We start from the raw sequence: 224,401 nt of genomic DNA on the forward strand, positions 1-224,401 counted from the left end.
GCCGTCCACACCTTCGCAGGTGGTCTTGATGCCCATGTCCCGCGCCCGCGCCAGGCCCGGCGACTCCGGGTCCACACCCACCATCCACACCGGCTCCACCAGCTCGCTGCGCATGGCCTTCATCAACAGGTCGGTGCCAATGTTGCCCGGGCCGATGATCGCGGCCCTGATTTTCTTGCTCATGATTGCGTTTCCATCTCGTCGTATCGTGGTCAATCCGGAACTCAGACAAAGCGGCAGCTGCAGCCGCCGATACCCTCGATCTCCAGTCGCATCTCGTCACCCGCCACCACCGGAATCAGCGGCGCCAGGGAGCCCGAGAGAATCACTTCCCCCGCCTTGAAGGGAATACCAAACTCCCCCAGGGTGTTGGCCAGCCAGGCCACCGCCGTCAGGGGATTGCCCTGCACCGCGCTGCCCAGGCCCTCGGAGTGGTACTCGCCGTTCTTCCAGATGGTCATCTTCAGCTTCGGCAGGTCGAAGTCCCGCGGGTCCACCGCGGTCTCCCCCAGCACATAGACCCCGCAGGAGGCGTTGTCCGCCACCGTGTCCTGGATCTTGATCTCCCAGTTGCGGATGCGCGAGTCGACGATCTCGAAGCAGGGCAGAATGCTCTCGGTGGCATCCAGCACGTCCTGCTCGGTCACCCCGGGGCCCTGCAGGTCCTTCTTCAGGCGGAAGGCAATCTCGCCCTCCGCGCGCGGCTGGATCAGGTTGCCCGCCACCGGAATCTCGGCGCCGTCGGGGTATTCCATGGCGTCGGTCAGAAAGCCGAAGTCCGGCTGGAACACGCCCAGCATGTCCTGTACCGGCTTGCTGGTGACACCGATCTTCTTGCCCACGATCTGCTCGCCGTCGCGCTCCACCCGCAGGCTCACCATGCGCTGGCTGATGTGGTAGGCATCCTCGATGCTGATGTCCGCCACGCGCTCGGTCAGCGGGTCCAGGGTCCGGCACTCGCGCAGGGCCCGGTAGAGTTCCTCGCCGGCAGCGGCGCGCTGTTGCTCATCCATGTTGCAGAAAGTCCAGGCAGTAGCGGTTGAACATGTCCTCGTGCTCCACCATCACCCAGTGGCCGCACTCGGATACCAGTACCAGGCGCAGCTGGCTGATGTTGTCGTACATGGCCTTGATACCGTTCTCCGGCATCATCTGCTCGTTGATGCCCCAGAAGCCCAGCACCGGGCACTGGAGCTCCGACAGGCGCTCGGTCAGCACCGGAATCCGCATGCTGGCCATGCAGTGGCCATTCATGATCTGCATGATCTGCATACGCTCTTTCACCAGTTCGTCGGTGGCGTGCTGCGAATCGTACATCAGGCCGGTGGCGAACAGGTCCTTCATCACCTCGTGGGTGACCGGCTCACCGGAGCCGAAGACCTTGAAGACCTTCTGCATGCCGGCCATCTGCTGGTATTCCGGCAGTTCACTGAGGCCGCCGGGGGCCATCAGGATCAGCTTTTCCACCAGCTCAGGGTAGTCCAGCGCCAGGCCGATAGCCACCGCGCCGCCCAGGGAGTTGCCGACCAGGGTGCAGCGGCTGACGCCGGCCACATCCAGGGTCTGCTTGATGCACTCGACGAAGAAGTCGAGGGTGTGCTCGACATCGTCCGGCTTGTCGGAAAAGCCGTAACCGACGTGGTCGGGCACGATGCAGCGGTAGCCGGCCTTCACCAGGGCGGGATAGTTGCCCTTGAAGTTGCTGTGACCGCTGGCACCGGGGCCGGAGCCGTGGAGGAACACCACCACGTCGCCCTGACCCTCGTCCAGGTAGTGCATGCGGTGGCCGTTGGCGCAGTCCGCGTAGTTGCCTTCCGGCAACAGTCCGATCATTCCCATGTCTGTAGTCCCCCGGGCCGCGTCAGATGGCCAGATCGGTGTTGTCGGCACCGAACATCACACCACCCATGTTCGCGGCGAAGGGCAGCGAGTGGTTAGCCACGTGGGCCTGGCTGGCCAGAATATCCAGGTGCCGCGACAGCAGGTCGCTACCGATGCGGATACCGCCGGAGCCCGCGGCCTTGAGCATGCGGCCGGACAGGTCCAGGCAGCGGTCGGCGACCACTGCCGAGTCGTAGCGGTAGCGCACGCGATCCTCGAGGGGGATCTCCTCGCCGGCCCGCGCGCAGGCCATCATCGCGTCGAAATTGCTGTACATGGTGCGCTTCATTTCCTCGATGGAGGCCTTGACCTCCGCCGCCAGGCGCCGCGCGACCGGATCGTCCTTCATCAGGGTGGGGCCGACCCGGCGGGTCTTGGCCACCTCGATGTAATCTTCCAGCGAACCTTCCAGGCAACCCAGGGTCGCGGTGCAGACCGCACGCACGAAGACCTGCATGAAGGGGATGCGGTACAGGGGCGCGTCATTCACCTTGTTGCCGGGGTTGTCGCAGAGGAAGGCGTCCATCACCCGGTGGGTGCGATGCTCCGGAACAAACACGTCCTCGACCACGACGTCGTGGCTGCCGGTGCCCTGCAGGCCCACCACATCCCAGTTGTCGACGATCTTGTAATCGCTGATCGGCAGCAGGAAGGTGCGGTAGTTGGCCATGTCAAAGGGCGCTTCCTCGGTGGGCACGACGGCGCCCAGGAATACCCACTTGCAGTGTTCGGAACCGGAGGAGAAGCTCCAGCGGCCGCTCAGACGGTAGCCGCCTTCAACCGGGGTCACTTTGCCCACCGGGGCATAGGAGGAGGAGATCAGGACACTGGGGTCGTCCGCCCAGACATCCTGGGCCGCCTGGTCGTCGAAGACCGCCAGCTGCCAGTTGTGTACCGCGACCACGCCCAGGACCCAGGCGCTGGAGGTACAGTGCTTGGCCACTTCCAGGCCCAGGGCGTAAAACACCTGCGGGTCCATGGCATAGCCGCCCCACTGTTCCGGCTGCAGAACCTTGAAGAAACCCGCCTTCTGGAAGTCGGCGATGGTTTCCTCGGGCACCTTGCGCGCCTCGCGACACTGGGCGGCCCGCTCGCGCAGCGTGGGGCCCATGGCACGTGCGGCCTCCAGCAGCGCCTGAGCACGCGGGGAAGCCAAACCGTATTGATCCGCCGCACTGGCCGCGGTTACCGCCTGTTGCATTGTCATTTATCGCACCTCGTTACTTGTTCTTGCGGTTAACTGCCCATTAAAGAATAGACCTTTCCCGGCAGCATCCTTCATTTGGGCTAAATGCCCGGCGGGCTTACTCGACCACCGCATCGCCAAAGGTGGTGGGAGGACCAAAAAAGGCGCGGTGGGAAGGCGGCTGCTTGCCGTCGATGTCCTTGACGCCATAGCTCTCCCCCAGCTCGGCGCCGATACACACCTGGCCGCTGTGACGCATGCGCTCGGCATCCGCCCACAGTGCCGCGATCACCCGGCCGCTGAATTCGGGATGTTCCGCGGAGGCCATCAGGTCGGCGTACTTGTCAGGCTCCGACTCGAAGACCTGACGCGTGCGCTCGGTCAACAGGAGCCCCATCCACAGGGAGATCACCGTCACGTTGTGCGGGCGAAAATCCACCGCCATGTCGTGGGCCATCTTGTCCACCGCCGCCTTGCCGGCACCGTAGGCGGGGCCGTGCATGTAGATGCGACCGCCAAAGGACGAGGTATTCACCACCAGCCCCTCGCCGTTGGCTACCAGCAGCGGCGCCGCGTGCCAGCTGGCGGTGTAGTGGGAGCGCATGCCGACATCGAACAGGCAGGTCAGGTCCAGGGGCTTTTCCCAGAAGGGACCGGTGGCGGTCAGGGCATCGTGAATCGCGGTGGCATTGTTGACCAGGATGTCGAGCCGGCCGTGCTCGCGGCGCACCTGCTCGAAAAGTGCCGCCACCTGCGTGTCGTCACTGTGATCACAGACCACGGGAACCGCCGTGCCACCGGCGGCGTTGATGGCCTCCGCGGTGCTGTCGAGGGTGCCCGGCAGGGCCGCGTCGCCCTCCCGGCGGCTGCGCCCGGTGATGTAGACCGTGGCGCCGGTTTGCGCCAGGGCCAGGGCAATGCCCTTCCCCGCCCCCCGGGTCGCCCCGGTCACTACCGCCACACATTCACGTCCCTGCCCCATGATCTGCCTCCCTGATGCGATTCGGGTGGCGCCAGGCAGGCGACCACCGACAACTCTCTGCTATGCTGCGCGCCATGCTACCGGGCGCCGTGGGGCCGGCCAAGCCACACCGGCGGCGGTCTGTCCAACATATTGGCCCAGCTGGAGGAATCTCCCCTGAAGCGCTGCCTGACCTGCCTTTTCCTGGCCCTTTGCAGCCTGTCGCCGCTGCCGGCGACGGCGGTGGATGACCCGCGCCTGGCGCGCGCACCGGGCTCGCCGGCATGGCTGGGGGCGGTGGGCAAGCTGCGGGTACCCGGGCACCGGCGGGAAGGCGGCGAAGAACGCCATCACATTGAACGCTGCAGCGCCACCCTGGTGAGCCAGCCGGGGGCCGCTCGGGCGGAATTCATCCTCACCGCCTGGCACTGCCTGGAGTGGTACGACGATCTCAGCCAGCCGATCCTGTTCACCCTGTCGGCAAACTCCGGTAGCGGCCTGCAGCGAACGGTGCGACCACTGGCCAGTGGCGGCGACATGGCGGCTGACTGGGCCCTGTTGCGCCTGCAGGAAGCCGTGCCACTGAACGGGCCCTGGCGCGCCCTGCCCCTGGACGGGGGCCAGGCTGGAGCAGAGGTGGGGAGTCTGTGGATGGCGGGCTACTCCCGCAGTGCCCCCGCGGGGGAACGGGGGGCGCGGCTGACCTACCACCCGGGCTGCCGGATCACCCGCGCGGAGGGGCCGTGGACCGACACCGATTGCCGGGCGGACAAGGGGGCCTCCGGCGGCGCGGTGGTGCGACTGGACAGCCGGGGAGGCGCGCACCTGACCGGTGTGATCTCCGCCGGCAATGGCAGCGACATGACCCGCTTTGTGCCGGTCGCGGCCTTTGCCGCGTCGCTGCCGGTCAGCCTGCGCCGCTAGCGCAAGTCTAGCCGGCGCGGCGCTGCCGCTCGGGGGGCGGGGCACCGACGTGGGGCTCACCCCGGCGGCGCGCCAGCTCCACCTGCTTCTGGCGCTCGGCAAAGCGCTCGCGCTGATCGTCGCTCAGGCTGTCGAAACAATGGGGGCAACAGACGCCGGGCTGGTACTGATCCGAGGCCTTGTCGGCCTCGGAGATCGGGTGACGGCAACCGTGGCACTGATCGTACTGCCCCTTTTCCAGGCGGTGGTTGACCGAGACGCGATTGTCGAAAACGAAGCACTCACCCTCCCAGGTGCTCTGCGCCTCCGGCACCTCTTCCAGGTACTTGAGGATGCCGCCCTGCAGGTGGTAGACCTCCTCGAAGCCCTCCTGCACCATGAAGGCCGTGGCCTTTTCACAGCGAATGCCACCGGTGCAGAACATCGCCACGCGAGGATGCTTTCCCGGGTCCAGATTTTCCCGCACCCACGCGGGAAAGTCGCGAAAGTTGGTGGTTCCCGGGTCCACTGCGCCCCGGAAAGTGCCGATGCTGTACTCGTAATCGTTGCGGGTGTCGATGACCAGGACCTCCGGGTCCTCGACCAGCTGGTTCCACTCCGTCGGCGGCACGTAAGTCCCGACGCTGCGGCGCGGATCGATGCCCTCGACCCCCAGGGTGACGATCTCGCGCTTCAGCTTGACCTTCATCCGGTGAAAGGGCATGGCCTCGTCATAGGATTCCTTGTGCTCCAGCGCCGCCAGGCGCGGGTCCGCGCGCAGCCAGTCCAGCACCGCATCAATGCCCTGGCGCGAACCGGCAATGGTGCCATTGATGCCTTCGTCAGCCAGCAACAAGGTGCCCTTGACGCCCTGCGCCAGGCACAGGTTGAGCAGCGGTTCACGCAGCTCGCGGAAGTCTTCCAGGGCCGTGAAGCGGTAGAGCGCGGCGACCACGATCGGCGTATTGCTGCTCATGCGCCCTGCTCCCGCTTGCTGCCGCCCATGCACTGGGGGGAGGCCGGCGCCGGCTCCCCGCGCTGGCGCCATTCCTCCGGCGTCCAGGCGAAGATGGACAGGGCGTGAACCGGCCCGGCGAGTTCCTCCGCCAGCAGCTGGTAGATGCGCTGGTGCCGGGCCACCTTGCGCTGGCCCGCGAAAGCCTCGCTGACCAGCACCAGGCGGAAATGGCTCTCGGAGCCCGGGGGCACGCTGTGCATGTGGCTCTCGTTCTCGAGTTCCAGGTGCTCCGGGGAGAGGGCCTCCCGCAGACGGCTCTCGATCTGTTGCTGAATAACCATACTGATTCCGTGGATAAAAGCGCGATTATAACGAAAGGCGGGGGTTGTCAACAGAGGTGGCCGCGCCCTCAGCCCCGACCCGGACGCCGGCGCGCCCGGTACTGGCCGGGGGTCTGGCCGGTCCACTTGCGAAAGGCCCGGTGGAAGGCGCTGGCGTCGGTAAAGCCGAGCTGTTCGGCGACCGCGGTCACCGGCAGGTCCGGGCGCTCCAGCGCCAAACGTGCCGCCTCGCAACGCGCCTCGTCCTTGATCACCTGGAAGGACGTGCCCTCGGCGCGCAGGCGGCGCCGCAATGTCGGCGCCGACATGCCCAGGGCCCGAGCCACGCTGTCCAGGTCCAGCCCCCCGCGCCGAAAGTCGTGCCCCAGCAGGGCGCGCACCTGCGCCGCCAGGTTCTCCCCCTCGGGGGCTGCCTCCATGACCAGCAGCTGATAGGGGGCCGTGCTCAGGAACTCCTGCAGGGTGTGGTCATTCTGCACCACCGGCCAGTCCAGGCAGGCGCGGGAAAACCCGATCCGGTCACGCCGGCAGTCAAAGCGCAGCGGGCACTGGAACAGCAGCTGATACTTGCCGGCGTCCTCGGGTGCCGGACCGCGAAACTCGACCTGCTCCAGCGCCAGCGGCCGCCCGCACAGCCAGCCGAGGAAACGGTGCCACAGCGACAGCCCGTAGGCACTCGCCACCAGGGGCACCTGCGCGTCCCCACCGCTCTGGCGGTAGCCCAGGTAGACCCGCTCCGATTCCCGCTCCATCAGCAACTGACTGTCCGCCTCGAAAAACGTCGCGTAGAACTCCACCGCGCGCTGCAGCGCCAGCTCCAGCGTGGCGCAGGAAATGATGCAGTAGCACATCATGCGAAAGGCTTCACCGGCGGCGATGTTGCTCTGCAGGGGGCCAAAAACCCCGTCCTGCAGGCGCCGAACCACCTGCTGGTAGACCCGGGAATACTCCAGCGCCGTGACCTCGGCCCGCCAGCGCGGGTGGCCGCTGTCCGCCGGATCGAAATCCAGCCCGGCCGCGCGGGTTACCGCCGTCGGGTCCTGGCCGTGCTCGCGCACCTGGCGCAACAGGGTGCACAAGAAGCGTACCGGCACCCACTCACTCACCTGTTCCTCCCCACCATGACAGTCTGCCCGCGCCCTTCTATACTGGCACGTCAAGGCACCGACTGGAATTCCTCGCCATGCCCGAACGCTACCAGATATTGTACCGCGGCGAGCGCCTCGAGGGGGTCAGCGACGCGCAGCTGCGCCGCGGTCTGGCGCAGCTGTTCAAGGCGGATGACGCCCTGCTGGACAAACTGCTGAGCGGCCGGCCGCAGCTGCTCAAGCGCGACTGCGACCGGGAAACCGCCAGCCGCTACCGCGAGGCCATGGCGCGTGTGGGCGCGGTCGCCATCCTGCAGCGGATGGCGGAACCCGCCGCCAGCGACGATAGCGCCGGGCTCCGCCTCGCCGAGGTCGGCACCCCGGTGCTGCGACCCGAGGAGCGCGCTGCCGTCAGCGCGCCCAGTGTCATACCGCCCGACCTGGAGGTCGCCGCCGCGGGCACCCGCCTGGCCGACTCCCCCGCGCCCGCCCCGGCGCCTCCCGATACCAGCCAGCTGAGCCTGGCGGAGGCGGGGGAGCGCATCCCCAACCTGCCCGGACCGCCCGCGGCGGAAGTCGGCGACAGCGGGCTCTCCCTGTCACCCGAGGGGACGGACTTCAGTGACTGCCGCGCCCCCGAGGGCCACCCGCCAGCGGTCGACCTCTCGGCGCTTTCCCTGGCGCCGGAGGGTGAGCCGCTGGGGACGGAGGCGGACCGCAGGTCAGCGGCGCCACCGGCACCGGACACCGCCCACCTCAGCCTGGCGCCCGAGCCGCCGGAAGCGTAACTACCACGCGCAGGCCCGGCCGGTTGTCCTCCAGGCCGATCTCGCCGCGGTGATAGGACACAATGGCCCGCACCAGGCTCAGCCCCAGGCCGTGCCCCGGTTGCACACCGCGGCTGGACTCCACCCGGTAAAAACGGCGAAAGACCTTGTCGCGCTCCTCGCTGGCAATACCCGGCCCGGTGTCCGCCACCGCCACCTGGATGGCCTCTCCAGCGGGCGCGAGCTCCAGCGCCAGGCGTCCCCCGGCCGGGGTGTACTTGATCGCGTTGTCGAGCAGATTGGTAAACAGCTGAAACAGCAGATCCGCATCGCCGGCACACTCGGCCACGGCCCCGGCGCGAAAATCCAGTGTCAGCCCCTTCTCGCTGGCCACCGGTTCGTAGAGCTCCACCACATCCTGCAGCAGGGCCACCAGGTTGACCCGCTGCTCGCCGGGGCCCCGCCCTCCCGCCTCCAGCGCGGAAATCCGCAGCAGGGCATTGAAGGATGCCAGCAAGCCATCGCACTCCTCGATAATCCGGTCGACATCGTCCTGGCCGCCCGGATCGAGGCGGTCGCGCAGCTGACTGAGCTGGTTGCGCATGCGCGTCAGCGGCGTGCGCAGGTCGTGGGCGATGTTGTCGGAGACCTGCTTGACCCCCTGCATCAGCATCGCCATCTGGTCGAGCACCTGGTTCAACACCACCGCCAGCTCCCGGGCATAGCCGGTGGACGGATCCATCGACAGGCGCTCGGTGAGGTTGCCGCGCACGATGCGGATAAGGTCGGAATTCAACTGCTCGAAGCGCACCAGGGTGGAACGCGCGCTGACATACCCGCCAATGATACCCAGCAGCCAGGTCACGATCATGGCGCGAAACAGGGTATTGAACACCAGCGCACCGCTGGCCACCGCGTCGGCGTAGTTCCGCGCCACATACACGGTATAGCCCTCCCCCAGGGAAGCCGCGCGGGCGAGGAAATCAGCGTCCACCGGCTCGCCCCAGTTGAGCAGCGCGAGCTGAAACCCGAGCCAGCCGTCGGAGAACTCCCGGTAGCGCGTCACCACCTCCAGGTCCCCCGCCACATACTCGCCCCGGGCGTCGGTGACCAGGTAGTGGAAACGGCCAATGTTCTCCAGTCGGCGCTGGTCCCGCAGGTACTGCTCAACGCCCGTCAGCCCCTGCCCGGCGTAGACGGCGCGCAGGGCATCCAGTTCGTCGACGATGCTGTCGCGCAGATCGCTGAAGTAGTTGAAGCTGAACACGCCGTAGAGCAGCGCCAGCAGCACGAACACCGTGGCGCTCAGGGCGGTGATATAGCGGACGATGTAGCGGAAGGTCAGGCTTCTGACGACATCCCTGGCGCGCATGCGATTACCCGTCGCCGAGGCGATAGCCCGCGCCGCGCACGGTGTTGAGCAGCGGGGGCTCGAAATCGCGGTCGATTTTCTGCCGCAGGCGCGACACGTGGACATCGATGACGTTGGTCTGGGGGTCGAAGTGATAGCCCCAGACATGCTCCAGCAGCATGGCCCGGGTGACCACACGCCCGGCGTGGCGCATGAGGTATTCCAGCAGCTTGTATTCGCGAGGCTGCAGGCTGATCACCTCGCCCTGGCGGCGCACTTCCTGGTGCAGCAGGTCCATCTCCAGGTCGGCCACCTGCAGGCGCGTGGACAATTCGCTGGCGTGGCCAGCCCGGCGCACCAGGATTTCCAGGCGCGCCAGCAGCTCCGCCATGGCAAAGGGTTTGACCAGGTAGTCGTCGGCCCCGGACTGCAGGCCGAGGACGCGATTGTCGACGTCGCCCAGGGCACTGAGGATCAGGGCCGGCGTGAGCACCCCTTCCCGGCGCAGATCACTGACCAGCGTCAGTCCGTCCCGCCGCGGCAGCATGCGATCCACGATCAACACATCGAATTCGCCGCTGCGCGCCTGCTCCCAGCCCTGATCGCCATCACTCACGTGCAGGCATTCGTGCCCGGCGGACTCCAGCTCCCGGGAGACGAAATCCCCGACCGAATGATCGTCCTCTACCAGCAGTACTTTCATGCGCTCCACTCCCCGATTGGCGCCGGACTGTAGCACCCGGACCCCGGACTGCCAATTTACAATACGGTAATACTGCCCGGTACCTGCGGCCGATGGTAAACTGCGCGGCATGCCCGATCCGAGCCCCACATTCCCGCCCCCCGGCCTGCCGCGCCGACTGGCGGCCCTAGTCTACGATACCCTGCTGGTGATTCCGCTGGTGGGTATTACCGTGGCCCTGGTTCTGCTGACCGTCGCCGCCCTGACTGGCGCGGCGGAGGATGACAACCTGGTGCTGCAGCCCGTCTGGGTCCAGCTGATCGGCGCTCTCTGCGTGATCGGTTTCTACACCGCTTTCTGGAGCAAGGGCGGCCAGACCCTGGGCATGCAGGCCTGGCGCATCCAGGTCCTCGACGGCGAGGGCAATCCGCCACACCCGGCGCGCTGTGTGCTGCGCTGCCTGGCCGCCCTGGTCTCGCTGGCGCCCGCGGGGCTGGGCTACTGGTGGATGCTGGTGGATCGCGAGCGGCGCAGCTGGCACGACCGCCTGAGCGGTACCCACCTGGTGCTGCTGCCGAAGTCCAGCCGCAGCAAATCCTGACGCCTGGAGCGGGGCATGCGTTATGCCTCGCTGCGGGGCTTGCGCTGTCCCGGGGTTTCCTGGACACGCCGTGAACCCGTCCCTGGGGGCTCCTCGGCGACATCCATGTCGCCGAGGGTCCAGGAAACCCCGGGACAGCGCAAGCCAGCACGTTGGGCAGTGGCATCCGGCCTGTATCAACGAACGCGGAATCACCGACGCTTTTCGCAGCACCCTCGCAGGGCGCTCCGCGACTCGCCGTAGTGGTAATTTGTACTTCGTGGCAGAGGGCGGTGGCGGGCGGGGGCCTGGCTGGACTGTGTGAGACAGGGATGTCGAACACAAGCCCCCATGGAGGGGTTCACGGCGTGTCCAGGAAGCCCCCGCCAGCCACCGCGCTCGTGATCACCGGGACCACGAACCCCATCTAAAGGCAACGTGTCAGCGTGCGCGGGCCAGCAGGACGAAGCCGGCGAGGAGGCAGATCAGCACCGGCACCAGGGCCGCGTAGAGGGGTGCGAAGCCGAAGACCAGGCTGGCGGGGCCCAGCAGGTCCTGGCTGATGCGGAAGCTGACCCCCACCAGCACCCCGGCAAAGATCCGCAGGCCCATGGTGCCCTCCCGCAGGGGGCCGAAGATGAAGGAAATCGCCACCAATACCAGCGCCGCGAGAGCCACCGGCTGCAGCAGCTTGCGCCACAGGGCCAGCTCGAAATCGTCCGCGTCCAGGCCCTGCTGCATCAGGTAACGGCTGTAGCGGTAGAGGTCCAGCAGCGGCAGGCGGTCCGGCGAGACCACCTCCATGGTCAGCAGTTCGGGGGTCACCGCGGTGTCCCAGCGCAGGGTGGCGTGCTCGCTCTGACGGGTCGCCCAGCTGGTGAAATCGGTGCGCCGCACCTGCTCCAGCAGCCAGTGGTCACCCTGGAACCTGGCACGCTGCGCACGCAGCGCCGAGCGCAGGCGGTAGTCGTCGTCGAACTGCAGCAGGGTCACGCCGTGTACCACCCCCGCGGGCTCCAGGGCGTTGAAGTGCATGAACGAGTCGGCCTCGCGGTTCCAGATGCCGTAGCGCCCGGTGACGCCCTCCCCCGGGTTGAGCGCCATGGCTCGCCGGCTCTCGGCCATCTGCTCGGTCTGCGGGGCCAGGGTCTCGCCGAGACCGAAGCCAATCAGGGCCACCAGCAGCGCAGGCTTCATGGCCATCCACACCAGGCGCCCGGTGGAGATGCCCGCCGCGCGCATCACCACCAGCTCGCTGCCCGATGCCAGCTGCCCGAGACCGGCCAGGGCGCCAATCAGGGCCGCGAAAGGCAGGAATTCGTAGAGCCTGCCGGGCAGCGTCAGCAGCACGTAGAGTCCGATTTCCAGGGCCGTGTAGCTCTCGCTGAGGTCACCGGACTCGTCGATAAAGGCGGAAATGGCATCCAGCCCGACAATCACCACCAGCACCAGCAGGATGGCGCCCAGCACGGTGCGCCCGATATACCGATCAAGCCGCGACATGGGGCACCTCGCGGTGGCGCAGTCGACGCCAGTAGCGCCGCCAGTTCTCGGCGTAGAGCAGGCCCAGGGCAAGCAGCGCAAAGGCGAGATGGATGGCCCACAGGCGCAGCGGCGCCGCGCCTTCCTCGATGGCGCCGCGGGCATTCACCAGCAACAGCAGGTAGGCCAGGTAGAGCAGGATGGCGGGGGCCATCTTGATGTAGCGCCCCTTGCGGTGATCGGTGCGACTCATGCAAAGCGCAATGATGGCCACGATCGGCACGATCAGCGGCAGGGACAGACGCCAGTGCAGGGTTGCCCGCTCCTCGGCCCCGCCGGCGCGCCAGAGCTCGAGGGTGGAGCGCCCATCGATGCGCGAGGAGGTGCGAATGCCCCCTTCCGGCTCGGGAATATGCTGGCCGAAGGTGGCGAACGCGATCACCCGGAAATCCAGGCGCCCGGGCAGGCCCTCGTAGCGGTAGCCGTCGCGCAGCTCGACGTAGCGATCCCCGGTCTCGGGGTCGATGACGATCTCACCTTCCCGGGCATAGGTGACCTGCAGCTGGGGGCGATCGCTGCCTGGCTCGGCGCGCTGGGAGAGGAAGACACTGTGCATCACCCCGCTGTCCGGGTCGATGCGCTGGGCATAGCTCACCAGGCCGCTGTCCTTGCGCGCCTGGAAACGGCCCTCGGCGAGGGTCTGCAGCCCCTGGGTGGACTCGGGATCGTCCAGCAGGGCGGAGGAGCGGGCCGCGCCGGCGGGCGCCAGCCACAGACTGAGCAGGGCCACCAGCAGCATGACCAGGGCCGCCGGCACCAGGGTGCAGGCGGCGAGCCGCTGGGGGCTCACGCCACAGGCACTCAGCACCACCATCTCGCTCTCCACGTACAGGCGGCCGTAGGCGAGCAGAATGCCGATGAACAGGCCCAGGGGCAGGATCAGCTCAAGGAAGCCGGGCAGGCGGTAGAACATCACCGGGAACAGGATGTCCGAAGCCAGGTTGCCCACGGCGGCTTCCGCGAGATACTTGACGAAGCGGCCGCTGAAAATGATCAGCAGCAGCGTGAAGCTGACGGCCAGGGTGTGCAGGAGCACGTCCCGGGCGAGATAGCCGAGGATTTTCATGGGACCCCGCCGCGGCAAACAGGTGTTCAGTTCGAAGGCCCGCCATCATACACTAGTCACACTGCTCATAAATATCGCCGTTGTCCGCCGAAACCCCGGCAGCGATATTGCCGAGCCCACCGACGAATTGACAGGAACTGATCATGAGCGAACTCGCCTTCCACGCCCGCAAAAGCGTCGACCCCGCGCGCAGCAAAAGTGCCTGCGCTATCCTGCCGGTGTTCGGCAAGGAACTCGGCGACGCAGCGGCGGCACTCGACCCACAGATCGACGGCGCCCTTTCCGCGGCCCTGAAACTCGGCGACTTCAAGGGCAAGCCGGGGCAGACCATGGTCATGCCCGGAGCCGGCAAGCTGGAGCGCATCCTGCTCCTCGGCCTGGGTGAGCGCGACAAGGTTGACCGCGCCGCCGTGCGCGAGGCGACCCAGGGACTGAGTGCGGTGCTGTCGCGCCTGTCCGCCCGGGACGCCCTGCTTTTCGCCGAAGAACTACAGGGCCAGGATGTCGACCTTGCCTGGAGCCTGGAGTACCTGGCGCGGCACCTGGTCATGAGCGCCTACCGCTACACCGAGACCCTGTCCAAGCCGAAGGACCCGCTGTCACTGCGCAAACTGAACGTCCAGGCCGGCGCTGCCCTCGGCAGTGCCGAGGTCCAGCGCCTGCTCGATCGCGGTGCGGCGGTGGGGCGCGGCGCCAATCTGGCGCGCCACCTGGGCGACCTGCCCGGCAACCTCTGCACCCCGACCACCCTGGCCAGCGAAGCGCGCAAACTCGGCCGCGGCAACAAGCAGGTGAGTGTCCAGGTCCTGGAAGAGAAGAAAATGCGCGAGCTGGGCATGGGCGCCCTGCTCTCGGTATCCGCCGGCAGCGAGCAGCCGGCCAAACTGATTGCCATCCACTACAAGGGCGGCAAGTCCAGCGACGCGCCCTACGTCCTGGTCGGCAAGGGCATCACCTTTGACACCGGCGGCATCTCGCTGAAGCCCGGCGCCAAGATGGACGAAATGAAGTACGACATGTGCGGGGCGGCCAGCGTCCTGGGCACCCTGCAGGCGGTGATCGAACAAAAGTTACCGATCAACGTCACCGGCGTCATCGCAGCGGCGGAAAACATGCCCAGCGGCCGCGCCACCAAACCGGGTGACGTGGTCACCAGCATGGCGGGCAAGACCATTGAAATTCTCAATACCGATGCCGAGGGCCGCCTGGTCCTCTGCGATGCCCTGACCTGGGCCACCCGCCTGAAGCCGGCGGCCATCGTCGACATCGCCACCCTGACCGGCGCCTGCGTGGTCGCCCTCGGCTCCCACGCCACCGGCCTCTACGCCAACAACGACGCCCTCGCCGAGCAGCTGCTCACGGCGGGTACCGAGACCCACGACCGCGCCTGGCGCATGCCCCTGTGGGAGGACTACCGCAAGCAGCTGAAGAGCAACTTCGCCGACCTCGCCAATATCGGCGGCCCCGAAGCCGGCAGCGTCACCGCCGCCTGCTTCCTGGCGGAGTTTACCGGCGACTGCGCCTGGGCCCACCTGGACATCGCCGGCGCCGCCTGGAACAGCAGCCCGAAGGGCGCCACCGGCCGCCCGGTGGCACTGCTGTCCCGCTACCTGGCCGAGCGCGCGGAAGCCTGAGCCATGGCGCCCCGGGTCAGTTTCTACGTGGTCCAGCACGGCGACCCGGGGCAGCGCCTGGCCATCGTGGCGCGCCTGGCCGACAAGGCCCTGCGCCAGGGCTACCGGATCCACATCCACGCCGGGGACGAAGGTCAGGCGCGGGCCCTGGACGATCTGCTGTGGACCTTTCGGCCCGCCAGCTTCGTGCCCCACGCCCTCGCCGGCGAGCCCGGGGACCAGCCGGTGGCGATTGGCTGGCAGGGGGCGCCCGCCGACGAACGCGACCTGCTGATCAACCTGCAGCCCGGCGTGCCCGGGTTTTTCCACCAGTTCCAGCGCGTCGCCGAGGTGGTCACCCAGGACCCCGCCAGCCTGGAAGCCCAGCGCGCGGCCTGGCGCTTCTACCGCCAGCAGGGCTGCGAATTGGAAAAACACGATCTGCGCGGCGTATAATCCCGCCCTTTTCCAGAGCCGGATGCCGCGCGTGATCGAAAAGACCTTCAACCCCGCCGAGATTGAAACCCGCTGGTACCAGCACTGGGAAGCCCAGGGCTATTTCCGCCCCCAGGGCGGGGATAGCGCCTACAGCATCATGATCCCGCCGCCCAATGTCACCGGCAGCCTGCACATGGGCCACGGTTTCAACAATGCGATCATGGATGCCCTGATCCGCTACCACCGCATGCAGGGTGACAACACCCTGTGGCAGGTGGGCACCGACCACGCGGGGATCGCCACGCAGATGGTGGTGGAGCGCCAACTGGCGGCCGAGGGGGTCTCGCGCTACGACCTGGGCCGGGAGGCCTTCCTGGACAAGGTCTGGGACTGGAAAGCCGAATCCGGCGGCAACATCACCCGGCAGATCCGTCGCCTGGGCTCTTCGGTGGACTGGAGCCGAGAACGCTTCACCATGGACGAGGGCCTGTCCAATGCCGTGCGCGAGGTGTTCGTGCGCCTCTACGACGAGGGCCTGATCTACCGCGGCAAGCGCCTGGTGAACTGGGACCCGGTATTCAACACGGCGATCTCCGACCTGGAAGTACTCAACGAGGAAGAGCAGGGCTCCCTGTGGCACTTCCGCTACCCTATCGAGGGCGAGGACGGCCACCTGGTGGTGGCCACCACCCGGCCGGAAACCCTGCTCGGTGACACCGCCGTGGCGGTGCATCCGGAGGACGAGCGCTACCGGCACCTGGTGGGGCGCCGGGTGCGCCTGCCGATCACCGGGCGTCTGATTCCCATCGTCGCCGACGACTACGTGGACCCGGCCTTCGGCTCCGGCTGCGTCAAGATCACCCCGGCCCACGACTTCAACGACTACGAAGTGGGCAAGCGCCACAATCTGCCGCTGATCAATGTGCTGGACCGCAATGCCTGCGTGCTCGGCGAGTTCACCGTGCTCACCTTCGAGGGCTACGCCACGGTACACGGCGAAAAGGGCCCGGAACGCTACGCCGGCCTCGACCGCTTCGAGGCGCGCAAGCAGATCGTGGCCGAATTCGAGGAACTGGGCCTGCTGGAGAAGATCGAGCCCCACAGCCTCAAGGTGCCCCGGGGCGACCGCTCGGGCGCGGTGGTGGAGCCCTGGCTGACCGACCAGTGGTACGTGAAGGTCGCCGAGCTGGCGAAACCGGCCATCGAAGCAGTGGAAGACGGGCGCATCCAGTTCGTGCCGAAACAGTACGAGAACATGTATTTTGCCTGGATGCGGGATATCCAGGACTGGTGCATCAGCCGCCAGCTGTGGTGGGGCCACCGCATTCCCGCCTGGTACGACAAGCACGGCCAGGTCTACGTGGGGCGCGACGAGGCGGAGGTGCGCAGCAAGTACACCCTCGGCGACGAAGTGGCGCTGTCCCGCGACGAGGACGTGCTGGACACCTGGTTCAGCTCGGCCCTGTGGACCTTCTCCACCCTCGGCTGGCCGGAGGACACCCCGGAACTGCGCACCTTCCACCCCACCAGCGTGCTGGTCACCGGCTTCGACATCATTTTCTTCTGGGTCGCGCGCATGATCATGATGACCATGCACTTCCTCAAGCACGAGGACGGCAGCCCCCAGGTCCCCTTTGAAACCGTGTACGTCCACGGCCTGGTGCGCGACTCCCAGGGGCAGAAGATGTCCAAGTCCAAGGGCAATGTGCTCGACCCCATCGACCTGATCGACGGCATCGAGCTGGAGCCCCTGGTGGACAAGCGCACCCGCGGCATGATGCAGCCGCAACTGGCCAAACAGATCGAAAAGCAGACCCGCGCCGAGTTCCCCGAGGGCATCGCCGCCTACGGCACCGACGCCCTGCGCTTCACCTTCTGCTCCCTGGCCTCCACCGGGCGTGACATCAAGTTCGACATCGGCCGTATCGAAGGGCACCGCAACTTCTGCAACAAGATCTGGAACGCCGCCCGCTATGTGCTGATGCAATGCGAGGGCCAGGACTGCGGCAGTGACACGGATGCCGACGTCAGCCTGTCCCTGGCCGATCGCTGGATTCGCTCGCGCCTGCAGCACACCATCAGCGAGGTGGGCCGTCACCTCGACAGCTACCGCTTCGACCTGGCCAGCCAGGTGCTGCACGAGTTCATCTGGAACGAGTACTGCGACTGGTACCTGGAGCTGTCCAAGCCGGTGCTGTGGGACGAGTCCGCCAGCCCGGAACTGCAGCGCGGTACCCGCCAGACCCTGATCCAGGTACTCGAGTGCGCCCTGCGCCTGATGCACCCCTTCATGCCCTTCATCACCGAGGAGATCTGGCAGAAAGTGGCTCCCCTCGCCGGCGCCAGCGGCGACACGGTAATGCTGCAGCCCTGGCCGACCGCCCGGGACAGCGCCGTGGACACTGCCGCCGAGGCGGAGATAGAATGGCTGAAGCAGGTGATTGTCGGCATCCGCAATATCCGGGGTGAAATGAACATCCCGCCGGGCAAGCCCCTCACCGTCTTCTGTCGCGATGGGGACGCCACGGATCGTCAACGGGTCGCCGACAACGGCGCCTTCCTGCGCAAGCTGGCCAAGCTGGAGCGCATCGACTGGCTCGCGGAGGATGGCGAGGCGCCGGTATCCGCCACGGCCCTGGTGGGGCAGCTGGAACTGCTGGTGCCCATGGCCGACCTCATCGACCGCGACGATGAGCTGGCGCGCCTGGCAAGGGAAACCGCCAAGCTGGAGAAGGAGCAGGCGCGACTGCAAGGCAAGCTGAACAACAGTGCCTTTGTCGACAAGGCCCCGGAGGCCGTCGTGGCCCGGGAGCGGGAAAAGCTGTCGGCGCTCGAAGAGACACTGACCCGGCTGCGCAAGCAGGCCGAACATATCGCCAGGCTGTAACACCCCGGCACCGGCCAGACGTGGCGACCCGGTGCCGGCGAGCAACACCCAGAACGCCACCCAATAATAATCAGAGAGCAACACCGAGGTATGCGGTATGAGTGAGCGGGTCAGCGGCACGGTCAAGTGGTTCAACAATGCCAAGGGTTTCGGCTTCATCACCCGGGAAGAGAGCGACGACGACGTCTTCGTTCACTTCCGTTCCATCCAGGGCGAAGGCTACCGGACCCTGAACGAAGGCCAGGCCGTGGAATTCAAGCTGGTTGCCGGGCCCAAGGGCCTGCAGGCCGAAGACGTACAAAAGCTCTAGGGGACGGGGCTAGCACAGCCCCCTCGCGACAGATTGACGGGACTTCCCCCCTGCGGGGAAGCGATGTTCTACACCCCACGGAAAAAGAGGAACCCATGCACCTGACAGGCAAACTTGTTCTCAGTGCGCTGATCGCCCTGATTGCCACCATCACCACCAGCTTCATCCAGCAAGACCGCCTCATCGACCCCCTGCTTCTGATCGCTTTCCTGGCGGCCACCCTGCTCACCGCGCTCGCCATCCATGGCGCGCCGCGCCTGGCAGACAGCCGCGGCGCTGACAGCGGAGCCGCACCGACTCGCAAGCGCGACAGCGGAAGCCGGGCGGCGGCGCCCGCCGGCGAGGACCGCGAACAGGGCACCGTGAAGTGGTTCAACCGCAACAAGGGTTTCGGTTTCATCATTCGCGACAACGGCGAGGAAATTTTCGTGCACTTTCGCGCCATCCGCGGCGAGGGACGCCGCAGCCTCCAGGACGGTCAGCGGGTGGCCTTCCACACCGCCAGCAGCCGCAAGGGCCCACAGGCAGAGGACGTTGAAGTCCTCGAGCGGGCCGGCTGAATGGCCAACTCAAAAGCGAATGCGCGGCGCTTCCGGGGCGTTGTCATGCCCACCGCCAGCCACCCCGCGATTCGGCGCGTTCGCCGCCAGGGCCATGTACCGGGCATTCACGGCAACAAATTGTGGAAGTCCAGCGCCCTGCTGATTGACTACCTGCACCGTCAGCGTCCCGAACACTGTCAGCGTGTCCTCGACGTCGGCTGCGGCTGGGGCATCAGCGGCATCTGGTGCGCCAAGCAGCTCGGCTCGAGCGTGACCTCGGTGGACGCCGACCCCGCGGTATTCCCTTTCCTCGACGCCACCGCGGAACTGAATGGCGTGGCGACCCGCCACCGGGTCGCCCGCTTCGAGAAAATCACCGGTCGCGAGCTGGCGGGCTACGACATGCTGATCGCGGCGGATATCTGCTTCTGGGATGAACTGGCCCGCCCCGTGGGCAACCTGATCAACCGCGCCCTGCGCGCGGGCGTCAAGCACATCGTGGTCGCCGACCCCGAGCGTCAGCCCTTCCTGGACATGGCCCAGGGCTGTGTCGAGCGCCACTGCGCGGAGCTGCTGCCCTGGCAGTGCCGCGGCAGCATTGAGGCGCGCGGGGCCCTGCTGGTGATCGAGAACGCCTGACTCAGCGCCGCGCGGATACCCGGTAGCGCCGCTCCAGACCCTCGACCATCTGCGGCGCGCCAGCGTCGCCAAAGGCCGGGCGGAAGCGGGTGGACAGCAACTGCCGATAGAGGTGGATGGCGTAGCCCCGCGCCGCCTCGTCGCCGGCGCGAGTGTCCACCCCGCGGGCCCGCCCCTCTGGCGAGACGCTGTAGTCGGCGAGCACCGCCGCGCTTTCGGCATCGCCGGGGCGCCAGAATACGCCGTTGTCGGGCAACTCGACCGGCTCGGCAAACCAGGCCCGGCGCAGGTCCTCGCGCTGCTGGCTGTCGAGCCAGGCGACCAGGGAGGCATAGCGCTCCAGGGCACCGCGGCGGCCATTCCACTGCTCCCAGTCGGCCAGCGCCAGGTGCGCGCGGGCACGCAACTCGACATCCCCCAGGTCGGGCCGGGCGAGGAACTGCTCCAGCAGGACCGTTCCCTCGTTCACCGCGCTCCGCTGCAGGTTGATAAGGCGCTGCTCCCGCGCGGACAACTCCATGGGAACCCCGGCGAGCGCGGCGCTGCGCAGGCCGGTGTCCCGCTGCATCACCACTGGCGCCTGCCAGGCCTGCAAGAGGTAGAGGTTGTGCAGCTGGCTTTCCAGCAGGGCCCAGTGAGTGGGGGCGTCCAGCGCGGCGCCCGACTGCAGCAGGTCGGCATTGAGCCCCAGCAGACGCAGCAGGCGCTGGTCTTCCCGCTTGTCGAATTCCAGGCGCAGGGCCTGCCGTTGCCAGCGCAGGTACTCGAGCACGGCTTCCAGGTCCTCCCCCGCCTGGGCCGACAGGGCGCGGAAGTAGTAATCGTAGCGCTCGTCCAGCGCCTGCCAGTCGCCGCGCAGGCCCTGCACCTCCAGCACCTGCCTGAGCAAGGGCAGCTGCCCTTCGCTATACAGGCCCTGGTTGATGCGCACGACGTGGAGCGCGCGCCGGTAGGCCCGCAGCGACTGATCCAGCTCACCGGCCTCCCGGTAGAGCCGCCCGAGATCATTCAGCGCCTCCGCCAGGGCTGGCGCATAGGGGCCCGCCGCCTGCTCACTGGCCTGCAGCCGGGCTTCCAGTTCCCGCAACTGCTCCCGGTGCTGCGGACCGACCTCCCGCACGCGCTCACCCGGTGCGCGCCAGGCGCGTGTCTCGGGCCAGTCGCCCCCCAGGCGGACGAAATCCTCGCCGTAACGGGTCGCGGCCTGCAGGCTGGCACAGCCCATACTCAGCGCAAGGATGATGCCGCCGAGCCAGGGCAGGAAGGGGTGGGCAGTCATGGGGCACTCCGTGGCGAAATCTGACGCGGGTGCACAGTATAGGCTGGGGAGGGGCAGGTGTGCAGCGGGCCCTGTGGCCCTTGCTTCACGGCCCCTGTGGCCTGCGCCTTAGCCATAAAAAACCCGCCTTGCGGCGGGTGGAAATCTGACGTCACGGACCTGGACGGGTGCTGCGCGCGATCCAGGGGAGAAAAACGCGCAGCGACCAATTTCAGATGCTCGAATTATAGCCAGGGGCTTGATATAGTCCTAATGTATTTAATTTATTGAAATCATGCATTCAGGTAATAGTCTAGGGTGAACTCCCCGCAACTGCACAAGGTCGACCTGAACCTCCTGGTGGCCCTGCAGGTCATGCTGCAGGAGTGCTCGGTTTCCCGCGCGGCCAGGCGCCTGCACATTACCCAGCCGGCGATGAGCCGCACCCTGGGGCGCCTGCGCGAACTGTTTGACGACCCGCTGTTTACCCGCAGCAGCGGCGGCATGCAGCCAAGCCCGCGGGCGCGGGAACTGGAGCGCGAGCTGGGCCCCCTGCTGACGGAGGTGGAGCGGCTGCTGCGGGGCCCCGAGTTCGATCCCTGGCACTATACCGGCGAGGTGACCCTGGCCCTGTCGGAGTACATCGGCATGGCCCTGCTGCCGGGCCTGATCCGGCGCCTCCACGAGCTGGCCCCGCGCCTGTCGATCCGGGTCATCACCCGGGTGGAGAACCAGCTGGAGCAACTCGCCAGCGGCGCCCTGGATTTCGTCATCCACATCGCCCAGGCCCACTACCCCGAGGACTTCCGGGCCTTTCCCCTGGGCACCGCGCCACCGGCGATCCTGGTGCGCGAGGGCCACCCCCTGACCCAGGGCGACCTGACCTGGGAGCGCCTGGCGCTGTATCCGGTGATCCGGGTCTACCTGCCCGACTTTGAACAGATCGAACTGGTGCGGACCTCCGAGAGCTTCCTGCGGGTGCGCGATCCGCAACAGGGCTCCCTGGAGATCTCCCATCTGATGACCGCCCTGGAGGTGTTGCGCTCCACCGACTACTTCATGCCCGGACCGGCCTACATCATGCGCAACCAGATCGCGACCCAGGGCATTGTGGCCCTGGCCAACCCCGAAGACATCGACTACCAGATTCGCTATATGCTGGTGGGCCACCGGCGCACCGAACACTCCGCCCTGCACCAGTGGCTGTGGCAACAGATCCTGGAAACCCTGGGCAGCCTGGACCGGCCCTAGCGGGCGGTGCGGCACTTTCCCCCGGAGCCGAGTTCCCCTATCCTGTGACGCCATTTCCCGAAAGCCGAGGCTCCATGAGCGCCAGCCGTCGACGCGACATTCCCCGCTACCGTACGCCGCTGATCGAAACCCACTGCCACCTCGACTACCTCGACGGCGAACAGCTGACAGCCACGCTCCAGCGATCCCGCGACGTGGGCATCCAGCGCATCATTACCATCGCGGTATCACCGGACAACCTCGGGCCGGTCCTGGCCCTGGCCCACCGCGAGGACGACGTCTGGGCGACCCAGGGCATCCACCCCCACGAAGCCGAGGGCCTGGACAGTGAGGTGCTGGAGCGCATCCGCGAACAGGCCGGCGACCCCAGGGTGGTCGCCATCGGCGAGATCGGTCTCGATTACTTCTACGACCACGCCGACCGCCGGGCACAGTGGCGCGCCTTCGAGCAGCAACTGGCCCTGGCGGCAGACCTCGACCTCCCGGTAGTGATTCACACCCGCGAGGCCGATGACGACACCCGCACCATTCTGGAAAACTTCCGCAGCAGCCTGCGTCGCCGGGGCGTGATTCACAGCTTCACCTCCAGCCTCGAGCTGGCGGAATTCTGCCTCGGCGAAGGTTTCATGCTCGGCTTCAACGGCATCGCCACCTTCAACCGCGCCGACAACGTGCGCGAGGTGGTGGCGGCAACCCCCATCGAGCAACTGTTGCTGGAGACCGACTCTCCCTACCTGACACCCGTGCCCTACCGGGGCAAGCCCAACGCGCCCTACTACCTGCCCTTCGTGGCGGAAAAGGTCGCCGAGATCCACGGACTGGACCCGGAGGTATTGCTGGAACAGGTCCAGCGCAACAGTCTGCGGCTCTTCTTCCCCGACGAAGCCTGAGCGGGCACAGGAAGGATCCACAGGAATTGCCCGCCGGGGCCGACCTCGCCCGCGGTCAGTGGTAAGATGTGCGGCTTTTGAGGGCGCCCCGGCGCCCGCAGCCGGACACGGGGACACATGCAATATATTGTCGGTCAACGCTGGATCAGCCACGCGGACAGTCAACTGGGCCTGGGGGTGGTGGTCGAGGTGGAGCCCCGGCGGGTCACTCTCACCTTCCCCGCCGTGGGCGAGGATCGCACCTACGCCATGGACAACGCCCCCCTGACGCGTCTGCGCTTCAAGCCGGGCGATCACATCGCGACGGTACAGGGCGTCGAACTGGTGGTGACCCGGGTCGACGAGCAGATGGGCCTGCTCCTGTATACCGGCACCGACCACCACGAGGAAGAGCTCACCATCTCCGAGCTGGAACTGGATGGCTTCGTGCAGATTGTCACGCCCAGCCAGCGGCTGATGAACGGGCACTTCGATCGCAACAGCGATTTCGTCCTGCGCATGGACACCTTCCGCCACCTGGATCGCCTGCAGCGCACCCCTGTGCGCGGGCTGCTGGGCTCGCGCACCAGCCTGCTGCCGCACCAGGTCTACGTCGCCCACGAAGTCGGGCAACGCCACGCCCCCCGGGTTTTGCTGGCGGACGAGGTCGGCCTGGGCAAGACCATCGAGGCCGGCATGATTCTGCAGCAGCAGTTGCTGACGGGCCGCGCCAGCCGCGTGCTGGTGCTGGTGCCGCCGGCGCTGCTGCACCAGTGGCTGGTGGAGATGCTGCGCCGCTTCCAGCTGCGCTTTGCGCTCTTCGACGCCGAGCGGCTGGCGGAGATCGACGATCCGGCGCCCTTCGACAGTGAGCAGCTGGTGCTCTGCCCCCTGGATCTCTTCGACGAGCCGGCTTACCGCGACCTCGCCCTCGCCTCCCACTGGGACCTGGTGGTGGTGGACGAGGCTCACCATCTGCACTGGTCGCCGGAGCAGGCGGGGGAGGACTACCATTTCGTGGCCCAGCTGGGGGCCGCCAGTCCCGGCCTGCTCCTGCTCACCGCTACCCCCGAGCAACTCGGCGTGGAAAGTCATTTCGCCCGCCTGCGCCTGCTCGACCCCGACCGCTTCCACAGCCTGGAAGCCTTCCTCGCCGAGTCCGAGACCTACCGCCAGTGGAGTGACCTGGTGGATGCCCTGGAGCGCGGGGAGCCCGCGCCCGCGGACCTGCCCGAGGGCCTCGACCCCGACACACCAAGGCCGCAGCTGGTGGAGCAGATCCTCGACCGCTTCGGTACCGGGCGGGTGCTGTTCCGCAACACCCGAGCGGCCATCAGCGGCTTCCCGCAGCGGGTGCTGCACCGGCACCCCCTGCCCTACCCCGAGGCCTACGCCCTGGCCAGCCTGGACCTGGAGGAGCGTCTCTACCCCGAGATGCCCTACCACGACGACAGCTGGCTCAGCTTTGACCCGCGGGTCAGCTGGCTGGTCGACACCCTGAAAGCGCTGCGCCCGGAAAAGGCCCTGGTGATCTGTGCCAATGCCCGCACCGCGGTGGCCCTGGAGCACCACCTGCACCTGCGCGCCGGGATCCGCTCCGCCGCCTTCTACGAGGGCCTGTCGATTCTCGAGCGGGACCGCGCCGCGGCCTACTTTGCCGACGCGGTGAACGGTGCCCAGACCCTGGTCTGCTCGGAAATCGGCAGCGAGGGGCGCAACTTCCAGTTTGCCCAGCACCTGATCCTCTTCGACCTGCCCCTGCACCCGGACCTGCTGGAACAGCGCATCGGCCGCCTCGACCGCATCGGTCAGCAGGGGGACGTCAACATCCACGTGCCCTACCTGGAGGGCAGTGCCCAGGAAACCCTGCTCGACTGGTACGATCGCGGCGTCGGCGTCTTTGCCGAACCCTGCTCCGCCGGCAGCCTGATCCTGGAGCACTTTGAGGACCGCCTGCAGACGCAACTGGAACAGCGCAGCGAAGACTTCGACGCCCTGCTGACCGAGACCGCGGCTTTCACCGACGCCACCCGCCGGGAGCTGCGCGAGGGGAGCGACCGGCTGCTGGAGCGCAATTCCTGCAAGCCCGCCGAGGCCGCGGCGCTGATCGAGCGCATCCGCGACCTGGAGGAAACCGACAGCCTCCAGGGCTACCTGGAGGCCCTCTGTGAAGCCTACGGCGTGGAACACGAATACCACTCCGAGCAGGCCCTGATCCTGCGCCCCACCGATCACATGCTGACCGGCCACTTCCCCTGGCTCGGGGACGAGGGCACCAGCCTGACCTTCGCCCGGGACAAGGCCCTGGCCCGGGAAGACCTGCTGTTCCTCAGCTGGGAGCACCCCATGCTGCTGGAAGCCATGGACATGGTGCACTCCACCGAGCTGGGCAACGCGGCCATCGGCACCCTCAGCCTCAAGGGCATCCCCCCGGCCACCCTGCTGCTGGAGTGCCTGTTCACGGTGAACTGCGTGGCCCCGCGCAACCTGCAGCTGGAGCGCTTCCTGTCCTTCCACCCCATGCGCCTGCTGATGGACGCCCGCGGCAAGGATCTGGCCCGCCTGGTGCCCAGCGCCAGGCTCGACCCGCTGGTGGAAAAGGTCAACAAGCAGACGGCCCTGGCGATCATCCGCCAGGTGCAGAACGATGTGGAGGACCGCGTGACCCAGGCCAAACGGGAAGCCGAGTCGCGCCTGGCGCCGATCCTGAGCGCCGCGGAGAGCGACATGCGCGAGAGCCTGGGTACCGAGCTGGAACGCCTCACGGCACTGCGCCAGGTAAACCCGTCCATCCGCCAGGAAGAGCTCGACCATCTGGCTTGGCGCATCGAGGAGAGTGCCCTGCATATCCAGCACGCCGGCCTGCAGCTGCAGGCACTGCGCCTGATCGTGACGACCTGAGAATCGACGAGGGGGAAAGACGGGCCTGCCGCGGGTCGGCGGGCCCGGAAGATCAGGCCTGGGCCACCAGGCCGCCGTCCAGCACCAGCACGTGGCCGGTCATCCAGGCCGAGGCCCGGGAGGACAGATAGATCGCCGAACCGGCGGCATCCTCGGGGCTGCCGAGGCGGGGGATCGGAAAGTCCTTCACCAGCGCCGCTTCGTCCTCGAGCAGGTGGGCGGTCATCTTGCTGGGGAAGAAGCCCGGGGCAATTGCATTCACATTGACCCCCTGCCGCGCCAGCTCGGCCCCGAGCTGGCGGGTCATGTGGTGCACCGCGGCCTTGCTCGCGGCGTAGCTGTAGTTGTCCATGTGGCTGTTGGTGAGCCCGTTCACGGAGCCGATATTGATCACCCGGGCGGGATCCTCGTCCCGCCGGGCGGCCCGCAGCAGCGGCAGCAATTGCTGGGTCAGGTAGAACATCGACTTGAGGTTGAGGTCCATGACCTTGTCCCAGCCGGTCTCGGGGAATGCCTCCAGCGGGGCGCCCCAGCTGGTGCCGGCGTTGTTGACCAGGATGTGCAGGCCGGATTCTCGCTCGGTGAGTTCCCCCACCAGCTGGCGGACACCCGCCAGGGTCGACAGGTCGACCACCAGCGGAATGCACTCGCCCTGCGCCGAGAGGCGCTCGGCGGTCTTCCGCAGTTCCCCCTCGCGGCGGGCCGTGATGTAGGTCTTCACGCCGTTGGCGACAAAGCCCGCCGCGATCATCTCGCCGATGCCGCGGGAGCCCCCGGTGACCAGGGCCACCTTGTCACTGACGTCGAACAGCTGCCGCATGAGCGCTAGCGCCCCGTCCACACCGGTGCGCGCTTGGCCAGGAATGCCGTGGCGCCCTCTTTCGCGTCATCGCTGTCGATGCAGACCTTCTGCAGCCGTGCCTCGTCGGTAATGGTGGCAGCAACGTCCGCCTCCATCGCCGCATTCAGGGCCTGCTTGGCGTAGCGCAGGGACAGCGGTGCCTTGCCGGCCAGCTCTTCCGCCCAGGCCACGGCCTCGTCCACCAGGGCGTCGGCGGCCACGACGCGGTTGCACAGCCCCCATTCCTGGCAGCGTGCGGCCGCCAGCTTTTCACCGCCGGCGATCAGCTCGAAAGCGCGCTTGCGACCCACCGTGCGCGCCAGATGCCAGGTGGCACCGCCATCCGGAATCAGACCGATTGCCGCAAAGGCCTGGTAGATAAAGGCGTTCTCGGCCATCACCGTGAGGTCGCAAACCATGGCGAAGGCACTGCCGATACCGGCGGCGGCGCCGTTTACCGCGCTGATCCAGGGCTTGGGCGACTCGGTGATCGCCATCAGCGCCGGCTTGTACTCGCGGTTGAGCTGGGCCTCGACGTCGAAGTCATCGGCCTGGGTTTCCGCCAGGTCGGCGCCGGCACTGAAGGCCCGACCCGCCCCGGTCAGCACCACGACACGGATGCTGTCGTCGGCATTCACCGCCTCTGCCGCCGCCAGGATATCCCGGCGCAGGGCGGCGTTGAAGGCGTTCAGGCTGTCGGGGCGATTGAAGCTGAGCAGCGCGACCGAGCCGCGCTGTTCGACGCTTACTGTTTCAAAACTCTCTGGCATGACAATTCCTTGTAGTCTCGGGTCAGCCAATGCTACCGGATTCGCGCAGCTTGCGGACTTCTTCCTCGGCAAAACCCATGGCCTGCAGCACGCTGTCGGTGTCTTCACCCAGGCCCTTGGGCCCGTGGTTGACCTCGGAGGGCGTGCGGCTGAAGCGCGGGGCCGGCGCCGGCTGTACCACACCGTCGACCTCGACATAGGTGTTGCGGGCCTGGTTGGCCGGATGCGCCGGTGCCTCGACGAAGGACAGCACCGGGGCAAAGCAGGCGTCGGTGCCCTCCATGATCTCGCACCACTGGGCTTGGGTCTTGCTGCGGAACACCTCGGTCAGGCGCGCCTTCATCTCCGGCCAGCGCTCGCGGTCGTGCTGGTTGGCGAAGAGGTCCTCGGGTAGCTCCGCCAGCTGGCACAGCAGCGCATAGAACTGCGGTTCGATGGAGCCCACGGCAATGTACTGACCGTCGGCACATTCGTAGGTGTCGTAGAAGGGCGCGGCGCCATCCAGCAGGTTGGCTTCGCGGCGGGAGGCATCCCAGCCGCCGATGGCGTGGAAGCCGTGGAACATCCACATCAGCTGGGCCGCACCGTCGACCATGGCCACGTCGATCACCTGGCCCTTGCCCGAGTTGCTGGTTTCCAGCAGCGCCGCCAGTACACCGTTGACCAGCAGCATGCCGCCGCCGCCCATGTCGCCGACCAGGTTCAGGGGCGGCACGGGTTTCTCGCCGGCGCGACCGGTGGCAAACAGGGCGCCGGTCAGGGAGATGTAGTTGATATCGTGCCCCGCGGCCTGGGCCAGGGGCCCTTCCTGGCCCCAGCCAGTCATGCGGGCAAACACCAGCCGCGGGTTGCGCTTGAGGCAGACCTCGGGGCCCACACCCAGCTTTTCGCAGACACCGGGGCGGTAGGGGTCGATCAGCACGTCGGCATTCTCAACCATGCGCAGCAGGGTCTCGACGCCCTCCTCGCTCTTCAGGTTGAGCACCACCGATTTCTTGCCGCGGCCACTGACATCCTTCATCTGCCGCAGGTCGGCGCCCCCCGCGCGTTCGATGCGGATCACCTCGGCGCCCATGTCAGCGAGGATCATGCCACCCATGGGTGCCGGGCCAATGCCCGCCAGCTCGATGACAGTAAAACCGTTTAGCGGTCCCATGGAATCCCTCCTCAGCGCGGCTGCATGCGAATCGCGCCGTCCAGGCGGACGCACTCACCATTCAGGTAGTCGTTTTCGGCGATGAATACCGACAGGTGGGCGATCTCCTCGGGCCGCCCCAGGCGGTGCGGGTAGCATACGCTGTTTTCCAGGGACTTGTAGGCGGCCTCCGGCAGCGACTCGAACAGCGGCGTGTGGATCAGGCCGGGCACGATGGTGTTGACGCGGATGCCGTAGGCTTCCAGGTCCCGCGCCATGGGCAGCGTCATGCCGACGATGCCACCCTTGCTGGCGCTGTAGGCCAGCTGACCGACCTGGCCTTCCATGGCGGCAATCGAGGCCGTGTTGATGATCACGCCGCGGCCGCCGTCCTGGTTGATCGGGTCGTTGTTGGCCATCTGCTCGGCGGCAAAGCGGGCGACATTGAAGGTGCCCACCAGGTTGACGTTGATCACCGGCATGAACTGCTCCATGGGGAACACGCCCTTCTTGCTCAGGGTCTTGCAGGCGCTGCCGATGCCCGCGTAGTTGTTGCAGATGTGCAGGGCGCCGAATTTCTCCACGATGCCGGCCACAGCCTCGCGGACATTGTCCTCGTCGGCCACATTGACCTTCCAGAAGGCCACCTTGTCGGCGCCCAGCTGGTCGATCACGGCCTGGGCGTTCTGCTCATTCAGGTCGAAGATGGCAACCTTCGCGCCCTTGGCGACATAGGCTTCCACCGTGGCGCGGCCGAGGCCGGAGGCGCCACCGGTGACCAGGGCAACTTTTCCTTGCAGATCCATAACGTTTCTCCTGTCAGAAATTGCGGGTATTGAAGGGTTGGTAGGACTCGCCCAGGCAGTCGCGGCTGATGATCAGTTTCATCACCTCGGACGTGCCGGCGTAAATCGGGGAAATGCGCGCGTCGGTAAACTGGCGGCTGATCGGGTATTCGTCCATGTAGCCGGCGCCGCCATGCAGCTGCACACCGAGGTCCGCGGCAGCCACCTGCAATTCGGAGGTGACCAGCTTGGCCTTGGCCGCATCGACTGCGGTGAGAGCACCGGCGTTGAAGGCGCGCACGCACTGGTCGACATAGGTCTGGGCAAAATCCAGCTGGGAGCGCATTTCCGCCATGCGGAACTGGGTATTCTGAAAGGCCGCCAGGGGCTTGCCGAAGGCCTTGCGCTCGCGCACGAACTCGGCGGTCAGGTCCCAGGACAGCTGGGCCGCGGCCAGGTAGCCGACGGCGCCGATCAGGCGTTCCTCGGCAAGGCCCTCCATGAGATAGACGAAGCCCTTGCCCGGCTCGCCCAGGACATTGGCCTTGGGCACCTTGACCTCGTTGAAAAAGAGCTCAGCGGTATCCTGGGCCTTGAGGCCCATCTTGCGCAGGTTGCGACCGCGCTCGAAGCCCGGCATGCCGCGCTCTACCAGGAAAAGGGTCATGTGGTGGGGATTGTTCTGGGGGTCGGTCTTCGCCGCGACAATGACCAGGTCGGCGTTGATGCCGTTGGAAATGTAGGTCTTGGCGCCCTTGAGCACCCAGTGGTCGTCGGCCTCCACCGCGGTGGCGCGCATGCCCGCGAGGTCGCTGCCGGCGTCGGGCTCGGTCATGGCAATCGCCAGGATGGTCTCGCCGCGCACACACCCGGGCAGGAAGCGCTGGCACTGTTCCTCGCTACCGAAGCGGGTGAGGTAGGGGCCCACCAGGCGACTGTGCAGGGTGGAGTACCAGTCACCGACCCGGGCGTAAGCGGCCTCCTCCATGATGATCTGCTCGAAGCGGAAGTCGCTGTCGCCCATGCCCCCGTAGCGTTCCTCGGGCCAGACCATGAGGAAGCCCTGCTCCCCCGCCTTGCGGAAGGCCTCTCGATCGACAATCCCTGCCTCGCGCCAGCTTTCCATGTGCGGCACAATCTCCGCCGCCAGGAACTTGCGATAGGCATCTCGGAACAACTGCTGTTCTTCGGTGAAATCACGCGGCAACATCACGGGTACCTTTTTTGACATGAGCCCCGGATTATGCGTGGCACCGCAAGGGCCAACAATGACCGCGTCCGACAATTTTATTGACCGGGACGAACAGCGCGGAAATCGCACTATGGCACAATAACAAGCCCGACCCTGCAGCAGGTCGGGTAAAGGGGACCTTCACGCATGCGCAATCTGTCTATTTCGGTCTACTTCGCCCGCGCGGTCCTGCGCAATGCCGTGGCCATAGGGCTCGACCCGATGCAGTTACTGCGCCGCAATCGCATTTCACCGCGGCTGCTGCGGGAGGCCGATGCGCGCATCTCCATCGAACGCTTCGCCGATCTGCAGGTAAGCACCATGCTCGCCATGGGCGACGAGAGCCTCGGCTACGCCACCCGGCGCGCGCCCATCGGCAGCTGGTCGATGATGTGTCACGCGGTCATCGGCAGCGAGACCCTGGGCCAGGCACTGCACCGCTACTGCCGCTTCTACCAGCTGTTCGAATCCTTCCCTTACCTGGTTTTCCAGGAGGACGACGAGGTGGTCCGAATCCGCGTGGTGCAAGACACCCGGCGCCACTGTGACCCCTACATGGTGGAACTGCTGCTGTTCAACCTGCACCGTTTCGGCAGCTGGCTGGTCCAGGAGCACCTGCCCATCCAGGCGGTCAACCTGGCCTACGAGCCGGCGGCCACCGCCGATGACTATCGCCACATGTTCCTGGCCAACCCCGTTCACTTCGGCGCCGCGCACTGCGAGCTGGTCTTCGCCGCCAGCCAGATGGACAAGCGGGTGGTGCAGAACGAACAGAGCCTGCGTCACTTCCTGCGCCACCCGGTGCTGATGATGCTGACCCAGAATTTCGCCCGCAACAGCTGGACCACCCAGGTGCGCGACATCCTGCGCCCGCGCCTGCAGGACCTGCCGGAGCTGGCGGATGTCGCCGCCCGCCTCGACCTGCACCCGCAGACCCTGCGTCGGCGCCTGGCCGCCGAGGGAACGACCTTCAAGGACATCAAGAACCAGCTGCGCCGGGATACCGCCCTGCATTTCCTCGGCAAACAGGGCCTGTCCATCGAGGAAATCGCCCACCGCGCCGGCTTCTCCGAGTCCAGCGCCTTTATCCGCGCCTTCAAGGGCTGGACCGGCGTCACGCCCTACAGTTACCGGAAGGGCATTTAGCGGCCCAGGGCACAGTCCGCTATAGTGTCCGGCACGGAAAGTGTGCAGGGAGCGGACATGTTGCGGAAAGTGGTACGTTGGTGCATCGGTCTCTACCTGGGCTGGGTCCTGCTGGTGATCTTCCTGGTCTGGCCCCTGCTCAACATCCTGCCCCACCACCTGATTCGCGAGCAGCTGCAGCGCGAGTTCCACAGCGAACTGATTCTCTTCAACCCCTTCACCCTGACCCTGGAAGTGCGGCGCGGTGTCCTGCGCGACAGCGACGACACAGCGATGCTGTCGGTGGAATACCTGCACGCCAACCTGGGCCTGGCCAGCCTGTGGCAACGCGCGCTGCTGCTGCAGGACGTCACCGTGCTGGGGCCCAGGGTCCACCTGGTGCAGGGGGCCGACGGCGCCCTCAATCTGCTGGCGATGCTTCCCGAGGGTGAACAAGCGGCACCGCAATCCCCCCCGGGTAAACCCTTTCCCCTGCGGCTCGAGGAGCTCTACCTCAGCGGCGGGGAGGTAACGCTGGAGGACCGCACGCTGTCGACGCCGTGGCGCAGCGGTGTCCACAAGCTCGGGCTGCGTGTCAGCGATCTCTCGACCCTGGCCGGGGAGCGGGGGCTCTACCGGCTCGACCTGGAGGCCAGGGAGGGCGGTGCAATCGGTGCCGAGGGCAGCCTCGCGCTCGGCGACGCCAGCCTGGCGGGCGACCTCGTCATCGACGCACTGCAACTCGCGCCCGCCGTGCGCCGCGCCGATCCGCTGCTGCCCTTTAGCCTGTCGGCCGGCAGCCTGGACCTGTCCTCCGGCTTCGCGCTCGACTGGCAAAACGAGCTTCAGGCCCGGGTGGACGGCGGCCAAATCACCCTGCGCGAGATTGCCGCCCGGCCCCGCGACACCGGCGCCTGGCCGGACACGCACCTGCGCCTGCAGGCCCTGAACCTGAAGGCCCTGAACCTCGACCTGGCGGAACAGCGGCTCGGGGCAGAGTCCCTGGCACTGCGGGGCCTGGATGTGTCTGGCTGGCAGGAGGGGGAACAGATCAGCCTGCTGGCACTGCTGCCGGCGGCCGAGCCGGAAAGCGGTGACACCGCGGCAAAGGCCGAACAGCCGGCGGAGACGGGGGAGCAGGCCGCGGGAGTGGATACCTGGCGCGCCTCCCTGGAACAGCTGAGCCTCACCGAGGGCCGCGCCCACTGGCGCAGCCCCTTTACCGAGCCCGCGCTGACCGTGGCACCGATCAGCGCCGAGGTCCGCGAGCTGGAGTGGCCGGCCGAGGCGGCCTCACCGCTAGCGCTGAACCTGCGCATCAACCAGACCGCGACGTTTTCTCTCGACGGCGAGGTGGACGTCGGTCGCGGCAGTGGCCAGCTGGAAGCCAGCCTGCAGTCGCTGCCCCTCGCCTGGTTCGCCCCCAACCTGCCCGCCGCCCTGCGCGCGGAAATCGGCGATGGCCACCTGGGCAGCGAGGCCCAGCTGACCCTGCAGGATTTCACCCCCTCTAGGATCTCGCTGGACGGCGGCATCGAGGATTTCCTGATCCTGATTCGCGGCGCCGACAATGAATTGACCAGCTGGGACCAGCTCGCCTGGCAGGCGGTGGACATCGACCTGCCCCAGCGCCAGGTGACGGTCGGCAGCGTCCTGCTGGACGGCTTTAGCGGGCGCCTGCACATCGACCCCCAGGGGCGGGTCAACCTGACCCGGGTGCTGGCGGCCGACGACGACACGCAAGCCGCCTCGGGCGAGCGCGAGGGCGCGCCCGATGGCGGCGAACAGCTCGCTGCGCAAAGCGAGGCATCGCCCACGGAAACCGCGAGTGACAGCACTGCATCCGGGCCCGACGCGGAGCCGGCGTCCCCGGACTGGCAGGTCGCGGTCCCGGAAATCCAGGTGGCCGACAGCGCACTGGACTTCATGGACGAATCCCTGCCGATCCGCTTTCGCACCGTGATCGGCGACCTCGAAGGCAGCATTACCGGCTTCCGCCTCGACCCCGAGGCCCGCGTGGTGATCGATCTGGACGGTGCGGTAGACGGCTATGCCCCGGTCTCCCTGAGCGGGCATGCACTGCCCCTGCGCAGCCCGCCCGACCTGGAGCTGGCGCTGAATTTCCGCGGCATCGACATGGCGCGGCTGAGTCCCTACTCCGCCACCTATGCGGGCTATGCCATCGAGCGGGGCACCCTGACCGTGGACCTGAACTATCAGCTGGAGGACAGCCGTCTGCAGGGGCGCAACCAGGTGGTGATCAGCCAGCTGCGCCTGGGAGAGCAGGTGGATTCCGAGCGCGCTCTCGACCTGCCCCTGCGGCTCGGCATTGCCCTGCTCACCGACAGCCGCGGCGTGATCGACCTCGACGTACCGGTCAGTGGCGACCTGAACAACCCGCGCTTCAGCCTCGGCAGCGTAATTGCCGGCGCCTTCGTCAACCTCCTGCGCCAGGCCGTCACCGCGCCCTTCAACCTGCTGGCGAGCCTCGTGGGCAGTGAAGCGGATCTGCGCCAGGTGGACTTCACCGCCGGCAGTGTCGACCTCGATGAGCACAGTGCCGGCAAGCTCGGAGACCTCGCCGCGGCCCTGCAGCAGCGCCCTGCCCTGGAGCTGATTGTCAGCGGCCAGGTCAACCCGAAGACCGATGGCCGCCAACTGCGGGAAGCGCGCCTGCGGGATGAATTGCTCGCCCAGGGGCTGAGCCCGGCGGATCTGGAGCAGCGCAGCGAGGCCTGGACCGCGGCCATCGACCAGCGCTATGCCGCGCTGCCGGCTACCACTGCCAGCGCGGAAGCGGAAAAACCCTCCACCCAGGCCCGCTACCGCGCCGTGCGCGACGCCGTGGCGCTGCCGGAGACTGCGCTGCCGGCCCTCGCCAGCGAGCGCGCGGCGGCGGTCAAACGCTTCCTGGTCAACCAGGCGGGCATCGCGCCGGAGCGGATTACCATCGACAGCGCCGATGACAGCGAGTCCGGCAGCAGCGCCGCCATCATGGAAGTGGCGGCCTGAGGCTTCAGGGGGCGCGGCGCAGGGGGCCGCCGCAGCGACGGCATTGGTAGCGCGCCTCGCCGCGCTCCTGCCGCCGGTGGCGGGTGGTCGACAGGCTGTGCTCGCTGCAGTCACAGCGGTAGCGGAATCGGCGCTGGCGCCGCTGGGGCAGGCCGCTGATATCGCGATCGAAAGTGACCCGGGGCTCCACGCCAAAAAAACACATCCAGGCCTGCCACTCGGCCCCGTGGGGCCGCGTGCGGCGGCGGGGAAACTGCCACCAGACCAGGTAATGCGCCACCTCGTGGGGCACGGTTTCGCTCAGGTTCTCGTCGTAGTAGCGGGCAAAAATCCAGGGATTGAAGCGCAATTCACACTCGCGCCCCCTGGCCCGGAACATGCCGGCACTACGCCCGGAAAGGTCGAAGCGCACCGGCGGTACCGGCACGCTGCGGCCCAGTTCGAGGGAAGCCAGATGCAGGTAGTCGCGGACCGCCGAATCCACCGCTCCCCGCTGCAGGGTGTCGAGAACCGGTGCGCGCTCAGGCATCTGCGCCGGCCTCCCCGCGCTCCCGGCACAGGGCCAGCCAGGCGCGCAGCGCCGGCCCCTGGTACTTCTGGCGGTGCAAGAGGATGCCCAGGCCGCGCCGCAGGTCCCGCCCGGGGACGGCCACGGGCACCAGGGAACCGCGGCGGAAGGCGTCCTCCAGGCTGATGCGCGAGAGACAGCCGAGCCCCAGTCCCGCCTCGACCGCGCGCTTGATCGCCTCCGTGTGCTGCAATTCCAGGACCACATTCATCGATGCCAGTATACCGTGCATCGCGCGATCGAAGGCCTGGCGTGTGCCCGAACCGGGCTCGCGCAGGATCCAGTCCTGGGCCACCAGGCCCGCGTCATCGAGATCTCCCCGCGCCAGCACCGGGTGCCCGGGCGCGGCAAACACGCAGAGCTCATCACCCCGCCAGGGCTGCAGGGACAGGTCCGGGTGATTGAACTCCCCCTCCACCAGGCCCATGTCCAGGGTGTAGTCGGCCACCCGCGCGGCGATGCTCGCCGTATTGGCCACCTCCAGCTGGACATCCGCCTCCGGATAACGCTCGCGGAAGGCGGCGATCATGGGTACCGCCAGATAGTTGCCGATGGTCAGCGTGGCCCCTACCCGCAGGCGCCCGCGCACGCTGCTGCCGCCGAGGGACTGCTCCAGCTCCCGGGCCCGGGCCAGGACGTCCTCCGCCGGCGCGCGCAGCTCGCGCCCGAACTCGCTCAGGTACAGCCGCTTGCCGACACGGTCGAAGAGGACCACATCAAACTGCTTTTCCAGGTCGCGCAGGGCGCCGCTGACCGCCGACTGGGACAGGGCGAGTTCGACGGCGGCCTGGCTGACGCTCTCGTGGCGGGCGGTGGCGAGGAACACTTCCAGCTGTCGCAGGGTATAACGCATGGCAGACCCTCCCCGGGCAAACTGCGCACTATTCGGTTTTTCCGCAATAGAATACCAGAAAAAACTGATTTACCGATATAAGGTGGGCGCCTATGCTGTCGCCATCCATTCAGGGAGGTATCAGCACCATGGCAACATTGCTGCGCGAACAGGTCACTTCAGTGCACCACTGGACCGACCGGCTGTTCAGTTTCCGCACCACCCGCAACCCCGCGTTCCGCTTCGAGAACGGGCATTTCACCATGATCGGCCTGGAGCACGAGGGACGCCCCTTGTTGCGAGCCTACAGCATGGCCAGCGCCAACTATGAGGACGAGCTGGAGTTTTTCAGCATCAAGGTCCCCGATGGCCCGCTGACCTCGAAGCTGCAGGGCATCCAGCCCGGCGACGAGGTGCTGGTGAACAGCAAGGCCACCGGCACCCTGGTGATGGACCACCTGCTGCCCGGCAGGAACCTCTACCTGCTGGCCACCGGCACCGGCCTGGCGCCCTTCATGAGCATCATCCGCGACCCGGAGATCTACGAGCGCTTCGACCGCGTCATCCTCACCCACGGGGTGCGCTGGGTGTCGGAGCTGGCCTACCAGGACACCATCACCCAGGAGCTCCTGGAACACGAGTACCTGGGCGAGGCGGTGCGCGAGAAACTGCTCTACTACCCCACGGTCACCCGCGAGCCCTTCCGCAATACCGGCCGCCTGACCACCTTGCTCGAGAGCGGCAAGCTCCCGGCGGATCTCGGCCTGGGGGACATCGACCCCGAGCACGACCGCTTCATGCTCTGCGGCAGCCCCTCCATGCTCAAGGACCTGACCGGCCTGCTGGACGCCCGCGGCTTCACGGAATCCCGTCACGGCAAGGCGGCCCACTACGTGATCGAGCGGGCCTTCGTGGAGTCCTGATTCAGCAGGCGTCCTCGACCCGCAACTGCTCCCGCAGCTCGCGCTTGAGAAACTTGCCGTTGGCGTTGCGGGGCAGCGGCTGGTCGAGGAACCACAGGTAGCGCGGCACCTTGAAGGCCGCCAGCAGGCCCGCGCAGTGGGCCCGCAAATGTTCCGCGTCCACGCTGGCGCCCTGGCGCAGGTGGATGGCGGCACCCACCTCCTCGCCCAGGCGCTCGTCGGCAACCGCAAACACCACACACTCGGCCACGGCGTCGTGGGCGAACAGGGCATTCTCCACCTCGGCGCAGTAGACGTTCTCGCCGCCGCGCAGGACCATGTCCTTGGCCCGGTCGACCAGGAAGATGAAGCCGTCCGCGTCCATCCAGGCGATATCGCCGGTGTGCAACCAGCCCTCGGTGATCGACTCCGCGGTGGCCTCGGGCCGGTTCAGATAACCCTTGATGACCGGCGCTCCGCGCACCCACAACTCGCCGATCTCGCCGGCGGGCAGGTCCTCGCCGCGGGGCCCCACGCACTTGGCCTCGAAGGTGGGCAGTGCCGGGCCCACGCTCTCGGGCTTCTCGGCGAAGAACTCCGCCGACACGGCGGCAATGATGCCGCAGGTTTCCGTCATCCCGTAGCCGGTGTTGGGCCGCGCGCCCCGGGTCTGCTGCTGGATCTTGCTCACCAGGTCCGGTTGTACCGCGGCACCGCCACCCCCGAGCACCGATAGCGACGCGGTGTCGAAGTCGCCGAAGCGCGGGTGCATGAGCATCTCGCGCACCATCATCGGCACCCCGTTGAACGTGGTGACCCGCTCCCGCTCGATCAGCCGCAGCGCCTCCAGCGGATCCCACTTGTACATGTGCACCAGCTTGCCCCCGGCCAGGGTGGTGGCGTGGGCAACACAGTTGTTGGCGGTGACGTGGAACAGGGGTGTCGCCACCAGGGAGTTGGGCGCCGGCGTGCTGCCGGGGGCCGGCGCTTCCGCGCCGCGGGCCCGGGCCAGGGCGATGGGCTGCACGGTGTTGATGAAGGCGATGTTGAGCACATTGTTGAGGCAGCCGCGGTGGGTCAGCCGGGCCCCCTTGGGGCGGCCGGTGGTGCCCGAGGTGTAGAAAATGCAGGCGTCGTCGTCGGGATCGATCGCCGCCTCCGGCAGCTCCGGCGGCGCGTTGATCACATCCACCCAGTCGGTGGTCCAGGCCGGGGCGGCATCGCGCAGGCGCACCGCCACCACCTGCAGTTCGGGGAAGCCGTCGCGAATCTCGGCGAAGCGCTGCAGGCGCTCGCGGTCGCAGATCAGCACCCGCGGCGCCGAGTCCTCCAGGGCGAACTGCATCTCGTGGGCCACCCACCAGGCGTTCATGCCCACCACCACCGCCCCCATGGAGGTGATCGCCCAGTAGGCGAGCATCCACTCGGGATAGTTGCGCATGGCGATCGCCACCCGGTCGCCCGGGCGCACCCCGGCGCCATGCAGCCACTGGCCGATGCTGGCGACGAATTCATGGGCCTGCCGGTAGTCACAGCGCTCGTCCTCGAAGACCAGGTAGTCCTTGTCGCCGTGGCCGGCGGTGCCCAGCCAGAATTCGCGCAGGGACGGTGGCGCATGCGCATAACAGCGCACTGGCGCGCCGTTGACCTGTGCGCTGGTGACTTCAAACAGTTGCCCGGGAGCAGTCAGCTCCTGCCAGGCCTGACGGAGTTCCTGATACACGTGGCGCCTCGCTATGTCGTTATTGTCAACATCAGCATACCCGCAGCGCCGTGCGCGCTCAACGCCGACTCATGCTGTTGGGCCAGGTCAATTTTTTTGTCATGGGGTATCATTGCCTCGCCACCCCGCAGCCGACAGACTGCCGCGGCTATCAGCCCGAGACACAGGAAAGAGCATGAGCGCACAGCAACTCGACACCGAACGTCTTGCCCGCTACCTCGCGGAGCACATCCCCGACTTTGGCGGCGACCTCAAGGCCGAGAAGTTTCCCGGCGGGCAGTCCAACCCGACCTTCAAGCTGACCGCCAATGGTCGCGAGTACGTGCTGCGCCGCAAGCCACCGGGCGAGCTGCTGCCCTCGGCCCACGCGGTGGACCGGGAGTTCCGGGTCATGACCGCCCTGCGGGACACTGATGTTCCGGTACCCAAAACCTACGTGCTGTGCGAGGACGAGAGCGTCATCGGCTCCATGTTCTTTGTCATGGAGTGCCTCCAGGGCCGCGTGCTCTGGGACCCCGTGCTGCCGGAGGCCCGCGACAACGCCGAGCGCGCCGCCTACTACGACAGCATGAACGCCACCCTGGCGGCCCTGCACAACGTCGATGTGAACGCCGTCGGCCTCGCCGACTACGGCAAGCCGGGCAACTACTTCGAGCGTCAGCTGGGCCGCTGGACCAAGCAGTACCGCGCCTCGGAAACCGAGACCATCGCCGACATGGAGACCCTGCTGCGCTGGTTGCCCGCCAACATGCCCGAGGACGATGGCACCGTCAGCCTGGTCCACGGCGACTACCGCCTGGACAACGTCATGTTCCACGCCAGCGAGCCGCGCATCATCGCGGTGCTGGACTGGGAGCTCTCAACCCTGGGTCATCCGCTGGCCGACCTGGCCAACCAGTGCATGGCCTGGCTGCTGCCGCGGGAGAGCGCCATGAAGGGTCTCGCCGGTGTCGACCGCGCCTCGCTCGGGATTCCCTCGGACGAAGAGTACGTGGCACGCTACTGTGAGCGTACCGGCCGCAGCGGTATCGACAACTGGGATTTCTATATCGTGTTTTCCCTGTTCCGCCTCGCCGCCATTCTCCAGGGCGTGAAGAAGCGCGCCCTCCAGGGCAATGCCTCCAGCGCGGAAGCCAACGCCAAGGGCGACCTGGTCAAGCCCCTGGCCGCCCTGGCGGTGCAGCGCATCCCCTGAAGTCATCCGGTCAACCGGGGCGGGCGTAACAACCCGTCCCGACTGCACCGGAGTCCCCATGCATTTTCACCGCGACGACCTCGCCGGGCTGGAGTCGCGCTACCGCGCCGCCCTGGTCAACTCCCTCACCGGCTTCAAATCCGCCAACCTGGTGGGTACCGCCGACGAACACGGCCAGACCAACCTGGCGATCATGAGCTCCGCGGTGCATCTCGGCTCCCACCCGCCGCTGATCGCCTTGGTGATTCGCCCCGACCCGGTGGAACGACACACACTCTCCAACCTGCTCGCCAGTGGCTGCTATACGCTCAACCACGTCCGCGCCGAGTGGCTGGAAGCGGCCCACCAGACCGCGGCGCGCTACCCCCGGGAACAGTCGGAATTTGCCGCCACCGGGCTCTCCGAAGGCTGGTGGCCGGAGTTCCCGGCTCCCTTCGTGCGCGAGGCGACGATTCGCATGGGTCTGCGCCTGCGCGAGCACCAGGAACTGGCCATCAACCGCACCCACCTGGTGACCGGCGAAGTGACGCAGCTGGAGCTGCCGGAGGACTGTCTGCGCGAGGACGGCAGTGTGGACCTGGAATCCGCTGGCAGCCTTGCCCTGAGCGGGCTCGACAGCTACCACGCCACCCGGCGGCTGCGCCGCATGGCCTACGCCAAACCGGATCGCCCGCCGCGGGCGGTGGAAGGCCCCGCGGACTGAGGCTCAGGCGGCCCGCTGGCCGGCGTCCGTGTTTTTCTTGCCGCTGCCAGCCCCGGCCTTGCGCGGGGCGCGTTTGCCGGCACTGCCCTTGGCCGCCGCACCCTTGCCGGTAGCGCCCTTCGCCCTGGCGGCCTTGCCCGCGGTGCCCGCACTGCGACGGGATGCCGCCGGCGGGTTGCGGCGCCGCCTTGCCGCCGGCTTGCCCAGGCTGGCCGTGGCCTGGTGTTCGCGCAGCGCCTCGCGGTCGGTGCGGGTGGGCGTGGGACGGCGACGGGAGGAGCGCGGCCGGTAGAACTCCTCCGCCGAGGGACGCAGGTCACCGTACTCGAACCGCTGCAGCAGCTCCTCCATGGTGCGGCTGATCCGCGTGCAGATACGGATGGCCTCCACGTTCGGGTAGCAGGAGTGTGCGCCCCCCTCCATCAGATCCACCAGTTCCTTCTCGGTGAGGTGGGAGAGCAGGCGCGTCGGGTTGTACCAGCGGAAACTCGGCACGATATTGATATCGCCGCTGTACTCCTGGTCCAGCAGGGAATGGATGCCGTTCATCAGCAGGTTGAAGCGCGGCCAGTTCTCGCCCTTCTTCTGCACGATGCCGCGATAGAAGTTGAGCACCTCGCGCCCGATACCCACGCCCAGGGTACCCAGCGCTGCCGCCACCGGGCTGCTGTCGCGATTGCCGTGGAGGAAGGGGGTCGCCACCGGGTTGACCATGCTGACGATGTAGTGATTGGTGCTGTAGAGCCGCGACAGGCGCTTGGCTGGCAGGTCGTCGGCCACCGAACCATCCACCCAGCGCCGGGTAGGCAGGTAGGGCTGCGGCTCATCGTGCACGTTGCGGGCCATCAGCATCACTGGCGGAAAGATGCCGGGCACGGCGCAGGAGGCCATCACCGCCGAGCGCACATAGACGTTGGGCGAGGTGATGGCGTTGAGCAGCCGCGAGCGCTGGTGCGCTTCCGCCGGCGCCACAGTGACACTGATCTGGCGCCCGGTCTTCTCGTAGGCCTCCTGGAAGGTCATGTCGGGGATCAGCCGGTTGATGATGTTTTCCAGGTCGGTGATGTCGAGTTGCGGATGGTGTCCGGGGAGCAGGCGCGAGAATACCGTCGCCTCGCGCCGGGCCTCGAAACTGATCTTGGCCGGGTCGAGGAAATCGCCGAGCTCGGCGTCGGTATGGGTCCCCAGCACACCGGCGATCAGGGAGCCGGCACTGGAGCCGGAGATCACCCGCGGCAGCAGCCCCTGCTCCAGCAGAGTCTTGACCACGCCCAGGTGATAAAAACCGAGCACCCCGCCGCCGCTCAGCATCAATGCCGAACGGCCAAAGCAGATATTGGCGCGATAGAAGAAATCCAGCTTGTCCTGGACCGGGATCACCGAATCCGGCAACTCGGCGAGGTAGCGCAGGGCATCATCGACTTCCTCGATGTACTGCTCGATCAGGTGCTTGGTACCGAACTTGGCGCGCCGATACAGGGAGCTGCGCCCCATGCCGCCCATGTTGCCGTGAATGCCCTCGTTCAGCGTGAACAACAGGCCCTGATCGTCGTGGCGGGCGCGCAGGTTGCGCAGGCGATCGAGCCGCAGCCGGATCTGTGCATAGTCGTACTGACTGGTCTGGTCGACTTGCCGCCAGCGCTGCTGACCGGACAGCTCGTCGTGCTGCAGGGCCATTTCGCGCCACTCGGCATAGCTGCCGGCGCTGTCCATCTGGCGCTCGAGTTCGCGCAGCTTGCGGGCCTTTCTCACGGAATCACCTCCACTCAGGGCGAGTGCTCCCAGCTTACTGCATTCTGCCGGCCGGCGCACAGGAGGCACGGGCCTCTGGTCATTGCCCCGGGGATGCACCGACCTCGCCGCAAGTGCCTGATTTACCGGGGTATCACAAAACCCTCACAAACATATCACGGCAACATCCGGCGAACCCGGCGGGGTTTTGCTGCACTGGAAGCCAGCGGGAAGCCACCCGCCTGCCCCTGACCCGACCGAGGACACAACCATGAAAACAACAGACATCCTGCCCCTTGCCACACTCTCGCTCGCCCTGCTGAGCGGGCTTGCCAGCCTCAGCGTCCGAGCGGAGTCGGGCGTCGAAGAGACCACCGTGCGCGAGGAAGAGGCGCCCCTGACCTACCAGCTGCCACCGGCGGATGATCGCGGGCGTGTGGAGCGCAGCATGGCGGTGAGCTTCGCGGACCTCAATCTGAACCGCAGCGCCGGCCTGGACACCCTCTACCGGCGTCTGGAGCGGGCCACCGAGCTGGTCTGCGGCCCGCGGGAAGACGGCCGCAACCTGGCACTGCACCGCGACCAACAGCAATGCCAGTTACGCGCCATGGACAGCGCCGTGGCGGCGATCGGCCACCTGGGCCTCGACGACATGCACCTGGCCCGCAGCGGCCGCAATATTGATCGCGGCGAAGCGCTGGCTGAACGCTAGTCCGCGATCATTCAGCGTCGGCGGGCGGACCTGTGCACACCCCTGGTGCAGAGCTGTCCAGACGCGAATCCGGCCGGGGTCAGTCGCGCTTGTCAGCAGGCGCGTCGGATCCCGGCCCCTCTTCCGCCCGCGTCGCCCCGCGAAACTCCTCCACCAGGTGACGCTTGTACAGCTTGCCGTTGTCCAGCCGGGGCAGCTGCTCGCGGAAATGCAGGGCGCGCGGCAACTTGACGTGTGACAGACGCTCGCGCAGCCACTCCATGATTTCGATCGCCACCTCGTCGGTGGCATCGGCCCAGCTCTGCGGCTGCACCACCGCCGTCACCGATTCGCCGAATTCCTCGTTGGGCACCCCGAAAACCGCCACATCGGCGACCTTGCCGTGGGTAATCATCAGATTCTCGATTTCCTGGGGGTAGATGTTGACCCCGCCGCTGATGATCATGAAGTTCTTGCGATCGGTCAGGTAGAGAAAACCGTCCTGATCCAGGTAGCCGAGGTCGCCCGTGGTCGCCCAGCCGCGCTCGTTATAGGCCTCGGCGGTCTTCTCCGGCTCCTTGTGGTAGCGGAAGCTGGCGCTCTCACCGCTGAAATACACCGTGCCGATCTCGCCGGGAGGCAGCTCATTACCCTCGTCGTCCAGGATGTGAATGGTCCCGGACATGGCCGGGCCGACCGAACCCTTGTGGCTCAGCCAGCTCTTCGAGTCGATAATCGTGGCACCCACGCCTTCGCTGGCGGCGTAGTACTCGACAATAATCTCGCCCCACCATTCGATCATCTGCTCCTTGACCTCGACCGGGCACGGCGCGGCGGCATGGATGGCAAACTGCAGGCTGGACAGGTCGTAGCGCTGGCGCACTTCCTCGGGCAGCTTGAGCAGGCGGATAAACATGATCGGTACCCACTGGCTGTGGGTCACCCGGTGCTCCTCGATCAGGCGCAGGGCCAGTTCCGCCTCGAACTTCTCCATCACCACCACCGTCGCGCCCTGGTACAGGCTCATCATGGTGTAGTGCAGGGGCGCGGCGTGATAAAGGGGTGCGGTGGACAGGTAGACGGTTTCCGGGCCGAAGCCGAAAATGGCGCCGAGGGTATTGGCCAGGAAGTGGGGCGTGTTGACGTCGTCACTCTGGGGCGGCAGGAACACCCCCTTGGGTTTGCCAGTGGTACCCGAGGAGTAGACCATCGGAACCCCGTTGGCCTCGTCGTCGATCCTCTCTTCCGGTTGCAGCGCGGCGCTGTCATCCCAGGACTCGAAGCCCTCGGCAATGCCGTCGACCATGTAGAAGTGCTCGACCTCGTGGCCACCGCCGGCCAGCACCTGATGCGCCACCTCACGCAGGCCGTGGGAAACGATGAACATCCGCGCGCCACAATTCTCCAGGATATAGGCCGTTTCATCCCGTTTCAGGTGGGTACTGATCGGCGTGTAAATCAGGCCGGCGCGCTGTGCGCCCCAGGCGATCTCGAGGAACTGGTGGCAGTTCTCCAGCATTAGGCCGATGTGGTCGCCCTTTTTCAGGCCCAGGGAACGGAACAGCTGGGCGGCCTGGTTGCTGCGCGCATCCAGTTCGCCGTAGGTGATCATCTCGCCGGAGCGCCCCATGATGATGGCGGGTTTGTGCGGGTAGGTCTCGGCGGTGATTGAAGGGTGCGGCATGCTGTCTCCCGGTCTGATCGTCTGCTGATTATGGGTCTGGGAGACTCATCATAGGCGCAGCGACAGGCCGGAGCAACGACAGCGCGGCGCCTCTCAGAGACTGCGCACCAGGGCCGCGACCAGGACACCCAGGGCAATGGCCGGCATCGGCCGCGCCCACAGCAACATGACCCCCGCGGTGGTCAGCAGTGCCAGTCGCCCACCCAGGTCGCCCTCCAGGGCGATCGGCACCAGCACCGCCACCAGTACCGAGCCGGCCATGGCGTTGATGAAGCCCTCGCCGCGCGGCCCCAGGGGGAACAGCGACATGATGAACACCCCGCCGAAACGAACCAGCAAGGTGGCCAGGGCCATGCCCGCCACCAACCACAGCCCGCCGCCGCCCTCCACCGCGATCATTTCTGCCCCAACCCCGGGAAAAGAGCCCCCACCAGGCCACCCGCGAGACCGCCGACAATCACATGACTGTGCTCCGGCAACCAGCGCCAGGCGGCCCAGGCCGCCAACCCACCCACCAGCCAGGCGAGCACCGTCAGGCGCGTGCGACGCCCTGCCAGCACCATGCTGAGCATGAAACAGCCCATGACCATATCGACCCCCAGTGCCGCCGGGTCCCTGATCTGGCCCCCGAACAGCACGCCGACCAGGCTCCCCAGCCACCAGGTCAGCCACAGGGCAATACCGCCACCGACCAGGGCGCCGACGGTGTTGCGCCCCTGCTGCAGGTCGTTCAGGCACATCGCCCAGTTGGCGTCGGAGAGCAGGATCAGGCTGCGGTAGCGCGGCCCGGGCGGCAGCAATCGCAGCCAGGGGTAGAGGGTCGCCCCCATCAGAAGCATGCGGGCATTGATCGCCAGGGTGGTCGCCAGCAGGGGCAGCAGGGGCACCTCCGCGCCCCACATTTCCAGCGCCGCAAACTGCGCGGTACCGGCAAAGACCGTGGCGCTCATGACCAGGATTTCCGCTGCCGACAGGCCGGTTTGCACGGCGGCCAGACCAAACGCGAGACCAAACACGCCGACGAACAGGGACAGCGGCAGCAGCCGCCAGAAGCCCTGGCGCACCGCCGCCAGGGTGAACTCGGGGGCCTGTGCCGGTGCGCTCATCGCCGGTACCGCATCAGGCCCTGCTGGGCCACCGAGGCCACCAGGCGGCCGTCCCGGGTGTAGAAGCGCCCGCGGGCCAGGCCCCGCCCGCCGCCGACCGCCTCGGCGTCGACGCTGTGCAGCAACCACTCGTCGGCGCGAAAGGGCGCGTGAAACCAGATCGCGTGGTCCAGGCTGGCCGACTGGATATCCGGCTGGTGGAAGCTGAGGCCGTGGATCAGCAGGCAGACATCCAGCAACATGGTGTCCGAGAGATAGGCCAGCAGCGCCGGATGCAGGCCGGGGCTGTCCGGTACCTCGCCCGTGGCGCGCATCCAGGCGTGCATGTGGGGAGGCCGCGGCGAGGGATTGCTCCAGTCGGGTGGATCCACCAGGCGCACGTCGAGGTCCTCGCCGGTGACAATCAGCAGGTCCTCGTCCAGTGTCCCGCCGGCCAGTGCCAGCTCGCGCTCGCTGCGCAGTGCCTCGGGGGGCGGCACCGAGGGCATGTCCACCTGAAACGCCTCGCCCTGTCCCGCCCCCTGGAAGGACAGGGAGCTGACCAGGATGGCCTCGCCCCGCTGCCGGGCAACCACCCGGCGGGAACTCAGGCTGCCGCCATCCAGCGCGCGCTCCACTTCCAGCTGCAGCGGCGCCCGGGGGTCGCCGCGGCGCAGGAAGTAGGCGTGCAGGGAGTGCACCGGGCGATCCGCCGGCACGGTGGCGGCCGCGGCCCGCAGACACTGGCCCAGCACCTGGCCACCGAAGACCTGGGCGGCCCGGGGGTGCATCTGGCCGCCCTCGAAAACATCGTCCCCCAGGGCCCGGGGGCTGAGTACCGCAAGCAACTGGTCGAGCATGACAGGAATCAACTACCATGGAAGCATTGACCCGGCATTATGCGGGTTTGCCCGGGCTGTCTCCAGCACCCGGCCCCGCACGCTCCCGAGAGGTACTCATGGAACCGACCCAGGCAGCCGCGCAGCTGCGTCAGGACATTCGCAAGGGCATACACCGCGGGCCCACCTCCGGCCTCGCGCCCGGCTATGTTCAGTGCAATATCGCCATCCTGCCCCGGGACTGGGCGGGGGATTTCCTGCGCTTCTGCCAGGCCAACCCCCGCCCCTGTCCGGTGGTGGCCGTCGCCGCCAACCCCGGCGACCCCTGCTTACCACCTTTGGGGGATATCGACATCCGCAGCGACGTGCCACGCTATCGCGTATTCCGCGACGGTGAGCTGGTCGACGAACCGGAGGATATTCACGCGCTGTGGCGGGACGACCTGGTCACCTTCGCCCTCGGCTGTTCCTTTTCCTTCGAAGAGGCGCTGCTCGCCGACGGCCTGGAGATACGCAACATCAGCGAAGGCGTCAACGTTCCCATGTACCGCACCAACCTCCCCTGTCAGCCCGCGGGGCCCTTCCGCGGCAACATGGTGGTCAGCATGCGCCCCTTCCCCGCGGCCCAGGCCATCCGCGCGATCCAGATCTGTACGCGCTTCCCGGCGGTGCACGGCGCCCCGGTGCACCTGGGCGACCCGGCCGAGATCGGCATCCAAGACCTGGCGCGGCCGGACTTTGGCGACGCCGTAAGCCTGCGACCCGGCGAGCTGCCGGTGTTCTGGGCCTGCGGTGTCACGCCCCAGGTTGCCCTCGAGCAGGCGCGCCCGCCCCTGGCAATCACCCACAGCCCCGGCCACATGCTGGTCACCGACCTGCGCAACAGCCAGATGGCCGTGCTGTAGGAGCCCGAGCGATGTTACTGAACTGTGATCTCGGCGAGAGCTACGGCAGCTGGACCATGGGCCTGGACGAGGAGGTCATGCACCACATTCACCAGGCCAACATCGCCTGCGGCTTTCACGCCGGCGACCCCCTGACCCTCGAGCACACCCTGGACCTGGCTGCCCGCCACGGCGTCTCTGTCGGCGCCCATCCGGCCTATCCCGACCTGGTCGGTTTCGGGCGCCGCTCCATGGCCCTGAGCGCCGACGAGCTACGCGCCACCCTGCGCTACCAGATCGCCGCCCTGGATGGCATGGCGGCCTGCCACGGCCTGGCCCTGGCCTATGTCAAACCCCACGGCGCCCTGTACAACGACATGATGGCGGACGCCGCCGTCCGCGCCACCGTGATGCACACGGTGGCCAGCTACCACCGCCCCCTGGCCCTGATGCTGCAGGCCACCCCCGAGGCGGACCGGCATCGGGAGGAAGCTGCGCCCTGGAACCTGCCCCTGCTGTTCGAGGCCTTTGCCGATCGCTGCTACACGGATGACGGTCGCCTGCTGTCCCGCCGCCAGCCGGGGGCGGTACACGATCACCGCCGCACCCTGGCCCAGGTGGAACAGCTGATCGAGACCGGCACGGTGACCACGGTCAGCGGCAAGCGCCTGCCACTGAGCGCCGACACCCTGTGCGTGCACGGCGACAACCCGGAAGCTGTCGCGGTGGTGGCGGAAATACGCACCCTGGTGGACCTGGGCTGAACATGCAGATCGCCAGCGTGGGGGAAAACGCCGTCCTGGTGACCCTGGCCGAGACCAGCAGCCCGGAGGTCGCGGCGCAGGTGGGCGCGGCCGCAGCGGCTGCCCGGCGGCTGCTGGGCAATGACCTGATCGACCTGGTGCCCTCCTACGCCACCCTGCTGGTGCTCTTCGACCCCTACCGCTGCGACCACGCCAGTGTGCGCACACGCCTGCGCGAGGGTCTCGGCCAGCTTGCCACCGGCAGCGACAGCGGCGGGCGGACCGTGGAGCTGCCCGCCTGGTACGGCGGCGAGGCGGGCCCCGATCTGACGCGCGTCGCGGAGCACAGTGGTCTGCCGGAACAGACCATTATCGAGCTGCACAGCGGCGCCAGCTACCGCGTCTACGCCATCGGCTTCGCCCCCGGCTTCGCCTATCTCGGGGATGTCGACCCGCGCATCGCCACCCCTCGCCTGAGTACCCCGCGGCAACGGGTCCCGCGCGGGGCGGTGGCGATAGCCGACCGCCAGACCGCGGTCTACCCGGCGCCCTCCCCCGGCGGCTGGAACCTGATCGGCCTGTGCCCGCTGCGCCTGTTCAACCCCCAGGCGGAGCCCTGCATGCCGGTGGCCATGGGGGACCGGGTGCGCTTCCGGCCCATCGGTCGTGAGGAGTTCCTCGACCTCGGCGGGGAACTGCCGTGAGCCTGCGCGTACTGGAACCGGGCATGCTCAGCCTGCTGCAGGACCGGGGCCGCTTCGGTCAGCACGGCGTGGGCCTGACCACCGGCGGCCCCCTGGATGCGGAGGCCTTCCTGTTCAACCAGCGCCTGCTGGGCAACCCGGAGAACGCCACCGCCATCGAGATCAGCTTCGGCGGCCTGGTGCTGGAAGCCGAGTGCGACACCAGCCTCTGCGTCACCGGCGCCAGCCTGCCCCTGGATATCAATGGCCGCGAGCTGCCCCCGTGGGAAGTGCACCCGGTGCGGGCAGGCGACCGGATTCGCCTGGGTTACAGCGAGCGCGGCTGTCGCAGCTACCTGGGCGTGGCCGGGGGCTTCGCGATTCCGCCGATGTTCGGCAGCAGCGCGACAGTGGTGCGCGAAGGTATCGGCGGTCTGCGCGGCGAGAAACTTGCGGCGGGGGACCGACTGCCCTGCGCCTCCCGCCCCGCACACCCCGGCCGGCGCCTGCCCCGGGCCTGGTGGCCGGACTACGCCGACGAAGTGACCCTGCGGGTGATCCCCGGCTACCAGGTGGCCGATTTCCCCGCCCTCCAGCAGCGGCGCTTTTTCAGCCTGCGCTGGACAGTGGGCCAGCGCAGCGATCGCATGGGCTATCGCCTGGAGGGCCCGGCCATCACCTGCGAGCGACAGGGCATTCTCTCGGAGGGAATCTGCCTGGGCGCCATCCAGGTGCCGGCGGACGGGCAGCCGATCGTGCTGCTGAACGACCGGCAGACCATCGGCGGCTACCCGAAAATCGGTGCCGCCCTCTCCCTCGACACCGCCCGTCTGGCACAGCTGCGCCCCGGCGGAGGTGTCCGCTTCCGCGCCATTTCCCCGGAGGAGGCCCACAACGCCCTGCACCTGGCTCGCGCCAGGCTGCACAATGCGCCCCTGGAGGCGACGGAAAACCGCCATGGATGAACTGCAGCTGAGCATCGATATCGAGGCGCGCCTGGTGGCGCGCAATCCGCGCCAGATGCAGCGTGCGCGCGCCGCCCTCGAGCCCGGCTACTGCCTGCGCGCGGCGCGCCTGCTGGAAAGACCGGGCGGCCCCATCCTGATTGGCACCGGCTTCCCGGTCGCGGGTACCTTCGAGACCGACGGCCCGGTGGGGGCGATTGCCCTCTATCGCGGCCTGGCCCGGCTCGGGGCTGAACCCTGGCTGGCCTGCGCCGCCCCCCTGGCCGGGGCCCTGGGCGGCGACTTCCGCCTGCTCGAGCTGCCCCTGGCCCCGGGGCCCCAAAGCGAACGACTGGCCGCCGACTGGCTGGACCGGCACCAGCCTGCCAGCGTGCTCTCGATCGAGCGGCCCGGCGTCACTGCCGACGGGCATTACTACAACATGCGCGGCGAGGACATCAGTGCCCGCTGCGGCGTTTTCGACCCCTTCCTGGACCGCGCCGACTGCCCGACCATCGCCATCGGCGACGGCGGCAACGAAATTGGCATGGGCAAGATAGCCGCGGCCCTGTCCGGCCTGGATATTCGCACTTCGGTCACCAGCTGCGACGAGCTGGTGGTGGCGGATGTCTCCAACTGGGGCGCCTACGGCCTGCTGGCATTGCTCGGCTACCGTGCCGGGCGCGACCTGCTCGCGGACTGTGCGCCGCGGTCGCTGCTGCAGTACCTCTCCGACCGCGGCAGCGTGGACGGTGTGACTCGGGAGAACACCCTTACCGAAGACGGCTTGCCCCTGAGCGAGGGGGAAGCCCTGATCGACGATCTGCGCCGGATGACCGGCTTTCCGACTGGGCCCGCGGCAGGTGCCGGCGGCAACGGGAGTTAGACAATGAGTACGGTATACCTGAACGGCAGCTACCTGCCGATGGCGGAAGCACGGATCTCCCCCATGGACCGCGGCTTCCTGTTTGGCGATGGCATCTACGAGGTCATCCCCTGCTACCAGGGGCGCCTGGTGGGGTTCGGACCGCACATGCGGCGCATGCAGGACGGCCTGGATGCCATCGGTATCAAGCTGCACCTGGAGCCGGCTCACTGGGAACAGATCGCCACGACCCTGGCCGAGCGCAACGGCGGCGGCAACCTGGGCATCTACCTGCACGTCAGCCGCGGCGCCGACGTGCGGCGCCACCACGCCTACCCGGAAGACATCGCGCCCACCCTGTTTGCCTTCGCCTTCGAGATTCCGCCGGCCCCGGTGGCCGACAAGAGCGCGGCGCCGCGCTACCGGGTCTCGGTCTGCGAGGACATGCGCTGGCGCCGCTGCCATATCAAGTCCACCGCCCTGCTGGGCAACGTCATGCACTATCAGGTCGGCCACGGTCGCGGGCACGACGAGACCATCCTCCACAACCAGGCCGGCGAGATCACCGAGGCCGCCGCCTGCAACGTGTTTATCGTCAAGGACGGTACCGTCATCACCCCACCCCTGGACCAGCAGAAACTGCCCGGCATCACCCGCCAGCTGTTGCTGGACATGCTGCGCCGCCACAGCGACATTCCGGTGCGCGAGGAGATCGTCACCCTCGACCAGCTCTACGCCGCCGACGAAGTCTGGCTGACCAGCTCCAGCAAGGAGGTGGCGCCAGTGGTGGAAATCGAGGGCCGCCCGGTGGGCGACGGCGAGGTCGGCGACATCTGGCTCGCCGCACAGACCCTGTTCGTTCAGCACCGCTTCGACTACTGACATGACGCGTCCCTGTCAGGCACACCTGGACCTCTCCGCCCTGCGCCACAACCTGGCCCTGGCGCGGGAGCTGGCCCCCCGCAGCCGCCTGATGGCCGTGGTCAAGGCCAACGCCTACGGCCACGGCGCGGTGACCATGGCCCGGGAACTGGCGCCGCGCGTCGACGCCCTGGCGGTGGCCTGCCTGGAGGAGGCCCTGGAACTGCGCGAGAGCGGTATCGACTGTCCCATCCTGCTGCTGGAGGGCGTGTTCTCCCCCGACGAATGGGCGACCGCGGTGCGGGCGGGCTGCTGGGTCACCGTGGACAACAGCACCCAGCTGCAGTGGCTGGAGCAGAGCCGCCTGCCCGCGCCGGCATCCGTGTGGCTGAAGGTGGACACCGGCATGCATCGGCTGGGGGTGACCCCCGATGACGTTCCCGCCATGCACGCGCGCCTGATGGCCAGTGGCAAACTTGCCGGGGCGCCGGTGCTGACCACCCACTTCGCCCGTGCAGACGAGCCGGAGCAAACGATGACCGGTGAGCAACTGGCGACCCTGCACCGGGCCTGCGACGGCCTTCCCGGCCTGCGCTCTGCCGCCAACTCGCCGGCGGTGCTGGCCTGGCCGGACGCCCACCTGGACTGGGTGCGCCCCGGCTACATGCTCTGGGGGGACAGTCCCTTTGCCGGCCCCCACCCCCAGGCGGACCGGCTGCGGCCGGTGATGCGACTGCTGTCGTCGGTCATTTCCCTGCGCGATGTCGCCCCCGGGGAGAGCGTGGGCTACGGGGCCACCTGGCGGGCGGAGCGCCCCTCGCGCATCGCCACCATCACCGCGGGCTACGGCGACGGCTATCCGCGCACCGCCAGCAATGGCACCCCGGTCCTGGTCCGCGGCCAGCGGGCGCGCCTCGCCGGGCGGGTCTCCATGGACATGATCACGGTGGATGTCACCGACCTGCCGGAGGTGGCCATCGGCGACGCCGTGGAGCTCTGGGGCCAGGAACTGCGCGTGGGTGAAGTGGCCCGGCACAGTGGCACCATTGGTTACGAACTGCTGACCCGGATGCCATCGCGACCGCCGCGGGTCGTGGTCGCCTGAGTCAGACGGTACGCCGGGGACTCATCCGGCGCCAGCCGGGTCGCGTAACACGGAGGTAAACACACCGGGAGCCCGGCCATGGCACGCACAGCGTCTCCACCCCGCGAAGAGCAGCATCCACCCCTGAGTGTCCTGCGCACGCAGGCAGTGATACTGATCCTGTCCACGGTTCTATTCGCGACCGCTGAGCAACTGTACGCCGCGGCGGGGGGAGTCATAGCGCTCCTGCTCGCCGTGGTCGCCGGCGCCCTGTTCGGCCTGCTGCTCAGCCTCCTGGTACACGAATGGAGCCACTACGCCGGCGCGCGACTCGCAGCCGGGCAGATCCTGCCGGTCACCCGGCGACGCCTGTTCGTGTTCAACTGGGACTTCACCCACAACGGCCCGCGGCAATTCATGGCCATGAGCTACGCCGGCACCGCCGGCTCCCTGCTCACCCTGGTGCTGTTGGTTCTGCTGCTGTCACCGCCCTCCCCGGGTGGCGCCGCGGCGATCACCGCCAGCGCTGGCAGCCTGGCCTTTGCCGCGGTCATCGAATGGCCGGTCCTGCTGCGGGTCCACCGCGGCGCGCCTCCCCTCGAGGCCTTGCAGGGCATCGGCCGCAATACCCTGCTGATCGCTGCCGCCGTCTCAGCCCTCGTGCTGTTGCTGGTCGCACGCAGCTATCTGCCCCTGCTGCACTGACCCGGCGGGAAAATCCCCGCGACAGGCGGCGCTGGCGCTGCCATGCCCCACGGCCCCTGGGTTACCATGGTGCTTTCAGTGACAGAGCAGGAACCGCGTGTGAACTCCAGGGCTCGCTCCCCGCTGCCGGAAGGCAGCCTGCTGGCCGCCATCGACCTCGGCAGCAACTCCTTTCATCTGGTGGTCGCCCGCCTCGAGCACGGCGAACTGCGGCCCGTGGAGGCGCTGGCCGAGAAAGTCCAGCTGGGCGCCGGACTGCGTGACCAGCAACTCTCGGCGGAGGCCATTGCGCGGGGCCTGGACTGCCTGGCCCGCTTCGCCCAGCTGTTGAGTCACGTCAGCGCCGACCGCCTGCGGGTGGTCGGCACCCAGGCCCTGCGGGTGGCGGAAAACCGCCGCGACTTCACCCTCCCGGCCCGTCGCATCCTCGGAGCACCGGTGGAGGTGATCTACGGCAGCGAGGAGGCGCGGCTAGTCTACCTTGGGGTGGCCCACAGCCTGGCGGACGACGCCCAGTCGCGGCTGGTGATCGACATCGGCGGCGGCAGCACCGAAGTGATCATCGGTCAGCGGTTCGAACCCCAGCGGCTGGAGAGCCTCGCCGTGGGCTGCGTCTCCTGGACCGACCAGTTCTTCCCCGGCGGCGAGCTGAGTCCGGCGCGTTTCCGCCAGGCCCGGGACATGGCGCGACTGGAGGTCGCCCCCATCCGCTACGCCTATCACCGGCGGCACTGGGAAGACTGCGTGGGCTCCTCAGGCACCCTGCGCGCGATCGAGCGCATCCTGATTGGGGAGGGCTGGAGCGAGCGCGGTATCACCCGCAAGGGCCTGGCGCGGCTGGAGAAACGTCTGCTCAAGTACCGCCACGTGGACGAGCTGCAGCTGGCGGGCCTGAGCAATGCCCGCCGGCCGGTGATCGTCGCCGGCGTGGCCATCGCCAGTGCCCTGTTCGAGGAGCTGGATATCAGCCACATGGAAACCTCCCGCGGCGCGCTGCGGGAGGGGGTCATCTACGACCTGCTTGGCCGCCTGCAACACGAGGATGTCCGCGAGCGCACGGTGAATGCCCTGCAGCTGCGCTACGGCGTGGATACCGACATGGCGCGCCTCATGGCCGACCGGGCAGGCTACCTCTTCGACGCTGTCGCGGAGAGCTGGCAGCTGGCGGAGAGCGACCGCGAGCTGCTGGAACGCGCCGCCCTGACCCATGAAATCGGCATGGCCATTGCCCACAAGCACTACCAGCGCCACAGCGCCTACCTCCTGCGCCACGCCGACCTGCCGGGCTTCTCGGAAGACGAACAGGCTCAGCTGGCCCTGCTGGCCGGCGCCCAGCGCGGCAAACTCGACAACGGCCTGTGGCAGGGCCTGGCGGAGAGTGACCGCGAGCGCCTGCTGCGGCTGATCGCCCTGATGCGCCTGGCGCTGGTGTTCAAGTACGCCGAGCAGGTGGAGAAACTGCCCGACTTCCAGTGCCGGGCGGAGGGAAACAGCCTCACGCTGGCCTTTCCCGACCACTGGCTGCAGCGCCACCCCCTCACCGCCCATGAGCTGGAGCAGCAGCAGGCGGCCCTCGCCCGCCAGGGCCTCAGGCTGACGCTGCAGTAGCGCGAATATCCCCGATAAAGTCGAGCAAGATAGCGTTGACCGCCTCGCTGGCTTCCAGCTGCACCATGTGGCCTGCTCCCGGGATCATGCGCACCTGCCGCAGGTCGGGGAAAATCGCCCGCATCTGGCCGATCGGATCCTCGCCGTGGAAACCCTCCAGGTCGACGTCGTGTTCACTGCCGAGGAAATAGGCGGGTACCGCGCTCTGCACGCCCTCGTAGGGTCGCCGCTGCTCCCACTTGAGGTCGAAGGCGCGGTACCAGTTGAGGCCGCCGGTAAACCCGCTGCGACTGTATTCCGAGACAAAGAACTCCAGCTCCAGCTCCGACAGCCAGGGCCAGGGCAGCGGCGGCGGCTCCTCCATCGCATCGATATACGAGGTCCCCGGGGGGTGGCGAAACATGTCGAAGTAATTGCAGGCCCCGCTCAGGGTGTGGAACACCTTGTGCAGGAAGCGCCGCGGCTGCGCGGCGAGTTCGCGGTCGGCCCGGGGCGGCTCACGGAAATACTCGATGTGCAGGAAGTGCTGCTGCCCCATGCGGCGGTATTCCGTCAGTGGCGGCTCATCGGGGTTGTGGGGGGCGGCGGGGTTCTCCAGCCCGATCACCGCGATCACCCGCTCCGGATATCGCAGGGCCAGGTCGTAAATGGCGAAGGCACCGAAGTCCAGGCCGACAAAGACCGCACGCTCGATGCCGGCGTGATCCAGCAAACCGATCAAATCGCCGGTGATGTGATCAATATCGTAGGCCGCCACTTCCGCGGGCGCTTCCGTCTGCCCCATGCCACGCATGTCCGGCGCCAGCACCCGGCAACCGGCCTCCGCCAGCAGCGGTATCTGCCGGTGCCAGCTGAACCAGAGGTGCGGAAAGCCGTGGCACAGCACCACGGGCAGGCCCTCGCCCTGCTCGACGTAGTGGGTTTGAATACCGTTGATGGTGGCGTAGTGATGCGTCCAGTCGATCATGTCTTATTATCCCTAAAGTACTCGTTTATGTACCTGTACAACTACAGGTTGACCCAGCTACTCAGCGCCCGCAGGCGGAAAGTCTGCCCGCGGAAATCCAGCACCACCGCATCGGGCAGAATCTCCACCACGCTGACACCGGCGGCCACGGACTCGCCAACCCCGGCTTCCCGCCGGTTGATGGTCACCCTGCCCGGCGCGTCGCTGCGGTAGTCGTGGCGCAGGTACATCAAGGTCGGCAGTGCGTCCTTGAAGGCCTGCGGCAAACTTTCCAAAAGTGGTGAGGAATGCTCCTCAAGCTGTTGATTCTGAAGTGCCTGTTCCGCCTGACGCACCATGGCTTCAATGTCCACGGGTGGCGAATCGACGGCCGTATCCGGCTGACGCCGGGCGGGGCCAGCCGTCGAACTTGACGCGGTCTCGTCGACGGACGACGGCAGGCCACCCCCGACGGCGGCATGGTCATGCGCGGGACGTGCCGCCTGCGGGTTTTTGTACAACGCGGCAATCTCCGCGCCAGGTGCCGCCCCTGGCGGGAGCTTCGCCGCTGGAAGCGTCTCTGCGAGTGCATCTGCCGCCACTGTTGCCGCCGGCGCCTCCGCCTCGGGCAGAGACAGCTGGGCAGTGGTCTCCGGGCCCGCCGCAGTGGCGGGGGCAGCGACCCTGTCCGTCCCCCCGGGGATTGCCCGCGTGGAGTCACCGCCAGGGAACAGAAACAGCCAGCCGAAAAACAGCCCCACGGCCAACACAACAACAAGAATAAGTACCGGTACGTATTTCTGCACAAAAAAGGCGGGGCCCGTCTTTCGCGACACCGGTGTCGCGGCATCCAGGCCCGGCACCTGGCCGTCGTCTTGCCGCTGCTCCCGACGTGAACGCTGCAAGGCCTCCAGCAGCAGCGACATCAGCTACCCCCCAGGCGGCGATGCCAGTCTTCAGGGCCAGTGGGCGGCTGCAATCGCGTCTGCAGCCGTAGCAGGGTGCGTTCGCCCGCCCAGCCATCGGCCTCAAGGCCTTCGCTCTCCTGGAACCAGCGCACCCGCTGTGCCAGGGCCGGCGTGTAGGTCCGATCCGCCAGGGGCCGGGACTGGCCATCGAGGGCGGCAAAGCGCCGCGCCACCTCGGCCACTGCCTCGCCCTCGCTGCCCGGCCCCAGGGGCTGCTCAACGTGCGCGGGGGGCCGCCAGAGCAGGGCGTAGGCGCCGTTCCAGTGTTCGGCCAGTTGCGTCAGGGGCACCCGCGCCACGCCATCCGGTGTCCACAGCCGCGCCAGGTCGCCCTCCGCCCCCAACCAGACGCCGGAGGCCAGGTAGCCCCGGTCGGTGCGCAGGGTCAGTAGCGCAGGCCATGTACCCTCGGGAAGCCCCCGCCAGCTGTCGCTTCTGTCACTCAGGCAACTCACCGGCTGGGTGAGCCCACCGCTGCGACACAAGCTGTCCAGGTCGGCGGGTAGCGCCGCCACCTCGGTGATCGGAACCAGGGCCCGCCAGGCGCGGCGCAGGGCCTCTGCGGGGGGCAGCATCCAGGCCGGCGCTTCCCCGTCACCTGCCTCAGCGTCAGGCGCCCTGACAGCGGGGCCCGAGCGCGCTGCGGCGACGGCCGGAGTTGGTGCCGGGCGACCGCCTTCACCGCGCGCGACTGACGCGTCCCCCCGGGCATCCGGCCCGCCGTCAAGCAGGCCGCCGGCAGCCCCCCCGTCGCGGGCCAGCCATCCCCCTAGCGAGGCCGCAACGAGCACGACGGCGGCCGTCAGCGCGAGCCAGGGAACCAGGCGGCGCGGCGGCGCGGCGCCACCTCCCTCCGTGCCCAGCACCTCGCGCGCGGCCTGGTCCAGCAGGCGCCGGCTGGCGCGGGCCTCGCCGCGACCGTAGGCTCCCAGCAGCGCCCGGTCGCAGAGCAGGTTGATCAAGCGCGGAATGCCCCCGCTGAGACGATGCACCCGGGCGGCTACCGCCGGCGGGAACAGCTCCCGATCGGCGGGCAGCCCGGCCACCTCCAGCCGGTGGCGGATGTAGGCGCGGGTTTCCCCCGCGTCCAGGGGCGTGAGGTTGAAGCGGGCGGTGATGCGCTGGTTGAGCTGGCGCAGCTCCGGACGGCGCAGCAGCTCCGCCAACTCCGGCTGCCCCACGAGGATAATCTGCAGCAGCTTCTCCTCGTGGGTTTCCAGGTTGGTCAGCAGGCGAATCTGCTCCAGCACCGGCAGGCCCAGGTGCTGTGCCTCGTCGATCAGCAGTACCGTGCGCCGCCCGCGGGCATGATTCTCGAGCAGAAAGCGATGCAGACTGTCGGTCAGCTCCTTCAGGGTGCTGGCGTGGCCGCGGTGGGCAATCTCCAGCTGGTCACAGACCGCGGCCAGCAGCTCCGGGGCATCCAGCGCCGGGTTGAGGACCATGGCGACGTCGGTGTGCTCGGGCAGCTGCTCCAGCAGGCAGCGGGTCAGCGTGGTCTTGCCGGTTCCCACCTCGCCGGTGAGCAGGATGAACCCCCCGCTGCCGACCCCGTAGAGCAGGTGCGCCAGGGCCTCGCGGTGGCGCGCCCCCATGAACAGGTAGCGCGGATTGACGGCGATGGAAAAGGGGGTTTCGCTGAGCCCGAAGTAGTGCTGGTACACGGATCAGGGGCACTTGTAGGCAGTGTAGTTGCCGGTCCCCTCGCTGATCGACTCCCGCACGACGGCATTACCCTGCATGTCGAGGGCGCGACTGCGGGCCAGGTTGTCCAGTTCCACGCGAATCTTGTTCTCGCCGCGGGGCAGGCCCATGACCTTCCAGGCAACCTGGGTGGTGATGTTGCCCAGGCGCTGGCAATTGGCGACCTCGTGGGCCTCGCGCAGGGGAATGGCGCGGGCCTCGTCGGATATCTTGACCCAGGTGCACCCGGGGAGCAGCAGCGCCAGCCCCACCAGGGCCAGCGTAGGGCGATAGACAGGCTGAAACATGGCGACCTCCTTGTAATCGGCGAGAGCATAGCACAGGGGCATGACAGCGCCGAGACAGCGCGGCGGGTGGCCCGGCCGCGCGCATCAAGGCCGTTCAAGCCGCGTCTAGTGTTGCTGGGCGCCCCCCGCCCCCACCGGTACCCGGATGCTGTCGACCAGCACCTGCACCGAGGCCGGCGGCGGCGCGGTCACCCGGGATACCGACAGCGCCACGGCAAAATTCAACGCCGCGCCGATTACGCCGAAGGCGTTCGGCTCGATGCCGAAGAACCAGTTGGCGGGCAGCCCCCCGAGGAATTCCGTGCCGGGAATGAACAGCAGACCCTTGTGCTGGAACACGTAGAACAGCGTGACCCCGATGCCCGCCAGCATGCCGGCAATGGCGCCCTCCCGGGTCACCCGGGCGGAAAAGATCCCCATCATCAGGGCCGGGAACAGGGAGGCGGCGGCGAGGCCAAAGGCCAGGGCGACGGTGCCCGCGGCAAAGCCCGGCGGATGCAGGCCGAGGTAGCCGGCGCCGAGCACCGCCAGCGCCATCGCCGTGCGGCTGGCCGCCAGCTCCTGACGCTCGGTGATACGCGGCATCAACATGCCCTTGAGCAGGTCGTGGGAGATCGCCGAGGCGATCGCCAGCAACAGCCCCGCCGCGGTGGACAGCGCCGCCGCCAGCCCCCCTGCCGCCACCAGGGCAATCACCCAGTTCGGCAAGCGGGCAATCTCCGGGTTGGCCAGCACGATGATGTCGCGGTCCAGGGTCACCAGTTCATTGACCTCGGGGTCGGCGTGGTACTCGATGCGCCCGTCGCCGTCGCGGTCGTCCACGCCGAGCAAGCCGGTGGCCTCCCAGGTGCGGAACCATTCGGGTCGCTCCTCGTAGACCAGGTGCTGGCCCGGCTGCGGCTCCAGGGTCTGCATCAGGTTGAGACGCGCCATGGCCCCCACCGCCGGTGCGGTAGTGTAGAGCACGGCGATGAACAACAGCGCCCAGCCGGCGGAGGAGCGCGCGTCGCGCACGTGGGGCACGGTGAAAAAGCGGATGATGACGTGGGGCAGCCCCGCGGTGCCCAACATCAGGGTCAGGGTAAAGGCGAACATGTTCAGCGTGCTGAGGCGCTCGTGGGTGGTGTACTCGGCGAAACCGAGGTCGACCACGATGGCGTCCAGCTTGTCCAGCAGCCAGGTATCCTCGCCGGCCAGGGTGCTGCCAAGACCGAGCTGCGGCACCGGGTTGCCGGTCAGCTGCAGGCTGATGAAGATCGCCGGAATGGTGAAGGCAGTGATCAGCACACAATACTGGGCAATCTGGGTGTAGGTGATGCCCCTCATGCCCCCGAGCACCGCGTAGAAAAACACGATGCCCATGCCGGTGAGCAGGCCGGTGGCGTAGTCCACCTCGAGAAAGCGCGAGAAGGCCACGCCGATGCCCTTCATCTGGCCGATGACGTAGGTCACCGAGCAGATCACCAGGCAGAACACCGCCACCGCGCGGGCCAGGCGCGAGTAGTAGCGGTCGCCGATGAATTCCGGCACCGTGAACTTGCCGTACTTGCGCAGGTAGGGGGCCAGCAGCAGGGCCAGGATCACGAAGCCGCCGGTCCAGCCCATCAGGAAGACCGAGCCGCCGTAGCCCATGAAGGCAATCATGCCGGCCATCGAGATGAAGGAGGCGGCGGACATCCAGTCGGCGGCGGTGGCCATGCCATTGGCCACCGGGTGCACGCCGCCGCCGGCAACGTAGAAGTCGCGAGTGGAGCCGGCCCGGGACCAGATGGCAATGCCGACATAGAGCAGGAAGCTGGCGCCCACCACCAGGTAGGTCAGGGTACGAAGATCCACGCCGTCAGTCCTCCTCGTCGAGGCCGAACTTGCGATCGAGCACCGCCATGCGCCAGGTGTAGATGAAGATCAGCAGCACAAAGACGTAGATCGCGCCCTGCTGGGCAAACCAGAAGCCCAGCTTGTAGCCGCCGAGGCGGAACTGGTTGAGCCAGTCCACCAGCAGGATGCCGCAGCCGAAACTGACGGCGAACCAGATCGGCAAAAGCGTGCCGATCAGGATCAGGTTGTGGTGCCAGTAGGCCCGCCCATCGCGGACCTCCAGGGTCGACTCCGGTTTGTCGCTTACCATCATACTGTGCGCTCCTTGTTATCTTATGGCTGGCGCGCTTTGCGTTTGCGGGGACGGCGCCCCGCCGCTCAGGGCGCCGGGGGCACCTGCCGGCGCCGCTGTACCGCCCCGGCGAGCTCCTCCAGCATCAGGGCCGTATCCCCCCAGCCGATGCAGGGATCGGTAATGCTCTGGCCGTAGGTCAGGGACTGACCCGCCACCACGTCCTGGCGGCCCGCCACCAGGTTGCTTTCGATCATCAGGCCGAAAATGTCGCGATTGCCCCGCGCCACCTGGTTGGCCAGATCGCGGATCACGTCCACCTGGCGCTCCGGACGCTTGCGGCTGTTGGCGTGGCTGGCGTCCACCATCAGGCGCGGGGAGAGCCCCGCCTTCTTCAACATGGCGGAAGCGTCCTCGACCGAGAACATGTCGTAGTTGGGGTGCTTGCCCCCGCGCAGAATGATGTGGCAGTCCTCGTTGCCGCGGGTCTGGAAGATCGCGGAGTGGCCCTGCTTGGTCACCGAGAGGAAATGGTGCGGCTGGGACGCCGACTTGATGGCGTCGATGGCCACCTGGATATCGCCGTCGGTGGCGTTCTTGAAGCCCACCGGGCAGGACAGGCCGGAGGCGAGTTCGCGGTGGGTCTGGCTCTCTGTTGTGCGCGCACCGATCGCCCCCCAGGACACCAGGTCGGCGACATACTGCGGGCTGATCAGGTCGAGGTATTCGGTGCCCGCGGGCAGGCCCATGTCGCCCAGGTCCGCCAGCAACTGCCGCGCCAGGCGCAGGCCCTTGTTGATCTGGAAGGTGTTGTTCAGGTCCGGGTCGTTGATCAGGCCTTTCCAGCCCACGGTGGTACGCGGCTTTTCGAAGTAGACCCGCATCACCACAAAGACGTCGTTCGCCACCTGCCGGGCTGCCTCCACCAGGCGGGCACCGTACTCCCGGGCCGCGCCGGGGTCGTGGATGGAACAGGGCCCGACCACCGCCAGCAGGCGGTCGTCCTCGCCGGTGAGAATGCGGTGGATGGTCTGGCGCGCGCTGGACACGGTGTCGGCCGCCGTATCACTGACGGCAATTTCCCCGATCAGCTCGCTGGGGGCGATGAGTTCGTTGATGGTCTGGATCCGCAGATCGTCGGTACTGGTCATGGTCTACTCAATGAATTCCGGTCAAGCCGTTCAATATATCACCCGTTGCCGGGGAATTGCAGGCGCGCGGGCCCGCCGGCTGTTCCCGAACCCGGCGCGACGGGTATCCTCGGGCCTCGACACGGAACCGACAGAGAGCCCCGCCATGCACGACACCGACATCGCCCGCCAGCTGGCCACCCAGTACGCCCTCTTCGTGGACAACCGCGAGTTCGCGCGCATGGCCGAGATCATGCTGGCGGATTTCACCCAGCAGGGGCCGGGCTTTGCCGCCGACAGCCGGGAAGTATTCATCGCCAACCTGGAGTTCCTGCGCAACTACAGCGAGACCTTCCACCTGATCGGCAACCAGTACGGCGAGTGGCAGGGGGACAGCTACCGCGGGGAAACCTGGTGTGTCGCCTCACACCTCTATGAAAAGGATGGCCAGGGGCGCAAGCTGGACATGGGCATCCGCTACCAGGACGACATCGTCGCCGTGGATGGCGAATACCGCTACCGCTCCCGCGACCTGAAGGTGGTCTTCACCCAGGATCTGCCCCTGCAGGGCTGAGCCCGGCAGTCAGATCCGCCGGGCGATCCACGTCCCGCAGCACCCCCGGGTCAACCACGGGCAAGCGGCGGCAGGCAGCGCCCGCGGCATCGACCAGGGCCCGGGCACCGCGGTCCCCCTGCAGCTGCTGCAGCATCGGGAACCAGTGGCGGTGAAAGGCCACCGGGTGGCCGCGCTGACCCGCGTGCAGCGGCACCACGATACCGCCGGGCTCGAGGGCGGCCACCAGGTGTTCCAGTGTCTGCGGCTGCACCCAGGGCATGTCGGCCAGGGCCACCAGCAGGCCCTGCCAGTGTCCGGGCAGCTGCGCCACGCCCTCGGCCAGCGACCGCCCCATGCCACCGTCGGCCCCGGGACACACCAGGCGCTCCCCCGGCTCGAAGCAGTCGTCAACCCTCGCGTCGCCGGGGCGCAGGCAGACCCGCAAGGGCAGCTTCGCCGCGCGCAGCGTCAACAGGGTCTGTTGCAACAGGGGGCGCCCACCGGGCAGGCACGCCAGCCGCTTGTCACTGCCAAAACGGCGGCTGCGACCCGCCGCCAGCAGCAGGATGCCGACGGTCACGCCGGCCGCCGGCGCAGACGCACCAGCTCGGCGAGAATGGCAACGGCGATCTCCATCGGCGTCTTGCTGCCGATGTCCAGCCCCACCGGCGCATGCAGGGCGCTCAGTTGAGTCTCGCTCAGGCCCAGCTGGCGCAGGCGCTCGAGGCGCTTCTCGGTGGTGCGGCGCGAGCCCAGCGCCCCCACGTACCAGGCGGCGCCGGTCAGCGCCTCCATCAGGGCCATGTCGTCGATGCGCGGGTCGTGGGTCAGGGTGATCACCAGGCTGTGGGCATCGCTGGCCTCGGCGCGAATGACATCGTCCGGCATGCCACCCAGCAGGGGAACCTCGGGCCCCGCCCACTGTGCCCGGACATGCTCCCGCGGGTCGGTCACCAGCACTTCGTAGTCCATGGCCAGGGCCAGCTCCGCCAGGGTCTGGCTGAGCTGGCCGGCGCCCACCAGCAGCATGCGCTGGCGCGGGCCGAAGGTCTGGCGCAGCACATCGCCATCCCAGGCCAGCGGGGCGAAGTGCTCCGCCGGGCGCCAGTCGGTGTGGTTGGCCCCCACCGAGACTTCACGCAGCAGGCAGCGCCGCTCCGCCATGGCCGACAGAGCCGCGCGCAGCCAGGCGCCGTCGCGGTCGGGGCCCAGGGGCTGCACCAGCACCTGCAGGCGGCCGCCGCAGGGCAGGCCCAGGCGCTCGTTCTCCTCGGCGCTGACACCGTATTCGACCACCGCGGCAGTGTCCGGCAGACGCCCCTCCCGCAGGCGCTCCAGCAGGTCATCCTCGATACAGCCCCCGGAGAGGGAACCGACCTGCCCGCCGGCGCTGTCACAGGCCAGCAGTGTGCCGGGGGGGCGCGGCGCGGAACCGGTGCCGGCGACAATGGTACACAGCCAGACCCGGCGGTCCGCCGCCGCCAGCCAGCCCAGCGCGGCTTCGAGCACGGCCTGGTCGAGGGTCTGCATCACGGCGCCGCCCAGTGTTGATCGAGCAGGCCACCGATGGTGTTGGGGACCACCAGGTGCGCCGCATACCAGGTGTGCAGGCAGCGAATGCGCTGAAAATCGGCAATGCCACCAATGCCCCGTCCGCTGAGTACATCCAGAAAGCCCAGGCGCGCCATTTCCGCGCGAAGGTCGTGGTCCAGGTAGCTGTCACGCAATGCGATGTGCGCGCGGTGATCCTCGGCCATGGCGGCTTGCAGTGCCGGCTCCGCATCGACCCGAGCCTGGAACTCGGCAATCAGCCCGCCCGCCTCGACCTGGTCGATGCGGTAGTTGAGGGCGCCATCCACCAGCCAGAACAGGGTGGGAAAGGGCTTGCCGGCCACCAGGGAGGCCACGCGGATCACCTGCGGCTCGCCGAGCTCGTCGCTGACGGCAATCGCCTCCAGCCCCCGGGGCTCACGCCCCAGCAGTTCCGCCACCCGTTGTCGCTGCGCCGCTGTTACCGCCATCGTCCCTTCCCGTGTAAATCGGCGAAATTCTACGGAAAAAGCCCCGCCGGGGACAGCCGCGGCCCTGGCCGGGCTGCCGGGCCGTATCGCCAGCCCCACCGCAGCCGCCTGGACAATAGATTGACAGCCCGTCGCCCAGGGCCTAGAGTGCGCGCCGTGCCAGGTGCCCACCGCCGCTGCAGACGTCTTGCGGCTGGGTGGGTTAAATGGGAAGTGTGGTGAGGCCTTCGCGCCGATGCCACCGCTGCCCCCGCAACGGTAGACAGCGCCAGTCGCTGTGAGCCCGATACCTGCCTGTCACCAGCAACGATGGAGCGGAGGGCTTCATTGAAGGTTGCCTGATGCCGCTCGCGCATTGTGTTCCCTGAATCCCCTCCCTCAGTCGCCACCCCTTGACTGGCTATTGAGGTTACTCATGAGATCAGCTTCCACCCGCGGCGCCCTGGCGCTGTGCACCCTGCTCCCCCTGTCCGTCCAGGCCCAGCCCCTCGAGGAAGTCATTGTCACCTCCTCCCGCGTGCCCATGCCGGCGCGGGAAATCGGCACCTCGGTCTCGGTCATCAATGCCGCGGAAATTCGCAGCCTGGGCTTCAACAGCCTGCAGGATATCCTGCGCACCCAACCCTCGGTGGCGGTGAGCAACAACGGCGGTGCCGGCAAGATTTCCTCCCTGCGCATTCGCGGCGAGGAGGGCTATCGCACCCGGGTGCTGATCGACGGCATCGACGTATCCGACACCACCGCGCCGCAGTTTGGCCCGCGGGTGGAGCAGCTGCTCAGCAGCGGTATCCAGCGGGTGGAAATCCTGCGCGGGCCCCAGGGCCTGATGTACGGCGCCGACGCCGGCGGCATCGTCAATATCAGCACCCGCACGCCGGGCGAGGGCCTGCGCGGTGACGTCAGCGCCGAGGCCGGCCGCTACGGCACCCGCCAGTACAGCGCCAACCTGAGCGGCGGCAACGCGCTGGTCGATGGCAGCCTGTCCCTGACCGACCTCGAGAGCGACGGTTTCAACGCGCGCCTGGATGACCGCGATCCCGCCGACGACGACGGCTACGACAACACCACCGCCCACGGCCGCCTGGGCTGGAATGCCGGCGAACGGCTGCGCCTGGAGCTGGTGGCGCGGGACGTGGAGGGCGACAGCCAGTACGACGACTGTTTCAACCCGATTACCTATGGCAGCACCAACAGCTGCCGCGACGAGTACCAGCAGCAGGCCTGGCGCGGCGCCGCCCTCTGGCGCGGGGAAACCCTCAATCACGAACTGGCCTGGAGCCGCAGCGACACCGAGCGCGCCACTTTCAGCGATGGCCTGGCCGGCTTCGCCACCGAGGGCAGTCTCAGCCGCTGGAGCTACCTGGGCAGCTATGCGCCCAATGAGTCCCTGCAGCTGGTCTACGGCGCCGAGCACGAAAGCGCGGAACTCGACGACGGCAGCTTCGATACCGAGCGCGACCAGACCGGCTATTTCCTCGAGTACCAGGGCAGCCTCGACCAGCGCCTGTTCTTCACCGCCGGCGCGCGCCACGATGACAACGAGGACTTCGGCGAGCACACCACCTGGCGCGTCAGCGGCGCCTGGGTCATTCCCCTGCAGCAGCACGAGCTGAAGCTGAAGGCCACCCGCGGCACCGGCTTCCGCGCCCCCTCCCTCTACGAGATCGCCTACAACCGCAGCTTCGCCTTTGCGCCGGCTGCGGATGTGGTGTTGCAGGAGGAGCGCAGTGCCGGCCACGACCTCGGCGTTGCCTTCCAGAGCGCCGGCGGCGTGTACCTGGAGGCAGTCTGGTTCGACCAGGACGTCGAAAACGAAATCTACTTTGACCTGGTGGACTACTCCGGCTACCTCCAGGGCCGCGGCGACACCCGCTCCCGGGGCGTGGAACTGATTGCCGACATTCCCCTGGGCGAGCGCCTCAGCCTGTCCGGCAACCTCACCTGGAACGACACCGAGAACGCCGAGGGCGACGATCGCACCTACCGGCCCCGGCAGCTGGCCAACCTGAGCCTGCGCTGGCAGTCCCCCGGAGAGCGCCTTAACCTGGGCCTGCACCTGCGCGCGGCGCGGGACGCCCAGGAGTTCGACGGCCGCGCCCTGGACGACTACGAAGTACTGTCCCTGAACGCCCGCTTCAACCTGCTGCCCCGCCTGGAGCTCTTTGGACGGCTCGAGAACCTGCTCGACGAGGACTACCAGGAAGTCCCTGGCTACCGCAGCAGCGGTCAGGCACTCTACGCGGGCATCCGCTACCACTTCCAGGAGTGAACCATGAGTGACAGCCCCGAGACCCGCAAGGACGCGCGCCACAAACGCGCCATGGAAAAACAGAAGAGCCGGGTCGACGCCAGCATCGCCCGCGCCGACACCGAGCGCGGCGTGGCCATCCTGCTCACCGGCAACGGCAAGGGCAAGTCCAGCTCGGCCTTCGGCATGGTCATGCGCGCCCTCGGCTACGGCTACCGGGTCGGCGTGGTCCAGTTCATCAAGGGGGAGCAGCTCTCCGGCGAGGAAATCTACCTGCGTGATCATTGCCCGCAGGTGGATTTTCATCAGATGGGCACCGGCTTTACCTGGGACACCCAGGATCGCAGCGGCGACATTGCCGCGGCCCGGTCAACCTGGGAAAAGGCCCGCGCGATGCTCGACGACCCCGCCTACCACCTGGTCGTGCTCGACGAACTGACCTACATGCTGGCCTTCGATTACCTGCCGGAGGAGGAGGTCCTCGCGGCCATTGCCGGCAGGCCAGCGGAGCAGAGCGTGGTGGTCACCGGCCGCGGCGGCGGCAGCGCCCTGCAGGATCTCATGGATACCGTCTCCGAAGTGAGGGATATCAAGCATGCCTTCAACAGCGGCATCAAGGCCCGGCGGGGCGTTGACTACTAGGGTCGACCGCCGGCCACAGCTGGCGCAGCGCCTGCTCTTGGCGCTGGCCCTGATCCTGCCCCTGAGCATGCTGCTGGCACTCGGCAGCGGCGCGGTCACCCTCGCACCGGGGGAAGCCTGGGCCGCCCTGCTCGGCCAGGCGGACGCCCAGGCCAACCTGATCGTGCAACAGCTGCGCCTGCCCCGGGTGCTGCTCGCCGCCATTACCGGGGCCACCCTGGCGGTCAGTGGCGCCGCCATGCAGGGGCTGTTCCGCAATCCGCTGGCCGATCCCTCGCTGATTGGCGTCACCGCCGGCGCCTCCCTCGGCGCCTCCCTGTTGATTGTGCTCGGCGGCGGACTGCTGCCGGGCCTGCCCGGGCTCACCCTGATTTCCCTGGCCGCCTTCGCCGGCGGCGCCCTGGCGGTACTGGTGGTCTATCGCCTGGCCAGCAGCGAAACCGGCACCTCGGTGGCCACCATGTTGCTGGCGGGCATTGCCATCACCTCCCTCGCCGGGGCCGCCGGCAGTCTGCTGGAATTCCTCGCCGACAATGAACACCTGCGCCGCATCAGCCTGTGGAAGATGGGCGGCCTGGACGGCGCCACCTTCTCCCGCCTGGGCGTCGCGGCGGTCGTCGGCGGTGCGCTGCTGATCGCCCTGCCCCGCTATGCCACGGTGCTCAATACCCTGTTGCTGGGGGAGTCCGAGGCACGCCACCTGGGCATCGATGTGGAGCGGCGCCAGCGCGGCATCATCCTGTGGGTGGCCGTCGGCGTCGGCACCTCGGTCGCCATGGTCGGTACCATCGCCTTTGTCGGCCTGGTGGTGCCGCACCTGGTACGCCTGCTGATCGGTCCCGACCACCGGGTGCTGCTGCCGGCCTCGGCCCTGGCCGGGGCGATACTGCTGGTGCTGGCCGACAGCCTGGCGCGAGTCGCGCTGGCGCCCACCGAGCTGCCGGTAGGGATCATCACCGCCATGGTCGGGGTTCCCTTCTTCATCTCCCTGCTGCGCCAGCGGCGGCATTTCGGCATGACGCCGTGAGCCTGTTGCAGCTGGACAACATCGCCGCCGCCCCCTGGGGCGAGCCGGTGCTGGCGGACATCAGCCTGAGCCTGCCCGCGGGGCGCGTGCTCGCCGTCCTCGGCGGCAACGGCGCCGGCAAGTCCTCCCTGCTGCGCCTGGTCGCCGGGGATATTGCCGCCAGCCGCGGCCGCGCCAGCTTCGCCGGGCAGGCACTGGGCGACTGGCCGCGCCGGCAGCTGGCCACCCGTCTCGCCTGCCTGCCGCAGTTTTCCAGCCTCAGCTTTCCCTTCAGCGTCGAGGAAGTGGTGCTGCTCGGCCGCACCCCCCACAGCAGCGGTCGCCAGCAGGACCGGCTGATCGCGCAGCAGGCGATGCAGGCGACCGACACCCTGGGCCTGCGCCATCGCCTCTACACCCAGCTGTCCGGGGGCGAGCGCCAACGGGTGCAGCTGGCGCGGGTGATGGCGCAGATCCTCGACCGCTGCGACCAGGGCTGCCTGCTGCTCCTGGACGAACCCACCACCGCCCTGGACCTGAACCATCAGCAGCAGCTGCAGGCCACGGTAGCCGACCTCGCTGGCCGGGGCTGCGCGGTGCTGCTGGTGGTCCACGATGTCAATCTGGCCGCCGCCATGGCCGACCAGTTGCTGGTGCTGGATCGCGGCCGCTGCGCCGCCCAGGGCAGCCCCGGGGAGGTGCTCACCCCGGCCCTCTTCCGCGACCTGTTCCACGCCGACGTGCTGATCGGGGAACATCCCGACGGCGGCCGCCCACTGGTGATCAGCCGGTGACGCCGCGAGGGCCAGCGAGCCCCCTGCGCCGCCTCCTGTGCCTGCTGCTGGCGAGCCTGCTGGCACCGGCCCTCGGGGCGGCCCCGGTCACCGTGGAAGATGCCCTGGGCCGGCGGGTCACGCTGGATGAACCGGCGCGACGCATTGTCGCCCTGGCACCGCACATCGTGGAAAACCTCTTTACCGCCGGTGCCGGCGCAAAGCTGGTGGGCGTGGTGAGCTACAGCGACTGGCCCGAGGCCGCGCGCGGCATCCCCCGGGTCGGCTCCTTCAATGCCTTCAGCCTGGAGCAGATCGCGGCGCTGTCACCCGACCTGGTGGTCATGTGGGGCTCCGGCAACGGGTCGCGGGCGCTGGAAAAACTGCAGCGGCTGGGACTGCCGGTCTATGTCAGCGAGCTGCGGCAGCTGGCGGACATTCCGCGGGACATCCGCCGCCTGGGGGAGCTGGCCGCGACCAGCGCCGTGGCCGACGCCGAAGCCGCGCGGCTGGAGGCCGGTTTTCGCCAGCTGGCCGAGCGCTACCGCGGCCGCAGGCGCCTGCCGGTGTTCTACCAGATCTGGCACGAACCCCTGCAGACGGTCAGCGGCGAGCACCTGATCAGTGAAGTGATCGACCTGTGCGGTGGCGAGAACCTGTTTGCCGACGCCCGCGGCCTGGCGCCGCGGGTCAGCCTGGAAGCGGTGCTGGCGGCAAACCCCCGGGCGATCATCGCCGGGGGCATGGACAACCAGCGCCCGGAGTGGCTGGCGTTCTGGCGGCGCTTCCCCGCACTGACGGCGGTGCGCCGGGAGGCCCTGATCGCCGTACACCCGGACCTGCTGCAGCGGCCCACCGCGCGCCTGCTGGCCGGGGCCCGGGAACTCTGTAGCGCCCTCGACGCGGTGCGCGCGGGCGACTGAGGCGGGCTCAGTTCTGCGACTGGCTGCCTTTCTGCGCCTCTTCCAGTCCCTTGAGGAATTCGCCCATCTTGCGCCCGGCCTCCTCCGGGCTCATGTCTTCGATGCCCTCGAACTCCTTGCCCGCCTCGGCCCAGCGCGCCTCCATCTGCCGCGCCGCGCGCTCACTGGCGATATTGGAGAAGATCATCAGCACCGCCAGGATACCAAACACGATCTGCGCCGTGCGGCGCGGGCGCCCGTGGACCGAGACACTGGCCTCGATCAGCAGGAAGGCGCCCCAGGCGATGGCGATGATCGTGCCCAGGTAGGGCACGATGGCCAGCAGGGCGGTGATCGGGTAAATCGCGGCTATCGACGCCTGGCAGCGGAAGGCGGTCTCGTAGTTTTCCTCCGAGCCCATCAGCTTCCAGATCACGAACAGAATGGCCGCGCCGATGAAGGCACCGATGACGGCGAAGATCGGCATGATGATGATGGCACCCAGGCCCGCCGCCAGCATGCCGACGGGGGAGCCGAAGAGCGAGACCACGGCGCTCACCAGCCCCATGATGGCCCCCATCACCGCGACAAAAATCACCGGGTTGGCGTAGCCACCCGATTTCGGCATGGTCTGGAAATACCCCACCGGGTTGGTAATCACCGATTTGGCCTGTTCCACCACCTGCCCGATGTCAAACCTGGCTGCGTCACTCATGGCACTCCCCTCTTGCTCATTATGATTAATCCCGGCCTTGAGGATAGTACGGCTGGCGCCGGGTCACCATACCCCGGGCGGCAATATCCCCACGCTCGTCGCGGTACTGTGCGACAGGTCCGCGCCTTGCTATGCTCGGCCACACTGTGACCCTCGAGGAGCCCGCATGCTGCGCCTGCTGACCCTGTCTTTCCTGTTGCTGCCCGCGCTGGGCTGGGCGGCCGGCTACCAGGTGATCTACACCGCCACCCTGGAGCGCGATGCCCCCGAGGCGGAGGTCGAGATCAGCCTGCAGGGAGAGCGGCTGCCCAGCAAGCTGGTGCTGCACCTCAACCCCGAACGGCACCGGGAGCTGGCCAGCGAATCACCGCTCAGCGTGGACGGGGACGAGGCGACCTGGGAGCCCGCCGGCGACGGCGCCACGCTGCGCTACCGCTTCGTCATTGACGCCACCCGCGACAACGGCCGCTACGATTCCCGCAAGACCGACGCCTGGGCGATCCTGCGCTCGGACAAGCTGGTTCCCCCGATCTCGGTGACCTCACCCCCCAGCCTCGAGGCGACGGCGCAGCTCGCCTTTCGTCTGCCGGAGGGCTGGTCCTCGGCAGCACCCTACGCCAAGGTCAAGGGCCGCGAACACGACTATGTGATTGTCGATCCCGGCCGGCGTCTGCCGCGCCCCAAGGGCTGGCTGATCCTGGGGGAATTTGCCGCCCGCCAGGACATGATCGCCGGCACCGACGTGCGGGTGGCGGCTCCCGCCGGCCAGGGCGGCCGCCTGCAGGACGCCCTGGCCTTCCTCGGCTGGACCCTGCCCGCGGTCAAGGCGGTGTTTCCCGATTTCCCCGAGCGCCTGCTGATTGTCACCGCCGACGACCCCATGTGGCGCGGCGGACTGTCGGGCACCCGCTCCCTGTTCATGCACCGCGATCGGCCGCTGATCAGCGGCAACCGCACCAGCAGCCTGATTCACGAGCTGGTGCACGTGGGCACCGCCATCAACGGTGGCAAGCAGGCCGACTGGATCGTCGAGGGCATTGCCGAGTACTACGCCGCCAACATCCTCTGGCGCACCGGCGGCATGAGCGACTACCGCTACCGCCAGACCCTCGCCTGGAAGGAGAACTGGGCGGCAGAGGCCGACACCCTGTTCCGCAAACGCTCCAGCGGCCCGGTGACCGCGCGCGCCGCCATTTTCATGCACCGGCTCGACCTCGCCCTGCGCGAGGCCTCCAATGGGCAGTACAGCATCGATGACGTCGCCCGGGCCCTGGCCCGGCACGGCGGGCGGGTCTCCCTGCCCCTGCTCAAGGAAATCGTGGCAGAGCGGGTGGGCGATGCCGTCGACGTGGACGCCCTGATCGCCGAACTGGAAGGCAGCGGCGCAGACGCACAAGCCACCTGACAAAGTCCACCCAGTCGCCCGACCGGGGCCGCGCCGACGCGTGTTATCATGATGCGCGCCAGGGAACGCGATGCAGAGGACGCCCGCCATGCTCAGGTTATTCACCATCGACAAGGGACTGATCCGCGAGATCCAGAGCGACGGCGCCACCGTGGAGGACATCCGCAAGGCCGACTGGATCGACGCCCTGGAGCCGGGGGAAGACGAGCGCGAGCTGTTGCAGTCGCTGTTGCGCATCGACCTGCCGGAGTCCGACGATGTCGAGGAAATCGAGGCCTCTGCCCGCTGCTTTGTCGACCAGGCGGGCCTGCACGTACACTCGCTGTTCCTCGCTCCCCACGAGGGTCGCTACGACACGGTTTCCGTGGCCTGCATTCTGCAGCCCAAGCGCCTGATCACCATCCGCGACAACGACACCGCCGATTTCCGCCTGCTGCGGCTGCGCGCCCGCCGCGGCCAGGTCAGCAGCGCCTCCCCCGCCGAACTGCTGGTAACCCTGTTCGAGCAGAAAGTGGAGAACCACGCCGACACCCTGGAGGACATTCACTACCAGCTGGAGAAGGTCAGCCACCTGGTACTGGAGGACGAGGAAGCCGAGCTGGAGGATGCCATCAGCAAGCTGGCGCAACTGGAGGACAGCAATGGCAAGATGCGCCTTTGTCTGATGGATACCCAGCGCAACATATCCTTCCTGCTGCGCCACCTGAGCGGCATCAGCGACTACCGGGAAACCATGCGCGAGATCATCCGCGACGTGGAAACGCTGATGTCCCACACCACCTTCCTGTTCGACAAGATCAACTTCCTGATGGACTCCACCCAGGGTTTTATCAACATCGAGCAGAACCAGATCATCAAGACCTTCTCGATTGCCGCGGTAGTGTTTCTGCCACCGACCCTGGTGGCCAGCATCTACGGTATGAACTTCCACTTCATGCCCGAGCTGGACTGGCAACTTGGCTACCCCGGAGCCCTGGCACTGATGGTCGCCTCCGGCTTCGCCCCCTACTGGTACTTCAAGCGCAAGGGCTGGCTGTAACATGCGCCGCCTTCCCGCCCTGCTGCTGGTCCTGTCGCTGCTGGTCGGCTGGGCGGGCCCGGCCGCCGCCTGGGCCCCCGACTTTGACACCCTCGACCAGGCCATCCAGGACCTGCAAGTCGATCTGGCCCGCCCCTCGGAGGCGACCGCGGCGGCAGCACTGGAGCCCCAGATGCAGCAGGTCGAGGCGCAGCTGGCGGCCCGGGAAGCCGCACTGGCGGCCCGGCGGGACACCCTGGAAGGCCAGCGAGACCAGCTGCAGCGAACCGGGGAGCACCTGGAGCAGAGTTTGCGCAGCCTGGAGGACAGCCAGATCCTCTCGCGAGTGCTGCTGGAACTCCGGCAGAGCCTGCCCGAGGTCGAGGCCAGCCCGATGCTGGCCGCCGCCATCGCCGACCTGCGCCTGCGTCAGTTCGACCTCGCCCGCCAGTTGCGCGATCTGTCGCCACGCACAGGCACCGCGGGCACTGCCCCCGCCGGACAGGTCACCCCCGGCAGGACACTGCTGGCGCTGCCAGAGCAGCTCGACCGCCTGATCGACGATGCCACCACCCTGCTGGCCCTGGAGCAGGAGGTGGTGGGCCTGCACCAGCGCCTTGAGAGTCGCATTGACGAGCGGATGTTCTGGATACCCAGCAACCGTCCGGTGGACATTCACTGGCTGCTGGCCCTGCCGGAGCAGCTGCGCCAGCAACTCGGCGAGATCCGCCTGGGCGAGACCCTGGGTGAGCTGGCTGCGGGCCTGCGCTCGCATCCGCTGGTATTTTTGCCCCTGTTGCTGGTCATCGGCCTGCTGCTGCACCGGCGCCGCTGGTTATCAGCGCAGGTGACAGCACTCAACGAACAGGCCGGCACCGCCGACGGCGACGGGCTCTGGCATACCCCAGCGGCCATCCTGCTGACCGCGCTCCAGGCCCTGCCGGTCAGCCTGGCCCTGGCACTTTGCGGCCTGGCCCTGGAAATCGACGGGCGCGGGCAGAACGCCAGCCTGGGCGCCGCTCTGCTGGCGATGGCGGAGGTCTGGCTGGTGTTCTTCAGCAGCTACCGCATTCTCGCCCCGGGCGGGATTGCCGAACGACACTTCCACTGGCCGGTGCAGCGGGTGGCTTTCCTGCGCCGACACCTGCGCAGCCTGGGCCTGGTCATGCTCGGTCTCGCCGCCGTCACCAGCTACGCCGAGAGCCTGCCTGGCGAACTGAGCGAGGACGTGCTGGGCACGCTGATCGTGCTCAGCGGCTACGCCCTGGCGGCGCTGCTACTGTTCCGGGTGGTGCAGCAGCGCAGCGGTCGCGACACCCCGCCCGGTGCCGGCGAGGTGCTGGTGGGGGCCCTGCTGGCAGCCCTGCCCGTGGCACTGATTGTCGCCGTGGGTCTGGGCTACTACTACACCGCCCTCAAGCTCACCGGGCGACTGATCGACACCCTTTTTCTCCTGATTGGCTGGCAGCTGCTGCAGGCCTGCCTGCTGCGCCTGCTGTCAGTGGCTTCGACACGCCTGGCACACCACCGGCGGGAACAGGAGGCCGGCCAGCAACCCGCCGCGGCGGTGGCGCGAACACCCGCCGGGGAAGACCAGAGCACAGCGCTTGGCGACGAGCCCGGCCTCGACCTGGACCAGGTCAACCAGCAATCCCTGCGGCTGCTGCGCTGGCTCATGCTCGGCGGCCTGGCCTTCGGCCTCTACCTGATCTGGGCGGACCTGATTTCCCTGTTCGCCTACCTCGACAATGTCAGCCTGTGGCACTACCTCGCCGCCGATGGCGAGACCCAGGTCTCCATCAGCCTGCGCGATCTGCTCGGCGCGCTGGTACTGCTGGCGGTCGCCGTGGCCCTGGGCCGCAATCTGCCCGGGCTGCTCGAAGTCACCGTCCTGTCGCGTCTGCGCCTGGCCCAGGGCTCGGCCTACGCCACCACGACCCTGCTGTCCTACGTGATTTTCAGTGTCGGTTTCGTGCTCAGCCTGGGAACCCTCGGGGTCAGCTGGGACAAGCTGCAGTGGCTGGTGGCCGCCCTGGGCGTGGGCCTCGGTTTCGGCCTGCAGGAAATATTCGCCAACTTTGTCTCCGGCCTGATCATCCTCTTCGAGCGCCCGATTCGCATCGGCGACGTGGTAACCCTCGGCAACCAGTCGGGTGTGGTCAAGCGGATCCGCATTCGCGCCACCACCATCAGCGACTTCGACCGCAAGGACATTGTCATTCCCAACAAGGTCTTCATCACCGGTGAACTCACCAACTGGTCGCTCACCGATACCGTGACGCGGGTAATCGTGCGCGTGGGAGTCGCCTATGGTTCCGATCTCGAACTGACTCGCACCCTGCTGCTGCGGGCGGCGCGGGAGAACCCGCGGGTCATCAGCGATCCCGAGCCCCTGGTGTATTTCCTCGCCTTCGGTGCCAGCACCCTGGACCACGAGTTGCGCGTACATGTCCGGGAACTGACCGACCGCAACCCGGCCATCGACGAGATCAACCGGCGCATCGACAGCCTGTTCCGGGAGCACGACGTCGAGATTGCGTTCAACCAGGTTGACGTGCACCTGCGCTCCCTGCCCGAACGCGGCAGCGGGACCACGCCAGCGGGCAACACCGGGGCGGACAGCTAGGGCGACGACGCCCTCTGCGGCGCGGCCCCCGCCCCGGCCGGTTTGCGCCGGCCGCCGCTTCCATGCACCATGGGTCCAAATCCGATACCGGAAGGACCCGTCGATGCCGGCAGATAACAAGGCGCTTAACTCCACCGTGCTCGTTCCCGTCTTCGTCCCCGCTGTGGCCGTGATCGCCCTGCTGGTGATCGGCACCATCAGCAACCCCGAACTGGCCGGTAACGCCTTCAGTGCCACCCTGGCCTATATCACCGAGACCTTCGGCTGGTTCTACATGCTGTCGGTCGCCTTCTTCCTTCTGTTCATCGTGGGTGTCGCCTTCACCAAGTGGGGACACATCAAACTGGGGCCTGACCACGCCGACCCCCAGTACAGCTTCCCCGCCTGGTTCGCCATGCTGTTTTCCGCCGGCTACGGCATCGCCCTGCTCTTTTTCGGCGTCGCCGAGCCGGTGCTGCACTACGCCTCACCCCCGGCGGGGGCCGCGGAGACCGTGGACTCCGCCAAGCAGGCGATGCAGATTTCCTTTTTTCACTGGGGCTTCCACATCTGGGCCATCTACGGGCTGGTGGGCCTGGTGCTGGCCTATTTCGCCTTTCGCCACGGCCTGCCCCTCTCCATGCGCGCGGCCCTCTACCCGCTGATCGGCGAGCGCATCCACGGCCCCATGGGGCACGCGGTGGACGTGTTCGCCATCCTCGGCACCATGTTCGGCATTGCCACCACCCTCGGGCTCTCGGTGGCACAGATCAATGCCGGCCTGAATTATCTCTGGCCCGCCATCCCGGTCAATGTCACGGTACAGATCGTCGCCATTGCCCTGATCACCTGCGCGGCCATCTTCTCCGTGGTCGCCGGGATGGACAAAGGTGTCAAACGGCTGTCGATTCTGAGCATGTTCCTGGCGGCCTCGCTGATGCTTTTCGTATTCTCGGTGGGGCCCAGCATTCACATCCTCGAGAGTTTCCTGCAGAACACCGGCTCCTACCTGAACAACATCGTCGAACGCACCTTCAACCTGCAGGCCTATTCCCGCAGCGACTGGATCGGCAACTGGACCCTGTTCATTTTTGGCTGGACCATCTCCTGGGCGCCCTTCGTCGGGCTGTTCATCGCCAAGATCAGCCGCGGCCGCACCATCCGCCAGTTCGTGGTCGGGGTGATGCTGGTGCCCTCGATCTTCACCTTTCTCTGGTTCTCGATTTTTGGCAACACCGCGCTGAACCTGATCATGAACGAGGGCTATCACACGCTGATCGGCCAGGTGCAGGCGGACCAGGCGATCGCCCTGTTCCGTCTCTACGAGGCGCTGCCGCTGTCCTCGGTGGTGTCCTTCATCACGGTACTGCTGATCATCACCTTTTTCGTCACTTCCTCCGACTCCGGCTCCCTGGTGATCGACTCCCTCGCCTCCGGCGGCGCCAGCTACACCCCGGTGTGGCAGCGGGTGTTCTGGGCCACCGCCGAGGGCACCGTGGCTTCGGTACTGCTGCTGGCAGGCGGGCTCAGCGCCCTGCAGACCATGGCCATCGCCAGCGCTCTGCCCTTCTCCATCATCATGATCATTGCCGCCATCGGCATGTGGCGGGCCCTGGTGATCGAGGGCCATCACCACAGCAGCCTCAAGACCGAGATACAACAGCGCTTCTCCGGGACCTCCGGTCGCGGCCTGTGGCGCAAGCGATTGCTGGGCATGGTGACCTTCCCCGACCGCGAAGAGGTGGAACACTTCATGCACACCACCGTGCGCAAGGCCATGCTGCGGGTGGAACGCGAGCTGCAGAAGCAGGACTGGAAGACCGAAGTCCACGAGGATCCGGCGACCGCCCGTATCTACCTGGAAGTGATCAAGGAAGGGCTGCTGGACTTCATCTACGAGATTCGCATGATCGAGCACGCCCTGCCCGACTATGCCTATCCGGAGATGGTTCACAACCAGGACAGCGAGCACGTCTACTACCGTGCCGAAGTTTTTCTGCGCCGGGGCGGGCAGTCCTACGATGTCTACGGGCTGGACCAGCACGACATCATCACCGACATTCTCGACCAGTTCGAAAAGCAGCTGAACTTCCTGCATATCTCCCCCGGGAGCCTGCCCTGGCGCATGGAGGAGCACGACGAGCTGCTGCAGGTTGACCCGGAGGCACAGCAGCCTTCCTGAGCAGAGCCAATCGGGAGTGCAAGCATGGAACACAGGCGGCTTTCTGCATTGACAGTGCGGCAACACGGGTCCGCATCCCTGTTGCTGCTGGCCCTCTTCGCCGTGCCGGTCAGTGCCGAGGACAGCGCCCGCATTGAGGCCCTGCTGCAGCGCATCGAGGCCCTGGAGGCGCGCCTGCGGGCCCTGGAAACCGAGCGCCAGCCAGCGCCGGCCGGCAGCGGCACCCTGCGCGAGGAGCTGCTGACCGGCACTCCGGGGAGCGCTGAAGCGCCGACGGCAGAGGCCACCGCCCGCGACGATGCCATCGCCGCGGATGAACGACTGGCCCAGGCGGTGCTCGGCAGCGAACGCGAGAGCAATGCGCCACCCCCGGCGCCACCGCCCTCGGTGGATATCGGCGGCGCCCTGCGCTTCAACGTGGTGCACCGGGATTTCGTCGACAGCTCCGAGGGCAAGTACGGGGAGAGCGGTCTGGACGTCTTCCGCCTGAATATCGATGGCGAACTGGACAACATCCTGGTTTCGGCGGAATACCGCTTCTACACCTACATGGACACCATCCACCACGGCTGGGTCGGCTATCAGTTCGAGGACCAGAGCCAGCTGCAGGTGGGCATCCACCAGGTGCCCTTCGGCCTGCTGCCCTACGCCGCCCACAACGCCTGGTTTGGCGTGCCCTACTACCTGGGCCTGGCGGATGACTACGACATGGGCATCCGCTATCAGCGCCAGGACGGACCCTGGAGCAGCCACCTGGCCTTCTACAAGAACGAGGAACTCAACAGCGCCGGCGACCTGGACCGCTACTCCTTCGACCTGGTACTGGATGGCGACCAGCAGAACGAGGAGATCGACCAGTTCAACGCCCGCCTGGCCTACACCCTCGGCCTCGGCAGCGGCTGCGAAACCGAGCTGGGCGCTTCCGCCCAGCGTTCCGAACTCTACAACAGCACCAGCGACCGCCGCGGCGAGCACTGGGCCGGCGCCCTGCACCTGGACAGTCGCTGCGGACGCTGGAACCTGCAATTGCAGGGTATTCGCTACGATTACGATCCGGCCAATCCCCCGGGGCTGAGCCGGGACGCGGTGCGCGTCGGCGCTTTCGGCGGCAGCTATGATATCGCCGGCTCCGCCGACGTGCTGGTCGCCAACATCGCCTACAACTTCGCCTCGCCCTGGTCCTTCATTGACCAGGTGACCTGCTACAACGATTATTCCCGCCTGTTCAAGGACGGCGACGGCCAGCTCGACTCCCAGATCAACACCCTGGGCTGCGCCATCGGCAGCGGGCCCCTGTTTACCTATGTCGACTATATCCTGGCCAACAACATGGCCTTCTTCGGCAACGGCTCCATGGCTGCCGGGGGCGAGGACGAATGGCGGGGGCGCTTCAACGTGAACATCGGCTTCTACTGGTGACTGTGATGCTGCGACAACTGACCCTGGGCCTGCTGTGCCTGCTGGCCGCCAGCTCCGCCTCCGCGCAAGCGCAACTGAACGTCGTCTCCTGGGACGGCGCCTACGTCAAGAGCCAGATTCTCGGCTTCATCCGTCCCTACGAGGAAGCCACCGGGGTGCGGGTCAATGTGCTGCAGTACAGCGGCGGTATCGAGGAGATCCGCGCCCAGGTGCGCGCCTGGAATGTGCACTGGGACGTGGTCGACCTGGAGCTGTTCGATGCCCTGCGCGCCTGCCAGGAAGGCCTGCTGGAGCCGATTGACCCAGACAGCCTGCCCCCGGGCAGCGACGGCACCCCCGCGGACGAGGATTTCATCCACCACAGCCTGATGCCCTGCGGGGTCGGCAATGTGGTCGGGTCCACCGTGGTGGCCTGGCATCGCGAGCACCTGGAGCGTGCGCCGACGCAACTGGAGGATTTCTTCGACCTGGGGACCTGGCCCGGGCGGCGCGCCCTGCGCCGGGGCCCCCAGGGCAACCTGGAGTGGGCGCTGATCGCCGACGGCGTGCCCGAGGACGCGGTCTACCGGGTACTCTCCACCGAGGCGGGGCTCGACCGGGCCTTCGAGGTACTGGCGCGGATCAAGCCGCACACCGACTGGTGGCGCACCGGCCAGGAGGCCATCCGCATGCTGGAAACCGGCCAGGTGGTGATGGCCGGGGTCTACAGCGGCCGGGTGCCCGGCGCCGTCGAGCGCGGCGTACCCCTGCAGATCCTCTGGGATCACCAGCTCTGGTTCTACGATGTCTGGGGTATTCCCCGCAACGGGCGCAACACCGAACTGGCCCGCGACTTCATCCGCTTTGCCACCTCCACCGAAAGCCTCGCCGGACAGGCCCGCCACATTCCCTACGGCCCGGTGCGGCGCTCGTCCCTGGACCTGCTGCCGGCGGAACGCCGCGAGCAATTGCCCACGGCACCGGAGAACCTGAGCAACGCCATTGAGCTGGACGCCCGCTGGTGGTCGGAACACCTGGACCGCATTGCCCCGCGCTTCGAGCGCTGGCTGGAGCAGCCGGTCATGGTGCCGCGGAATCTGCCTCGCTAGCACCGTTGCGGGGAACAACGCCGGGGCGCCACTGGTCCACGGCCCAGGTGTAGACCACGTCGGTCGAGGAATTCAGCGCCGTCTCCGCGGAGTCCTGCAGCACACTGATCACGAAACCGACGGCCACGACCTGCATCGCGACGTCCAGGGGTATACCGAAGAGTGAACAGGCCAGGGGAACCAGCAGCAGGCTCCCCGAAGGCACCCCGCTGGCGCCACAGGCCGCAAGGGCGGACACGATACACAGCAGGAGGGCGGTGCCGAAGGCAGTGTCGATACCCAGGGTATTGACCGCTGCCAGGGTGAGTACGGTAATGGTAATCGCCGCCCCGGCCATGTTGATGGTCGCGCCCACGGGAATCGTTACCGCGAACAGTTCCTCGGAGATGCCCAGCTTCTTTGCCAGGTTGAGGTTCACCGGAATGTTGGCCGCGGAACTGCGGGTGAAGAAAGCCGTCACCCCGGACTCTTCCAGGCATTTGAAGACAATGGGAAACGGGTTGCGGCCGCTGACCAGGAACACCAGCAGGGGATTCAGCAGCAGCGCCATGGCCAGCATGGTTCCCAGGAGCAGGGCCGCCAGACTGGCATAGGAAGCCAGCGCCGCCACGCCGGTGCTCGCCACCGTCGCGCAAACCAGACCAAATATGCCTAGGGGCGCCAGGCGGATCACGTAACGCACGACGTCGCTGACACCGACCGCCAGGGTTTCCAGGTGCTCGCGGAAGCCCAGACTGGCGCGCCGGAAACTCAGCCCCAGCAGCACGGCCCAGGTCAGACAGCCGAGGAAATTGCCGGTCAGCAGGGCATTGACCGGGTTGTCGATCAGGCTGAACAGCACATCGGTGAGCACGCTGGAAACTGCCGCCGGGGGGCTGCCCTCGGCCGCCGAGGCAAGTACCAGCGTCTGCGGGAAGGCCCAACTGGCAAGCAGCGCCAACAGCGCGGCGCTGACGGTACCAACCAGATAGAGACCCAGGACCAGTGCCACCTTGCGGCCATCGCCGCGGCGTTCGTGGCGATTGGCGATCGCCGACATCACCAGCAGCATTACCAGCAGCGGTGCCACCGCCTTGAGCATGCCGACAAACAACTCCCCGAGCAGCCCCAGGGGCTCGGCCAGGCCCGGCGCCAGCAAACCCAACCCGGCTCCCGCCAGCACACCCAGGAAAATCTGGGGCACCAGCCCCAGTGAACGCAATCGCACTCGCCAGCTCCGTCAGCAGTCGCGCTTACAGCACCGTGAAATGTTTGCGCAGGGGCAACTCGCGAATCCGCTGGCCGGTGGCGGCAAACACGGCGTTGGCGATGCTCGGCGCCGACGGCGGCGTCGGCGGCTCCCCCACCCCGCTCGGCGGCGCGTCGCTGGTCACAATGTGGCTGCGGATGACGCGCGGTGACTGGGCCAGGCTGGCCACCGGATAATCGTGGAAATTGGACTGCTGCACCTGGCCATCGGCAAAACTGATCTCGCCCATCAGGGCCAGGCTCAGGCCAAACAACATGCCACCCTCCATCTGCGCGTGGACCCGATCCGGGTTGACCACGCGACCGGCATCAATCGCCCCGTGCATTTCCAGCACACGCAGCTTGCCGTCGCGGACTTCCACCTTGCTGGCCACGGCGGTATGACTGAGGAAGCTGTTACTGAGGGACAGCCCCCAGCCCTGCCCCTCGGGCAGCTCCTCGCCCCAAGGAATCTGTTCCAGCAGCGCCCGCAGTACAGCCTTGAGACGACCGGTCTGATAGGGGTAGTCGGCCAGGCTGCGGCCGTAGTTGCTGTATTCGAAACCCTCCTCGCTGAAGTCGAGCTCGCGGTCCTCGCCGATCAGGTCCAGCCACATTTGTGCCGGGTCCTTGCCCGCGGCGTGGGCCAGTTCGTCAACGAAACTGCCCACACCAAAGGCGAAGGGAATGTTGTAGACCGAGCGCAACCAACCGATGCGCGCATGCGCCGGTGCCGGCAGCGATTCGAGGCGCAGGTTTGGCGTGGCAAAGGGGATGCTGGCGAAGGTCTGCGAGAGGGAGCCATCATCCAGGGTGTCGACGCTGGCGTCGAAGGTCGAGCCAATCGGTGTCGCCGCCTGACGCGCCAGCCAGGCCTGCACCGCACCCTGGTCGTCCAGGGCGGCGCGGTAGTACTGGGCACAGGGCGCGTGGAAATAATCGTGGTGGATATCGTCCTCGCGGCTCCAGACCACCTGTACCGGCTTGCCGCTGTGAGCCGCCAGTCGCGCGGCCTCCACGCAGTAATCGGGCTTGGACTTGCGCCCAAAACCGCCGCCCAGCAGGGTGACATGCACCTTCACCTGCTCCGGCTTCAGGTCCAGGGCCTCGGCCACCGCCGCCTGTACCGCCTGCGGGTTCTGGGTGCAGGTCCAGACCTCACAGCCCTCCACGCTGACCCGCGCGGTCGCAACCGGCGGCTCCATCGGCGCGTGGGCCAGGTAGGGTGTGCGATAACTCGCTTCGACGACCTGGCTGGCGGCGGAGAGTGCGGCATCCACGTCACCGCGCTGACGCACCACCGTGCCGCTGTTCTCGCGTACGGAGCTTTCCAGCCCGTCCAGATAGCTGGCGGAGTCGTGGTCGCTGTGACTGCTGTCCCGCCAGCTGACGCTGAGTGCCTGGCGCCCCTGCAGAGCGCTCCAGGTATTGCTGGCGAGTACCGCAAGGCCCTCGATAGGCTGGAAACCCCGCGGGCCCGCCGGCGCGCGCAGCTCGACCACGTCCTGCACACCGCTCACGGCGCGCGCCGGTTCGGCGTCAAAGCTAGCGATATGACCGTCCAGCCAGGGACTGCGGGCGACGGTGGCATAGAGCATCTCCGGCAACACGACATCGGCCCCGTAGACGGCGCGACCGGTAACGATATCGTCGAGGTCGACAATCTCCAGCCCACTGCCGATGTAGCGGAAATCCTCTGCCGCTTTCAGCGGCAGACTGTCGAGTGCCGGCATCGGCAGCGCCGAGGCCGCCCGGGCCAGCTCGCCGAAACCGAGCTCGCGCCCGCTCGCGCTGTGCAGGACGCGGTGCTTGCTGGCACGGCACTCGGACAGGGGCACCTCCCAACGCTGCGCGGCTGCCTGCTCAAGCAGGCGCCGGGCGGCGGCCCCCATCTGGCGCATGGTGTGGTAGAAATCGCGCACCGAGCGAGAGCCATCGGTGTTCTGACTGCCGTAGGCGGGATCGCCCAGGGCCTGGATCACCCGTACCCGGGACCAGTCCGCCTCCATTTCGTCCGCCACCACCTGTGGCAGGCTGGTGCGGATCCCGGTACCCATCTCGGAGCGGTGGGCAACGATGTCCACGGCGCCGTCCTCGGACAGGGTCACGAAAAGATTGAGGGACTGCCCCTGGGCGGTATCCAGAACGCCTGCAAGGCCTGGGCGACTGCCCACCACCGAAGCACCCAGCACCAGGCCGCCGGCGGTCATCCCGGTCAGCGCCAGGAAACGGCGCCGGGAGATCTGCTGCACCGTGTTCATGCGTCACCCCCCTGCTCTGCTGCCGCGTGCACCGCGGCGCGGATGCGCGCATAGGTTCCGCAGCGACAGAGGTTGCCGGCCAGGGCAGAGTCGATCTCCTCGTCCGAGGGTGAGGGTGTATCCCGCAGCAGGGCGGCCGCGCTCATCAGCTGCCCCGCCTGACAGTAGCCGCACTGGGGAACACCGTGCTCGCGCCAGGCCTGCTGCAGCGGGTGGTCCCCGGCCTTGCCGCCGAGCCCCTCGATCGTGGTGACTTCGGCACCGGCCGCCTGTTCCAGGGTGGTCAGACAACTGCGCACGGGTTTGCCGTCCAGATGAACCGTACAGCTGCCACACAGCCCCTGGCCGCAGGCATAGCGTGTGCCGCGCAGGCCCAGCAAGTCGCGCAGGGCCCACAGCAGCGGCATTTCGGCGGGGGCGTCCAGTTGCCGCTCTTCCCCATTGACGTTCAGTTTCATGGTCGGCTCCTCAGTGACATTGCGTTCAGCTTAGCGCAGCCAGCCCACAGCGCAAAATCAGCCCTGCGCCGGGGCCTCGCCACCGCCAGCGCCAACGGGCCCTGTAGCGCTTGCCAAACCCGGCAGGTTTGCTACGCTGCGGCGTCCGACAACAGAGACCGAGAAAGCCCATGAAGCCCGCGACGCTTGCCCTGCATGCCGGCTATGAAGGCGACCCCGCCACCAATGCCGCCACCACGCCGATCTACCAGACCACCTCCTACACCTTCAACGACACCCAGCACGGCGCCGACCTGTTCGACCTCAAGGTGCCGGGCAACATCTACAGCCGCATCATGAACCCGACCAATGCGGTTCTCGAGGCGCGCCTGGCGGCCCTCGAGGGCGGTGTCGGCGCGCTGGCCGTGGCCTCCGGCATGGCCGCCATTCGCTATGCCATCGAGGCCATCGCCGAGGTGGGCTGCAACATCGTCAGCACCTCCCAGCTTTACGGTGGCACCTACAATCTCTTCGCCCACACCTTTCCCCGCCAGGGCATTGAGGTACGCTTCGCCGACGCCGGGGATTTCGAGCGGGTCGCCAGCCTGATCGACAGCAATACCCGCGCACTGTTCTGCGAGTCCATCGGCAACCCCGCGGGCAATGTCGTGGACCTGCAGCGCTGGGCCGAGATTGCCCACGCCGCGGGCGTGCCGCTGATCGTCGACAACACCGTGGCGACGCCGATGCTCTGCCGCGTGTTCGATCACGGTGCGGACATCGTCGTACATTCCCTCACCAAGTACATCGGTGGGCACGGCACCACCATTGGCGGCGCGATTGTCGACAGCGGCCGCTTCGACTGGGCGGCCCACGCGGACCGCTTCGCGATTCTCAATACCCCGGACCCCTCCTACCACGGTGTGGTCTACACCGAGGCCTTCGGGCCGGCGGCCTTTATCGGTCGCTGCCGCGTCGTGCCCCTGCGCAACACCGGCGCCGCGCTTTCACCCCATAGCGCCTTCCTGCTGATGCAGGGCCTGGAAACCCTGGAGCTGCGCATGCAGCGGCACTGCGAGAATGCCCTCTCGGTCGCCAAGTGGCTGCAGCAACACCCCCGGGTGCGCTGGGTCAATTACGCCGGCCTGGCCGACAGCCCCCACCGCGCCACCTGCGAGAAGATCTGCGGCGGACAGGCCTCGGGCATTCTCAGTTTTGGTATCGACGGGGGACGCGAGGCCGGCGCCCGCTTCATCGACGCCCTGCAGCTGATCCTGCGCCTGGTGAATATCGGCGATGCCAAGTCGCTGGCCTGCCACCCCGCCACCACCACCCACCGGCAGCTGGACCCGGAAGAACTGGCCTCGGCCGGGGTGAGCGAGGACATGGTTCGGCTTTCCATCGGGATAGAGCACGTCGACGACATCATCGCCGACATCGAGCAGGCACTGAACGCCAGCGCCTGACCAGCCACCGGGAGTGCCAAAGATGCGCACACTGACACTACTGGGCTTGAGCCTGCTGGCCTGTTCACCGCTCCTCGCCGAGGATGCCGCCGAGCTGGACCCGCTGATCTCCGCCTGCGCCGGCTGTCACGGCGGCCACGGCGAGGGCAGTGCCGAGCTGGGGGCACCCGCCCTCGCCGGTCAGCTGAGCCAGTATCTCGCGCGACAGCTCAGCGGTTTCCGGGACGGTCGCCGCGGCGGCCACCCCGCCGACCTCGGCGGCGGCACCATGTCCGGCGCCAGCGTGGGCATGAGCGACGAACAGATCCAGGCCCTGTCCAGCTACTACGCCCAGCTGCCCGCCCTAACCTCGACCGGCCGCGAGGCGCCCTCGGACCAGGAAAGCCCGAAACCGGGGCGGCGGGCACAGGATGGCGAGATCTATCGCGACGTTTGCGGCCACTGCCACGGCCAGGACGGCGAGGGCTACCCGGCGATGGGCGCCCCGCGGCTGGACATCCTGGACGCGGCCTATCTGCGCCGGCAGATGGACAGCTACGCCAGTGGCCAGCGGGGCAGCGAGCAGGACGACGACCTGCAGAGCGTGTGGATGCACGACGTGGCCGCCCACGACGGCGACCGGGAAATCCTCCAGCGCGCCATCGACTACATCGCCGTCGACGGCTACCGCGACACCGGGTCGAGGCCCTGAGGCCAGCCCTCCCCCCCTGGACCTCGCCTGAACCCCGCCTGAACCGCGCCTGGAGCACGCGTCGCGCAGGGAACAGGCGCGCCTCACTGAGGGGCGCCCCCGATCCGCCTCAGAGGCTTTCGAAGTGGTCGGTCAGCAGGCAATCCCGCCGGCGCGCTTCGTAGTGCTTCAAGGCCTCGCGATCTTCCGCGCGTATCACGCCCTGCTCGACTGCCTGGTCGAGGGCCTGGTCAAGCTCGCGAGCCGTGACCTCACCCTTTGCCCGGGCCCGGGCAAAGGCCTGGAATGGCTCCTCTACCTCCAGTAGCAGCTGGTAGGTGGTCTCCACCCTGCCCACGGCGTCCTCGGGGTCCTGGCTGAGATAGACGTGTCCGGCCAGCAGCTTGCGCACGGGGCTGGCTTGCATGATCAGATCGCCCAGCTCGCGCACCTGGCTGTCACTGGGCGCGGGGTGGCAACGCCCGAAGGGCAGAATCAGCCCACGCAGGGCGCAGCCGAGCACCCGCGGGTTGAAGTTGTCGCAGAAGCCGATCAGGGCTTCCTGGGCCTCGTGCAGGCACTGCTGGATGGCAAAGCGCGCATGGGCATCCCCCGCCGCGGTGCGCGGCTGGCTGTCGTGGAATTTCAGCACGGCGCAGGCCATCAGCAGTTGACTGTGGGCATCACCCAGGCGCGCGGAGAGCATTTCCCGGCGCTTCAATTCGCCACCGAGCACGCCCAGCGCGGCGTCGGCGCAAGTCGCCATGGCCGCACTCAGATGGTTGATGCGCTGGTACCAGCGCTGGCTGAAACTGTCTGCGGTGTCCGGAACCGGGCTGCCCAGGCCCCGGGACAGGCCCAGGCAAAGCGCCCGCGCCCCGTTGCTGCCGACGTGCCCGAGATGCCCCAGCAGCAGCGGCTCGAAGGTATCCAGACCCAGCGATTCACTCTCGGCCTGCAGCGAGGTCATTTCATCCAGCAGATAGGGATGGCAGCGAATCGCCCCCTGACCGAAAATCATCAGCGAGCGGGTCAGGATGTTCGCCCCCTCGACGGTGATGGCCACGGGCAAGGCGTGGTAGGCAGGGCCGAGGAAATTGCGTGGCCCCAACTGGATGCCGCGCCCACCGATCACATCCATGCCGTGGTTGACCAGCTGACGCATCCGCTCGGTGGCGTGGTACTTGGCCATGGCGGTCAACACAGAGGGCGTGCCTTCCTCCAGCCCGCGGGTTACAAACTGGCGCATGGCTTCCAGCAGGTAGGCACCGGCGGCAATTTGCGCCGTGGCCTCCTGCACCCCTTCGAACTTGCCCACCTCGAGATTGAACTGGCGGCGAATACGCGACCAGGCGCCGACGGTCAGGTAGCACATCTCGCCACTGGCGGTAGCCAGGGCCGGCAGGGAGACACCGCGACCGGCACCCAGGCACTCGATCAGCATGCGCCAGCCCTTGCCGGCCATCTCCGGACCACCAATGATCCAGTCGACGGGAATGAAGACATCGCTCCCCTGTACCGGGCCGTTCATGAACGGCGCGCCCGGGTTGTGGCGGCGACCGATCTCCACCCCGGGGTGATCGGCGGGCAGCAGGGCACAGGTAATCCCGTAGTCGCTCTTCTCCGGGTCGCCCAGCAGACCCTCCGGATCCTGCAGACGGAAGGCCAGGCCGACCACCGTGGCCACCGGCGCCAGGGTGATCCAGCGCTTGTGAAACGTCAGACGGATACCGAGAACCTCGCGCCCCTCGAACTCGCCGCGACAGACCACCCCGAGATCGGGAATGCCACCGGCGTCGGAGCCGACTTCCGGACCGGTCAGGCCAAAGCAGGGCAACTCACTGCCGTCAGCCAGGCCCGGCAGCCAGCGCTGTTGCTGCTCCTCGGTCCCGTACTTGACCAGCAGCTCGCCCGGGCCGAGGGAGTTCGGCACCATCGCGGTGACCGCCGCGGTCAGGGAGCGGCTGGCAATCTTGCTCATGATGCAGCTCTGGGCGTAGGGGCTGAAATCCCGGCCGCCGAAGGTCTCCGGAATGATCAGGCCGAAAAAGCCCCGCTGACGCAGGAAATCCCAGACTGGCTCCGGCAGGTCCTGACGCTGCTGCACTTCCCACTCGTCGATCAGGCTGCACAGTTCCTCCACCTCTTTGTCGAGAAAGGCCTGTTCCTTCTCACTCAGGCGCGGCAGGCGAATGCCCGCGAAGCGCTGCCAGTCGGGCTGCCCACTGAACAGGTCCTTCTCCCACCAGGTAGTTCCCGCCTCGATGGCCTCGCGCTCGGTGTCACTCATCGGCGGCAGCGCCTGGCGCAACAAGCCCCAGGCCGGCTGCACCAGCACCCTGCGCCGCCAGTCGGACACATTGAGCACCGCGAGCACCGCAGCCAGCGGCAGCAACACGAGCCAGATGCCGGCATGCAGGGCCGTCAGCAGCAGGGAGCCCACCAACAGGCAGACCGTGCCCACCTGCAGGGATGGTCGCAGGTAGAGCACCGCCACCAACAGGGCGAAAAACAACAACAGCGACAGCAACAACATGGGCCGGACTCCTCGATTCGCGCAGAACGCAGTCCACTAACCTTAGTCCATCCGGCGCATCCGGAACAATGCAAGCCCTGTTCGGACACGTTATACTGATCACTCTATAACAAGCACACCGTCATCGAACCCACTTCGCTACCGCGGGTGTTACACCACCGACGCGGGTGGGTACACATTGACGTTTAACCCCAACGGAGGAAAGACAGAATGGCTATTGAACTTCCCGCTCTGCCCTACGCCCGGGACGCTCTCGCTCCGCACATCTCGGAAGAGACCCTGGATTACCACTACGGCAAGCACCACAACACCTACGTTGAAAAACTCAACGGCATGATTCCCGGCACCGAGTTCGAGGGCAAGTCACTCGAGGACATCATCAAGAGCTCCAAGGGCGGCGTCTTCAACAACGCTGCGCAGGTCTGGAACCACACCTTCTACTGGAACTGCCTGAGCCCCAACGGTGGCGGTGCCGCCAGCGGTGCGGTCGGCGAGGCAATCGACAAGGCCTTCGGCTCCTTCGATGCCTTCAAGAAGGAATTCACCGATTCCGCCGTGGGCAACTTCGGCTCCGGCTGGACCTGGCTGGTCAAGAAAGCCGACGGCAGCGTCGCTATCGTCAACACCAGCAATGCGGAAACGCCCCTGACCGACGACAGCGTGACCCCGCTGCTGACCGTCGACGTCTGGGAGCACGCCTACTACATCGACTACCGCAACGCGCGTCCCAAGTACATGGACGCCTTCTGGGCGCTGGTCAACTGGGACTTCGTGAACCAGAACTTCGCCTGATCGCGACTGCGGTGTGCCCTGCCGGGCACACCGCTGCCCCTGCCTCCCGCTACTCCAGCGAGCCGAACACCACCTTACCGTCCATCACTGTCAGATCGACTTTCGCCCGGTGAATCCGGTGTGCCGGCAGTTCGAAGAGATTGTCGCTCAGCACCACCAGGTCAGCCTGCTTGCCGGCCTCCAGCGAACCGATTTCGTCTTCCAGACGGATCTGCCAGGCAGCATCCCGTGTGTAGCCACGAATCGCCTGCTCCAGGCTCAGTACCTCGCTTGCCCGTGGCTGTGGCTTCGCTTCCGGTTCACCCGGCGGCCGTCGGGTCATGGCCATTTCGATGTTGAACAGCGGGTTGAGGCCGTCCAGCCCGATCCAGGTGGCGGGGTAATCACTGCCCAGGGTCACCCGTGCGCCACCGGCCGCGATACTGCGCAGGGGGTAGTGCTGTGCCAGCCGCTCCTCGCCGAGAAACTCCAGGGCAATATCGTCGTAGACGTACCAGCTCGGGGTGGACTGGGCGACCACATCGAGCGCCCCAAAGCGCGCCTCGTCCGCCGGATTGACCACCTGCACATGACACAGGGTGAAACGCGAATCGCTGGCGGGCAGGCGCTCGCGGATGTCTGCGACCGTGTCCAGGGCAAAGCGCACCGCGGCGTCACCCAGCGTATGCAGATGCACGTCGGTGCCGCGCTCGGCGGCACTCACTATCAGCGGACCCGCGACCTCCGGCGCCAGCAGTGGCCGGGCCAGATGGCCCGGAGGCTGGCGGTAGGGCTCGAGCATCCAGGCGGTGCGCGCCTCCACCGTGCCGTCCAGGGACACCTTCAGGGTATTCACGGTGAAAAACTCGTCGGCGAAGCGCTCACCCAGCTGGTCCAGCTGCGCCAGGGCTGTGGCGGCTTTTTCGCGGGTATTCACGTAGTGGGAGCCGACCACGCGCAGGGGGAGTCCGCCCTCGGCCACCAGCCGGTCAAACAGTGCCAGGGTGGTTTCCCCGCCGTCGATCATGCCGGCGTCAAAGGCGGCGGTAATGCCCATGGCCGACAGCGTGGCGAAAAAGCTATCGGCCCCTGCCGCCAGGCTTGCCGGACTGACCACGCCGAGGCGCTCGCTGATCCAGTTGAACGCACCGCCCTCGATCAGCCAGCCGGTGGGGCGACCGTCCGGGTAGCGGCGATAGTAGTGCACGCCCGGATCCGGATCCGGGGTGCTCGCGTCCAGTCCAACCGCACGCATCGCCGCCGTGTTGATCCAGGCGGAGTGAAAGCCCTCGTCGAAGATCATAGCCGGGCGGTCGGGAATGGCGCGGTCGAGGTCCGCGGCAGTCGGTCCCTGCTCACCGAAGGCTGCACCGAGAAAGCCGCTGCCGATCACCGGGTTCTGTTCCGGGTGGGCCTCGGCGTGCATGCGCAGCGTATCCAGCACCTCCTCCGGGTCCATGTCCGGGCTCAGGGCGGCAGCGTTGACATAGGGCAGCGTGTCACCGACGTGCATGTGGGTGTCGATGAAACCCGGTAGTACCAGGCGCCCCTGCAGGTCGTGGCGACGGGTATCGGGCCCCGCCACCGCCTCCACCACCTCGCGGCTGCCCACCGCGAGGATGCGGTCATCACCAATCGCCAGGCTATCCGCCCAGGGCTGCGCCGGGTTCAGCGTGTAGATGCGCGCGTTGTGAAGAATGCGGTCGGCGACCACAGGCGCGTCGCCCGCGGTCGCCATCAGAGGCCACAGAACCAGTAGTACCAGGTAACTGCCGAAGCGGATCATGTCACTCTCCCCTGTTGACAAGCTCTGAACTCTTGCAGAGTTGTCAGCCGCCGGCAATAACCCTCTGGTGGCAGCGGAAAAGCCACCATTCAGGGCTCTGCCTCAGGGAAGCATCTGACTGATGTCACGATTCAGAGGCAGGCGGAAGTTGTGACTGCCCAGAATGACACTATCACGGGTGCGCACGATTCTCGCATTCACGTAGACGTAGCTGCCCCCGCGAGCGTAGGTGCCCACCAGTACAGCCTGAGCATCATGCTCGGTCGACAGGTGGTGAAGTTCGCGGGAGAGCATTAGCTCGCCGGTATTCTCTTTGATAAACAGGCTGTTCCGAAGCTTCACTTCCAATACCGGGTAGTGACTGCGGGTCAGGCCTCCCGACATGCCCTCCGCCACCTGGCGACCAAATGTCGAGGTGGCCCCCATATTATCGATATCTACAAAGCTGGCCACCAGTACCGGCTGCTCAGGCTGCAAATTTGTCTCCACGTTCTCGACCAATTGGTCGCCATAACGCGCCAATACATCGACCAGATTGACATGTATATTGCCGACATTCTGGCTGTTGGGCTGGGCGGGAACGCAGGCACCAAGCAATACCAGCGCGGCAAATAAAACACCTTTTACCATCATATTTCTGAAACTGATCACGCCTTCCCCCTACCAACGATCTGTCACTTGAAGGGTGGGAACCCCATCTACCTTCTGATAGTGGTCCCTGTCACCGCCATTGATGTAATAGATACTGGAAGATGAATAGACGACCTGACCTGCGTCCTCGACCCGGGTTGTCAACAGCACTTCATGCCGCTCGGGACCGGTCCACCAATTACCGCTGTAGAGATCGACCAGGGCGGCACCGGGGATGAGAGCCAGTGCCGGCTCTTCCCAATTGCGCGCAGGCAGCGTCGCAACGGCGATCCCCGCTGCGAGGGTAGTCCAAAGCCCTTCATGGGCTCGATGCCAGCCGCGATCCTTGTGCTCAATGACTTGAGCATCCCAGGTCAGTAACAGAGCGTTTTCCGGGCTGGTACGGACATATCCCCCCTTTGAGACGAGCTGACTGGTCAGCAGCGCATCAAAAGCCTCTGAAAATGGCGTGTTGGCCTCAGTTTTACTGCGAACGCTAAGCGCTCGGCCGTCGATTCGCGGGTTCTCGAGTAACTGTCTGGCCTGGTGTTCAGCCAATACCTCCCAGTGATGCGCGGCCTGCATTTTCTGCTGCGTGGAAACCGGATAAGTCGTCGCCAGTGGAAATTGCGAAGTATTGGCGCTGAAGCAGCCCGGAAGCGTCGCCGCCCCCAGCAGCACGCAAAGAGCCTTGCGAGCCATGTGGATCCCCCCCAAAAAACGTTTTTGTTGTCAAACTTCTGGGGATTAGATCACGAGCCTCGGGTGCTAACAAAACACGCTGTGCGAAATCAGTCTCCCTGCAGGCGGGCCATGGTCGCCAGCTGCTCGGGGGTGGCTTCGCGCTGGTAGCGGGCCTTCCACTCGTCATAGGGCATGCCGTAGATGCGCTCGCGGGCCTGCTCGTAGTCCAGCTCCTGCCCCTGCTCGCCGGCTGCGGCCACATACCACTTGGCCAGGCAGTTGCGACAGAAGCCCGCCAGGTTCATCAGGTCGATGTTCTGCACATCCTTGCGTTCATCGAGGTGGGCCAGCAGGTGGCGAAACACCGCGGCCTCGATCGCTTGATCTCGCTCTGACATGATTAGCTTCCTCCCAGTTGTGGATAACGGCGAGTCTCACCGCCCGGCGCCGGATATTCAATCCCCGATCTGTGCGACGCTGCGCAGGATCAGCTGCACCAGGCGCGTCTGTCGCGCCACGCCGGTCTTGGAAAATACTGCGCTGAGGTGGGACTTGCCGGTATTGCGCGAAATGTGCAGCTGCTCGCAGGCCTCGTCCAGCGTGGCCCCGTTGGCCAGCAACAGGCTCAGGTTCGCCTCGGCCCGGGTAAAGCCGAACAGGGTCATCAGCAGGTCCGCGGGGGCCTCCCGGGGCTGGTAGGGATCGGAGACAAAAATCGCCACCGAGGGATTGCGGCTGCCATCCGGCGCGTCCACCAGCGGCAGCGGGCGCAGCAGCATGCCGACACCCGGCGCCTGCTCCCCCTCCAGCCGCAGGGCCTTGATAAACGAAGGTTCCCCGCGCAGGTGCGCGCTCATGACATCGTCCAAGCACTCGCGAAAGGCGCGCTGGTCCGGGCGGTGACTGAGACGCAACTGACCATCGTCCACGCTCAGCCAGGGCCGCTCCGCCAGCAGGCGTTCGGCCGCCCGGTTACTGTGGCGGATGCGGGCATTGCGATCGAGGATGAAAGCCGCCATCGCCATGCGGTCCATGGCGGCGGCAAACAGGGAGCGTTCGCTCTCCACCCGGGCGATGCGCGCCTGCAGGCGCAGGGTCTGCTGGATATGGGGCAGCAGGGTCCGACACAGGTCCCGCTCCGCCTGACAAAAATTGCCGTGCTCAGCCAGGCGGGCAAACCGCAGGCGGGCGCTGTTGCCCTGGCTGTCGCCGAGGTCGGCGCCCATCAGATGCCGGATGCCGGTCGGTGCCACGTATTGCCGGTAATAATCCGAGCTGTAATAGTCTTCCGCCGCCATGAACTCCTCCACCGTGAACACTTCACCAGTGGGCAGGTTGACGAAGGGGTCGAGGGCAAAGAAATCACTGTTGTAGGCGTCGAACACCGAGGGAGACAGCACCACGGAGTTGATCACCAGCCCGGCATCCCCCGGGCGCGGCGCCCGCAGGATCAAGGTCACGAAGTCGGCGCCGAGGGCGCCGCCCAAAAGACGCAGGAACTCGCGCCAGGGGGGATCGGCCACCGGCCCCCGGGAGAGGGCCAGCAGCAAATCGTTCATGTTGTCGGAAATCCGGTAGTCGTCCATCGCCGCCCACAGCCCCTCGGGAGGCGACATTCTGGCCCCCGCACCGGGACAGGTCAATTTGCTTCGCCGTCGGCCTTGAGCGCCGCGATCGCCTCGGCGGCCGCGGCATCGTCGGCGGGGTCGTCGGGAATCGGAAAGGTCAGGGCCCCCGCCAGGCCCGCGTAGCGATCGCGCAGCACGGCGGCGATCTGGTCATAGCGCCCGCGGGGGACGAAGGCCTCGAGCATGGCGTCGTCCACCACTCCGGCGAGGTCCTGCCAGCGCCCCTCGCGGGTCAGCGAGAGCAGGGCCTCCCCGCGCTCGCGCCAGCCGAACAGCTCCAGGCTGGGCCAGTAGGCGGGGGTGGAATACAGGAAGCCCAGCAGCCGGCGCTGCTTTTCCCACTCCCGGGCAAGCTGTTCGTCGTCGCGACCGGTCGCCACCAGCGCGCCGAGAATCAGCCGGAAATCGCCGCCCGGGCGCCCGGCCTTGTCGAAACCGGCCTGCAGGCGCGGCAGACAGACCTCGCGGATATAGCGCGGCGGGGTATTGGTGGGGTGGGTGATCATGCCGTCCGCCGTCGCCCCAACCATCCGCGTCATCGCTGGCCCGACCGCGCCACAGAAGACGGCGGGGGCCGGACAGTCATTGGCGCCGGGATTGAAGAAGGGCTGCAGGCGGGTGAACGCGTAATGCTCCCCGCGGTAATCCAGCCTGTCGCCGGTCTGGAAGCTGTGAAAAATCGCCTTCAGGGATTCCACGTACTCGCGCATCTGTGCCACGGGAGCCACCCAGCGCGCGGAGTAGCGCTGCTCGATATTCTGGCGGATCTGCGTGCCGAGGCCGAGCTCGAAGCGCCCCCCGGACAGGCGCTGCAGGTCCCAGGCGGCCACCGCCACCGTCATCGGGCTGCGTGGGAAAGCCACCAGAACCGAGGTGCCGACCACCAGGCGCTCGGTCGCCTGCAGGGCCAGGGCCGCCAGCAACAGACCGTCGTGCACGGCATCCGGTACCTGCAGGCCATCGAAGCCCATGGCCTCGGCACGGCGGGCGTGTTCACCAATGGCTTCGGGCCCCATGGTTTCGGGGGTAGTCGCATACACCTTGAACATGACTTGACCTCTCGGAATCTAAACAGCTACGCTTATTATCAGTTTATCTTACTAAATTCGGGAATGCGATGGCCTCCAGCGAGCCAGACAACGCGGCAGTCACCCTCAGCGATCAGCTGGGTGAGATCCTCATGCTGACCACCCGGGATTTCCAGCGACGCCTGGACAGCGACCTCGCGGCCCGCGGCATCCGCGGTATCGGCGCCCGGCACCGCAGCGTGTTCCTCTACCTGGGGTACCATGGTCCCAGCCGCGCCGCCGACCTCGCCCAGGCGGCCGGTATTCGCCCCCAGTCCATGATGAAGGCCGTCCACGAACTGGAGGAGATGGGCCTGGTACACCGGGACGTGGATCCCAGTGACTCCCGCGCCAAGCTCATACACTTTACCCCCGAGGGCAACCGTCTGATCGCGGAGCTGAGCATATCCACCCGACGCGTGTGGCAGGACTATGCGCAGCTGATCGGCGAAACCGCGCTGCAGCAGGCCATTGGCAGCCTGCAGGCCGTACTGCAGCCGCGAGGCCACAACGACACCGACGGAGCCGAGCCATGAGTACCGTTCTACTGGAAAAACATCCGGGCTATGCCCTGCTCACCCTGAACCGGCCAGCGCAGAAGAATGCCCTCTCCCGCGAGCTGCGCGCCGCCTTTGTGGCGGCCCTGGAGGACTGCTGTCGGGACGAGGCTGTGCGGGTGCTGATCATCACCGGCGCTGGAGATGCCTTCTGTGCCGGCTTCGACCTCAAGGAGCTGGGGTCGGGTGACTCCGCCAATGCCGCGGAAGAGGTCAACAACGCCATGGCCCGTGCCATGGAGGCCTTCGACGGCCCGATCATTGGCGCCATCAACGGTCACGCCATTACCGGCGGCTTCGAGCTGGCTCTCGCCTGCGACATCCTCATCGCCTCGGAAAACGCCCGCTTCGCGGATACTCACGCCCGAGTGGGCATCCTGCCCGGCTGGGGCCTCAGCCAGCGCCTGCCGCGTCTGGTGGGCCTCTCCCGCGCCCGCGAGATCGCCTTTACCGGCCTGCCCGTGTCGGCACAGCAGGCCCGCGAATGGGGCCTGGTCAACCATGTGCTGCCGGCGGAGGAACTGCTGTCCAAGGCAAAGGCTATGGCCGAAGCGATGTGCGCCTGCGTGCCGGAGATACTGCGACAGTACAAGGCGATGATCGATCGCGGTTATTCCATGCCCCTGAACGAGGCCCTGGCCTGGGAAGAGGAACAGGCCATAGCCTCCGCCCGCCGCGCCAGCGCCGAGCTGATCGAGTCACGTCGTCAGGGCGTGATTGAACGCGGTCGCCGTGAGCGCGAGGGTGGAACGTAAGGACGCCGGAAGCCCGGCCGCCGAAAGCCCGGCCGCCGAAAGCCCGGACGCCGGAAGCCCGGACGCCCAGCACGCACAAGCCACGAAACGCCATCAAAGCACCAGGAGAGCCCGCTATGAATCCACGCAAGGTCGCCTTTATCACCGGAGCGAGTCGCGGCATCGGCGCCGCCACCGCAGTCGCGCTGGCAAGGGCCGGTTACGACCTCGCCCTCACCGCCCGCACCCTGCAGGAAGGCGAGGCCCACGAACACGGCAGCTGGTCGTCACAGGCCAGCGCCCTGCCCGGCAGCCTCGAATCCACCGCGGCGGCGGCGCGCGAGCACGGCGCCGAAACCCTGCTGTTGCGATCCGACATCCTGGATACCGACAGTGTTCTGGCCGCCGCGGACGCCGCGCTGGCCCACTTCGGCCGCGTCGACATGCTGTTCAACAATGCCTGCTACCAGGGCCCGGGCAACATGCAGCGGGTGCTTGAGGTAACCCTGGAACAGGCGGAAAACATCTACCGCGGCAATGTGCTGACCCCCCTCGCCCTGGTCCAGAAGCTGTTGCCGGGGATGCTCGCGCAAGGCAGTGGCTCGGTGATCAACATGGTCTCGGGCTCCGCCCTGGCCGACCCACCGGCACCCGCCGACCAGGGGGGCTGGAGTTTTGTCTACCCCTCCTCCAAGGCCGCGCTGATCCGCATGGTGCCCAGCCTGCGCGTGGAGCACGCCGACAGCGGCCTGCGCTTCTTCAGCGTGGAGCCCGGCTTCGTGCTGACCGAAGTCATGAAGGCCAACGGCTTTGGCGAGGATATTCCCACCCTGTACAAGCCCACGTCGCCGGAAGCGATTGCCGAGGTGGTGCTGTGGCTGGCGGAATCGCCGGACGCCCTGGACTGGCACGACAAGGGGGTGATCCGGGCACCGCAACTGCACCGCAAGTTGTTCCCGGCACAGGCGGAGAAGGGCTAAGCCTTACTTCGCGGCGCGAGCGGGACCCGGGGCAAGCGCCACCGGGCCCGCAGAGGCCTCAGCCGGGGGTCTTTTGCAGACGGATCATCGGCAACAGCAGCAGCCCTGCCAGCAGCACCGCGATAAAGCCGACAAAAGCCAGCTGATAACTGCCGGTGGCGTCGAACACCGCACCGGCGAGGGGCGGCCCGAGCAGCGTCAGGGGCATGATCACCGGGTTCATCATGCCCATCACCCGGCCGTAATTCGCCGCACCGAACAGCACCGCCAGCAGCGCTCCCCACACCGGCAGCATGCCGCCCGCTGCCAGACCGAGGGCCACACTGCCCAGCAACAGGGTGGTATAGGACTCCGCCAGCAGGTAGGCCGTCAGCCCCAACACCACCAGCAGCATCGCCGCCGCGAGACCGGCGCGAAGATCCACCCGGTCGGCGATGGTGCCGAAACCGAGCTTGCCGACGATCCCGGCAAGGGCCAGCACGGAAATCAGGAAAGCGGCCCGCTCCGGTGCGGCGCCGACACCCAGGGCAAAGGGCACCAGGTTGCTGAGGAGCGCCGTATAGACGCCGAACAGCAGGCTCATGGCCAGGGCCACCAGCCAGAAGTTGCGCTCCCGCAACAGGGCCGCGGAAGACAGCGGCGGCGGCGCGGCCTGCCCGGCGTTGGGGTCGACGCTGTCGCCATCCGGGTGCAGGCCCCGGTCGCCGGGGCGGTTGGCCACCATCAGGATGGCCGGCAGCGTGATCACCAGGCAACCTACCGCCAGGTAGCGCAGGGCTACGCGCCACTCATGGGTATCGATCAGCCACTGCACCAGCGGTGGAAAGACAAAGCCGCCCACCGAGGTCCCGACCGCCGCGACGCCCAGGGCCATGCCCCGGCGCCGGGTAAACCAGCGGGCCAGCAGGGTGGAGGTGGTCAGCGGCCCGAGCAGGTTGACCCCCAGCATCATCAACAGGGCATAGATGACCGGTATCTGCCAGCTCGCGGTGGCCACGGACAGGGCGAGGTAACCGAGCACCAGGCCGCCGGCACCCAGCAGCATCATGGCCCGCAGGGAACCGCGATCGATCAGCCCGCCGAGGAAGGGTGAGGCAATGCCGCCGGCCAGGGTCATGCCGGTCATGCCCAGCATCATGGTGGTGCGACTGGCCTCGAAGGCCTCGCCCAGGGGCACCGCCACCACGCTGTAGGAATACATGATCGCGCCGTTGCTCACCATGAGCACCACGAACGCCGCTGCTGTCAGCCACCAACCGTAGAACATCACCTGCCTCTCTGTTATCGGATTATGCGCGTGCCGTTTGCGGGCGCGCCGGGTGAAGGCCCCAGTCTAACCAAAGTCGCCCGTCCAGGCAGGTTGCGTCTTCCCATTCCAGGGAGGGGTTCAAGAGATTGGGCCCCGGCCGGAAACCGGCGGAGGCATCAGGCGTAGTGGAGAGCGACGGCTTCCTGTCCGACACATTCCCGCAGGGTCTGCAGCAGGTCGTCGCTGGGCAGAACCCGCCAGTTCTCCCCCAGCTGCACCCGGGCGCGACTGCGCGGCAGGCAATACCACAGCGCCACCGGACAGTCCCCACCCCGCGCGGTTTCCAGGGCCGATGCGAGCTGCTCCGTGAGTGCCTCACTGAGCTGGTTCTGGTGCAGTTCGATGGTCAGCTCGGCCACATAGGACGCCCGGGCCTGCAGCAGGCTGCGCAGGGACTTGGCGCGCACCGACAGCCCGCCCGAGTAATCGTCGTGGGCCACGGTGCCCTCGACGATGATGATCTCGTCCTTGCCCAGCAGCTCGCGGCTCTCGTTGAAGACGTCGGCGTAGACGGTCACCTCGATGCGGGCACTGCGGTCGTCCAGCTGCAGGATCGCCATGGTGTCGCCGCGCTTGGTCTTCATGACGCGGGTCGCCACCACCAGGCCGGCCAGGATCTGCGTGCCCGACTTGTCGCCGCGCAGGTTGGCGATGCGGGTGGGCGCGAACTTGCGCAGCTCCGCCTCGTAGTCGTCGATGGGGTGGCCGGTGACATAGAGCCCCAGGGTTTCCTTCTCCCCGGCCAGGCGATCCCGCCCGCTCCAGGGGCGCGCATCGCGGAAGCTGGCATAGACATCGCCACCCGCGTCCACCGGCCCCGGCACCACCTCGCCGAAGAGGTCCAGCATGCCCGCCTCGCGATTGCTGGCGGACTGCTCCGCCGTGCGCAGGGCATCTTCCAGGGAGGCCATCAGGATCCAGCGATCCACCCCCAGGCTGTCGAAGGCACCGGCGCGGATGAGCGCCTCGATGGCGCGGCGCCCGACCTTGCGCGGATCCGTGCGGGCACAGAAGTCGAACAGGTCGGTAAAGGCACCGCCCTCGCGGCGCGCCCGCAGGATATTCTCCACCGGCCCTTCGCCCAGGCCCTTGATCGCCCCCAGCCCGTAGATGATGGCGGTCTCGTCATTGACGGTGAACATGTATTCACCCTCGTTGACGTCGGGCAGCCGCAGGTCCAGCCCCATGGACCGGCACTCCTCGACAAAGATCACGATCTTGTCGGTGTTCTGTAGTTCCGAACTCATCACCGCCGCCATGAAGGGCGCGGGGTAGTGAGTCTTCAGCCAGGCGGTCTGGTAGGACACCAGGGCGTAGGCCGCCGAGTGGCTCTTGTTGAAGCCGTAACCGGCGAACTTCTCCACCAGGTCGAAAATGTGGATCGCCAGCTGCCCGTCGATGCCCTTGTCCCGGGCGCCTCGCTCGAAGACCTCGCGCTGCTTGGCCATTTCCTCGGGCTTCTTCTTGCCCATGGCGCGGCGCAGCAGGTCGGCCTCGCCGAGGCTGTAGCCGGCCAGCTCCTGGGCAATCTGCATCACCTGTTCCTGGTAGAGGATGATGCCGTAGGTGGGCTCCAGGATCGGCTGGAGCAGCTCGTGCTGGTATTGCGGGTCCGGGTAGGCGATCGCCTCCCGACCGTGCTTGCGGTTGATGAAGTTGTCCACCATGCCCGACTGCAGGGGACCGGGACGGAACAGCGCCACCAGGGCCACGATGTCCTCGAAGCAGTCCGGGCGCAGACGCTTGATCAGGTCCTTCATGCCGCGGGATTCGAGCTGGAACACCGCGGTGGTTTCCGCCGACTGCAGCAGCTGGAAGCTGGGCGCGTCGTCCAGGGGAATCGCCGAGATGTCCAGCGGCCCCTCGCCCTGCCGGGCGCGCACCGTGTCGATCATTCCCAGCGCCCAGTCGATAATGGTCAGGGTACGCAGACCGAGGAAGTCGAACTTGACCAGGCCGGCGTCCTCGACATCGCCCTTGTCGTACTGGGTCACCAGGCCGCCGCCGGCCTCGTCGCAAAACAGCGGCGAAAAATCGGTCAGGCGCGAGGGCGCGATCACGACCCCGCCCGCGTGCTTGCCCACGCCGCGGGTTATCCCCTCCAGCTGCAGCGCCATGTCCCAGATTTCCATCGCCTGGTTGTCGCTGTCGAGGAAGTCCCGCAGGATCTCCTCCTGCTCGTGGGCCTTGGCCAGGGTCATCCCCACTTCAAAGGGGATCATCTTGGACAGCTTGTCCGCCAGGCTGTAGGGCTTGCCCTGCACCCGCGCCACGTCGCGCACCACCGCCTTGGCCGCCATGGTGCCGAAAGTGATGATCTGGGAGACCGCCTCACGCCCGTAGGTGTCGGCCACATACTCGATCACCCGGTCGCGCTTCTCCATGCAGAAGTCGACGTCGAAGTCGGGCATGGAGACCCGCTCCGGGTTGAGAAAGCGCTCGAACAGCAGGTCGTACTCCAGCGGGTCGAGGTCGGTGATCTCGAGGGCGTAGGCCACCAGGGAGCCGGCGCCGGAGCCCCGCCCGGGGCCCACCGGGATGTCGTGGTCCTTGGCCCAGCGGATGAAGTCCATCACGATCAGGAAGTAACCCGGAAAGCCCATCTGGATGATGGTATCCAGCTCGAAATCCAGCCGCTGCCGATACTCCCGCTGGCGCTCGGGGAAATCCGCGGCGCTGGTATCGAAGAGCTTTTCCAGGCGGCGGTCCAGTCCCTCGTGGGAGAGCTGCCGGAAAAAATCGTCCATGGTCATGCCCGCCGGTACCGGATAATCCGGCAGGTAGGGCTTGCCCAGCTCCAGCACCAGGTTGCAGCGCCGGGCAATTTCCACGGTATTCGCCAGGGCCTCGGGAATGTCCGCGAACAGCTCCGCCATCTCCTCCGGCGAGCGCAGATACTGCTGGTCGGTGTAGGGGCGCGGGCGGCGCGGGTCGTCCAGGGTGCGGCTGTCGCCGATGCAGACACGCACCTCGTGGGCCTCGAACTCGTCGGCGGTGAGGAAGCGCACATCGTTGGTGGCCACCACCGGCAGCGACAGCTGGGCCGCCAGGGCCACCGCGGCGTGCAGGTGGCTTTCGTCGCCGTCACGACCGGTGCGGTGCAGCTCCAGGTAGTAACGGCCCGGGAAGTGCTGCATCCAGAAACGCGCGCGGGCCTCGGCCTGGGCCTGACGCCCCGCCAGCAGGGCCTGGCCGACATCCCCCTGGGCGCCACAGGACAGGGCAATCAGGCCCTCGCTGTGGCCCGTCAGCCAGTCGCGCTGGACGGTGGGACGCCCCAGCCGCTGCCCCTCCATGAAGGCGCGGGAAATCAGCACCGTCAGGTTGCGGTAGCCCTGCTGGTCCATGACCAGCAGGCACAGGGGCTGGGTGCGCTCCGGGTCGTCCGGGTCGACCACCTGCAGATCGGCGCCGAAGATCGGTTTCACCCCGGCGGCGAAGGCTGCCTTGTGAAACTTCACCAGGCCATAGAAATTGCACACGTCGGTGACCGCCACGGCCGCCATGCCCTGGCTGGCGACACGGCTGACCAGCGGCTTGAGGCGGACCAGCCCATCGACGATGGAATACTCGGAGTGCAGGCGCAGGTGGACGAAGTCGGTCATGGCGTGGAGTTTACCCCTCGGCAGCGTCGGACAACAGGGCGCGCACCGGGGCGAAGCTGCGCCGGTGCACCGGGGTGACCCCCAGACGCCGCAGCGCCTCGAGATGGGCCGCCGTGGGGTAGCCCTTGTGGGCGGCGAAACCGTAGCCGGGCCAGTCGGCCTCCAGGGCCAGCAAGTCCGCGTCCCGCTGCACCTTGGCCAGAATGGAGGCGGCGGCAATCGCCGGCACGCGGTCGTCACCCTTGACGATCGCCTCGGACACATAGTCCCAGCGCGGCAACCGGTTACCGTCGACCAGCACCTGACTGGGTGTCACCGCCAGCCCCTGCACCGCCCGGTGCATCGCCAGCAGGCTGGCCTGGAGGATGTTCAGGGTATCGATTTCCGCCACCGAGGCGCGCGCCACACACCAGGCCAACGCGCGCTCGCGGATGTCAGCGGCCAGGACCTCGCGGCGCTTCGCGCTCAGGCGCTTGGAATCGCGCAGGCCGGCAATCGGCTGCGCCGGGTCGAGGATGACGGCGGCCGCCACGACATCCCCGGCCAGGGGGCCGCGGCCGGCCTCGTCCACACCGGCCGTGCCGGGCGCCTCGATATCCAGTTCAAACAGGTCCATCAACCGCCCTCGCCCGGCAGCAGGGTCTGCAGGGCTTCCACACAGCGTTCGGCAAAGCCCAGCGCCAGGCTGTCGCGGATGCTCGCCAGGCCAGCCACCTGGGCCTCGCGGGTCGCGGGCTGTTCCAGCAGACCTTCCAGGGCATCGGCGAGTGCCGCCGGCGTCGCATCCGCCTGCAGCAGTTCCGGCACCAGGGCGCGGCCGGCGAGAATGTTCGGCAGGGCGGCAAAGGGGCTGCGCACCAGGCGCGACACCAGTGCCCAGGACAAGGGCGCCATGCGATAGGCAACCACCATGGGGCGCTGCAGCAGGCAGGCCTCGAGGGTCGCGGTACCCGAGGCCAGGAGCACGGCGTCAGCGGCGGCCATGGCCTCCCGGGACTGCCCGGAGAGCAGGGAGCAGTCGAGCCCCCCGGCGTCCTCCAGCAGCGCGGCCAGCTGCGCCCGGCGCTCGGGGCCCGCCGCGGGAATTACATAGTGCAGGTCGGGCAGGCGCTGCTGCAGCGCGCGGGCGGCATCCAGGAACAGCGGCCCCAGCAGCTCGACCTCGCCGCGGCGACTCCCCGGCAGCAGTGCCACCAGTCGCCCGGTCTCGGGCAGGCCCAGCGCCCGGCGCAGCGCCGCGCGGTCCTGTTCGGGCTCGATTTCTTCCGCCAGCGGGTGCCCCACGCAAGTGGCGGGCACACCGTTCTCCCGGTAAATGCCGGTCTCGAAGGGGAACAGGCAGAGCATGTGGTCCACCGAACGGCGGATGCGCTTGATACGCCCCTGGCGCCAGGCCCAGACCGAGGGGCTGACCAGGTGTGCAGTGGGGATACCCAACGCCCGCAGGCGGCCTTCGAGGGCGAGCACAAAGTCCGGCGAGTCGATACCGAGAAAGATGTCCGGCGGATTGTCGCGAAAATGCCGGTAGAGGCCGCGGCGAATGCCGAGCAGTTCCGGCAAGCGCTTCAGGGGTTCGACGAAGCCCATCACCGACAGGCGCTCCATCGGCCACAGGCTTTGGAAACCCTCGGCCTGCATCAGCGGCCCGCCGATGCCTTCGGCCTGGAGGTCCGGGTAGTGTTGCCTGAGTGCACGCAGGACGCGGGAGCCGAGAATGTCCCCGGATGCCTCCCCTGCCAGCATGCCGATACGCAGCGGCCGGGACACTAGCGGACGATACCGCGCTCCGAGGCGCGTATGGAGTCGATCAGCACCTTCACCTCCGGGGTCTCCCGCAGCATGGTGTCGAGCCGTTCCAGCGCCAGCTCCAGGGTCAGGCCCTGGCGATAGACAATCTTGAAGGCGCGGCGCAGCTGGTTGATCGCCTCCTGCGAAAAGCCGCGGCGGCGCAGTCCCTCGGTATTGATGGTCTTGGCCTCGGCCGGGGCGCCACTGACGGTGACGTAGGCGGGCACATCCTTGCCGATCGCCGTGCCCATGCCGCTGAAGCTGTGGGCGCCGATCTTGCAGAACTGATGCACCAGGGTGTAGCCACTGAGAATCGCCCAGTCACCCACATGCACATGACCGGCCAGGGCCACGTTGTTGACCAAGATGGTGTGGTTACCCACCACTGAGTCGTGGCCGATATGCACGTAGGCCATGATCAGGTTGTTGCTGCCGATCGTGGTCTCTGCGCGGTCCTGCACGGTACCTCGATGAATGGTCACATTCTCGCGGATAATGTTGTTGTCGCCGATCACCAGCCGCGTGGGTTCATTGCGGTATTTGAGGTCTGGCGTCGCCTCACCTATGGTGGAAAACTGGTAGATGTGATTGCCCGCGCCGATGCTTGTCGGTCCCTTGATCACCACGTGGGACTCGATGCGACAGCCCGGGCCGATTTCCACATCGGGCCCGATCAGGCTCCAGGGCCCGACTTCCACATCCGGCGCGAGCCGGGCGGCAGGATCGACAATGGCCTGGCTGTGAATCATGTCTCAGCGATCTGCACAGAGAATGGTGGCCGAGGCGCAACGCTCGCCATCGACATCGGAGCTCACGGCAAACTTCCAGATGCCGCGCCGGTCGGAAATGATCGATGCGCGCAGCATGATCTGGTCGCCGGGGACGCAGGGACGCTTGAAGCGCAGGTCATCGGCGCCTACCAGGTAGTACATGGAACCGTCGGCCGGGGTCTTGTCGAGGGATTTGAAACCGAGGATGCCCGCGGCCTGGGCCATGGCCTCCAGCAACAATACGCCGGGGAAAACCGGCTGTTCGGGGAAATGACCGTCGAAAAAAGGCTCGTTGATGGTCAGGTTCTTGCACGCCACGATGGACTCGCCCAGGTTGAGTTCCAGCACCCGGTCCACCAGCAGGAAGGGATAGCGGTGTGGCAGGTACTTGCGAATTTCAGAAATGTCCATCAACAACGTGAGATTCCCCCGGTAAAGATTTCAGGACTTGTGAGATTTCTCCAGCGCGGCGAGCCGCTTCTGGATGCGATCGAGTTGGGCAAAGCGCACGGCATTGCGCTTCCAGTCGCGAGTATCCGACATGGGTGTGCCGGAGGAATAGGAGCCTGGCTCGGTGATCGACCGGGTCACCATGGTCATGCCCGTGATGTGGACGTTGTCGCAGATCTCCACGTGGCCCACCACTCCCACACCGCCAGCGAGTGTGCAATTGGCGCCTATGATCGTGCTTCCGGCCAGACCGGTGCAACCGGCGATCGCGGTATTTTTTCCAATGTGACAGTTGTGGGCGATCTGCACCAGGTTGTCGACGATTACGCCGTCCTCGAGCACAGTATCCTCCAGGGCACCGCGATCAATGGTGGTACACGCGCCCACCTCGACACCGTCACCCAGGGTCACGCCGCCGAGCTGGTGGATTTTTTCCCAGCCCCCGGGGCCCGGCGCAAAGCCGAAGCCGTCCGCGCCCAGTACCGCCTGGCTGTGTACCGTACAGCGCTTGCCCAGTTTGACATCGTGGTAGAGCACCACCGCGGGGTGCAGCTGACTGCCCTCCCCGATCACGCAGCGCGCCCCGACGTGACAGTGGGCGCCGATCACCACCCCTGCCCCGATTCGGGCCCGCGCACCGATCACCGCCAGGGGACCGATACTGGCAGTGGGGTGGACTTCGGCGTCAGCCGCCACCACGGCGCTCGGGTGAACCCCGCTCTCCGCCCGCGGCGCCGTGATGAACAGCGCACTGGCGCGGGCAAAGGCCAGGTAGGGATCTGAAGCCTCGAGACTGGCCACCGGGCACTCGGCGGCCATATCCGGGCGCAGAATGACGGCCGCGGCACGGGTATGCCGCAGCTGTGGCAGGTAGCGGCGGTTGGCCAGGAAGGAAACCTGCTGCGGCCCGGCGCTGGCCAGCGTGGCCAGCCCCGTGATGGCCTGCCCGGGATCACCGCGCAGCGTAACGCCCAGCTCTTCTGCCAGTGCTCCGAGGGTCAGCACGGCCTGTTCAGTCGGCAAAGGCCTGATTGAGCTTGTCGGTTACCTTGGCGGTGATGCTGTAGCCGGCGTCGGCGTGGATCACGGAGCCCCGCTGGAGCAGCAGGCCGATGCCCTCGGTGCTGATCAGGTCCTGCAGGACTTCCTGGACCCGCGGCGACATTTCCTGCAGCAGTGCCTGACCGACTTCCTGCTCGGCGCTCTGCAGCTTGCCCGCCACGTGCTCCAGGTCAGCCTGCTTGCTGGACAGCTTGCGCCGCGCGTCCTGCTGCTGTTCCTGGCTCATCACGGCAGCGTCCTTCTGGAACTGCTGCACCATGCTGTCAAATTCTTCCTTGAGGCGGTCAAACTCGGCCTTGTCGGACTTGTAGTCTTCGCGATTGCGCGCTTCATTGAGACGCTTCTGGGCGAAATCGGTCTGCAGGATAGCCTGTTCCAGATTGACCACCGCGATCTTGCCCTGGGCCCAACCCAGGGACGGCATGGCCAGCGCCACGGTAACGAGCAGTGCTTGAATCAGTTTGGACATTGACACGGTTTTCTCCAGAGAGTGATGAATGTAAAAATCAGAAGCCGCGGCCAAGGCTGAACTGGAAGACTTCCTCCTCGTCATCCTCGGAGGCATTCAGGGGCTTGGCCAGACTGAAGGTCATCGGCCCGAAGCCGGTAATCCAGGTGACGCCAATACCCGCCGAATAACGCAACTCACTGGCATCGACATCGAAACAGTTGATCTGGTTCCGGGCACAGTTGGTATTGAACACGTTACCGGCGTCGACAAAGAAGGCCGAACGCAGTTTGCTGCGATCCTTGATGAAGGGCAGCGGGAACAGCAGCTCGGCGCTGCCTTCCACCACCACGTTGCCACCGAAGGGGTCGGGGTCGTCGTCGAGGGTATTCACCACCAGCTTGCCGGTCTCCGGGTCGAGCAGGTAGCCGAACTGACGACCGTCTTCGCCGCCGCGACGCACCGGGTTGCCGTCTTCGTCGACTTCGGTCACCGGCTGATTGACGCTGTACAGCTCCGGCGGCGTGGAGCGCGGCCCCAGGGTGTTGCTCTCGAAGCCGCGCACCGACCCGAAGCCCCCGGCGTAGAAGTGCTCGTAGAAGGGCAGCTGGTCGGCATTGCCGTAGCCGTCGCCGTAGCCCAGCTCCGTGCGCAGGCGCAGGGTCCACTCGTTGTAAATGGGGAAGAAGATCTCGCCGCGGTAGGTCAGCTTGTAGAACTCGGTATCCGAACCCGGCACCGCCACCTCGAAGACCACCGACTGCGAAGCGCCGCGATTGGCCAGGATGCCGCGGTTGAGGGTGGACTGGTTCCAGCTGGCACTCGCGGTCCAGTTGAGGAACTCGTCGCCATAGAGATCCAGGAAACCCGGCTGCTCGGGGAAGGTCAGGGCGCTGTCCGACAGCTCGCTGATCGGGCGCAGTTCCTCGGGGCCGCTGTAGCTGCCGTCCTCCAGCCGCGTGCTGACGTAGTAGTTGTCCACCCCTTCGACCAGGCGCGGGCTGCCCTTGATCTCCTGCACGGCGAAGCGGCCGGCCTGGATCTCGGTATTCGACACCCCGAAGCTGAAGCCCAGACGCTGGGTTTCGCTGATCGGATAGCCGAAGTTCAGGGTGCTGCCGATAGTATCGGTGGTGTAGCGGGCAACGTTGATCTCCGACAGGTCGGTGGCGCGATAGTAGAGCGAGAAGCCGCGGCTAACACCGTCCTCGGTATAGTAGGGATTGGTGTAGGAGAAGCTGTACAGGTCCTGGTAGCGGGAGGAGTTGAGACCGATACCGACCTGGCGCCCGGTGCCCAGGAAATTGTTCTGCTGCAGGTTGAGGCCGAAGATGAAGCCGGCATCCTGGGCGTAGCCGAAGCTGGCACCGATACTGCCGGAGGACTGCTCCTCGACGGTGAAGTCGACGTCGATCAGGTCGTCGTGCCCCGGCACCTCCGGGGTCTCCACGCTGGCCTTGCTGAAGTAGCCCAGGCGCTCGAGGCGGATACGCGACTGTTCGATGGAGGACTGGGAAGCCGGTGCACTCTCCATCTGGCGCATCTCCCGACGCAGCACTTCATCGGCGGTTTTCTGGTTGCCCTGGAAGCTGATACGGCGGACGTAGGTGCGCTTGCCCGGGTCGACGAAGAACTTGAGGGCGACGGTCTGATCGTCCTCGTTGATTTCCGGAATGCCGGAAACCTTGGCGAAGTTGTAGCCCTCGTTGCCCAGGCGACGGGTCATGAACTCCTCGGTGGAGGTGACCAGCTGCTGGGAGAAGGTCTGCCCCTCGGACACCAGGATGTAGCGACGCAGGTCTTCCTCGTCGAGCACCAGGTCCCCCGAGAGCCCCACCTCGCCGACGGTGAACTTCTCACCTTCAGTGACATTGGCGGTGATGAAGACCTCCCGCTTGTCGGGGGAAACCGAAACCTGGGTGGAGTCGATATTGAACTGCAGGTAACCCCGGTCCATGTACCAGGAGGTCAGGGTCTCCAGATCGCCGGTGAGCTTCTCGCGGCTGTACTTGTCGTCGTTGGTGAAAAAGGAAAACCAGCCGGTGGTCTTCAGCGCGAACAGATCGGTCAGCTCCTCGTCGTCATAGACCTCGTTGCCGACGATATTGATGTGCTTGATGGCGGCAACCGTACCCTCGTCCACCTCGATATTGATGGCCACGCGGTTGCGCGGCTCCGGCAGCACCTCGGTCTCGATATTGGCGTCGTAGCGGCCCTGTTGCACGTATTGCCGCTGCAGCTCGAGCTGCATGCCCTCCAGGGTGGAGCGCTGGAATACCTGCCCCACGGACAGGCCGGCACCCTTGAGCCCTTCCAGCAGAGCCTCGGTCTCGATGGCCTTGTTGCCCTCGATATTGATCTCGCTGATGCTCGGGCGCTCGGCCACCACGATCACCAGCACGTTGCCATCCCGGCCGATGCGGATATCGTCGAAATTGCCGGTGGTGAAGAGGCTGCGGGCGGCCGCGCGCAGGGCGTCCTGGTTGACCAGGTCCCCCACTGCCAGCGGCATGGCGGCGAAGACGGAGCCCGGGGAGATGCGCTGCAGGCCCTCCACGCGGATATCCGACACAATGAAGGTAGCGTTCTGGCCGAACACGTGGGGGGCGCAGACCAGCACGAATGCCGTCAGCAGGCGGGTAATGCGTTTGCTCACAATAGTCTCTGTCACCGTCCAGGCCCTGACGCAGGCGTTTCCATGAATTGTCCGGGGCCTGCGCAGATCACAGGCGCATGAAATCGTTATACAGGGCAAGCATCATGATTCCCAGGATCAGGAACAGGCCCACCTGGTAGCCCAGCACCTGCACCTTTTCCGGCACCGGGCGACCGGCCAGCAGCTCCACCGTGTAGTACAGCAGGTGCCCGCCGTCCAGCACCGGTATCGGCAGCAGATTCAGCACACCCAGGCTGACGCTGAGCAGCGCCAGGAAGCCCACCCAGGCCTCGAGACCTGACTTGGCCGAAGCGGACGCCACTTTAGCAATGGTAATAGGACCGCTCAAGTTTTTTGGCGAGATGAGGCCCTGCAACATCTTCTTGATCGAGTTCAGGGTGAAGGCCACCAGCTCCGCGGTGCGGTCGACACCGGCTACCAGCGACTCCACCGGGCCGCGGTGAAACTGGCGAATCATCTCCGCCGGCATCTCGGGCAACTGCACCGCGACGCCGATGCGACCGACGGTTTCCCCGCCTTCATTCTGCGCCGCCTCCGGCACCAGGGTCACGGCAAAGGGCTGCCCGTCCCGCAGGCCCTCCAGGCGCAGCGACTCCCCGGGGCGCGCGCTGACGCGCTCCACCAGTTCGCCCCACAGGTCCACCGGCTCGCCGTCGACCCGCTGGATGCGGTCGCCCGCCTGCAAGCCGGCGCGCTCGGCGGGGCTGTCCGGCAGCACCTCGCCCAGCACCGGCACGATCTCGGGGCGGTAGAGCGCCAGCCCCAGGCCCGCCATCAGGTCGGGCTCCTCGGCACCCGCCAGCCAGCGCTGCAGGGTGCCTTCGGATTCGTAGAGCATGTCGGAACCGGGGTAGCGCACGGTGAAGCGAATCGGGCCGGTGTCGCCAATGCGGTCCAGCAGGGCGAAATTCAGCGCCTGCCAGGTGGGCGTTTCCTCGCCGTCGACGGCGACGATTTCCTGCCCCGGCTCCAGCCCGGCAACGTGCGCCACCGAGCCCTGCTCCACCTCGCCGACTATCGGCGCGTAGCCACTCTCCCCGGCCATGAACAGGGCCCAGTAGGCGACAATGGCGAGCAGGAAATTGGCCAGGGGGCCGGCGGCCACCACCGCAATGCGCTGCAGCACCGGCTTGCGGTTGAAGGCGCGCCCCAGTTCGGCCTCGGGCACCTCGCCTTCACGCTCGTCGAGCATGCGCACATAGCCGCCGAGGGGAATGGCGGCGATACAGTACTCCGTCCCCTGGCGATCGTGCCAGGTGTAGAGGGCCGGGCCGAAGCCAATCGAGAAGCGCAGCACCTTGACACCGCAGCGCCGGGCCACCCAGAAGTGACCGAACTCGTGCACCGCGACCAACAGGCCCAGCGTGACCACGGTCACCAACAGGGTGTGAATCAGATCCATGTACTCTCCCGGGCCGCGCCGTTTCGACTCACCAGTTGCCCCACAAGCTCCGCCGCGCAATGCCGCGCGCGGTCGTCGGCAGCTTCGACCACGGCCAGCGAGACGGGTTCCTCGACTGCCACCCGGGCCAGGGTGGCTTCAATGATACGCGGGATGGTGCCGAAGCCGATACGCGCGGCCAGGAAGGCCTCCACGGCGACTTCGTTGGCGGCATTGCAGATGGCCATCGCCGTTCCCCCCAGGGCCAGGGCCTCGCGCGCCAGCCGCAGGCAGGGAAAGCGCGTCTCGTCCGGCGCCTCGAAATTCAACCGTGCCAGACTGACCAGATCCAGCGGCGCGACCCCGGCGTCGATGCGCTCCGGCCAGGCGAGGCCGTAGGCAATCGGGGTGCGCATGTCGGGGTTGCCGAGCTGTGCCAGCACCGATCCATCGGCGTACTGTACCAGGGAGTGCACAATGCTCTCGGGGTGCACCACGATTTCGACCCGCTCGGGAGGGAGGTCGAACAGCCAGCAGGCCTCGATCAACTCGAGCCCCTTGTTCATCAAGGTCGCCGAGTCGACGGAAATCTTGCGCCCCATGGACCAGTTGGGATGGGCACAGGCCTGATCCGGGGTCGCCGCGGCAATCGCCTCGGCCGACCAGGTGCGGAAGGGGCCGCCGGAGGCGGTCAGCAGCACCTTGTCGACACCCGCGAGGCCCGGCAGGCCGCGCTCGCAGGCCGGCAGGCACTGGAAAATGGCGTTGTGCTCACTGTCGATGGGCAGCAACAGGGCGCCGCTGTCCCGGGCCGCCTGCATCAGCAGGTGGCCGGCCATGACCAGCGACTCCTTGTTGGCCAGCAGCAGGCGCTTTCCGGCCCGAGCCGCCGCCAGGGTCGAGGGCAGCCCGGCGGCCCCCACCACCGCCGCCATCACACTGTCCACCTCGGCGTGGGCGGCCACCTCAACCAGGGCCTGGGCGCCCGCCAGCACCTCGGTACCGAGCTCCGCAGGCAGACGCTGGCGCAAGCGCTCCGCGGCATCGGCATCGGTCATCACCGCGTAGCGCGGCGCAAAGCGCAGACACTGATCGAGCAGCGCATCGACCGAGCGGTGCGCGGAGAGCGCCCAGGCGGCGAAGCGATCCGGGTGCCGGGCAATCACGTCGAGGGTGCTGACACCGATCGAACCGGTACTGCCAAGCACGGCAATATTGCGCGGTCCGGGCACGGCTACCACCCCGCCAGCAGCAGGCCAAGGGCAAAGACCGGCGCCGCGCTGCACAGGCTGTCCAGGCGATCGAGCACACCACCGTGCCCCGGCAGCATGGCGCCGCTGTCCTTGACCCCGCTTTCGCGCTTGACCATGCTCACCGTCAGATCGCCGACCACCGAGGCCACCGCGGTGCTGAGCACCACCGTGACCACCGCCCCCAGGCTGACGTGGGCCAGCTGGGACGGAATGCCCGACCACAGGGCGATCGCGAGGATCAGCGCGCAGGTCATGCCCCCCCAGAAGCCCTCCCAGGTCTTGGCCGGGCTGACGCGCACCGCCAGCTTGTGGCGACCGAAGTGGGTCCCGGCAAAGTAGGCGCCGATGTCCGTCGCGGCAACAATGATCACCATGACCACCAGCAGCAGCCCGCCGCGGGGGAAGCTCAGCAGGTATACCGCCGCGAGCCAGGCGCAGGCGAGCACCAGCAGGCCCATCAGGCTGCGGGCAAGGCGGCTGCGCCAGAACACCGCACTGGCGGGGTAACTCTTGACCCAGAGCAGCGCAAAGGACCACCACAGACAGGCCAGGCCCAGCACCGGCTGCACCTGCCCGCGGGCCGGCCGGCTGCCGAGGTCGCAGTAAATGTAGAGACCCAGCATGCACAGGGCCAGCGTGACGACAAACCCTGTCCGCGCCGCCAGCGACTGCCAGCCCGCCAGGCGCCCCCACTCCCAGCCGCCCAGACCGATCACCGCCGCCAGCCCCAGGGCCAGGGTGGGCAGCGACAGGAACAGCACGGAGCCGAGGAACAGTGCCGCCAGGGCCAGGGCCGTGAAGACCCGCTGCCTAAGCATCCCTGCCTCCGGACACCAGGCCGCCGGAAGAGTCACCAAACGGGGGCCGACCCTCCGGATCGCGAAGGCCAAAACGGCGGTCCCGGCGGGCGTAATCCGCCAGGGCGCGTGCAAACTCCAGCTCGCCGAAGTCGGGCCAGAGCACGGGCGTGAAGTACAGCTCGCTGTAGGCAAACTGCCAGAGCATGAAATTGCTGATGCGGGCATCGCCACCCGTGCGAATACACAGATCGGGCGGGGGCAGGTCGCTCAGACACATGGCCTCGCCGAGGCGCGCCTCGTCGACATCCTCGGGCGCGAGCTCGCCGCGGGCCACCCGCTCGGCCAGGGTGCGCGCCGCCCGGGCAATGTCCCAGCGACCACCGTAGTCAACGGCAATCACCATGGTGGCCCCGCTGTTGCCCAGGGTCAGGTGCTCGGCGTGGGTCATCAGCCGCTGCAGGCGATCGCTGAAGCGGCCCCGCTCGCCGATGAAGCGAACCCGTACATTATCCGTGTGCAGCTGGCGCACTTCGTTGCGCAGATAGCGTGACAGGAGGGCGAGCAGAGCCCGCACCTCGTGCTGGGGACGCCCCCAGTTCTCGCTACTGAAGGCAAACAGGGTGAGTACGCGGACACCGTGATCGCGACAGGCCCGCAGTACGCCGCGCACCGCTTCCACGCCGGCGCGGTGACCCGCGGGGCCGCTGACGCCCTGGCGGCGCGCCCAGCGGTTGTTACCGTCCATGATAATGGCGACGTGCTGGGGAATCGGGCCGCGAGACCGGGTCTCTCCGGTTGTGGGCGCATCGGGTGACATCGCCAACCGGACTCAGATTTCCATCAGGTCGGCTTCCTTGTCTACCAGCATCTTCTCGATGCGTTCGACATAGGAATCAGTCAGTTTCTGCACCACGTCCTGGCCGCGACGCTCGTCGTCCTCGCTGATTTCCTTCTCCTTGACCATGTCCTTGAGCATGCTCATGGCGTCGCGACGGGCGTTGCGCACGGAAACCCGGGCCGACTCGGCCTCGTGGCGGGCCTGTTTGATGTAGCCCTTGCGGGTTTCCTCGGTCAGGGCCGGCATGGGAATGCGGATGACATCGCCGGCAGTGGACGGGTTCAGGCCCAGGTCCGACTTCATGATCGCCTTTTCAATCGCCGGAATCGAGGAGCGGTCCCAGGCGGAGATGGACAGGGTGCGGGCGTCTTCGACGTTGACGTTGGCGAGCTGGTTGATCGGTGTGTCGGCGCCGTAGTACTCGATTTTCAGCCCGTCCAGCAGGCTGGGGTGGGCGCGCCCGGTACGAATCTTGTTGAAGTTGTGACCCAGAGCCTCCAGCGCCTTTTCCATGCGCTCCTTGGCTTCCTGTTTGATATCGTCAATCACGGCAGTTCTCCTTGCGAGGCCTGGCGGGCCTATTCAATCAGTGTTCCTTCGGCGGCACCGCGCACGATGCTCAGCAGTGCCCCCTGCTTCTCCATCTGGAACACACGCACGGGCATGTTGTGGTCGCGGCACAGGCAGATGGCGGTCAGGTCCATGACCTCCAGCTTTTTCTCCAGTACCTCGTCGTAAGTAAGACGCTCATACTTGATGGCGTCGGCAAATTTCATCGGGTCGGCGCTGTAGACGCCGTCCACCTTGGTCGCCTTCAGCACCAGGTCGGCCTCGACTTCGATGCCGCGCAGACAGGCGGAGGAATCCGTGGTGAAAAAGGGGTTGCCGGTGCCGGCACTGAAAATGACCACATCGCCGTTGCCGAGGGCGCGAATGGCCTTGCGGCGGTCGTAGTGGTCAACCACCCCGCTCATGGGGATGGAGGACATCACCTGGGTGGCGATACTGGAGCGCTCCAGCGCATCGCGCAGGGCGAGGGCATTCATCACCGTGGCCAGCATGCCCATGTGATCGCCGGTGACCCGGTCGAGACCGGCCGCCTGCAGGGCCGCGCCGCGGAACAGGTTACCGCCGCCGACGACCAGCCCCACCTGGACCCCGATGCCGACCAGCTGGCCGATCTCCAGGGCCAGGCGATCCAGCACCCTGGGGTCGATACCGTAATTCTCTTTACCGGTAAGCGCTTCGCCGCTGAGTTTCAGCAGGATGCGCTTGTATTTCTTTTCAGCCGAAGCCTGAGGCATGACGTCGATCTCCTGAAGTACCGCCAGTTTACAGGACAACAGCCCGACACCCTAGACCAGGGGGCGGGGCCTCTCATAAAAAACGGGGCCTCGGGCCCCGTTCTTCATGCACGACAGCGCGGAATCAGCCTTTCAGCTGCGCGGCCACCTCGGCGGCGAAATCCACCTGCTCCTTCTCGATGCCTTCGCCAACTTCGAAGCGGGCGAAAGAGCGCACTTCGGCGCCGGCCTTGGACACCAGCTTGCCGACGGTGACATCGGGGTCCTTCACGAAGGGCTGCTCGACCAGGCTGTTCTCGGCCAGGAATTTCTTGATGCGGCCACCGATCATCTTCTCGACGATCTCTGCGGGCTTGCCGGAATCCTGCGCCTGGGCGGTGTAGATTTCCTTTTCCTTGGCGATCAGTTCCTCGGGCATGTCGCTCGGGGAGACGACGCGCGGGTTGACCGCGGCGATGTGCATGGCGACGTCCTTGGCCAGGTCCTGGTCGCCGCTCTTCAGTTCGACCAGTACCGCGATGCGGTTGTTGCCGTGAACGTAGGCACCGATGACACCGGCGTCGGCAGTGATCAGCGTGATGCGACGCACACCGATATTCTCGCCGATCTTCTGCACCAGACCTTCGCGGGCTGACTCCAGCTCGCCGGCCATCAGGGCGGCAACGTCGGTTTCGCGACGCTCGAAGGCGGCGTTCAACACCTGCTCAACGAAGGCCAGGAAGCCGTCGTCGCGGGCCACGAAATCGGTCTCGCTGTTGACTTCCACCAGCACACCGTAGCTGCCGTCTTCGGCAACGCGCGCCTTGACCACGCCATCCGCCGCGGTGCGACCGGCCTTCTTGGCCGCTTTCATGCCGCTGGACTTGCGCAGCTCTTCGATTGCCTTCTCGACATCACCACCGGCTTCCGCCAGCGCCTTCTTGCATTCGAGCAGACCCAGCCCGGTGCGCTCGCGTAATTCCTTGACCAATGCTGCAGACATGCGAATTCCTCCTATCTGCCCCTGTGCGGGGCCTGTATCAGCTGAACGTGTTTCGCCGGCGCCCCGGGGGGCGCCGGATCGGGGCGGGCCTTACTGGGCGGTCTCGGCCGCTGCGGCTTCCTCGACGAACTCGTCGCGGGCGGCGGGCATGTCGCCGTTTTCGGCGCGGCCGGCCAGGCAGGCTTCGGCCACGGTGGTCACGTACAGCTTGACCGCACGGATGGCGTCATCGTTGCCGGGAATCACGTAGTCGATGCCGTCGGGATCGCTGTTGGTATCCACGATGCCGATAACCGGGATACCCAGCTTGTTGGCTTCGGTGATGGCAATGCGCTCGTGGTCCACGTCAACCACGAACAGGGCATCGGGCAGGCCGCCCATGTCCTTGATGCCGCCGATGCTGCGCTCGAGCTTTTCCATGTCGCGGGTGCGCATCAGGGCTTCTTTCTTGGTCAGCTTGGCGAAGGTGCCGTCGGCCTGCTGGGACTCCAGGTCACGCAGACGCTTGATGGAGGCGCGAATGGTCTTGTAGTTGGTGAGCATGCCACCCAGCCAGCGATGGCTGACGTAGGGCATGCCGGCGCGCTCGGCCTGCTCCTTGATCACTTTGCCGGCGGCACGCTTGGTGCCCACGAACAGGATCTTGCTCTTGTTCGCGGACATCTGCTTGATCAGGTTCAGGGCTTCGTTGAAGGCCGGAACGGTGTGCTCGAGGTTGATGATGTGGATCTTGTTGCGGGCACCGAAGATAAAGGGAGCCATCTTCGGGTTCCAGTAACGGGTCTGGTGACCGAAGTGAACACCTGCCTGCAGCAGGTCACGCATGGATACTTGCGACATGATAAATACCTTTTCAATTGGGTTGGGCCTCCACATACCCCCGGCACCAAACCCCCTCTCGGGAGCACCCTGGCACGGGTTGCGGCATGTGTGTGACGATAGTTTCTCCCGCCGGGAGGCCGGAGCCGCCCGCGAGAGGCGCGCTTTATACCACAGACAACCACCCGGCGCCAGCGGGAATGCGGCCTGGCCGGCTCGCGCCGCCCCGGCCAGATGGCTGACCGACACTGGCGAAAGCGGCAGCGGCCCCCGTCCGGGACCGCTGCGGGTGAGCGGGGAATCCTGTACAATAAGCGGCTGACCGGCCGGCGCCCTACCCTGCCGCACCGGACCTGCAGACTGTTCAAGATCGAGTGACGCATGGCTGTATCCATCAAGACCAGTGAAGAACTGGAAAAAATGCGCGTGGCCGGCCGCCTCGCCGCGGAAGTGCTGGAGATGATCGAGCCGCATGTGCAGCCCGGCATCACCACCGGCGAGCTGGACCGCATCTGCCACGACTACATCACTGGCGTCCAGGACGCCATCCCGGCGCCCCTCAACTACCACGGGTTTCCACGCTCCATCTGCACCTCTGTCAACGAGGTGGTCTGCCACGGCATTCCCTCGGACACCCGCAAGCTGAAAAACGGCGACATCATCAATATCGACGTGACGGTCATCAAGGACGGTTACCACGGCGACACCAGCATCATGGTCGGCGTGGGCAAGATTCCGCCCCACGCCGAGCGCCTGATCCGGGTCACCCGGGAGTGCCTGTACCGGGCCCTCGACATCGTGCGCCCCGGCACCACCCTGGGGGATATCGGCCACGTGATTCAGGAACACGCGGAAAAACACTACTACTCGGTGGTGCGCGAATACTGCGGGCACGGCATCGGTCGGGTCTTCCACGAAGACCCCCAGATCCTCCACTACGGGCGTCCCGGCGAGGGCCTGGTGCTCGAAGAGGGCATGACCTTCACCATCGAGCCGATGATCAATGCCGGCCGCCGTCACACCAAACTGAACGCCCACGACGGCTGGACCGTGACCACCCGCGACGGGCGCCTGTCCGCCCAGTGGGAGCACACCCTGGCTGTCACGGCGGACGGCTGCGAGATCTTCACCCGGCGCAGCAAGGAAACGCCCCCCGCATGAAGGCGACGGCGGCCTCCGCGGCACCCGATTTCCTGCTCGACCCGGCGCGCCTGGCCGACCGGCTGCGCCACGGCGACTGCCTGGCAACCGGAAAGCAGGTGCTGCAAGAGGCCCGGGTCTGGCTGGATCAGGCCTTTCGCGACGGCGAGCGGGTGGGCCACCTGCTGCATTTGCGCGCCCGTTTCATGGACACCCTGCTCGGCGCCCTCTGGGACACCCGCGAGTGGGGTCCGGCGGAGCCGGCCCTGGTCGCTGTCGGTGGCTACGGGCGCGGTGAACTCCACCCGCATTCCGACGTGGACATCCTGGTACTGCTGCACCACGACAGCGAAGGCAGCCACCCGCCTTTGGAGCAGTTCCTTACCCAGCTCTGGGACATCGGCCTCAAGGTCGGGCACAGCGTGCGCACCGTCGACGACTGCTGCCGCAAGGCCCGCGGCGATATCACCGTGCTCACCAACCTGATGGAGAGCCGGGTCATCCGCGGCCCCGAGGCCTTGATGCAGGCGGTGCGGGAGCAGACCGGCCCGGCGCACATGTGGCCCAGCGCCGACTTCTTCAAGGCCAAGCTGGAAGAACAGCGCAGCCGTCACGCCAAGTACGCTGACACCGAGTACAACCTGGAGCCCAACATCAAGACCTCCCCCGGGGGCTTGCGCGACCTGCAGATCATCGCCTGGATCGCCGAGCGTCACTTCGGCGTGCGCGCCCTGGAGGAGATGGATACCGGCGAGTTCCTGACCCCCGAGGAGCGCCAGATGCTGCTGCGCGGCCGGGAGTTCATGTGGCGGGTGCGCTACGCCCTGCACATGATCGCAGGCCGCGAAGAGGACCGCCTGCTGTTCGACCACCAGCGCGAGCTGGCGGAGCTGTGGGGCTTCGAGGACGGCCAGCGCCTGGCGGTGGAGCAGTTCATGCAGACCTATTACCGCTGGGCCCTGCAGCTGAGCGAGCTGAACGAACTGCTGATCCGCAATTTCGACCAAGTCATCCTGCGCGCCGGCACGGTCGACGACATTCAGGTGCTCAACCAGGACTTCCAGGTGCGCAACGGCTATATCGAGGCCCTGCGCGACGACCTGTTCAGCAGCCGCCCCGGCGCGCTGCTGGAGGTCTTTGCACTGGCCGGTCAGAGTCCCGACATCAAGGGCATCGGCACCGCCACCATCCGGCTGATCCGCGCCCATCGCCACCTGATCAACAACAGCTTCCGGGAAGACCCGGCCAATCACGCCACGTTTCTGGCCATCCTGCGGGCCCCGCACCAGGTCACCCGCAACCTGCGCAACATGACCCGCTACGGGGTACTGGGCAACTACATCCCCGCTTTCGGACAGATCGTCGGCCAGATGCAGCACGACCTCTTCCACGCCTACACCGTGGACGCCCACACCCTGGAAGTCATCCAGCACATGCGCTTCTTCATGAAGCCCGAGTACGACGAACGCTTCCCGGTATCCAGTCGCGTGGCGCGGCGTCTGCCGCGCATCGAGCTGCTTTACCTGGCGGGTCTGTTCCACGACATCGGCAAGGGCCGCGGCGGCGACCACTCGGAGCTCGGCGCCGAGGATGCCAGGGCCTTCTGTGAAAGCCACGGCCTGTCCGAGCGCGACAGCGAGCTGGTCACCTGGCTGGTGCGCAACCACCTGTTGATGTCCGCGGTCTCCCAGCGCAAGGACATCTCCGACCCCGAGGTGATCCAGCAGTTTGCCCGCCACGTCGGCGACCAGACCCGGCTGGACTACCTGTACACCCTCACCGTGGCCGACATCAACGGCACCAACCCCAACCTGTGGAACGCCTGGCGCAGCAGCCTCCTGCGCCAGCTCTACACCGGCACCAAGCGCGCCCTGCGCCGCGGACTGGAAAACCCGGTGGACAAGCAGGCCTGGGTGGAGGACGCCCGGCGCGCCGCGATCGACCTGCTGGAGTACCGCGGCTTCACCGCGGAAGAGCTGGAAGACCTGTGGCGCGAGCGCAGCGAAGACTACTTTCTGCGCGAGCGGGTGGAGGATATCGCCTGGCACACCGAGGCCATTGCCAACCACGTTGACCGCAGCCAGCCCCTGGTGGTGATTCGCAACAGCACCGACTCCAGCGTCGCCAACACCACCCAGATCTTCATTCACGCGCCGACCCACGCCCAGCTCTTCTCCCGCGTCTGCACCGAACTGGAACAGCTCGACCTGAGCATCAACGATGCCCGCATCTACAGCGCCAGCGGCGGCATGAGCCTGGACACCTTCTCGGTACTCAATTCCGACGGCAGCTCCATCGCCGAGGATGGCGCCCGCCTGCGGCATATCCGCGAGCACCTCGGCCAGGCACTGGCCGGCGACATGAATGACCGCGCCTGCGTGCGCCGTATCACCCCGCGGCAGATGAAGTCCTTCTCGATTCCCACGGAAACCGCGATGTTCGTGGACGAAATCAAGCACATGAGCGTGCTCGAGGTCGCCTCCCCGGACCGCCCCGGCCTGCTGGCCATGATCGGGCGCATCTTCGTGGACTTCGGCGTGGTCCTCCAGGCCGCGAAGATCCAGACCCTCGGGGAGCGGGTGGAGGACGTTTTCTTCATCACCGATGACGAGCAGCAGCCCCTGACCGACCCGGCCCTCTGCGAGGCCATCCAGGCCGAGATTCGCCGGCAACTGGACGCACAAGTGGAACAGACCTGACGCAATGAACCCCCGACTGGATTCCCTGCACCCCTACCCCTTTGAAAAACTGGCACAGCTCTTCGAGGGCCTGAAAGCACCGGCGGACAAGGCGCACATCGCCCTGTCCATCGGCGAGCCGCGCCACCCGGCACCGGCTTTCGTGCTCGAGGAGCTGGCGCGCCAGCTGCCGCTGCTCTCGCGCTACCCCGCGACTCGCGGCGAAGCCTTCCTGCGCGAGGGCATCGCCGGGTGGCTGCAGCGGCGCTTCGGCCTCGACAATGTCGACGCCGGGCGCCAGGTACTGCCGGTCAACGGCACCCGCGAGGCCCTGTTCGCCTTTGCCCAGGCCGTGGTGGACCCGGTGCCCGGAGCGCTGGTCCTCAGCCCGAACCCCTTCTACCAGATCTACGAGGGCGCGGCACTGCTGGCGGGAGCCACCCCCGGTTTCATCAACGCCACCGCCGACACCGGCTTCCTGCCGGATTTCGACAGCGTTACCGCGGACCAGTGGCAGCGCTGCCAACTGCTCTATCTCTGCAGCCCCGGCAACCCCAGCGGCGCGGTACTGCCCCTGGCGCGCCTGCAGCAGTTAATTGAACTGGCGCAGCGTCACGACTTCGTCATCGCCAGTGACGAGTGCTACTCGGAAATCTATGGCGATGAGCAGGCGCCGCCCCCCGGCCTGCTGCAGGCCTGCGCGGCCATGGGCAATACCGATTTTCGGCGCTGCGTGGTCTTCCACAGCCTGTCCAAGCGCTCCAACCTGCCGGGCCTGCGCTCGGGCTTTGTCGCCGGCGACGCCGACGTGCTGGCGCAATTCCTGCGCTACCGCACCTATCACGGCTGCGCCATGCCCCTGCACCACCAGCACGCCAGTGCCGCGGCCTGGGCAGATGAAAGCCACGTTCGCGCCAACCGCGACGCCTACCGCGAGAAATTCCGCACGGTACTGGAGATTCTCGGCGACTGCCTGGAGGTCGAGGCCCCGGATGCCGGTTTCTACCTCTGGCCGCGCACGCCGATTGCCGACACCGACTTTGCCCGGGAGCTGTTTGCCCGCGAGCACGTCACCGTGCTGCCGGGCCGCTACCTGGCGCGGGAGCAGGCCGGGCTCAACCCCGGGGAACAGCGGGTGCGCATGGCCCTGGTGGCCACCCTCGAGGAATGCGTGGAGGCCGCCCACCGAATTCGTCGCTGCGTGGAGAGCCTGTAAACGTGCTCAGCAAGCCCGAACGGGTCGCCTTCATCCAGCGGCGGCTGAACGAACTCTACCCGGAAACGCCGATCCCCCTGGATCACCGGGACCCCTATACCCTGCTGGTGGCGGTCCTGCTCAGCGCCCAGTGCACCGACGAACGGGTCAACCAGGTCACCCCGGCGCTGTTCGCCCGCGCCGACAATCCCCGGGACATGGCCCAGGTGCCGGTGGAGGAGATTCGCCAGATCATCCGCCCCTGTGGCCTGTCGCCGCAGAAATCGGCGGCCATCAAGCTGCTCAGCGAAATGCTCATGGAAGAGCACGCTGGCGAGGTGCCCGCGGACATGGAGGCCCTGGAGCGGCTGCCCGGTGTCGGCCACAAGACCGCCAGCGTGGTGATGTCCCAGGCCTTCGGCGTGCCCGCCTTCCCGGTGGACACCCACATCCACCGCCTGGCCCAGCGCTGGGGGCTGACCAGCGGCAAAAGCGTGGTGCAGACCGAACGTGACCTCAAGCGCCTGTTCCCGCGGGACGCCTGGAACCGCCTGCACTTGCAGATCATCTACTATGGCCGGGAATTCTGCAGCGCCCGGGGCTGTGACGGCCGGGTCTGCGAGATCTGCCGCACCTGCTACCCGGAGCGCAAGCATCCGAAGAAGATCCGCAAGGCCTGATTTGCTATCCTTGCCGCCCGCCGGAGCAAACGGAGAGCCGACGCGTGATTACCCTCTACGGCATCAAGAACTGCGACACCGTGAAAAAAGCCCGTCGCTGGCTGGAACAGCATGACATCGAATACCAGTTCCACGACCTGCGCGAGGACGGCCTGAGTGCGGCCCAGATCGACGCCTGGCTCGAGGAGCTGGGCTGGGAGCAGCTGGTCAACCGGCGCAGCACCAGCTGGAAAGCCCTGCCCGCCGAGGTCCGCGACAGCATGAACAATGAGGCGGCGCGATCGGCCATTCTCGAGCAGCCGACGCTGATCAAGCGGCCCCTGCTGGACATCGGTCACGAACGCCACTGCGGCTTCAAGGCCGACCACTACGCCAGCCTGTTCCAGCGCCACACCCTTTGAACCACCGCCGCCCGCGGGCGGCTCGACCAGGAAAGCACAGCATGAGCAACAGCGCATACGCCTTCGGCCTTGGCCTGGGTACCCACAACAGCCAGGGCGACTGGCTGGAAGTCTTCTTCCCCAATCCGGTCCTTGCCCCCAGCGCCGAGCTGGTAGCGGCGATCGGCGAGATCGACAACCAGGCCACCCTGAGCCGCGAGCAACTGAACGTCCTGGAAAAAGCCCTGGCGGCTGCCGGCGAGACCCTGCAGGCGCAGCTGGCGGCACAGCTGGCTACCAGCCAGGCACCGGCAGTGGCCGTATTGCTGCGCGAGGACAGCGCGCCGGCCAGCGTGCCCGAAGGCTACCTCAAACTGCAGCTGATCTCCCATCGCCTGGTGAAGCCCCACGGCACCAACCTGCAGGGCCTGTTCGGGGTCCTGCCCAACGTTGCCTGGACCAGCGAAGGCGCGATCGCCATCGACGAACTGCCCGCGCGCCAGCTGGCCGCCCGCCTGCGCGGCGAAACCCTGGAAGTCTCCAGCGTCGACAAGTTCCCCAAGATGACCAACTACGTGGTACCCACCGGCGTGCGTATCGCCCACACCGCGCGGGTACGCCTGGGTGCCTACCTCGGCGAGGGCACTACGGTGATGCACGAGGGCTTCGTCAACTTCAACGCCGGCACCGACGGCCCGGGCATGATCGAGGGCCGCATTTCGGCCGGCGTCACCGTGGGCAGCGGCTCGGACCTGGGGGGCGGCTGCTCCACCATGGGCACCCTCTCCGGCGGCGGTAACATCGTCATCGCCGTGGGCAAGGAGTGCCTGATCGGTGCCAACGCCGGCATCGGCATTCCGCTGGGCGACCGCTGCACGGTCGAGGCCGGCCTGTTTGTCACCGCGGGCACCCGGGTCACCGTGCTGGACAACGAGGGGCAGCCCCAGGAAACCGTCAAGGCCCGCGATCTCGCCGGCAAGTCGGACCTGCTGTTCCGCCGCAACTCCAGCAGCGGTGCCGTGGAGTGCCTGACCAATCGCTCGGCGATCGAGCTGAACAACGAACTGCACGCCCACAACTGACCCGGAGCGCCCCGTGGACGATACCCTGGACCTCTGTCGCGAACTGATCCGGCGCGCCTCGGTGACACCCGAGGATGCCGGCTGCCAGGCGCTGATGATGCAACGCCTGGCGGCAATCGGTTTTGTCTGCACGCCGCTGCCCTTCGGCGAGGTAGAGAACTTCTGGGCCGTGCGCGGGGACAGCGGCCCGCTGCTGGTCTTCGCCGGTCACACCGACGTGGTACCCACCGGCCCCCTGGAGGCCTGGGACTCGCCGCCCTTTGAACCGACCCTGCGCGAGGGCTACCTCTACGGGCGCGGCGCCGCGGACATGAAGGGCAGCCTGGCGGCGATGATCACCGCCTGCGAAGCCTTTGTCGCCGCCAACCCGGACCACAGCGGGCGCATCGGCTTCCTGATCACCTCGGATGAGGAAGGCCCGGCCAAGGACGGTACCGTGCGCGTGGTGGAGTACCTGCAGCAGCAGGGCGAACAGATCGACTGGTGCCTGGTGGGAGAGCCCTCCAGCACGCAGCAGCTGGGGGATGTGGTCAAGAACGGCCGGCGCGGCTCACTCGGGGCCACCCTGACCGTGCGCGGGGTGCAGGGGCATATCGCCTACCCCCACCTCGCGGACAATCCGATTCACCGTGCCCTGCCGGCCCTGCACGCCCTGACCAGCCAGGTCTGGGACCGGGGCAATGCCTTCTTCCCGCCCACCAGCCTGCAGATCTCCAACATCCAGGGCGGCACCGGCGCCACCAACGTGATCCCCGGGGAGCTGACGGTGGTGTTCAACTTCCGCTTTTCCACCGAGGTCACCGCGGCCCGACTGCGGGAGCGCACCGAGGCCATCCTCGACGCCCACGGCCTGGACTATACGATCGACTGGCAGCTCAGCGGAGAACCCTTCCTCACCGCCGCCGGGAACCTGGTGGAGGCCGCGGTGGCCAGCATCCGGGCGGAGACTGGCCTGGAGACCGAGTTGTCGACAGCGGGGGGCACCTCGGATGGGCGCTTCATCGCCCCGACCGGGGCCCAGGTGCTGGAACTGGGGCCGGTCAATGCCACCATCCACAAGCGCAACGAATGCGTGCTGGCGGACGACCTGCCGCGACTGTCGCGCATCTATCGGGGCCTGCTAGAACACCTGCTGCTGGATTGAGGCGGCCAGGGTCTCGACGGCACCGCCCAGCATTTCCCGGTTGACCGCGCCGGGGACCACGACCACCGGCGCTCCCGGCTGCTCCAGTGCCGCCAGGCTCGCCGCCACCACCTCGGCTGGCTGCATCCACAGCGTTTCCGGCAAGCGCGACTTGTCGAAGCCGGCCATGTCCGGCTGACCGTGTATCTCGGTGTGGGTGAGGCCGGGACAGAGGCACTGGACCGCGATACCGTCCTCCGCGACCTCCGCCTGCAGGGACTGGGAGAACTGCAGCAGGAAAGCCTTGGCAGCGCCGTAGACCGCGGTGCTCGGCATGTTGATCAGGGCGCCCACGGAACCCAGGTTGATGATCCGCCCACCGCCCGCCTCGCGCATGAACGGCAGTGCCGCGTGGCTCAACTCCAGGCTGGCATCCAGGTGCAAGCGCAGCAGGGCCAGCTCGCGATCGATGTCGCTCTCGGCAAAGGGCCCGAAGGTGGAAAAACCGGCATTGTTGACCAGGGTATCCACCGGCCCCTGCTGACGCAGGGCCTCCAGCACGCGGGTCACCCCCTCCACGGTGGTCAGGTCTGCCACCAGCGGCACCAGTTCGGTCTCGCTGGCCAGCTCCGCCGCCAGGGCCTCGAGGCGGCCGGCGCGACGGGCCACGGCAATGATCTTCTCGCAGCGGGGCGCAAGCTGGTGACAGAAGGCCTCGCCAATACCGGCGCTGGCGCCGGTCACCAGGGCGATTCGGTAGGGTATGCTCATGCTTCGGTCTCCGGCCTGTCTCACGGGGTCAGGGAGCGTAACACATGCACATCAAAACGCACCGCCTTGCCGCGCAGGCTGTGGGAGGGCTCGCGGCCGTCTAGGAAGGGCGCCCGCAGGGGGCGCTTGACCACAACCCGCGCCACCGGCGACGCCAGGGCCCAGTCGAGAAGCCCCTCGCCCGCGTCCGCCGCGGCATCCCCCTCCAGCAGTTGCTGCAGGAGGGCCATTTCCTTGCGCACGGCCGCCGACTTGCGCCGCTCGGGAAACATCGGGTCGAGGTAGATGGCATCCAACTCGGCCAGGGCCGCCGGCGGCAGGCTGCGGGCGTCGCCCCGGTGCAGCTGCAGGCGCGCCACCAGGCCGCGCACCCAGGCGTCATCGGCGAGCGCGCCCTGTTCCAGGCCCGCCGCCAACAGGGCCGCGACCAGCGGCTCGCGCTCGGCCAGTAGCACCTCGCAGCCCAGGTCCGCCAGCACCGCTGCATCCCGCGCCAGACCCGCCGTGGCATCGAGTACCCGCATGGCCGGGCGCTTGCCGACACCCAGGGCCCGCCCCAGCAGTTCGTTCTGACCGCCGCGCCGACGGTGGCGCAGGGCCGGTGCCGAAAAATCCACGCACACCGGCCCGGAGGCCCGGGGGCCCGCGGGTTGCAGCGCCAGGCCGCCCGATCCGACCTGGAGCACGGCGAGCAGGCCGGTGGGAACGGGCTCACCCGGCGCCAGCAGGGGAAGGGACAGTCTGGCTGCCAGTTCGCCCGCGGACGCGTCTGCTGCGGCGTCGAGCGCCTGTACGGCAACTGCCCGGGACATCAGGCGCTGGCAGCAGAGGCGCCGCGATCGCCGGCGCGACGGGCCAGCTCATCGCAATTGGCGACAATCGCGTCGAGGTAGGGGTTGGGGCCACCGAAAAACACACTGGCGTAGTGATAGGAGCCCGCGAAATCCTGATCCAGGCGGGGCCCGGCCAGGTGATAGATAAAATCCGGGGTGCGCTGCAACAGGTCGTCCCGGGAGCGGTAGGGTCGCATCCCCGCGGGCGGCCGCGCGTCGCTGCCGGCCAGGCCGCTGGCTTCGAACTCGTCGTAGAGGTAGTAGTAGCAGCGATCGAGGTAATCCGGCTCCGCCATCTGCGCCAGCAGATCGGCGCTGCCCAGCAGCGCCCCGACCGCGCGCTCGCTTTCATCGGCGACCCGCAGGCTGGCCGGGGGCACCGCGCAATTGGTGAAGTGGATGAGGCGGGCACTCAGCGGGGCGAGATCGCCCAAGCCGATTGTCGGCAGCACCGCTCGAGCCAAGCGCGCACCGCGACTGACATGGCAGCGGGTGTAGGCCGCGCCCGTGGACACCCGGCGATCGCCGCGACGGCGCAGGTAGCCGGCATCGTGCAGGAAGGCCGCGGCCACCCCCGCCAGTGCCAGGCGCGGTCCGACAGAAAAATCGGGCCAGCGCAGCTCGCGCCCGGCGAGCAGGCGGGCGAAGGCCAGGGTGACATCGCGGACATGGCCGGCGTCGTGGTAACTCGCCTCGCAGCCCAGGTAATCCGGGTGCTCGCCCTGGTAGAGCGCATCGAACAGTTCACCCAGTACCCGCAGCACCGACCAGTCGACCCCGGGATAGCGCTCCACCAGGATAGCCTGTAGCGCGGAAACCAGGGCCCCGGTATCGGTCAGGTCGACGTAGCCGGTGACATCCCGGCGCCTTTCCCTGTTCTGGTACAAGCCTGTCACTCCTCCGCGCGGGATATCCGCGCCCTGCGCCGGTCCGACAACATCACCAGGACCTGGTCTCCGCGCATGCTATCACGCGGACTTCCCTCGCTGTCGGGACCTGTGTCACACATTGCGTGCTTGCCGGTGGTCACGGCGTCGGTCAGGAACTCCCGGTCCAGCCCCAGGCGCAAGGTCCTGCCACCCTGCAGGGTGATCGACAGCTCCAGGTTGTAGGCGTGTCGCGACAGGCCGTGCTTGTCGGTGATCAGGAAGCGCTGGGCGGCCCGGCGATCCCCGGGATCGGCGGAACCGGTCAGGCGGCAGTGCATGGACTCGATCACCTGCCCGGCCAACTGCACCCCGCGCAGGCGCTTGAGGCTGGCGTCCACCTCGCGCACAAAGGCCGGGGAGTAGACCAGCTCGCCCAGGGGCCCCGGCAGGCGGGTCTGAAAGTTGCCCACGAAGATCTGGCTGGGACGGGCCAGGTCCACCATCCGCGCCAGCTCGATGGTCACGTCACCGACAATGTAGCTGAGGACCGTGGGGTTGACCCCCTCCGCCTGGTAGAGCTCGTAGTGACTGCCGTTGTGAAAGGCGCTGCGGATGACCGGCACGGTGTGCCCGCTGGAAGCCGCCCTGGCGACCGCGTTGTCGGCGATCACCAGCAGCATGAAACAGAACAGGTCGCGGTTGGCCGCCGGCCCCAGGTCGCGGTTCCAGACGTAGTAGCCGTCACCGGTGGTGGTGCGGGCAAAGTTGACCACGATGCCACTGGCCTGCAACTTGTTGTAGGCGGAGTTGAGGGAATAGGACAGGCTGTTGAGCTGACTGGCCTGCTCGAAGGGGGTAAACAGGGAAAACTCGGCGATATCGAACAACAGGACGGAGCGGTCGGCGACAAAGCTGATACCGTAGCGCTTGATCAGCTGCTCCACCCCCGCCAGCACCGCGGGCTCCTCCGACAGCGGCGCGTCCAGCTTGATGAAACCCGGCGCCACATCCAGGCGCTCGGCCACCGCAAACAGCTCCTCGCGGGTCTTGCGCCGCTCGCCGGAGACCAGCTGGCGGACGAAGGCCTCGTTGTCGGCGCCCTCGCCCCCCTCGCGCCGGGCGCAGTAGTTGCCGAGAAAATAGTGCGGCACCATGATGACCAGTACGCCGCGCGAGTCGGCGCTCCAGCACAGCACGATGTTCTGGCCCAGGCGCCACTGTTTACGCAGGGCACCCTCCAAGGCCTTGAGATTGCCGCGCTGCACGATGCTTACGGCACTGTCATTCCGGGTCATCTTTACCTCGCCAGCGTCGAGCGTAGCCGCTAGCATTATAGGGGCCCGGAGTGGCGGGCACCATGGCGGGCCCGCGGGGGCAAGGGAGGAAACACATGCGCCGAATTCTGATCCTGGCCGGCATTCTGCTTGGCAGCGGCTGCCAACAGTACGATGTCACCGTCAACGAGCGCGTGGTGTATACCCCGCGACCGCTGCTGACGGAGATCCGCGCCAGGGACCCGGCCCTGCGTCGCTGCCTGCAGGACGCCATCGAGAGCCAGCGCATCAGCAGCGCCGCCGCCCTGGAGGTCCTGGATTGCCCCAGCGCGGGAGTCGCCTCCGTGCAGGGGCTGGGCCAGTTCCCGGGCCTGCGGCGGCTCAACCTGGCGCACAACGCGCTGCGCCAGATCGAAGAACTGGGGATGCTGGAATCACTGAGCGAGCTGTCTCTGGAGAACAACCGCGTCGAGGACGCCGCGCCACTCTACCCGCTGGAACAGCTGGCGGTGCTCGACCTGCGCGGCAACCCGGCGTTGCGCTGCCCCCCGACCGGGGCCCTGGCCGGGCTCGAGCGCCTCAGGCTGCCCCGCCACTGCGGGGGCTGAGGCGTATCAGTTGATATTGCCCTGGAGCAGGGACAGCAGCTCCCGCTCCTCGCGCTCCTGCAGGGCCGGTTCGGCCTGGGCTTCGAGACGGATGCTGACCTGCGACCCGCCCTCTTCGCGCAGCGACAGCAGCAGGTCGCGACCCAGCAAAGGGTCCTCGTCATCGCCGCCGAAGAGACTGGCAAACCAGCCGCTCTCTTCCTCGGCCTCGCTGCCGAGATAGCGAACATAGTAGCGGCCGGCGCTGCGGTCGCGGTCGGTAATCTCGAAGCGGGCATCCTCCAGGGCCTTGCCCACCGAGGCCCAGGCGCGATCAAAGGGCAGGCCCAGGTCGAGATAGCGGTCCCCGCCCGGGCCCTCGCGCAGGGCGATGCGCCCCTGGGAGCTCATCGCACGGTCGGCCATCATGGAGACGGGGGAGGAGTCGGCACTGTTCGCCACATACTGGGCCACCGAGCGCAGCATCTCGCCTTCCTGCCCCAGGTCGTTCGAGGTCGCCGGCCACTGTGAGGTGTCGCCAGCCTGGTGCATCTGCAGCACGTGGAGTTCACTGCTGCCCCGCTGTACCCCCTGCTCGATCCGGAAGCGGAAGCGCGAGGCCATCGGCTGCCCCTCCAGCTCGATCCAGCCGGTTTCGATCAGGCCGGCCTCGGCGTCGGCGCGAACCACGGCAATGCCCGCCGAGGCCAGGAAGGCGCGCACCTGGGGCCACAACTGCCCCGGGCCGATACTGACCAGGGCCCAGCTCTCCTCGCCGAGGGACTGGATCCGCACCGCATCCTGGGTCGCCGTGGCACTCAGGGGCGACGGCCGCGGCACCTCGAACTCGCCGGCGAGCCCGCTGCCCATGGCCACCTCGGGCACCGGGTAGGCCTGCTGCAACGCCTCCCGGCTCGTGTCCTCGGGCACCTCAAGCTCGGGCATCTCCCGCGCCTTGCGGTAGTCCTGTGAGGTATCGGGAAACAGGCCGTCATCGCCGAGCAGGTAACTGCAACCGGGGCTCGCCAGCAGGGCCGCCGTCACCAGCAGCAGTCGTGGAACCATCCTGGGGGTATTCATCAAATTCCGGCCGCCTCCATCGCTTCGAGCACCTGAGCGTGATAGCGCTCTTCCAGAGGCGTCAAGGGTAACCGAATACCGGACTCGATCAAGCCGCGCTGCTGCATGGCCCACTTTACCGGAATCGGATTGGCCTCGAGGAACAGCGCGCGATTGAGCGCCGCCAGCCGGTCGTTGATACGAGTGGCGCCGGCGCGATCGCCCGCCAGAGCCAGGCGGCAGAGCTCCGCCTCCTGGCGTGGAGCGATGTTGGCGGTCACCGAGATGTTGCCCTGACCGCCCTGCAGGATCAGCTCCATGGCCGTGGCATCGTCCCCCGAATAGAGCGCAAAGTCGTCGGGGCAGCGGGCCTTCAGATCAGCCACCCGGGACAGGTCGCCGGTGGCGTCCTTGAGACCGACCACATTGGGCAGCTCCGCCAGGCGCACCACCGTGTCATTGTCCATGTCCACGGCGGTGCGGCCGGGCACGTTGTAGAGAACCTGGGGAATATCCACCGCTTCGGCCACCGCGCGGAAGTGCTCGTAGAGGCCACGCTGGGAGGGGCGGTTGTAGTAGGGTGTCACCAGCAGACAGGCGTCTGCCCCGTTGGCGGCGGCGACCCGGGTCAGCTCGATGGCCTCGCGGGTGGAGTTGGCACCGGTGCCGGCGATCACCGGAATGCGGCCGTTGACCTGGCGCACGCAGTGGCGGATCACCTCGAGGTGTTCGGGGACACTGAGGGTGGCGCTCTCGCCGGTAGTGCCCACGGCGCCGATGGCGGCGGTGCCCGCGGCGATGTGCATGTCCAGGATCCGGTCCAGGCTGTCCCAGTCGAGACTGCCGTCGGGATGCATGGGCGTGACAAGCGCGACAATGCTGCCGGTGATCATAACTACTCCAGAGTAACGCTGGGCGGGGCGCCGCAGTGGCACCGTCGGGGAAACCGGCAATTATCCACGCCATGACCCGGAACACAACCACAGTGGCGTAAAATGAACCGCTGGCCGCTCCAGCAGTCTCAGGAGCTGCCGCGCGCCACCGGCGCAAGCGTGAATGGAAACAACAGGGAGGACAGGAACGATGATTACCGGCACGGCACAGACCTGGCTCGCACGCCTCGGCTGGATCCTTCTCGCCCTGACCCTGGCCTCGCCGGGCTGGGCACAGGAACCCCCGCAGATCGGCGAGCTCACCGCCCTCGACCGCCAGTTCATGCAGGCACAGCGGGAGAGCCTGGAAAGCCTGGCCCGGCGCCACCTCGGGACCGGCTTCAGCGGCGAGACCGACCGCGACCTGGACCTGCTGCAGCGCCTCCTCGACCGGGACCTGGTGAAGGCTGACCAGAAGCGCGAACTGCAGGCCATGGGCGTCATACTGGGGGAGCTGCTGGCGAAGGAGCTGGACATGCACTGGGTACTCTACGAGGATCCGGTGGGACGCAGCCGCGCCCTGCGCTACCGCGACAGCGATCTCTACCTGTTCCCGATGACCATGATCTCGCGCCGCCGGGAAGCCGGCGACCAGACACCGGTGGCGGTCATCTACGCCAGCGCCGTCGACGAGATCCGCAGCGAGCTGCCTCCCCTGCCCTTCCAGTGAACCGGCCCGGCGACGTACACTGGCTCCACAGGGGCCAGTGGCGACGGGGATGACGGGGAACGCACCCAGCTTTGCAATCGAGGCAGTTGCGGGGGAAGGCGAGGGCGCCATCGCCCTGCAGCTCGCCGGCGACTGGGTACAGGGCCAGACGGTCCCGGGTTTCGGCGCCCTGCGGGACCAGCTCGCGGGCCGCGAGCTCTCGCAGTTGCAGCTACAGGCTGATGACCTGGGCGACTGGGACTCCCTGCTGATGGCCTTTCTGCTGCAATGCCACAACTACTGCCGCGAGCGCGAGATCGATCTCGACACCCACGGCCTGCCGGCCAACGCGCGACAGCTGCTGGCGGTCGCGACCAGCGTTGCCCCGCACCAGCCTCCCGCCCGCCGCCAGCAGCACTGGTGGCAGGCCGGCAACCCCCTGCGGGTCCTGCGCGCGGTGCGCGGCGACCTGCGCGAATCCCTGGGCTTCTTCGGGGACATCTGCATCGGCCTGGCGCGCCTGTGCGCCGGCCGGGCCAATACCCGCTGGGCGGATTTCCGCCACTTCTGCTACCAGGCCGGCCCCAACGCCTTCGCCATCATCAGCCTGACCAGTGTCCTGGTGGGCATGATCCTGGCCTACCTGGGCGCGGTGCAGCTGCAGCAATTCGGCGCCGGGGTCTACGTGGCCGACCTGGTGGTGATCGGCATGCTGCGGGAAATGGGCGTGCTGATGACCGCCGTGGTCATGGCCGGCCGCACCGGCGCCGCCTACGCCGCGCAGCTGGGCACCATGCAAACCAACGACGAGATCGACGCCATCACCACCCTCGGGGTGTCGCCGGTGGAATTCCTGGTGCTGCCGCGCCTGCTGGCCCTGGTGGTGATGATGCCGCTGCTGGTGATCTATGCCAACCTGCTGGGCATGCTCGGCGGCGCCATCGTCTCGGGGGGCCTGGGCATTTCCATGCTGCAGTACATCAGCCAGGCGCAGGAGGCCATCGCCGTGTCCCACATTACCGTGGGGCTGGTGAAGTCGGTGATCTTCGCGGTGCTGATCGCCATCGCCGGCTGCCGCTCGGGCCTGTATTCCGGGCGCAGCTCGGCGGCCGTGGGCCAGGCGGCCACCGAGGCCGTGGTCACCGCACTGATCTACCTGATCGTGGCCGACGCGGCCATCAATATCTTCTTCCAGCACGTGGAGTTCTGGTGAGCGAGCCGGCCGTCATCGAAGTCCAGGGGCTGTGCATGGCCTTCGGCAGCAATGTCATCCAGCGCGACCTCGACTTCCGCGTCGAGCGGGGGGACATCTTCGTCATCATGGGTGGCTCCGGCTGTGGCAAGAGCACCCTGCTCCGGCACCTGCTGGGCCTGCTGCGCCCCGCCAGCGGCGACATCCTCTACAGCGGCGAGAGTTTTGTCCGGGCCAGCCAGGATCGGCGCGCGGCCATGCGTCGGCGCTGGGGTATTACCTACCAGTCCGGCGGCCTGTTCAGTGCCATGACCCTGGGGCAGAACATCGCCCTGCCCCTGCAGCTCTACACCCGTTACAGCGCGGGCGAGATCCGCGACATCGTCGACTACAAGCTGTCGCTGGTGGGCCTGGGCGGCTACCAGGACTATCTGCCGGCACAGATCAGCGGCGGCATGCGCAAGCGCGGCGCCCTGGCCCGGGCCATCGCCCTGGACCCGGAGATCCTGTTCTTCGACGAGCCTTCTGCGGGCCTGGACCCGATCAGCTCGCGCCTGCTGGATGAACTGATCCTGCAACTCAAGGAATCCCTCGGCGCCACCGTGGTCATGGTCACCCACGAGCTCGACAGCATCTTCGCCATCGCCACCAACTCGGTCTATCTGGATGCCGCCAGCCGCACCCGGATTGCCGGTGGCGACCCGCGCTGGCTCCGGGATCACAGCGAGCAGCCAGTCGTGCGACAATTCCTCTCACGCGAGCTGGCCCCTGCGGGAGACACCCACGGTGAATGAAGAGAATGCCCACAGCGTCGCCATCGGCGGCTTTATCGTCGGTGCCCTGCTGATCGCAGTGGTCACCCTGCTGTTTGTCCTCGGCTCGGGCCTGCCCGGTCAGCGGCAGCAGGTGGTGATGGTCTTCGACGGCTCGGTCAAGGGGCTGACCATCGGTGCCCCGGTGGCCCTGCGCGGCGTGGAGATCGGCGAGGTCACCGGTATCAACCTGGTACTCGACGAGGAGACCATGAAACTGATCATGGTGGTGGAGGCCAGTGTCTCCAGCGAGCGCATCCAGGGCATCGGTCTCGGCGGCGCCTCCAGCGAGCTGATCGACGAGTTGATCGCCCGCGGCCTGCGCGCCCAGCTCAACCTGCAAAGCCTGCTCACCGGGCTGCTCTATGTACAGCTGGATTTTCACCCGGACACGGCGGTGCAGCTTGCGGATATCGACAGCGACCGCCGCCAGATCCCCACCATCCCCACCGGCCTGGAGCGCTTCACGCGGCAGATCGAATCCCTGGATATCGCCGCCATGGCCAACGATGTGCAGGAAATCGCCCAGGGCCTGAAGGCCCTGGTGCAGCAGGAGGATGTGCATGCACTGCCCGGCGAGCTGCGCACCACGCTGGCCTCGCTGAAGCAGACCAGCGAGGCCCTGAACCACACCGTTCAGGCGGCCGGGCCGCAGCTGGACAGCCTGCTGGAAAACAGTGCCGGCCTGGTCGCCGACAGCCGCGCCGAATTGCCGCGCCTGTTCCAGCGCTTCGACGAGAGCCTGGGCAGCCTGGAACAGGCGGCGGGCGAATTCGGTCAGGCCATGCAGCAAATCGACGGCCTGGTGGGCGAGGATTCCGCCACCACCTGGCAGCTGAACCAGGCCCTGCGCGAGCTGACCCAGGCGGGGCGTGCCCTGCAGAGCCTGGCGCGCACCCTGGAAGAACAACCCGAGGCCCTGTTGCGGGGCAAGCAGGAGTAAGCCCATGACTCGCATTCGCGCCATCCGCTGGCCCCTGGCGCTGGCCCTGTTCGCCGGCCTGCTGGGGCTGGGCGGCTGCGGCAGCTCGCCCAGCCACAACTACTACCTGCTGCACGCCAGCGCCCCGCCCAGCGGCGCGACCGACAGCCAGCTGCCCGTGGGTATCGGGCCGGTCAGCGTCCCCGAGTATCTCAACCGCAGTGCCCTGGTCTACAGTGGCGAGGGCAACCGGCTGCATGTGGCGCGGCTGGAGCGCTGGGGGGAGCCGCTGCAGGACGGCATTCCACGGGTGCTCGGCCTCAACCTGGCGGCGGCCCTGGGCACCCAGGACCTGCGCCCCCATCCCTGGCTGCGCAGCCAGGAACCGGCGGTCGCGGTACAGCTGTGGATTCTGGAGCTGGATGTGCGCGACGGCACGGCGGTGTTGACGGCGGAGTGGCGCCTGCACCGGCCGCGGGAAGACCGCGAGCTGGCGCGGCGCATCAGCCGCCTCAGCCAGCCACTGCCGGGGTGGCGCTGGGAGGCCGGGGCGGCAGCCGCCGCCTACAGCAGCCTGCTGCAGTCCCTGACCGAGGAGATCGCCTCGGCAATTCGCCGCGCGGAGACTGAACCGGGCTGAGGCGCCAGGCCCCGCCCCTTACGACTCTGACCTGGGCCCATGCCCGGGCCAGAGGGGGAGTACTCAGAAGCTGTCGGGGCGCAGCATGGCGTCGGAGCCGCCATCCACGAAGAACACCGCGCCGCAGACAAAGCCGGCATCCTCACTCAGCATGAAGCGCATCACGCTGGCGATCTGCGCCGGCTCGGCGGTACCACCCCAGGGCACCGTATCGGCGAACTGGGTCATCGCCTCCTTGTATTCGGCATTGGACATCACTTCCTGCATCAGCGGCGTCTGGGTAATGCCCGGTGCCACGGCGTTGAGGCGCACCCCGGCCTTGGCCCAGTCCACCACGTTGCGGCGCATCCACATGGTCAGCGCCCGCTTGGAGCCGGCGTAACCCACCTGGCCGTGGTTGGCTTCTTCCAGGGCGCGAATCGCCTCGGCCTCGTCGCCGCCCAGGCAGGCCTGCACGAAGGGCGTTTCGGCGGGCATCATCGGCGCGGAATTGGAGGAGACCAGCAATACCGTACCGCGGCGCTTCGCCACCAGGTCCTTCAGGCCCTCGGCCACCGCCACGGCGCCGAAGTAGTTGACCGCGGCAATCTTCGCCAGGGGCGCCACCGGCGGCAAACCGGCGCAGACAATCAGGCCATCCAACCCGGCTTCCGGTGCCCGCTCGCGCACACCGGCCACTGCCGCTTCGCGGCCCTCCGGGGTGGACAGGTCGGCAATCACGTCGCCCGCCTTGATGTCGACCGAAATCAGCTGGTGGCCATCCGCGACCAGTTGTTCGCGCAAGGCGGCACCGATCCCCGTGGCACCCCCGGTCATTGCGTAACACGCCATGCTCTGTTCCTCTCGTAATGGATTGCGATAGGTCTATTCTGCTACAGACCCGCGCGCAAGGTGCCGGGAACCTGGGATAAGCGTCCGCAGGCACAACTAGCTGAACCGCCCCCGGCGCCCCCGGGCCCACTTCTTGCCCCGTCCGGGGCGCGATAGTACCCTGAGCAGCGCATCAAATCCCTCCGGAGTACTCCCATGAGCAGCAAGCCCGTGCAGCCGGCCATCGAAGGCTGGTTCACCCTGAGCGATACCCCGCAGCTGATCGGCAGCCAGTGCTGTGGCTGCGGCACCTATTTCTTCCCCAAGCAGGACCACTACTGCAAGAACCCGGACTGCGACAGCACCGAATTCCAGGAGGCCCTGCTGAGCCCCCGCGGCCGCATCTGGAGCTACACCAATGCCTGCTACAAGCCGCCGGCCCCCTTCGTGGCAGAGGAGCCCTTCGAGCCCTACGCCATCGCCGCGGTGGAGCTGGAAAAAGAGCGCATGACGGTCCTCGGCCAGGTGGTCAAGGGTGTCGGCGTGGAAGACCTGAAAGTGGGCATGGAAATGGAGCTGGTGCTGGAGACCCTGCACGAGACCGACGAAGACACCAAGGTGACCTGGAAATGGCGCCCGGTAACCGACAATGGAGGACAAGGCTGATGAGTGGTGAAGTCGCGATTATCGGCGCCGGCATGCACCCCTGGGGCAAGTGGGGGCGCAATTTCGTCGAGTACGGCGTAGCCGCCGCCCGGGAAGCCCTGGCGGACGCCGGCATTCCCTGGCGGGACGTGGGCTACGTCTCCGGCGGCGCCACCGTGCGCTGCGGCTACCCCGGCTATGTCGCCGGTGCCACCTTCGCCCAGGCCCTCGGCTGGCAGGGCTGTGAGGTAAACACCTCCTACGCCGCCTGCGCCTCCGGCTCCCAGGCCCTGGCCGCGGCGCGCAATAAGATCCTCGCCGGCGAGTGCGAGGTGGCCCTGGTGGTCGGTGCCGACACCACCCCCAAAGGCTTCCTGGCCCCGGCCGGTGGCTACCGCCCGGAAGACCCGGACTGGGTGCGCTTCTACCTGGGCATCACCAACCCCACCTACTTCGCCCTCTACGCGCGCCGCCGCATGGATGTCTACGGCGACACCCTGGAGGACTTTGCCGCGGTGAAGGTGAAGAACGCCGCCATCGGCAGCAAGAATCCCCGCGCCCGTTACCGCAAGTGTTTCAGCGCGGAAGACGTGGCCGCCTCGGCGATGGTCGCCGACCCCCTGCGCCTGATGGACATCTGCGCCACCAGTGATGGCGGCGCGGCCCTGATCGTCTGCAGCCTGGACTACGCCAAACGCATCGGCAAGGGCGATGCCCCCCGCGTCGCGGCGATCTCCACTGTGACCCCGAGCTTTGCCAGCGCCGTGGTGGAGATGCCCGACATCGCCACCGACTCCGCGGCCGCCGCGGGTATCGACGCCCACAGCTTCCGCGCCTCCCTGCCGGTGAAGGCCTACGAGGAAGCCGGCATCGGCCCCGAGGACGTCGACGTGGCTGAGGTCTACGACCTCTCCACCGCCCTGGAGCTGGACTGGATCGAAGACCTGCAACTGGCCCCGCGGGGCGAGGCGGCCCAGCTGCTGCGCCGCGGCGACACCGCCGTGGGCGGCAAGATCCCGGTCAACCCCTCCGGCGGTCTGGCCTGCTTCGGCGAAGCGGTACCCGCCCAGGCCCTGGCCCAGGTCTGCGAACTGACCTGGCAGCTGCGCGGCGAGTGCGGCGACCGCCAGGTCGAGGGCGCCAGGGTCGGCATTACCGCCAACCAGGGCCTGTTTGGCCACGGCAGCTCGGTGATCGTCAAGCGCTAGGGGCAGTGGAGCGCAGCTACTCCACTGCCTGGGACCCGGGCTCCTGAGTCGGCACTGTCCACCCCCGGATAGACCGCGTCAGCTTGCCCGGTGCCTGCTTCCCCCCGGCGGCACGAATGCGCTCGAAATTCACCGGAAGGTCCGACTGTTCGGCTTCGGTAAAACTGGTCACGCGACTTTGGCCCTGCGCGCCCAAACCCTTCGCATAGCTGACCATCTGGTGCTCGGACACGCAGCGGTTGTGCAGGAACTTCCAGCCATCGGCTTCACGGGTATAGGTATATTCCAGTGTCGCCACATTCCATGCCGGCTGCCGGGTATCCGGGTCAATCAACAGGGTGAGCAGGAACCAGCGCGCCTCCGCGGCGTCGCCCGTCACGGTAATGACCGGGTTCGAAAGAATGTCAAAGGCCCAGCCACCGGCCTTTTCGAAGGCATCCATGAACTCGGTATAGAACTGGCGGATTGACGCCTTGTCCGCCAGCTCACCCAGCGGACCATGGTCATAGCTGGCGCGCTCGGAAAAGCAGTCGACAGCATCTTCCCAGCGCGCATCGTGCATGGCCTGCATATAGCCGGCAGTCAGCTGCTTGATGTCCTCGATGTCCGTTAGCCTGCGAACCTGCGCACGCAGTTGGGCGACCTCGTCGTTGATATCCATGATGACCTCATCGTTAGCGTTATCTGTCACAGCACCAGTTGTCGACCGCGGGCCTTTCCTGCTCAACGGGCAAGTGCTGAGGCTTCGACTATACTGTCTGTACAAGCCACCGCGCGAACGCGGTTACCCAGGCAGGGCGCGATGGGCGGTCACGGGCCGCCCGTTCAAGCCTTGACGGTAACCAGGTCGACAAGGTGTCCACTCTCCGCTCTGCCGGAACGCGGCCCCGGGCCAGGCGTTCCCTTCGCAATCATCGCGCTGTCGACCACAACCAACATCCACACTGTGCTGACAGAGCACAGGGCGGATTTCGGGCCACCCGATGGCCGGAGAATCCGAAGGAGGAGGAAACATGTCGAACAGCCCAGACAAGATGTCTGCGGATGCACCGCTTTCACCCGAACTCGCGTCCTGGGTGGATCCCAGCCTGGGTTCGACCCGGGGAACAGAAAAGCCCAAGGACCCCGACAAGGGCTACATCGCCCTGCTTGGCTGGAGCCTCAATGCGGTCAAGGCAGCACAGTGATCCTGCCCACCAATGATGGACACCCTGTTAAGCGAGTAAACTACGCGACAGAGGTGANGTTTACGAAGGTGGCATGCGGATCATCGATCCTCCAGTGGTAAAGGGCTGGTGGGTCGTCTGGCTGGGTGGTATCGCCCTGGCAGTTGATGCTTTGACGGCGTTACTCACCTATTCGATGCAAAAAGACAGCATCAACATCCGTGCACTGTTTCTTCACAATCTGTCGGATGCACTGGCGTCGGTCGCCGTGGTCATTGGCGGGACCCTTATTTTACTCTACGACATGCGCTGGGTTGATCCTGCCATCACCATCGGCATCGCGGGCTACATTCTCTACCTGGGTCTGACAGAAATCGGCGGTACCATCAGAACACTCATGCTGGGCAGCCCGGTGGATATCGATACCGATGCCGTCATTATTGCCTTATCCAACATCGAAGGCGTTGTCGACCTTCACCACGTGCATTTTTGGCAGATGGGCGAACACGATGCCTCGCTGGAGGCTCATGTGATTATCGAGGAAAGTGCATGGGATCAGCTTGAGAATATCAAGTACAGGATAAAACAGGCTCTGGCGCAGGAATTCAATATCAGTCATTCGACACTGGAATTCGAACACCCAGACCACGTGCACAAGGATGCCCACACCTATGGGCATGGTTGAGAGAGTGTTCTCCGCAAGCGTCGGCGAGAGTGAAGACTATTTCAATAGGCCGCCCAGGCGCGGAATTCTGCCGACATGAATCCGAGCAGCGAGAAAGGACCAGAGACTAATAGCGCAGTTGCAGAATACGCCGGGCGCCATTCAACACAATCAGCCCGATGATCAGACCAATGACCAAGTCAGGATAACGGGAACCCGTCCAGGCGACCAATACACCGGCGAGGATAACCCCCGAATTGGCGATGACATCGTTAGCGGAAAAGATCCAACTTGCTTTCATGTGCGCGCCGCCATGCCGGTTTCTTGCGATGAGCACCAGACACCAGACGTTGGCCGCCAGAGCCACAAAACCAAAACCCATCATTAACGCGGATACGGGTTCGCTGCCGAAGACAAATCGCCGCCCGACTTCAGCCAGGACCCCCAGCGCCAGAATCAACTGAAGCCAGCCTGACAAATGCGCCGCGCGCAGCTTCATCCGCACACTGTGTCCAACGGCATATAGTGCCACGCCGTAGACGGCGGCATCAGCAAACATGTCCAAAGAATCCGCGATCAAGCCAGTGGATTGCGCCAGCCAGCCTACTGTCAGTTCAACCACGAACATAACGCCGTTGATGGCCAGCAACCACTTCAGTATACCGGCTTCGACCTGGGCGGTTGCCTCTTCCTTCTCCCTGGCCAGGACTAGATCCTCTTCCCCCACCGGGGTGGTTTTTTCGAGCGTGGCACCCAGCCCCAGGGAGCGCATCCTTTCCTCGATGGTAGCCCCATTGTCACCATGGAAAACACGCACTTTCCGATTCGGTGTATCGAACTCCAGTAAAACGCGGGGCTCAATACTGTCCAGGGCAATGCGGATCATCCCCTCCTCCGACGGGCAGTCCATTTTTGGTACTCGGTAGTCACTGACATAGCCATGTTGAAAAGCCGTATCAGTATTCGCTATCCCAGAGGTGGGGGCATTGGCAACCTTCGCGCTCTGGCAGCCGTCACTGCACGGGTCAGACATCGAATAAAGCCCTTGTGGATGTACGGACGGTCACTATAAACTCTATAGCAACTATAGAGTCAATCGGAATATTGAGAGATGATGAAAATCGGCGAACTGTCGAAAGTGACTGACTGCTCCGTGCAAACCATCCGGCATTATGAAAAGGAACATTTGATTGCCTCTGCAGAACGCAGTGAAGGCAATTTTCGCCTGTACGATGAAGCTGCCGTTGAGCAACTGCTGTTTATCAAGCAATGTCGCAGCCTGGATCTCAGTTTGCCGGAGATTCGGCAGTTGTTGGCATTAAACCGTTCGCCCGGTGCGCAATGTGATGACGTGAACCGGATGATGGATAAGCATATCGAGCAGGTGGAGGCGCGTATCCAGGAACTCACCAAACTGAACGAGCAACTGGGAATGATCCTGCCCACCAATGATGGACACCCTGTTAAGCGAGTAAACTACGCGACAGAGGTGACCCATGACCAAGCAGACAGAATCCAAGAAAACCACCCGGAAGCAGCACTCGCCTGAGTTCCGGAAGGAAGCGTTGGCGCTGGCCGAGAAGGTCGGCATCGCCAAGGCGGCCAAGGAGCTCGGGCTCCACGACTCGCAGCTGTACGGATGGCGGGCCAAGGCGCGTGTACGGCAGAGCCAGAGTGATCTCGAGCAGAGCCAAGCCGCCGAAATAGCCCTGCTGAAGCGCAAGCTGGCCGAGCAGGAAGAGGAGCTGGCCATCGTAAAAAAGGCGGCCACATACTTCGCCAAGAGCCTGAGGTGAAGTATGTGTTCATGGAAGAGCATCGGGCTGTTTTCAAGGTGTTGGCCATGAGTCGGACGCTGGGCGTGTCGCGCAGTGGCTTTTATGCCTGGCGGTTGCAGCAGGATGACCCGTCACCGCGCCGCCGGCAACGGGATCGTCTGGATGCCGCCGTCAAGCAGGCCTTCGAGGACCGCAAAGGCCGTTCGGGCGCTCCCAGACTGGTGCTGGACCTGGCTGAATCAGGTCATCGGCATGACCGGAAAACCATTGCCGAGAGTATGCGCAGGCAGGGACTTCGGGCCAAAGCGGCGAAGAAATTCAAGGCAACCACGAACTCGCAACACAACCTGCCAGTGGCTCCCAACCTGTTGCAGCAGGATTTCACGGCAACGGCCCCGAACCAGAAGTATGTGGGCGATATCACCTACCTCTGGACGGATGAGGGCTGGCTCTACCTGGCCGTCGTTATTGACCTATACTCGCGCCTGGTGGTGGGCTGGGCCATGTCGGAGCGCATGACGGCGCAGCTTGCCTGCGATGCGCTTCAGATGGCGCTGTGGCGCCGCCGCCGGCCTACCGGGGTTATCGTTCATAGTGACAGAGGCAGCCAGTATTGCTCAGGGGCTTACCAGCAACTGATCCGGGAAAATGACTTGCTGTGCAGCATGAGCGCCAAAGGCAACTGCTATGACAATGCCTGTGCCGAGAGCTTCTTCCATTCGCTCAAGGTGGAAGCCATTCACGGTGAGCGTTTTCCGACCCGTGAGACCATGCGTCAGACGGTATTCGAGTACATTGAAGTGGACTACAATCGAACCCGCCGACACAGCGCCAACGGCTTCATCAGCCCGGCAGCGTTTGAGGCACAACATGTCGCTTAATGCGGTGTCCACTGTTGCTGGGCAGGATCAGAATGCTGCGCCGCAGCTGCTCAAACCGTCGGACAGTGGAGCAGTGCGGCATATTGCGTAATTTATCGGCTACTCCGGCTTCGAGCGGCTGACACGCGCATTCAAAAAATCTCCCGCGCTTCCCGCGACCGGGGAATTTTTTTGTTGCCTTCTCGCCAGGACAGGTTGCCTTTGATAGAGAGGGGAAAATGGCAATTTTGTCTCAAAGCTTCCACACCCAGCATGTATCAATCCATTGATAACGCATGCGAGCCTCTCAACTATAAACATAATGGTTCTTCGTCATTTCATGTGGATTTCAGGATCGAGCCCGCAGGGCTGGCAATCAGGNAGGCCTTTGATCGCCGCTACGTGGTGGTTGCGCCCGACTGGGCCAGGGATTTTTGCGAGGCGAACAAGATTCCTTTCATCCCCTGGGATTTCCTGCGGCTCAATGACCGCTCCATGGAAATCGCCCGGATACTGAAAAATGAAGGGGTCGATGTCGCCGTGCCGCTGTTCGAGGAAACCGTGGAATGGTCCGGGGCCATCAACTCCGTGCTGCTCGACAAACCCCACATGTACGGGCAGTCCATCCTGTTCCGGGACAAGGCCCTGATGAAACGGCGCGCCCAGCTCGGCGGGATCCGCGTCGGCATCTTCGAGGAAGCGCACGAGAAGGAAGATGTCATCCGCTTCATGAAGCGCGTCAACCAGACCCTGCTCAAACTGGATGGCGACCCGGATGACCCGATTCACGTCAAGGCCTTCGACAAGGCCGGCTGCCTGGGCCACCGCATGATCCGCAAGATCGAGGAAATCGACCAGATTCCCGCGGAGGAGTACCCGCTGCTGATGGAAAGCCACCTCGACGGCTGGGAGTTCGCCGTGGAGGCGTGGATTCACGAGGGCAAGATCAAGTTCCTGAACATCTCGGAATACGTGACCCTGGGGTATTCCGTGTTTGTACCCGCCACCAAGGAACTGGAAAGCTGGCGGGACGCGATCACGCGGCAGATCGAAAAGCTGATCAAGACCTTCGATATCCAGTTCGGGCTGATTCATCCCGAGTATTTCGTGACCGCGGATGGCGAGATGTATTTTGGCGAGATCGCCTATCGCCCCCCGGGCTTCAAGGCATTCGAGTTGATTGAGCGCGCCTACGGCTTCAGCCCCTACCAGGCCTCCATGCTGGTCTTTGATCCCAAGAGCACCCGCGAGGAAGTCGATGCCTTTTTCCCGCGGGAAGTGGTGGACGCGAAAGGCTACGCCGGCTGCTTTGGTGTGTATCCCCGGCGCCGAGTGGTCAGCAAGCTGGAGATGCCGCCGGAGACCACCGAGCACCCCTACTTCGAGTCGCACGAGTTGACCGCACCCACGGAGGAAATAGTGCCGGACCGCGCCGCTTTCGGCACCCACTGGGGCCTGGTGTTTTTCTTCGGCGACGACCCCATCCGCATGCGCGACCTGCTGAAGGCCCAGGAAGAACTGGACTTCTACGTCTGACCCACAGTCACCCAGCGCCCGACTCCCGGGCGCACCTCTCAATCGTCGGTGAAGGCCTCGCGATGAAAGTTGGCGGCCGCTTCCACCTCGCGGATGCCGCACTCCGCCAGTGCCGGTGCCTCGCCGCCGGCGAGCACTTCCAGCACCGCATGCACCCCCTGCGCCAGGGAGGAAAGGTTATAGCCCCCCTCCAGCACCAGGGCCAGGCGGCCGTCGCAGTGCTGGTCGGCGATGCCCTGCACGATCTGCGTCAGCATTCTGAAACCGTCGTAGGTCAGGTTGAGAGCCATGTCGTTGCGGTGGGGGTCAAAGCCGGCGGAGACCAGCACCAGGTCCGGCTGGAAGCGCTCTGCCGCGGGGAGGAGAATCTCGCGGAAGGCCTTCTCGAAGGCCAGGTCACCGGCAGTTTCCGGGATCGGCACATTGACCGTGTAGCCCTCTCCCAGGCCGGCGCCCACCTCCTCGAGATGCCCGGAGCCGGGATAAAAGGGCGCGGCACAGTGAATGTCGAAAAACAGCACGTCGGGGTCGGCCCAGAAGATCTCCTGGGTGCCGTTGCCGTGATGGGCGTCCCAGTCCACGATCAATACCCGTTCGCAACCCAAACGGGCCTGGGCGTGGGCCGCCGCCACCGCGACGTTGTTGAACAGGCAGAAGCCCTGGGCCCGCAGCGGGCCGGCGTGGTGGCCCGGGGGCCGCACCAGGGCAAAGGCACTGTCCGATTCACCGCTGCAGACTGCCTCCACCGCCGCGATGGCCTGGCCGGCAGCGGCGCTCGCCGCCTGGACACTGTCCGGCGACACGGCGGTGGTATCGCGATCCAGCCAGGCTCGCTTGCCCGCCAGGGAAAAGATCTGGTCGAGGTAGGCGGTAGCGTGCACCCGGCCCAGCTGCTCGTAGCTTGCCGGCGCACCGCTGTGGAATTCAACGCCCGGCACGGGCTGGGCCGTCAGCGCGTCGCGAATCGCCGTCAGCCGCCCGGGGTGCTCGGGGTAACTCCACTTGAAGTCCAGGCCCTGCAGGATACTGCGCACACGCTTTTCCACGCGGCTGGGCACAAAGGGAAAATCCACTTCGGGATTGTGGCCGAGCATGAGCTCGTCATAAAACACCGCGACGCTGCGATCACCTATCACCAGAGATCCCCCTCGGTCGATGTGAAGACGAACGCGCCATTGACCTCACTGCCCTGCCGAGATGGCCTTGCGCACATTGGCGGTAAAGGCGGCGGCGCGTACACCCGTCGGCTGAAAGCCGAGCCGGCTCCAGGTGGCCTCGGCCTCCCGGTTGGATAGCGAGTATTCGAGAATCAACTCCTGCACGTCGTGCTGCTCGGCAAAGGCCAGCAGCTCCGCGAGCATGGCGCGGAAGATGCCCAGCTTGCGGTAGTCGGGCTCCACCCAGACATCGTCGATGACCCCGGACTTCAGCTCCAGGTCATCCAGCTGCTCCCAGATGCCCTGGCTGCGCCAGACATAGATATAGGCCATGCCGACGGGGCCCACCTCGGGCAGCGCCGCAACAACGACCAGTCTGTCCTGGTCTTCCAGCGCAGCGGCCAGCAGCTCCCGCAGCCGCTTGCGCTCGGCCCGCCGGAGTGTGCGGGGCGCGCCCCCGGCCACATGCATGGCCAGCCGGGCCATGAAATCGACCAGAATCCCCAGGTCGGATTTGCGCGCCGGCCTGATGCGAAGGCCGTCGGAACTCTCGGTAGCGGAGACCATAGCCTGACTCCCTGCGCCAGCGAAGACCGTCAAGCCCCGAGGGAGCGCCGACGGTGCCCCGCCGGCGCCGCTCGCGGGGCCGTGTGATCCTCAGTCGGTATCGGCCACGTAGGCGCCGTCCTCGTCGTGGATCTCGCGACCGGAAACCGGCGGGTTGAAGGCGCAGACGAGTTTCAGCTCGTCAATCGCCTCGAGGGTATGTTTGTCGTGCTTGTCCAGGGCGTAGAGGGTACCCGGCTCGATATCGAAGGTTTCGCCGGTCTCGCGGTTGGTGAGAATGCCCTTGCCGCTGTAGCAGTAAACGGCTTCCACGTGGTTCTTGTACCACATGTCGAACTTGAGACCCGGCGGGAAGGTGGTCTCGTGAAACGAGAAGCCCATGCCATCGCTCTTGAGCAGGAAACGGACGCTGGTCCAGCCGTCGGGGCTGACCACTTCCCGGTCGGTTCCCTTGAGATCGTCGAGGCGCACTACTTTCATGGTGTTCTCCTGTTGGTGGTTGACCCTATAGCTGACCACAGCCAGCCGATTAACTCAAATGCAGGCCGCAAGCCGGCGCGGCACCTGCCGCTACTGGAGCTACCCGCGCTAACCCTGCTCCTCCAGCCATACCAGGGTATCCAGCCAGGCCACAAAGCGCCGCTGATACTCGGGGGAGCGCTCCCCCATGGCAGTGAGTGAGCGAATTGCCAGCATCCGCGGATTCAAGGGCCCGGGGTCTTCGGGGGCGCTGTCGATGGCCCGGGCAATGCGGTCGGCAATATCCCGCTGCCACTGGTGCTGCCGCAGCAGGCCCAGGGCCTGCAGTTCCCGGGGCTCGCCCAATTCACGGCGGAGTCCCCGCAGGGCCTGTAAAGTGGGGCTCGGGCGCCGCCTCCGGGCGCCCGCGGACGGTGCGCGCTGGCGCTCATCAGTGATGGCGGACATCACTCCGCCCCCTGGCTGACCCGCGGCACGGGTGCCATTTCCACCCGGCGATTGCGGGCGCGCCCGGCTTCATCGCGATTGCCGGCCACAGGCTGCTGGTCGCCGAAGGCCGCGGCGAATACCCGCTCGGCGGGCATGCCGGCCTCGATCAGGGCGCGGGTGACGGTGAGGGCCCGCTGGGCGGAGAGCTCCCAGTTGTCGCTGAACTGCAGGTTGCCCTGCTGAATCGGCAGGTCATCGGTAAACCCGCTGACCATCAACAACTGGTCGTTTTCTTCCACGTAGAGCTGCAGGGGCGCCACCAGGCTGGCCAGCAGCTCGCGTCCCTCGGCCTGCAACTGGTCGGAATTGAGGTCAAACAGCACGCTGCCGCTGATGCCGATACGGCCGTCGCGCAGGGTCACCCGGCCGCTGGCCAGGGGCGCGGCCAGGGCCTGCTCCAGCACCTGGCGGCGCTGCTGCTCCACCTGTCGCTGGGCCTCCGCCTGCTCCAGGCTCTTGGCCAGCTCCAGCTGGAAACCCAGGGTCCAGATCAACAGCAACACGAACACGCCGACCAGGCCGGTCATCAGGTCACCAAAGATGGCCCAGATCGGCGGCCCCTCCTGCAGGCCGTCCTCCAGCTCCCCGCTCATGCCTCTGCGGCCTCGGCCGGAACGTCGGCTACCGTCGCGGCCGCGTGCTCCGACAGGTCCTCCAAGCGCCCCAGGATTGCCTGCTGGGACACCAGGTTGTGGTCGATGATCTCCCGCGCCTGGGCCACGTAGTAGGCCATCTGCTCATCGCTGCGCTCGCCGCTCTCCGCCAGGCTCTGCTCCACGCTGGCCAGGGCCGCCAGCAGCTCGCGGTTGCTGTCGCTGAATTGCTCCACCGCGGCGGCAAAGGTATCGCCGAGGCCAGCCATGTCCAGGGCGCTGGTGGACAGCTGCTCCCCCAGCCCGGCCAGCTCGCTACCGCGCAGTTCGAGATGATCGGCGACACGCCCGCCCAGGTTCTCCAAGCTCTCGGTCAGCTGGCGACTGCACTGGTCCAGGCTGGCCCCGACCCGCTCGCTGCTGTGCTCCAGGTCTTCGCCCACCCGCTGGCTCAACCGGGTCAGACTATCACCGCTGTGTGCCAGCCACTGCTGTAGATGCTCGCCACTGCGCGCCAACAGGCTCTCGAGGCTATTGCCACTGTGTGTCAGGAGCTGATCGAGTGCTTCCTGCTGGGCACGCTGGCTGTCGTGCAGGGCAGCCATCAATGCGGACAACTCCTTCATCACGGCCTGGCGCTCCTCCAGCAGGGCATTGTCCCGGGCCAGATGGGCAGCCATTTCCACGCGCAGGGATTCGATCAGCTGCGCTGCGGAACGGGGAGCCTCCGCGGCGGCGGCAACCACCTCGGCCAGGGGCGCCTCCAGCGAGAGCCCCAGTTCTGCGAGTTGCTTCGCCGTCGTGGTCTGCAGCTGCTCCAGCCGATCCGTCGCCGCGCCCTGGAGGGCTTCCAGGCGCGCGGATGCACTGCGCTCAAGCGCGTCCAGTTGCTGCGCCGCCGCCGCGTTCCGGCTCTCCTCCAGGGCCCGCATCTCGGCCAGCTGTGCCTGCAGGGTGTCCATCAATGCCTGACTGCGATCCGTCACGGCCTGCTGCCAGCGCTCTTCGGCGGCCTGCTGCGCGGCCATTTGTTCGCGCTGCTGCTCCAGCAACTGCTGATTCAGCGTGCCCAGGGTCTCGTCCCGGGCCACGGCAGTCTCGACCAGCTGTTCAGCCGCACGCATCAGGGTCTGCTCCACCGAGGCCATCAGCGCGCGATTGCCCGCCTGCTGCTGTTCCAGGCCCTGCTGCCAGCTCGCCGCTACCACCTCGCGGCTCTCCCGCAGCGCCGCGTCCATCGCCTCCAGACGTGCCAGGGCGCTGTCGTCCAGTTTGCTGTGTCGCTCTTGCAGGTCCTGCTGCAAGGCGGAAAGCAGTTCCGCCACCAGCGGTTTGACGGTTTCACCCGCCTGGCGGCCACTCTCGGCAAGGCTGCTCTGCAGGGCCCCGGCGACATCCCCGCCGAGGGTGCGGAACTCGGTCTGCAACTGCTGCTGGAAGGCGTCTTGCCGGGCCAGAAGCTGCTCCTCCAGGAGCCGACCGCGACTGTCCAGCTGCTCCCCCATTGCGCCCAGGCGCTCGCCGAGGGCAGACAGCTGGGCGACCAGGGCGGGCAGGGTCTCGGCCTGCTGCTGCAGGGCGCTGTAGGTGCGCTGGCGCTGGTACGGCAGGGACTGCTCGCGGAACGCGCCATCGCGCAGGCGGTCCAGGTCGCGGCAGGCCGCCAGCCGCTCGCGGCGGCTGAGGGTGGCAATAAAACCCAGCATGGCAGAGGCCGCGACCCCCGCCACCGAGGTCCCGAAGGCCATGCCCAGACCCTGGATGGGCGCTGCCAGACCGGCGCGAATGGCGCTCAGTTCCGTGCTGCCCTCCAGGGCACGCACCGCACCGCCGAGGGTCTCGACCATGCCGACAAAGGTGCCCATCAGGCCCAGCATGACCAGCAGTCCCACCAGGTAGGGTGTCAGGACCGGCACCGGCAAACCGCCGCCCTCGCCGATCAGGCGCTGCTGCACCGGCTGGCGCAGGGCCTCGGGCAGCTGCTCCAGCCAGCGCTCCTGATCGCCCCCGGGAGCCTGCAGCACGGCGCGGCGCAGCGCTCCCGTCGCGCGCTGATAGCCCCAGAGTTCGGCGCCCCCCGCCGCGTAAGCCAGGGCAATCAGCAGCATCACCACGGATGCCAGCAGGTGTCCCGGGGCGACCGCCCGGGCCATCCAGAAAATCACCGCGATGCCTATGGCGAAAGCCAGCAGGGAAAACAGTCTGGTCATGGAGCATCCTCTTTTACAGATTCCAGGGCATCCAGCATGCCCTGCAGCGGCTGCAGGCGCAGGCTGACTTCCGCCACCAGCACCCGCTGCATATCCCGGTGAAACCGCTGCAGCCACCCCCCCTCCTCCAGCCAGGTGCCGGGCTCGCTGCTGTGACCCGCCGCCGCGTCCGCCGCCCGCTGCTCACCGGCCAGGGTCACAAAGCGCTTCTGCAGCAGGCCGGGCAGGACTGCCAGGCCGCGGCGGGCGTAGTCGGCCAGGGTGCCCTCGAGGGTGGCATCCAGGGCCGCCAGTTGCGCCAGCGCCGGGCCGGCCACGGCCAGTTGCTGGCGCAGGGCGCGCCGCAGCAAGGTGACTTGCCGCTCCAACTCGCTCTGCTGCAGTGAATAGAAGCGCTGATAGGGGGCCCAGGCTTCGGCGTCCGCCTTCAGCGTCGCGGGTTTCGCAGACGGCAGGAAAAAGCTGCCCGCGGGAGCGGGCTCACCGCCCTGCGCTGGGGCAAAGCTGTCACTGATGGTCCTCAGCATGTCGCGGCGACGGCCCTGGAGCAGGGCCCCGGGGCCATCCGTGGCTTCATCCGCCTCGAGTGCCTGCGCGGGGATGCGACCCAGGCTGCGCAGGAACTCCGACAAATCGATCGCCCCGGAGAGGTCGATCAGCTCCGCGAGACGGTCGGCAAAGGACTTTTTCGGCGCACGTCGGGCGTTCAGGCCGAGGTCACTGAGTACCTGGACCAATGACGCAGGCGCAGGCGGGGCTTGGGTAGCGGCCTTGGGCATCAAATCCTGTCGTGATAGCTGTATGCGGGCGCAGGGCGACGTGCGAAAGCACGCGCCCCGCCAGTCGTCAGCAAACGCGGGGCAGGCAATCAGCCCGGACCAGGCCGGGGTGAAACAGCGCTGCGGTTACCTTGTCGGCGCCCATTATCGCTGTTTCGGCGGGGGTTTCAATGCATGACAGGAAGCACCCTACTGACGGATGCCCTCGACATGCAGCTCCAGTTCCACCTCCAGGTTGCCCAGGGGGCCCGCCATCCCGTAGTCGCCCAGCATGATGCTGGTGTTTCCGGCGAAACCGGCGCGGTAGCCACCCCAGGGATCCTCGCCCTCACCGACGTGCTCTACCGGGAAACTGATCGTGCGGGTCACCCCATGCAGGGAAAACTCGCCGGTCAGCTCGCCGGTGCCTTCACCCGTGGGGGTGTAAGCCGTGCTGGTGAAGCTGGCGCGGGGATGTTCCTCGACATCGAGGAAATCGTCGCTGCGCAGGTGCTTGTCGCGCTCGGCGTGGTTGGAGTCGATCGAGGCGGTATCGATTTGCACCTGAATCGAGGAAGCCGCCGGGTTCTCCCGATCCCAGACGAAGTCGCCCTCGAAATCATTGAAGCGGCCGGTCAACCAGCTGAAACCCAGGTGGGACACCTTGAAGTTGATCGAGGCGTGGCCACCCTGGGTATCGATCACGTAGTCCGCCGCATTGGCGGCCAGTGCCGTGGTGGAAAGCGAGAGTGCAAGTAACAGTTTTTTCATGGTGATATCTCCTGTAACGGTTAAAACATGGGTCAATCAGTTGGGTCTACGAGCGGAACCCGAATTCGGACGCAGCATCCGACGCAGGGTGCGGTCCCGGTTCACAACATGGTGCTTGAGTGCCGCCAGGGCGTGCAGTGCACTCAGGATGATCAGTGACCACACCAGGATCTCGTGGACTTCCCCGGCAACATCCTCCTGGTGCTCGGCAGTCAGGGTGGCGGGCACCTGAAACAGCCCGAACACCTCGATGGCACGCCCGTCGGCGGTGGAAATCAGATAACCGCTGACCACAATGGCCAGCAGCAGGCCGTAGAGCGCCCAGTGCATCCAGTGCGCCAGCCGGTTCTCCCAGGGCGTAGTCGACAGACCCCGGGGACGCGGGTTGACCAGGCGCCAGGCCAGCCGCGCCAGTAACAGCAGGGCCAGCAGGATGCCCACGGCCTTGTGGGTCTCCAGGGAGCCGCGGTACCAGGCGTCGTAGTAGGTCAACTCCACCATGTACAAGCCGAGAGCGAACATGCCGTAGACGGTCAGGGCCACCAGCCAGTGCAGCGCAATGGCCACCCAGCCGTAGGCGTGCGCAGTGTTTTTCAGCATGGGGCCTCCGCTTCTCCAGTCAGTGAAGCCACCATAGCCAACTTTTCGCGATGCAAATATAGCGATATTACGACAATAGTTGTGCGAAAATGCACAAGTGAGATCGAAGCGTGCCCGGCCAGCCGGGTAGGAGCACAACATGACGCCGGATACCTGCAGCTGGGACGACCTGCATGCCGCCTATCAGGTCGCGCGCAGCGGCAGCCTGAGCCGGGCCGGGCAGGCCCTGGGCGTCAACCACTCCACCGTGCTGCGGCGCATCAACCGGCTCGAAGAGCAGCTGGGTTTGCGCCTCTTCCTGCGCCACCAGCGTGGCTACCGCCTGACCGACGCCGGGCAACTGCTGCTGGAACGCATGACCCCGGTCGCGGGAGACATGCAGCGCCTGCTGGCCTCCCTGTCCGCCCTGGACAATGCGCCCTCTGGCACCCTCAAGATCTCCACGGTATCGGACTTCTCGCCCTTTTTTGCCCCGCTGCTGCACGACTTCCGCGAACTGCACCCACAGATTCGGGTACAGGTGGTGGCCACCGACGACCGGCTATCACTCTCCCGGGGCGAGGCCCACGTCGCGGTGAGAATGGGGCCGGAGCCGCGGGAGCCCGACCTGGTGGCGCGGCGGCTGATTTCCTTTACCCAGGAGTATTTCGCGGCCCGGGCCTATGTAGACAGCCACGGTCTGCCGCAGTCGATGGCGAGCATCAATGAGCATTTCTGGGTGCTGCCTACGGGCGAGAAGCGGCGCATCTCCGGCATCCGGCAACTGGTCGACCATATCGACCCAACCCGGGTGGTGTTCCAGAGCAACAGCTTTACCGATATCCACGCCGCGGTCATGGAGGGCATGGGCATCGGCCCCCTGGGCCCCTTGCAGCGCTTTGACAGCCGCGGCCAGGCGCTGGTGAAAGCCGACTTCGGCCTCCGGGCCGAGGCCTCCCACATGTGGTTTGTCTACCACCGGGACATGCGCGGCAGCGCCCGCATCAAGGCCCTGCAGGACTTCCTGGTGACACAGATGCCGGCGCGGCTGCAGGGCTGAGCCGAACGGGCCTCTAGGCGGCTGCAGCCGCCTCCAGCTCCGCCAGATAGTCCTCGTAAGTGCCCTGGAAATCGACCAGTTCGCGGCCCTTGATCTCGATCACCCGGGTGGCCAGGGAGGAGACAAACTCGCGGTCGTGACTGACGAAAATCAGCGTGCCATCGTAGTTTTCCAGAGCCAGGTTGAGGGCCTCAATGGCCTCGATATCCAGGTGGTTGGTGGGCTCGTCCAGGATCAGCACGTTGGCGTCGCTCATCATCATTTTGCCGAAGAGCAGGCGGTTCTTCTCACCACCGGAGCAGACGCGGGCCTTCTTCTTGAAGTCGTCGGCGGAAAACAGCAGGCGCCCCAGGGTCGCGCGCACGATCTGGTCGTCGTGGCTGGGCTTGCGCCACTGGCTCATCCAGTCAAACAGGTTCAGGTCGCTGTCGAAGTCCGCTGTGCTGTCCTGCGGGCAGTAGGCCACCGCAGCGTTCTCCGCCCATTTCACCGTCCCCGCGACCGGCTGCAGCTCCTCCAGCAGGCAGCGCAGGAAGGTGGTCTTGCCGGCGCCGTTCTCGCCAATCACCGCCAGGCGCGTCCCCGCTTCCAGCAGCAGGTTGCCGCCGCTGAACAGGGTCTGCCCCTCGAAGCCGTGGCCCAGATTCTCCAGCACCACCGCCTGGCGGTGCAGCTTCTTTTCCTGCTTGAAGCGGATATAGGGGCTCTGGCGGCTGGAGGCCTTGATCTCGTCCAGCTTGATCTTCTCGATCTGCTTGGCGCGGGAGGTGGCCTGCTTGGCCTTGGACGCGTTGGCGGAGAAGCGGCTGACAAACTGCTGCAGATCGGCAATCTGCGCGGACTTCTTGGCATTTTCCGAGTGCAGGCGCTCCCGGGCCTGGGTCGCCGCGGTCATGTAGTCGTCGTAGTTGCCCGGGTACACCCGCAGCTCGCCGTAGTCGATGTCCGCCATGTGGGTGCAGGTGGCATTGAGGAAGTGGCGGTCGTGGGAAATGATCACCATGGTGCTCTTGCGCGCGTTAAGCACCCCCTCCAGCCAGCGAATGGTGTTGATGTCCAGGTTGTTGGTGGGCTCGTCCAGCAGCAGGATATCCGGGTCGGAAAACAGCGCCTGTGCCAGCAGAACCCGCAACTTGGTGCCCGGCGCCACCTCGCTCATGGGGCCGAAATGGAAGTCGGTCGGGATACCGGCGCCGAGGAGAATTTCGCCGGCGCGGCTCTCCGCGGTATAGCCGTCCATCTCGGCGAAGCGGGTCTCCAGCTCGGCCACCTTCATGCCGTCCTCGTCGGACATGTGCGCCAGGCCGTAGATGCGGTCGCGCTCCTGCTTCACGGCCCACAGCTCGGTGTGGCCCATGATCACGGTGTCGATCACCGAGTACTGCTCGAAGGCGAACTGGTCCTGGTGCAGCTTGCCGATGCGCTCGTCGGGGGTGACCGAGACATTGCCGGCGCTGGGCGCCAGGCTGCCGTCGAGGATTTTCATCAGTGTGGACTTGCCGCAGCCGTTGGCGCCAATCAGGCCGTAGCGGTTGCCGCCGCCAAACTTGACGGAAATGTTTTCAAACAGGGGCTGGGCACCAAATTGCATGGTGACATTGGCTGCAGTAATCACGGGGAAGTACCTGGAAAAAAAGAAATGGCGCGAGAGTGGGACCGCGGGAGGCTGCGCACTATACAGAGTGGGGACTCTGGCGTCGAGACAGGCGATGCCGGGCCGGGGGGCGAGCCGGCCGCTGATGCGCCGGGCGCTACGGCTTGAAGCAGGCCTCGAGCAGGGTCTGCAGCCGCGCCGCGCCCAGGTGGTTCATCAGCGCGATATTTTTCGCGGGGATCTGCTCTACCCCCGGGTAGCGTTTGATCGCCTGCTCGAGGCTGGCCTCGCGGAGCACGTGCAGCAGGGGATAGGGCGAGCGATTGGTGTAGTTTTCCGCGTCCTTCGCTTCGGTGCCGCCAAACTGGTAGTCCGGATGAAAGCTGGCGACCTGGTAGACACCTTCCCGCCCCAGGCCCTCCAGCAGGGCGTCGACGTCGTCCAGGAACTGGTTATAGTCGTGAAAGTCCCGCAGCACATCCGGGTGAATCAGCAGTGTGGTCTCAATTGCCGGGTCAGCATCCAACAGGGCCAGCTCGGCTTCCAGGGCCGCCAGCAACTGCCCTTCCGTCGCCGCGGTCGTCGTCGCGAAGCGCACCCGATCCCTGACTAGCTCGAGTTTTGCAAAGGGGCAGAGATTCAGGCCGACGACCAGGGTCTCCACCCAGTGCCTGACCGCTTGCGTGCGTGCCTCGCTGCTCAACTTGACACCTGACTGTCGGGTGCCGCTGACACATCCAGCCGGCAGGTCACCCGCTTTTCCGACACGATACGCCCGTCGTCGGACAGCGGCGCAAGGCTGGCTTGCAAGCGCCCCTTGCTCCACCATTCCCAGCCGCTCCCGATGTAACGTGCGCCACTCGCCGACTGCGCCAGCGTCATGTCGAGCGTCTGGCCCCGATGGACAATCCACGCTGTGTCCTGCGTCGGATACCCGACCTCGAGCCTGGCGCCATCGTCGCAGAGATAGGTTTGCAGCGTGGACAGTGTTGACTCGAATCCGCGCAGACTGCCCCCGTCATCGGTCCGCAGGATCAGCGCACCTTCGCGGTCCAGCTCAACGCGCGTCGCCCGTGACAACACTGAGAGGACTGCCTGCTCCTGATTCATGAGGGAGGGCGCACACAGCTTTTTGGTGCTGGCCAGCGGCCCAAGTTCAAGCGCGGCGCCCGTGATTTCATAAGGTCCAAATACGGTGTTGCAGCCGGTATTCCCGCTGAAGCGCCCATCCGCGCCAAACATCAGCGTGACATTCGAGCTGTCAACAATACCGCGGCCGGAGACATCTTCGATCTGGAAGGTCCGCTCGAGTAGAGTGCCCTCTGCTAGCGCCGAAGGATCACTCACGCCCGTGCTGGTCGAGCTTGAGCAGGCCACAAGCCCCATGGCTCCTGCGACCAGCAGGAGATAAAGATGCCTGGGGTATCGGGTCATGCGGGATCTCCTTGCCAGCTGCTGCGGTGTGGAACAGGCGCATTATCGTACGCCCGGCGCCAGGAATCGACCGCTAATGCTGCAGACAGGTCGCACGTCGGTTGATACTCTCGTGATACGCGAGACTAACAACCCGTAGGACTCCTCGATCATGTCTTCGACAACCTGGCAACATATCCAGCTCACCGCCTTCGGCGGCCCGGAGCAGCTCGCGCTGGTCAACGAAGACACCCTCCCCGAGCCAGGCCCGGGCCAAGTACGGGTGAAGGTGCTGACCGCCGGCACCGGCTTCACCGACACCATCATCCGCCAGGGGCAGTACCCGGGCGTCAAGCAGAAACCGCCCTTCACGCCCGGCTACGACTGGTTCGGCGTGGTGGATGCGGTGGGCAGCGGGGTTACCACCCTGCATCCGGGTGACGCGGTCGCCGACATGCCGGTCATTGGCGGTTACACGCAGTACCTGCTGGCGGATGCGGCGCGCGTCGTCCCCTGCCCCGCCGGCCTCGACCCGGCCCAGGCCGTCTGCATGATCCTGTCCTACACCACCGCCTACCAGATGCTGACCCGGGAATGCCAGCTTCAGCCCGGCGACAGCATCCTGGTGCACGCCGCCGGCGGCGCCGTGGGCACCGCCCTGCTGGAACTGGCCCGCGAGATGGGACTGACGGTTTATGGCAGCGCGTCATCGAGCAAGCACGACCTGGTGCGCCGCTTCGGCGCCACGCCCATCGACTACCGCAATACAGACTTTGTCGCCGAAGTGGCTCAGCTGACCGGGGGCAAGGGGGTGCAGGCCGTGTTCGACACCATCGGCGGCCACAACTGGTCGCGGTCCTACCGCTGTGTCGCCAGGGGCGGCAAGCTGGTGGGCTTCGGCGCCCTGCAGGTCACCACCGGCGAAGAATCCATCGCCGGCCTGCTGTGGGGCTTCGCCAAACTGCTGGGCCTCTGGCGCTGCCTACCAGATGGCCGGCATACGGGCTTTTACAATATCCAGACGCGTCGTGAGAAGCACCCGGAAGAATTCCGCGAGGATGTGGCCACGCTGATGCAGTGGCTCAAGGACGGCCGTCTGCAGCCCGCCGTGGCGGAGGTGCGGCCACTGGCGGATGCCGCCGAAGTCCACCGGCTGATCGATGCGGGAAAGGTGCCCGGCAAGATTGTGCTGGATTGTTGGGGTTGATGAGTGTCGTGTGCGGCAGAATCGCGGAACGTGCGCTGCTCCGGCGGGCTCTGGCATGGCGCGCGGGAGACAGGGAGGCATCCCTGGTCACTACCGAGAATCCGATCCTCCACATCAGCGAGCAACAGCGTTTGCTGCCTGTATACCGGAAAATACGGTAGATTACTCAGCGTGCCGTGAATTCGCCGCCCTAAAACAGCCAGTCAGGACGGTGTGCTTTTAGCCTTTATCTGCCGCCACAGGAAACTCAGAATGAAAGAACAATCCAAGCTTTTGGCTGCACAGTCTTACATCCGGGTAGCGATTGTTGTTCTTGGCGCATTGTGCCAAACAGCGTTGGCGCAAGTTCTGTATACGGATCCACTGGATGACGCTTCCCAGCTTACCGTGACAACGGGAAACTTTGGGGTCAATCTGGACTTCGGCCCGCCCTATACGCATTTTGGCGTCAATGACGGCTCAGGCGGAGGTGATTATGGCGGCGACACCCCCTCCGACCGAGTCAGCTACACGGGCTTCACGGGGGGCTACCTAGAGGCTTACGGCCTGGCGAGCCTCACGAATCCGTCGGTTGTGGAATGGCAGAATATCAATATCACAGGAGCCGGTGATTTGTATTTTTCTGCTGATTTCGCTTCTGCACTTCAGCCTGACACCGCGGATTCCGTGGTCGTCGAAGCCATCATTGATGGTGGCACACCCGAGCAGATTCTGTTGTTTACCAGCGCGACGAACAACGGGACCTTTCAGGTCAATGGGTCAGGGACGAGCCTGACTGCGGCCGCTCAAGGTTTTGAGGTTCCTATTTCGGGCACAGGAACCTCACTGACTATTCGCATGACACTTTCACTGTCCGCCTCAACCTCCACTGGCGATGATATTGCCGTCGATAACGTGGTTGTGGGGCAAGTTCCCTTGTTCAGTATCGGTGGTAGCGTCACCGGCTTGGTCGCGGGTGAGTCTGTTGTTCTGCAAAATAATAACGGCGACGATAAAACCGTATCAGCCAACGGAAGTTTTAGTTTCGACACCGAAGTTCCCGGCGCCTATGACGTCTCCGTGCTCACCGACCCCACCGGGCAAACTTGCACGGTGGAGAATGAAAGCGGCACAGCCACTGAGGATGTCACGAATGTTGCGGTGACCTGTAGCAACGACATATCGGAAAGCCTGTCGACGCTGTCGGCGAGTGCGCTATCGGTCCTTGAGGGCGACGAAACGACACTCACGGTTACGGTTCGGGATACCGCCGGAGACCCGGTTGCCGGACTGCCCGTCACACTGGTCGTCGAGAATGCCTCCGTCGATGCCTCGCTGGTCACTATCGCCACAAGTCCGAGCACGACGAGCGGTACTGGTGAAGCCGTGTTCACGGTCGCCAGCGCAATAGCTCAGGAGGTTGAATTTCGCGCGAGCTTCAACCCGGACCTCTTCGTTAGCGTGACCTGGGCGAGCAGGCCGGCAGAGCCGGTACCCGTGATGGGCCATTTCCTCTTGCTTGCCATGATGCTGGGATTAGTGGCTGTGGCCTATCGACAACGGAAACACGGGGCAGTTTAAAGAGAGCGCAATGACACCCACACTGCCAGGGGGCGACAATGTGACGTGAGCACCGGCCCCCTCGCTAACGCCTCAGCGGCGTTGCCGTTAGCGCCGCGAAATTCACTCCGCCGATGCTCGCGACCTTGCTAACTGCGCACCGTACGGCATCTATACGCTACGTAAGGCAAACACGTAATCCAGACAAGCAAGAACGGCCAGACACGCCCCGACGACACATTGTAGTCCTGGAATAGCCGATCCCAGGAATGGCCCAAAACATAATGAACAAGGAAAAACTCGAAGCAAAGCGTCAAAGCCAGCCATATGACACCTATTGCCATCGCCTGGCCCGCGGATTTCGGCAACAAATACCGCGAAAGCAGAAACACCGCAATGCCGAAGGTCACCATTGCAGTGACGGTCGAAAGCTGGTGGGAATGTAACTCTGATAGCGATTGGCCGTATGTTGCCTCTCGAAGAAAACCGTTACCGATAGCCAGCAGCATCAACACTAGCCAGAACAGCAGATACACCGAAACTCTACGCATTGGACGAGGCCCCTTACCGCGCCTTTTCACCCATCATGATGATTGCTCGCGTGCAATCTATGCTTATTCAGCGCGGACTTCCACTTTATGGACCCTCTGCCACCTGAGAGTATTATCCGCGTGCTACCGGTCGTAAGCGACCTGCATAGCAAGCCAACTCTTTGGGGTACATCCTGGCGCCCTAATCTCATTCCCGGCGCCACCGCCCTCTCCGCTCACGGTGAGTGACGGCCCATGCAGCTTGCCGACTGCCCTCGAATCCGTTTGGCACGCTTTGCCAGTATACCGCCAGAGCTCGCTACGCTACTCCGTCAACTGCCGGTTGGTCTCCGCCTCAACCTTCTGCAGCTCACCCAGGGCACGCATTATCTCCGCCTGAACAACCGGCATTATCTCAGCCATGTAGGGGCCCAGCTTTTGCATGGCGGATTTGGCGACCGGTTGCAAATAGAAATCGGTCAGTGCGTTGATTTCATCAGCGGTGAAGTGCCTGATCATCGCGGCCCTGGACGAGGCCTCCAGTGCCTCGTGGTCGACATACTCAAGAACAAATAGCCGAAAGCCCTCGCGCTGATCGGGCGGGAAGTTCATCGACATCGCCTGCGCCATGTCTTCCATCATCTCTTCGGGAGGCATAACCGCCAGATAACGATCGACGGCCGCCTCGCGTTCTGCCTGGCTGTCTTCGGCTGCCAGCACAGGCGCTGAGAGGAACAACGCACACATGATTAAACTGACCATCCTGATCATAGAGAATTCCTTTCTTCGTTTTCGTTATGCCAATATTGACTGAACATCGTCTCCACCTCACTGCCTTCCTTAGCAACTTTTCATATGCCGAGCATTTTATTCAACTCGGACTGCCGCTTGGTAAGCCTTAAGATTTTTTTGACCTCCCAAACAGCAACAGCCCCGCCAACAGCAAGCATGGCATAACAAATACCAATATCGTTCAAGAAAGGGTGCAGAGTTTTTCCTGGCTCCGCAAAGATGCCATGTACGGCTATACCGATCAAGAGAATTCCTGGGACACCGATTACCTGGGTTCTTTTCAACTCTCTATTAATACTATTAATTTCTTCTTCTACCCTGCTTTTCACCTATTCCCCCTTCTTCATCACATAACATTTCGAGCAGGTGCCGTGTTAGTACGGTTACGACTGGAAGCACCCTGCCCCATATATCCAGGATTTCTCTAAAAAGACGCCTGGTTAATGCCCACCAAACTGGTAATAGTTTATCGAAGCAAGCGAAGCTTACAGAGTTCCGAGCCGCATAGCGCTGCTTTGCGTGCTGCAATTTATTAGAAGCCTTCAATCGAATAACCAAGCTTCTTCTTTAAACTAGCCGCCTTATTAAATGCTTTTTCTCTCAACTCATAATTCTCACAAGCATAGGCATCAATTTTCTTGTATAAATTGTAAGCCTCAGACACCTTACCGAAACCTTCTTCATCCTGAGCTGAATTGAATGTAATTTCGGCTTCTTGCTTTGATATGCAATTATTCTTTCTATATATCCCATATGCCATTAACAGCAGTAGAGGAATCAAACAGACAAGCGCAATAATTCCGTTTTTCATCGATCTAGTTCTTGCACGTAACGCCGCGCTCTGCGGCAAACTTGGAGCGGGTGAATTTCACATTCTGCCTGCTTGCGCTTGTTAGCTTTCTTCACTTCGCCCCACCTCTGGCAACGCTATCTGCGCTGAATCTACAAGAGTGAAAAATCCTTGTGACTTAGACAACTGTAGTTCAATCGAAACTATCACTGATGCAGCGCTTTCTGGTCGCGACGCCAGCTTCGGGACCACTCTTATGCTCATGTCGTCTACAGTGGCTTTGTTAACAAAAAGTTGCAATTCATTGAACTTGGCGCGTGATGAGGGACTAAGTCTCAATAGATAAGAGGTAGCTTGATCCGGCTCAGAGAAAAGTCCTTTAGAAACCTTTATCGTTTGTACTGAATCTTCGCGAAGTTCAAGAACTGTCTGGTGCTGACCAGACGAAGAAATCATATCGATGCCCATCCAGCTCGCTCCGGTGTTCAGACGGAATCCCGCTGGAAGAAAAACCTTCACTCGCAGTTCATCAGGATTCAGGTCGGCAAAATCCTGAGCATCGAAGGTGCTCATTCGCACCATAGTCGATAGTGGTACTGAAGAGCAGCTACTGATGGCGAAAATTAGGATTAGTAAGAACAGTCTGTTCATGTTGCCGCAAACTCGGGAAGTTAACGCTTGAGTTCAGCGGCGTTTGAGGCGGCGCGTGCTTTTGCGAAAGCAAAAGTGCGTGGCGGGTCAAACGTCCGCTGCAACGATTTGTTAGGCGCGTGCTGGCAAACGGAAATCAAGGCCGATCTCATCACAAAGTTGATAGCAAATTTCTTCAGCCGGCTCCCATCCGCCACAGCATTCTGGACTTAGGCAGATGGTTAGACAACTGATCGCACCAGCCTCAAGCGCTTTACGTGTTGCTGCGAAAATCTCCGAGAGATAGTGCTCACTCTGGAGACGGGCGAACTCCTTCGGTTGCCGCGCGAAGAAGTAATCTAAATCTATGTTGAGCAACCAACCGTCGGCTTTGTAGTCGTGCAAGAACTCGCCATACATCTCGGGAAGACGACTCATAAGAAGCTCCTCCCAATGAGTCGTATTCTTCGGCTCATCACCGATGCCGTGAGTTGCCAAAAAATAATCGGCAATCTGCCCCCGATACAAGGCCTCAAACAGGAACAGATAGTTGTCCCACCGGATCAGAGGAACCTGCTCCCCATCCCAACCTGGGACACTTATGTCCAAATATTTTTGAAAAGAAATCGACCGAAGGTCGGGAAGCTTGGAAATTTCCTCCTCAGAAATCGTTCCGGCACAGTCATAGTGGGCGTCAATATGAAAGACGCTGTATCGAGACTCGGCGGACATGTGCTGCAGCCAGCACCAAAGGGCAGCTCGGTGGTTATCCATGATGTACACGTTGTCACTTCGCCACAGGAAGTTCTGCGAAATGGCTAAAGAACCGTTTCTGCCTTGAAATGGGTAAATCCAATCGGCCACGTTACCTCCGTAGCGCCTAACCGCTAATTAGCAAGACCAGACCGTATAACACCCACCCGCCTATCTCCAGCACAGCGTGCTAACCGGAACGTGAAATCCCTCGCAATTTCAACAACCTGGCGCCAGTGACCAAAAGTGATGGGGAGTTAACCGGCTGCGATCGGCCCGGATAGAGCAACACAGTCACGCAAAAGCGGTGAGCTTTATTCTTTATCTTTCAGACGGTTACAGAAAAGCTGCCGGCGCTGCGATCACAGCGCCGGTGAAAAGCCCCCGAACGGGGGCTAGAGAAAGTGCAGGAAACGATCAGCGAAACAACTGGAAGCGTATCGACGCTCCCAAATTTCTATTTTTTCTCCAAATCCGCAATATGCGCCGCCGCCTCGATCAGCCGCCGCGCCTCGTCCACATGCATGGTTTCGATCAGCTTGCCGTCCAGCACGGCGACGCCCTTCCCCTCCGCGGTCGCCTGGTCCCAGCAATCCAGCAGGCGCTGCGCGTGGGCCACCGCTTCCTCGCTCGGCCCGAATACCGCATTGGTCACGGCAATCTGCCCGGGGTGGATCAGGGTCTTGCCGTCGAAGCCCAGGGCACGGCCCTGTTCGCACACGGCACGCAGGCCCTCTTCGTTCTTGATCTCGAGGTAGACGCCGTCCAGGGCCGCGACGCCCGCCAGGCGGGCGGCCATGACGCAGCGGCCCAGGGCGTACTGCAAGCCACGGCGATCGGGGTCCGTGGGCAGGCGCAGTTCGTAGGCCAGGTCGGTGGTGCCCATGAGCAGGGCGGTGAGGCGCCCGTAGGCGGCGATGGCCTCGACATTGGCCACGCCGGCGGGGGTTTCGATCATCGCCCACAGGGCCATGTCGGGGCGCTGCAGTTCCTCCAGCAGGGCGGAAACTGCGTGCAGCTGCTCGACGGATTCCACTTTCGGCAGGCACAGGGTACTCACCGGCGTCGCGGCCAGTGCACGGATATCCGCTTCACCCCAAGGGGTCGCCAGGGCGTTGCAGCGGGCCACCAGCTGCCGCGGGCCATAGCCGCCGGCGTGGAGCTGGGCCACCAGCTGCTCCCGGGCCTCGGCCTTTTTCTCGGGGGCCACCGCATCTTCCAGGTCGAAAACCACGGCATCCACCGGCAGCTCCCGGGCCTTGTCCATGGCGCGCTGGTTGGCGGCGGGCATGTAGAGGGCGGAACGCAGCACTGCGGTCATGGTTGGGTCTCCGTATGGCGGGTCGCTTCGCTTTCGCTAACGGCGCCATCCGCCGGCGCCGGGTCATCCTCGGCCACGCCACGCACCGAGGCGCGCATCAGGTAGGCGACCAGGTCGGCGCGGTCCTGTGGGTCGGCAACGCCGCGACTCATCATGGTGGTATCCGGGAACATGGCCAGGGGGTCCGCCAGCCACAGCCAGAGCAGCTCGGGGGTCCAGACGAACTGGGCCTCGCGGAAGGTCTCGGAGTAGTACTCGAAGCCTTCCTGCTTGCCCGCCACCTTGCCAAAGATGCGGTGCAGGTTGGGGCCGTTGTTGTGGCCCATTTCCGGCTCCGGATAGTGGCAGGTGCGGCACTGGCCGAAGACCAGGCGGCCGCGCTCGGGGTCCCCCTCGGGCATGGCTTGGTAACTGCCGGCAACTGCCGCGGTCTCGGCGGCCTGCGGCGCCGCATTGCGGGCGGCGTCCTCAGCCGCCAGAACATGCGTGCTGCCCAGGGCGCCCAGGCCCATCACCAGCCCCAGCAGGGGGTTTTTCGCAAGGGTTTTCATCTCAGCTTTCCTCCCCGCGCATGGCAGCGCGCCCGGCGCGACGGCCGAAGTAACTGGCATCCCCCACCGACAGGCCACTGGCGATGTAGGGCGCCACCGGCAGGCCGGCCACGTTGCGACCGGCGGCGTAGAGCCCGGGAATCGGCTCGCCAAAACTGCTGATCACCCGGCTGTCGACGTCGGTGTGCAACCCGCCGAAGGTGTGGGCGGTAAAGAAAGCGCGCTTGACTGAGAGGTCCCAGGCCTTGAAGGGCGGCTTGACCAGCGGAGCCACGTAGGCCGGCTGCTTGTTGAACAGCGGGTCCCGGTGCGCTTCCGCAAAGCGGTTGTGATAGGCCACGGTATGCTGCAGGGCGCCCTGGGGAAAGCCGACGCGGGCGGCCAGGTCGCCGATGGTGGCGGCTTCCGCCACCGCCACGAAATTGTCCTGGGGGAAGTTGAAGCTGCTGTCGGCGTCGGTGATCAGCCAGGCCTCACCGTTCTGGTGATAGGCAATGGCGTCGCCGACCACACCGTAGTAGCTGTCCTCGGGTATGAAACGCTGGGCGGCGCGGTTGACCAGGATGCCGCGCAGGGCATTTTCCGGCGGGTACAACGGCGCGATGGCAAAGCCCTGGTCCATGTTCAGGGTTTCACCCCCTGCCGCCACGCCCATGGCGATGCCCTCTCCGAGGTCACCGGCATTGCCCCAGGGGGTGGAGCAGTCGTACAGGGCCGGGGCGTGGCGCTGCAGCATCTCGCGGTTGTGGATGAAGCCACCGCAGGCCAGCACCACGGCCCGGCGGGCGCGCACATGCACAATCTCGCCGTCGCGCTCCAGCTGCATGCCGACCACCCGGCCGTCGCTTTCCTGCACCAGCCGGCGTGCCGACACCCTTGCGCGCAGCTCGACACCGGCTTCCCGGGTGCGCTCCAGCAGGTGCTCCATCAAGACCCGGCCGCCGTTCATGCCGGGCACCCCGGGCACATGGCCCCGGGGAACCGGGCGGCTGTTCTCTCGCGCCGGCCAGGCGCGCTCGTTGCCGGAGAAGTACAGCGACTCGTCCCCCAGCGTCAGCTCCTTCACGTCGGTGAAGCGGTCGTTGTAGGGAATGCCCAGGCCCACCAGCCAATCGAAGTGGCCCAGACTGTCCTCGCAGTAGCGCTGGATCTTTTCCAGCTGCGGGTAGGGGCCGCTGTTGGCGGCGATGAACTGGATCATGTCCTCGACGCTGTCTTCGAAGCCCGCGGCTTTCTGCAGGGGCGTGCCGCCGCCGCAGAAGACCACCCCGCCGGACATGGCCGACGACCCGCCGAAGCGCGGCAGGCTTTCCACCAGCAATACGCGGCCGCCGGCCTGGCGGGCCTCGAGGGCGGCGCTGCAGCCACCGGCGCCGGAGCCGGCCACCAGCACATCCACGGTCTCATCCCAGCGCGGTACGTCGCGGCTGGCCATGGCGGGGGCGGTGGCCGCTGCGGCACCCAGGCCCAGGCCGGCAAGCACCCGCCGGCGGCTTATTGTGTATTCCGTCATTGTTCCGGTTCCCGAATGTAGTCCAGATGGTTGCCGCGCATCAGGGTGCGGTGGCGCGGCCCCGGGGCGTCCAGGTCGCCGCTGGCATAGCCCGCGTCCCCCTCGTAGAGGAAGCAGGCGCCGCCTTCCAGCGGGATCATTCGCGGCTGGAAATGAAAGGCCTCGCGGGCGCCGACCCGGGTGCAGGCCTCGTCGCAGCAAGCGTAGGCCGCGAGATCCAGCATGGTGACCCAGGTGGGGGGAAACAGGCGCAGGGGGTGTTCCGGATCACGCACTTCCTCGAGCACCCGGGCCGGGCTGACCCAGCGGTGGGCGGCAATTTCGCCACCGTCGACTTCCACCACGACATCGGCGTCGACCACCGCCAGGTAGAACCAGGTGGAGAAGCGCCGCTTGACCCCCTCGGGGGTGGTCCAGCGGGACAGCAGGAGCAACTGCTCGTCGGTGATTTCCAGGCCGGTTTCCTCGCGGGTCTCGCGCACCGCGGCGCGGCGGGCGGCACCTTCGCGATCCCCCTCGGCGGGGTAATCGGCCGCGTCCACGCGACCGCCGGGGAAGACCCACTCGCCGCCCATGTGTCGCAGCGCGGTATTGCGCTGAACCAGCAGCACCTCCGGGCCCGCGGCGGCATCCCGCAGCAGGACCACGGTGGCGGAGGGATGCGCGGTGGCGGGACCCTCACCCATTTCCAGCATGCCGGCCACCCTCAGGGGAAGAAGCGGCTGATGGTATCGACCACACAGGCGGGGCGCTCGCTGCCCTCGACCTCGATGGTGATGCGCACCACCACCTGCACGCCGCCCTTCATTTCCTCGGCGCTGATGATCTCGCCGCGGCCGCGTACCTGGCTGTCCACCGGCACCGGCGCCGGAAAGCGCACCTTGTCGCAGCCGTAGTTCACGCCCATGGAGACGTTCTGCACCTCGAGCAGCTGGGGCAGGAAGAGGTTGGCCAGGGACAGGGTCAGGTAGCCGTGGGCAATGGTCTTGCCAAAGGGACCGGAGGCGGCGCGCTCGGGATCGACGTGGATCCACTGGTGGTCGCCGGTGGCATCGGCAAACAGGTCGATGCGCTTCTGATCGATGGCCAGCCAGTCGGTGTGGCCCAGGTCGGTGCCTTCGGTGCCCATCAGGGCGGCGGGAGAATCAAATACGGTCGCCATGGTGTCGCAAGTCCTCTGCGGTGGGAAAAGCCGGGACTATAGCACTGGCGACGGATGCCTTCAGCCGCGCCGGTTCAACCTGCCCCACCAGAAAGCCTTACCCGCGCCGCGAGGCCGGGGCGACAGCAGACGGTGGGCAGCCCGCCGGTGCTTGGGGTATAGTCCTCTGCATTAACTCACAACAAGGAGCACTCCATGCCCGAGACTCTGGACCTGAATACCCTGTTACACGACTGGATCATTCCCTGGGGTACCAATATTGTCTTTGCCCTGGCGATCTTCGTCGTCGGTCGCATCGTGGCCCGCAGCCTGGTGAACCTCACCGAGCGCGTCATGCGCAGCCGCAAAATGGACGAGATACTGATCAGCTTCCTGAGCGCCATCCTCAGCGCGCTGTTGCTGGTCTTCGTGATCATCGCGGCACTGAGCCAGCTGGGCATCGACACCAGTTCCCTGGTCGTCATCATCGGCGCCGCGGGCCTGGCCATCGGCCTGTCCCTGCAGAGTTCCCTGGGCAACCTGGCCTCCGGGGTCCTGCTGATTGTCTTCCGCCCCTTCACCAAGGGCAATTACGTGGAGTGCGGCGGCACCGCCGGCGTGGTGGATGCGATCAACATCTTCAACACCACCCTCACCACCCCGGACAACAAGGAAGTCATCGTTCCCAACAGCGCGGTGCTGGGCAACAACATCACCAACTACTCCAAGCACCCCACCCGGCGTGTGGACATGGTCTTCGGCGTCGCCTACGGCGACGACCTGCGCAAGGCCAAGGCACTGTTCGAGCAAATCCTCGCCGAGGACGAGCGCGTGCTGAAGGAGCCCGCGCCCACCATCGTGGTCGGCGCCCTGGCGGACTCCAGCGTGAACTTCCTGGTGCGCCCCTGGGTCAACGCCGCCGACTACTGGCCAGTGCTGTGGGACACCACCGAGAAGGTCAAGCTGCGCTTCGACGAGGCCGGCCTGTCGATCCCCTTCCCGCAGATGGATGTGCACATGCACAAGGCGAACTGAGACAGCGTTCACATTACCGGATTGTCACCGCAGGCGCGGGTGGCCCCATGGTATAAAAGCCGCCTTCAGCCTGACCGGTGACTGTTTTGACCCGCACGACTCGCCAGATTCTTCTCTCCCTTGCCCTGCTCACCGGCGCTGCGCTGGTGGCGGGGCTGCTCTTTCTCAACCGCCCTGGCACGGAGCTGGCAGCGCCCGAGACGCCGCCACTGACGGTGGACGTCCTGGTGGCCACACCGCAGACCGTGCGCATTCCGATACAGACCCAGGGACACGTCCAGCCCCTGCGCCAGACGCTACTCGCCGCGGAGGTGCAGGGCCGCATCGTCGAGGTGGCCCCGTCTTTCCTCGAGGGCGGTTTCCTGCGCGCCGGGGACACCCTCCTGCGTATCGATGCCCGCGACTACGCCGCCGCGCTGGCGGAGGCGGAATCGGCGGTGCGCTCGGCGGAGAGTCAGCTGATCCAGGAACAGGGCCGCGCCGAGGTCGCCGCCGAGGAGTGGCGCCGCCTGCCCCAGGGCAGCCAGCGCAGCGACCAGGCGCGCGACCTCTACCTGCGCAAGCCGCAGCTGGCCCAGGCGGAAGCCCAGTTACAGGCGGCCAATGCACGCCTGGCCGCGGCCCGGGACGACCTCGAGCGCACCACCCTGCGCGCCCCCTACGACGCGCTGATCACCGATCGGCGCGTGGAGCTGGGGCAATACGTGACCCCCGGCACGGCGATCGCCGCACTGGCCTCCACCGCGACTGCCGAAGTGCGTCTGCCCATACCCCAGGCCCGCCTGGCCTGGCTGGACCTGCCGGCGCTCGGCGCCCCCCCGGGGGACACCCCGGTCACCCTGCGCGCCCTGCACGACGCCGAGCAGCGCTGGCAGGCCACCCTGCACCGCAGCGAAGCAGTATTGGACGCCGAGTCGCGTACCCTCTACGCCGTGGCGCGCCTTCAGGATCCCTATGGGCTGGATACCCCCGGGGCCGAGCCCCTGCGCCTGGGCAGCTATGTCAGCGCCACCCTCCGCGGCCGGCCGCTGGACAACATCGTCACCCTGCCGCGGCACCTGCTGCGCCCGGGCAACCGCGTCGCCATTGTGAGCGAGGCCGGACTGGCCACACTGCGCGAGGTCAGCCTGCTGGCCACCGGCGGCGACGTGCTCTACATCACCGAGGGCCTGGCGGCCGGCGATCGCGTCATCCTCAGTCTGCTGGACAGCAGCCAGACCGGCGCCCGGGTGGAGGTGATCTCCAGCCAGCCGAGTGACCAGTGGTACGCGGAGCATACCGAGGCCGGAGCAGACGCATGACCCCGCAGCCCACCCGGGGCATCATCGCCTGGTTTGCCCACAACCCGGTCGCCGCCAACCTGCTGATGGTAATCATCCTGGTGGTCGGCCTGGGCTCGGCCTTCACCATTCAGCGGGCCATGTTTCCCACCCTGGATGTGGACGTGATCACGGTCACCATGCCCTACCCCGGTGCCGCGCCGGAAGAGGTGGAGCAGGGCATCGTGCTGAAGATCGAGGAGGCGATCAACGACCTCGACGGCATCAAGCGGGTGGAATCCGACGCCATGGAGTCCGTGGCGCGCATCATGATCGAGCCCCTGGACGGCACCGACCTGGACACCCTGCTGCGCGACGTGAAGAGCCGGGTGGACGCGGTCCAGCACTTTCCCGCCAATGCCGAGCGTCCCATTGTCAGCCAGCCCCAGGTGCGTTTCCCGGCGGTCACCCTGCAGCTCTCCGGCAACCTCGACGAGCGCAGCCTGCGGGCCCTCGCCCAGGAAACCCGCCGCGAGTTGCTGACCCTGCCGGAGGTGTCCGCCGCGGAAGTGGTCGGCGACCGCGACCCGGAAATCGGCATCGAGATCCCGGAAGCAGTGCTGCGCGAGCATCGCCTCAGCCTGCAGGACGTCGCCGACGCGGTGGCCCGCTCCTCCCTCGATCTGCCGGCCGGCGCGGTCCGCGCCGAGCAGGGGGATATCCTGCTGCGCATCCAGGGCCAGGCCTACGTGCAGCAGGACTTCGAGCGCATCGTGCTGCGCAGCTGGCCCGACGGCAGCCAGTTGCTGCTGGGTGACATCGCCATCGTCGCCGACGCCTTCGAGGAGCGCCAGGGCTTTTCCCGCTTCAACGGCGAGTACTCCCTGGGGGTGCAGGTCTTCGCCACCGGCGAACAGGACATCATGGACACCGCGGCAGCCGCCCGCGCCTACGTGGAGCGCAAGCGCGCCAGCCTGCCCGAGGCGGTGACCCTCGACGTCTGGTCGGACATCACCTACTACCTCAACGGCCGCCTGGGCATGATGCTGGGCAACCTGGCCCTGGGCGCCCTGCTGGTGTTCATCGTCCTGGCCCTGTTCCTTGAGATCAAGCTGGCCTTCTGGGTGATGGTCGGCATCCCGGTGTGCTTCCTCGGCGCCATGGCGATGATCAACACGCCCTGGATCCACGCCAGCCTGAACATGATCAGCCTGTTCGGCTTCATCCTGGTGTTGGGCATCGTGGTGGACGACGCCATCATCATGGGCGAGAGCGCCCACGCTGAGCAGGAGCGCCACGGCCCCCACGTCGACAATATCGTCGCCGGGGTACAGCGGGTGGCCACTCCCGCCACGTTCGGCGTCCTGACCACCATCGTCGCCTTTGCCCCGACCCTGTTCATGGAAGGCATTTTCGCCAGTTTCCCCGAGGCGGCCGGCTGGGTGGTGATCCTCTGCCTGGCCTTCTCCCTGGTGGAGTCGAAATGGATCCTGCCCGCCCACCTGGCCCACAGTCGCCCGGCCCGCAGCGGCCTGCTGCTGGCGGTGGACCGGGTACAGACCCGGGTCAACGCCGGGCTCAAGCACTTCGTCGCCCACCGCTACCTGCCCGCCATGCAGGCCTGCATCCGCAACCGCTACGCTACCCTGGCGGGCTTCCTGGCGCTGCTGATCCTCTGCAGCGGACTGTTGCTGGGGGGCGTGGTGCGTACGGTCCTGGCACCGGAGGTTCCCGGCGAATTCATCAGCGCCGAGGTAGAGATGCTCAAGGGCACGCCCGAGGCGCGCACCCTGGAGGTCATCGACAACCTGGTCGCGGCCCTGGAACAGGTGGAGGCAGACTACCGCGCGGAAAGCGGTCGCGATGAAAAACTGGTGGAGCACGTGTTTGCCTACGGCAGCACCCGCACCACTGGCGGCATCATGGTGGAGCTGAGCAAGGAGGACCAGCGCAGCCTGGACACCCCGGCGATCGAACAGCGCTGGCGCGAGGCCGCCGGCCGCCCCCACGGGATCAAGGTGCTGGCGATCAGCTCCGCCGATGGCCCCAGCTTCGGCGCCGACATCGCCTTCGACCTGGTGCACCCGAACTTCGACACCCTGCGCCAGGCCGCCAACGAAGTGGCCGCCGAACTGGCGCGCTACCCCGGGGTCTACGACATCCGCAACGGCGCCAGCGACACCTCCGACGAGTTCCTTATCGACCTGCTCCCCGAGGGCGAGGCCCTGGGCCTGACCCGCGCCGACCTGGCCAACCAGGTGCGTCATGCCTTTTACGGCGCCGAGGCCCAGCGGGTACAACGGGGCATCGACGAAGTGAAGGTCATGGTGCGCTATCCCCGGGAGGAGCGCGAGAGTACCGCGACCCTGGAAAACATGTTCGTGCGCACCCCCGCCGGCGAGGCGGTGCCCCTGAGTACCGTCGCCGATGTCCGCGTGCAGCAGGGCCTGGACAAGGTCACCCACATCAACTTCCAGCGCGCCGCCGAGGTGACGGCCGAGGTGGACAAACGCCTGCTGGAGCCCTCGCGGGTGGTCGGCGACATGATGGGCGAGTGGCTGCCGACCCTGCAGCAGAAATACCCGGGGCTCGAATACAGCCTGTCCGGGCTCTCCGACGAGGAGACCAAGATGGCCCGCAGCATGATCATCGGCTTCTCCCTGGCGCTGTTCGGGATCTATGCCCTGCTGGCGGTGCCCACCCGCTCCTACCTGCAGCCGCTGATCATCATGGGGGTGATTCCCTTCGGCATGATCGGCGCGATCGTCGGCCACTGGATCACCGGCTACCCCCTGAGCATGATGTCGCTGATGGGGGTGATCGCCCTGAGCGGCGTGGTGGTCAACGACAGCCTGATCCTGGTGGACTACATCAACCGCGCCCTGCGCGAGGGCGTGCCAGCGATGAGCGCCGTAACCGAGGCCGGGGCACGCCGCTTCCGCGCCATTCTGCTGACCTCGCTGACCACCTTCTTCGGGCTGGCACCGATGCTGCTGGAACAGAGCGTGCAGGCGCGGGAAATCGTGCCCATGGCCATTTCGCTGGCCTTCGGCATCGTCTTCGCCACGGTAATCACTCTGCTGCTGGTGCCCAGCCTCTACCTGATCCTGCTCGACCTCAAGCAGTGGCGGGAAAGCCGCCGGCAGCTGCAGGCGGATTGAGGGAGTGCGGGACCGGCCGCTGTTAGCCGCGGTCGGCCCTGGACGGCAGTGGCCCGCCCCCCGTCAGGGGGCCATGCAGCCACTGCACTGCATATACAGGTGACGCGGATCGGAGAGCCCGGCGAGCTGGTCGGCTGCCTGGCGCAGGGGGCCCAGCATCGCCGGCAGGCCGACGCCTGCCGGCGCCTGCCCCGCCGCGGCCCGCAGCCAGGCAGAGCCCGCCACCTCCGGCAGCAGGCCGGGCAGCCACAGCTGGGCGCGCTTGGCCAGCTGCTGCAAGAGCATCTCCCGCGGCGACAGGGGCGGCTGCACATACTCCACCCCCCATTGCGCGATGCCCGCCAGGGCCCCGGCCTCGGCGATCGCCGCCTCCAGCGAGCCCAACTGGTCCACCAGCCCGTGCTCCAGGGCATCCCCGGCACTCCAGACCCGGCCCTCGGCGACTTCCGCCACCGCTTCCAGCGGCAGGTCGCGGCCCTGGGCCACGCGCTCGAGGAAGGTGCGATAGGTGAAATCCACCGTGTGCTGCAAGGTGCTGGCCAGCTCCGGCTGCAGGGGGCGGTCCAGGCGCACCGCTCCGGCCATCGGGGTAGTGCCCACACCGTCGGTATTCACCCCCGCCCGCTCGAGCAGTTTCTCGAAGGTGGGAAAGGCGGCGACCACGCCGATGCTGCCGGTGAGGGTGGCCGGGGTCGCCAGCACCCGGTCGGCGCCGGCGGCAATGTAGTAGCCGCCGGAGGCCGCCAGCGGCCCCATGGAGGCCACCACCGGCAGGCCGTCGGCGCGGATGTCGGCGATCGCCTGGTAAATCAGCTCCGAGGCGAACGCACTGCCCCCGCCGCTGTTGATCCGCAGCACAATCGCCGACACATCCTCGCGCTCGGCAGTGGCGTGCAGCAGGCGGGTCAGGCTGTCGCCGCCAATGCTGCCCGGGGGCTGGTCGCCGGGGAGGATGTTGCCCTCGGCGACAATCACCGCAATGCGCTCGCCCTCGGGCCCGGGCTGCACCGGCGGCCGCTTGTGGGCGACATAGCGCTGGAAGCCCACGGCCTCGTAGAGGCCATCCTCGTTGGCCGCCCCGACGCGCTCCACCAGGTACTCGTTGCTCTGCTCGTGGCTGAGCAGCTGGTCCACCAGGCCGGTTTCCAGGGCCAGGCGCGCGGTATCGCCCTGTACCGCCGCCAGGCCCTCGGGGTAGTTGGCCACATAGGCATCGACGCTGCCGTCGGCGAGGCCGCGGCGGGCCTCCACCTGGGTCGTGTACTGGCCCCAGAGATCGCTCAGCCAGCGCTCGGTGATGGCCTTTTCCGCAGGTGACATGTCGTTGCGCAGGAAGGGCTCGGCCATCGACTTGTGTTCGCCGGCGCGGAAGACATGCATCGACACCGACAGCTTGTCCAGGGCCTCGGCGAAGTGGTTGCGGTAGCTGGCAAAGCCCTCCAGGGCGACGGCGCCAAGAGGATGCATGAGGATTTCATCCGCCTGGCTGGCCATCAGGTACTGGTCCTGGGTGAAGTAATCCGCCACCGCGATCACCGGTTTGCCGCTGGCGCGAAAGGTCTCCACCGCCGCGGCAATGTCCAGGTGGCGGCTGAGCCCGGCCCCCATCATCAGCTCGGGCTCGATCACCAGTGCGGTGATGGCGGGGTCGTCGGCGGCCAGCCGGATGGCATCCAGCACATCCCGCAGCAGGACTTCACTGTCCGCCGGGCCGGGGGGGCCGGCCAGTGCCTCCAGGGGCGTCAACGGGCGCTTTTCCTCCACCAGCACCCCCACCGGGTTGACCAGCAGGGCAGCCTTCGGCGGCAGCGGCTTCTGAGTGTCGGCGAAGTAGAGAAAATAAATCAGCACCAGGGCGCCGATGAACAGCAGATTGGACAGCGCCAGCCGGAACCAGGTAAGCAGGCGCCACAGGCCGGCGAACAGGCGGCGCAGCAGGGAGGGGGATCGACTCATGCAGACTCCGGGGCAGGATCAGATTGGCGGAGCTCCCGCGCCCGCCAGCGCACGTAGAGCATACCGGCGCTGAACAGCAGGCACACTGCCAGCAAACCGGACCAGCCCAGTACGCCAGTGGGGACGGCAAACACCCGCTCCACCAGGGCAATGAAATACAGCAGGCAGACAAAGCACAGCCAGATGAAGCTGCGCAGGCGATCGCGCAGCATGCCGGGCAGGAAGATCAGCAGGGGCAGCAGTTTGCCCAGCCAGATAACCCAGGGCACGCCAGTCAGCCAGGCGTCCAGGACCTGCTGCAGCAGCAGGCCTGCCCAGGCCAGCCAGATCAGCCACCAGGCCCAGAGGCTGGCGCCGGCGCGGGGAGGCAGGGTACTTGGGCTCATGCCGCACGCTCCGCAGCCAGGCGGGCGACCCGGCGCCCGAGGGCGCGACAGAGGGCCGCCTCCTGCTCATCCACCGCGCGCTGATTGTCCGGCCCCGCCCAGTGGGAGGCGCCATAGGGCGTGCCGCCGGACTCGCTGCGCATCAGGCCGGGCTCGCTGTAGGGCAGCCCGGCCAGCAGCATGCCGTGGTGCAGCAGCGGTAGCATCATGCTCAACAGCGTCGCCTCCTGACCGCCGTGCAGGCTGGAGGTCGAGGTAAACACGGCCGCCGGCTTGTCGATCATCGCACCACTCAGCCAGAGGCCGGAACTCTGGTCGAGGAAATACTTGAGGGGGGCGGCCATGTTGCCGAAGCGCGTGGGGCTACCCATCACCAGGCCGGCACAGTCGCGCAGGTCGTCGAGGCTGCAGTACAACGGGCCCGCCGCGGGAATCTCGTCCTCCGCCTGTTCGCAGGTCGCCGATACCGGAGGCACCGTGCGCAGCCGCGCTTCAATACCCGGCACCAGGGCCACCCCGCGCGCCACCTGCTCGGCCATGGTGGCCGTCGCGCCCTGGCGGCTGTAATACAGCACCAGAATGTAGGCCTCGCTCATGCCTCGAGCAACTCGAGGACATTCTCGGGGGGGCGCCCGATCACCGCGCGCTCACCGCGCACCAGGATCGGCCGCTCGATCAGCTTGGGTTCTTCCGCCATCGCCGCCAGCAGCTCCGCCTCGCTGCTGTCCTTGCTCAGCCCGAGCTCCTTGTAGGCGGCTTCCTTGTTGCGCACCAGCTCCGCCGCGGACAGGCCCAGCTTGCCCAGCAGGCTTTTCAGCTCCGCCGCCGTGGGCGGGGTCTGCAGGTACAGCACCACCTCGGGCTCGACGCCGCGCTCCTCCAACAGAGCCAGGGCAGCGCGGGACTTGGAACAGCGGGGGTTGTGGTAGAGGGTGCAATCGCTCACGAAACTATTCCTGTACAGGGCGTGTCGCGCCATTATAACAGCTGCCGCGTTGGTCGCAGGACCGCAGCTGGGGCATAATGGCGCGCCATCTGGACACCCCGACTGGAGCCCCATGCCCCGCCTGAAGCTGCTGTTCTCCCCCCTGCTCTTCACCATGCTGGCTGCCTGCGGGCAGGAGCGCGCGCCGACGGCGGCGGAGCAACTGGCCGAGCTGCAGGGACAGTGGGTTGTGGTCAACTACTGGGCCCAGTGGTGCAAGCCCTGCATCGAGGAAATCCCCGAGCTCAATGCCCTGGATGCCGACCACGACGATATCGCGGTACTCGGCGTCAACTACGATGGCGCCACCGGGGAGGCGCTGGCCAGCCAGATCGAGGCCCTGGGCGTGGCCTTCCCGACCCTGCCAAGCGACCCGGCGGAGCTGCTGGGCCAGCCGCGGCCCTCGGTATTGCCAACCACTTTCATTCTCGACCCGCAGGGCACTCTCACCGCCAGCCTGGTTGGCCCGCAGACGGAAGCCTCGCTGCTGGCAGCGATTCGCAGCGATTCGGACGCGCAATGAAAAAACCGGCCTGGCGGCCGGTCAGAGCAGGGGTCTCACAAGGGGGTTCAGGACCTGAACGGTAGGGCCGCGTGCGAGTCTCCCAAACAGCACGCCGCCCTGCTTGTCCATTCTGACCCGCGGCATAGACGCAAGTTCCACGCGCGCGGTCAAAAAATCACCTCTCACTGGCCCCGGCCAGGCGTGGACAGCTCTCCGCAGCTTGTCTACCCTCAGTATCCCCCGGACAGTACACAGCAGAAGGACATTGCCATGACCCTCTACCGCGACAACGCAGAGTCCATCGGCGGCACGCCGCTGGTCAAAATCAATCGCATCACCCAGGGCACGGTCTACGCCAAGCTGGAAAACCGCAACCCGGCCATGTCGGTGAAATGCCGCATCGGCACCAGCATGGTCCAGGCCGCGGAGGACGATGGCCGGCTCAAGCCCGGCATGACCATTGTCGAGCCCACCAGCGGCAATACCGGGATCGCCCTGGCCTTCGTCGCCGCCGCCCGCGGCTACCAGTGTGTGCTGACCATGCCCAGCAGCATGAGCCTGGAACGGCGAAAGCTGATGAAGGCCCTGGGCGCCGAGATCGTGCTCACCGACGGCGCCAAGGGCATGCCCGGTGCCATCGCCAAAGCCGAGGAGCTGCTCAAGGAAAACCCGGATACCCACTGGGGCCCGCGCCAGTTTGAAAACCCCGCCAACCCGGCCATCCACGAGCGCACCACTGGCCCGGAGATCTGGCGCGACACCGACGGCGCCATCGACATCCTGGTCTCCGGGGTCGGCACCGGCGGCACGCTGACCGGCATCTCGCGCTATATCAAGCTCACCGAGGGCAAGGCCATCCAGACCGTCGCGGTGGAGCCCGCCAGCAGCACCGTGATCAGCGCCGCCATGAAGGGCGAGGAGCCGACCCACGCCCCGCACAAGATCCAGGGCATTGGCGCCGGCTTCCTGCCGAAGAACCTGGACCTGGCCATGGTCGACCGGGTGGAGCAGGTCAGCAACGAGGACGCCATGGCCTGGGCCCACCGCCTGATGCAGGAGGAAGGCATCCTCGCCGGGGTATCCTGCGGCGCCGCCATGGCGGTGGCCGACCGGGTGGCGCGGGAGCCGGAAAATGCCGGCAAGACTATTGTCGTGGTCCTGCCCGACTCGGGCGAGCGCTACCTGAGCACCGCCCTGTTCGAGGGGCGCTTCAGCGATAACGAAATGGTGCAATAGGCGGCCAGCCCCTGCGCCAATTCGCCGCCGGCACTCCCGGGCTGTGCGGCGAATCCGGCTAGTCGGCCACACCCAGCCCGGCTGCCAGCCGGGCCTGCAACGCCGGCCACTCGTCATCGACAATACTGAAGTAGACACTGTCCCGGGGCTCGCCGCCCTGGGCCACCATGTGCTTGCGCAGGACCCCTTCGCGGACGGCGCCGAGTTTTTCCAGGGCAGCCTGGGAGCGGTGATTGCGGGCATCGGTCTTGAACTCCACCCGCCGGCAGCCGAGGCGCTCGAAGGCGTGCCGCAGCAACAGGTACTTGGCCTCGGTATTCACCCCGGTACCCTGCCACTCCCGTCCCAGCCAGGTCCAGCCGATTTCCAGCCGGCAGTGCTCGATGCAGATATTGAGGTAGCGCGTGCTGCCCAGGGTGCGGCCCTTGCGCTGGTCGAGCAGTACAAAAGGCAGCTGGTCAGGACGATTCAGGGCCTCGTCGATCCACTGTCGGGTGTCGGCGACGTCGAGGAAACAGCCCCGGGGCAGCCAGGCCCAGTCCGGCGCATACTGCCCCAGCAGGTAGAGTCCCTGGGCATGCGCTGGCCCCAGGGGCTCGAGGCGTACCCGGGGGCCACGCAGGGTGACCGCTTCGGGCTCGCGCATCACGGCAGGATGACGCTGGAGCCGGTGGTGCGCCGCGCCTCCAGGTCGCGGTGAGCCTGTGCCGCGTCCTCCAGGGCGTAGCGTTGGCGAATGTCCACCGTGAGATGCCCGCGCTGCAACTGTTCGAACACCGCCGTCGCGGAGGCCTGCAGCTCCTCGGCGCTGGCGGTATAGGTGGCCAGGGTGGGCCGGGTCACATAGAGCGAACCCCGGCGGGTCAACTCCTGCAGCTCCAGCGCCGGCGGCGGCCCCGAGGCATTGCCAAAACTCACCAGCAGGCCGCGCGGACGCAGGCTGTCGAGGGAGGCGGTGAAGGTATCCCGCCCGACTCCATCGTAGGCCACCGGCACGCCCTCGCCAGCGGTGATCTCGCGCACCCGCGCCGCCACGTCCTCGCGGCGGTAATTGATCACGTGCCGGTAGCCGTGCCGACGGGCCAGCTCGGCCTTTTCATCACTGCCCACCGTGCCGATCACCTCGGCCCCCAGGGCACTGGCCCACTGCCCGAAGAGCAGGCCCACGCCACCGGCGGCGGCGTGGAACAGGCAGGTTTCCCCCGGCTGCAGCGCATAGGTGCGCCGCAGCAGATACTCCACCGTCTGCCCCTTGAGCATCACCGCCGCCGCAGTCTCCGCATCGATGTCGTCGGGCAGGACCACCAGGCGATCGGCGGGCAGGTTGACCCGCTCGGCGTAGGAGCCCAGGGTCGCCGTGCACCAGGCCACCCGGGCCCCCACCGGCAGCTCCACGCCCTCCCCCGCGGCTTCCACCACCCCGGCGCCCTCGCTGCCCAGGCCTGAGGGCAGGGGAATCGGGTAGAGCCCGCTGCGGTGGTAGGTATCGATAAAGTTGAGGCCAGCGGCCTGCACCGCCACCTGCACCATGCCGGGCCCGGGCGACTCCAGCGTCCGATCGGCCAGTTGCATCACTTCCGGTCCACCACTGCGTTCAATCCAGATCTGTCGAGCCACTCCTGCCCCCTGTCACTTGTCGTGAGCTGCCACAAAAGCGGCAGTGTGCCAACAAGCGGGCCCGCGCGGCAATGACCCGCGTGGTAAACTGCCGCCCCCACGCAGCAGACCGACCAGGACACCCATGACCGACTTTCACGAAGCGCTGGACCGGCGCCTGCTACTGGCTCTCGAGGAACAGGGCCTTGAACGCCCCACCGAGATACAGGCCACGGTGCTGCCGCCGGCCCTCGCCGGTCGCGACCTGCGCATCAGTTCCCCCACCGGCAGCGGCAAGACCCTGGCCTACCTGCTGCCGGCCCTGCAGTTCCTGCTCGGCGACCTGCCCAGTCAGTCGGAGGGCCCCCTGGTCCTGGTACTGGTACCAACCCGCGAACTGGCCCGCCAGGTGCTCAAGGAGGCCCGCCAGCTGCTGGCCAAGACCCGCCTGCGCGCGGAGGCCCTCACCGGCGGCGCCGACTTCCGCTTCCAGCAGTCCCTGCTGCGCCGCAACCCGGAGCTGCTGATCGGCACCCCCGGGCGCCTGATCGACCACCTGGGCCGCGGCAGCCTGCTGTTGTCCCAGGTGCGCATCCTGGTCCTGGACGAGGCGGATCGCATGCTGGAAATGGGCTTTCGCGAGGACGTCATGACTCTGGCCGAGGCCTGCCCGGCGCAGCGCCAAACACTGCTGCTCTCCGCCACCCTCCACGACAGCCGAGTGACGGCGGTCAGCGAAGCGCTGCAGCGGGACCCCCTGGACATCACCGGTGGCCTGCCGGCCGGCATCGTCCACCAGCGGATCCTGGCGGACAGCCAGGGCCACAAGGATCAGCTGCTGCAGGCACTGGCCGCGGACAGCAGTGGCCGACAGCTGGTTTTTGCCAACAAGCGCGCCACCGCGGCGCGCCTGGCAAAACTGCTGCAGGCCGCCGGCGTGCGCGCTGCCTGCCTGCACGGCGAATTGACCACCGAGGAGCGCAAGGCGGTCATGCAGCGCTTCAACCAGGGTGGCCTGCAGGTGGTGGTGGCAAGCGACCTGGCCGCCCGGGGCCTGGACGTGGACGACATCCAGCGGGTCATTCACTACGACACCCCCTTCGGCGGCGACGACTATTTGCACCGGGCCGGCCGCACCGGGCGCGCCGGCGCCAGCGGCGAGTCGATACTCTTCGTGGATGCCTCGGAGTGGAACCGCATGATCAGCATCCAGGGTTTCATGCAGATCGCCTTCGCACCGCGTTCAGTGCCCGGCCTGAAGGCCCGTTACGCAGGCCCCAAAAAGCAGCGGGCCTCGGGCAAGGCCGCGGGCACGCGCAAGAAAAAAAGCGATGCCGCGAAAAAGACCACTGGCGGCAAGCGCAAGGCCGATACGGCCACCCGCAAGCCGGGCAAGAAAGGGACCGGCACCGGCAAACCGGCGGCGAAGCGCGCCCGGGGGCGGCTCAAGGCGGCGCCAGCCGTGGGCAACGACGGCTTTGCCCCGCTGATGAAAAAGAAACCCGGCAGGACCGAAAGCTCCGACTGACCCCGGGCGGGCGGCAGGCAGTCCCCGGCACTGCTGCCCGCGTCACCGCTTTCGACGCGGGCGGACCCGGCCCCGGGGCGCGCTACTGCCCGCCCGCGGTCTCGCCGCGATAGCGCTCGAACCAGCCCAGGATCGCCGCCACCTTGGCCACCAACTGGCTGGGCCGGCGGGCAATGCTGTGGGATGCGCCCGGCACCCGTACCATGGCGGTGTCCACCCCGCGCAGGCGCAGGGCGTGGTAGTACTGCTCGGTCTCCGACATCGGCGTGCGCAGGTCGTTTTCACCGGTCAGCAGCGCCGTCGGGGTCGTCACCTTGCCGACCAGGGACAGCGGTGAGCGCCGCCAGTAGGCCTCGGGGTTCTCCCAGGGCATTTCCCCGAACCAGTAGCGGGCAAAGTAGGGCGTCATGTCGGCGGTCAGCACGAAGCTGGCCCAGTTGATCACCGGCTTGGCCACCACCGCGGCGCGGAAGCGGTCGGTCTTGCCCACGATCCACGCGGTCAGGGTACCGCCGCCGCTGCCGCCGGTGACAAACAGCTGCTCCGGGTCGACATAGCCTTCCGCCAACAGCGCGTCCACCGCCGACATCAGGTCGTCGTAGTCCTGCCCCGGGTAGTTGTGGTGGATCAGGTTGGCGAATTCCTCGCCGTAGCTGGTGCTGCCCCGCGGATTGACGTAGAGCACCACGTAGCCCGCCGCGGCCAGCAGCTGCATTTCCGCGGAAAAGCGCGGCCCGTAATTGGCGAAGGGGCCGCCGTGGATCTCCAGCACCATCGGGTAGCGCTGCCCGGGGTCAAAGCCCGGGGGCGTCAGCACCCAGGCCTGCACCGCGCGCTCGTCCGCCGAAGCGGTCACCTCCAGCTCCCGCAGCTGGCCCAGTTCGCGGTAGGGCAGCAGGTTGTCGTTGAGCCGGGTCAGGCGCCGCGATTGCGAGTCACCCAGGCGCCCGAGCACCAGGTCGGCGGGCCATCCTGGCTCACCGCCAGTCCAGGCCACCACGCCCTGACCACCCACGGCGTGATCGGCGCCGCTGTAGGGACGGCCAATCGACGTGCCACCGATACCCCGGGCCAGTTCCTGCAGGCGACCGCCCGGATCCACCGCCGCGAGGACCGTCTCGCCGCGGTCGTCGTAGCGGAACACCAGGCGCCGACCATCGGCGGCCCAGCGCGGCGACTGGATGCTGCGATCGAGCTCCGCCAGGAGTTCCCGGCGCTCGCTGCCGTCGCTGTTCATCACGTAGAGGCGGTTGCGGTTATAGCCCATGCCGCGGTCGTCCCAGCCGGTCCAGGCAATCAGCCGCCCGTCGGGCGAGACGGCAGGGTCGTCGTCGCGGCCGCGCCGCTCGGTGAGCGCGGTGACCGAACCGTCCACCAGGGACACGCGGTAGAGGTCGGTGTTCTGGGTGTCCAGCTCCCAGTCGGGATTGCGGTTGGCGGACACCACCAGGGAACGGCTGTCCGCGGCCCAGGCGATACCGCCGCTGTGGTGGAAGTCACCGCGGGTCAGCTGACGCGGGCTACCCCCCGCGGCGGCGATCACAAACACATGGTCGTATCCCCGCGGGGCCATGCCCTTGCCGTCATTGCGAAAGATGGCTCGCTCGACCACCGTCGGCGGCGGCGCCCACTCGGCGCCCTCGGGGGCCTTGGGCATCTCGCCCAGCACCGGCGCATCGTCCACCACCCGCTGGCGATAGGCCAGCCACTGCCCGTCCGGGGACCAGGCGAGTTGGCCGGGAGTGCGCGGCAGACGGGTCAGCTGGGTGGTCTGGCCGCTGTCGAGCCAGGTGACGAACAACTGCTGGCCGGCCTCGTCCTTGCGCACGTAGGCCACGCGCCGCCCCCCGGGCGACAGGACCGGCGATGACACGCGATCCCAGCCCGTGGTCACCGGCCGGTGGTTGCCGCCGTCGGTGTCGATGCGCCAGAGCTGGCTGACCGGCTGGTCCCGGACCACATCCATGCCGTGGCGCAGGTAGACCACCCGTTCACCCCGGGTGTCCACCTGGGGATCGCTCACCCAGGACAGGTGGAACACATCCTCGGGACTGAATCGCGGCAGGGCCGCGGCCGGCAATGCCAGCAGCAGCCCCGCCAGGAGCGTGACCAGATGGACTTTCAAGCTGCGCATTCCCCGCCTCCCGTGTCTTCCGTTACCATAGCCGGCCACCCCCGAGACGGAGCCACCGCCATCATGTCGAATCCCCTGCTGGAAGCCCACGAGCTGCCGCCTTTTTCGCACATCCGGCCAGAGCATGTGGAGCCCGCCATCCGGGAACTGATTGCCCGCAACAAGGCCGCTATCGAGGACCTGCTGGCACAGCCCGGCACGCCCGACTGGGACAGCCTCCCGCAGCGTATCGAGGACCTCGACGACGACCTGGCCCGGGCCTGGTCGCCGGTCTCGCACCTCAACGGGGTACTCAACAGCGAAGCACTGCGCCAGGCCTACTCCGCCTGCCTGCCGCTGCTGTCCGAGTATAACACCTGGGTCGGCCAGCACCGGGGGCTCTACGAGGCCTATCAGGCAATTGCCGACAGCCCGGCCTTCGCCGATCTGGCGCAGGCCCAGCAGCAGGCGCTGAGCAATGCCCTGCGCGATTTCCGGCTGGCCGGCGTCGCCCTCCCCGAGGCTGAACAGCGACGCTACGCCGCGCTGCAGCAGGAGCTCTCCGAGCTCTCCAGCCGTTTTACCGACAACGTGCTGGACGCCACCAACGCCTGGACCCGCAAGGCCAGCGCCGAGGAGCTGACGGGGCTGCCGGAATCCGCCCTCGCGGTGGCGCGGCAGGCGGCACAACAGCGCGGCGAGGAGGGCTACCTGCTGACCCTGGACTTCCCCTGCCTGTTCCCGGTGCTGACCTACTGCGAGAACCGCGCCCTGCGCGAGGAGATCTACACCGCCAACGTGACCCGGGCCTCGGAGACCGGCCCCCACGCCGGTCAATGGGACAACGGCCCGCTGATCGAGGAGATTCTCGTCCGGCGCAAGGAGCTGGCCAGCCTGCTCGGCTACCCCGACTACGCCGCCCTGTCCCTGGCCACCAAGATGGCCGACAGCACCGAGCAGGTGGTCACCTTCCTCGAGGAGCTGGCGGAACGCTCCCTGCCCCAGGCGCGCCGCGAATGGCAGGAACTGGCGACTTACGCCCGGGAGCAGCACGGGGTCGAGACCCTGGAACCCTGGGATGTCGGCTACTACAGTGAAAAACTGCGCCAGCACACCTTTGACGTCTCCCAGGAGGCGATTCGCCCCTACCTGCCCATGCCCAGGGTGCTCGCCGGCCTGTTCACGGTGGTGGAGCGTCTCTACGGTGTCACCGTGGTGGAGCTGGAGGACTTCGACCGCTATCACCCGGATGTGCGCCTGTTCGAGGTGCGCGAGGCGGGGACGCCCATCGCGCGCTTCTACCTGGACCTCTACGCCCGCAGTCACAAGCGCGGCGGCGCCTGGATGGACGACTGCCGCATCCGCCGTCGGCTGGCCGATGGCAGCCTGCAACTGCCGGTGGCCTACCTGGTGTGCAACTTCACACCGCCGGTGGACGGCCAGCCCAGCCTGCTCACTGAAAACGAGATGACCACCCTGTTCCACGAGTTCGGCCACGGCCTGCACCACATGCTGACGCAACAGCAGGTGGCCGCGGTCTCGGGTATCAACGGCGTCGCCTGGGACGCGGTGGAGCTGCCCAGCCAGTTCCTGGAGAACTGGTGCTACGAGCGCGAGGCCCTGGCCTTCATTTCCGGCCACGTGGACAGCGGCGAGCCCCTGCCCGACGCCCTGCTGGAGAAAATGCTCGCCGCGCGGCACTTCCAGGCGGGCATGCAGATGGTGCGCCAGCTGGAGTTCGCCCTGTTCGATTTCCGCCTGCACCGCGACTGGGGTCAGGACGGCGTCAGCGTGCAGGGGGTACTGGACGCGGTGCGCGAGCAGGTTACGGTGGTACCGATGGTGCCCTTCAATCGCTTCCAGCACAGCTTTTCGCACATTTTCGGCGGCGGCTATGCGGCGGGTTACTACAGCTACAAGTGGGCCGAGGTGCTGTCGGCGGACGCCTTTTCCCGCTTCGAGGAGGAAGGCATCTTCAACCCGCGCACCGGCGCCGAGTTCCGCCGCCACATCCTCGAGGCGGGGGGCTCGCGCCAGGCCATGGACCTGTTCGTGGCCTTCCGCGGCCGCGAACCGGAGATCGACGCCCTGCTGCGCCACACCGGTATCGCCGCCTAAGGCCGGCGGACTTCAGCGCAAAGCCGCGGGCCCGCCAGGGGCGGCGCGGCTGGCGGCCAGCGCTCAGGGCTTGCGCCAGCTGGCGCAGCCCTTCTGCCCCGGGCCCGAGGCCACGCACAGTTCCACCTCGCGCAGGTCGTCCTCACGCGACAGCATCAGCAGCTGTTGCAGCAGGTAGGCGGAAAACTCCTCCACGGTCGCGTTGCGCAGGGGCAGCAGCAGTGTGTCGCTCTTGAGGAAACGCATCTCCTCCTTGTGGAAGTACACCCGGTACTCGCCATCCTCCTCGGCGATGTGCTGGTGGGGCGAGTCCGCCGCCAGCAGCATGTATTCGTCGAGGGCATCGCAGAGCGCCTTCAAGCGCTGCTTGTAGACGTTGTAGTCGGCGGCAAAACCGTTGTCGCCCATCGGCGCCACGATGCGGGCGGAGACCGAGTAATTGTGACCGTGCAGACGCTCCCGCTCGGTGGCGGAGAAAATGGTGTAGTGAGCGGCGGAGAACTTGTGACTTTCCTTGTCGATGTACAGTGTGGTCAGACGCTCCATGGCGGCGGGTCTCCCTCCCGTTTGGCGGACACAACATTGTCAGGGCTGGGTCGGCGATAGGCAAGCCGCCTGCCACAAGGCACAATACACGCTTCATGGACAGAAGGGGGAGCAGCATGCAGACAGCCATCATCACCGGTGCCAGCGCCGGCATCGGCCGCGCCACCGCCCAGCGCTTCCAGGCAGCGGGTTTTACCGTCTACAACCTGTCCCGGCGCGCCTGCCCGGACGAGGGCGTGCTCAATATCGCCTGCGACCTGCAGTCGGAGGCCTCCATCGCCGACGCCTGCAGCGAACTCACCGCCGTGGTCAACGCCAGCAGCAGTGTGGCCCTGGTGCACAACGCCAGCCAGATGCTCAAGGACAGCGCCCTGGATTGCAGCAGCGAGAGCCTGCGCGCGGTGCTGGAAACCAACATCATTGGCATCAACGGCCTCAACCAGCAGCTGCTGCCCCTGCTGCCCCGCAGTTCCAGCGTGATCTACGTCGGCTCGACCCTCTCCGAGAAGGCGGTTCCGGGCTCTTTCAGCTATGTCACCAGCAAGCACGCCCAGCTGGGCATGATGCGCGCCACCTGCCAGGACCTCGGCGGGCGCGGCGTGCACACGACGCTGGTCTGTCCCGGCTTCACCGACACGGAGATGCTGCGCACCCACCTGGGTGACAACCCCGAGGTGCGCGCGGCGATCGCCGACATGAATGCCTTCGGACGCATGATCGAACCCGGCGAAATCGCCGAAGTGATCGTCTGGGCCCACGCCAATCCGGTCATCAACGGCACCGTCCTGCACGCCAACCTGGGTCAGCGGGAAAGCTGAGGTGGCCTCGCTGGAGGTGGTCTGGGAGCGCCGCGAGCGCGTCTTCCTGATCCTCGCGGGCACCTTCTTGTGCGCGATGACCCTGCTCAACGTCATCGGCATTACCCGTTTCATCCAGCTCGGCCCCATGGCCCTGGCGGTGGGGGTGCTCCCCTATCCCCTGACCTTCCTCTGCACCGACCTGGTCAGCGAGCTCTACGGCCGCGCCCGGGCCAACTTCCTGGTCAGCGTCGGCTTGGGTTTGAATTTCTTTATCCTCGGGGTGCTCTTCCTGGGGGACGCGACTCCCTCGGTGGGGCCGGAGGCCATGCCGCCCTGGCAGGTGCTGCAGCTGGCGGCGCCGGTGAGCCTGCCCAACGGCGAGACCGTGAGCGGCAGCATCGGCCTCTACCAGCTGATCTACGCCACCACCTCCGGGGCCGTCTTCGCCTCCATGCTCGCCTACATCGCAGCGCAGTACTGCGACGTGCAGCTGTTCCACTTCTGGCGCCGGGTCACCCGCGGCAAGTACCTGTGGGTACGCAACAACTTCAGCACCCTGATGAGCCAGATGGTGGACTCGGTGATGGTGATCACGGTGACCTTCGGCGCTGCCTTCCTGCGCGGGGAGATCGCCTTCCAGGCGCTGCTGGTGCTGATCGGCAGCAACTACCTGTTCAAGGCCCTGGTAGCCCTGCTCGACACCCTGCCCTTCTACCTGGCCGTGCACCACCTGCGGCGCTACCTGCACCTGGGGCCGGATGACATTGCCGTGCCCGGACAGGGCCTGATCGCGGTGGACTGAAGGCGGGCCGCGGCGACACGGACGGCTCAGCGCCCTCCACCGCACCCGGCGGTGGCCCTCAGGCCGTGGCCCGTAGCGGCGCCGCACCCGGCTGCAGGTACTCCCGCGCCAGCGCTTCCGCCAGCTCGTCGGTCGGCCGCTGCTCGCTGTCGGCGCGGCGCAGGACTTCCTCGAGATTATCCTGGATGCGCTGGATATGCGCCGGCAGCCCGCTGCGGTCAAGGCCACTGCGCTGGTAGTGCACGTCGATGATGCCACCGGCGTTGATCAGGAAATCCGGGCAGTAGAGTATGCCCCGCTGCGCCAGGCGCGCGCCGTCCGCCGGGGTGGACAACTGGTTGTTAGCGGCACCCGCGACAATCCCGGCGCGCAGGGCCGGGATGCTCTGCGCGTTGAGCACACCACCCAGGGCGCAGGGGGCCAGGACATCCACGTCCAGACTGAGAATATCCCGGGGGTCCACCACCTGCACGCCGAGTTCCCGCCGCGCCCGCTCGACATTCTCCGCATGTACATCGGCGCCATACACCGTGGCTCCATCCTCGCACAGCAGCTCCGCCAGGCGGAAACCCACGTGACCCAGGCCCTGTACTGCCACCCGCAGGCCGGCACAGCTGTCCGCGCCGAGGCGGTGCCGCACGGCGGTGCGAATACCGAGAAAAACCCCGCGGGCGGTACTCGGCGAGGGATCCCCGGCATGATCCTGCGCCGCCAGGCCACTGACGTGTCGAGTGCGCTCGGCCATCACGGCGAGGTCCGCCGGCGCCGTGCCGGAATCCTCCGCCGCCACATAGCGCCCGCCGAGGGAGTCGATAAAGGCGCCCATGGCCCGCAGCAGGGCCGGTGACTTGTCCTTGCGGGGATCGCCGACAATCACCGACTTGCCGCCGCCCAGGGGCAGGCCGGCCAGGGCCGACTTGTAGGTCATGCCCCGGGACAGGCGCAGCACATCCATCAGTGCCGCCTCGTCGCTGGCGTAGGGGTACATGCGGCAACCGCCCACGCCGGGACCCAGGGTGGTGTCGTGAACGGCAATGATGGCGCGCAAACCACTCGCCGCATCGGCACCGAAGACCACCAGTTCGTGGCTGTCGAAATCGGGATGGGAAAACACACTCATGTCACACCTCTCGCAGGGCTCAGGCAGCATTCACAAAGGCCACGGGCGCCGGGTCGTCGCCGTGGAAGTCGCGCAACAGGCGCTCGCGCAGGGCGTTGACCTGCTCGCGATTGCGGTCCTTGATGTGGCCGAAACCCCGCAGCCGGGAGGGCAGCACCGCGAGGTTGCAGGCCACCGCGTAGTTGCTTTCCTTCAGGGCCGGCAGCAGCTCGTCCAGCAGAGCCAGGTATTCCTCGATATCCTGCCGCTCACGGCGGCGCTCCTCGGTGCGACCAAACAGGTCGAAGGCAGTGCCGCGCAGTCGGCGCAGTTTCGCCAGCCACTGGAAGGCCCGGAACATCCAGGGCCCGAATTCACGCTTGAGCAGATGACCGGTATGCGGGTCACGCTTGCTGAACAGCGGCGGCGCCAGGTTGAAGCGCAACTCGTAATCGCCGGTGAACTGCTGCTGTAGCTGCCGCTGGAATTCACCACTGGTATACAGGCGAGCCACTTCGTACTCGTCCTTGTAGCTCATCAGCTTGTAGAGATTGCGAGCCACGGCAATGCTCAGGGAGTCGTGCTGCCCGGCGTGGGGGTCGACGGCGCGCACGCGCTCGACCGCCGCGCGGTAGCGCTCGGCCCAGGCGGCGTCCTGGTAATCGGTGAGGCGGCGCACGCGGTCAGCGACAATCTCGTCCAGGCCCTGCAGGCGCGGCGCCGGCGGCGGTGCCAGCTCATCCACCAGCTGCATCACCCGCTCCGGCTGGTGGGCGCAGCGGCGGCCCCAGAGGAAGGCCTGGCGGTTGAAGTCCACCGCCACCCGGTTGAGCTCGATGGCCCGGTCCAGGGCCTCGGCGGAGACCGGCACCAGGCCCTGCTGCCAGGCGTAGCCGAGCAGAAAAAGATTGGCCGCAATGGCGTCGCCCATCAGCTGTGTGGCAATGCGCGTGGCCTCGATAAAGAAGGTCCCCGCTTCACCGACCTCGTCGCGGATCTTGTCCTCCATCGACGCGGTGGGGAATTTTGCATCCGGGTCGAGGATAAAGGCGGAGGTCGGCACCTCGGCGCTGTTGACCACCGCGTGGGTGCGCCCCAGGGCCGCCTTGCCCAGGGACTCGTAGCTGCTGGTCACTACCAGGTCGGCCCCCAGCAACAGGTCCGCCTCACCCGCGGGAATGCGCACGGCCTTGATGTCCTCCTGGCTGGCGCTGACCCGCACGTGGCTGACCACGGCGCCGAATTTCTGCGCCAGGCCGGTCTGGTTCATCGTGGCGCAGCCCTTGCCTTCGATATGCGCAGCCATCGCCACCAGGGCGGCCACGGTGAGCACACCCGTGCCCCCCACCCCGGTCACTACGGTATTCCAGGGCCGGTCGAGGGCGGGCAAATTTGGTTCCGGCAACGGGTCGAAGAGTGTGTGGGCCTCGCTGTCGGCGCCTTCGGGCTTGCGAAGCTGACCGCCGAGCACGGTCACGAAACTGGGGCAGAAGCCCTTCACGCAGCTGTAATCCTTGTTGCAGGAGCTCTGTTCGATCTGCCGCTTGCGGCCCAGCTCGGTCTCCTTCGGGATCACCGACAGGCAGTTGGACTGTACGCTACAGTCGCCACAGCCTTCACAGACCTCCGAGTTGATGAAGACCCGCTTGGCCGGGTCCTCCATCTGTCCCTTCTTGCGCCGGCGCCGCTTCTCCGCGGCGCAGGTCTGCACATAGACGATCACCGAGGTGCCGCGGAATTCCCGCAGCTGACACTGCAGTGCCTCCATCTCATCGCGGTGATGCAGGCTGTAGCCCGGGATGCCGTGGAAATCGCCGCTCCAGGCCTCCGGGTGATCGCTGACCAGGGCAATCCGCTGCACACCCTCCGCCGAGACCTGGCGCAGCACGTCCGCCACCGTCAGGGTCCCGTCGATGGGCTGGCCCCCGGTCATCGCCACCGCGTCGTTGTAGAGAATCTTGTAGGTAATGTTCACGCCGGCGGCCACCGCGGCGCGAATGGCCAGGATGCCGGAATGGAAATAGGTGCCGTCGCCCAGATTCTGGAACACGTGCTGTGTGTCGGTGAACGGTGCCTGGCCGATCCAGGTAGCCCCTTCACCGCCCATCTGGGAAAAGGTGTGGGTATGCCGGTCGGGCATCCAGGTGGCCATGTAGTGACAGCCGATGCCACCCAGGGCGCGGCTGCCCTCGGGCACTTTGGTGGAGGTGTTGTGGGGGCAGCCGGAGCAATAGTGGGGCACCCGCTCGATGATTTCCCGCGGGCGCGCCAGGGACTGTTCCTTCTGCTCGATCCAGCGGATGCGCTCGTCCATGGTCGGCGACTGGTAGAAGCGCCGCACCCGCGAAGCAATCGCCAGCGCCACCATCGCCGGCGTCAGCTCCCCCAGGTTGGGCAGCAGATCGCGGCCTTCCTCGTCGAACTCCCCGAACACCCGCGGGCGCGCGGCAACCGGGTAGTTGTAGAGCTGGCTGGTGAGCTGGTCCTCGATGATCGAGCGCTTCTCCTCCACCACCAGGATCTCGTCCAGCCCCTCGGCAAATTCGTGGGTGGTGCGCGGCTCCAGGGGCCAGGGCATGCCCACCTTGTAGACCCGCAGGCCGATTTCCGCGGCCACCGCCTCGTCGATGCCCATGTCTTCCAGGGCCTGCATCACATCCAGGTAGGCCTTGCCGGTGGTGATGATGCCGAAGCGGGCGTTCGGGCTGTCGAGAACCACGCGGTTCAGGCCGTTGACCCGGGCGAACTCCCGGGCCGCGTAAATCTTGTACTTGTTCAGCCGTCGCTCCTGCTCCAAGGGCTTGTCCGGCCAGCGGGCGTGGACGCCATCCGCGGGCAGCTCGAAGTCCTCGGGCAGCACGATCTGTACGCGGTTGGGGTCGATGTCGGCGGAGATCGCCGAATCCATGTTCTCGGTGATTGCCTTCAAGGCCACCCAGCAGCCGGTATAGCGGGACAGCTCCCAGCCGAACACACCGAGGTCGAGAACCTCCTGCACATTGGCGGGGGCCAGTACCGGCACCGAGGCACCGATGAACATGTGCTCGCTCTGGTGCGGCAGGGTGGAGGACTTGCAGGCGTGGTCGTCGCCGGCCACCGCGAGCACCCCGCCGTAGCGGGAGGTGCCAAAGGCGTTGGCGTGCTTGATCACGTCCATGCTGCGATCGACGCCCGGGCCCTTGCCATACCACATGGCAAACACCCCGTCGTAGCGCGCGCCCTCGAACAGGTTGGTCTGCTGGCTGCCCCATACCGCGGTGGCCGCCAGATCCTCATTGAGCCCCGGCTGGAAGTGGATATTGTGCTTCTGTAGCCAGGGCTCGGCGTGCCAAAGCGCCTGGTCCACACCCCCCAGGGGCGAGCCGCGGTAACCGGAGATGAAGCCCGCGGTATTCAGGCCCGCGCGCTGGTCGCGCTGGTGCTGCAGCATGGGCAGCCGCACCAGCGCCTCGATACCGGTCATGTAGGCGCGAGTGGCATCCAGCGCATACTTGTCGTCGAGGGAAATCCTGCGAATGGCCTTGCTGTTATCCGTACCCATGGCACTGACTCCCGAGAATTCGGCAAGATTGTTACCCAAAAGTATAGGTATTGTTATGTGATTTCCCTGGCGATTTCGCAGCGGAAAGACTAATTTATGCAGGAATATGTCTAAAATCGGCAGGTAAATGCATGAATATTTCCAGACAGGATGTCGAGATCCTCAAACTGCTGCAGCGGGATGCCACCATCAGCACCGCCGAGATCGCCTCGCACATCAATCTGTCCCAATCGCCCTGCTGGCGGCGCATCCACCGCCTGGAGGAGTCCGGCGTGATTCGCGGCCGGGTCGCTCTGCTCGACCGCAGCCGGCTGGGCATGGAAGTGGTGGTCTTCGCCACCGTCAACCTGACCGCCACCGGCCGCCAGAACCTGCAGCGCTTCGAGGAGGAGATCGTGCGCCACCCGGAAGTGGTCGAGTGCTATACCATGGCGGGCATCTGGGACTATCTGTTGAAGATCGTCACCCGGGACATTCGCCACTACGAAGATTTCGTGCGCAACACCCTGACCGCCACCCCGGACATCCGGGAACTGCACTCGCACATGGCGGTCACGGAAATCAAGAACAGCAGCGAGCTGCCCCTGGACACGCAGCTGATGGATCGCGAGCCGTGATACCCGACAAACTGCCCGGCGTGGGCACCACCATTTTCACCCGGATGTCGGCGCTGGCCGCCGAGGTGGGAGCCATCAACCTGTCCCAGGGCTTTCCCGACTTCCCCGCCCCCCTGGCCCTGCGCCAGGCCCTGGCCCGTCACGCCGTCGAGGGACACAACCAGTACGCGCCCATGGCCGGCCTGCCGGCGCTGCGCGAGGCGGTGGCAGCGCAACTCCTGCGCCACCGCAATGTCAGTTGCGATCCCGACAGCGAAGTAACCATCCTGCCGGGAGCCACCGAAGCCATCTACTGCGCCATTACCGCAAGCATCAACCCCGGTGACGGGGTGATCCTGCTCGATCCCTGCTACGACAGCTACGCGCCGGCGGTGACCCTGAGCGGCGGCCACTGCCTCCGCGTTCCCCTCCAGGCCGGCAGCTTTGCCCCCGACTGGGAGCGGATCGAGGCCGCCATCGACTGCCGTACCCGCCTGCTGGTGATCAACTCGCCCCACAACCCCAGCGGGGCGGTACTGGAGCGGGATGACCTGCTGGCGCTGCAGGACCTGGCCGAGCGCCACGACCTGCTGGTGATCAGCGACGAGGTCTACGAATACCTGGTCTACGACGGTCGCGCGCATCACAGCGTGCTGCAGTTCCCGGCCCTGCGTGCGCGCAGCTTTGCGGTCTTTTCCTTCGGCAAGACCTTCGGTGTGACCGGCTGGAAGACCGGCTACTGCGTGGCGCCGCCGCGACTCACCGAGGCCCTGCGCAAAGTCCACCAGTTCGTCTGTTTTGTCGGGGTGACACCGGTACAGCAGGCCCTGGCCGATTTCATGCAGGCGGAACCGGACTACCCACTGCAACTGGCGACCGACTACCAGCGCCGCCGCGACCTGTTCTGCGATGCACTGGCGGGCTCGCGCTTTCGCCTGAGGCCCGCGGCGGGTTCGTATTTCCAGCTGCTGGACTACAGTGCCATCGATTCACGCCCCGACCGGGACTTGTGCGAACGGTGGACCCGGGAGTACGGTATCGCTTCGATACCTCTCTCACCCTTTTACCAACAGGCCCCCGATCAGCGCTTGCTGCGTTTCTGTTTCGCCAAGCGGGATGAACAGCTGCTGGAGGCCGCGGAGCGACTATGCGGGATTTGACCCTGACCCTGGTGCAGACCGAGCTGGCCTGGGAAGCACCGGCGGATAACCGCCAGCACATCGAGGCGCTGCTGGCGCAGCACCCTCGACGCAGCGACCTGGTGGTGCTGCCGGAGATGTTTACCACCGGATTTTCCATGAATGCCCTGGCTAACGCCGAGGAGCCCGGCGGCGAGACCGAGCAGTGGATGCAGGCCCTGGCCCGGGAGCGCGACTGCGCGGTGGCCGGCAGCATCGCCGTGCGGGCCGACGGCGGCGTATTCAACCGCATGCTCTTCGCCACACCCGAAAAGGTCACCGTCTACGACAAGCGCCACCTGTTTCGCATGGCCGGCGAGCACAAGCGCTACGCCGCCGGCGAAGAGCGCGTCATCGTCGCCTGGCGCGGCTGGCGAATCCTGCTGCAGGTCTGCTACGACCTGCGCTTTCCGGTCTTCAGTCGCAATCGCGAGGACTACGACCTGGCGCTCTATGTCGCCAACTGGCCCGCCGCCCGGCGCCTGCACTGGCGCGCCCTGCTACTGGCGCGAGCGATCGAGAATCAGGCCTGCGTGGCGGGAGTCAACTGCATCGGCAGCGACGCCCGCGGTCTCGATTACAGCGGTGACAGCCTGGCGATTGCTGCCGACGGCGAGATTCTGGCGGACCTGGAAAACGACAACGGCGCCGTCAGCCTGGTGCTGAGCGGCGCCGCTCTGGAAGATTACCGGGAGCGCTTCCCCTGCCACCTGGATGCCGACGCCTTCACCCTGGGGTGACAGTGGCGGCAATGCCAGGCAGAGGGCTCCCGATACCGGCGCCCTGATGACTCAGTGGCGCCGGCGCTGCGGTCAGTCGGTGTATTCCACCTCGAGAGTGGCCATCACGCGGCGGTTCTCGGCACGGCCGGCCTTGGTGTCGTTGCTGGCCACTGGCCGCGACTCACCGTAACCCACCGGCTTCAGGCGCGATGCGGTGATGCCGTGCTGATTGACCAGCAGCTCGACCACGGCCTTGGCGCGGCGCTCGGAGAGCCCCTGGTTATAGGCCTCGGGACCGATGCTGTCGGTGTGGCCCTCGACTTCCACCTGCAGGTCATTAAAGCGCTTGAGGAATTCCGCCAGCTCGCGGATATCCGAGAAATAGCGCTCCTTCACTTCGGTGGAATCGAAGTCAAAGTTCACCTTGAGCTTGATCGAGGCGATCTTCTCCACCGGCAGCGGGCAGCCATCGGCATCCACGCGGGTCCCCGCGGGCGTACCCGGGCACTTGTCGCGACCGTCAACCACGCCGTCGCCATCGCTATCGACCGGTGCCGCCGGCGCGGCAGCTGCCGGCGCGGAAACCTTGCCAAAGTAGTAGTTCACACCGGCATTGAAGAGAAAGTCGTTCTCGCCTTCGTCGAGGCTGTGCAGCAGACGCGCCTCGACCCGGGCACCGAAGCGCGGGGTCAGCATCCAGCGCAGACCGGCACCGGCGTGGGCCGTGGTCTCGACGCTGTCGGCAACGCCGTAGTCGAGGTCCAGCTCACCCAGGCCCATGGACGCGAAGGGACGCACCCGGTTGCCTTCACCGATATAGCTGCCGCCGTAGTACAGTGCGCCCACCTGCCAGGTGGTGACCTCGGCGGTGAAGGGGCTGCCGTCGCGGTCGACGTCATCCTCGGAATAGAAGATTTCCGCGGCCCACTGGTCGGAGATGGCGTACTCCAGGCCGAGCCAGGGCGTGACGTCGTCTTCCAGACGACGGTCGCCGTCGAAGCCCCACTGAGTGAAACCGGCATTCAGGGTAATCGGCACCTCGGCACCCGCCGGCATCGCCAGGCTGGCCGCGGTGACCAGAGCCCCCAGGCCCGCTAACATCCTTTTCTTCATGGCATCACACTCCTGTCGTGAACACATTGAAAACCTCGCCCCGGAGATCCGGCCACACCATTGGGAAGCGCGGACGACGCGCCCCTCGCAACCGTTACCCAGGCATGAATTCTTGCTCGCAGCCTAACGCATACTTGCCTCACTGCAAGTTATTAAAGCGCAAATACTGACAATTTGCCGCGCACGTCGTGCGGGCGCTCAGTCCAGCTCGGGCTCCTGCAGGATCTGCCGCACGAAGGGGATGGTCAGGCCCCGCTGGGCCTGCAGGGAGCGGCGGTCCAGGGCGTCCAGCAGGTCGAGCAGACGATCCAGGGCGCGCGAGGTATGGGTGACCAGGTAGCGGGCCACTTCCTGGGGCATGTCCAGGCCGCGGCAGCGCGCCCGGTGCTGCAGAATGGCCTGCCGGCGCTGATCGTCGGGCGCGGCCAGGGCGAACACCGGCCCCCAGCCGAGGCGCGATTCCAGATCGGGCAAGGTCAGCGCAAGCTCCCGCGGCGGTTGGCGCCCGCTGGCCAGCCACCGCGCGCCGCTCTCCCGGCAGCGGTTGAAAAGGTGAAACAGCGCCAGCTCCCAGTCGCGTTGCCCGGCGACCGCCTGCAGGTCGTCCAGGCACAGCAGCGGCATCGACTCCAGGCCCTGGAGCAGCTCTTCGGGCCTGTGGGCTGCCAGTTCTCGCAGGGGCAAATACAGGCCCTGCCCATCGGCATCCAGGCAGGCGGCCTGGAGCAGATGCGACTTGCCCGCGTCGGCGCCACCGTGGAGAAAAAGTACCGGTTCCCCGCTCTCACCCAGCTGCGCGCGAATGGCCGCGAGCACAGCGGCTTGACCCGGAAGTGGCAAGAAATTGCCCCAGGTCGCATCGTCGCGGAGCTGCACACCGAGTGCCAGCTGGTCTTGATCGACGGCGGCCATCAGCGGCGCCAGCGATAGCTCAGGCGACCCGGCTCGGGCGCCGCGGCCGCCACCAGGTTGGCATTCAGGCCGAGAATGTCAGCCAGGCTCTCCACCGAGGCGCCGCTGTGCAGCCGCAACTCGAGCTGCTCGCCCGCCACAGCAGTCACATCCACTCGCGCTACCAGCTCCAGCCCCTCGATCCAGTTGAGCAGCGCCGCGTAGTCGGCGTAACTCTGCACCCCCGACACCTCGAGCAGCACGGCGTCGGCCGCCGCACTGGAAGCGGCCACGGCATAGCGGGCGGCTAGCGCCTCGACCACCAGGTCCACGCCCGCCGCGGCCAGGGCCTCGGGGCTGCCGGGACTCACGGCCCGCCCCACGCGGCCCGCCGAGGACAGATAGACCAGGTCGCCCAGGTAGTCTCCGGCGCTGACGGTGGCGAGGCGCCCGGCCAGCAGGTCATTCACGCCGTAGCGCGCCGCCGCCGACTGCAGGCGCGAGGCCGGCAGCTGCCAGGCCATGTCCGCCGGCAGCGCCGCCGTATCCGCCAGGTCCAGCAGGGGAAACCGCGCCGGCACGCCGCGCCGCTGGAAGCCCCGGATCAGCGCCTCCGCCAGGGCGGGATTGTTCTCGCGGGTGACAAAGCGCCTGCCATCGGGGGTTTCCTCCACCAGCCAGATCAATACCGTGGGCCGGTTGGCCGTCCACAAGGGCGCCCCCGCCTCCGCCAGCAGCGCCCGGATCTGGGGCGGATCGAATTCGATACGGGCGGCCAGACCATCCCCACCGTCGAGGCGGACATAGGAGTATTGCAGCATCAGCTCGCGGGCGCGCTGCAGGGCGGCCTCCACGGCCGGCGCGGCGAGTGCCGAATCGCTCCCCGAGGTTTTGATCAAGACCTCTTCCAGGGCCTGCCGGGCTGCCTCCTCAAGCGCTGGGGCACCGCGGTCCGCGACCGCTACCGCGCTGGCATAGAGGTCCTGCACCTGCTCCGCCGCACGCAACGGCAGGGATGCCGCCAACAGCAGCCAGCACAGCAGCAGTAACAGTCGATGGGGCACGGGCAGCCTCCCGGGGCAATGGCGTGCGGGCATTGTACCAGTCCACCGCGTGAAAATTGCCAGTCGGATGAAGCGGGCGGGGTTTACCAGTAGAATAGCCGGCCCAGCAGATCTGACCGAGACAGCCATGACGACAAACCAGGAGGGGAACTCCCTCAGTTACCGGGACGCCGGCGTGAACATCGATGCCGGCAATGCCCTGGTGGAACGCATCAAGGGCGTATCCCGCCGCACCCATCGCCCGGAGGTGCTGGGCGGCCTGGGTGGCTTCGGGGCCCTGTGCGAAATCCCCGCCGGCTACCGCCAGCCGGTGCTGGTGTCCGGCACCGATGGCGTGGGCACCAAGCTGCGCCTGGCCATGCAGCTGCGCAAGCACGACACCATCGGCATCGACCTGGTGGCCATGTGTGTCAACGACCTGGTGGTTGCCGGGGCCGAACCCCTGTTCTTCCTCGACTACTACGCCACCGGCGCCCTCGAGGTGGATACCGCGGCGGATGTCATCACCGGCATCGGCCGCGGCTGCGAACTCGCCGGCTGCGCCCTGGTCGGCGGTGAAACCGCGGAAATGCCCGGCATGTACGAGGGTGAGGACTACGACCTCGCCGGCTTCTGTGTCGGCGTGGTGGAAAAAGACCAGATTATTGACGGCAGCCGGGTGCGCGAAGGCGACCAGCTCCTCGCGATCGCCAGCAGCGGCCCGCACAGCAATGGCTACTCGCTGATTCGCAAGATTCTCGAGGTCAGCCAGGCGGATCTGGACCTGCAGCTCGAGGGCCGCAGCCTCGGCGAGACCCTCCTTGAGCCCACCGCCATCTACGTCAAGCCGCTGCTCAAGCTGTTCCAGTCGGTACCGGTGAAGGCCCTGTGCCACGTCACCGGCGGCGGCCTGCCCGAGAACCTGCCCCGGGTACTGCCCGAAGGCTGCCGCGCGGTGGTGGATACTGCCAGCTGGCAGTGGCCGGCGGTGTTCCGCTGGCTACAGGAGCAGGGCAATGTGGCAACTGCGGAAATGTACCGCACCTTCAACTGCGGCGTGGGCATGGTGGTTTGCGTCGGTCACCAGGACCTGGAGCAGGCCCTGGCGCTGCTCGGCGAAGAGGGCCTGCAGGCCTGGCGCCTGGGCGAGATTGTCGCCGGCGAGCGCGGCGTGGATCTGGCTCCGTGAGCCGCGGAGCACCCGCCAGGATCGCGGTGCTGATTTCCGGCCGCGGCTCCAACATGCAGGCCTTCATCGAAGCCTGCGGCGACGGCCGCCTGAATGCCGAGATCTGCCTGGTGCTGAGCAATCGCGCCGATGCCGCCGGCCTGCAGACCGCGCAGTCGGCGGGCCTGCCCACGGCCTGCATCGAGCACCGCGACTATCCCAGCCGCGAAGCCTTCGATGCCGCCCTGGTCGCCTGCCTGGCGCCGCGGGAGCCCGACCTGGTGATCCTCGCGGGCTTCATGCGCATCCTCACGCCGGTGTTTATCGAGCCCTTTTTTGGCCGACTGTTGAACATTCATCCCTCACTGCTGCCAAAGTACCCGGGGCTGAACACCCACCAGCGGGCGCTGGAGGCCGGCGACCGCGAGGCCGGTGCCACGGTGCACTTTGTCACCCCCGAGCTCGACGGTGGCCCCCCCGTGCTGCAGGCGCGGGTGCCGGTTCAGCCCGGCGACGACGCCGACAGCCTGGCCGCCCGCGTGGTCCGCGAGGAACACCAGATCTACCCACTGGCGGCACGCTGGTTCCTCGAGGGCAGGCTGACACTGACACAAGACGGAGCATTTCTCGATGGCCAAAAGATACCTGCCAGCGGCATTCTCTTCCGGCCGGATGATGCGCTCACCCCTGCTTAGCCTGTGCAGCGCCCTGCTGGTCGGGCTGAGCCTGCAGGCGGGGGCAGCCCGGGCGGGAGACACCTCAGGTGCGAGCGAAGCCGCATCCGCGTCGGCGACTGCCGCCCTGCTCAAGCCCTACAAGGCGGCCTACCGCACCTCGGCCCGCGGCATGAGCGTGACCCTGGACCGCGAACTGAAGCGCGATGACGAGGGCAGCTACACCCTGACCAACGGCGGCAGCCTGCTGGTGGTGGGGCTGCACGAGGTCGCCGTGTTCCGCGTCGAGGCGGGTCACATCCAGCCCCGCTCCTACATCTACCAGGGCACCGGCCTGATCAACCGCCGCCGGGAAGTCCACTTCACCCCCGGCAGCGATGTGGTGCGCAGCCTGTACAAGGAAGAGTGGTACGAACTGCCCTACAGTCCGGGCACCCTGGACCGCCTGAGCCAGCAGGAGCAGGTGCGCCTCGACCTCCTGCAGCGGGACGAACCGCGCCAGACCGTTAGCGTGAGCATCGCCGACGGCAAGCGGGTGAAGGACTATGAACTGACTTACGTGGCGGACGAAGTTCTGGACACCCCCCTGGGCCCGGTCAATACCCTGCACTTCGAGCGCCTCCACGATGACCCGGAGCGCGAATCGGATATCTGGCTGGCCCCGGCCTGGGACTACCTGATCGTCAAGACCATTCACGTCGAGGACGACAAGCCGGTGGAGATGATCATCAGCGCCGGCAGCATCGACGGCAAAGCGCTTGAGGCCGACGCAGAAGCCCTCTGACCCTGGCTGCGAGCCGCCCAGACCGCTGCAACGCTTGCCGCAAGCCTTCCGGAGCGCTCCGCGGGGCGGCCCACGGCCGCCCCCGGCGACACAGCCTCAGGTGCGCGGCAGGGTGACCCCGCGCTGCCCCTGGTACTTGCCCCCGCGATCCGCATAGCTGGTCTCGCAGACCTCATCCGACTCGAAGAACAGCATCTGCGCGACGCCTTCGTTGGCGTAAATCTTGGCCGGCAGGGTCGTGGTATTGGAAAACTCCAGGGTCACGTGCCCCTCCCACTCCGGCTCCAGTGGCGTCACGTTGACAATGATACCGCAGCGCGCATAGGTGGACTTGCCCAGGCAGATGGTCAGCACGTTGCGCGGGATGCGGAAGTATTCGACCGTCACGGCAAGGGCGAAGGAGTTCGGCGGAATCACGCAGACATCCCCGCGCACATCGACGAAGCTGTTTTCGTCGAAGGCCTTGGGATCCACGGTAGCCGAGTTGATGTTGGTGAAAACCTTGAAGTGGTCCGAGCAGCGCACGTCGTAGCCGTAGCTGGAAGTCCCGTAGGAAATCAGACGCTGCCCATTCTGGTGGCGCACCTGGCCGGGCTCGAAGGGCTCGATCATGCCGTGCTCGGCGGCCATGCGACGGATCCAGCGGTCGGACTTGATACTCACGGCGGCGCTTCTCCTGTCAATCGTCGCTGATGGAAATATTGGGGAACTGGCGCACACCGCCGGGGCCTTCCGCCTGCTCCAGGGCGGCGCGGACCTTGCGGGCGGCATCCCGATAGAGCCCGGCCTCGGGGGAATCCGGGGCCGCCACCACGGTGGGGTTGCCGGAATCGGTCTGCTCGCGGATCGACAGCGCCAGGGGCAGGCTCGCCAGCAGCTCGACGCCGTAGTCACTCGCCACCCGTTCGCCGCCGGCATTGCCGAAGATGTGCTCGGCGTGGCCGCACTGGCTGCAGATGTGCACCGCCATGTTCTCGATAATGCCGAGGATCGGCACATTGACCTTGTTGAACATCTCGATGCCCTTGCGCGCATCCAGCAGGGCGATGTCCTGGGGCGTGGTGACAATCACCGCCCCGGCCACGGTAGCCTTCTGGGACAGCGTCAACTGGATGTCGCCGGTACCGGGGGGCATGTCGATCACCAGCACATCGAGCTCACCCCACAGGGTCTGCTCCAGCATCTGTACCAGGGCGCCGCCGGCCATCGGGCCGCGCCAGACCATTGGGGTGCGCTCGCTGGCCAGGAAGCCCATGGACATGGTCTTGAGACCGTGGGCCTCGATCGGCAGCAGCCACTGGCCGTCCTTCTGCTCGGGCTTGACGCCCTGCTCGATGCCCAGCATTTTCTGCTGGCTGGGGCCGTAGATGTCCGCATCCAGCAGGCCCACCTCGAGCCCCTCGGCGCGCAGCGCCAGAGCCAGATTGACCGCGGTGGTGGATTTACCCACGCCACCCTTGCCGGAGGCGATGGCGATGATGTGCTTGATCCTGTTCATGACGGGGTACAGCGCCCTCCCGGGTTGCCGAAGCCTGATCACCGGCGGGGGAATGCCGGCACGAAGCGCGCCAGTATAGGCAGATGACCGGCGTCGTGAAACCCCCGGGCAAAAACGGTATGATACCGCCCCTTTTTTCCCGGACACGGAACCTGCCAACCATGGCTGACCACGGCAAACGCACGATCCTCGTCACCAGCGCCCTGCCCTACGCCAACGGCTCGCTGCACCTCGGCCACCTGTTGGAACAGGTGCAGACCGATATCTGGGTGCGCTTCCAGAAATCCCGCGGCCACGACTGCCTCTATGTCTGCGCTGACGATGCCCACGGCACCGCCATCATGCTCACGGCCGAAAAGCAGGGCATCACGCCCGAGGAGCAGATTGCCCGGGTCAAGGCGGAGCACGAAGCGGACAGCGCCGGCTTCCTGATCGGCTTCGACAACTACTACAGCACCCACTCCGAGGAAAACCGCCACTGGAGCGAGGAGATCTACGGGCGCCTGAAGGCCAATGGCCATATCGCCACTCGCGACATCGTGCAGGCCTTTGACCCCGAGCGCGAGCTGTTCCTCGCCGACCGCTTCATCAAGGGCAGCTGTCCCGTGTGCAAGACCCCGGACCAGTACGGCGACAACTGCGAAGCCTGCGGCGCCACCTACACCCCGGCGGAACTGATCGATCCGGTTTCCGCCATCTCCGGCGCCCGCCCGGTGCAGAAGGAGTCCACCCACTTCTTCTTCACCCTGCCGGCGCTGGCAGACATGCTGGTGGAGTGGATTGGCTCCGGCACCCTGCAGCCGCAAATCGCCAACAAGCTGCGCGAGTGGACCGACGCCGGCCTGCACGAGTGGGACATCAGCCGCGACGCCCCCTACTTCGGCTTTGAAATTCCCGGCGAGCCCGGCAAGTATTTCTACGTCTGGCTCGACGCGCCGATCGGCTACATCGCCAGCTTCCAGCACTACAGCCGGCAGCATGGCCTGGACTTCGACCGCTACTGGCAGGCCGGCAGCGATGTCGAGCTCTACCACTTCATCGGCAAGGACATCATCAATTTCCACGGCCTGTTCTGGCCCGCCATGCTGCACTCCGCCGGCCTGCGCACCCCGACCGCCATCTATGCCCACGGCTTTCTCACCGTCAACGGCACCAAGATGTCCAAGAGCCGCGGCACCTTCATCAAGGCCGGCACCTACCTGCGCCACCTGGATCCGGAGTACCTGCGCTACTACTTCGCCGCCAAGCTGAGCGGCGCGGTGGACGATATCGACCTCAACCTGGAAGACTTCGTACAGCGGGTCAACTCCGATGTGGTGGGCAAGATCGTCAACATCGCCAGCCGCTGCGCGGGCTTCCTGAAGAAGCGCTTCGACAACACCACCAGCGCCGAGCTGCCGCGCCCGGAGCTGCTGCAGGACTTCATCGACCAAGGCGACGCCATCGCCGGCTTCTACGAGCAGCGGGAGTTCGGTCGCGCCATCCGCGCCATCGTCGCCCTGGCCGACCGCGCCAACCAGTACATCGACGAACAGAAGCCCTGGGTACTGGCGAAGGAAGCGGGCCGCGAGGCCGAAGTCCACGCCATCTGCAGCCAGGGGGTCAACCTGTTCCGGGTGCTGATGGTCTACCTGAAGCCGGTGCTGCCGGCGATGGCGGAAAAAGCCGAGGGTTTCCTCAACGACCGCCTGAACTGGGATGCCCTGCAGCGGGGTGCCTTGCTCGAGCACACCCTGGCGCCCTTCCAGCCGCTGATGACCCGGGTCGACCCCGCGAGCATCGACGCCATGCTGGCAGAGAGCGCCGAAGAAACCCGCGCCTGAGCATGGCGCGGGTTATAAGCTTATCGCCAAGGCGCAGTTGTCCCGCGCCGGCCAACTGCTTACCATGGCGGCTTTCCTCAACCCACGACTCGAGGGCGGGGCGACGTGCTCGCTGACTACTCCGTACTGCTGATCAGCGCCATCCTGGTCAACAACTTCGTTCTGGTCCAGTTCCTCGGCCTGTGCCCTTTCATGGGTGTCTCCAACAAACTGGAGACCGCCATGGGCATGTCGATGGCCACCACCTTCGTGCTCACCCTGGCCTCCGCCTGCAGCAACCTGACCTACCATCTGCTGCTGGAGCCCCTCGGCCTGGAATACCTGCGCACCATCTCCTTTATCCTGGTGATCGCGGTGGTGGTGCAGTTTACCGAGATGGTGGTGCGCAAGAGCAGCCCGCTGCTGCACCGGGTGCTCGGGGTCTACCTGCCCCTGATCACCACCAACTGCGCGGTGCTCGGCGTGGCCCTGCTCAATATCAACAAGGAGCACAACTTCCTGCAGGCCCTGTTCTACGGCTTTGGCGCCGCGGTGGGTTTTTCCCTGGTACTGGTCCTGTTCGCCGCCATGCGTGAGCGCCTGGCAGTGGCGGACGTCCCGGTGCCCTTCCAGGGCCCCGCCATCGGCATGATCACCGCGGGCCTGATGGCACTGGCCTTCATGGGCTTCGCGGGGCTGGTCTGAGACATGGCCGAGTTCATCGCCCAACAGCCCCTGCTTGCCGCCCTGCTGGCCCTCGCCGGCCTGGGCCTGCCTTTCGGCGCGCTTCTCGGCTATGCCGCAGTGCGTTTTCGCACCGAAGGCAACCCGGTGGTCGAGCAGATCAACAGCATCCTGCCCCAGACCCAGTGCGGTCAGTGCGGCTACCCCGGCTGCCGGCCCTACGCCGAGGCCATCGCCGCCGGCGAGGCCGAGATCAACCAGTGCCCGCCGGGGGGCGAAGCCGGCATCCAGGCCCTGGCGGACCTGCTGGATGTCGAGCCGCTGCCCCTGGACGCCGAGCACGGCGAGGAAAGCGAGCGCAAGGTAGCCTACATCCGCGAGGACGAGTGCATCGGCTGCACCAAGTGTGTTCAGGCCTGTCCGGTGGACGCGATCCTGGGTGCCGCCAAGCAGATGCACACGGTGATCGCCAGTGAATGCACCGGCTGCGACCTCTGCGTCGAGCCCTGCCCGGTAGACTGCATCGACATGCTGCCCGCCGCCTCGGGTCTCGGCGCCTGGCACTGGGAGCTGCCGCAGCTGGCCAGTCGCAACGTCGAGATCATCGCCACCGACGCCAATCCGAAGCAGGCCGCGGCATGAGAAAACTGTTCGACTTCCACGGCGGCATCCATCCGCCGGAGAACAAGCACCAGTCCCTGAGTGAGCCGATCCGTTCCGCGGGCATCCCCCGGGAGCTGGTCCTGCCGCTGTCGCAGCACACCGGCGCGGCGGCGGCACCGGTGGTCCGCCCCGGCGAGCAGGTTTTGAAAGGACAGCTGCTGGCCGCCGCCTCGTCACTGGTCAGCGCCCCCGTGCATGCGCCCACCTCGGGCACTGTCAGCGCCATTGAAGAGCGCCCGGTGCCCCACCCCTCGGGCCTGAGCGCACCCTGCATCGTGCTGGAATGCGACGGCCAAGACCGCTGGGCGGAGCTGCCGCCTCCCCCCGCGGACTACCGTGAGCTGGAGGCGCCGGCACTGCTCGAGCGCATCCGCGACGCCGGCATCGCCGGCATGGGCGGCGCCGGCTTTCCCACCGCGGTCAAGCTCACCTCGGGCATCCACCACCACATCGACACGCTGATCATCAACGGCACCGAGTGCGAACCCTACATCACCGCCGATGACAGCCTGATGCGCGAGCGCGCGGCGGACATTCTCGAGGGCGTCGCCGTGCTGCGACACATTCTGCGCCCGCGGGAGGTCCTGATCGGCCTGGAGGACAACAAGCCCGAGGCCATCGAGGCCCTGCGCCACGCCATCGGCGATCAGCCGGTGGAGGTCGTGGTCTTTCCCACCAAGTACCCCTCGGGCGGCGAGAAGCAGCTGATCGAAATCCTTACCGGTCGCCAGGTGCCCAGCGGCGGGCTGCCGGCGGATATCGGCATTGTCTGCCAGAATGTCGGCACCGCAGTCGCCGTGCGCGACGCCGTGGTACACGGCCGTCCCCTGATCTCCCGGATCACCACCGTGACCGGCGAGGCCGTGGCTCGCCCCGGCAACTTCGAGGTCCTGCTGGGCACCCCCATGCACTATCTGCTGGAGCAGGCCGGCTGGGACCCCGCCAGCAGCGGCCGCCTGGTAATGGGCGGCCCGATGATGGGCTTCACGGTGACCCACCCGGAGGCACCGGTGATCAAGACCAGCAACTGCTTGCTGGTGCCCACGGAAAAGGAACTGCCATCGCCGCCCCCGGCCCAGGCCTGCATCCGCTGCGGCCTGTGCGCGGAAGCCTGCCCGGCCAGCCTACTGCCCCAGCAGCTGTTCTGGTTTGCCCGCGGCAAGGAAAGCGAGAAGCTGGAGCAGCACAACCTGTTCGACTGTATCGAGTGCGGTGCCTGTGCCTGGGTCTGCCCCAGCCACATTCCCCTGGTGCAGTACTACCGGGCAGCCAAGGCGGACATCATCCAGCAGCGCCGTGACCACGAAAAGGCCGAGCATTCGCGGCTGCGTTTCGAGGCGCGCCAGGCCCGCCTGGAACGCGAAGAGGCGGAGCGCGAAGCCAAGCGCGCTGCCCGCAAACAGGCCGCCGAGAAGCGCGCCCAGGCCGCCGCTGCAGAGGGGGGCGAAGACCCCATCCAGGCGGCGATTGCCCGCGCCCAGGCCAAGAAGGCCGCGCAGCAGCAGGCTCCCGAGGCTTCCCCCGAGGAAAAGGCCGCCGCCGCGCGACAGGCCGCGGAGGCCAAGCTGGCCAAGATGCAGAAACGCCTGGCCGATGCCCGTGCCGCCGGTGAGGAAGACAAGATCGTCACGGCCCTGGAGGCCTCGGTGAAAAAACTGGAGGAAAAACTGGCCAGCCTCGAGGAGCCCACCGCGTGAAGCTGTTACGGGTCAGTTCCCCCCACGCCCACGGGCCCAACAGTACCCAGCGGGTCATGCAGCAGGTGCTGCTGGCCAGCCTCCCCGGCGTCTTCGTCCTCACCGTATTCTTCGGCTTCGGCACCCTGGTCAATATCCTCTGGGCCGCGGTGGTCGCAGTGGCCTGCGAGAGCCTGGCCCTGTGGCTGCGCAAGCGCCCCCTGGGCTTCTATCTCGGCGACTGCAGCGCCCTGGTCACCGCCCTGCTGCTGGGCATCGCCCTGCCCCCCTACGCCCCCTGGTGGCTGATCGCCATCGGTGTCGCCTCGGCGATCCTGATGGCCAAGCACCTCTACGGGGGGCTCGGTTACAACCCCTTCAACCCGGCCATGGTCGGCTATGTGGTGCTGCTGATCTCCTTTCCGGTGCAGATGACCAGCTGGGCGCCGCCCCGGGGGTTGACCGAAGACGTGCCCGGGCTGCTCAACGCCCTGCGCGCCTGCTTCCTGCCGGGCCAGTTCGACGCCGTCACCATGGCCACGCCCCTGGATGTGTTGCGCCAGAACAGCGGGCTGATGATGGAAGACCTGTGGGCACAGGCACCGCAGTTTGGCCGCTGGGCCGGCATTGGCTGGGAGTGGGCCAACCTGGCCTTCCTGGCCGGCGGCCTGTGGCTGCTCTACCGGCGGATTTTCACCTGGCACGCCCCGGTCGCCTTCCTCGCCAGCCTGGCCCTGATGGCGGCCCTGTTCTATGACGGTGGCAGCTCCGCCAGCGGCGGCTCGCCCCTGTTCCACCTGCTGAGCGGCGCCACCATGCTGGGCGCCTTCTTCATCATCACCGACCCCGTTTCCTCGGCGGTCTCGGTCCGCGGCCGGCTGGTCTTCGGCGCCCTGATCGGCATTCTGGTCTACCTGATCCGGGCCTGGGGCAACTACCCCGACGCCGTGGCCTTCGCGGTACTGATTGCCAACCTCTGCGCTCCCTTCATCGATCACTACACCCAGCCGCGGACCTACGGGCACACGCCCCCGGCGAGGGAGGACGCATGAACCTGCTGGGCCAGTCGATCACCCGCAACGGTCTGCTGCTGGGCCTGTTCGCCCTGGTTACCGCCACGGTGGTGGCGGGCACCTGGCAGCTGACCCGGGACGAGATCGCCGAACAGAAACGCCGCGCCGAAGAACGCGCCCTGCTGGAGGTGGTCCCATCCGACCTGCACGACAACCGCATGCTGGAGGATACCTTGCCCCTGCCCGCCGCCACCCCGGGGCTGGGCCTGCGTCAGGACCGCCAGCTGTGGCTGGCCCGGCGCGATGGCAAAACCACCGCCGTGGTGGTGCCGGTGGTGGCGCGGGACGGCTACAGTGGTGACATCGAATTGATTGTCGGGGTGCGGGCCGACGGCCGTATCAGTGGCGTGCGCGCCCTCAGCCACCGGGAGACGCCGGGCCTGGGTGACAAGGTCGATCCCGGCAAATCCGACTGGATCCACAGTTTCCGCGACCGCTCCCTGGGTAACCCGCCCGCTGAAGGCTGGGCGGTGCGCAAGGATGGCGGTGTTTTCGACCAGTTTACCGGCGCCACCATCACCCCACGCGCCGTGGTGGCCGCCACCCGCCGCGCACTGGTCTTCGTGCAGGAGAACCGCGACCGCCTGTTCGCCAAGCCGGATGGCGCGACACCGCCGGAAGGCAGTCCCGCGCGGACCGGGGCCGGCAACAGCACCCGCCCGCCCGCTGAACCGGGAGCCCGCTCATGAGTACCCCCAGTTACACCGACATCGCCGTCAACGGCCTGTGGAAGAACAACCCCGCCCTGGTCCAGCTGCTGGGCCTGTGCCCGCTGCTGGCGGTCACCAGCAGCGTGGTCAATGCCCTGGGGCTGGCGGTGGCCACCACCTTCGTGCTGGTCACCTCCAACGCCACCGTCTCGCTGATTCGCTCGGTGGTGCCGGACACCGTCCGGCTGCCGGTGTTCGTGATGATCATCGCCGCGGCGGTGACCGGCACCGAGCTGCTGATGCAGGCCTATGCCTACGAGCTGTACCAGATCCTCGGTATCTTCCTGCCCCTGATCACCACCAACTGCGTGATCCTGGGGCGCGCCGATGGCTTTGCCCGCAAGCAGCCGGTGCTGCCGGCGCTGAGTGATGGCCTACTGATGGGTCTGGGCTTCGGTGCCGTGCTGCTGGTGCTCGGCGCACTGCGCGAGGCCCTGGGCACCGGGCGCCTGTTCTCCGATATGGACCTGCTTTTCGGGGCCGGAGCTGCCGCCTGGGAGGTGGTTCTGGTGCAGGACTACCAGGCCTTCCTGCTGGCGATCCTGCCCCCCGGCGCCTTCATCTTTACCGGCCTGCTGATTGCCATCAAACACCTGATCGATGCCCGCATCGAGCGGCGGCGCGCGGCCCTGCGGGCAGCCCCGGCCAGCGGCTCCAAGCGGGTGCGTGTTACCGGCACCATCAGCTGACCTTCGCAGGATCACCCCCAGAGCCAGCCCTGCCGGCTGCCACGCCCGCGGCGGCGAAACCCGGTCCGGCGCCGGCGGCGTTCAGGCGCGCGCCAGGGTATCCAGCAGAGCGTCCACCGCGGCGTCATCCATACCGCGGTTCTCGGCTTCACAACTGTAGCTGATAAAGAGCAGCGCCTCCCCCGCGGCCAGGTACCACTCGCGCACGGCGATGCCGTCCTCCAGGAAGCTCGCCTCGACGCCGGAAAAATCGCCCCGCTCCACCGGGCGCCAGCCCTTCACCGCGGGTGACTCGGCGGCGGCGATGTCGCGCAGCTCGGCGTCACTGAAGGTTCCCGACGCCTTGAGCACAGTGCTGAACTCGAGGCAGCCGACACCATCCTCGTCGCCGACCACCACGGTGTCGTCCTCCATTTCCGCCCACCATTCCGGGGCCAGGGCCATGCTCCACCACTCGGTTTCCAGAACAGTCACGGTCTCTCCTTACAATGGCAGTGACATGAGCAGGGCGTCTTCGCGCCCACTGCCCAAGGGGTAATAGTTGCGCCGGCGGCCGTCCTCGACGAAACCGCAGCGGCGATAGAGCGCAATCGCCGGTCCATTCGAGGCGCGCACCTCCAGCAGGCAACGCTCCGCCCCCTCGATGCGCAACTGCGCCAGCACCTCGGAAAGCAGGCGGCGAGCCAGCCCCAGGCGGCGGTGCCCCGGGTCGGATATCACATTCTGAATTTCGCCCAGTTCCAGCACGCGGCTGTAGACAACGGCCGCAAGCGGCCCCGTTGTCCCTTCCAGCAGCAACACCCGACCCTGGGCGGGATCAGTTCCCCGACAAGGCACCTGATAGTGGGCAGCTGGCCAGGGCCAGGGGCCGGCACGCCGATCCAGGTCGGCGAGTGCCACCGCATCATCGGGCGTCGCGAAACGTAGCTGCACCCCGGAAGGCTCCGGCGGATTCACGCCTGCGCGGCGCGCAGGGGCGCCAGCACTCGCCAGGCCTCGCGTTTGTGCAGGGGGGCCTCCAGCATGGCGCGGGTCGAAGGCAGGCGCAGCAGGGGGGCACCGACCCCCTCCGCGACCAGCCCGAGCGGCGCATCGTCACCCAAAAGGCAGATCCCGCGGCAGGGCCGCTCTGCCAGGAGGCGCTGGAGAAAGCCGTCCAGCGCGGCAGCGGCGGCCGCGGCACTGCGGTCCAGCTGCGGGTTGTCGTGCAGAGGCCAATCGAAGGGGGTCTCCCGCAACTCGGGGGCCTGCCCCTCGACCGCCGCGGCCATGCCGGCCAGCAACTGCCGCTGCGGGCCGGACAGCCCCGCCGCCGCCAGGGTCTCCAGCCACAGGAAGTCCGCGGAATGCACTATCGCCAGGGAGAAGCGCACCGGTTTCGCCGCCAGGGGTGCCGGTATCGCGGCCTCATCGCGGGCAGGAGCAGCGGGAGTTTCCGGCGCCGGGGATGTGGCCGATTCAGGCACCCCCACACGCCCCCGCTGCTGCCCTGGCGAGGTTTGCGCCGGAGCCGCGGCATCACCCGGACGTGGCGTCGCTGCGGGCGCGGCGCTACCCGCCTGCCGCAGGCTCACCGGTGCCGAGCCCCGCGGCGCGGGGTGGCCGGTGGCAGGCGGCACTGACTGGGCCGGCCCGCGCGCCACAGCCGGCAGACGCGGGCGACTGGGCGCTGCACCGGGCAGCGGGCGGCGCGCCACCAGCAGCGGCATGCCAAGGGCGTCAAGACAGGCGTGTTTGTAATACTCTCGGGCGGCGGACATGGTCAATTGGCCAGTGGTAACTGGCGCCAGTCTAGCAGAGATTGCCCAGCGCCGGTCACGACCACCAGCGCCAGCCGTGGCTTTGAAAGAAGCGCCAGGCGGAGCGCAGGAACCAGGCGCGATGGCGCCAGCCCTTGCCTGCACTCTCGCCACCGTGGTGACGAATCCGCACCGCTGGCGCGTAGAGCAGCGTGCCCTGGTCAGCCAGGCGCAAGGACAGGTCGTAGTCCTCGAAATAGAGGAAATAGTCCTCGTCGAACCCCCCCACCGCCGCCAGCGCCGGCGCCCGCAGCAACATGAAACAACCACTGGCCAGCACCACCGCTTGCGGCACCTCCGCAGTTTCGAGGTCGTGTCGCGCATAGCGCGCCAATGGCCCGCGGAAGCACGCCCGCAGCCAGGCTGGCGCCACCGCGCGCAGGGCCAGCACCAGCACGCTTGGATAGGTCTTCGCCAGATGGGCTGGCTGGCCCGCGCCATCCTCACCCCGCGGGCAGATCAGGACCGCATCGGGATACCCCTCGAAGCCATCGAGGGCCCGGCACAGGGCGTCCGGGCACAACTCCACATCCGGGTTCAGTACCAGGCACAGACCCTCGCCCGCATTTCCCAGCAGCGCATTGTGACCGGCGCCGTAACCGCGATTCTCACCGCGGCCGACCGGCGCCAGGTCGATCCCGCTGGCCGCCCAGTCACGCTTGGCCAGGCTCGCCAGCAACTGCTGGTGGTAATGATTGTCCTCCGACTGATCCCGCAGCCGCAGGCACACCGGGCCCAGGCGCTTGGCCGCGCGCTCTGCCGCCACCGCCAGGCTGTCGAGGGTCGCCAGCAGGCGCGCCAGGTCGCTGTGATACAGGACCACGGAAACCGTCAGTGGAGGAAGATAGGGGGGGGCTGGCGTCATGGAGCGGGATATTATCACGCCACCGCCCCGCGCATTGCTGCTAACCTTGCGGAAAATCCATCGCGGGAGCCGGCATGTCCGATCAGCCAAAAACACTGCGCCAGCGCTTCGGCCCTGGCCTGCTGGTCACCGCCGCCTTTATCGGGCCGGGCACCATCACCACCGCGAGCAGCGCGGGTGCGCATTACGGCTTTGCCCTGCTCTGGGCCCTGCTGTTCTCCGTTCTGGCCACCTTCGTGCTGCAGGAAATGAGCGCGCGTCTGGGCCTGGTCACCCGGCGCGGCCTGGCCGAGGCCATGCGCGCGCATTTCAGCAATCCGGTTTTCGGTCGCCTGGCGATCCTGCTGGTGGTGATCGCTGTCGGCCTGGGCAACGCCGCCTACGAGTCCGGCAATATCGCCGGCGCGGCCATGGCCCTGACGGCCGTGGGAGCCGGTCACCCCGCGGCCTGGTCGATACTGATCGGTCTGATCGCCGGCGGCCTCCTGGCCAGTGGCCGCTACCAGGCGCTCGAGCGCACCCTGGTCGTGCTGGTGCTGCTGATGGCCGCGGTCTTCACCCTGACGGCGGTGCTGGTGGCCCCCCCACTGGGCGCCATGCTCGAGGGTGTGTTGCGCCCCGAAATTCCCCCCGGCGCCACCCTGGTGGTGGTGGCACTGATCGGCACCACGGTGGTGCCCTACAACCTCTTCCTGCACGCCAGCGCCGTCACCCGCAAGTGGCCCGAATCCCTGCCGGTCGGCCAGGCGCTGCGCGAATCGCGTCTCGACAGTGCCCTCAGCATCGGTATCGGCGGCGTGGTGACACTGGCCGTGATGAGTACCGCCGCGGCAACCTTTTTCGGCAGTGGCGAGGCCTTCGCCGCCGGCACCCTGGCCCGGCAGCTGGAGCCACTGCTCGGTCCCGCGGCACCCTGGGTGTTCGCCTGTGGCCTGTTCGCCGCCGGCCTGACCAGTGCCATCACCGCGCCGCTCGCCGCCGCCTGGGCGGTCTGTGGTGCCCTCGGCTGGCGCACCAGCCTGGACGCACCCGGCTTCCGCCTGGTCTGGCTGCTGGTCCTGCTCACGGGCACGCTGCTCGCGGCCACCGGCACGCGGCCCGTGCAGGCCATCCTCTTCGCCCAGGCCGCCAATGGTCTGCTGCTACCCGTCGTGGCCCTGTTCCTGCTGCTGGTGATGAACAGTCGCGCCCTGCTCGGCGGCCATCGCAACCGCTGGCTCGCCAACGGCTTCGGCGGTCTCGTGGTACTGGTCGCCACCGCCCTGGGGGGCCTGCGACTGATCGAGGCAGCCGGCAGGCTGGCGGGCTGAGATGGACCGCAAAAACACTTGCCAAACGCAGCGCCCCCGTGAATAGTGAGGGCTTTGGTCGCAGGGCTCTGGCCGTGTCGGGGCACAGCGGCTCTAATGTTTGTGCAGAAAATCACAAAAAGTTCGTATGGGCCTGTTATTGCTCAAGTTTTAAGCCTCGAGCCATGCTACTCTCGGGGGGCTCGCCGCAGCGGCAAGTCGGCTAACGATACGAGCAGAGCGGCCCATAGACCGTCTGGTACAAGGGGAAGACCATGATCACGCGCCTGACCACCCTTTCACTCCGGCTTGTTGCCGGCCTGGCCCTGTCACTGTTTGTCGTGGCCTGCGGCGGGGGTGGTGGCGGCGGAGGCGGTGGCGGCGGCTTCCTGCCCGAGGAGCCCGACACCTGGGTGCTGAGCCTGACCCTGCTGGATGCCAACGGCAACCCCACAGATACCGTGACCTCCACCAACCCGGCGACGCTGTCCGCGCGGGTGACGCGCAATAGTGCCTCGGGCTCCCCCGTCAGTGGCGAAGTCGTCACCGTCACCACCAGCCTCGGCCTGCTCGACCCCGACACCGGCAGCGCCCTGACCAACGAGGACGGCGAAGCGCGCCTGCGCCTGCTGGGCGACGGCACCCGTGGCGCCGGCACCCTCACCGCCAGCGTCGAGGGGCCCGCGGGAACCGTGACGCAAAGCCTCAATTTCCAGACCGTGCGCGCCAATCTCCGCCTCGGCAGTTTCCGCGATGGCAATTTCGTCCCGGGCCGCATCGCCGCCAGCTCCACCTCGCTGCCGCGCAATGGCACCGCCGAGCTGATCGTGTTCGTGGTTGACGAGGAGGGCTCACCGGTCGAAACCGAGGAGGAAGTCCGCTTCAGCAGCCAGTGCGAGCGTTCCGGCCAGGCGCAGCTGCCCGTGACCGCGACCACGACTAACGGTCGGGTCACCGTGGACTACGTCGCCGCTGGCTGCAGCGGCAACGATACGGTCACCGCGACCCTGCCGGGCACCGACCGCAGCGCCACGGTGGATCTGTTTGTCGCGCCGCCGGAAGTCACCTCCATTGTATTCCGCAGCGCGGAGCCCGAGGTCCTCGCTCTGGCGGGTACCGGCGGTGGCACCGGCCTGCAGGAAACCGGCACCGTCACCTTCGAGGTGATCGACACCCAGAATGAGCCCATCGAGGGTATCGACGTCCGCTTCGGCCTGACCACCCGGGTCGGCGGCCTGCGCCTGCGCACCACCAGTGCGCGCTCCGATGGCGACGGCCTGGTACGCGCCGTGGTGCAGTCTGGCGACGTGGCCACCGCCGTGCGGGTCACCGCCACCATCGAGGTGGAGGCGCCGGATGGCGACCAGCTGACACTGACCACCGTGTCGGATGTACTCACGGTCACGACCGGCCTGCCGACACAGAATGCCATCAGCCTGTCGGCCGAGGCGCTCAAGGTCCAGGGCGCCCGTGAATTCGACGGCGTCACCACCCAGGTCACGGTACGCATGGCCGACAAGTTCAACAATCCCGTACCGGATGGCACCGCGGCGACCTTCCGCACCGAGTACGGCTCCATCGAGGGCTCCTGCACCACCACCAACGGCGCCTGTTCGGTGACCTGGACCAGCCAGGCCCCGCGCTTCCCCATGTTCAATGACAACCGAGACCTGGTGCGCACCACGCAGGGAGGGAACGGCTACAGCTGCCCCAGCCACTCCGTGGGCTCTGGCCCCTGCCCGGATGACCTCGGGTATATCCGCGGCCTGCGCTCGACTGTGCTGGTCACCGCGATCGGCGAGGAAAGCTTCACCGACAGCAACGGCAACGGCCGCTATGACGAGGGCGAGCCCTTTGTGAACCTGCCCGAGGCCTTCCTCGATCACAACGAAGACGGTCGCTACAACCCGGCCCAGGGCTGCGTTGGCAACAATGCCCGCTGCGAGGCCGCCGGATCCGAGGAGACCTTCGTCGATTTCAACAGCGACGGCCGCTTCTCGCGCAACGTCTCACCGGAGCAGCCCGACGGTGTCTTCAACGGCGTGCTCTGCCCGCTCGAAGGGGATGGCATCTGGTGCAGCCGGAACCTGGTCAACGTTCGCGACAGCCTGGTGCTGATCCTGGCCTCGGAGTCAGGCTTCGACATCCTCCTGGTAGACGACAGCACGCGCCGCCGGCCCTCGGTCATTCAGGCCGGCCGCAGCTACACGGTTTACGTGGCGGACATCTACAACAATGCCCCCGCCGCTGGCTCCAGCGTGTCGATTTCCGGGGAGAACGGCTGCGAGATTGAGGGGGGCAACGTCGATGCCGAAGTCCCGGAAACCAATGCCTACGGCGCGTTTACTGCGCCCTCGTTCAGCCTGGTGGAAAACGCCGGGGGCAGCATCACCGTGACCGTCAGCGGCGGCGGTGTGGAGTCCTCGGCAACCTACAGCTGCCAGGCAGCCCCGCCCGAGCCCGATGAGGAGGAAGGTTAAACCGTCAGCCCCGGCTGTTCAGTCCTTCCAGGCTCTCGGGTCGATATCCAGGTCGGCCCAGTCCTCCACCTTCAGGCGCGGTTCCTCGCCGCGCCCTATCTGCCCCTCATAGTCCCGCAGCAGACGCATACCGATGCGGTACATGCCCAGCAGACCCAGCAGGTTGACAAGGGCCAGCAGGCCCATGGTGAAGTCGGCGAAGCCGAACACCGTACCCAGGTCCTGGAAGGAGCCCCAGAGCACCAGGCCAAGAACCAGTATCCGGAACCCGGTAAACAGGACGCGGTCCTCCTCGCGGAAGAAGTTGAGACTGTTCTCGCCGAGATAGTAGTTGTACATCATTGAGCTGAAGGCAAACAGCACCAGCGCTACCGAGACAAACTGCGCCCCCCAGCCACCGACGTGGGCGGCCATCGCCGTCTGGGTCAGGGCCACGCCCTCGACATCGGGTGTTCCGGGCTGGTAGGCATCGGAGAGCAGGATGATCACCGCCGTGCAGCTGCACATGATCACCGTGTCGATGAACACGCTGAAGGCCTGCACGATGCCCTGGTTGGCGGGATGGGGCACATGGGCAACCGCCGCCACGTTGGGCGCGCTGCCCAGGCCCGCCTCGTTGCTGAACAGGCCGCGCTTGACCCCCTGCATGATTACCACGCCTAGACCGCCCCCAACGGCCTGCTCCAGGCCTAGGGCATTCTGCACGATAAACCAGAGCGCCCCCGGCACCTCGGTAATGTGCAGGGCCAATACCACCAGCGCCGCCAGCAGATAGCCCAGTGCCATCACCGGCACGATCACTTCGGCAACCACGGCGATGCGCTTGATGCCCCCGAAAATGATCGCGCCCAGGGCGATCACCATGCCCACACCGGTGACCCAGGTGGGCACGCCGAAGGAGGCCTGCAATGACGTGGCCACGACATAGGACTGCAGGGCGTTGAAACCGAGCCCGAAGGTGATCAGCAGGAGAATCGAATAGACCACGGCCAGGCCGCGCTGGCGCAGGCCGTGGGTCAAGTAGTAGGCGGGCCCACCGCGGTAGGTACCGTCCGGCTCATAGCGCTTGAACAGCTGCGCCAGGGAGCATTCGAAGAAACTGGTGGCCATGCCCATCAGGGCGATCACCCACATCCAGAACACCGCCCCCGGGCCACCCAGGGTGATGGCCACGGCGACCCCGGCAATATTGCCGCTGCCGACCCGCCCGGCCACGCTGACCACCAGCGCCTGGAAGGAACTGACATGCCCCTTCTCGTGGTGCAGCCCGCCCCGCAAGACCCCGAACATCCGCCCGAAAAAGCGGAACTGCAGGGCGCGGGAGCTGATGGTGAACAGCAGCCCGACCCCCACCAGCGCCACCACCAACACCTGCCCCCAGAGAAAATCGTTGATCGCCGTGAGCATGGCTGAGGCTCCTGTCTGTGTTGTGTTCTAGCTGAAGGGGGGTTGCAGGGAATCCCCCGCTACTCGCTGACCCCCATGATAAAGATGATGGCGAGAGCCGGTGGCACGACATAGCGCATCAGGCCGTACCACAGGGCGAAGGCCTTCGGCGAGAGGTCCGACAGCTCGTCGCGCACCGCGTCGCGACCCATGACCCAGCCGGCAAACACGGCAATCAACAAGCCCCCCAAGGGCAGCAGGATCTGGTTGGAGAAATAATCCATGCTGTCGTTCAGGTTACCGCCGCCGAAGTCGAGGTCCTGCAACACGTTGTAGGAAAGCAGGCTGAGGACACTGAACAGGGCCACCGAGGCGACGACCGCCACGGCACTGCGGTGACGCGGCGCGCCCAGGCGGTCCTCGATCCAGCCGGTGACACTCTCCACCAGGCCCACCATGGAGGTGATGCCGGCGACCGTGAGCATGAGGAAAAACAGAATGCTGAACAGGTGACCGCCGGGCATCTGGGCGAAGGCGACCGGCAGGGTCTGGAAGATCAGGCCGGCGCCGGCGCCGGGATCCAGGCCGTGGTGGAAGACCGCGGGAAAGATCACCAGGCCTGCCAGCAGCGCCACCAGGGTATCGGCGACCACGACCATCAGCACCGACTGCCCGATGGAGACATCTTTCGGCAGATAGGCGCCGTAGATCATCATGCCGCCCATGGCGACACCGATGGAAAAGAAAGCCTGGCCGATGGCCGCCAGGACCGCCGCGGGCGTAATCTTGCTGAAGTCCGGCGTGAACAGCCAGACCAGGGCCTCCATGAAACCGCCGGCAAAATAGTTGTAGGTCGCCAGCCCCACCAGCAACAGGAACATCAGCGGCATCATGATGGTGACCGCGCGCTCGATACCGTCCTTGACCCCGGCGTAGATGATGGTGCCGGTCAACAGCAGCCCCAGCAGGGTCCAGAACAGCATGCCGAGGGTATTGTTGAGTACGCCTGCAAAAGCATTTTCCGCACCCGCCGCATCCATCCCGGCAAAGCCGGTGGTGATGGCCTTGAACAGATACCAGAGAACCCAGCCGACAATCCCCGAGTAAACAATCACGATACTGTAGGCGGCCAGCAGGCCCATGCCACCGACCCACTGCCACTGCACAGAGCGCCCGCTGCCCTGAGCCACATTGGCCATGGCTTCCGGCGGGCTGGCCTGCCCCCGACGCCCCACCAACAGCTCGGCGATGAGGATCGGCACCCCGATCAGGAACGCACAGGCGAGATAGATCAGGACAAACGCGGCACCGCCGTTCTCGCCGGTGATGTAGGGGAAGCGCCAGATGTTGCCGAGGCCGACGGCGAAACCCACAGCCGCCATGAGAAAAGTAAATCGGGAAGACCAGTGATCGCTGGCGGGGATGGCCATGTACGCTTGCTCCGGCGGTTGTGCTTATCTCGCCAGTCTACACAAAAGCCGGTCACTGGCCCACCGGGGCGCGTGTCGCGGAGCACCGCGGCACGGCTCGCTGGCACGACCGGGCCGCAGGCGCCGGAGCAGCCGGCGGCAGCCGCTCGCTAGAGCGGTGCCGTCGCCGCCGCCAGCCAGTTCTGCACGTCGGCGGGCAGGTCAGGAGCAAGCACCTCGTGCACCCCCTGGTGGTAGTCGTTCAGCCAGTCGCGCTCGGCGGGCGTGAGCAGGGAGACTTCCACCAGGCGCCGATCGAAGGGCGCCAGTGTCAGGGCCTCGAAACCCAGCACAGGTGTCTCGTGCTCCCCGGGAACCGGGCCGACCACCACCAGGTTCTCGCAACGGATGCCGAAGGCACCGTCGCGGTAGTAACCGGGTTCGTTGCTCACCACCATGCCCGGCGCCAAGGCGACGGGTGCCCAGGCCTTGGAGATGCGCTGGGGGCCTTCGTGGACACTGAGAAAGGCACCGACACCATGACCGGTGCCGTGATCGTAGTCGAGGCCCTCGCGCCACAGGTACTGGCGCGCCAGGACATCCAGTTGGGTCCCGGTAGTCCCCCGGGGGAAACGCGCCTGGTCGAGGGCAATGTGCCCCTTGAGCACCAGGGTGAACAGTCGGCGGACTTCCGCGCCCGGCTCGCCAATGGCCACGGTTCGGGTCACATCGGTGGTGCCGTCGAGGTACTGCCCCCCGCTGTCGACCAGGTACACGCCGTCCCGCGGCAGCGGTGCGGGCTGCGGCGAGTTGCTGTGGTGGTAATGACACATGGCGGCATTGGCGCCGGCCGCGGAAATGGTGTCGAAGGAGGGCCCCTGGAAATGCGCCACCTGCCGACGAAAGTCCAGCAGGCGATCCGCCAGCTGCGCCTCGTCCGGCCGCTCGCCCGCCGCGACCTGCTGGTCCAGCCAGCAGAGGAAACGCACCAGGGCGCCGCCGTCGCGCACATGCGCCGCACGCATGCCGGCGACTTCCACCGCATTCTTGCAGGCCTTGGGCAGCAGCACCGGGTCGGCCCCGGCAATCAGTTCAGCTCCGGCCGCCGCGAGAGTGCGCTGGGTCCAGGCATTGGCGGTGGCCGGATCGGCCAGGATACGGCGGCCCTGCTGGGCCTGCAGCAAGGCTTCGCCATCGGCCTCGGCGTGCACGCGGAGGCCCTCGCCGACGTGGGCTTCCACGCCCGCGGGCAGGCGCGCGGGGTTCACCACCAGGTCCACCGAGCCGTCCGCCCAGAGCAGGCACCAGCTCTGCAGCACGGGCTGACAGGGTACGTCGCGGCCGCGCAGGTTGAGCAGCCAGGAGACCGAGTCGGGGGCAAAGACCAGGGCCGCTTCGGCACCCTGCTCGGCAAGCCCCTGGCCGATGCGCCGGCGCTTTTCAACACTGCTCTCGCCACACCAGCGCTCTTCCAGCATCAGCGCCTCGGCAACCGCGGCCGCGGGGCGATCGCGCCAGCAGATGTCCACCAGGTTGTCGCTGTCGGCGACCAGCGCCAGGCCGGCGTCGCCCAGCACCCGTTCCGCCTCGCGGTACCACTGCAGGCTGTGCAGGCGCGGATCCACCGCAACCCGGGCGCCGGCCGGCAGCTCCGCTGTCAGCCAGGCCAGGGGCGGCTCCTCGATCAGGTGCCGGTATTCAAACAATGCCGCGGGTACCTGCTGACGCACCTGCACCGTGTAGCGACCATCGACAAAGATCGCCGCGCGTTCGGGCAGCACCACGGCCATGCCCGCCGAGCCGGTGAAACCGGTCGCCCACAACAGACGCTCGTGGTGCGCCGGGATGTACTCGCCGAGGTGTTCGTCGGCCCGCGGGATGATCAGCGCGGTATAGTCCCGCTGCTGCATTAACTGGCGCAGGGCGCCCAGTCGCGCTTCATCGCTCATCGCCACCCACCTATTCAGGCATCAGGTCGAATTCGGACTTGGAAATCCCGCAGTCGGGGCACTCCCAGTCTTCCGGGATGTCTTCCCAGCGGGTGCCCGGGGGGATGCCGTCGTCGGGCAGGCCCTCGGCCTCGTCGTAAATAAAGCCACAGATGACACATTCATACTTGCGGTAGGGTGCAGTGCTCATGCAGACACTCCGGTCAATTATCGGGCTGGCGACGGGGGCGCGAGCCGACCGCTGAGTTGCAGCCGGTAGGCATCACCCTCGGGACTCGCAAGCAGGGCCAGGGACTCCTGCAACAGCGGGTCCCAGGCGCCCTCGCTGTCCAGGCGCAAGGCGATGCTATAGCTGCCGTCCTTCCACTGCAACTCGCCCGCCGCGCGCACCGGCCCCTGCAGGGTCAAGACCTCGCCGCGCAGGGACTGATCCCCCGCCTGCGTGGCCTCGAGCACATAGCTACCGAGGGGAATCGGCCCCCGCGGCGAATTCCAGCGGGCAGACTCCCACACCAGGCGCCCCTGCTCGAGGTCCTGGGGCTGACCGTCACGCAACACCAGGCGCGCCAGCTGCAGATTGAGGGTGCCCGCCAGCTGCAGGGGGGCCAGCTGTCGCAGCAGGCCGGCATCCACCCGCGCGCTCACGCGGCTGAGCGTCAGCTCATCGCGGCCACGCAACTGCAGATGTGCACTGAGGCGCTGCTCCCCCCAGCGACTGTCCAGCGTCAGCGCGGGCGCCAGGCGCAGCAGTGACAGGGGCGAGAGTGACCAGTCCACGCGCCCCAGGTGCAGGGGACCGGCGGGCGTGGCGACCTGTAGCCGGGCAACGCTGCCCGACCACAGGCTGCCGGTGTAGCCGCTGGCCAGCACCTGTTCCGGGGGCAGCACCCAGGCGAGCAGCCGGGCGGGGGCGCTGGCGGCCAGCAGCAACAGCAGCAGACACAGGGCCAACAGGCCCGCCAGAACGCGCCACATGCTAGAGCCCCTCGCTCACGCGCAGGGTGGCATCCACCCGCCCCGGCTGCCCCGCCGGCGTGACCGCCAGCTCGGCGATCAGCAGGCCTTCACGCTGTTCCAGTTCGTGCAGCCAGATGACCAGGCTGTCAAAGGGAGCGCTCTCCAGGCGCACCTGCAGATCACCCCGCGCACCGGGCTGGAGACGGCTGACGGGCAGCCCGAGACGCTGGGTGCCGCGATTCACCAGGGCCGCCAGGTTGCGCTCCCGCGGGCCGGCACCGGCGCCGTTCTCGCGCAGGCTCTGCAGCTCGGAGACCATGGCATCCACCCGCGATAGCGCCTCTACCGCCGCCAGATTCTGCTGGCGCAACTGGTCGCGACGCTGGTCGAGGGGCGACCAGACCAGGGTATACAGGATCCACAGAAACAGGGCTGCGCCCATGAGCAACAGCAGGGCCTGTTCCCGCAAGGGGCGCTGTTCAAACCATTCCCGCATCACACGCCTCCCACCCGCAACCGGGCGCGCACCTGTTCGCCCTGGGCATTACTGCTTTCCATCACCGCGGCCAGCCCACCCGTTTCAAGCTGGCCCCGCAGCGACTCCACCGCCGCAAAATCCGGCGCCGTGACTGTCAGGCGCAGCTCGCCGGCGCGCTCGGCGTAGTTCAGGCTGCCCAGCGCGCTCCCGGGTGTCGCCTCCATCGCGCGGGCCACGCCCGCCAGCAGAGGCATCAACCGCCCGCCCCCACCGCCACCCCGCAACGGCTCGAGCTGACGCCGCAGCTGGGCCTCGGCATCCACCAGCACGCCCCGGGGCACTGCCTCGCGGAAGCGGGCTTCCACCGCGCCGCGCAGGGCCAGATTCTCCGCCGCCAGCTGACGAACATCGGCCCAGGTCGCTGCCAATTGCACGAGAAAGGCCAGCCCCAGGGCCGCCGCCACCGGCCGCCACTGGCGCCACCAGCGCTCCACTGGCAGGCGCGGCGCCCAGGCTCCCTGCAACAGGTTGAGGCGAGCACTGTCGTCGTCCGCCAGCCCCAGGGCCTGGGCAAAACCGCCGCGGCGCCACTCGGTCCGATCGCGCAGGGACTGGGGCAGGCACTGCAGGTCCATCGCCTGCGCCTGGCCGTAGAGCACGACCCGGTGGGGGGCGCTGTCCCGTGCCGCAGCGTCCAGCAAGGGCGCCAGCATCGCGGACTCGACAGCAAAGCCGCGACTCTGATCCAGGCGCACCAGTGCGCGCCCTGGCTCCAGCAAGACACACCACTCTTCCTCGCGCCAGGGCAGCAGGAGTGGCTCCGGCACCCAGCGCGACAGTGGCGGCAGCCCCGCCAAAGCCTCCCGCCAAGCCTGCATGTCGGCCTCCCGGCATACGGCCACCGCGCAGTGCGCCTCGTCCAGGGGCTGACTGGCAAAATGCAGTGCCTCGACCTCCTCCGCCAGCTGCTCCTCCAGCAGGAAGGGCAGTGCCTGACGCAAATGCCGGCGCTCTTCGGGTGCGACCGTCAGGGCGATCAGGTGGATCGCCTCCCCGGGCGCCGCGAAGCAGGCGGCCTGACCCGCGGCCAGGCTGCTGCGCAGGGCGGCCAGGGCCAGATCATCATCCAGCCAGCGCGGCTCCCGCCCCGCACCCGGGGGGTACCAGGCCAGACGCTGGTCGATCAGCCGGATTACGGCAAGCTGCTGCACAGGATTGTCTCCGTGGCTGGGGGCTGTGCACACTGCTCGGCAGGTGCGCTGCGCCCGTTCCGTGGTTGGGGGCCGCTGCAGCTGCCCTGGGGGCGGCGCGCACGGCCGGGTTCAGGCACTGGCATCAGGGGCTCCCGTAGGCGCGGGTGACGGCGCGCACCGAACGCTGGTCACGGTGCAAAACACTGTACAAGCGCAGTCGGCGCTCGGCAACTTCCACCTCGGCGCTGAGCAGAAACCAGTCGGACGCCTCGCCGAGCTGGGCTTCCAGAGTCTCCCGGTCCCCGCCCGAGAGGTTTTCAAACACCGGGCTGGCGAGAAAATCCTCCAGGCTGGCAAAGCCACCCTCCTCCCGCTGGCGGCTGAGCAAAGCCTGGCCCTCGGCCTCGCTCAAGGGCGCCAGCCGCTCGCCGCCACCCAGGGCCCGCAGCACCGGCAGCGGCGCCGTGTGGATATTCAGGGTACTGGCGGCCCCGTCCTGGGGCCACACGGTAACCACGGGCAGCAGGGCCTGGAACAGGGCCGGATTCATTCCGGTGACCGCGCGCAGCTCGCTGGCACTGGCCATGGGGCGGTTGGCGGCCCGGTAGGCCGGTGTCCGCCCCAGGTAGGCATCGTCCTCGGAGCCGGCCGTCAGCGGCAGCGCGTTGTCGTCCAGCCAGTCGCCGATGGCCAGGGTCAGGGCAAGGGCCTCGTCCAGTGACAGGCTCGCCTCCCCCAGGCTCTGCAGCAGGCGCACGAACACCCGCTGGGCCGGGGTCAGGCGCTCCGCCGGTGGCCGCGGCTCACCGCTTTCGGGGGGCGCTGCGGGCACCAGCCAGTTGAGATTGAAACGCCCCTGCAGATCCTCCAGGCCGCCGAGCAGCCAGCCCCCCTCCTCCAGGGGATAGGGCGTGGCGTCCCGGGCCCAGATCTCCCCCAGGTCGTCACGGGGCTCCCCCCCGCGCAACTGGTCGGCGTCGTGATCCGCCTGCAGGGCGAGGGCCGCCAGCTGCTCGGCGCCGCGCAGGTAGGCGTCCCCCTGTTCCGCCAGCAGGTGATTGGCCACCCGCTGGTGGAACAGGTTGAACTCACTCTGCATGCCCACCATCAGGATCGCGCAGAGGGCAAAGACCAGCAGGGCCACCACCAGGGCGA

At 66.8% G+C, this 224,401-nt stretch carries 211 protein-coding genes, 2 pseudogenes and 1 riboswitch (2 of these 214 cut by a window edge); of the genes and pseudogenes, 91 read left to right on the top strand and 122 right to left on the bottom strand.

The genetic code is table 11. The features are described from left to right. The 5 genes from ACYVGS_RS02915 to ACYVGS_RS02935 form a co-directional block, all read right to left on the bottom strand. Positions 1-183, bottom strand: the 5' end (the start) of a protein-coding gene (locus tag ACYVGS_RS02915; protein ID WP_460587135.1) for an acetylating acetaldehyde dehydrogenase. Its footprint begins 726 nt before the window's first position; only the first 183 of its 909 coding nucleotides appear in the window; the start codon lies at positions 181-183; its stop codon lies beyond the left edge, outside the window. 41 nt (positions 184-224) lie between these two features. Then, the gene (locus ACYVGS_RS02920; protein WP_460587136.1) at positions 225-1,013 is read right to left on the bottom strand and encodes an FAA hydrolase family protein; all 789 of its coding nucleotides are present in this window, start codon (positions 1,011-1,013) and stop codon (positions 225-227) included. Continuing rightward, complete coding sequence (locus ACYVGS_RS02925; protein WP_460587137.1) at positions 1,006-1,839, bottom strand: alpha/beta fold hydrolase; 834 nt, start codon at positions 1,837-1,839, stop codon at positions 1,006-1,008. Before ACYVGS_RS02925 ends, ACYVGS_RS02920 begins: the two co-directional genes overlap by 8 nt. Before the next feature lie 22 nt (positions 1,840-1,861). Further along, on the bottom strand, positions 1,862-3,088 hold the full coding sequence (locus tag ACYVGS_RS02930; RefSeq protein ID WP_460587138.1) for an acyl-CoA dehydrogenase family protein: 1,227 nt from the start codon (positions 3,086-3,088) through the stop codon (positions 1,862-1,864). A 97-nt stretch (positions 3,089-3,185) separates the two neighbouring features. After that, positions 3,186-4,049, bottom strand: a complete 864-nt coding sequence (locus ACYVGS_RS02935; RefSeq protein WP_460587139.1) for a Rossmann-fold NAD(P)-binding domain-containing protein — start codon at positions 4,047-4,049, stop codon at positions 3,186-3,188. Positions 4,050-4,181: 132 nt separating this feature from the next. On the opposite strand from ACYVGS_RS02935, the gene ACYVGS_RS02940 reads away from it, so the two are divergent. Further along, entirely contained in the window at positions 4,182-4,952 is a 771-nt protein-coding gene (locus tag ACYVGS_RS02940; protein WP_460587140.1) for a trypsin-like serine peptidase, read from the top strand. A gap of 7 nt (positions 4,953-4,959) precedes the next feature. Here the strand turns inward: ACYVGS_RS02940 and trhO are convergent, their stop codons facing one another. From trhO to ACYVGS_RS02955, 3 genes are all read right to left on the bottom strand, one after another. Further along, complete coding sequence (trhO, locus tag ACYVGS_RS02945; protein ID WP_460587141.1) at positions 4,960-5,907, bottom strand: rhodanese-related sulfurtransferase; 948 nt, start codon at positions 5,905-5,907, stop codon at positions 4,960-4,962. Next, complete coding sequence (locus ACYVGS_RS02950) at positions 5,904-6,230, bottom strand: BolA family protein (protein ID WP_460587142.1); 327 nt, start codon at positions 6,228-6,230, stop codon at positions 5,904-5,906. Before ACYVGS_RS02950 ends, trhO begins: the two co-directional genes overlap by 4 nt. A 68-nt stretch (positions 6,231-6,298) precedes the next feature. After that, the gene (locus tag ACYVGS_RS02955; RefSeq protein ID WP_460587143.1) at positions 6,299-7,336 is read right to left on the bottom strand and encodes an AraC family transcriptional regulator; all 1,038 of its coding nucleotides are present in this window, start codon (positions 7,334-7,336) and stop codon (positions 6,299-6,301) included. Positions 7,337-7,413: 77 nt separating this feature from the next. Here ACYVGS_RS02955 and ACYVGS_RS02960 point away from each other — a divergent pair, with 77 nt between their 5' ends. After that, a complete protein-coding gene (locus ACYVGS_RS02960) occupies positions 7,414-8,106 on the top strand; it encodes a hypothetical protein (protein ID WP_460587144.1) in 693 nt (230 codons plus the stop codon). On the opposite strand, the gene ACYVGS_RS02965 is transcribed toward ACYVGS_RS02960, so the two are convergent. Both ACYVGS_RS02965 and ACYVGS_RS02970 read right to left on the bottom strand, forming a co-directional pair. Next, positions 8,075-9,457 carry a sensor histidine kinase gene (locus ACYVGS_RS02965; protein WP_460587145.1) on the bottom strand — a complete coding sequence of 461 codons (1,383 nt, stop codon included), beginning with the start codon at positions 9,455-9,457 and terminating at the stop codon, positions 8,075-8,077. The two genes, ACYVGS_RS02960 and ACYVGS_RS02965, sit on opposite strands and share 32 nt — an antisense overlap. 4 nt (positions 9,458-9,461) lie before the next feature. Beyond that, entirely contained in the window at positions 9,462-10,139 is a 678-nt protein-coding gene (locus ACYVGS_RS02970; RefSeq protein WP_460587146.1) for a response regulator transcription factor, read from the bottom strand. A 109-nt stretch (positions 10,140-10,248) separates the two neighbouring features. On the opposite strand from ACYVGS_RS02970, the gene ACYVGS_RS02975 reads away from it, so the two are divergent. Then, entirely contained in the window at positions 10,249-10,719 is a 471-nt protein-coding gene (locus ACYVGS_RS02975; protein ID WP_460587147.1) for an RDD family protein, read from the top strand. Positions 10,720-11,139: 420 nt separating this feature from the next. Here ACYVGS_RS02975 and lptG read toward each other — a convergent pair whose 3' ends face one another. Together lptG and lptF are read right to left on the bottom strand one after the other, a co-directional pair. Next, positions 11,140-12,201: an LPS export ABC transporter permease LptG gene (gene lptG, locus ACYVGS_RS02980; protein ID WP_460587148.1), complete on the bottom strand. Its 1,062-nt coding sequence runs from the start codon at positions 12,199-12,201 to the stop codon at positions 11,140-11,142. After that, positions 12,188-13,306 carry an LPS export ABC transporter permease LptF gene (lptF, locus tag ACYVGS_RS02985; RefSeq protein WP_460587149.1) on the bottom strand — a complete coding sequence of 373 codons (1,119 nt, stop codon included), beginning with the start codon at positions 13,304-13,306 and terminating at the stop codon, positions 12,188-12,190. Before lptF ends, lptG begins: the two co-directional genes overlap by 14 nt. A gap of 143 nt (positions 13,307-13,449) precedes the next feature. Between lptF and ACYVGS_RS02990 the strand changes: the two genes are divergently transcribed. From ACYVGS_RS02990 to ACYVGS_RS03015, 6 genes are all read left to right on the top strand, one after another. Next, positions 13,450-14,940, top strand: coding sequence for a leucyl aminopeptidase family protein (locus ACYVGS_RS02990; protein ID WP_460587150.1), 1,491 nt, complete (start codon positions 13,450-13,452; stop codon positions 14,938-14,940). Positions 14,941-14,943: 3 nt separating this feature from the next. Continuing rightward, a complete protein-coding gene (locus ACYVGS_RS02995) occupies positions 14,944-15,375 on the top strand; it encodes a DNA polymerase III subunit chi (RefSeq protein WP_460587151.1) in 432 nt (143 codons plus the stop codon). 34 nt (positions 15,376-15,409) lie between these two features. Continuing rightward, positions 15,410-18,244, top strand: coding sequence for a valine--tRNA ligase (locus tag ACYVGS_RS03000; protein WP_460587584.1), 2,835 nt, complete (start codon positions 15,410-15,412; stop codon positions 18,242-18,244). Between the two features lie 97 nt (positions 18,245-18,341). Then, the gene (locus ACYVGS_RS03005) at positions 18,342-18,554 is read left to right on the top strand and encodes a cold-shock protein (RefSeq protein ID WP_460587152.1); all 213 of its coding nucleotides are present in this window, start codon (positions 18,342-18,344) and stop codon (positions 18,552-18,554) included. A gap of 95 nt (positions 18,555-18,649) precedes the next feature. After that, a complete protein-coding gene (locus ACYVGS_RS03010) occupies positions 18,650-19,114 on the top strand; it encodes a cold-shock protein (RefSeq protein WP_460587153.1) in 465 nt (154 codons plus the stop codon). Between the two features lie 45 nt (positions 19,115-19,159). Beyond that, complete coding sequence (locus ACYVGS_RS03015; protein ID WP_460587154.1) at positions 19,160-19,735, top strand: class I SAM-dependent methyltransferase; 576 nt, start codon at positions 19,160-19,162, stop codon at positions 19,733-19,735. Between the two features lies 1 nt (position 19,736). Here the strand turns inward: ACYVGS_RS03015 and ACYVGS_RS03020 are convergent, their stop codons facing one another. After that, a complete protein-coding gene (locus ACYVGS_RS03020; protein WP_460587155.1) occupies positions 19,737-21,014 on the bottom strand; it encodes a hypothetical protein in 1,278 nt (425 codons plus the stop codon). 297 nt (positions 21,015-21,311) lie between these two features. On the opposite strand from ACYVGS_RS03020, the gene ACYVGS_RS03025 reads away from it, so the two are divergent. From ACYVGS_RS03025 to rapA, 3 genes are all read left to right on the top strand, one after another. After that, positions 21,312-22,244, top strand: coding sequence for a LysR family transcriptional regulator (locus ACYVGS_RS03025; protein ID WP_460587156.1), 933 nt, complete (start codon positions 21,312-21,314; stop codon positions 22,242-22,244). 74 nt (positions 22,245-22,318) lie between these two features. Continuing rightward, entirely contained in the window at positions 22,319-23,134 is an 816-nt protein-coding gene (locus ACYVGS_RS03030; protein WP_460587157.1) for a TatD family hydrolase, read from the top strand. Positions 23,135-23,251: 117 nt separating this feature from the next. Next, positions 23,252-26,014 carry an RNA polymerase-associated protein RapA gene (gene rapA, locus ACYVGS_RS03035; RefSeq protein WP_460587158.1) on the top strand — a complete coding sequence of 921 codons (2,763 nt, stop codon included), beginning with the start codon at positions 23,252-23,254 and terminating at the stop codon, positions 26,012-26,014. Positions 26,015-26,066: 52 nt separating this feature from the next. Here the strand turns inward: rapA and ACYVGS_RS03040 are convergent, their stop codons facing one another. The 5 genes from ACYVGS_RS03040 to ACYVGS_RS03060 are packed head-to-tail and all read right to left on the bottom strand — an operon-like array spanning position 26,067 to position 30,755. Continuing rightward, a complete protein-coding gene (locus tag ACYVGS_RS03040; protein ID WP_460587159.1) occupies positions 26,067-26,834 on the bottom strand; it encodes a Rossmann-fold NAD(P)-binding domain-containing protein in 768 nt (255 codons plus the stop codon). A gap of 5 nt (positions 26,835-26,839) precedes the next feature. Continuing rightward, complete coding sequence (locus tag ACYVGS_RS03045) at positions 26,840-27,625, bottom strand: enoyl-CoA hydratase/isomerase family protein (RefSeq protein ID WP_460587160.1); 786 nt, start codon at positions 27,623-27,625, stop codon at positions 26,840-26,842. Between the two features lie 22 nt (positions 27,626-27,647). Beyond that, positions 27,648-28,781: a CaiB/BaiF CoA transferase family protein gene (locus tag ACYVGS_RS03050; RefSeq protein WP_460587161.1), complete on the bottom strand. Its 1,134-nt coding sequence runs from the start codon at positions 28,779-28,781 to the stop codon at positions 27,648-27,650. Between the two features lie 11 nt (positions 28,782-28,792). After that, positions 28,793-29,566 carry a Rossmann-fold NAD(P)-binding domain-containing protein gene (locus tag ACYVGS_RS03055; protein WP_460587162.1) on the bottom strand — a complete coding sequence of 258 codons (774 nt, stop codon included), beginning with the start codon at positions 29,564-29,566 and terminating at the stop codon, positions 28,793-28,795. 13 nt (positions 29,567-29,579) lie between these two features. Further along, positions 29,580-30,755 carry an acyl-CoA dehydrogenase family protein gene (locus ACYVGS_RS03060; protein WP_460587163.1) on the bottom strand — a complete coding sequence of 392 codons (1,176 nt, stop codon included), beginning with the start codon at positions 30,753-30,755 and terminating at the stop codon, positions 29,580-29,582. Positions 30,756-30,923: 168 nt separating this feature from the next. Here ACYVGS_RS03060 and ACYVGS_RS03065 point away from each other — a divergent pair, with 168 nt between their 5' ends. Both ACYVGS_RS03065 and ACYVGS_RS03070 read left to right on the top strand, forming a co-directional pair. Beyond that, positions 30,924-31,922 carry an AraC family transcriptional regulator gene (locus ACYVGS_RS03065; RefSeq protein ID WP_460587164.1) on the top strand — a complete coding sequence of 333 codons (999 nt, stop codon included), beginning with the start codon at positions 30,924-30,926 and terminating at the stop codon, positions 31,920-31,922. Between the two features lie 57 nt (positions 31,923-31,979). After that, on the top strand, positions 31,980-34,913 hold the full coding sequence (locus ACYVGS_RS03070) for a DUF748 domain-containing protein (protein ID WP_460587165.1): 2,934 nt from the start codon (positions 31,980-31,982) through the stop codon (positions 34,911-34,913). Between the two features lie 4 nt (positions 34,914-34,917). Here the strand turns inward: ACYVGS_RS03070 and ACYVGS_RS03075 are convergent, their stop codons facing one another. Together ACYVGS_RS03075 and ACYVGS_RS03080 are read right to left on the bottom strand one after the other, a co-directional pair. Continuing rightward, entirely contained in the window at positions 34,918-35,442 is a 525-nt protein-coding gene (locus tag ACYVGS_RS03075; RefSeq protein ID WP_460587166.1) for a SprT family zinc-dependent metalloprotease, read from the bottom strand. Beyond that, complete coding sequence (locus tag ACYVGS_RS03080) at positions 35,435-36,334, bottom strand: LysR family transcriptional regulator (protein ID WP_460587167.1); 900 nt, start codon at positions 36,332-36,334, stop codon at positions 35,435-35,437. The genes ACYVGS_RS03075 and ACYVGS_RS03080 overlap by 8 nt, the downstream gene beginning before the upstream one ends. A gap of 128 nt (positions 36,335-36,462) precedes the next feature. Here ACYVGS_RS03080 and ACYVGS_RS03085 point away from each other — a divergent pair, with 128 nt between their 5' ends. Beyond that, on the top strand, positions 36,463-37,236 hold the full coding sequence (locus ACYVGS_RS03085; RefSeq protein ID WP_460587168.1) for a ferredoxin--NADP reductase: 774 nt from the start codon (positions 36,463-36,465) through the stop codon (positions 37,234-37,236). Between the two features lies 1 nt (position 37,237). Here the strand turns inward: ACYVGS_RS03085 and ACYVGS_RS03090 are convergent, their stop codons facing one another. Beyond that, positions 37,238-38,938 (bottom strand): class I adenylate-forming enzyme family protein, encoded by a 1,701-nt coding sequence (locus ACYVGS_RS03090; RefSeq protein WP_460587169.1) that lies wholly within the window; start codon positions 38,936-38,938, stop codon positions 37,238-37,240. A gap of 175 nt (positions 38,939-39,113) precedes the next feature. Here ACYVGS_RS03090 and ACYVGS_RS03095 point away from each other — a divergent pair, with 175 nt between their 5' ends. Together ACYVGS_RS03095 and ACYVGS_RS03100 are read left to right on the top strand one after the other, a co-directional pair. After that, complete coding sequence (locus ACYVGS_RS03095) at positions 39,114-40,133, top strand: phosphotransferase (RefSeq protein WP_460587170.1); 1,020 nt, start codon at positions 39,114-39,116, stop codon at positions 40,131-40,133. 58 nt (positions 40,134-40,191) lie between these two features. Next, positions 40,192-40,836 (top strand): flavin reductase family protein, encoded by a 645-nt coding sequence (locus tag ACYVGS_RS03100; RefSeq protein WP_460587171.1) that lies wholly within the window; start codon positions 40,192-40,194, stop codon positions 40,834-40,836. Positions 40,837-40,839: 3 nt separating this feature from the next. On the opposite strand, the gene ACYVGS_RS03105 is transcribed toward ACYVGS_RS03100, so the two are convergent. Continuing rightward, positions 40,840-42,588 (bottom strand): DUF3336 domain-containing protein, encoded by a 1,749-nt coding sequence (locus tag ACYVGS_RS03105; RefSeq protein ID WP_460587172.1) that lies wholly within the window; start codon positions 42,586-42,588, stop codon positions 40,840-40,842. Positions 42,589-42,838: 250 nt separating this feature from the next. Between ACYVGS_RS03105 and ACYVGS_RS03110 the strand changes: the two genes are divergently transcribed. Continuing rightward, a complete protein-coding gene (locus ACYVGS_RS03110; protein WP_460587173.1) occupies positions 42,839-43,279 on the top strand; it encodes a UrcA family protein in 441 nt (146 codons plus the stop codon). A gap of 79 nt (positions 43,280-43,358) precedes the next feature. Here ACYVGS_RS03110 and ACYVGS_RS03115 read toward each other — a convergent pair whose 3' ends face one another. From ACYVGS_RS03115 to ACYVGS_RS03130, 4 genes are all read right to left on the bottom strand, one after another. Further along, entirely contained in the window at positions 43,359-44,942 is a 1,584-nt protein-coding gene (locus ACYVGS_RS03115) for an acyl-CoA synthetase (RefSeq protein WP_460587174.1), read from the bottom strand. Positions 44,943-45,035: 93 nt separating this feature from the next. Further along, positions 45,036-45,341, bottom strand: a complete 306-nt coding sequence (locus ACYVGS_RS03120) for an AzlD domain-containing protein (RefSeq protein WP_460587175.1) — start codon at positions 45,339-45,341, stop codon at positions 45,036-45,038. Next, positions 45,338-46,048, bottom strand: a complete 711-nt coding sequence (locus tag ACYVGS_RS03125; protein ID WP_460587176.1) for an AzlC family ABC transporter permease — start codon at positions 46,046-46,048, stop codon at positions 45,338-45,340. Before ACYVGS_RS03125 ends, ACYVGS_RS03120 begins: the two co-directional genes overlap by 4 nt. Beyond that, on the bottom strand, positions 46,045-46,887 hold the full coding sequence (locus tag ACYVGS_RS03130) for an acyl-CoA thioesterase (RefSeq protein ID WP_460587177.1): 843 nt from the start codon (positions 46,885-46,887) through the stop codon (positions 46,045-46,047). The genes ACYVGS_RS03125 and ACYVGS_RS03130 overlap by 4 nt, the downstream gene beginning before the upstream one ends. Positions 46,888-46,985: 98 nt before the next feature. Here ACYVGS_RS03130 and ACYVGS_RS03135 point away from each other — a divergent pair, with 98 nt between their 5' ends. The 9 genes from ACYVGS_RS03135 (at position 46,986) to ppx (ending at position 55,243) form a co-directional block, all read left to right on the top strand. After that, on the top strand, positions 46,986-47,771 hold the full coding sequence (locus ACYVGS_RS03135; RefSeq protein WP_460587585.1) for a putative hydro-lyase: 786 nt from the start codon (positions 46,986-46,988) through the stop codon (positions 47,769-47,771). A gap of 11 nt (positions 47,772-47,782) precedes the next feature. Then, positions 47,783-48,514 (top strand): 5-oxoprolinase subunit PxpA, encoded by a 732-nt coding sequence (locus ACYVGS_RS03140; protein WP_460587178.1) that lies wholly within the window; start codon positions 47,783-47,785, stop codon positions 48,512-48,514. A 2-nt stretch (positions 48,515-48,516) separates the two neighbouring features. Continuing rightward, positions 48,517-49,197 (top strand): 5-oxoprolinase subunit B family protein, encoded by a 681-nt coding sequence (pxpB, locus tag ACYVGS_RS03145; RefSeq protein WP_460587179.1) that lies wholly within the window; start codon positions 48,517-48,519, stop codon positions 49,195-49,197. Next, positions 49,194-50,141, top strand: a complete 948-nt coding sequence (locus ACYVGS_RS03150; protein ID WP_460587180.1) for a 5-oxoprolinase subunit C family protein — start codon at positions 49,194-49,196, stop codon at positions 50,139-50,141. The genes pxpB and ACYVGS_RS03150 overlap by 4 nt, the downstream gene beginning before the upstream one ends. Continuing rightward, a complete protein-coding gene (locus tag ACYVGS_RS03155) occupies positions 50,134-51,006 on the top strand; it encodes a DUF4392 domain-containing protein (protein ID WP_460587181.1) in 873 nt (290 codons plus the stop codon). The genes ACYVGS_RS03150 and ACYVGS_RS03155 overlap by 8 nt, the downstream gene beginning before the upstream one ends. Before the next feature lie 3 nt (positions 51,007-51,009). Further along, the gene (locus tag ACYVGS_RS03160) at positions 51,010-51,867 is read left to right on the top strand and encodes an aminotransferase class IV (protein ID WP_460587182.1); all 858 of its coding nucleotides are present in this window, start codon (positions 51,010-51,012) and stop codon (positions 51,865-51,867) included. 1 nt (position 51,868) lies between these two features. Beyond that, entirely contained in the window at positions 51,869-52,951 is a 1,083-nt protein-coding gene (gene alr / locus ACYVGS_RS03165; RefSeq protein ID WP_460587183.1) for an alanine racemase, read from the top strand. A gap of 78 nt (positions 52,952-53,029) precedes the next feature. Next, positions 53,030-53,635 carry a hypothetical protein gene (locus ACYVGS_RS03170; RefSeq protein WP_460587184.1) on the top strand — a complete coding sequence of 202 codons (606 nt, stop codon included), beginning with the start codon at positions 53,030-53,032 and terminating at the stop codon, positions 53,633-53,635. Positions 53,636-53,734: 99 nt separating this feature from the next. Further along, positions 53,735-55,243: an exopolyphosphatase gene (gene ppx / locus ACYVGS_RS03175; RefSeq protein ID WP_460587185.1), complete on the top strand. Its 1,509-nt coding sequence runs from the start codon at positions 53,735-53,737 to the stop codon at positions 55,241-55,243. On the opposite strand, the gene ACYVGS_RS03180 is transcribed toward ppx, so the two are convergent. The 7 genes from ACYVGS_RS03180 to ACYVGS_RS03210 form a co-directional block, all read right to left on the bottom strand. Beyond that, positions 55,224-56,210, bottom strand: a complete 987-nt coding sequence (locus tag ACYVGS_RS03180) for an alpha/beta fold hydrolase (RefSeq protein ID WP_460587186.1) — start codon at positions 56,208-56,210, stop codon at positions 55,224-55,226. The genes ppx and ACYVGS_RS03180 overlap by 20 nt on opposite strands. A 41-nt stretch (positions 56,211-56,251) precedes the next feature. Beyond that, positions 56,252-57,115, bottom strand: a complete 864-nt coding sequence (locus ACYVGS_RS03185) for a general secretion pathway protein GspB (RefSeq protein WP_460587187.1) — start codon at positions 57,113-57,115, stop codon at positions 56,252-56,254. After that, positions 57,115-58,821: an AAA family ATPase gene (locus tag ACYVGS_RS03190; RefSeq protein ID WP_460587188.1), complete on the bottom strand. Its 1,707-nt coding sequence runs from the start codon at positions 58,819-58,821 to the stop codon at positions 57,115-57,117. The genes ACYVGS_RS03185 and ACYVGS_RS03190 overlap by 1 nt, the downstream gene beginning before the upstream one ends. 3 nt (positions 58,822-58,824) lie before the next feature. Next, a complete protein-coding gene (locus tag ACYVGS_RS03195) occupies positions 58,825-59,148 on the bottom strand; it encodes a DUF4156 domain-containing protein (RefSeq protein ID WP_460587189.1) in 324 nt (107 codons plus the stop codon). 105 nt (positions 59,149-59,253) lie between these two features. Next, positions 59,254-60,984, bottom strand: a complete 1,731-nt coding sequence (locus ACYVGS_RS03200; RefSeq protein ID WP_460587190.1) for a sodium:solute symporter family protein — start codon at positions 60,982-60,984, stop codon at positions 59,254-59,256. Between the two features lie 4 nt (positions 60,985-60,988). Further along, positions 60,989-61,279, bottom strand: a complete 291-nt coding sequence (locus ACYVGS_RS03205; protein WP_460587191.1) for a DUF4212 domain-containing protein — start codon at positions 61,277-61,279, stop codon at positions 60,989-60,991. Positions 61,280-61,344: 65 nt separating this feature from the next. Continuing rightward, positions 61,345-62,409 carry a 3-deoxy-7-phosphoheptulonate synthase gene (locus ACYVGS_RS03210; protein WP_460587192.1) on the bottom strand — a complete coding sequence of 355 codons (1,065 nt, stop codon included), beginning with the start codon at positions 62,407-62,409 and terminating at the stop codon, positions 61,345-61,347. Between the two features lie 145 nt (positions 62,410-62,554). Here ACYVGS_RS03210 and ACYVGS_RS03215 point away from each other — a divergent pair, with 145 nt between their 5' ends. Then, positions 62,555-62,962 (top strand): nuclear transport factor 2 family protein, encoded by a 408-nt coding sequence (locus ACYVGS_RS03215; protein ID WP_460587193.1) that lies wholly within the window; start codon positions 62,555-62,557, stop codon positions 62,960-62,962. Here the strand turns inward: ACYVGS_RS03215 and ACYVGS_RS03220 are convergent. Genes ACYVGS_RS03220 through ACYVGS_RS03230 form a run of 3 tightly spaced genes read right to left on the bottom strand, consistent with a single transcriptional unit; the run spans position 62,934 to position 64,965 of the window. Continuing rightward, a complete protein-coding gene (locus ACYVGS_RS03220) occupies positions 62,934-63,524 on the bottom strand; it encodes a nucleotidyltransferase family protein (protein WP_460587194.1) in 591 nt (196 codons plus the stop codon). The two genes, ACYVGS_RS03215 and ACYVGS_RS03220, sit on opposite strands and share 29 nt — an antisense overlap. Further along, positions 63,521-64,474 (bottom strand): XdhC family protein, encoded by a 954-nt coding sequence (locus ACYVGS_RS03225; RefSeq protein ID WP_460587195.1) that lies wholly within the window; start codon positions 64,472-64,474, stop codon positions 63,521-63,523. Before ACYVGS_RS03225 ends, ACYVGS_RS03220 begins: the two co-directional genes overlap by 4 nt. Then, positions 64,474-64,965, bottom strand: coding sequence for a DUF501 domain-containing protein (locus ACYVGS_RS03230; protein WP_460587196.1), 492 nt, complete (start codon positions 64,963-64,965; stop codon positions 64,474-64,476). Before ACYVGS_RS03230 ends, ACYVGS_RS03225 begins: the two co-directional genes overlap by 1 nt. A 144-nt stretch (positions 64,966-65,109) precedes the next feature. Then, a riboswitch (cobalamin riboswitch) is annotated at positions 65,110-65,277 on the top strand. 103 nt (positions 65,278-65,380) lie between these two features. Between ACYVGS_RS03230 and ACYVGS_RS03235 the strand changes: the two genes are divergently transcribed. The 5 genes from ACYVGS_RS03235 to ACYVGS_RS03255 all read left to right on the top strand — a co-directional run bounded on the left by ACYVGS_RS03235 (position 65,381) and on the right by ACYVGS_RS03255 (position 70,557). After that, positions 65,381-67,234 (top strand): TonB-dependent receptor plug domain-containing protein, encoded by a 1,854-nt coding sequence (locus ACYVGS_RS03235; protein WP_460587197.1) that lies wholly within the window; start codon positions 65,381-65,383, stop codon positions 67,232-67,234. A gap of 3 nt (positions 67,235-67,237) precedes the next feature. Next, entirely contained in the window at positions 67,238-67,855 is a 618-nt protein-coding gene (gene cobO, locus ACYVGS_RS03240) for a cob(I)yrinic acid a,c-diamide adenosyltransferase (RefSeq protein WP_460587198.1), read from the top strand. 67 nt (positions 67,856-67,922) lie between these two features. Then, the gene (locus tag ACYVGS_RS03245) at positions 67,923-68,882 is read left to right on the top strand and encodes a FecCD family ABC transporter permease (RefSeq protein WP_460587586.1); all 960 of its coding nucleotides are present in this window, start codon (positions 67,923-67,925) and stop codon (positions 68,880-68,882) included. Then, positions 68,879-69,655, top strand: a complete 777-nt coding sequence (locus tag ACYVGS_RS03250) for a heme ABC transporter ATP-binding protein (RefSeq protein ID WP_460587199.1) — start codon at positions 68,879-68,881, stop codon at positions 69,653-69,655. Before ACYVGS_RS03245 ends, ACYVGS_RS03250 begins: the two co-directional genes overlap by 4 nt. Further along, complete coding sequence (locus tag ACYVGS_RS03255; protein ID WP_460587200.1) at positions 69,652-70,557, top strand: cobalamin-binding protein; 906 nt, start codon at positions 69,652-69,654, stop codon at positions 70,555-70,557. Before ACYVGS_RS03250 ends, ACYVGS_RS03255 begins: the two co-directional genes overlap by 4 nt. A 7-nt stretch (positions 70,558-70,564) precedes the next feature. Here the strand turns inward: ACYVGS_RS03255 and ACYVGS_RS03260 are convergent, their stop codons facing one another. Beyond that, complete coding sequence (locus tag ACYVGS_RS03260) at positions 70,565-71,251, bottom strand: YIP1 family protein (protein ID WP_460587201.1); 687 nt, start codon at positions 71,249-71,251, stop codon at positions 70,565-70,567. A gap of 166 nt (positions 71,252-71,417) precedes the next feature. Between ACYVGS_RS03260 and ACYVGS_RS03265 the strand changes: the two genes are divergently transcribed. From ACYVGS_RS03265 to ACYVGS_RS03290, 6 genes are all read left to right on the top strand, one after another. After that, a complete protein-coding gene (locus ACYVGS_RS03265) occupies positions 71,418-72,656 on the top strand; it encodes a hypothetical protein (RefSeq protein ID WP_460587202.1) in 1,239 nt (412 codons plus the stop codon). Between the two features lie 88 nt (positions 72,657-72,744). Then, the gene (corA, locus tag ACYVGS_RS03270; protein ID WP_460587203.1) at positions 72,745-73,695 is read left to right on the top strand and encodes a magnesium and cobalt transport protein CorA; all 951 of its coding nucleotides are present in this window, start codon (positions 72,745-72,747) and stop codon (positions 73,693-73,695) included. Position 73,696: 1 nt separating this feature from the next. After that, the gene (locus ACYVGS_RS03275; protein WP_460587204.1) at positions 73,697-76,300 is read left to right on the top strand and encodes a mechanosensitive ion channel domain-containing protein; all 2,604 of its coding nucleotides are present in this window, start codon (positions 73,697-73,699) and stop codon (positions 76,298-76,300) included. Positions 76,301-76,403: 103 nt separating this feature from the next. Beyond that, the gene (locus ACYVGS_RS03280; protein ID WP_460587205.1) at positions 76,404-78,461 is read left to right on the top strand and encodes a BCCT family transporter; all 2,058 of its coding nucleotides are present in this window, start codon (positions 76,404-76,406) and stop codon (positions 78,459-78,461) included. A 24-nt stretch (positions 78,462-78,485) separates the two neighbouring features. Next, on the top strand, positions 78,486-79,880 hold the full coding sequence (locus ACYVGS_RS03285; RefSeq protein WP_460587206.1) for a porin: 1,395 nt from the start codon (positions 78,486-78,488) through the stop codon (positions 79,878-79,880). 5 nt (positions 79,881-79,885) lie between these two features. Further along, positions 79,886-80,968: an ABC transporter substrate-binding protein gene (locus tag ACYVGS_RS03290; RefSeq protein ID WP_460587207.1), complete on the top strand. Its 1,083-nt coding sequence runs from the start codon at positions 79,886-79,888 to the stop codon at positions 80,966-80,968. Here ACYVGS_RS03290 and sstT read toward each other — a convergent pair. From sstT to ACYVGS_RS03305, 3 genes are read right to left on the bottom strand one after another with little or no spacing between them, the layout of a single operon-like run. Then, positions 80,940-82,175: a serine/threonine transporter SstT gene (gene sstT / locus ACYVGS_RS03295; protein ID WP_460587208.1), complete on the bottom strand. Its 1,236-nt coding sequence runs from the start codon at positions 82,173-82,175 to the stop codon at positions 80,940-80,942. The two genes, ACYVGS_RS03290 and sstT, sit on opposite strands and share 29 nt — an antisense overlap. A 25-nt stretch (positions 82,176-82,200) precedes the next feature. After that, positions 82,201-84,456 (bottom strand): xanthine dehydrogenase family protein molybdopterin-binding subunit, encoded by a 2,256-nt coding sequence (locus tag ACYVGS_RS03300; RefSeq protein ID WP_460587209.1) that lies wholly within the window; start codon positions 84,454-84,456, stop codon positions 82,201-82,203. Continuing rightward, positions 84,453-84,914, bottom strand: coding sequence for a (2Fe-2S)-binding protein (locus ACYVGS_RS03305; protein ID WP_460587210.1), 462 nt, complete (start codon positions 84,912-84,914; stop codon positions 84,453-84,455). The genes ACYVGS_RS03300 and ACYVGS_RS03305 overlap by 4 nt, the downstream gene beginning before the upstream one ends. Positions 84,915-85,084: 170 nt before the next feature. On the opposite strand from ACYVGS_RS03305, the gene ACYVGS_RS03310 reads away from it, so the two are divergent. Beyond that, positions 85,085-86,359 (top strand): O-acetylhomoserine aminocarboxypropyltransferase/cysteine synthase family protein, encoded by a 1,275-nt coding sequence (locus ACYVGS_RS03310; protein ID WP_460587211.1) that lies wholly within the window; start codon positions 85,085-85,087, stop codon positions 86,357-86,359. A gap of 22 nt (positions 86,360-86,381) precedes the next feature. Continuing rightward, on the top strand, positions 86,382-87,050 hold the full coding sequence (locus ACYVGS_RS03315) for a c-type cytochrome (RefSeq protein WP_460587212.1): 669 nt from the start codon (positions 86,382-86,384) through the stop codon (positions 87,048-87,050). 109 nt (positions 87,051-87,159) lie between these two features. Here ACYVGS_RS03315 and ACYVGS_RS03320 read toward each other — a convergent pair whose 3' ends face one another. Further along, entirely contained in the window at positions 87,160-89,565 is a 2,406-nt protein-coding gene (locus ACYVGS_RS03320) for an acyl-CoA dehydrogenase (RefSeq protein WP_460587213.1), read from the bottom strand. 210 nt (positions 89,566-89,775) lie between these two features. Between ACYVGS_RS03320 and sodB the strand changes: the two genes are divergently transcribed. Then, the gene (gene sodB, locus ACYVGS_RS03325) at positions 89,776-90,357 is read left to right on the top strand and encodes a superoxide dismutase [Fe] (RefSeq protein ID WP_460587214.1); all 582 of its coding nucleotides are present in this window, start codon (positions 89,776-89,778) and stop codon (positions 90,355-90,357) included. Between the two features lie 49 nt (positions 90,358-90,406). On the opposite strand, the gene ACYVGS_RS03330 is transcribed toward sodB, so the two are convergent. From ACYVGS_RS03330 to ACYVGS_RS03355, 6 genes are all read right to left on the bottom strand, one after another. Next, on the bottom strand, positions 90,407-92,122 hold the full coding sequence (locus ACYVGS_RS03330; RefSeq protein WP_460587215.1) for an amidohydrolase: 1,716 nt from the start codon (positions 92,120-92,122) through the stop codon (positions 90,407-90,409). Between the two features lie 102 nt (positions 92,123-92,224). Further along, positions 92,225-92,773: a FlgO family outer membrane protein gene (locus ACYVGS_RS03335; protein ID WP_460587216.1), complete on the bottom strand. Its 549-nt coding sequence runs from the start codon at positions 92,771-92,773 to the stop codon at positions 92,225-92,227. 9 nt (positions 92,774-92,782) lie between these two features. Further along, positions 92,783-93,454, bottom strand: coding sequence for a hypothetical protein (locus tag ACYVGS_RS03340; RefSeq protein WP_460587217.1), 672 nt, complete (start codon positions 93,452-93,454; stop codon positions 92,783-92,785). Positions 93,455-93,543: 89 nt separating this feature from the next. After that, the gene (locus ACYVGS_RS03345; RefSeq protein WP_460587218.1) at positions 93,544-93,834 is read right to left on the bottom strand and encodes a DUF1244 domain-containing protein; all 291 of its coding nucleotides are present in this window, start codon (positions 93,832-93,834) and stop codon (positions 93,544-93,546) included. Between the two features lie 57 nt (positions 93,835-93,891). Then, entirely contained in the window at positions 93,892-95,052 is a 1,161-nt protein-coding gene (locus ACYVGS_RS03350) for a helix-turn-helix transcriptional regulator (protein WP_460587219.1), read from the bottom strand. Between the two features lie 23 nt (positions 95,053-95,075). Then, positions 95,076-96,113, bottom strand: coding sequence for an LLM class oxidoreductase (locus ACYVGS_RS03355; protein ID WP_460587220.1), 1,038 nt, complete (start codon positions 96,111-96,113; stop codon positions 95,076-95,078). Between the two features lie 68 nt (positions 96,114-96,181). Between ACYVGS_RS03355 and ACYVGS_RS03360 the strand changes: the two genes are divergently transcribed. The 3 genes from ACYVGS_RS03360 (at position 96,182) to ACYVGS_RS03370 (ending at position 98,402) form a co-directional block, all read left to right on the top strand. After that, entirely contained in the window at positions 96,182-96,667 is a 486-nt protein-coding gene (locus tag ACYVGS_RS03360; RefSeq protein ID WP_460587221.1) for a MarR family winged helix-turn-helix transcriptional regulator, read from the top strand. Continuing rightward, positions 96,664-97,443 (top strand): enoyl-CoA hydratase, encoded by a 780-nt coding sequence (locus tag ACYVGS_RS03365; protein WP_460587222.1) that lies wholly within the window; start codon positions 96,664-96,666, stop codon positions 97,441-97,443. The genes ACYVGS_RS03360 and ACYVGS_RS03365 overlap by 4 nt, the downstream gene beginning before the upstream one ends. Before the next feature lie 116 nt (positions 97,444-97,559). Beyond that, on the top strand, positions 97,560-98,402 hold the full coding sequence (locus ACYVGS_RS03370; RefSeq protein WP_460587223.1) for an SDR family NAD(P)-dependent oxidoreductase: 843 nt from the start codon (positions 97,560-97,562) through the stop codon (positions 98,400-98,402). A 58-nt stretch (positions 98,403-98,460) separates the two neighbouring features. On the opposite strand, the gene ACYVGS_RS03375 is transcribed toward ACYVGS_RS03370, so the two are convergent. From ACYVGS_RS03375 to rpsB, 17 genes are all read right to left on the bottom strand, one after another. Further along, complete coding sequence (locus ACYVGS_RS03375) at positions 98,461-99,669, bottom strand: MFS transporter (protein ID WP_460587587.1); 1,209 nt, start codon at positions 99,667-99,669, stop codon at positions 98,461-98,463. A gap of 158 nt (positions 99,670-99,827) precedes the next feature. Next, positions 99,828-103,316 carry a DNA polymerase III subunit alpha gene (gene dnaE, locus ACYVGS_RS03380; protein WP_460587224.1) on the bottom strand — a complete coding sequence of 1,163 codons (3,489 nt, stop codon included), beginning with the start codon at positions 103,314-103,316 and terminating at the stop codon, positions 99,828-99,830. A gap of 10 nt (positions 103,317-103,326) precedes the next feature. Then, entirely contained in the window at positions 103,327-103,932 is a 606-nt protein-coding gene (rnhB, locus tag ACYVGS_RS03385; protein WP_460587225.1) for a ribonuclease HII, read from the bottom strand. Beyond that, positions 103,932-105,083, bottom strand: a complete 1,152-nt coding sequence (gene lpxB, locus ACYVGS_RS03390) for a lipid-A-disaccharide synthase (protein WP_460587226.1) — start codon at positions 105,081-105,083, stop codon at positions 103,932-103,934. Before lpxB ends, rnhB begins: the two co-directional genes overlap by 1 nt. Continuing rightward, complete coding sequence (gene lpxA / locus ACYVGS_RS03395) at positions 105,083-105,853, bottom strand: acyl-ACP--UDP-N-acetylglucosamine O-acyltransferase (protein ID WP_460587227.1); 771 nt, start codon at positions 105,851-105,853, stop codon at positions 105,083-105,085. Before lpxA ends, lpxB begins: the two co-directional genes overlap by 1 nt. Positions 105,854-105,856: 3 nt before the next feature. Further along, on the bottom strand, positions 105,857-106,288 hold the full coding sequence (fabZ, locus tag ACYVGS_RS03400) for a 3-hydroxyacyl-ACP dehydratase FabZ (protein WP_460587228.1): 432 nt from the start codon (positions 106,286-106,288) through the stop codon (positions 105,857-105,859). Positions 106,289-106,315: 27 nt separating this feature from the next. Then, positions 106,316-107,329, bottom strand: a complete 1,014-nt coding sequence (gene lpxD / locus ACYVGS_RS03405) for a UDP-3-O-(3-hydroxymyristoyl)glucosamine N-acyltransferase (RefSeq protein ID WP_460587229.1) — start codon at positions 107,327-107,329, stop codon at positions 106,316-106,318. A 7-nt stretch (positions 107,330-107,336) separates the two neighbouring features. Further along, the gene (locus ACYVGS_RS03410; RefSeq protein WP_460587230.1) at positions 107,337-107,855 is read right to left on the bottom strand and encodes an OmpH/Skp family outer membrane protein; all 519 of its coding nucleotides are present in this window, start codon (positions 107,853-107,855) and stop codon (positions 107,337-107,339) included. Positions 107,856-107,892: 37 nt separating this feature from the next. Then, positions 107,893-110,490 carry an outer membrane protein assembly factor BamA gene (gene bamA, locus ACYVGS_RS03415; protein ID WP_460587231.1) on the bottom strand — a complete coding sequence of 866 codons (2,598 nt, stop codon included), beginning with the start codon at positions 110,488-110,490 and terminating at the stop codon, positions 107,893-107,895. A gap of 67 nt (positions 110,491-110,557) precedes the next feature. Then, positions 110,558-111,913: a peptidase M50B family protein gene (gene rseP, locus ACYVGS_RS03420; RefSeq protein WP_460587232.1), complete on the bottom strand. Its 1,356-nt coding sequence runs from the start codon at positions 111,911-111,913 to the stop codon at positions 110,558-110,560. After that, entirely contained in the window at positions 111,904-113,133 is a 1,230-nt protein-coding gene (ispC, locus tag ACYVGS_RS03425; protein WP_460587233.1) for a 1-deoxy-D-xylulose-5-phosphate reductoisomerase, read from the bottom strand. Before ispC ends, rseP begins: the two co-directional genes overlap by 10 nt. Continuing rightward, the gene (locus ACYVGS_RS03430) at positions 113,127-113,963 is read right to left on the bottom strand and encodes a cytidylyltransferase family protein (protein WP_460587234.1); all 837 of its coding nucleotides are present in this window, start codon (positions 113,961-113,963) and stop codon (positions 113,127-113,129) included. Before ACYVGS_RS03430 ends, ispC begins: the two co-directional genes overlap by 7 nt. Next, entirely contained in the window at positions 113,956-114,762 is an 807-nt protein-coding gene (uppS, locus tag ACYVGS_RS03435; RefSeq protein WP_460587588.1) for an undecaprenyl diphosphate synthase family protein, read from the bottom strand. The genes ACYVGS_RS03430 and uppS overlap by 8 nt, the downstream gene beginning before the upstream one ends. A 12-nt stretch (positions 114,763-114,774) precedes the next feature. After that, positions 114,775-115,332 carry a ribosome-recycling factor gene (frr, locus tag ACYVGS_RS03440; RefSeq protein WP_460587235.1) on the bottom strand — a complete coding sequence of 186 codons (558 nt, stop codon included), beginning with the start codon at positions 115,330-115,332 and terminating at the stop codon, positions 114,775-114,777. 29 nt (positions 115,333-115,361) lie between these two features. Further along, positions 115,362-116,087: a uridine monophosphate kinase gene (gene pyrH, locus ACYVGS_RS03445; RefSeq protein WP_460587236.1), complete on the bottom strand. Its 726-nt coding sequence runs from the start codon at positions 116,085-116,087 to the stop codon at positions 115,362-115,364. Between the two features lie 124 nt (positions 116,088-116,211). Next, a complete protein-coding gene (gene tsf / locus ACYVGS_RS03450; RefSeq protein ID WP_460587237.1) occupies positions 116,212-117,069 on the bottom strand; it encodes a translation elongation factor Ts in 858 nt (285 codons plus the stop codon). A 90-nt stretch (positions 117,070-117,159) separates the two neighbouring features. Beyond that, on the bottom strand, positions 117,160-117,909 hold the full coding sequence (gene rpsB / locus ACYVGS_RS03455) for a small ribosomal subunit protein uS2 (protein ID WP_460587238.1): 750 nt from the start codon (positions 117,907-117,909) through the stop codon (positions 117,160-117,162). 360 nt (positions 117,910-118,269) lie between these two features. Between rpsB and map the strand changes: the two genes are divergently transcribed. The 7 genes from map to dapE are packed head-to-tail and all read left to right on the top strand — an operon-like array spanning position 118,270 to position 126,187. Next, a complete protein-coding gene (gene map, locus ACYVGS_RS03460) occupies positions 118,270-119,049 on the top strand; it encodes a methionyl aminopeptidase (RefSeq protein ID WP_460587239.1) in 780 nt (259 codons plus the stop codon). Further along, a complete protein-coding gene (glnD, locus tag ACYVGS_RS03465) occupies positions 119,046-121,727 on the top strand; it encodes a [protein-PII] uridylyltransferase (protein ID WP_460587240.1) in 2,682 nt (893 codons plus the stop codon). The genes map and glnD overlap by 4 nt, the downstream gene beginning before the upstream one ends. Positions 121,728-121,731: 4 nt before the next feature. Then, positions 121,732-122,922: a pyridoxal phosphate-dependent aminotransferase gene (gene dapC / locus ACYVGS_RS03470; RefSeq protein ID WP_460587241.1), complete on the top strand. Its 1,191-nt coding sequence runs from the start codon at positions 121,732-121,734 to the stop codon at positions 122,920-122,922. Further along, on the top strand, positions 122,874-123,581 hold the full coding sequence (gene nth, locus ACYVGS_RS03475; RefSeq protein ID WP_460587242.1) for an endonuclease III: 708 nt from the start codon (positions 122,874-122,876) through the stop codon (positions 123,579-123,581). The genes dapC and nth overlap by 49 nt, the downstream gene beginning before the upstream one ends. Positions 123,582-123,625: 44 nt before the next feature. Beyond that, positions 123,626-123,982 carry an arsenate reductase gene (locus ACYVGS_RS03480; protein WP_460587243.1) on the top strand — a complete coding sequence of 119 codons (357 nt, stop codon included), beginning with the start codon at positions 123,626-123,628 and terminating at the stop codon, positions 123,980-123,982. A gap of 41 nt (positions 123,983-124,023) precedes the next feature. Continuing rightward, on the top strand, positions 124,024-125,043 hold the full coding sequence (gene dapD, locus ACYVGS_RS03485) for a 2,3,4,5-tetrahydropyridine-2,6-dicarboxylate N-succinyltransferase (protein WP_460587244.1): 1,020 nt from the start codon (positions 124,024-124,026) through the stop codon (positions 125,041-125,043). A 13-nt stretch (positions 125,044-125,056) separates the two neighbouring features. After that, a complete protein-coding gene (gene dapE / locus ACYVGS_RS03490) occupies positions 125,057-126,187 on the top strand; it encodes a succinyl-diaminopimelate desuccinylase (protein ID WP_460587245.1) in 1,131 nt (376 codons plus the stop codon). On the opposite strand, the gene ACYVGS_RS03495 is transcribed toward dapE, so the two are convergent. From ACYVGS_RS03495 to ACYVGS_RS03510, 4 genes are read right to left on the bottom strand one after another with little or no spacing between them, the layout of a single operon-like run. Next, positions 126,164-126,937 (bottom strand): SDR family NAD(P)-dependent oxidoreductase, encoded by a 774-nt coding sequence (locus ACYVGS_RS03495; RefSeq protein ID WP_460587246.1) that lies wholly within the window; start codon positions 126,935-126,937, stop codon positions 126,164-126,166. The genes dapE and ACYVGS_RS03495 overlap by 24 nt on opposite strands. Positions 126,938-126,957: 20 nt before the next feature. Then, a complete protein-coding gene (locus ACYVGS_RS03500; protein ID WP_460587247.1) occupies positions 126,958-127,749 on the bottom strand; it encodes a class I SAM-dependent methyltransferase in 792 nt (263 codons plus the stop codon). Then, positions 127,749-128,657: a hypothetical protein gene (locus ACYVGS_RS03505; RefSeq protein WP_460587248.1), complete on the bottom strand. Its 909-nt coding sequence runs from the start codon at positions 128,655-128,657 to the stop codon at positions 127,749-127,751. Before ACYVGS_RS03505 ends, ACYVGS_RS03500 begins: the two co-directional genes overlap by 1 nt. 5 nt (positions 128,658-128,662) lie before the next feature. Then, positions 128,663-129,934, bottom strand: coding sequence for a hypothetical protein (locus ACYVGS_RS03510; protein WP_460587249.1), 1,272 nt, complete (start codon positions 129,932-129,934; stop codon positions 128,663-128,665). A gap of 95 nt (positions 129,935-130,029) precedes the next feature. Here ACYVGS_RS03510 and ACYVGS_RS03515 point away from each other — a divergent pair, with 95 nt between their 5' ends. After that, positions 130,030-130,521 (top strand): hypothetical protein, encoded by a 492-nt coding sequence (locus ACYVGS_RS03515; RefSeq protein WP_460587250.1) that lies wholly within the window; start codon positions 130,030-130,032, stop codon positions 130,519-130,521. Positions 130,522-130,527: 6 nt separating this feature from the next. Here ACYVGS_RS03515 and bamC read toward each other — a convergent pair whose 3' ends face one another. Then, positions 130,528-131,580: an outer membrane protein assembly factor BamC gene (gene bamC, locus ACYVGS_RS03520; RefSeq protein ID WP_460587251.1), complete on the bottom strand. Its 1,053-nt coding sequence runs from the start codon at positions 131,578-131,580 to the stop codon at positions 130,528-130,530. After that, complete coding sequence (gene dapA / locus ACYVGS_RS03525) at positions 131,580-132,452, bottom strand: 4-hydroxy-tetrahydrodipicolinate synthase family protein (RefSeq protein WP_460587252.1); 873 nt, start codon at positions 132,450-132,452, stop codon at positions 131,580-131,582. The genes bamC and dapA overlap by 1 nt, the downstream gene beginning before the upstream one ends. A 190-nt stretch (positions 132,453-132,642) precedes the next feature. Here dapA and ACYVGS_RS03530 point away from each other — a divergent pair, with 190 nt between their 5' ends. The 5 genes from ACYVGS_RS03530 to ACYVGS_RS03550 are packed head-to-tail and all read left to right on the top strand — an operon-like array spanning position 132,643 to position 136,706. After that, positions 132,643-133,161 carry a DUF3806 domain-containing protein gene (locus tag ACYVGS_RS03530; protein ID WP_460587253.1) on the top strand — a complete coding sequence of 173 codons (519 nt, stop codon included), beginning with the start codon at positions 132,643-132,645 and terminating at the stop codon, positions 133,159-133,161. A gap of 49 nt (positions 133,162-133,210) precedes the next feature. Next, entirely contained in the window at positions 133,211-134,353 is a 1,143-nt protein-coding gene (locus ACYVGS_RS03535; RefSeq protein WP_460587254.1) for an MlaE family ABC transporter permease, read from the top strand. Further along, positions 134,350-135,126 (top strand): ABC transporter ATP-binding protein, encoded by a 777-nt coding sequence (locus tag ACYVGS_RS03540; protein WP_460587255.1) that lies wholly within the window; start codon positions 134,350-134,352, stop codon positions 135,124-135,126. The genes ACYVGS_RS03535 and ACYVGS_RS03540 overlap by 4 nt, the downstream gene beginning before the upstream one ends. Beyond that, positions 135,119-136,087, top strand: a complete 969-nt coding sequence (locus tag ACYVGS_RS03545) for an MlaD/PqiB family protein (protein WP_460587256.1) — start codon at positions 135,119-135,121, stop codon at positions 136,085-136,087. The genes ACYVGS_RS03540 and ACYVGS_RS03545 overlap by 8 nt, the downstream gene beginning before the upstream one ends. A gap of 4 nt (positions 136,088-136,091) precedes the next feature. Then, the gene (locus ACYVGS_RS03550; protein ID WP_460587257.1) at positions 136,092-136,706 is read left to right on the top strand and encodes a PqiC family protein; all 615 of its coding nucleotides are present in this window, start codon (positions 136,092-136,094) and stop codon (positions 136,704-136,706) included. 63 nt (positions 136,707-136,769) lie between these two features. On the opposite strand, the gene ACYVGS_RS03555 is transcribed toward ACYVGS_RS03550, so the two are convergent. After that, entirely contained in the window at positions 136,770-137,537 is a 768-nt protein-coding gene (locus ACYVGS_RS03555) for a Rossmann-fold NAD(P)-binding domain-containing protein (protein ID WP_460587258.1), read from the bottom strand. Positions 137,538-137,732: 195 nt separating this feature from the next. On the opposite strand from ACYVGS_RS03555, the gene ACYVGS_RS03560 reads away from it, so the two are divergent. Together ACYVGS_RS03560 and ACYVGS_RS03565 are read left to right on the top strand one after the other, a co-directional pair. After that, positions 137,733-138,182, top strand: coding sequence for a Zn-ribbon domain-containing OB-fold protein (locus ACYVGS_RS03560; protein WP_460587259.1), 450 nt, complete (start codon positions 137,733-137,735; stop codon positions 138,180-138,182). Further along, positions 138,182-139,369 (top strand): thiolase domain-containing protein, encoded by a 1,188-nt coding sequence (locus ACYVGS_RS03565; RefSeq protein WP_460587260.1) that lies wholly within the window; start codon positions 138,182-138,184, stop codon positions 139,367-139,369. The genes ACYVGS_RS03560 and ACYVGS_RS03565 overlap by 1 nt, the downstream gene beginning before the upstream one ends. 16 nt (positions 139,370-139,385) lie before the next feature. Here the strand turns inward: ACYVGS_RS03565 and ACYVGS_RS03570 are convergent, their stop codons facing one another. Next, a complete protein-coding gene (locus ACYVGS_RS03570; protein ID WP_460587261.1) occupies positions 139,386-140,030 on the bottom strand; it encodes a nuclear transport factor 2 family protein in 645 nt (214 codons plus the stop codon). 352 nt (positions 140,031-140,382) lie between these two features. On the opposite strand from ACYVGS_RS03570, the gene ACYVGS_RS03575 reads away from it, so the two are divergent. Both ACYVGS_RS03575 and ACYVGS_RS03580 read left to right on the top strand, forming a co-directional pair. Then, positions 140,383-140,556: a hypothetical protein gene (locus ACYVGS_RS03575; RefSeq protein ID WP_460587262.1), complete on the top strand. Its 174-nt coding sequence runs from the start codon at positions 140,383-140,385 to the stop codon at positions 140,554-140,556. Positions 140,557-140,626: 70 nt separating this feature from the next. Further along, positions 140,627-141,220 (top strand): annotated as a pseudogene (locus tag ACYVGS_RS03580) (cation diffusion facilitator family transporter); the annotation flags it as partial. A gap of 106 nt (positions 141,221-141,326) precedes the next feature. Here the strand turns inward: ACYVGS_RS03580 and ACYVGS_RS03585 are convergent. Then, positions 141,327-142,085 carry a cation diffusion facilitator family transporter gene (locus ACYVGS_RS03585; RefSeq protein WP_460587263.1) on the bottom strand — a complete coding sequence of 253 codons (759 nt, stop codon included), beginning with the start codon at positions 142,083-142,085 and terminating at the stop codon, positions 141,327-141,329. Between the two features lie 225 nt (positions 142,086-142,310). Between ACYVGS_RS03585 and ACYVGS_RS03590 the strand changes: the two genes are divergently transcribed. Beyond that, positions 142,311-142,748: a Cd(II)/Pb(II)-responsive transcriptional regulator gene (locus ACYVGS_RS03590; RefSeq protein WP_460587264.1), complete on the top strand. Its 438-nt coding sequence runs from the start codon at positions 142,311-142,313 to the stop codon at positions 142,746-142,748. Continuing rightward, a protein-coding gene (locus ACYVGS_RS03595) for an IS3 family transposase (protein ID WP_460587265.1) occupies positions 142,696-143,858 on the top strand; the annotation gives its coding sequence in 2 pieces (ribosomal slippage) (positions 142,696-142,954 and positions 142,954-143,858; 1,164 coding nt in all). Before ACYVGS_RS03590 ends, ACYVGS_RS03595 begins: the two co-directional genes overlap by 53 nt. A gap of 1,553 nt (positions 143,859-145,411) precedes the next feature. Here the strand turns inward: ACYVGS_RS03595 and ACYVGS_RS03600 are convergent. From ACYVGS_RS03600 to ACYVGS_RS03640, 9 genes are all read right to left on the bottom strand, one after another. After that, positions 145,412-146,509 carry a histone deacetylase family protein gene (locus ACYVGS_RS03600; RefSeq protein ID WP_460587266.1) on the bottom strand — a complete coding sequence of 366 codons (1,098 nt, stop codon included), beginning with the start codon at positions 146,507-146,509 and terminating at the stop codon, positions 145,412-145,414. 45 nt (positions 146,510-146,554) lie between these two features. Then, on the bottom strand, positions 146,555-147,097 hold the full coding sequence (locus ACYVGS_RS03605; RefSeq protein ID WP_460587267.1) for a GNAT family N-acetyltransferase: 543 nt from the start codon (positions 147,095-147,097) through the stop codon (positions 146,555-146,557). Between the two features lie 90 nt (positions 147,098-147,187). Further along, positions 147,188-147,577: an ectoine synthase gene (locus ACYVGS_RS03610; protein ID WP_460587268.1), complete on the bottom strand. Its 390-nt coding sequence runs from the start codon at positions 147,575-147,577 to the stop codon at positions 147,188-147,190. Between the two features lie 108 nt (positions 147,578-147,685). After that, entirely contained in the window at positions 147,686-148,024 is a 339-nt protein-coding gene (locus ACYVGS_RS03615; RefSeq protein ID WP_460587269.1) for a DUF2894 domain-containing protein, read from the bottom strand. Next, the gene (locus tag ACYVGS_RS03620; protein WP_460587270.1) at positions 148,024-148,659 is read right to left on the bottom strand and encodes an OmpA family protein; all 636 of its coding nucleotides are present in this window, start codon (positions 148,657-148,659) and stop codon (positions 148,024-148,026) included. Before ACYVGS_RS03620 ends, ACYVGS_RS03615 begins: the two co-directional genes overlap by 1 nt. After that, on the bottom strand, positions 148,656-150,869 hold the full coding sequence (locus tag ACYVGS_RS03625; protein WP_460587271.1) for a coiled-coil domain-containing protein: 2,214 nt from the start codon (positions 150,867-150,869) through the stop codon (positions 148,656-148,658). Before ACYVGS_RS03625 ends, ACYVGS_RS03620 begins: the two co-directional genes overlap by 4 nt. Continuing rightward, complete coding sequence (locus ACYVGS_RS03630; protein WP_460587272.1) at positions 150,866-151,648, bottom strand: DUF3348 family protein; 783 nt, start codon at positions 151,646-151,648, stop codon at positions 150,866-150,868. Before ACYVGS_RS03630 ends, ACYVGS_RS03625 begins: the two co-directional genes overlap by 4 nt. A 189-nt stretch (positions 151,649-151,837) precedes the next feature. After that, complete coding sequence (locus ACYVGS_RS03635) at positions 151,838-152,398, bottom strand: YceI family protein (protein ID WP_460587273.1); 561 nt, start codon at positions 152,396-152,398, stop codon at positions 151,838-151,840. A 36-nt stretch (positions 152,399-152,434) separates the two neighbouring features. Next, on the bottom strand, positions 152,435-152,998 hold the full coding sequence (locus ACYVGS_RS03640) for a cytochrome b (protein WP_460587274.1): 564 nt from the start codon (positions 152,996-152,998) through the stop codon (positions 152,435-152,437). A gap of 139 nt (positions 152,999-153,137) precedes the next feature. Between ACYVGS_RS03640 and ACYVGS_RS03645 the strand changes: the two genes are divergently transcribed. Further along, a complete protein-coding gene (locus tag ACYVGS_RS03645) occupies positions 153,138-154,037 on the top strand; it encodes a LysR family transcriptional regulator (protein WP_460587275.1) in 900 nt (299 codons plus the stop codon). 13 nt (positions 154,038-154,050) lie between these two features. Here ACYVGS_RS03645 and ACYVGS_RS03650 read toward each other — a convergent pair whose 3' ends face one another. From ACYVGS_RS03650 to ACYVGS_RS03660, 3 genes are all read right to left on the bottom strand, one after another. After that, positions 154,051-155,652: an ABC-F family ATPase gene (locus ACYVGS_RS03650; RefSeq protein ID WP_460587276.1), complete on the bottom strand. Its 1,602-nt coding sequence runs from the start codon at positions 155,650-155,652 to the stop codon at positions 154,051-154,053. Between the two features lie 136 nt (positions 155,653-155,788). Continuing rightward, on the bottom strand, positions 155,789-156,334 hold the full coding sequence (locus ACYVGS_RS03655; RefSeq protein WP_460587277.1) for a DUF1415 domain-containing protein: 546 nt from the start codon (positions 156,332-156,334) through the stop codon (positions 155,789-155,791). Next, a complete protein-coding gene (locus ACYVGS_RS03660; protein ID WP_460587278.1) occupies positions 156,331-157,065 on the bottom strand; it encodes an META domain-containing protein in 735 nt (244 codons plus the stop codon). Before ACYVGS_RS03660 ends, ACYVGS_RS03655 begins: the two co-directional genes overlap by 4 nt. A 151-nt stretch (positions 157,066-157,216) precedes the next feature. On the opposite strand from ACYVGS_RS03660, the gene ACYVGS_RS03665 reads away from it, so the two are divergent. Together ACYVGS_RS03665 and ACYVGS_RS03670 are read left to right on the top strand one after the other, a co-directional pair. Next, entirely contained in the window at positions 157,217-158,251 is a 1,035-nt protein-coding gene (locus ACYVGS_RS03665) for a medium chain dehydrogenase/reductase family protein (protein ID WP_460587279.1), read from the top strand. 252 nt (positions 158,252-158,503) lie between these two features. Further along, positions 158,504-159,811, top strand: a complete 1,308-nt coding sequence (locus ACYVGS_RS03670) for a hypothetical protein (RefSeq protein WP_460587280.1) — start codon at positions 158,504-158,506, stop codon at positions 159,809-159,811. A gap of 833 nt (positions 159,812-160,644) precedes the next feature. Here ACYVGS_RS03670 and ACYVGS_RS03675 read toward each other — a convergent pair. From ACYVGS_RS03675 to ACYVGS_RS03720, 10 genes are all read right to left on the bottom strand, one after another. Further along, positions 160,645-161,091: a DUF2059 domain-containing protein gene (locus ACYVGS_RS03675; RefSeq protein WP_460587281.1), complete on the bottom strand. Its 447-nt coding sequence runs from the start codon at positions 161,089-161,091 to the stop codon at positions 160,645-160,647. 80 nt (positions 161,092-161,171) lie between these two features. Continuing rightward, positions 161,172-161,441 carry a hypothetical protein gene (locus ACYVGS_RS03680; RefSeq protein WP_460587282.1) on the bottom strand — a complete coding sequence of 90 codons (270 nt, stop codon included), beginning with the start codon at positions 161,439-161,441 and terminating at the stop codon, positions 161,172-161,174. A 203-nt stretch (positions 161,442-161,644) separates the two neighbouring features. Beyond that, the gene (locus ACYVGS_RS03685; protein ID WP_460587283.1) at positions 161,645-161,923 is read right to left on the bottom strand and encodes a hypothetical protein; all 279 of its coding nucleotides are present in this window, start codon (positions 161,921-161,923) and stop codon (positions 161,645-161,647) included. A gap of 81 nt (positions 161,924-162,004) precedes the next feature. Continuing rightward, positions 162,005-162,475 carry a hypothetical protein gene (locus ACYVGS_RS03690; RefSeq protein WP_460587284.1) on the bottom strand — a complete coding sequence of 157 codons (471 nt, stop codon included), beginning with the start codon at positions 162,473-162,475 and terminating at the stop codon, positions 162,005-162,007. Between the two features lie 189 nt (positions 162,476-162,664). Then, positions 162,665-163,396 carry a peptide arginase family protein gene (locus ACYVGS_RS03695; protein ID WP_460587285.1) on the bottom strand — a complete coding sequence of 244 codons (732 nt, stop codon included), beginning with the start codon at positions 163,394-163,396 and terminating at the stop codon, positions 162,665-162,667. Between the two features lie 346 nt (positions 163,397-163,742). Continuing rightward, positions 163,743-164,606, bottom strand: coding sequence for an HpcH/HpaI aldolase/citrate lyase family protein (locus ACYVGS_RS03700; RefSeq protein WP_460587286.1), 864 nt, complete (start codon positions 164,604-164,606; stop codon positions 163,743-163,745). After that, positions 164,603-165,157 carry a c-type cytochrome gene (locus ACYVGS_RS03705; RefSeq protein WP_460587287.1) on the bottom strand — a complete coding sequence of 185 codons (555 nt, stop codon included), beginning with the start codon at positions 165,155-165,157 and terminating at the stop codon, positions 164,603-164,605. The genes ACYVGS_RS03700 and ACYVGS_RS03705 overlap by 4 nt, the downstream gene beginning before the upstream one ends. 1 nt (position 165,158) lies before the next feature. Beyond that, positions 165,159-166,670, bottom strand: a complete 1,512-nt coding sequence (locus ACYVGS_RS03710; protein WP_460587288.1) for an FAD-dependent oxidoreductase — start codon at positions 166,668-166,670, stop codon at positions 165,159-165,161. Continuing rightward, entirely contained in the window at positions 166,667-167,365 is a 699-nt protein-coding gene (locus ACYVGS_RS03715) for an NUDIX hydrolase (RefSeq protein ID WP_460587289.1), read from the bottom strand. Before ACYVGS_RS03715 ends, ACYVGS_RS03710 begins: the two co-directional genes overlap by 4 nt. Positions 167,366-167,376: 11 nt before the next feature. Beyond that, positions 167,377-167,832 (bottom strand): MaoC family dehydratase, encoded by a 456-nt coding sequence (locus ACYVGS_RS03720; RefSeq protein WP_460587290.1) that lies wholly within the window; start codon positions 167,830-167,832, stop codon positions 167,377-167,379. 195 nt (positions 167,833-168,027) lie between these two features. Between ACYVGS_RS03720 and ACYVGS_RS03725 the strand changes: the two genes are divergently transcribed. From ACYVGS_RS03725 to ACYVGS_RS03735, 3 genes are all read left to right on the top strand, one after another. Then, on the top strand, positions 168,028-168,846 hold the full coding sequence (locus tag ACYVGS_RS03725) for a mechanosensitive ion channel family protein (RefSeq protein WP_460587291.1): 819 nt from the start codon (positions 168,028-168,030) through the stop codon (positions 168,844-168,846). Positions 168,847-168,932: 86 nt separating this feature from the next. Continuing rightward, the gene (locus ACYVGS_RS03730) at positions 168,933-170,147 is read left to right on the top strand and encodes an efflux RND transporter periplasmic adaptor subunit (RefSeq protein WP_460587292.1); all 1,215 of its coding nucleotides are present in this window, start codon (positions 168,933-168,935) and stop codon (positions 170,145-170,147) included. Further along, the gene (locus tag ACYVGS_RS03735) at positions 170,144-173,266 is read left to right on the top strand and encodes an efflux RND transporter permease subunit (RefSeq protein ID WP_460587293.1); all 3,123 of its coding nucleotides are present in this window, start codon (positions 170,144-170,146) and stop codon (positions 173,264-173,266) included. Before ACYVGS_RS03730 ends, ACYVGS_RS03735 begins: the two co-directional genes overlap by 4 nt. Positions 173,267-173,329: 63 nt before the next feature. On the opposite strand, the gene sppA is transcribed toward ACYVGS_RS03735, so the two are convergent. Genes sppA through arsC form a run of 4 tightly spaced genes read right to left on the bottom strand, consistent with a single transcriptional unit; the run spans position 173,330 to position 176,554 of the window. Beyond that, positions 173,330-175,222, bottom strand: a complete 1,893-nt coding sequence (gene sppA, locus ACYVGS_RS03740; RefSeq protein WP_460587294.1) for a SppA family protein — start codon at positions 175,220-175,222, stop codon at positions 173,330-173,332. Next, positions 175,219-175,608: a DUF2069 domain-containing protein gene (locus ACYVGS_RS03745; RefSeq protein WP_460587295.1), complete on the bottom strand. Its 390-nt coding sequence runs from the start codon at positions 175,606-175,608 to the stop codon at positions 175,219-175,221. The genes sppA and ACYVGS_RS03745 overlap by 4 nt, the downstream gene beginning before the upstream one ends. Further along, positions 175,605-176,204 carry an NADPH-dependent FMN reductase family protein gene (wrbA, locus tag ACYVGS_RS03750; RefSeq protein WP_460587296.1) on the bottom strand — a complete coding sequence of 200 codons (600 nt, stop codon included), beginning with the start codon at positions 176,202-176,204 and terminating at the stop codon, positions 175,605-175,607. The genes ACYVGS_RS03745 and wrbA overlap by 4 nt, the downstream gene beginning before the upstream one ends. Then, complete coding sequence (arsC, locus tag ACYVGS_RS03755) at positions 176,201-176,554, bottom strand: arsenate reductase family protein (RefSeq protein WP_460587297.1); 354 nt, start codon at positions 176,552-176,554, stop codon at positions 176,201-176,203. The genes wrbA and arsC overlap by 4 nt, the downstream gene beginning before the upstream one ends. 112 nt (positions 176,555-176,666) lie before the next feature. On the opposite strand from arsC, the gene ACYVGS_RS03760 reads away from it, so the two are divergent. Both ACYVGS_RS03760 and cysK read left to right on the top strand, forming a co-directional pair. After that, positions 176,667-177,116 carry a TlpA family protein disulfide reductase gene (locus ACYVGS_RS03760; protein WP_460587298.1) on the top strand — a complete coding sequence of 150 codons (450 nt, stop codon included), beginning with the start codon at positions 176,667-176,669 and terminating at the stop codon, positions 177,114-177,116. 252 nt (positions 177,117-177,368) lie between these two features. Further along, positions 177,369-178,334, top strand: coding sequence for a PLP-dependent cysteine synthase family protein (cysK, locus tag ACYVGS_RS03765; protein ID WP_460587299.1), 966 nt, complete (start codon positions 177,369-177,371; stop codon positions 178,332-178,334). A gap of 58 nt (positions 178,335-178,392) precedes the next feature. Here cysK and ACYVGS_RS03770 read toward each other — a convergent pair whose 3' ends face one another. Both ACYVGS_RS03770 and ACYVGS_RS03775 read right to left on the bottom strand, forming a co-directional pair. Next, positions 178,393-178,980: a GNAT family N-acetyltransferase gene (locus ACYVGS_RS03770; RefSeq protein WP_460587589.1), complete on the bottom strand. Its 588-nt coding sequence runs from the start codon at positions 178,978-178,980 to the stop codon at positions 178,393-178,395. Then, positions 178,980-179,951 carry a quinone oxidoreductase family protein gene (locus tag ACYVGS_RS03775; RefSeq protein WP_460587300.1) on the bottom strand — a complete coding sequence of 324 codons (972 nt, stop codon included), beginning with the start codon at positions 179,949-179,951 and terminating at the stop codon, positions 178,980-178,982. The genes ACYVGS_RS03770 and ACYVGS_RS03775 overlap by 1 nt, the downstream gene beginning before the upstream one ends. Positions 179,952-180,075: 124 nt before the next feature. Between ACYVGS_RS03775 and ACYVGS_RS03780 the strand changes: the two genes are divergently transcribed. Then, positions 180,076-181,458, top strand: coding sequence for a DEAD/DEAH box helicase (locus ACYVGS_RS03780; RefSeq protein WP_460587301.1), 1,383 nt, complete (start codon positions 180,076-180,078; stop codon positions 181,456-181,458). Positions 181,459-181,540: 82 nt separating this feature from the next. Here the strand turns inward: ACYVGS_RS03780 and ACYVGS_RS03785 are convergent, their stop codons facing one another. Further along, positions 181,541-183,592: a S9 family peptidase gene (locus ACYVGS_RS03785; RefSeq protein WP_460587302.1), complete on the bottom strand. Its 2,052-nt coding sequence runs from the start codon at positions 183,590-183,592 to the stop codon at positions 181,541-181,543. Positions 183,593-183,655: 63 nt separating this feature from the next. Here ACYVGS_RS03785 and prlC point away from each other — a divergent pair, with 63 nt between their 5' ends. Further along, a complete protein-coding gene (gene prlC, locus ACYVGS_RS03790) occupies positions 183,656-185,689 on the top strand; it encodes a M3 family metallopeptidase (protein ID WP_460587303.1) in 2,034 nt (677 codons plus the stop codon). A gap of 63 nt (positions 185,690-185,752) precedes the next feature. Here the strand turns inward: prlC and ACYVGS_RS03795 are convergent, their stop codons facing one another. Beyond that, positions 185,753-186,235: a 6-pyruvoyl trahydropterin synthase family protein gene (locus ACYVGS_RS03795; protein ID WP_460587304.1), complete on the bottom strand. Its 483-nt coding sequence runs from the start codon at positions 186,233-186,235 to the stop codon at positions 185,753-185,755. Positions 186,236-186,351: 116 nt separating this feature from the next. On the opposite strand from ACYVGS_RS03795, the gene ACYVGS_RS03800 reads away from it, so the two are divergent. Beyond that, on the top strand, positions 186,352-187,053 hold the full coding sequence (locus ACYVGS_RS03800) for an SDR family NAD(P)-dependent oxidoreductase (protein ID WP_460587305.1): 702 nt from the start codon (positions 186,352-186,354) through the stop codon (positions 187,051-187,053). A 1-nt stretch (position 187,054) separates the two neighbouring features. After that, positions 187,055-187,837 (top strand): VUT family protein, encoded by a 783-nt coding sequence (locus ACYVGS_RS03805; RefSeq protein WP_460587306.1) that lies wholly within the window; start codon positions 187,055-187,057, stop codon positions 187,835-187,837. A gap of 58 nt (positions 187,838-187,895) precedes the next feature. Here ACYVGS_RS03805 and ACYVGS_RS03810 read toward each other — a convergent pair whose 3' ends face one another. Continuing rightward, the gene (locus tag ACYVGS_RS03810) at positions 187,896-188,957 is read right to left on the bottom strand and encodes a Glu/Leu/Phe/Val family dehydrogenase (RefSeq protein ID WP_460587307.1); all 1,062 of its coding nucleotides are present in this window, start codon (positions 188,955-188,957) and stop codon (positions 187,896-187,898) included. A gap of 19 nt (positions 188,958-188,976) precedes the next feature. Further along, positions 188,977-192,477, bottom strand: a complete 3,501-nt coding sequence (locus ACYVGS_RS03815) for an indolepyruvate ferredoxin oxidoreductase family protein (protein WP_460587308.1) — start codon at positions 192,475-192,477, stop codon at positions 188,977-188,979. Between the two features lie 131 nt (positions 192,478-192,608). On the opposite strand from ACYVGS_RS03815, the gene ACYVGS_RS03820 reads away from it, so the two are divergent. Genes ACYVGS_RS03820 through ACYVGS_RS03830 form a run of 3 tightly spaced genes read left to right on the top strand, consistent with a single transcriptional unit; the run spans position 192,609 to position 194,991 of the window. Continuing rightward, positions 192,609-193,094, top strand: coding sequence for an Lrp/AsnC family transcriptional regulator (locus ACYVGS_RS03820; RefSeq protein WP_460587309.1), 486 nt, complete (start codon positions 192,609-192,611; stop codon positions 193,092-193,094). After that, entirely contained in the window at positions 193,091-194,233 is a 1,143-nt protein-coding gene (locus tag ACYVGS_RS03825; RefSeq protein WP_460587310.1) for a pyridoxal phosphate-dependent aspartate aminotransferase family protein, read from the top strand. Before ACYVGS_RS03820 ends, ACYVGS_RS03825 begins: the two co-directional genes overlap by 4 nt. Continuing rightward, positions 194,221-194,991: a nitrilase family protein gene (locus tag ACYVGS_RS03830; protein WP_460587311.1), complete on the top strand. Its 771-nt coding sequence runs from the start codon at positions 194,221-194,223 to the stop codon at positions 194,989-194,991. Before ACYVGS_RS03825 ends, ACYVGS_RS03830 begins: the two co-directional genes overlap by 13 nt. Positions 194,992-195,063: 72 nt before the next feature. On the opposite strand, the gene ACYVGS_RS03835 is transcribed toward ACYVGS_RS03830, so the two are convergent. From ACYVGS_RS03835 to ACYVGS_RS03845, 3 genes are all read right to left on the bottom strand, one after another. Next, on the bottom strand, positions 195,064-196,086 hold the full coding sequence (locus ACYVGS_RS03835) for an OmpA family protein (protein WP_460587312.1): 1,023 nt from the start codon (positions 196,084-196,086) through the stop codon (positions 195,064-195,066). A gap of 198 nt (positions 196,087-196,284) precedes the next feature. Further along, positions 196,285-196,998 (bottom strand): DnaA regulatory inactivator Hda, encoded by a 714-nt coding sequence (hda, locus tag ACYVGS_RS03840; protein WP_460587313.1) that lies wholly within the window; start codon positions 196,996-196,998, stop codon positions 196,285-196,287. After that, on the bottom strand, positions 196,998-198,041 hold the full coding sequence (locus tag ACYVGS_RS03845; RefSeq protein WP_460587314.1) for a DUF2066 domain-containing protein: 1,044 nt from the start codon (positions 198,039-198,041) through the stop codon (positions 196,998-197,000). Before ACYVGS_RS03845 ends, hda begins: the two co-directional genes overlap by 1 nt. A 127-nt stretch (positions 198,042-198,168) precedes the next feature. On the opposite strand from ACYVGS_RS03845, the gene purM reads away from it, so the two are divergent. The 3 genes from purM to ACYVGS_RS03860 are packed head-to-tail and all read left to right on the top strand — an operon-like array spanning position 198,169 to position 200,646. Continuing rightward, positions 198,169-199,209, top strand: coding sequence for a phosphoribosylformylglycinamidine cyclo-ligase (purM, locus tag ACYVGS_RS03850; protein ID WP_460587315.1), 1,041 nt, complete (start codon positions 198,169-198,171; stop codon positions 199,207-199,209). Further along, the gene (purN, locus tag ACYVGS_RS03855; protein WP_460587316.1) at positions 199,206-199,883 is read left to right on the top strand and encodes a phosphoribosylglycinamide formyltransferase; all 678 of its coding nucleotides are present in this window, start codon (positions 199,206-199,208) and stop codon (positions 199,881-199,883) included. Before purM ends, purN begins: the two co-directional genes overlap by 4 nt. Next, a complete protein-coding gene (locus ACYVGS_RS03860; protein ID WP_460587317.1) occupies positions 199,819-200,646 on the top strand; it encodes a DUF3108 domain-containing protein in 828 nt (275 codons plus the stop codon). The genes purN and ACYVGS_RS03860 overlap by 65 nt, the downstream gene beginning before the upstream one ends. A gap of 96 nt (positions 200,647-200,742) precedes the next feature. Here ACYVGS_RS03860 and dcd read toward each other — a convergent pair whose 3' ends face one another. Both dcd and apbC read right to left on the bottom strand, forming a co-directional pair. Then, on the bottom strand, positions 200,743-201,309 hold the full coding sequence (dcd, locus tag ACYVGS_RS03865) for a dCTP deaminase (RefSeq protein WP_460587318.1): 567 nt from the start codon (positions 201,307-201,309) through the stop codon (positions 200,743-200,745). 16 nt (positions 201,310-201,325) lie between these two features. Further along, positions 201,326-202,144: an Mrp/NBP35 family ATP-binding protein gene (gene apbC, locus ACYVGS_RS03870; protein ID WP_460587319.1), complete on the bottom strand. Its 819-nt coding sequence runs from the start codon at positions 202,142-202,144 to the stop codon at positions 201,326-201,328. 161 nt (positions 202,145-202,305) lie between these two features. Between apbC and metG the strand changes: the two are divergent. From metG to ACYVGS_RS03905, 7 genes and pseudogenes are all read left to right on the top strand, one after another. Next, positions 202,306-203,955 (top strand): annotated as a pseudogene (gene metG, locus ACYVGS_RS03875) (methionine--tRNA ligase); the annotation flags it as partial. 117 nt (positions 203,956-204,072) lie between these two features. Further along, positions 204,073-204,651: an electron transport complex subunit A gene (gene rsxA / locus ACYVGS_RS03880; protein WP_460587320.1), complete on the top strand. Its 579-nt coding sequence runs from the start codon at positions 204,073-204,075 to the stop codon at positions 204,649-204,651. A 3-nt stretch (positions 204,652-204,654) separates the two neighbouring features. Further along, a complete protein-coding gene (rsxB, locus tag ACYVGS_RS03885; protein ID WP_460587321.1) occupies positions 204,655-205,272 on the top strand; it encodes an electron transport complex subunit RsxB in 618 nt (205 codons plus the stop codon). Continuing rightward, positions 205,269-206,990, top strand: a complete 1,722-nt coding sequence (gene rsxC, locus ACYVGS_RS03890) for an electron transport complex subunit RsxC (RefSeq protein WP_460587322.1) — start codon at positions 205,269-205,271, stop codon at positions 206,988-206,990. Before rsxB ends, rsxC begins: the two co-directional genes overlap by 4 nt. Beyond that, positions 206,987-208,021, top strand: a complete 1,035-nt coding sequence (gene rsxD, locus ACYVGS_RS03895; RefSeq protein ID WP_460587323.1) for an electron transport complex subunit RsxD — start codon at positions 206,987-206,989, stop codon at positions 208,019-208,021. The genes rsxC and rsxD overlap by 4 nt, the downstream gene beginning before the upstream one ends. A 2-nt stretch (positions 208,022-208,023) precedes the next feature. Beyond that, complete coding sequence (gene rsxG, locus ACYVGS_RS03900) at positions 208,024-208,731, top strand: electron transport complex subunit RsxG (RefSeq protein WP_460587590.1); 708 nt, start codon at positions 208,024-208,026, stop codon at positions 208,729-208,731. Next, complete coding sequence (locus ACYVGS_RS03905; RefSeq protein ID WP_460587324.1) at positions 208,728-209,441, top strand: electron transport complex subunit E; 714 nt, start codon at positions 208,728-208,730, stop codon at positions 209,439-209,441. The genes rsxG and ACYVGS_RS03905 overlap by 4 nt, the downstream gene beginning before the upstream one ends. 81 nt (positions 209,442-209,522) lie before the next feature. On the opposite strand, the gene ACYVGS_RS03910 is transcribed toward ACYVGS_RS03905, so the two are convergent. From ACYVGS_RS03910 to ACYVGS_RS03925, 4 genes are read right to left on the bottom strand one after another with little or no spacing between them, the layout of a single operon-like run. Next, entirely contained in the window at positions 209,523-209,915 is a 393-nt protein-coding gene (locus ACYVGS_RS03910) for a hypothetical protein (protein WP_460587325.1), read from the bottom strand. Positions 209,916-209,924: 9 nt separating this feature from the next. Beyond that, entirely contained in the window at positions 209,925-210,374 is a 450-nt protein-coding gene (locus ACYVGS_RS03915) for a GNAT family N-acetyltransferase (protein ID WP_460587326.1), read from the bottom strand. 20 nt (positions 210,375-210,394) lie between these two features. After that, a complete protein-coding gene (locus ACYVGS_RS03920) occupies positions 210,395-211,201 on the bottom strand; it encodes a hypothetical protein (RefSeq protein WP_460587327.1) in 807 nt (268 codons plus the stop codon). A gap of 55 nt (positions 211,202-211,256) precedes the next feature. Further along, positions 211,257-212,105, bottom strand: coding sequence for a glycosyltransferase family 2 protein (locus ACYVGS_RS03925; RefSeq protein ID WP_460587328.1), 849 nt, complete (start codon positions 212,103-212,105; stop codon positions 211,257-211,259). A gap of 74 nt (positions 212,106-212,179) precedes the next feature. Between ACYVGS_RS03925 and ACYVGS_RS03930 the strand changes: the two genes are divergently transcribed. Together ACYVGS_RS03930 and ACYVGS_RS03935 are read left to right on the top strand one after the other, a co-directional pair. Beyond that, the gene (locus ACYVGS_RS03930; RefSeq protein ID WP_460587329.1) at positions 212,180-213,415 is read left to right on the top strand and encodes an NRAMP family divalent metal transporter; all 1,236 of its coding nucleotides are present in this window, start codon (positions 212,180-212,182) and stop codon (positions 213,413-213,415) included. A 254-nt stretch (positions 213,416-213,669) separates the two neighbouring features. Continuing rightward, positions 213,670-215,874 (top strand): Ig-like domain-containing protein, encoded by a 2,205-nt coding sequence (locus tag ACYVGS_RS03935; protein ID WP_460587330.1) that lies wholly within the window; start codon positions 213,670-213,672, stop codon positions 215,872-215,874. Positions 215,875-215,892: 18 nt separating this feature from the next. On the opposite strand, the gene ACYVGS_RS03940 is transcribed toward ACYVGS_RS03935, so the two are convergent. From ACYVGS_RS03940 to gspK, 8 genes are all read right to left on the bottom strand, one after another. Next, the gene (locus ACYVGS_RS03940) at positions 215,893-217,281 is read right to left on the bottom strand and encodes an alanine/glycine:cation symporter family protein (protein ID WP_460587331.1); all 1,389 of its coding nucleotides are present in this window, start codon (positions 217,279-217,281) and stop codon (positions 215,893-215,895) included. A gap of 59 nt (positions 217,282-217,340) precedes the next feature. Then, entirely contained in the window at positions 217,341-218,690 is a 1,350-nt protein-coding gene (locus tag ACYVGS_RS03945) for a sodium-dependent transporter (protein WP_460587332.1), read from the bottom strand. 149 nt (positions 218,691-218,839) lie between these two features. Continuing rightward, positions 218,840-220,618, bottom strand: coding sequence for an aminopeptidase P family protein (locus tag ACYVGS_RS03950; protein ID WP_460587333.1), 1,779 nt, complete (start codon positions 220,616-220,618; stop codon positions 218,840-218,842). A 10-nt stretch (positions 220,619-220,628) separates the two neighbouring features. Then, the gene (locus ACYVGS_RS03955; protein ID WP_460587334.1) at positions 220,629-220,808 is read right to left on the bottom strand and encodes a rubredoxin; all 180 of its coding nucleotides are present in this window, start codon (positions 220,806-220,808) and stop codon (positions 220,629-220,631) included. A gap of 17 nt (positions 220,809-220,825) precedes the next feature. After that, positions 220,826-221,593, bottom strand: coding sequence for a type II secretion system protein N (gspN, locus tag ACYVGS_RS03960; RefSeq protein ID WP_460587335.1), 768 nt, complete (start codon positions 221,591-221,593; stop codon positions 220,826-220,828). 1 nt (position 221,594) lies between these two features. Continuing rightward, positions 221,595-222,071: a type II secretion system protein GspM gene (gene gspM / locus ACYVGS_RS03965; RefSeq protein WP_460587336.1), complete on the bottom strand. Its 477-nt coding sequence runs from the start codon at positions 222,069-222,071 to the stop codon at positions 221,595-221,597. Further along, positions 222,071-223,264, bottom strand: a complete 1,194-nt coding sequence (gspL, locus tag ACYVGS_RS03970; protein WP_460587337.1) for a type II secretion system protein L — start codon at positions 223,262-223,264, stop codon at positions 222,071-222,073. Before gspL ends, gspM begins: the two co-directional genes overlap by 1 nt. A 124-nt stretch (positions 223,265-223,388) precedes the next feature. Further along, positions 223,389-224,401, bottom strand: partial view of a type II secretion system minor pseudopilin gene (gene gspK / locus ACYVGS_RS03975; RefSeq protein WP_460587338.1) — the 3' portion only. 43 nt of this gene lie beyond the right edge of the window; only the last 1,013 of its 1,056 coding nucleotides appear in the window; its start codon lies off the right edge, out of view; the stop codon is at positions 223,389-223,391.

This window comes from Haliea atlantica (assembly GCF_054779855.1).

Bases quoted from the DNA above. Each gene is read 5' to 3' on its own strand.
- ACYVGS_RS03535 (WP_460587254.1), top strand. From the start codon at position 133,211: ATGACGGGGAACGCACCCAGCTTTGCAATCGAGGCAGTTGCGGGGGAA.
- rseP (WP_460587232.1), bottom strand. From the start codon at position 111,913: ATGGATCTGATTCACACCCTGTTGGTGACCGTGGTCACGCTGGGCCTG.
- pxpB (WP_460587179.1), top strand. From the start codon at position 48,517: ATGCAGATCGCCAGCGTGGGGGAAAACGCCGTCCTGGTGACCCTGGCC.
- ACYVGS_RS03685 (WP_460587283.1), bottom strand. From the start codon at position 161,923: ATGAAAAACGGAATTATTGCGCTTGTCTGTTTGATTCCTCTACTGCTG.
- ACYVGS_RS03260 (WP_460587201.1), bottom strand. From the start codon at position 71,251: ATGAGTGACGCAGCCAGGTTTGACATCGGGCAGGTGGTGGAACAGGCC.
- rpsB (WP_460587238.1), bottom strand. From the start codon at position 117,909: ATGTCGCAAGTATCCATGCGTGACCTGCTGCAGGCAGGTGTTCACTTC.
- ACYVGS_RS03050 (WP_460587161.1), bottom strand. From the start codon at position 28,781: ATGGGACCGCTAAACGGTTTTACTGTCATCGAGCTGGCGGGCATTGGC.
- ACYVGS_RS03810 (WP_460587307.1), bottom strand. From the start codon at position 188,957: ATGAGTGTGTTTTCCCATCCCGATTTCGACAGCCACGAACTGGTGGTC.
- ACYVGS_RS03235 (WP_460587197.1), top strand. From the start codon at position 65,381: ATGAGATCAGCTTCCACCCGCGGCGCCCTGGCGCTGTGCACCCTGCTC.
- ACYVGS_RS02970 (WP_460587146.1), bottom strand. From the start codon at position 10,139: ATGAAAGTACTGCTGGTAGAGGACGATCATTCGGTCGGGGATTTCGTC.
- ACYVGS_RS03185 (WP_460587187.1), bottom strand. From the start codon at position 57,115: ATGTCGCTGCTGCTGGAGGCCTTGCAGCGTTCACGTCGGGAGCAGCGG.
- ACYVGS_RS03560 (WP_460587259.1), top strand. From the start codon at position 137,733: ATGAGCAGCAAGCCCGTGCAGCCGGCCATCGAAGGCTGGTTCACCCTG.
- wrbA (WP_460587296.1), bottom strand. From the start codon at position 176,204: ATGAGCGAGGCCTACATTCTGGTGCTGTATTACAGCCGCCAGGGCGCG.
- ACYVGS_RS02960 (WP_460587144.1), top strand. From the start codon at position 7,414: ATGCCCGAACGCTACCAGATATTGTACCGCGGCGAGCGCCTCGAGGGG.
- ACYVGS_RS03285 (WP_460587206.1), top strand. From the start codon at position 78,486: ATGGAACACAGGCGGCTTTCTGCATTGACAGTGCGGCAACACGGGTCC.
- ACYVGS_RS03830 (WP_460587311.1), top strand. From the start codon at position 194,221: ATGCGGGATTTGACCCTGACCCTGGTGCAGACCGAGCTGGCCTGGGAA.
- ACYVGS_RS03070 (WP_460587165.1), top strand. From the start codon at position 31,980: ATGTTGCGGAAAGTGGTACGTTGGTGCATCGGTCTCTACCTGGGCTGG.
- ACYVGS_RS03735 (WP_460587293.1), top strand. From the start codon at position 170,144: ATGACCCCGCAGCCCACCCGGGGCATCATCGCCTGGTTTGCCCACAAC.
- ACYVGS_RS03340 (WP_460587217.1), bottom strand. From the start codon at position 93,454: ATGGCTCGCAAGGCTCTTTGCGTGCTGCTGGGGGCGGCGACGCTTCCG.
- ACYVGS_RS03575 (WP_460587262.1), top strand. From the start codon at position 140,383: ATGTCGAACAGCCCAGACAAGATGTCTGCGGATGCACCGCTTTCACCC.
- ACYVGS_RS03820 (WP_460587309.1), top strand. From the start codon at position 192,609: ATGAATATTTCCAGACAGGATGTCGAGATCCTCAAACTGCTGCAGCGG.
- ACYVGS_RS02975 (WP_460587147.1), top strand. From the start codon at position 10,249: ATGCCCGATCCGAGCCCCACATTCCCGCCCCCCGGCCTGCCGCGCCGA.
- ACYVGS_RS03345 (WP_460587218.1), bottom strand. From the start codon at position 93,834: ATGTCAGAGCGAGATCAAGCGATCGAGGCCGCGGTGTTTCGCCACCTG.
- ACYVGS_RS03275 (WP_460587204.1), top strand. From the start codon at position 73,697: ATGCGCCGCCTTCCCGCCCTGCTGCTGGTCCTGTCGCTGCTGGTCGGC.
- lpxA (WP_460587227.1), bottom strand. From the start codon at position 105,853: ATGATTCACAGCCAGGCCATTGTCGATCCTGCCGCCCGGCTCGCGCCG.
- ACYVGS_RS03225 (WP_460587195.1), bottom strand. From the start codon at position 64,474: ATGCAGACCCTCGACCAGGCCGTGCTCGAAGCCGCGCTGGGCTGGCTG.
- glnD (WP_460587240.1), top strand. From the start codon at position 119,046: ATGAAGGCGACGGCGGCCTCCGCGGCACCCGATTTCCTGCTCGACCCG.
- ACYVGS_RS03195 (WP_460587189.1), bottom strand. From the start codon at position 59,148: ATGTTTCAGCCTGTCTATCGCCCTACGCTGGCCCTGGTGGGGCTGGCG.
- ACYVGS_RS03625 (WP_460587271.1), bottom strand. From the start codon at position 150,869: ATGACCAGACTGTTTTCCCTGCTGGCTTTCGCCATAGGCATCGCGGTG.
- ACYVGS_RS03055 (WP_460587162.1), bottom strand. From the start codon at position 29,566: ATGGATCTGCAAGGAAAAGTTGCCCTGGTCACCGGTGGCGCCTCCGGC.
- ACYVGS_RS03555 (WP_460587258.1), bottom strand. From the start codon at position 137,537: ATGGCGTGTTACGCAATGACCGGGGGTGCCACGGGGATCGGTGCCGCC.
- ACYVGS_RS03905 (WP_460587324.1), top strand. From the start codon at position 208,728: ATGAGTACCCCCAGTTACACCGACATCGCCGTCAACGGCCTGTGGAAG.
- ACYVGS_RS03245 (WP_460587586.1), top strand. From the start codon at position 67,923: ATGCTGCTGGCACTCGGCAGCGGCGCGGTCACCCTCGCACCGGGGGAA.
- ACYVGS_RS03170 (WP_460587184.1), top strand. From the start codon at position 53,030: ATGGCACGCACAGCGTCTCCACCCCGCGAAGAGCAGCATCCACCCCTG.
- ACYVGS_RS03780 (WP_460587301.1), top strand. From the start codon at position 180,076: ATGACCGACTTTCACGAAGCGCTGGACCGGCGCCTGCTACTGGCTCTC.
- ACYVGS_RS03320 (WP_460587213.1), bottom strand. From the start codon at position 89,565: ATGTTGTTGCTGTCGCTGTTGTTGTTTTTCGCCCTGTTGGTGGCGGTG.
- ACYVGS_RS03920 (WP_460587327.1), bottom strand. From the start codon at position 211,201: ATGTCCGCCGCCCGAGAGTATTACAAACACGCCTGTCTTGACGCCCTT.
- alr (WP_460587183.1), top strand. From the start codon at position 51,869: ATGACGCGTCCCTGTCAGGCACACCTGGACCTCTCCGCCCTGCGCCAC.
- ACYVGS_RS03355 (WP_460587220.1), bottom strand. From the start codon at position 96,113: ATGTTCAAGGTGTATGCGACTACCCCCGAAACCATGGGGCCCGAAGCC.
- ACYVGS_RS03130 (WP_460587177.1), bottom strand. From the start codon at position 46,887: ATGCTCGACCAGTTGCTTGCGGTACTCAGCCCCCGGGCCCTGGGGGAC.
- ACYVGS_RS03630 (WP_460587272.1), bottom strand. From the start codon at position 151,648: ATGCCCAAGGCCGCTACCCAAGCCCCGCCTGCGCCTGCGTCATTGGTC.
- ACYVGS_RS03565 (WP_460587260.1), top strand. From the start codon at position 138,182: ATGAGTGGTGAAGTCGCGATTATCGGCGCCGGCATGCACCCCTGGGGC.
- ACYVGS_RS03610 (WP_460587268.1), bottom strand. From the start codon at position 147,577: ATGAAAGTAGTGCGCCTCGACGATCTCAAGGGAACCGACCGGGAAGTG.
- rsxB (WP_460587321.1), top strand. From the start codon at position 204,655: ATGGCCGAGTTCATCGCCCAACAGCCCCTGCTTGCCGCCCTGCTGGCC.
- ACYVGS_RS03615 (WP_460587269.1), bottom strand. From the start codon at position 148,024: ATGTCCGCCATCACTGATGAGCGCCAGCGCGCACCGTCCGCGGGCGCC.
- tsf (WP_460587237.1), bottom strand. From the start codon at position 117,069: ATGTCTGCAGCATTGGTCAAGGAATTACGCGAGCGCACCGGGCTGGGT.
- ACYVGS_RS03760 (WP_460587298.1), top strand. From the start codon at position 176,667: ATGCCCCGCCTGAAGCTGCTGTTCTCCCCCCTGCTCTTCACCATGCTG.
- apbC (WP_460587319.1), bottom strand. From the start codon at position 202,144: ATGAACAGGATCAAGCACATCATCGCCATCGCCTCCGGCAAGGGTGGC.
- ACYVGS_RS03690 (WP_460587284.1), bottom strand. From the start codon at position 162,475: ATGAGCACCTTCGATGCTCAGGATTTTGCCGACCTGAATCCTGATGAA.
- ACYVGS_RS03095 (WP_460587170.1), top strand. From the start codon at position 39,114: ATGAGCGCACAGCAACTCGACACCGAACGTCTTGCCCGCTACCTCGCG.
- ACYVGS_RS03045 (WP_460587160.1), bottom strand. From the start codon at position 27,625: ATGCCAGAGAGTTTTGAAACAGTAAGCGTCGAACAGCGCGGCTCGGTC.
- ACYVGS_RS03155 (WP_460587181.1), top strand. From the start codon at position 50,134: ATGGATGAACTGCAGCTGAGCATCGATATCGAGGCGCGCCTGGTGGCG.
- ACYVGS_RS03675 (WP_460587281.1), bottom strand. From the start codon at position 161,091: ATGATCAGGATGGTCAGTTTAATCATGTGTGCGTTGTTCCTCTCAGCG.
- ACYVGS_RS03710 (WP_460587288.1), bottom strand. From the start codon at position 166,670: ATGACGGAATACACAATAAGCCGCCGGCGGGTGCTTGCCGGCCTGGGC.
- ACYVGS_RS03160 (WP_460587182.1), top strand. From the start codon at position 51,010: ATGAGTACGGTATACCTGAACGGCAGCTACCTGCCGATGGCGGAAGCA.
- ACYVGS_RS02950 (WP_460587142.1), bottom strand. From the start codon at position 6,230: ATGGTTATTCAGCAACAGATCGAGAGCCGTCTGCGGGAGGCCCTCTCC.
- ACYVGS_RS03315 (WP_460587212.1), top strand. From the start codon at position 86,382: ATGCGCACACTGACACTACTGGGCTTGAGCCTGCTGGCCTGTTCACCG.
- ACYVGS_RS03660 (WP_460587278.1), bottom strand. From the start codon at position 157,065: ATGACCCGATACCCCAGGCATCTTTATCTCCTGCTGGTCGCAGGAGCC.
- lptF (WP_460587149.1), bottom strand. From the start codon at position 13,306: ATGAAAATCCTCGGCTATCTCGCCCGGGACGTGCTCCTGCACACCCTG.
- ACYVGS_RS03700 (WP_460587286.1), bottom strand. From the start codon at position 164,606: ATGACCGCAGTGCTGCGTTCCGCCCTCTACATGCCCGCCGCCAACCAG.
- ACYVGS_RS03785 (WP_460587302.1), bottom strand. From the start codon at position 183,592: ATGCGCAGCTTGAAAGTCCATCTGGTCACGCTCCTGGCGGGGCTGCTG.
- map (WP_460587239.1), top strand. From the start codon at position 118,270: ATGGCTGTATCCATCAAGACCAGTGAAGAACTGGAAAAAATGCGCGTG.
- dapD (WP_460587244.1), top strand. From the start codon at position 124,024: ATGAGCAACAGCGCATACGCCTTCGGCCTTGGCCTGGGTACCCACAAC.
- ACYVGS_RS03075 (WP_460587166.1), bottom strand. From the start codon at position 35,442: ATGCCTGAGCGCGCACCGGTTCTCGACACCCTGCAGCGGGGAGCGGTG.
- ACYVGS_RS02995 (WP_460587151.1), top strand. From the start codon at position 14,944: ATGGCGCCCCGGGTCAGTTTCTACGTGGTCCAGCACGGCGACCCGGGG.
- ACYVGS_RS03815 (WP_460587308.1), bottom strand. From the start codon at position 192,477: ATGGGTACGGATAACAGCAAGGCCATTCGCAGGATTTCCCTCGACGAC.
- ACYVGS_RS03005 (WP_460587152.1), top strand. From the start codon at position 18,342: ATGAGTGAGCGGGTCAGCGGCACGGTCAAGTGGTTCAACAATGCCAAG.
- ACYVGS_RS03205 (WP_460587191.1), bottom strand. From the start codon at position 61,279: ATGATGGTAAGCGACAAACCGGAGTCGACCCTGGAGGTCCGCGATGGG.
- ACYVGS_RS03430 (WP_460587234.1), bottom strand. From the start codon at position 113,963: ATGCTTAGGCAGCGGGTCTTCACGGCCCTGGCCCTGGCGGCACTGTTC.
- ACYVGS_RS03300 (WP_460587209.1), bottom strand. From the start codon at position 84,456: ATGAACACGGTGCAGCAGATCTCCCGGCGCCGTTTCCTGGCGCTGACC.
- ACYVGS_RS03370 (WP_460587223.1), top strand. From the start codon at position 97,560: ATGAATCCACGCAAGGTCGCCTTTATCACCGGAGCGAGTCGCGGCATC.
- ACYVGS_RS03350 (WP_460587219.1), bottom strand. From the start codon at position 95,052: ATGTCGCCTCCCGAGGGGCTGTGGGCGGCGATGGACGACTACCGGATT.
- ACYVGS_RS03290 (WP_460587207.1), top strand. From the start codon at position 79,886: ATGCTGCGACAACTGACCCTGGGCCTGCTGTGCCTGCTGGCCGCCAGC.
- hda (WP_460587313.1), bottom strand. From the start codon at position 196,998: ATGGCCGCCGTCGATCAAGACCAGCTGGCACTCGGTGTGCAGCTCCGC.
- ACYVGS_RS03065 (WP_460587164.1), top strand. From the start codon at position 30,924: ATGCGCAATCTGTCTATTTCGGTCTACTTCGCCCGCGCGGTCCTGCGC.
- ACYVGS_RS03030 (WP_460587157.1), top strand. From the start codon at position 22,319: ATGAGCGCCAGCCGTCGACGCGACATTCCCCGCTACCGTACGCCGCTG.
- dapC (WP_460587241.1), top strand. From the start codon at position 121,732: ATGAACCCCCGACTGGATTCCCTGCACCCCTACCCCTTTGAAAAACTG.
- ACYVGS_RS03860 (WP_460587317.1), top strand. From the start codon at position 199,819: ATGGCCAAAAGATACCTGCCAGCGGCATTCTCTTCCGGCCGGATGATG.
- ACYVGS_RS03360 (WP_460587221.1), top strand. From the start codon at position 96,182: ATGGCCTCCAGCGAGCCAGACAACGCGGCAGTCACCCTCAGCGATCAG.
- ACYVGS_RS03605 (WP_460587267.1), bottom strand. From the start codon at position 147,097: ATGGTCTCCGCTACCGAGAGTTCCGACGGCCTTCGCATCAGGCCGGCG.
- pyrH (WP_460587236.1), bottom strand. From the start codon at position 116,087: ATGCCTCAGGCTTCGGCTGAAAAGAAATACAAGCGCATCCTGCTGAAA.
- ACYVGS_RS02935 (WP_460587139.1), bottom strand. From the start codon at position 4,049: ATGGGGCAGGGACGTGAATGTGTGGCGGTAGTGACCGGGGCGACCCGG.
- ACYVGS_RS03835 (WP_460587312.1), bottom strand. From the start codon at position 196,086: ATGAAGAAAAGGATGTTAGCGGGCCTGGGGGCTCTGGTCACCGCGGCC.
- ACYVGS_RS02930 (WP_460587138.1), bottom strand. From the start codon at position 3,088: ATGACAATGCAACAGGCGGTAACCGCGGCCAGTGCGGCGGATCAATAC.
- ACYVGS_RS03280 (WP_460587205.1), top strand. From the start codon at position 76,404: ATGCCGGCAGATAACAAGGCGCTTAACTCCACCGTGCTCGTTCCCGTC.
- ACYVGS_RS02990 (WP_460587150.1), top strand. From the start codon at position 13,450: ATGAGCGAACTCGCCTTCCACGCCCGCAAAAGCGTCGACCCCGCGCGC.
- ACYVGS_RS03770 (WP_460587589.1), bottom strand. From the start codon at position 178,980: ATGCGCGAGCCCGAAGCGGTCACCCTGCGTGGCCCCCGGGTACGCCTC.
- ACYVGS_RS03720 (WP_460587290.1), bottom strand. From the start codon at position 167,832: ATGGCGACCGTATTTGATTCTCCCGCCGCCCTGATGGGCACCGAAGGC.
- ACYVGS_RS03530 (WP_460587253.1), top strand. From the start codon at position 132,643: ATGATTACCGGCACGGCACAGACCTGGCTCGCACGCCTCGGCTGGATC.
- ACYVGS_RS03265 (WP_460587202.1), top strand. From the start codon at position 71,418: ATGCTGCGCCTGCTGACCCTGTCTTTCCTGTTGCTGCCCGCGCTGGGC.
- ACYVGS_RS03100 (WP_460587171.1), top strand. From the start codon at position 40,192: ATGCATTTTCACCGCGACGACCTCGCCGGGCTGGAGTCGCGCTACCGC.
- ACYVGS_RS03745 (WP_460587295.1), bottom strand. From the start codon at position 175,608: ATGAGCCCAAGTACCCTGCCTCCCCGCGCCGGCGCCAGCCTCTGGGCC.
- cysK (WP_460587299.1), top strand. From the start codon at position 177,369: ATGACCCTCTACCGCGACAACGCAGAGTCCATCGGCGGCACGCCGCTG.
- ACYVGS_RS03215 (WP_460587193.1), top strand. From the start codon at position 62,555: ATGCACGACACCGACATCGCCCGCCAGCTGGCCACCCAGTACGCCCTC.
- ACYVGS_RS03120 (WP_460587175.1), bottom strand. From the start codon at position 45,341: ATGATCGCGGTGGAGGGCGGCGGCGGGCTGTGGTTGGTGGCGGGCATG.
- ACYVGS_RS03670 (WP_460587280.1), top strand. From the start codon at position 158,504: ATGAAAGAACAATCCAAGCTTTTGGCTGCACAGTCTTACATCCGGGTA.
- ACYVGS_RS03635 (WP_460587273.1), bottom strand. From the start codon at position 152,398: ATGAAAAAACTGTTACTTGCACTCTCGCTTTCCACCACGGCACTGGCC.
- ACYVGS_RS03715 (WP_460587289.1), bottom strand. From the start codon at position 167,365: ATGCTGGAAATGGGTGAGGGTCCCGCCACCGCGCATCCCTCCGCCACC.
- bamC (WP_460587251.1), bottom strand. From the start codon at position 131,580: ATGAATACCCCCAGGATGGTTCCACGACTGCTGCTGGTGACGGCGGCC.
- ACYVGS_RS03010 (WP_460587153.1), top strand. From the start codon at position 18,650: ATGCACCTGACAGGCAAACTTGTTCTCAGTGCGCTGATCGCCCTGATT.
- lptG (WP_460587148.1), bottom strand. From the start codon at position 12,201: ATGTCGCGGCTTGATCGGTATATCGGGCGCACCGTGCTGGGCGCCATC.
- prlC (WP_460587303.1), top strand. From the start codon at position 183,656: ATGTCGAATCCCCTGCTGGAAGCCCACGAGCTGCCGCCTTTTTCGCAC.
- sppA (WP_460587294.1), bottom strand. From the start codon at position 175,222: ATGAGTCGATCCCCCTCCCTGCTGCGCCGCCTGTTCGCCGGCCTGTGG.
- ACYVGS_RS03210 (WP_460587192.1), bottom strand. From the start codon at position 62,409: ATGACCAGTACCGACGATCTGCGGATCCAGACCATCAACGAACTCATC.
- ACYVGS_RS03510 (WP_460587249.1), bottom strand. From the start codon at position 129,934: ATGACCCGGAATGACAGTGCCGTAAGCATCGTGCAGCGCGGCAATCTC.
- ACYVGS_RS03585 (WP_460587263.1), bottom strand. From the start codon at position 142,085: ATGATCCGCATTGCCCTGGACAGTATTGAGCCCCGCGTTTTACTGGAG.
- ACYVGS_RS03665 (WP_460587279.1), top strand. From the start codon at position 157,217: ATGTCTTCGACAACCTGGCAACATATCCAGCTCACCGCCTTCGGCGGC.
- ACYVGS_RS03955 (WP_460587334.1), bottom strand. From the start codon at position 220,808: ATGAGCACTGCACCCTACCGCAAGTATGAATGTGTCATCTGTGGCTTT.
- ACYVGS_RS03945 (WP_460587332.1), bottom strand. From the start codon at position 218,690: ATGGCCATCCCCGCCAGCGATCACTGGTCTTCCCGATTTACTTTTCTC.
- purM (WP_460587315.1), top strand. From the start codon at position 198,169: ATGACGACAAACCAGGAGGGGAACTCCCTCAGTTACCGGGACGCCGGC.
- ACYVGS_RS03640 (WP_460587274.1), bottom strand. From the start codon at position 152,998: ATGCTGAAAAACACTGCGCACGCCTACGGCTGGGTGGCCATTGCGCTG.
- ACYVGS_RS03500 (WP_460587247.1), bottom strand. From the start codon at position 127,749: ATGTCCCGGGCAGTTGCCGTACAGGCGCTCGACGCCGCAGCAGACGCG.
- ACYVGS_RS03375 (WP_460587587.1), bottom strand. From the start codon at position 99,669: ATGTTCTACGGTTGGTGGCTGACAGCAGCGGCGTTCGTGGTGCTCATG.
- ACYVGS_RS03115 (WP_460587174.1), bottom strand. From the start codon at position 44,942: ATGCCGCACCCTTCAATCACCGCCGAGACCTACCCGCACAAACCCGCC.
- dnaE (WP_460587224.1), bottom strand. From the start codon at position 103,316: ATGACCGACTTCGTCCACCTGCGCCTGCACTCCGAGTATTCCATCGTC.
- ACYVGS_RS03550 (WP_460587257.1), top strand. From the start codon at position 136,092: ATGACTCGCATTCGCGCCATCCGCTGGCCCCTGGCGCTGGCCCTGTTC.
- ACYVGS_RS03305 (WP_460587210.1), bottom strand. From the start codon at position 84,914: ATGAAACTGAACGTCAATGGGGAAGAGCGGCAACTGGACGCCCCCGCC.
- ACYVGS_RS03725 (WP_460587291.1), top strand. From the start codon at position 168,028: ATGCCCGAGACTCTGGACCTGAATACCCTGTTACACGACTGGATCATT.
- ACYVGS_RS03020 (WP_460587155.1), bottom strand. From the start codon at position 21,014: ATGACTGCCCACCCCTTCCTGCCCTGGCTCGGCGGCATCATCCTTGCG.
- ACYVGS_RS03040 (WP_460587159.1), bottom strand. From the start codon at position 26,834: ATGCGGCAGCTGTTCGACGTCAGTGACAAGGTGGCCCTGGTCACCGGG.
- ACYVGS_RS03365 (WP_460587222.1), top strand. From the start codon at position 96,664: ATGAGTACCGTTCTACTGGAAAAACATCCGGGCTATGCCCTGCTCACC.
- rnhB (WP_460587225.1), bottom strand. From the start codon at position 103,932: ATGGACCTGTTTGAACTGGATATCGAGGCGCCCGGCACGGCCGGTGTG.
- ACYVGS_RS03015 (WP_460587154.1), top strand. From the start codon at position 19,160: ATGCCCACCGCCAGCCACCCCGCGATTCGGCGCGTTCGCCGCCAGGGC.
- ACYVGS_RS03935 (WP_460587330.1), top strand. From the start codon at position 213,670: ATGATCACGCGCCTGACCACCCTTTCACTCCGGCTTGTTGCCGGCCTG.
- ACYVGS_RS03125 (WP_460587176.1), bottom strand. From the start codon at position 46,048: ATGAGCGCACCGGCACAGGCCCCCGAGTTCACCCTGGCGGCGGTGCGC.
- ACYVGS_RS03135 (WP_460587585.1), top strand. From the start codon at position 46,986: ATGGAACCGACCCAGGCAGCCGCGCAGCTGCGTCAGGACATTCGCAAG.
- ACYVGS_RS03140 (WP_460587178.1), top strand. From the start codon at position 47,783: ATGTTACTGAACTGTGATCTCGGCGAGAGCTACGGCAGCTGGACCATG.
- rsxC (WP_460587322.1), top strand. From the start codon at position 205,269: ATGAGAAAACTGTTCGACTTCCACGGCGGCATCCATCCGCCGGAGAAC.
- ACYVGS_RS03180 (WP_460587186.1), bottom strand. From the start codon at position 56,210: ATGATCGACTGGACGCATCACTACGCCACCATCAACGGTATTCAAACC.
- sodB (WP_460587214.1), top strand. From the start codon at position 89,776: ATGGCTATTGAACTTCCCGCTCTGCCCTACGCCCGGGACGCTCTCGCT.
- ACYVGS_RS03940 (WP_460587331.1), bottom strand. From the start codon at position 217,281: ATGCTCACGGCGATCAACGATTTTCTCTGGGGGCAGGTGTTGGTGGTG.
- nth (WP_460587242.1), top strand. From the start codon at position 122,874: ATGCGTGGAGGCCGCCCACCGAATTCGTCGCTGCGTGGAGAGCCTGTA.
- trhO (WP_460587141.1), bottom strand. From the start codon at position 5,907: ATGAGCAGCAATACGCCGATCGTGGTCGCCGCGCTCTACCGCTTCACG.
- ACYVGS_RS03515 (WP_460587250.1), top strand. From the start codon at position 130,030: ATGCGCCGAATTCTGATCCTGGCCGGCATTCTGCTTGGCAGCGGCTGC.
- ACYVGS_RS03495 (WP_460587246.1), bottom strand. From the start codon at position 126,937: ATGAGCATACCCTACCGAATCGCCCTGGTGACCGGCGCCAGCGCCGGT.
- ACYVGS_RS03410 (WP_460587230.1), bottom strand. From the start codon at position 107,855: ATGTCCAAACTGATTCAAGCACTGCTCGTTACCGTGGCGCTGGCCATG.
- ACYVGS_RS03570 (WP_460587261.1), bottom strand. From the start codon at position 140,030: ATGGATATCAACGACGAGGTCGCCCAACTGCGTGCGCAGGTTCGCAGG.
- ACYVGS_RS03705 (WP_460587287.1), bottom strand. From the start codon at position 165,157: ATGAAAACCCTTGCGAAAAACCCCCTGCTGGGGCTGGTGATGGGCCTG.
- ACYVGS_RS03080 (WP_460587167.1), bottom strand. From the start codon at position 36,334: ATGCGTTATACCCTGCGACAGCTGGAAGTGTTCCTCGCCACCGCCCGC.
- ACYVGS_RS03645 (WP_460587275.1), top strand. From the start codon at position 153,138: ATGACGCCGGATACCTGCAGCTGGGACGACCTGCATGCCGCCTATCAG.
- ACYVGS_RS02925 (WP_460587137.1), bottom strand. From the start codon at position 1,839: ATGGGAATGATCGGACTGTTGCCGGAAGGCAACTACGCGGACTGCGCC.
- cobO (WP_460587198.1), top strand. From the start codon at position 67,238: ATGAGTGACAGCCCCGAGACCCGCAAGGACGCGCGCCACAAACGCGCC.
- ACYVGS_RS03590 (WP_460587264.1), top strand. From the start codon at position 142,311: ATGATGAAAATCGGCGAACTGTCGAAAGTGACTGACTGCTCCGTGCAA.
- ACYVGS_RS03230 (WP_460587196.1), bottom strand. From the start codon at position 64,965: ATGGCGGTAACAGCGGCGCAGCGACAACGGGTGGCGGAACTGCTGGGG.
- corA (WP_460587203.1), top strand. From the start codon at position 72,745: ATGCTCAGGTTATTCACCATCGACAAGGGACTGATCCGCGAGATCCAG.
- ACYVGS_RS03060 (WP_460587163.1), bottom strand. From the start codon at position 30,755: ATGTTGCCGCGTGATTTCACCGAAGAACAGCAGTTGTTCCGAGATGCC.
- ACYVGS_RS03110 (WP_460587173.1), top strand. From the start codon at position 42,839: ATGAAAACAACAGACATCCTGCCCCTTGCCACACTCTCGCTCGCCCTG.
- gspM (WP_460587336.1), bottom strand. From the start codon at position 222,071: ATGCGGGAATGGTTTGAACAGCGCCCCTTGCGGGAACAGGCCCTGCTG.
- gspN (WP_460587335.1), bottom strand. From the start codon at position 221,593: ATGTGGCGCGTTCTGGCGGGCCTGTTGGCCCTGTGTCTGCTGCTGTTG.
- ACYVGS_RS03950 (WP_460587333.1), bottom strand. From the start codon at position 220,618: ATGAGCGATGAAGCGCGACTGGGCGCCCTGCGCCAGTTAATGCAGCAG.
- ACYVGS_RS03795 (WP_460587304.1), bottom strand. From the start codon at position 186,235: ATGGAGCGTCTGACCACACTGTACATCGACAAGGAAAGTCACAAGTTC.
- ACYVGS_RS03925 (WP_460587328.1), bottom strand. From the start codon at position 212,105: ATGACGCCAGCCCCCCCCTATCTTCCTCCACTGACGGTTTCCGTGGTC.
- ACYVGS_RS02920 (WP_460587136.1), bottom strand. From the start codon at position 1,013: ATGGATGAGCAACAGCGCGCCGCTGCCGGCGAGGAACTCTACCGGGCC.
- rapA (WP_460587158.1), top strand. From the start codon at position 23,252: ATGCAATATATTGTCGGTCAACGCTGGATCAGCCACGCGGACAGTCAA.
- ACYVGS_RS03930 (WP_460587329.1), top strand. From the start codon at position 212,180: ATGTCCGATCAGCCAAAAACACTGCGCCAGCGCTTCGGCCCTGGCCTG.
- ACYVGS_RS03330 (WP_460587215.1), bottom strand. From the start codon at position 92,122: ATGATCCGCTTCGGCAGTTACCTGGTACTACTGGTTCTGTGGCCTCTG.
- ACYVGS_RS03800 (WP_460587305.1), top strand. From the start codon at position 186,352: ATGCAGACAGCCATCATCACCGGTGCCAGCGCCGGCATCGGCCGCGCC.
- ACYVGS_RS02965 (WP_460587145.1), bottom strand. From the start codon at position 9,457: ATGCGCGCCAGGGATGTCGTCAGAAGCCTGACCTTCCGCTACATCGTC.
- ACYVGS_RS03620 (WP_460587270.1), bottom strand. From the start codon at position 148,659: ATGAGCGGGGAGCTGGAGGACGGCCTGCAGGAGGGGCCGCCGATCTGG.
- dapA (WP_460587252.1), bottom strand. From the start codon at position 132,452: ATGATCACCGGCAGCATTGTCGCGCTTGTCACGCCCATGCATCCCGAC.
- ACYVGS_RS03085 (WP_460587168.1), top strand. From the start codon at position 36,463: ATGGCAACATTGCTGCGCGAACAGGTCACTTCAGTGCACCACTGGACC.
- uppS (WP_460587588.1), bottom strand. From the start codon at position 114,762: ATGTCACCCGATGCGCCCACAACCGGAGAGACCCGGTCTCGCGGCCCG.
- ACYVGS_RS03310 (WP_460587211.1), top strand. From the start codon at position 85,085: ATGAAGCCCGCGACGCTTGCCCTGCATGCCGGCTATGAAGGCGACCCC.